The organism is Bradyrhizobium sp. HKCCYLRH3099 (genome assembly GCF_051167855.1).
Taxonomy (GTDB): Bacteria; Pseudomonadota; Alphaproteobacteria; order Rhizobiales; family Xanthobacteraceae; genus Bradyrhizobium.
In genome coordinates this window covers 110402-339570 of record NZ_JBNPTW010000002.1, presented here as the reverse complement: position 1 = coordinate 339570, position 229169 = coordinate 110402, and the positions used below count along the sequence as shown (strand labels likewise).

Sequence of the window (229169 nt, the reverse complement as noted above, 5' to 3'; positions counted from 1 at the left end):
CGTCATGTTACCCTCTTGCTTGCTCATCGGCGGGCCATCACGCCGCCATTCCGGTCGCTCGCGACAGCGACACCTCGTCGAGTTCGTCGCGCCCGAGAACGCCGCTGGCCCGGCCGCCGAGATCGAATGCGATCACCCGGTCGCAGACCGCGATCAGTTCGGTGAACTCGGTGGACCACCACACCACGACGCAGCCGGCCGCGGCGGCATCGCGGATCATCGCGTAGATCTCGCGCTTGGTGCCGATGTCGACGCCGCGCGTCGGCTCCTCCAGCACCAGGATCTTCGGCGGCGGAGCGAGCCAGCGCGCCAGCAGCAGCTTCTGCTGCGTGCCGCCGCTCACCGTCTGTGGCAATGCATCGATCGAGCTCGCCTTGATGGCGAGCGCGTCGAGTGCGGTCTGCGCGGCCGTGGCCTCGCTGGATGCCGCCAGGATCCGGCGGCCCGCGACCCGCGCGGCCGCGACGATGTTGTCGAGAATCGGCAAGGTCGCGAGAATGCCCTTCTCGGCGCGATCGCCGGAGACGTAGCCGACCCCTGCCCTGACCGCTTCGGCGGGATTCGAGAACGTCACATCGACGCCGTCGATCGTGATGCGCCACGCCTGGGACGGCCGCACCCCGATCAGCCTTTCGATCACGCCGGACGGACCGACCGGCGCGCCCGCCAGCCCGAGCACCTCGCCCGACCCGACGCTCAAGGAGACCCCCGGACCGCGCAGGGCGATCTGCGTGCGGGCAGAGGTGGCGATCGTGCTGGGCGGCGCAGCCGGCGGCAAGGCGCTGCTTTTCTGCCCCATCGCCTCGACGATCGCCTCGTCGCTGATCTCGGAGAGCGCGGCGCGGTCGAGCACCGAGCGCCCGTCGCGCAGCACGGTGCAGACATCGGCCAGCGCGCGGATCTCGCCCATGCGATGCGACACCAGCAAGGTGCTGATGCCCTGCTGCGCCAGCCGGCGCAGGATGCCGAACAGCCGCTCCGTCTCGGAAAAGGTGAGGTTGGCGGTCGGCTCGTCCAGCAGCAGGACGCGCGCCCCGGAGCTCAGCGCCCGGGCAATCTCGACGAACTGGCGTTCGTGCAGATCGAGCTGCGCCACCGGCCAATCCAGCGCCCGCTCCGCCAAGCCCTGATCGACCAGCGCCAGCGCGGCACGCGCCTCCGCGAAGCACTCCGCCTCGCTCAGCCGCGCCAGAGCGCGCTTGCGATGGGGCAGGTAGATGTTCTCGGCCACCGACAGATGCGGCAGCAGCGCCAGCTCCTGAAACACGACCGCGATCGCGTTGGCGTCGGGATCGGTCCGGCCGTCGATGCTGATCGATCCGCCGTCGTGGCGATGCGATCCGGAGATGATCCGGATCAAGGTCGACTTGCCGGCGCCGTTGCCGCCGAGCAGCGCATGGATCTCGCCATGGCGAATCCGCAGATTGGCGCCGCGCAGGACATGCGTGGCACCAAAACTCTTTTGGATGTCCTTGGCCTCGAGCACGAATGCCGACGCATTCGTCTCGTCCTTCGCCTCGTGCCTGGCTGATATTTCGGAACTCACGCTCTCACCTGCTCACCGCCATGCTTCACAGGAATCCGATCGACAGCCAGGGCACGAAGGCCACGAGCAGCAGACCGAGCACGAGCGCGCCGAGATAGGGCCAGATGCGCGTCAGCCCTGCATTGGGATCGATCTGGCCGATCGAGCACGCCGCGTAGTAGCCAAGGCCGAACGGCGGCGCGAACAGGCCGATGCCCATCGCGAGAATGATCACCATCGCGTAGTGCACCTCGTGCACGCCGAGCAGCTTGGCGGCCGGGAACAGCAGCGGGCCGAACAGCACCATCGCGGGCAGGCCTTCGAGGATGCTGCCGAGCAGGATGAACACGGCGATCGAGATCAGCAGGAAGCCGTATTTGCCGCCGGGCACCGACACCATCATCGCCGCCAGTGCATGCGAGAAGTTCGATTGCGTCAGCGCCCAGGCCATCGCGGTGGCCGCGCCGATGATGAAGAGGATCGCGCCCGACAGGGCCGCCGTGTGGACCAGCGCCGGGTAGAGCCTGCGCCAGTCGAAACGGCGGTAGACCAAAAGCCCGACGATGATGGCGTAGGCGATGCCGATCGTCGACACTTCGGTCGCCGTCGCCACGCCTTCCGTGACGGCGGTCCGGATCAGCACCGGCAGCAGCAGCGCGGGAATTGCCGTGACGAGCGCCGAGCGGATCGTGGCCCAGGACGGGCGCGAACGTACGATATCCTCCGGCTCGACCATGCGTCGCTTGGCGACGACCGCCAGCGCCGCCGCCAGCACCAGGCCCGGGACGATACCGCCGGTGAACAGCGCCGAGATCGAGACGCCGGCGACCGAGCCGATGATGATCAGCACGATTGAGGGCGGAATGGTCTCGGCCATCGCTCCGGAGGCTGCGAGCAGCGAGACCAGTTCGCCGTCATGAATGCCCCGCCGCTTCATGTCGGGAAACAGCACCGGCGCCACCGCGGCCATGTCGGCAGTCTTGGCACCGGAAATGCCGGACACGAGCAGGATCGCGCCGAGCAGCACATAAGAGAGGCCGCCGCGGACATGGCCGACGAGCGACACCAGAAATCCAACCATCGCCTCGGCCATCCGGGTCATCACGATGAGATGGCCGAGCAGGATGAAGAGCGGGATGGCGAGCAGCACCAGGGAGGAGACGCCTTCGTCGATGCGGCTGGTGACCACCTCGAGCGGCGCGGTCGTGACGGTCAGCAGATAGGCGACGGTGGCGAGGCCGAAACAGAATGCGATCGGCACGCCGGCGAGCACGGCAGCGCCGAGCAGCAGCGCGAAGAAGACGATCAGGTTCCAATTTCCGAGGGCCTTCAGCGCCGGCGCGGCGCCCCACAGCACGAGCGCGACGGTCGCAAGCAGCGCCAGCGTGATGGCGAGATCGCGCGAGGCGTGACGGGTCATGCGCAGCAGCGCGGTCGCGAGCATGAGGCCGATGCCGACTGGCACGGCGCCGGCGCGCAGGCTGTCGGACAGGCCTAGGGCCGGCGTCTCGACGAAGGACTGGCCATGAGCGTAGTCGATGGCGGGGTGCAGCAAGATGCCCAGGAACAGCGCCGGCGCCATCAAGGCGAGGCTCTCCAGCACGGCGCGCATGCGCGGGCTGACGCGGTCGACGAGCGCGGTCATCCGCATGTGCTCGCCACGGCTGAGCGCGAGCACCGCTCCGAACATCGCGAGCCAGAGAAAGGTGATCGACGCGAGTTCGTCTGCCCAGGTCAGCGGCCGGTTGAAGACGAAGCGCGACGTCACACCGGTGAACAGGATTCCGACCTCCGCGACCAGGGCGATCACGGCGGGAATCTCGATCAGCTTCGTCAATGCCCGTTCGAGGCTCTCGACCACGCCGTGCCTGCTGGAGGCTGCGAATGACGCGTCGACGCTGTTCATCCGAGCTCTCCCACATTCGACTGCAGGATGGTCCAGGCGTCCTCGCCGAACTTGCCGCGCCAATCCTTGTAGAAGCTGCTCTTGGCGAGCGCGGTCCGGAACGCGCCCTTGTCGACGTCGACGAAGGCGAAGCCCTTGGCGGCGAGATCAGCGCGCAAGCTCTGGCTCAACGACGCAATGTCGGCGCGCTCGTCGTCCGCCGATCTGCCGAACTCGCGCTGGACCAGCGCCTGCAGGTCGGACGGCAACTTGCCGAAGGCGGTGCGATTACCGAGGATCCAATAGGCGTCCCAGACATGACTGGTGAGCGAGCAATATTTCTGCACCTCGTAAAGCTTCGCGGTTGCGATGATCGGAAGCGGATTTTCCTGCCCCTCGACCACCTTGGTCTGCAGCGACGTATAGACCTCGTTGAAGTTGATCGGGGTGGGACCGGCACCGAGCGCCTGGAACAGGCTGGTCAGGATCGGCGCGGCCGGCACGCGGATCTTGAAGCTCTTGAGATCGTCGGGCGTCTTGATCTCGCGGGTCGACGACGTGACCTGCCGAAAGCCGTTATCCCACGGCTTGGAGAGCGCGATCGCCCCGGTCTTCTCGATGTCCTTGCGGATGTGATCACCGAGGCTGCCGTCCATCGCCTTCCACACCTGATCGTAGGACGCGAAGGCGAAACCCGTGTTGACGATGCCGGCGAGCGGCACGCGGGTGGCGAGCACGGAGCTCGCGATGTTGATCGCATCGACAGCGCCGACACGAACCTGCGAGATCAGGTCCGTATCGGAGCCGAGTTGATTGGCCGGATAGAGATTGATCTCCAGCCGGCCGCCGCTCGCTTCCTTGATTCGGCTGGCGGCCTCTTGCGCCCGCTTGTTGACCGGATGCGACGGATCCTGCCCGGTCGCGAGCTTCATCGTGAACTCGGCCGCGTTCGCATAACGCGAGATCGCGAATGTGAACGGCAGAGCCGCTGCTGCCGTGATCAGTTGCCGACGCGTCGTCCCCTTGCGCATTGCCGTCCCTCCGATGTGATATTGTTTGTTATGGGCCGGCACCGCATCGCGCCGGCAATCGACGAGAGCGCCTCGCTCGCTATGTGAGCCAGCCCTTCACCTGCCTTGCGACCTCCGAGAGCGAGATGCCGTAGCGGTCGTGCAGCGTCGGCAGCGCGCCGGCGTCGAGGAACGCGTCGGGCAGCCCGATCTGCCGGAACGGCACATGCACGCCCGAACGCATCAGCAGCCCGGCGACCGCCTCGCCGAGGCCGCCGATCAACGTATGGTTCTCGGCCACCACCACCAGGCGGCCGGAGCGGCCCGCCTCATGCAGGATGGTCTCGCCATCCAGCGGCTTGATGGTGGGCACGTGCAGCACGGCGACGTCAACGCGATCGTCCGCGAGCGACTTGGCCGCCTCGAGCGCGCGCATCGTCATCAAACCGGACGAGATCATCAGCACGTCGCGACCGTCGCGCAGCAGCTTGGCCTTGCCGAGTTCGAATGTGTAGTCGTACTCGTCGAGCACCAGCGGCACCTGTCCGCGCAGCAGCCGCATGTAGACCGGCCCCTGATGCGCCGCCATTGCCGGCACGACCTGCTCGATCTCATGGGCATCGCAGGGGTCGATGACCGTCATGTTCGGCATCGCCCGCATCAAGGCGAGGTCCTCCGCGGCCTGGTGGCTCGGACCGTAGCCGGAGGTCAGGCCGGGCAGCGCGCAGACGATCTTCACATTGCGGTCTTCCTCCGCGATGGTCTGGTGGATGAAGTCGTAGGCGCGTCGGGAAGCGAATACGGCATAGGTCGTGGCGAACGGCATGAAGCCTTCGGCGGCAAGACCGGAAGCCGCGCCGAACAGCAGCTGCTCGGCCATGCCCATCTGGTAGTAGCGGTCGGGAAATTCCTTGGCAAAGATGTGCAGGTCGGTGTACTTGCCGAGGTCCGCGGTCATGCCGACGATCTCGGGGCGGCTCCGCGCCAGTTCGACCAGGGCATGGCCGAACGGCGCCGGCTTGGTGCGCTGCCCCTCGGAGGCGATCGAGGCGATCATCGCCGAAGTTGTCAGGCGCGGCTTGCTCAGATCCGGTGCTGCTCGCGTCGTCTTCATCATGGCCTCCCGGCGTCGAGCGCGGCCAGCGCGAGCTGCCACTCGTGCTGCTCGACGCGAATGAAATGGTTCTTCTCGCGCTGTTCGAGGAACGGAACGCCCTTGCCCATCAGGGTGTCGGCGACGATCATCCGCGGCTTTGGCGCCTCGTGACTCTTCGCGGCATCGAAGGCCGCCACGACCGCATCGAGATCGTTGCCGTCGACGCGCTGCACGAACCAGCCGAACGCTTCCAGCCGGTCCACCAGCGGTTCGAAGCTCATCACCTGGGTCGATGGCCCGTCGGCCTGTTGATTATTGACGTCAACGATCGCGATCAGATTATCGAGCTGGTAGTGGCTGGCGGACGAGATTGCCTCCCACACCGAGCCTTCGTCGAGCTCGCCGTCCGAGAACAGCGTGTAGACACGCGAGCTCGATTTCTTGCGCTTCAGGCCGAGGCCCATGCCGACGGCGATGCTCAGGCCGAGACCGAGCGAGCCGCCCGACATCTCCATGCCCGGCGTGTAGGACGCCATGCCCGACATCGGCAGCCGGCTGTCATCGCTGCCATAGGTTTCGATCTCGGCTTCTGGAACGATCCCCGCCTCGATCAGCGCGGCGTAGAGTGCGATCGCATAGTGGCCGTTCGAAAGCAGGAAGCGGTCGCGCTCCTCCCAATTGGGATCCTCGGACCGGTAGCGCATCGCGTGGAAATAGGCGGTCGCGAGCACGTCGGAGATGTCGAGAGCCTGGGCAATATAGCCCTGCCCCTGAACCTCGCCCATGCGTAGCGCATTGCGGCGGATGTTGTAGGCGCGTTGTGCCAGCGTCGGCGCGTTGACGAGCCGATGAGTTGCGGTGTCCATCGTCCGAGACCTCGTCAGTGGATCAGCATGCCGCCGTTCACGTCGATGACCGCACCCGTCACATAGGCGGAAAGATCAGACGCGAGGAACGTGTAGATGCCGGCGACATCATCCGCCGTGCCGAGGCGGTTGAGCGGAATGCCTTCGAGGATCTTGGCCTTCATCTCGTCGGTCAGCTTGCCGGCGGTGATGTCGGTGCCGATCAGGCCCGGAGTCACGCAGTTGACGCGGATGCCATCGGCTCCGAACTCGCGCGCCATCGCCTTGGCGAGGCCGAGCACGCCGGCCTTGGCGGCGGAATAATGCGGACCGCCGAAGATGCCGCCGCCGCGCTGCGCCGAAACCGACGACATGCAGGCGATCGAGCCCTGCTTGCGCTCGCGCATGTGCGGAATCACCGCTTGCGAGAGAAACAGCACGCCCTTCAGATTGACGTCCTGGATGCGATCCCAGTCATTCGGCGTGATGTCGAGCAGCTTCACCGGCTGGGTGATGCCGGCGTTGTTGATGAGGATGTCGATGATGCCGAAGGTCGACATGACCTGCGCGACCGCATCGTTGCATGACGCCTTGTCGGTGACGTTGCAGCCGAGCCCGAGATGTTGATCGCCGAGCGTGGCGGCCGCGTCCGCCGCCGCCGCGGCGTCGATGTCCAGGATGGCGACGCGGGCGCCTTCCGCCGCGAACCGCCGCGCGGTGGCGAGCCCGATGCCGCGCCGCGAGGCCGCGCCCGAAATGATCGCCGTCTTGCCGCTGAGCAGCATCCCCTGTCCTCCCGATGTCTCGTTGTCGTGGGCGCCACCATGACCGGCCGAGGGGACGGCAACAAACGCGCAGTTGTCATGGATTGATGAATCTGGTTCACTTATCCTATGCTGTCGAACATCCCGATCTCGTCGATCAAAGCGTTTGAGGCCGCCGCGCGCACCGGCTCTTTCCGCGATGCAGCAAATGAGCTTCACCTGACGCCCTCGGCCGTCAGCCACGCGATCCGCAAGCTCGAGGCCGCCCTGCGGACGGTGCTGTTCGAACGGAAGGCGCGCGCCGTTCACCTCACGCCGGCCGGCGAGAACCTGATGCGCCATGCCGGCGCGGCGTTCGATCAGTTGCGCAGGGGACTGGAAGAGGTCGCCGCCCGCGGTCCGCAGCTCGTGCGCGTCCATTCCGCGCCGAGCTTCGCCGCGCAGTGGCTGACGCCGCGCCTCGCGCAATTTCTGTCCGCGCATCCGAAGCTGGAGGTTCGACTCGCGGCCAACACCGACTATGCGCGCTTCAAGAACGACGATTTCGACATCGACATCGTCTATGGACAGCCGCATGCCGAGGGCGTGGACGTCGTGCCGCTGGCGGAGGAGACGGTCACGCCGCTCTGCTCGCCGGCCCTCGCGGCGACCATCAAGCGGCCGGCAGATCTTCTGGAGCGGACGCTGATCCGTTCCGACGTCAAGCAGGTGCAATGGCAGCAATGGTTCGCCGCCAACGGCCTGGAATCTCCCGCCCTTCACGGCATGCGCTTCGACCGCAGCTTTCTTGTTCTCGCCACCGCCGCCGAGGGCCTCGGCATCGCGCTCGAATCCACACTGCTCGCCGAGCGCGAGCTCGCCTCAGGACGGCTGGTCGCACCGCTCGCCGGGCGCGCTACGGACATCCGCTATGTCGGTCACCGGCTGGTGCTTCCCCGCGCGCCGCGCCAGCCCGCTGCCGTGCGCGCCTTTGCCGACTGGATCAAGCTGGAGCTCGGCGTCAGCGTCTGATGCGCACTGCGCGGTGGAGCGCTGCGATCGGCGATCGCCACGTGGCTGAGTCTTCTCATCGTCAGACTTGCGGCTGCGACATCGTTCCTCTGATGATGCCGGTATCCTCCGCGCCCATCGGCTTGAAGTCGACGTACATGTCGGCACCGGGGATGGCGGCCGCGCCGGCGCGAGCGACGGCGAGATCCTGCGCGCCCGACCCGGAGCCCGCCGCCACGGCGCCGAGGATGAAGCCATCGACGCAGATCGGCAGCCCGCCGATCAGATTGGTCCAGCGGCTTTCATGCGCCAAGGTGACCTGGATTTCCACGTCCGCATGAGCGCCGCCGGTCGGCGTGCCCGACAGCGCCGAGGTGCGCGCCTTGTTGATCGAGGAGGTCACGCTCAGCCCCTTCGACCCGTCCATGCGCCCGAACGCCAGCAGGTTGCCGCCAGCATCGACCACGGCGATGCACATCGGTTGTCCGATGCGGGTCGCTTCGGCGACGGCTGCGTTCAGCACCTTCAGCCCGCCCGACAGTGTCAGCGTTCGCGTGTCCTTGACGTCGCTCATGCGTGCTCCTCGAACAGGCCAAGGGAGAAATCGCGCGCCAGCGTCCGGGCCGCCGCGAGCAGCGACGCATCACCGCCGCGCCAGCCGATCAAGGACAGCCCGACCGGAATCGGGCCTGATGTCGCGACGGGGAGACTGACCTGCGGAAGCCCCGTCAGTCCGGCGATGCAGGTCAGGTCGACGATGCGGTGCACGGCCGCGCGGATCTCCGACAGACGCGCCTCGCGTGCGATCGGCAAAATGGGGGACGTCGGCAGACACAGCATGCGGCGTCCATCCAGCAGATCGTCGAGCCGCTTCGAAGCGGTCGCGCGAAACGCTTTGGCGGCCGCGAGCTCCTGCGCGTCGATGCGGCCGTCATCGGCGAAGGCGCCGGCCACCTCCGAGGAGAAGCGCGGGTTCACGCGATCGATCCAGTCGCGAAACGTCGCGTGGAATTCGCTCTTCTGCAGGATGCGCTGATGGCGCCCCCAGTCGAGAAGATCGCCGCCGGCCAGAGCCGACATCGTGGTTGGCACAGCAGCGCGCAGCCGTGCGACAACCGGTTGCAAGGCATTCCTGACCGGCTCATCAGCCAGCGCAAAACAGTCATCCGCCATCACGATTTCCACGGGCGAAGCATCGGGAATCAACTCACCGAGCAGCACGCTGCCGACGCGGCCGAAGGTCATCGCGTCCCTGGCGAAAAAGCCGACCGTGTCGAACGACGGCGCCTGTGTCATCAGGCCGGCGACGGAGATGCGGCCGTGCGTGGGGCGCAGGCCGTAGATCCCGCAGAAGCTCGCGGGCGTGCGCACGGAGCCGCCGGAGTCGGTACCCAGGGCGACATCGACCAGGCCGCCCGCGACCGCAGATGCGGAGCCGCTCGACGAGCCGCCGGGAACGCGATCCGGCGCGCGCGGGTTCAGCGGCGTTCCGTCGAACCTGTTGATGCCGAGCAATCCGAGCGAGATCTCATCGGTGATCGTCTTCCCGACCAGCGCGGCACCGGCCTTCAGCAGCGCATCGACCGCCCAGGCGTCCGTCTCGGCTGCGGCATGCGTGGCGGCCCAGTCGGGATTGCCGCAGGCCGTCACCTCGCCCGCGACATCGAACAGGTCCTTGACGGCAAAGCTCAGGCCCGACAGCGGGCCGGAGCAGTGTGGCGCGCGCCGAAGGATGGCGCCGGGGATGAAGGCTCCGAGAGTGTCCTGCACGGCCTATCTCCGATGAAGAAAAGGCGCGCCCGACGAGCGCGCCTGCCGTCCTCTCTCTGTCTCACTCCTTGTAGAGCTTGCGGAAGTCCGGGTGGGTGTGGAACCAGTATTCGAAGCCCTTGACGTTTTTCTGCATCGCGTAGTCGGCGAAGCGGGTGTAGAGCGGGATGCGCGGCAGATCGGTCATCACGATATCGACCATCTTGTTCAGGCTGGTCTTGTAAACTTCCGGATCTCGGGTGAAGCGGGCCTCGTCGATCACCTTGTCGAGGTCGGGATTGACGTAGTTGGCGGTGTTGAACACCGAATTGTTGCCGCCATGGAACGTCCAGAAGAAGAAGTAGTCGGGATAGTCGAGCCAGCCGTAGAATTCGGCGATCACCATCGGCATCGTCTTGCTGGCCATCTGCGCGAACCAGTTCGATCCCGGCACCTTTTCGATCGTCAGCTCGACACCGATATTCTTGAGCGCTTCCTGGATCAAGATCGCGGTCGGCTCACGCACCGTGGACTCGCTGAGGTCGATCGACAGCGTCGTCTTGAAGCCGTTCGGGAAGCCGGCCTCGGTGAGCAGCTGCTTGGCCTTCGCGAGATCCTGGCCGTGCTTGATCGGCACCGGCCAGGTCGCGTCGGGATAGGGCTTTGCCGGATCGCCGCCGAACATCGGCTTGGCACGGTTGTAGAGCGCGGAGCTGACGATCTCCTTATAAGGAATCGCGTAGGAGATCGCCTCGCGCACCTTCGGATTGTCGAACGGGGCAATCTTCACGTTCATATCGACGAAGACGAGGTCGTTCTGCACGGGCACGCCGATGATCGTGACCTTGCCCTGCTCCGCCAGCTCGGCATAGTCCTTCGGCGGCAGGCCGACCGACATGTCGACGTCGCCCTTCTCCAGCAGCGCGCGGCGCGTGCCGGCCGAGGCGATCTGCCGGTAGACCACGCGCTTAAGCTTGGGCAGCGGTCCGGACTTCCAGGCATCGAATCGCGTGAACACGGTCTGCTGGCCCGGCGTCCATGACTCCACTTTGTAGGCGCCGCCGCCGCAATCATTGCGCGACACCCAGTCGAACGCCCACGGGTCCTGCGCTGTCGCGTGCTTCTTGGCTAGCTCCGAGTTGATGATGACCGGCACGGGAACGACGAGGTCCGGCATGGTCAGCTTGTTGAACTGGTCGAACGTGGCCTTGAAGGTGTGATCGTCGACCACCGAGAACTGCTCGGGCTTGACGAGCGAGCCGGCCGCCATCTGCACGGCCGGAAAGCCGCCGGCGGCGATGGCACGGTCGAACGACCATTTGACGTCCTTGGCGGTGACCGGCGTGCCGTCGTGGAACGTCGCGTCCTTGCGCAGATGGAAGATGTAGGTCTTGCCGTCCTCGCTGGCTTCCCAGCTTTCGGCGAGCTCCGGCGTCATGATCTTGGCGTCGTAGGACACCGTGCCGTCCGCCAGCGTCTTCTCGCCATGGCTGACGAGCCGGTCATAGGCCTGCCAGACCACCATGCGGCTGTGATCGTTGGCGGTCGGCACCATCGTGTCGAGACCGTTGGGGCCCATCTCCGATACGATCACCAAAGTGTCCTTGGCGATCTCCGCATGGGCGATGGCGCCTGGCAGCACAGCGGACGCTGTGAGCAACGCCGCTGCAACGAGACTGCGATAGAGCTTCATATCGTGCGTCCTTTCTGGATGTTTCAGGTGGAGGGTGGAGGCAGTGTCAGAGGCCGAGCTCGCTCAACAGCTTCGGCCATTTGTGCGCCCACGGGCGCGCCTGTTCGAAGGCGCCGGAGGCGGCGAGCACGGTCCGATCCGCCAGATGGCGGCCGATGATCTGCATGCCGACAGGAAGACCCGTGTTGGTGAAGCCCGCGGGGATCGTCGCGGCGGGCTGGCCGGTGAGGTTGCAGATGAAGGTGAAGCAGAGCCAGTCGCCGGTCGTGACCATCTTGTCTTCGATGATCTCTGGCCCCTGCATGTAGAGCGGAAAGGCCGGCACCGCGAGCGTCGGCGTGATCAGGAGATCGTAGTTGGCCATGAACCGCCACATGCGGTTGCAGACCATCTGGCGGATCATCTTGGCATCGGTGAACTCCTCCGCCGTCCACTGCCGCTGCAACAGCGCCACGAGATGCGGCGACATCTCCTTCTCGCGCCCCTTCATCATCCGGCGCATGCCGGTGAGATCGGTGTCGCCGGCGACGATGGTCCAGAAATGCGGAAACGGATCGTCCCAGCCCGGATTGGCGCGCTCGACCGTGCAGCCGAGATCGGTCTCGAATACGCGCACCGCCTCGGAGACGACGCGCCGGACCTCCGGGTCGACCGGCGCATAGCCCCAGTCCTCGCTGTAGGCGATGCGGAGACCCTTGATGCTCTCCTTGGTGGCCTCGACGTAGTCGAAATCGGCTGATGGAATCGAATAGCGATCGCGCGGATCGGGTCCCGTGATCACCTTGAGCATCAGCGCCGAGTCGGCCACGGTACGGCTCATCGGGCCGACATGTTCGAGCGATTCCCAGCTCGACACGCCGGGATAGCGCTCGTCCCGGCAGCCCGGATACAGCGGCACGCGGCCCATCGAAGCCTTGATGCCGTAGAGGCCGCACAGCGCCGAGGGAATGCGGATCGAGCCGCCGCCGTCGGAGCCGATCGCGAACGGCGCGACACCTGACGCGACGGAGGCACCGGAGCCGGCGCTCGATCCGCCCGACGTCATGTCGAGATTCCACGGATTGCGGGTCGCCGGAAACACCGGATTGTGGCCGACGCCGCTGTAGCCGAACTCCGGCACATTGGTCTTGCCGATGATGACGGCGCCAGCGGCCTTGAGGCGCTCCACGACGATGTCGTCCTCATCCGGCACGAAGTCGCGGTAGAGCGGCGACCCCATCACCGTGAGGATGTCCTTGGTCGCAACCAGATCCTTGATGCCGATCGGCACGCCCGCGAGCAGGCCGGGATCTTCCCCGGCCGCGATCTTGGCGTCGACGGCGGCAGCCGCCGCGCGCGCGACCTCGGGCGTCGGCGTGCAGAAGGCATGGATGTGCGGCTCGAGCCTGTCCATGCGGCGCAGGACCGCCTCGGTGACCTCCGTGGCCGACAGCGTCTTGTCCTTGACCTTCGCCGCCACTGTGACGGCATCCATGCGGCAGATTTCGTTGTCAGCGCTCATCGTTTCCTCCAGCGGGTGAAACAGCGAAGTGGCAGGCGGCGAAATGATCCGGACCTGTCGCGCGGAGCGGCGGCATAAGCTTCGCGCAGATGTCGGCTGCTTTCGGACAGCGTCCGTAGAAGCGGCAGACATTGGGATCGGGATTGATGGGGCTGGCCGGGCTGCCGTCGAGCCGCGGCCGCGCTTCACCGCGCCGCGCGGGATCGGGGATCGCGGCGACCAGCGCCTGCGTGTAGGGGTGGCTTGGTGCGGTGAACAGCGCCTCGGCCGGCGCAATCTCGACGATCTTGCCGAGATACATCACGACCACGCGCGAGCACAGCAGCCGGACGACGTTGAGATCATGCGACACGAACAGATAGCTCATCGACAGCCGCGCACGCAGGTCGGCGAGCAGCCGCAGGATCACGGCCTGCACGGACACGTCGAGCGCCGAGGTCGGCTCGTCTAGGATCAGCAGCGAGGGCTCGACCGCGACCGCGCGCGCGATGCCGACGCGCGCGCGCTGGCCGCCCGAGAGCTGATGCGGGTAGCGCTGCAGCAGCTCGTCCGGCAGCCCGACAAGCGCGGCGGTGGCCTGAACGCGGCGCGCGATCTCGGCGCTGTCGGTGATGCCGAGCAGCCGCTTCAGCGGATCGGCGATTGCCTGGAACACGCGGAACGACGGATTGAGGCTCTCGGTCGCGTCCTGGAACACGACCTGGATGCGCCGCCGGCTCGGCGACGCCGCGAATTTCGTCTGCGTGATCGCGGTGAGATCCTCGCCGTCCATCAGGACATGGCCTGCGGTGGGATCGATGAGACGGCCGAGCAGGCGCACCATCGTCGACTTGCCGCAGCCGGATTCACCGACGAGGCCGACGCTTTCTCCGGCTGAGATCGTCAGGCTGACGTCGTCGACGGCGTGGAGCTTCGCCCCCTTCCCCGCCCGCTTGATCGGGTACAGCTTGGATAGCGAGGTGACCTCGAGCAGCGGCGTCATGACAGCGGAAACCGGCAGCGGACGAGATGCTGGGGTGATAAATTGGTCCAAGGCAGCTCCGCTTCGTCGCAGATCGGCTGCCTCAGTTCGCAGCGTCCGCTGAACCTGCACGGCGGCAGCGCGCCGCGCAGATCGGGCAGATGGCCGGGAATGGCATTGAGGTCGTCGAGGCGCGACTCCGGCACCGGCGTCGCTGCCAGCAGCCGGCGCGTATAGGGATGCGCCGGACGCTCCAGCAGTTGTTCGGTTGGTGCGATCTCGACGATGTGGCCGGCATGCATGACCGCGATCCGGTCGCAATATTCGCCGGCCAGCCCGAGATCATGGGTGATCAGCAAGGTCGACATCTGGGTCGCCCGGCTCATCTCCCGGATCAGGTCCATGATGACAGCCTGGGTCGTCACATCGAGCCCAGTGGTCGGCTCGTCCGCGATCAGCACCGAGGGCGTGCAGGCCAGCGCCATCGCGATCATCACGCGCTGGCACATGCCGCCCGAGAGCTCGAACGGATAAGCCTCCGCGCGGCGTTCGGGATCGGGAATGCGCACGCGCGCGAGTGCGGATATCGCCGCCTTCTTCAGCTCGCGCCGCGGCAGCGCGGCGTGCTCCTGCAGGACGTCCTCGATCTGCTTGCCGACCTTGCGGATCGGATTGAGCGCGGTGCGCGGGCTCTGGAAAATCATCGCCATCTCGCGTCCACGCAGTTCGCGCATCGCCTCGGGGCGCGCGGCGAGCAGATCGATGCCGCCCATCGTGATCGCGCCCTTGGTGATGCGCGCGGCGGCATCGTTGAGACCCATCACAGTGTAGGCGGTGACGGATTTGCCGGAGCCGCTTTCGCCGACGACGCCGACGATCTCGCCGCGCGACACCGACAGGCTGACGGCATCCAGCGCCCTCACCACGCCGTGACGGGTGCGGAACTCCACCGAGAGATTGTCGATCTCGAGCTGCGCCATCACACACGCTTTCTCGGATCGAGCAGATCGCGCAGCCCGTCACCCAGCATGTTGAAGGAGAACACCGCGAGCACGAGCGCCGCGCCCGGGAACATGAACGCCCACCACTCACCCGAAATGATGTAGCTCGCGCCTTCCGACACCATGATGCCCCATTCCGGCGTCGGCGGGCGGACACCGAGCCCGATGAAGGACAGGCCGGCGGCATTGAGGATCGCCCATCCCATGTTGAGCGAGGCCTGCACCATCATCGGCGGCAGGATGTTCGGGACGATATGATTGACCAGGACGCGCAGCGGCCCGTTGCCGCCCATGCGCGCCGCCTCGACATAGCCGAGCTCGCGCCGCACGTTCACCTCAGCGCGGGCGAAGCGGCAGTAGAACGGCAGGTTGATGATCATGGTGGCGATGATGATGTTGGCGACGCTGTTGCCGAGCGCCACCACGATGCCCATCGCGAGCACGAACAGCGGGAACGCCATGATGGTGTCCATCGCCCGGCCAATGATGCGATCGGTCCAGCCGCCGAAATAGCCGGCGAGCGCGCCGAGCGCGAGGCCGACCACGAACGACAGCGCCACTGCCGACACCGCCATGCCGAGATCAAGCCGGGTTGCAACGATGACTCGGCTCAGGATGTCGCGTCCGAGCGCATCGGTGCCGAACGGATGCATGAGGCTCGGGCGCGCGAGCTTGGTCGTCGCCGAGGTGAGCAGAGGATCGTACGGCGCGATGGAGGGACCGAAGATCGCGCACAGCGTCAGCAGTGCCAGGATGATCGCGGCGACCAATGTCAGGCGGTTTTCGCCGAACGCGTAACCGGTGTTGCGGGCGAGCGTGACGAGACCCATCGCTCAGCCCTCGAACCGGACGCGGGGATCGACCAGCGTTGCGAACACGTCGACCGCGAGATTGAGCAGCACGTAGAGCACGGCCATCATCAGCACGAAGCCCTGCACCGCCGCGTAGTCGGAAGCGATCACGGCGGCCACCGCATAGGCGCCGACGCCCTGCCAGCCGAACACCTGCTCGATCAGCACGTTGGAGCCGATCAGGAAGGAGAACACCATGCCGAGCACGCTCGACACCGGCAGCAGCACATTGCGGAAGGCGTAGGCCATCAGGATCTTGCGTACCGGGAGGCCGCTGGCCCGCGCGGTGCGGATGAAATCGCTGCTCAGCGCCTCCAGCATCGCGGCCCGCGTGATCCGCGCGATCGGCGCCAGTGCGAACAGGCCGAGCGAAATCGCCGGCAGGATCAGCTGCGCCAACGCCGCGCGTAACACCGGCCAGTCGCCCGCGATGGCGGCGTCGATCGTGTAGGCCCCGGTGACGCGGGGCGGCGGCGAGAAGGCAATCTCGTCGAGCCGGCCGAGCGGCTGCGGCGCCCAGCCGAGCAGGAAGTAGAAGATGTAGACGAACAGCAGACCGACGAAGAAGGTCGGAAAGGCCGCGCTGACGGTGACCAGCGCGCGACAGGCATGGTCGACGCCGCCATTGATGCGAGTCGCCGCCCACACGCCAATCGGAATCGCGATACCGATCGCGAACAGCAGCGCGAAGGATGACAATTCAAGCGATGCGGGCAAGCGTTCGAGCAGATCGGTCAGCACCGGCTGACCAGTCGTGAGCGAACGGCCGAGATTGCCGTGCGCGAGGTCGGCGATGTAGCTCACGAACTGCACCGGCAACGGACGGTCGAGACCCAGCGTGGCGCGGATGCTCGCGATCGAGGCGGCGTTGGCCGCCGGGCCGGCGAAGAAGGCAGCGGGATCTCCGGGCAGCGCGCGCGAAATGAAGAACGTGAGAACGACGACGCCCACTAGGCTCGGGATGGTGCCGAGCAGTCGCTTCCAAACGAAAGCCATCAGCGGTTCGCCTGCCATCATTCGCTGCCGCGACGGCTTGCGTCGTGCGCTTCAGCGGGTGAGGCCCCATCGACAGTCGGATGCAGCCCAGGGGCGGCCAGCATGCATCACAGTCATGTTGGTGCGAAGCAAGCGCTATGCCACGGTCGTCGCAGCCCCCTTGAAATGCAGTAGACGCGGAACCACTCGTGGTTTCGCCTCGATTGTCTCCGAAGTGAGGTTGCGGAACTCCCTGGGTTCCAGGCCCTCTGCATCTGTTCTCGCCACATGCATGAAATTCATGCAGACGCTCAGGCAGGCGTGAGGCACCGCCCGCCTCGACAACGAGCCGCTAGTGGACCTGCGGAGTGTTGACCCAGATGATCCGCGCCTCGTCGGGGCCGACGTTGCGATAGCTGTTGGTCAGATACGCCTTGAAGAAAAACGAATCCCCGGCGGTCATCAGATAGGTGGTGTCGTCGATCGTGAGTTCGAGCGTTCCCGACACGAGATAGCCAACGGCCTCTCCCTGATGGGTGATGAGGTCGACCTTCTCGCCGCCGGGCGCGACGACATGAATGTTCGCCTCCAGCAGATTCCCTGCTGCCACCGGCACCAGACGCTCGTAAACGACGCCTTTTCCGCCACGCAGCGCATCGACAGGCACCTTAAGCCGGTCCTCGGGCTTCTGCACCAGCTTGTAGTCATCGACCCTCAGACCGAAAAACGACGCCATGTCGCGGTCGAGCGCGCGGACCATCTTGTCGAGCATCGGCAGCGACGGCATGACCTTGCCGGCCTCGATCTTCGAGATCATGCTCTCGTCGCAGCCAACAACCTGTGCCAAGTCGCGCATGCGCAGCCCCTTGGACAGCCGGGCGCGCCTGAGCCGCAGACCGATATTCAATGTGCCGTTGTCTGAACTCACGTGGCTGCTCCTCGCAAATTCCACGCGAAAACATATGCATAACAATCACGTGATTTACCAGCATGTCATGAGGGCAGGCCTCAAATGGCGGACAAGGACGGTCTCCAGAGATCGTCCATCGCACGCGAAGGAGAGACGTGGGCCAGTTGCAGAACCGTTGGCGGTCATTGTTCGGATGCGGGATTTCGCGCCATGCGACGTCCAATGCACCGGAGGCGCACTCAGGCAAGTCGCTGTGGCTCGGTCCGGTCGGCAGCCACCAGCTTTGCATTAGCGGCCTGGAGCCCGACGCCGCTCACGCCGGTCTTCAACATCGCAACGACCAGCGCGACGATGCCATCAGCGGCCTCGGTGATCGCAAGGCCCCCGGCTCTGATGTTCGAGATGCAGTTGCGGCGGGAATCCGGCGTCCCGACCTGCGGCCGACACGTCAAATAGGCGCCGAGGCTATCTGCCGCGGACAATCCGGGCCGCTCCCCGATCAGCATGATCGCAACGCGGGCCTGCAGCAATTCGCCGATCGGGTCGGCCAGGGCGACGCGCGCCTGCGCGGCCAGGATCACACCGGCGATGGAGATGGACGCAGCTTCGAGACGCTGCAGCAGTGCTTGCGTCAGCGGAGCTCCATTGGCCGCAACGGCGCTGGCCGACAATCCGTCCCCAAGGACGATCACGACGTCGCGCCCACGCGGCAGCGCTGCAAGATCAGGCACGGACTCGGCAGACAGCTTGCGCCCGAGATCAGGACGCCGGACAAACATTTCGCGCGTGGTCGCCATGCTGCCCGCCTCGGCAATCCCAACGTTCACGTCTCCGAGCTGACGACGCAAGACGACCCGGTCGACCTCCGACCACACCGCCTGCCGTGCCCGTGCGTGATCGAGCTGGAACGATTGCACGGCGCGGGTCGGAAGTCCGGCGCCGAAACGGCCCAACAGCACCCGCGCCTGCGTCATCTGCCGGAGATCGGGCAAGCGGCTGGCCGGCTGGTCGCGGTCGAGGTCACCCATGGGCCACTCCCAGCAACGGAACACTGGCCATGCCGTCGATGAGTGCCGGCGGCGGCGGCAGCAAGCGGCCGGAGCGATCGGTCAGGCCGACGTCAACGAGCCATTGCGCGAATTCCGGTGCAGGCGGCCGGCCCAGCGTTTCGCGGCAGAAGACCGCATCATGATGCGCGAGCGACTGGTAGTTCAGCATCACGTCGTCGGCGCCGGGCACCGTGATGACGAAATTGACGTTGGCGGCGCAGAGCAGCGTCAACAGCGTGTCCATGTCGTCCTGGTCCGCATCGGCATGGTTCGTGTAGCAGACGTCGACTCCCATCGGCAGGCCGAGCAGCTTGCCGCAGAAATGGTCCTCCAGGCCGGCGCGGATGATCTGCTTGCCGTTGAAAAGATATTCGGGCCCGATGAAGCCGACGACGGTATTCACCAGCAATGGCCTGAACTCGCGCGCAACCGCGTAGGCGCGTGCCTCCATGGTCTGCTGATCGACTCCGAAATGCGCGTCCGCCGACAGCGCTGCGCCCTGCCCGGTCTCGAAATACATCAGGTTCGCATCGGGTTGACCGCGCCCCAGCGACCGCGCCGCGTCGTGGGCCTCTTCGAGCAGCGCCAGCGTGATGCCAAATCCCTCGTTCGCTTTCTGCGATCCGGCAATCGACTGGAACACCAGATCGACCGGAGCCCCCGCGGACATCGCAGCGATCGCCGTGGTGACGTGCCCCAGGCAACAGGTCTGGGTCGGGACCGCAAGTCGCGTCCTGAGATCGTCGAGCAACTCCACGATGCGGATGTAGTCGGACAATCCGTCCGTCGCCGGATTGACGCCGATCACCGCGTCACCCGATCCCATCAACAGTCCGTCGATCGCCGAGGCGGCAATGCCACGGGAGTCGTCGGTCGGGTGGTTCGGCTGATTGCGGGTCGAGAGACGGCCGGCGAGACCGATGGTCGAGCGAAACCGCGTCACGACCTGGCGCTTGGCCGCCACGGCGACGAGATCCTGCAGCCGCATGATCTTCGAAACGGCAGCGACCATCTCGGGCGTCAGCCCGAACGTGACGGCCTCGAGCTCGGCCTGCGCCGTTTCCGGCTTGAGCAGCCATTCGCGGAACTCACCCACGGTCTGAGAGCTGACGGCCGCGAATGCCGCGGCGTCATGCTGCTTTGCGATAAGCCGAGACACCTCGTCGTCATCAGAGGGAATGAGCTCCTCGGCCAGGAAAGCTTTCAACGGCAAGTCGGCCAAGGCCATTTGCGCAGCCAGGCGTTCGGCCGGACCGTCGGCAGCGATGCCGGCCAATTCGTCGCCGGACCTCTGCGGTGTCGCCTTGGCCATCAGCTCCTTCAAATCCGCGAAGCGATAGACCGTGCGCTCGATCGTCGTCGAATACGCCATCCGCCTGTCACCCTCTGATGATGGCGAGCGCTTCGTCATGCAGCGCCGGTGTCGCCGATGCGAGCACATGGCCACTCGACTCCACCGACAGCGGCGCGCCGTTCCAGTCGGTGATCCTGCCGCCGGCCGCCTCGAGGATCGGCACCAGCGCCATGTAGTCGTAAGGCTGCAGCCCGGTCTCCAGGATCAGATCGCAATGGCCCGAGGCGAGAAGACCGTAGATGTAGCAATCACCGCCGAAGCGCCGCATCTGCGCGGCGTTGGAGAGCCGCTCGAACCGATCCAGATCCGCATCGACGAACGTGTCGGGAGACGTGGTGTAGAACCGAGCATCCGCCACGCGCCGGCAATCGCGGGTGCGCGCCCGCGCTCCGCCATAGGTGGTGAGACCCGGGCGCCCGATCCATCGCTCTCCCGTCGCGGGAATGTCGATCAGGCCGCAGAACGGCCGGCGATCACAGGTCAGCCCGATCAGCGTGCCAAACAGCGGAAAGCCGGTGATGAAGCTCTTGGTGCCGTCGATGGGATCGATCACCCAGGTAAAGGCGTCTCCCTGCTTCACGCCCATCTCCTCGCCATAGATCCCGTGGGAAGGATAGCGCGCCGAGATCCGCTCCCGCAGCCGCGCCTCGATCAGGCGATCGGCAACCGTCACCGGACTGTCATCCGACTTGGCCGTGAACTCGATGGCCGTCCGGAAATACGACAAGGCGATCGGGCGGACCTCATCGGCGAGCTCGGCTGCGAACGAGAGATAGGCGTCGGCCTGCTCAGTCGCGATATTGGACACGAGCATCAGAGCGCCTTGAGAAACAGCGGCCAGCGCGGATCGTGGATGATGGAACGTGCCCGCATGTGCTTCCAAATTCCGTATTTGTAGAAATCGAAATCGAGCGTGGAAATCCGGTTCTGCACCATCGCCCAGGTGCTCCATTTGATGTCGGCCAGGGCCTTGTGAACGATGAAGCGCGCATGCGCGCGCATGTCGTAGCGTCCGAAATATTCCTCGATGATCTCGCGTTCGACCTCCTCGGAGAAGAAATGCTCGCCGGCCCAGATCGCGAGGTCGTAGAGGCGGTCATTGTTGGAGGCGTATTCGAAATCAATCAGCATGATCGACTTGTCCGCGCCGAGCAGGAAATTGCCGGGCATCGGATCGTTGAAGCATGGCACGAGGTCGAGCCCGGCCGCCTCGAGCGCCGTCCGCGCCTGCCGATATTGCCAGGTCAGCCAGGCGTGATCTTCCGGCAGAAATCCTTCGAGCTGGCGGACCTGTTCGTCATGCTCATCGATCATGTCGAACACGGTCTTGGTCAGCGGCAAGCGCGGCGCCTCGTGAAACAGGCGATACAGCCGGACGGTCTCGGCGCGGACCGCCGGATCGACGAAATCCGCATGGGTGGACGGCCGCCGGTCGGCCACGAACTCGGCGATCTCGATTCCCTCGTCGTCGAGATAGTCGAACGTCCTCGGACCGACGCCGATCGTCTCCGCCTGGCGGCTCGCGGCGCGGGCGGCCTTCCGGTCGATGAACATCTCGGTGCCCCGGCCGGGAATCTTGACAAAGAAATCGTGCGAGGCGCCCTCGACCGCGATCCGGAAGTTCGTGTTGCTGATGCCGCCGGACACCGGACGATAGCGGATCTGTCCCTTCCAGGCGTCGACCTTGACGATGGCGGCTTCGAGCAAGCCCTCCGCCTCGTTACCGGCCATTCCCAATTGTTTCATGACCACGTCCCCTAGATCGTGCGCAGGAACTCTTCGAAGCCCGGTCTGCCGAGCAACATGCGGCAGCGCAGGAAGCGCCACGCGGCATATTTGAGGAACTCGACGCCTTGCAATGGCGAGCGAGAGGCCAGCAGCAGGCTGCGCAGCGCCCAGTAGAAATCGTCCGCAGCGGCATAGAGCCGGCAGCGACTGAAGGCGCTGTCAGTGAAGCGCCCGTCATGCATTTCGAGCAGCCGCTTCATCTGGCTCTCGAACTGATACAGCTCGTTCATCTGGACACCGAGCTGATAGTAGGGATCGATGTCGCCGGCCATGTCGAAATCGACCAGCACCATCTCGCCATTGGGGCCGAGCATCAGGTTGGAGGAATGCGGATCGCCGTGCGCCGGCTGGCGGTCGACGCCCGCGGCATCGATCGCCTCGGCCATCTTGCTCATCCATCCCCTCATCCAGTCGATGTCTCCCGGCAGGGGGACATCGGCCGCCGGCAGCAACGACCAGATGGCGGAGATGCCGTCGAAAACGGACCAGGGCCTTCCGAATGGCGCGCCGGACGCGATGGTCTTCTGCATGGCGACGAGACGCGCGGCTTTCTCGGGGGCGATGAGGTCGTCGATCTTCGCTACCTTCCAGCCCTCCCCCAGGCGCTCCAGCAGCAGACTGCAGCTCGCGGCATCGGCTGCGATCACGGCCGGAGCCAGCCCGAGACTTGCCACGTGCCGGGCTGCGGCCACAGCAACGGCGCTGTCGACCAGCTCGGCGACCTCGGCTGCACCGAGGCGGAGAAACAGGGTCATCTCCGTCCCGTCGCGCGCGACGTCAAAGCTCGTCGATTCCACGGCCTGGTAGGACGGCGACGCCACCGGAAACACGGCCGCGGCGTAGCCGAGCCGGCCGGCATCCGCAGGCAGCAGAGTCGCAAGAGCGCGTTCGGCGCGAAGCTCATCGGCAGTTTCGGCCTGGCCGATCCGTTTCATGCGTCAGCCTCCGATGCGATGCTCTTCAGGCCGTCACGCGCGATCGCGTAAAGCATGTCCGCGAGAATCTGCGTGCTCACGGCATGATCCTCCGGACTGGTGTATTCGGTGGGATGGTGGATGACGCCGTCCTTCGAGCGGACAGCCATCACGATCGACGGGCAGACCGTGGACATCGCCACAGCGTCATGGCCGCCGATCGTATCGAGATGACGGGCCGTCTCGCCGCGCTGCGCCGCCACGCGCTCGGCGAGCGCGATCAGCCCCGGCGCAAAGCCGCCGGCGCGGCGCCGGTCGATGGAGCGAACCTCGTAGCCGACGGCAGCCCTTTGCGCTGCGACCTCGATCCGGGCCTTCATCTTCTCCTCAGCCTCGGCGAGCACGTCCGGCGAGCCGGAGCGCAGCTCGATGAACAGCACGGCTTCAGCGGGCACGGTGTTCGGCGAGTTCGGATGAACCTCGAGCCGGCCGACCGAGGTGTGGAGATCGAGGCCGTGATCGTTCGCCAACTGCCTGAGATCGGCCATCAGATAGGCAGCCGCGAGCAAGGCGTCCTTGCGCTGCGCCATCGGCGTCGGCCCGGTGTGGGCCTGCTCGCCCAGGAAGGCCAGGCGGTACTTGGTCGCGCCCCAGAAGCGCGTGAAGACTCCGAACCTTTCGTGGGCGCCGAACAGCTTGTCATCGCCCTCGATATGCAGCTCAATCAGCGCATCCGGACGTTCGACCTTGGCCGTGCCGGCATAGCCGATCTCCGCGAGAGACTGACGGACCGTCATGCCATCGCCGTCCGCCCGGTCGAGCGCCCAGTCGAGCTCGATCGCGCCGGCGAAGACGCTGCTGCCAAGCAGGCTCGGCTGGAAGCGAGCCCCCTCCTCGTTGGTCCAGTTCACGACCTGAAAGTTGCAGGCGGCGAGCCGGCCCTCCGCCTCCATCCGCTCGGCGACAGCCAGCACGGCTTCGCAGGCCGAGACGACCCCGAGCGCGCCGTCGAATCGTCCGCCGTTCGGCTGGCTGTCGAGGTGAGAGCCGACCATGACCGTCGGCGCATTGCCGCCGGCGAGCGGCAACTTTCCGAACTGATTGCCGATCGGATCGATCTGCTGCTCGAACCCGTGATCTTTGAACCACGATGAAAGCCAGTCGCGCGCCTGCCCGTCGATCTTCGACAGTGTGAGCCGTGTCATCGCCCCGTTCGGCTTGCCGCCGAACGTCGAGACCTGCTCCATCATGGCCTTCAGGCGCGACGGATTGATCGGAGCATTGGGAAGATGAGCGTCAGGCATAGATCACGTCCACTTTCAATTGACGGAACTGGTCGGCGAACTCCGCGGCGAGAGGCGCGGCAGTGATGACGGCATCGAGGTCACCAAGTCCGAATGTGTGGATCGAACCGAGTCGGCCGAACTTGGAGCTGTCGGCGACGATGACCGACCGCTTGGCCTGGGCACGCGCGGCACGACGCATGATGGCTTCGTCCTCGCCGTAGTCCATGAAGCCGCGCTGGGCGTGAACGGCACTGATGGCGATGATCGCGAGATCGAAAAAATGTTCCTTGATGGCGGCAACGGCCTCGGGACCGAAGGTCGCCTGGTAGACCGGCTGGAGCCGGCCGCCCAGCACGCGCACGTTCGCCGATCCCTGATAGAAGAAGTGCGACGCGACCGCGAGCGAGTTGGTGACGATGGTGAGGTCCTTGCGCGCCTCGATGTATTTGAGGCAGGCCAGCGCCGTCGTTCCCTCGTCGATGAAGATCTTCATGCCGTCCTTGACCAGGGCGCCGGCCGCCTCGCCGATCCGCATCTTCTCGCGGCCGCCGACGCGCAGACGTTCGGCGAAGGGCTGATCGCTTTCCTGGCTTTCGAGCACGGCCCCGCCATAGACGCGGCGGGCGAAGCCTTGCGTTTCGAGCTCCCGCAGATCGCGGCGGATCGACTCGTGGCTGACCTTGAGCTGATCGACCAGATCCTTGACGTGAACGCGCTGCTTCTGCCGCAGCATGGCCCTGATCAATTCGAGCCGGCTCTCGGTGAAGCTCATGGCAAGGCCCTCTCGGCCGGCGGCATCGGCCGGGCGACGAGATGACAGGCGGCGAAGTCCTGCTCATCGCGCACGGTCAGGAACGGCTGCTCGCCGTGGCAGATCTCCATCGCGCGTGGGCAGCGTGACTTGAAGCTGCAGCCGGCGGGAATCGAGAGCGGGCTCGGCGGCTCGCCCTCCAGCAGGCAGTCCTCGGGCTTGTAGCGCTTGTCTTCGAGCGTCGGCATCGCGCTCAGCAGCGCCATCGTGTAGGGATGGCCCGGATCGAAAAACAGACGCTGATTGTCGGCAAGCTCGAACACCTCCCCGAGATACATCACCGCGACGCGGTTGCAGACCTTCCGGACCATGGCCAGATCGTGGGAGATGAAGATGTAGGTCAGGTTGTATTCCTTCTGCAACGCCTGAAACAGGTCGAGCAGCTTGAACTGCTCCGCCTGATCGAGCGCCGACAGCGTCTCATCCATGATCAGGATGGTGGGCTCGAGCACCAGCGCGCGCGCCACGTTGACGCGCTGGCGCTGGCCGGCGCTGAGGCCGAGCGGCAGCTCGTTGTACAGTTCGGCAGCGAGGCCAACCTCCGACATCACCTTCAGCACGCGCGCCCGCAGCTTCTCCTTGTCGCGCCAGCCATGCGTGCGCAGCGGCTCCTCCAGCATGCGGCCGATCGAGGTTCGCGGCGGCAGCGATCCAAACGGATCCTGCAGCACGAGCTGAAGCCTGGCGCGGAACGCCAGCAGCTCGCGTCCGCGCAGGGTCGCGATGTCCTTGCCTTCGCACAGGATCTGTCCCGCGCTCGGCAGCTCGAGCCGCGACAGCAGCCGCATCAAGGTCGACTTGCCGCATCCGGACTCGCCGACGATGGCAAAGCTGTCGCCGCGCCGGACATCGAAGGTCACGTTGCGGACGGCGCGGACGAGATTGACGCCGCCGAGGCCGCTGCGCTTCTTGACCCGGTAGGTCTGTGACGCATCGCGCAGGCTGAGCACGACTTCGCGTTCGACCGGCAGCGCCGGCACGACGCCGGTGTCGCGCCAGATCTTCGGCGTCTGCGCCACCAGCTCGCGGGTATAGGGGTGGATCGGGCTTTCGACGAGCGCCTCGGTCGCCTGCTCTTCCACGATGCGGCCGCGATCGATCACGAGGGTGCGCGAACTCGCCTCGCGCACCATCGGAAGCGAGGACGAGATGAACAGCACCGCGGTGTCGAACTGATCGGTGAGCTCCTTGATCAAGCGGATCACCTGCGCCGCCACGGTGACATCGAGCGGCTGGGTCACGTTGTCCGCGATCAGCACGGCCGGGTTGGTGACGAGGGCGTCGACGATCAGAGCGCGCTGCATCATCCCGCCGGAGAACTGCGAGGGATAATCGTCAAACCTGCTTCGCGCCGAGGGAATGCGGACCGCATCCAACAGCTCGACGACGCGATCCTCGGCCTGCCGGCGCGACACATCAGGCATGACCGCGCGCATCTTCTCGACGATCTGGGCGCCCACGGGCAGCGTCGGATCGAGCGCCCCCATCGGATTGGCCCCGACATAGGACACGCGCTGGCGCAGCGCGCGCATGTCCGTCTCCTTCATCGCGTAGATGTCGCGTCCCTCGAACAGCACCGTGCCGGAACGCCGCATCAGCGGCGGTTCGAGCCAGTTGACCGCGGCCCGCGACAGCACCGTCTTGCCGGACGCGCTGGCGCCCACCACGCCCACGATCTCCTTCGGAGCCAACGACAAAGAGACGTCGTCGAGAATGACTTTCGCAGCTTCGGACCGGCCGAGCGCAACCGTCATGTTGCGCAGTTCAAGCAGCGCCGCCATCACTCACCTCCGGCGTGAACGGTGTCGCGCGCCCGTTCGAGGGCCGCGCCCATCAGGTTGATGCTGGTCAGGGTCAGACCGAGGAACAGTCCCGGCATGGTCGCGATCCACCAGGCGTTGAGCAGGTACTTGCGACCGTCGGCAATGATGTTGCCGAAGGTCGGCGTCGGCGGCTGGACGCCGAGGCCGAGGAAGCCGAGCGTCGATTCGAAGATCATCATGCGCGCCACGTCCAGCACCGAGGAGAACAGCACCGCCGGCAGCAGCAGCGGCAACAGCAGCGTGACGATGATGCGCAGATCGGTCGATCCTCCGATCTTCGCCGCCCGGACGAACTCGCGCTGGCGTTCGGTCATGACCACGCTGCGCATCATGCGCGCATAGACCGGCCAGTTCGACATGCCGAGCACGAGAACGATGGCGGGAATGGTCGGCCGCGACACGCCGAGCACGGCGATAGCCAGGATGATCATGGGGATCGAGAGCTGGGCATCGGTGAGGCGCATGATGACGGCATCGGTGCGCCCGCCGAAATAGCCGGCGACCGTGCCGAGGGCGCAGCCGACGATCAGCATGACGATCACCGAGGCCATGCCGATCAGGAACGAGTAGCGCAGCCCGACAAGGGACCGGACCAGCATGTCGCGGCCGATCTGGTCGGTGCCGAGCGGGTGAACCCAGCTCCAGTTCGTTCCGGTGAACAGCGGCGGCAGAAGCCGCGCCTTGACGTCCATCTTGGTGGGATCGATGCCGCTCAGCTCGGGATAGAGAGCCGTCGCGAGCAACAGTGCCAGGAAGATCGCGGCCCCGACCCGAAACCCGGGCGACGCCACGGCTCTGTCGAACACGCGCCGCGCGAGCGAGCGGGACGCCAGAGGCGTCGACGAATGGGAAGATGTAATGGACATGATCGACATCGGAAGCCTTCGGGCTCAGTAGTCCAGCCGGGGGTCGATCGTCGTCGCGACGAGATCGACGATGATGTTGATCACGACGAAGATGGCGCTCGTCACGATCGCGATGCCCTGGATCAGAGGGAAGTCACGCTGCAGCACGGCGTTGATGGTGAGCAGGCCGAGCCCTGGATAATCGAAGATGTATTCGACGATGATCACGCCGCCGAGCAGGCTCGAGAACTGGATGCCGAGCAGGTTCAGCAGCGGGACCGACGCGTTTCGCATCACGTGGTTGGCGATGATGCGGGTCCGGCCAAGGCCGCGCACGCGGCCGACCGAGACATACGGCTCCGTCATCTGCGACGACACCGCGCCGACCAGCGTGCGGATCAGCACCGGCGACATCTCGACCGCGAGCACGACGGCCGGCAGAATGGTGTAGGCGAAGCCATTGTAGCCGATGGCCGGCAGCCAGCCGAGTTTCACCGACAGCAGCAGCGTCAGAACGATGCCCAGCCAGAAGTTTGGCAGCGAGATGAAGACCGACGAGACGTAGAAGGCGAGCTTGTCGGGCCATCCGCCGGGGTTGAGCCCGCCGGCGATGCCGACGAGCGCCGAGAACAGCAACGCGATCGCCAGCGTCACCGCGGCGAGCTGAAGCGTCATCGGCAGCGCCTCCAGGATCAGCGTGAGCACCTTGGCGCGCTCGCCGCGCGTGCTGTCGTTGAAGTTCGCACCGCCGGTCGCAGCCCCGTTGGCCGGACGCACGAAGGACTGCCCCAGGTCTCCCTGCAACACGGATCCCATGTAGCGGCCGAACTGCACGATGATCGGATCGCGCAGCCCCATGTCCTTGGCGATCTTCTCGATCAGTGCCTCCGGCGCCATGCCTCCGGCCATGAGCCGCACGGGATCGCCGGGAACGACGCGCAGCAGCGTGAAGATCAGCAGCGACACGAGGCCGATGATGACCACGCCCTGCGCGAGGCGACGGATCAGGAAATTCAACGTGAACATTCGCGAACCTCATCGGAGGGAGCGGGAGCCGCACCTCGCATCGAGGTGCGGCTCGGATCGTGTCAGGCGGCGCTCTTCGACGCGTCCATCGAGCCGTCGGGATAGATGAACAGCCCGGCATAGTCCTTCTGCATCGCGTGGATCATCACCGACGTGAACAGCGACAGCGCCGGCATCTTCGAGGCGATGAGCGGCATCGTCTCGGTCTGCAGGATCTTCTTGCGCTCTTCGAGAGTCGGCGCGCTGCGCTCCTTGTCGAGCGAGGCGTCGATCGCGGGATCCTCGATGCCGCAGATGCGATGCGACGTCGAATGGAAGTGCGTGCGCAGAATCAGATCAGGCTCCGGCGAACCGGTCGACCAGCCGCAGTCGACCATGTGGCCGGGGCCGCCGCCGGGACGGTGATACAGCCGCTCGTTCCACGCCGCAGGCTCCAGCACGGTCAGGCTGACATTGAAACCCTGCTCGTTGAGCATCGCAGTGAGGACCTCGCCGTACTCCTTGGTCTTCGGATAGAAGCCGACCGAGGTGATGTATTCGAGCGGTGGCAGCCCCTTGCCCTTGGGAAAGCCGGCCTCCGCGAGCAGCGCTTGGCACTTCGCAGGGTCGAACTTCGGATAGTTCGGCAGGTCGAAATAGCCGAACTTCACCGGCGAAATGAAGTTGGACGAGGCGTGCCCCGCGCTGCCGAGAACCTCGAGGATCATATCGCGATTGATGGCATGGCAGGCAGCCAGCCGGATGCGCGGATCGTTGAACGGCGGCTTCGAGCAGCGGAACCAGAGATACTTGTTCTCGACCGAGACGACGCGGTTGATGTGGATGGCGGGATTGGCCTTGACGGTATCGACCTGCTCGGGCTCGAGCCGCTCCACGATGGAGGCCTGGCCGTTCATCAGCGACAGCATGCGGGTCGTGGAATCGCCGACGAAGTTGAAGTTGATTCCGGCGATCGCCGGCTTGCCCTTGAAGTAGCTCTCGTTGGCCACCATGACGGTCGAGTTGCCGCGCTGCTCCACGAACTTGAACGGGCCCGTGCCGTTGAGGCGCTGCGACAGCACGCCGCCGGGGCCGGCAGCGATGTCCTTGGCCGACATCATCGGCAGGAACGCCGCGAGGAACATGAACAGATGAGCGGGATAGCCGCCCTTCGACGTGTCGACGATCACGGTGTAGTCGTCGGGCGTATCGATCTTCAGCGTTTCGGTCGGTCCGGGGTACCATTGCGCCGGACGGTCCGCGCGTGACCCATATTCGAAGGTTGCCTTGACGTCCTCGGCCTTGAAGGGCTTGCCGTCATGGAAGACGACACCCTCGCGCAGCTTGATCTGGAGCTTGTTGGGATCGAGCAGCTTGATGTCGGTCGCGAGTTCGTAGACGACCTCATCGGGCTTATCGAGCTTCATCGGCGTGCGCGTCAGGAAGCCCATGACGAAGCCCTCGATGTTCTTCTGCGAGAGCGTGGTGTGGGCCGTCGGGTCCCAATTGCCGGTGATGTTCTCCGCCGAGAGAAACGTCATCGTCTTTCCGGCCTGAGCGAACGCTTTTGAAATAACGAAATCCGGATTGATCTGCATGTAGCCCGCCGCAGCGGCGGCCGCGGCACCTTGCATGAAGTGACGGCGGCTAAATTCTGAAGGCATCGACATTCCCCTATCTTGCGGAACGAAACTCCAACCGGCCAAAACGGTCATGCAGAGGTCGTGCCAGCGCTGGAGTTACGCATTTTCAATAAGATAGGATATGCGCTCTATTGTGGGTTTTGACCGATTTGTGGGCGTATGGCGTCCAATCGGGCATGCTCCGCCCCTTTGGCAATCACCAGAGCCTCCGCAGACACGCCGAGGTGGCAGATCGAACGATGGTGCCTCGGACGGAGAGTGATCGCTCGTACCGTCGTCGCGATCGTCAGCCTGCAGATGGAGGGTGGCGCCACCAGGGAGTGGCGCCGGCGCTCATCCCGTCGTGATCATCGGGACGCACGAACGCGCTGCGAGCGCAGCTTGCCACTCAAGACGAGTGTCACCCTCGGCCCCCTCGTTCAGGATTCGTCGATCACGGCACGATGAGGATTGTGGAGCCCCGTTTCGTCTCCTCGCCCCATGCTGGTTGCGCCTGTATGGGTGGCGCGCCTTGCGGCGCGACGTCCATGTCAGCGTGAGGCATGGCCTGACCCGGATCAGCCGCCGGCGCTCAACGCCGACGCCTGCGGCGACATCACCATTCCCTGGGGAACACGCGGGACAGGACGGCCAGCGCGAATGGCCATCGGCGTGGCTCTTGCCGATCAGATGGCGAGCGGGCGAGCGAAGCCGCCCAATGCCTGCTCCACGAGCTGGGCGAACCGCAGCGTGGTGCGATCGCCGAGATACGGTCCGACCACCTGCACACCGGCAGGAACGCTCCCGACCCTGCGGCCCGTCGGAATGGCGGTGGCCGGCAGATTGGCGACCGTGACCAGACCGGGCCAGGCCAGATTGTCCATGTACGGAATCGTGCCGCCGTTCGCGGCGAGGCGCCGTGTGAATTGCGCGGCGAGATCGAGCCGTTCGATGTCATGCGGGAACGCCACCGTGGGCGTGATCGGGCATAGCAGCACGTCGTAGTCGGCAAAGAAGCTGCGCCATGCGCGATAGAGCTGATGCCGCGCTTCCGTGGCGGCGAAATGCTCCGGAAGCGACTGGCGCACCGCGTCGGCGACACGGCGCGCATAGCTGCCGCTCGCGGCCGTGTCACCAGCGGCGAGCAACTGCTCGCGCGCGGGCGGCGGCAACCCGGCGCCGATGATCCCGAACAGGGTTTGGATATAAACATCGTGGCTTGCGGCGGGATCGATCGGAGGCCGCGCCTGCCTGTTCACGTTGACGCCGAGGCGCGTGAGATCATCGACCAGCCCCTCGATCGCGGCCGCATAGGCATCCTCGAGCGGATAGGCGTCAGTCCAGACGGCCACCCGGAACGACCGGAGATCGTCGTGCCGCGCGGCCGGCAATTGCAGCCTGGCGCCGGTACCATCGATATCGGACCGGCCGCGGACCACGTCGAACAGCAATTCGAGATCGAACGCACTTCGTGCCAAGGGGCCCGCGACGCCCAGCTCTACAGAGGCGACGTGGCCGGGCGGCGGCGGAATGTGCCCTTCGGTGCTGACGAGACCGTGGCTCGGCTTGTGGCCATAGACGCCGCAGAAATGGGCGGGCACGCGGATCGAGCCGCCGATATCGCTGCCGAATTCGAGCGAGGTCAAACAGGCCGCGAGCGCCGCGGCGGAGCCGCCGGAGGAGCCGCCGACGGTCCGCTCACCATCGAACGGATTGCGCGTCAGGCCGAACAGCGTGTTGCAGGATTGGTGGTCGGCAGCTCCCGCCGGCAGGTTGGTCTTGCCGAAGATCACCGCACCGGCGGCGCGGATCTTTGCGACCGCGACCGCGTCCTCGCGCGGCCGATAGTCGCGTAGCTCCTCCAGGCCGCAGGTCGCAGCCATGCCCGCGACAGCGAAGGAATCCTTGATGGTCATCGGCAAACCATGCAGCGGATGAGCCTTCTCTCCTCGCGCCAGCCCTTCGTCGGCGGCGCGAGCCTGCCGGCGAGCGCCCTCTTCATCGAGCGCGACCACGGCATTGCAGGACGGGTTGACGCGCTTGATCCGATCAAGATGCAGCTCGAGCAATTCGAGGGCACTGATGCGGCGCGCGAGGAGCAACGCGCGCTGCTCGGTGGCGGTCAGGAAACAAGTCTCGTCAGCAGACATGCCAATCATCCCAATTGTCCGACGTTTCGGGCCAGTGGCGGAAGGTCAGGTGTGGTCGGCGCCCTCCGCCCGACGCCGAGAAGCTTGAGGCCGAAGCGGTCGCGCAGCGGCGGCCACAGGCCTCGCGGGGACCAGAGCATGACGATCACACCGACGGTGCCCAAGGCGACCAGATACCAGCCGGCGGAATAGCCGAGCTGGCCGGTGATCAGCTCACGCAGGCCGAAGAAGATCACTGTGCCGATGATCGGGCCTTCGAGCGTGCCGATACCGCCGATCATCACGATGAACATCATGTAGACGACCCAGTTCACGTCGAAGGCCGCGGCCGGCGAGACATAAAGGTTGCCGAGAAACGACACCGCCCCGGCAAGCCCGCAGCCGACCGCGGACAGCACGAAAACAATGAAGCGGTTGCGCTGGACGTCGACGCCGACACTCATGGCGGCCAGATCGTTGTCGCGCACGCTCATGAGACCGAGACCGAAGCCGGACCTCATCAGGAGGAAAAGGCCGCCGATCGTCCCCAGCGCCAGCGCGGCGGCAATCCAGAACAGCACCGGCTCGAACCAATCGAGGTCGAGCAGGCGGCTCGACTTCAGCGGCAGCCCTGCGGTCCCCCCGAGCCACATGGCTTTCATCACCAGCGCGGCGACAATCTCGGAGAAGACCCACATCGCGATCGAGAAATAGGCTTCACGCAGCCGGAACAGCGGCAGCGCGATGACGGAAGCGACGATGGCGCAGGCAAGCGGCGCGATCGGCAGAACCCAATACGGCGACAGACCGAGCGTGTCGGAGATCAGGAACAGTCCATAGGCCCCGATTCCGACAAACACCTGATGACCGAAGGAGACGAGACCGGCATAGCCCGCGAGCAGATTCCACATCTGCGCCATCGCCAGGATCAGGAGGCACTCGGTCACAAACCGCAGCGCGCCCTCGCCGAGAAGCCACGGCCCGGCCGCGAGCAGCGCGGCTATGACGGCAAAGCTGATCGCAATCGTCTTCATGGGATCAGACCCTGCTCGCCACCAGACCCGCAGGACGGATCAGGAGCATCACGAAGAAAAGCAGATGCGCATAGAGCAGGCCCGCATTCGGATCCCATTTCAGTCCGGCGAGTTGCGCCATCCCAAGCACGATCCCTCCGAGCAACGCGCCCCAGAACGAGCCGATGCCGCCGAGCACCACGACCTCGAAGGCAATCAGCAGACGCTCCACGCCTGAAAACGGCGTGAAGCTCGAGCGCACCGCCAGCAGCACCCCTCCGATCGCGCCAAGCGCCAGCGACAGGCCCATCACGTAGTTGTAGACCAGGTCCGGCTTGACGCCGAACAGGCGCACGATGTCGCGACGGTCGGCGGTCGCCCGGACGATACGGCCGAAGACCGTGCGCTTGAGCCCCCATTGCAGCACCAGGAACAACAACACCGCCGCGATCAGTGTCAGCAGCGGCATGACCCCGACGCTCAATCCGAACACGCTGATGCTGGCACGCGAAAGCGCGCCGAGCTGAAGGCTCCTGACGTCGGCACCGAACACCTCGACCATCAGGTTGCGCAACACGATGGAGACGCCGAAGGTCAGCAGCAGCGGTGGGAGCGGATCCGGCGCCCGAGCCACCCGATTCATGATCGCGGCCTGATAGAGGAAGCCGACGCCGAAGGCCGCCATGATGACCGGGATCAACACCAGCAGCGGGTGCACCTGGGGAAACAGGCCGACCAGCATGACGGCGAGATAGGCGGCCAGCACCATGAACTCGCCATGCGCGATGTTGACCAGCCGCATCACGCCAAAGACGAGCGCAAGTCCGATGCCGAGCAGGCCATAGAGACCGCCCAGCAGGGCTCCGTTCACCAGCGTCTCGATCCACGCCATGTCCCGCTCACATCCCGAAATAGGCTTGCGTCAATTCAGCGACGCTCACATCGCCGGCCCTCGCGGTCAGCGACACGCGTCCCTTCAACAGGCAGTAGATGCGATCGCTGGCGCTGCTCGCGCGCTTGACGTCCTGCTCGACCAGCACCAGCGCCGTTCCTTCCTTGCGGATGTCACCGAAGGCGCCATAGATCTGCTCGACCATCACCGGGGCGAGGCCGAGCGAGATCTCGTCGCAGAGCAGCAGGCGCGGGTTGCACATCAGTGCGCGGCCGATCGCGACCATCTGCTGTTGCCCACCCGAAAGCTGGCGCGGCAGATGGTTGCGCCGCTGCTCGAGGACCGGAAACAGGTCGAACACGCGCCGCAGCGTCCATGAGCCCGGGCGCCGGCTCACCTGCCCCATCAGGAGATTTTCCTCGACCGTCAAGGTATCGAACAGCATGCGCCCCTCGGGCACCATGCCGAGACCGAGACGCGCGATGTGCTCCGCCGGCATGTCCTGGATGTTGCGGCCGTCGAACCGAACCTCGCCCTGCCTGCTGTCGATCAGGCCGACGAGCGCGCGCAGGAACGTGGTCTTGCCGGCACCGTTGGCGCCGACGAGCGCAACCGCCTCGCGCTCGGCCACGGAAAACGCGAGCCCGAAGATCGCCTGAAGGTCGCCATGAAAGACATCGAGGCCTTCGACTTCAAGCAACGTCATCGGCCGTCAATCCCATGTAGATCTCCTTGACCGTGCGGCTTTCCATCACCTCGCGCGGCGGCCCCTCGAGGACCTTGCGGCCGAAATTCAGGACCAGGATACGATCGGCGACCGCCCGCAGGGCATGTGGAATATGCTCGATCCAGATCATGGCATGATCGGCCTTCACGCCCGCGATGATCTCGATCAGCCGCTCGACCTCGGGCTCGGTCAGACCCGCCGCGATCTCGTCGAGCAGGATCAAGCGCGGCCTCGAGGCGAGCGCCTTGGCGAATTCGAGACGCTTGCGGTCGATCAATGGAAGGGCGCCGGCGATGTGATCCGCCTTGCCGCCGAGCGATGTGCGGCGAAGGACGTCCATCGCCCAGTCGGTTGCCGCCATGCCATGCAGACCGCCGCCGTAAGTCGCCGCCACGAGAACGTTTTCAAAGACCGTCAAGTGCGGGAACGGCTGCGGAATCTGAAAGGCCCTGCCAATACCGAAGCGGACCCGCCGGTGAGCGGGAAGGCCGCTGATCTCCCGACCGTCCAGGCTGATTGAGCCGGCATCGGGCCTGATCAATCCAACAATCAGGTTCAACAGCGAGCTCTTCCCGGCGCCATTCGGTCCGATCACGCCTAGACATTCGCCAAGAGCGAGTTCGACATCGAGGTCATCGGCAACCCGGATGACCCCGAAATTCTTGCAGAGACCTGCAATGCGCAGCACTTCGACCATTGGATTGTCCGTCCGCGCCGATCCGCCGTGGCCGTTCAAACCAGCTTCGACAGCAGGGCGAGATCGGCCTGCTTCGGGATGAACGGAGCGGTGCCGTTGTGCACGATCAGAAGTTCGTAGGGCGACTTGCCACCCTTGCTCTTTCGCCACTGCCCGCCGGACAGCGAGGTCACCGCGACGTTCTTGATCGGGCTGTTCTTGAACTTGACCGGGCCGACCACCGTTTCGAGATCGAGGCCGGCAACGGCATCGCGCAGCGCATTCCTATCCTTCGGATCGCTGTTGCGAAGCGCCGCGAAGCCGACCTCCCACAAGGCGTGGGCATAGCCGATCGGCTGGGTCCATTGCCTTCCGGTCGCCTTCTCCCATTCGGCTGCGAGTTCGGCCGCGGACTGGCCGGTGAGGGAGGACTTGAACGGATAGGCCGGCGTCCACCAGACTTCCGTCGACATGCCGTCGCCGCGATCCCCGAGCGCGTTGACCGCGCTCGGGAACAGGAAGGCGGCCGCGACCGTGCAGATCTGTGGCTTGAAGCCGGCCTGCGCGGCCTGATTCCACAGCGTCACCCAATGATTGCCGTAGGTGAAGCCCGAAACGATCTCCGCGCCTGCATTCTTGAACGTCGAGACCTGATTGGAAAAATCGTCGGTCGCGATCTGGAAGCTTCCCGTCGAGATCTCTTGGAAGCCTGCTTGCTTGATGCCGGCTGGCAGGCCGAGTTGCTGATCCGAGAATGCGGTGCCAGCCGGATTGTCGATGTAGAGCGTTCCCACCTTCTTGTTGGTCTCGACCGACTGCCACATGCCCACGAAATTCTTGACGACGTCATCGGCGCCCCAGAAAAAATGGAACGTATAGGGAAAGCCCTTGTCCGGCGTCGATTTGCGCGGAAACATCCAGCCTTGCCAGGGCAGCATGGTCGAGATCGTCGGCACACCGCGCGCATCGGCCAATTCGCCGATCGGGATCTGCGCATCGCCGTCCTCGACCAGGATGAGGTCGCATTTCTCACGAAGCACGAGCTCGCTTGCGACGACCGCTGAGCGGTTGGGATCGGACTGATTGTCCTTGATCACGAATTCGACGGCGTAGGTCTTGCCACCGATCTTCAGGCCGTCCTTGACGAGATTTTTCATCCGCTCGTGGATCCAGGGGTCCGGCTCCGCAAAGGCGGCGCGCACACCCGACAGGCATCCGCACCAGCCGATCTTGATGGTGGTGGAGGCCGCCCCCGCGATATTGACCAGCGGCACGTTGCCCGCCGCAGCGAGGCCCGCCGTTCCCGCAGCCCTCAGCAGGCTCCGCCGGCTGATCTTCCCGCTCCCGACCTTCGCTGTGAACTTGCTGGTCCCGCTCACGACATCCCTCCTGCAAATCATCGGTTGATCGAACACCGGCCCATGGTCACGCGGCCGGCCGCGTCACCTCCCACCCCGGTTGCGAAGAACGCTTGCTTCGCGCGTCGCTTGGTCACGGTCGGGCCGCTCGATTGATGAGCCGTCGCCGGGCGACGTCAGCCCGATCGCCGTTCGACGGCAAAGCCGGCTCCGCCGGGTGTCGTTCTGCAACCGGTCGAGATGATCTGTCCTGCGACACAGCTTGCCTGCTCGGACGCGCAACGCTCGAAGGCTGACGGATGGAGATGCACATCCGTTGCTCATGCATTTGCCGGCTCGCGAACGCCTGGAGATGAGCGGGGCGAAGCATCTCCTTCTGCAATGGACAGTGACGGAGAACGATCCACGGCTTGCTCCAACACGCCTCCGGCTCATCGGCCTCGCCTGAACCAGAGCACGGCGGCCGTCGAGACGCTTGGCCCGCAGCGCCACCTTTTTGACTCAGGCCGCCAATTGTTGCTGTTCGGCCAGCCGCAATCGCGGCGGAAACGCTGGCCGCCAATCCAGCGCCAGCCTTCGTGCGACGACGTGCTTGCTTTCACCGGCATGCCGCAGCGCAGCAGGCGACCTAGCCCGCAACGAACGGACCGCGTGTTTCCTGGTTATCGTCGTGCCGCACAATCCAGTGCCCATCGACGTCAGAAAATCGTCATTGCCAGTAAAGGTCCTGGGAAGCCAAACTCCTCGCGGACAGACGAGGAAACTGCCGGCGCCGGCTTATTGGCAAGACCGCCTCGACGTGAAAGCTTTGCCCGTTGGAGAAACTGATGCTTAGACTCGCAAGCACCAGCGCCGTGACGCCAAAGGACGGCTTTGAACACTGGCACCAGGTGACTTGCCGCGACTATTCGCTGACAGAATGTCGCCGCCCGATCTCGGACCGCCACTTCTCGGCGCAGATCTCCACGCGGCAATTCGGCGATTTGGTTCTCAGTGAAACGTCGTCTTCGACGCCCGCGGACAATTTGATCCGTATCACGCGGGGAGCGGACGAAATCCGCAAGGACCCGCGCGATCATTTCACGACACTCCTCATCGTCCGAGGAGAGGCCGCCTTCGTACAAGACGACCGTGAAGCGCGAATGCGTCCTGGTGACCTGATCGTATATGACCAGTCCAAGCCGTTCGCCCTTCAGTTCGGTCAAGATTCGAGTTCGATCGTCCTGACGTGTCCGAGACCATTGCTAACCGCTCGTCTCCCGGAGATGCATCGCTTGACTGCCCGGCGGATCGACGGCCAATCCAGATTCGCGACGCTCGCCGGCTCGGTCGTGTGTCAGTTGCTCGGGCTTGAGAGTGTTGCGCGATACGACGTCATCCGCCGCTTGAGCATGTCGGCTGTGGACATTCTAGCTGCGACGCTCGAGGCCGAGCTGACTGACCTGGAGTCACTGGATCTCGAGCGCGGCCGACGCCTGGATCAAGTGAAACGCTTCATCGTCGACAACCTTCATGATTGCGAGCTCGATATCGATACCATCGCTGCGAAGCAGAACATGGCCACACGGACCCTCAATCGATTGTTTGCGGCCGAAGGGACAACTCCATCTCGTTGGCTCTGGCAGCAGCGTCTTGCGGCCAGCTACAATGCACTCGCCGAGGGGCGCGTCAGAAGCGTCACCGACGCCGCGATGAGCTTCGGCTTCAGCGACCTGTCCCATTTCAGCCGAGCTTTCAAAAAGGCTTTTGGTCGGTCCCCGCACAGCCTGCTGCGATGCCGGAGGACTCCGCGGTAGCCGCGCATCACGCGCCCCCAAAACCGGTTTCCGGAAGCGTCGTGAAGGAGATTGTCGCAACGACTCCGGTCGATCCGGCTCATGTCCTTGAAAGGCTTGGTGGGCGCACTAGGGCTCGAACCTAGGACCCGCTGATTAAGAGTCAGCTGCTCTACCAACTGAGCTATGCGCCCGGAGCTTGCGTCCGGAGAAAGCCTTCGCAAGAGCCGGTCGTTTAGCAAAGCGATTCCGGGATGTCCAGCGATCCCTGACGATTTTTCGGCGTTTTCGATGCAGAAAAACCGCCGGCCGGCGGCGGTTTTCCCCAATTGAAATTCCAAGCGACATCAGACGGATCGTTAGCCGATCGTCAGAGCCGCCCGGAGTCGCGGTCGTCGTCCGACCAGCCCATGCGGCCCGGGCCGAATGGATGCTCGCCGAAGCGCGGACCGTCGCCCTCGCCGCGCTCCATCCAGCGGTGGTGGCGCGGGCCGTCCGGTCCCATCATGCGGCCCATCGGGCGCGTCAGCATCGACAGCCGGCGCTTCTGGCCGTCATCGAGGGTCCTGTAGAGCGGGTCGGCGGCGTCGGCGATCTTCTTCATCGCATCGGCCGTCACAGCCATGGTGTCGGCCCGCTCGCGCAGCCGGGCTACGGGATCGACGTCCCTGTCCTGGGCGTCGTCGGCGGCCTTCATCCGCGCATTGGCGCGGTCGAAGCGCAGCTTGGCGAGATCGCGCACCGCGCTCTCGACCGGCGGCCACAGCTTCTCCTGGTCCGCGTTCAGTTTCAGGCCGGCATGGACCGCAGCGATTCGCGCATCGAGCATCGCAACGCGATCCTCCGGGTTCATGCGCGCGTGGTGCATGTGGTCGTGAAACCAGCCGCGCTGGGCGTAGACCGCGGTCGAACCGGCAATGGCGAGCACGGCGACAGCGGCAATCGTGAACCTTCTCATGCCAACCTCCTTGGAAAGCCGGGCCAGCATGAGCCTGCCGTGCCGGGCATTCAACTTACAGTTTGGACAGAGTGTACGACCTTACGAAGATGTAATTGCTTCAAATACCTCCCTGTTTTTGCAATTCGGTTTCAATTGATTGCTGCGCCTCAAAGCATTCCCAGCATCCGCGGCAACCACAGCGAGATTTCCGGCACGTAGGTGACGAGCGCGAGGAAGCCCAGCATCGTCAGCAGCCACGGCATCACGGCGATCGTGAGCTCGGTAATGCCCATCTTGGCGATCCCGGAGGCGACATAGAGGTTCAGCCCGACAGGCGGATGGCACATGCCGACCTCCATGTTGACCACCATCAGGATGCCGAGATGCACCGGATGGATACCGAGCTTGACCGCCACCGGAAACAGGATCGGCGCCATGATCAGCACGATCGAGGTCGCCTCCATGACGTTGCCCGCGAGCAGCAAGAGGATGTTCACGACGAGCAAGAACACGATCCAGTTGACGCCGGCCGCCGCCATCCAGTTGGCGATCTGCTGCGGGATGTTCTCGTTCGCCATCAGGAACGAGAACAGCACGGCGTTGGTGATGATGTAGAGGATCATCGCGCTCATGTTTGCGGAGCCGAGCAGCACCTTCGGCACGTCTTTCAGTGACATGTCGCGATACACGAACACGGCGATGACAAAGGCGTAAACGGCGCTGACGGCGGCGGCTTCGGTCGGCGTGAACTTACCGGTGTAGATGCCGCCGAGCACGATCACGATCAGCAACAGGCCCCAGATGCATTTGCGGAACGCGGTGAACCGCTCGGCCCAGCTCGCGCGCGGCAACCGCGGATAATCGTTCTTCCAGGCGCGGTAGAAGGTGGTGAAGCCGAGCAGGCTTGCGAGCATCAATCCCGGAATCACGCCGGCGATGAAGAGCTGGCCGACCGAGGCCGATGACACGCGATGACCGGCCGGATCGAGCGCGATGCTGCCGCCGGTCGCCACCGCATACACGACCATGACGATCGATGGCGGGATCAGGATTCCCAGCGCGCCCGACGTGGTGATCACGCCGGCGCCGAAGCGCTTTGGAAAGCCCTGCTTGACCATCGCCGGCAGCATGATCGAGCCGATCGCGATCACGGTCGCGGGCGACGAGCCGGACACCGCGGCGAACAGCGCGCAGGCCATCACGCCGGCAAGCCCGAGGCCGCCATACCAGTGCCCGACCATCGAGGTCGCGAAATTGATCATCCGTCGCGCGACGCCGCCATGGGTCAGGAAGTTGCCGGCGAGAATGAAGAACGGGATCGCCATGATCTCGAAATTGTCGATGCCCGTGAACAGCTTCAGCGCGACGGATTCCGTCGGCACGTTCGTCATGAAGAAGACGAATGAGAGCACGGTGAGGCCGAGCGCGATCGAGATCGGCATGCCCGTCAGCATCAGGAAGATGAGCAGGCTGAAGATCAGGAGGCTGCTCATCGCATGGCCTCCACGCCCGCGGCATCGACGCCCTCGACATAGGCGTGGTCATGATGCGGCAGCTCGTCGTGGCGGAGATAGTGCCAGGCGACCTGCAGGAAGCGGAAGCACATCAAATAGGAGCCGAGCGGGATGCAGAGATAGACCAGCCAGCTCGGGATCTCCATGTCCGGCGTCACCTGGTCGGTCATCGACAGGCCATAGACGAACTTGGCGCCCATCGTGCCGATGATCGCGGTGAACAGCGCCCCGCACAACAGGCCGAACAGGACGGTCACCTTGCGCAGCGACGGCCGAAGCATGTTCACCACGACGTCGACGCCGACATGGATGCCGGTGCGCACGCCATAGGCGGCGCCGAACTTGGCCATCCACACGAACATGTAGATGCAGAGCTCCTGCGCCCAGGACAGGTCGATCGGGAACAGGATCGGATAGAGGAAGGGCACGCCGACGAGATAGCGGTGCAGCACGGCCACGAAGATGATCGAGGTCGCCGCCGCGATCAGGAATGCGATCAGGATTTCCTCGAGCCGATCGAGGATGCGCAACAGGAAGCTCAAGTCCCCTACCCCCACAATCAGGTCATGCGCGGCGCTTGGATACGCCGTCTGTTGTTCTGCATCGCGACGATGCGCGGGCCACCCGCCCGCGCATCAAGCGTCTCATCCGTGTCAGTTGGTCGTGCCGCGGGTCTCCTTCAGGAATTCGTCGATCAGCGGCTGGCCGACGCGACCGGCGACGTCCTTGTAGACCGGCTGCATCGCCTTGCGCATCGCCTCGTCCTGCGCGGGCGAAAGCTTGACGAGCTCGGACTTGCCGGACTTGCGGATCTCCTCCAGCGCGTCGTCATTCTCCTTGGCCGACTGGCTGTTGCCATAGGCGGTGGCTTCCTTCATCGCCTTGTCGCAGGCGGCGCGGATATCCGGCGGCAGGCCGTCCCAGAACTTCTTGTTCACGACCACGACGTAGCCGATGTAGCCGTGATTGGTGAGCGTGATGTACTTCTGCACCTCGTGCATCTTCTGCGTATAGATGTTCGAGGGCGTGTTCTCCTGACCGTCGACGACGCCGGTCTGCAGCGCCTGGTAGACTTCGGAGAAGGCCATGACCTGCGGAATGGCGCCGAGCGTGCGGAACTGGGCGTCCAGCACCTTCGACGACTGGATGCGGAACTTCAGGCCCTTGTAGTCGGCGGGATCGACCAGCTTCTTGTTGGCGCTCATCTGCTTGAAGCCGTTGTCCCAGTAGGCCAGCCCAATCATCCCCTTCGGCTCGAGCAGCTTCAGCAGCTTGGCGCCGAGCGGGCCGTCGGTCACCTTCCGCAAGGTGGCGAGGTCCGGCAGAATGTAGGGCAGATCGAACACCTCGAATTCCTTGATGCCGATCGGGCCGAACTTCGAGTTCGACGGGGCCAGCATTTGCACGGCGCCGAGCTGCAGCGCCTCGAGCTCTTCCTTGTCCTTGTAAAGCTGCGAGTTCGGGTAGACTTCGACCTTGACCTTGCCGTCGGTGTACTTCTCGGCGAGTTCCTTGAACTTGTCGGCGGCGAGGCCCTTCGGCGTGTTCGAGGCCACGACGTGGCTGAACTTGATCACGATCGGATTGTCGGCGGCCAGCGCCGGGCCGGCCAGCGCGAGCACCGCGAGCGAGGTGGCGGTGGCGATCAGATGGCGGAGTTTGAGCTGCTGCAAAATGTCCTCCCGAAATTCGGGGGGCATTGCAATGACGCCCCCGCTTTGTATGCCAAGCATAGTGTTAGCGGCTGCGGGCCGGGAATGCCATTGACCGTTAGCAGCACGGGCGGGATTCGCGTGCTGCGGCGCAGCAGCGAGCGTCCACCTCCGCCATCATTCCGGGGCGCGAGCAAAGCGAGCGAGCCCGGAATCCATAACCACGATCGGGGGTATGGATTCCGGGCTCGCGCTCCGCGCGCCCCGGAATGACGGAGTGAAACAAGTCCAAGCGTTGTTGGTGTGACATCTCCCTCAATGTCGTTCCGGGGCGGCGCATCGCGCCGAACCCGGAACCTCGAAACTGTCGGAGCCGGTGCAAACCAAGCTCGGGATTCCGGGTTCAGCCGCTGTCGCGGCTGCCCCGGAATGACGACTCGTGATTCAGCTCGCAGCGGCCGCCGACGCGCCATGTCCCTGCGCGACGTCGCGCTGGCGCTTCATGACCAGCTTGTTCAGCGCGCCGAGATAGGCCTTGGCCGAGGCCACCAGCGTGTCCGGATCGGCGGCGCGGGCGGTCATCGAGCGGCCGTCCTGCGACAGCCGGACCGAGACCTCGGCCTGCGCGTCGGTGCCCTCGGTCACCGCATGGACCTGGTACAGCTCCAGCTTGGCCTCGTGCGGCACCAGCGACTTGATGCAGTTGAAGACCGCGTCGACCGGGCCGTTGCCCTCGCTCTCCTCGATCTTGGTCACGCCGTCGATGTCGAGCTTCATGGTGGCGCGCTGCGGGCCGCGGGTGCCGGCGATGACGGACAACGACAGCAGCTTGATGCGGTCATGGGCGCTCACCATGCCCTCGTCGATCAGCGCCTCGATGTCCTCGTCATAGATCTGCTTCTTGCGATCGGCCAAGGCCTTGAAGCGGACGAAGGCGTCCTCGACCTGGTTGCTCGACAGCTTGTGGCCCATCTCCTCCAGCTTGTGAATGAAGGCGTGGCGGCCGGAATGCTTGCCCATCACCAGCGAGGTCTGCTTCACGCCGACCGTCTCCGGCAGCATGATCTCGTAGGTCTGGGCGTTCTTCAGCATGCCGTCCTGGTGGATGCCGCTCTCATGCGCGAAGGCGTTACGGCCGACGATCGCCTTGTTGTACTGCACCGGGAACGAGGTCGCCGCCGACACCACCTTCGAGGCATGAGTCAGTTGCGTGGTGTCGATCTTGTTCCAGAACGGCAGCTTGTCGTTGCGCACGCGCATGGCCATCACGACCTCTTCCAGGGCCGCGTTGCCGGCGCGCTCGCCGATCCCGTTGATGGTGCATTCGATCTGGCGGGCGCCGGCGCGCACGCCGGCCATCGAGTTGGCGACCGCCATGCCCAGATCATTGTGGCAATGGACGGAGAACACCGCCTTGTCGGAGTTCGGCACCGTCTCGCGGACGCGCTTGAACAGGTCGTAATACTCTTCCGGCACGGCGTAACCGACGGTGTCCGGAATGTTGATCGTGGTGGCGCCGGCCTTGATCGCGGCCTCGACGCAGCGGCACAGGAAGTCGAACTCGGTGCGGGTGCCGTCCTCCGACGACCACTCGACGTCGTCGGTGTGGTTGCGCGCGCGCGTCACCGAGGAGACGACCAGCTCATAGACCTGCTGCGGATCCATCTGCAGCTTGTACTTCATGTGCACCGGCGAGGTGGACAGGAAGGTGTGGATGCGGCCGCGCTTAGCGGGGCGGATCGCCTCGGCGCAGCGGTCGATATCCTTGGCGCCGGCGCGCGACAGGCCGCAGATCACCGCGTTCTTCGACCGCTTGGCGATCTCGTTGACGGCCTCGAAATCGCCGTCCGACGCAATCGGAAAACCGGCCTCGATGATGTCGACGCCCATGTCGTCCAGCATCGCCGCGATGTTGAGCTTCTCCTCGAACGTCATGGTCGCGCCGGGGCACTGCTCGCCGTCGCGCAGGGTGGTATCGAAAATGACGACGCGGTCCTTGTCGGACTGAACGGTATTGGACATTGGCTATTCCTCGGAGTCTGAAGGTGGTGCGCTTGGTGCCAGTATCTCTGGAAACTTGATCTCTGGAAACTTGGGCGCTGAAGGGTGTTTCGGTGTCGAAGCAGCCCCCTGAGTGCCCAGGCGCATCCCGCCCAGCCGGCCCTCAGGGGCAGCTAAGAAGCAGAAGCTCAAGCGCGCCGGTCAGGCCGCGAGGCGGCAGCGAGGCGAGCGCGATCGACCGGGCGTCTGCCCCGGCGATGGCCTCGATCTCTGCGCTGCGAATCAGCATTGCCAAACCCTTTGCGAAGACACGAAAATGGTGCGGCAAAACCATTGATGGAGTGTTGCCGAGGTGCCTTCGACGGTGCTTTTACCGGGAATGAAACGGCCTCGCAACGCCGAATAAGGGTCAGGAGGGGTGACGTATTGGACCTTGCGGCCTCTGTCCCTTCCTCTCTCGCGCCAGGGCCCGCTTCCCTTGCGCAGGAGCCAGCCCGTGCCGCCGCCCGGTCCTCCGCCGTCATACCCCGCGAAAGCGGCGTATCCAGTACGCCGCGGCCTCTCGGCTGACTCACGACCGCCTATGGAATACTGGATCGTCCGCTTTCGCGGACGATGACAGCCGGGGTGGAGCACAGGTCCCTCCGCGTCATTGCGAGCGAAGCGAAGCAATCCAGAGTCACGCGCGCAGCCCTGGATTGCTTCGCTTCGCTCGCAATGACGGCGGTGTTTGACGCACAAGCGGGGCGCACCTCTGGCTTTCATCGACCGCTCCAACCCTCATCCGCACACACCTCTCCGCTCCCGCGACACCATCGTGCCCAGGCTGATCATCGGTATCGCCCCTCGCCAGTCGAGGGTGCAGGGAAGGCCGGGCGTCTGCCGACACCCGCGGCCCCCGTGCGGAAAGAATTGCACGGGGCAGGAACCACAGGATCGGCCAGGACATCCCGGCCTTCCCTGCGCAACGGCTTTACGGCTTACTTCGCGCTCTCCCTGGGGACCGGGCTTTCTTGCCCCCATCATCCGCACCGCTGCTGCGCGCAACGGCCCGAACTTGACCTCAGCATCGGGAGGCCAGGACCACGCGACTTCGCCGTCCGCAAGCCGCCGGTCGTCTGCCGGCGCCTCACGGCCATCGCTCCCCGCACTCCACGTATCGTGACGACGCGTACGCCCCTCTTCGATGAGGCGGGATGGCGCATCAAAGCATGATTTCTGAAAAAAGGAAAGAAGAATTTCGGCGAAGACGAAGCCTACGGATGTGATAGGGATGACACCATGACCAATCGCATCTTCGTCCACGGCGTGCCGGACACGCCCGCAATCTGGGGACCGCTGATCGCGGCGCTCGGCGAGACCGTTGCCCTGCCCTGCCTGCCCGGCTTCTGCGGCGAGGTGCCTGCCGGTTTCGCCTGCACCAAGGACGCCTACGCCGACTGGCTGGTTGCGCTGATCGAGGCACAGCATGCGGCGTTCGGGCCGCTCGATCTGGTGGGGCATGATTGGGGCGCGCTGCTGGTGCTGCGCGCGGCATCGCTGCGGCCCGAGCTGGTGCGGTCCTGGGCGGTCGCTGGCGGTGCACTCGATCCGGGCTATCGCGGCCATCGCATCGCGCGAATCTGGAACACGCCCGTGCTTGGCGAAATCTTCATGGCGGTGTCGAGGCAAGGCGCGATGGCGCGCATGTTCCGGCAGAGCGGACTGCCGGGGGAACTCGCCGTGCGCGAAGCCGCGGCGTGGCAGGCGCCGATGCGGCGGGCGATCCTCGCGCTGTATCGCTCCGCGGATGGGCTGCGCTTCGGCGGCGACTGGATCGCGCGGCTCGCGCAATTGCCGCGGCGCGGCCTCGTGATCTCGGGCACGCAGGATCCCTTCGTGCCGCTCGATACGCTCAGCCGTTTTGCGCAAGCGCACGCCGCGCGGCTGCATGTCGAGCAGGATGCAGGGCACTGGAGCATCGTCGAGCGGCCGCAGAGCATCGCAGCGGCGCTGCGGGCGCATTGGGCGTAATGAGCACCAGCTCCGTTGAAGACCACACGTAGACGCGGTTGACGCTCTGCTTTCGTTCACCCACAATCGCTGTGAAACTCGAGGCAGATCCATGACCGCTTTCACTGTCCACGTGTCGGAAGCGACGGCCGCGAAGCTCGATGAGCTGGCGGAGAAAATCCACCGACCCAGCTCTGATGTTGCTGCGCGCGCGATCGAGGAATTCGTCGAGCGAGAATACTGGCAACTTGCCGAGATCGAGGCGGGGCTAGCCGACGCTGAGCGCGGACACTTCGCCAGCGAGGCGGAAGTGACGCGACTGATTGCCAGATACTGACAGCCTGTTCGCATCATTCGACCAGATCATGGACGCTCCGGCTCATTCTCCTTCTCAAGAGCCTCCACCAGAGCGTTGCGCACAACGTCCGCAATTTCCTGCTCATATCCGAGCTGAGGGCTATAGACAAAAACGTGACCGACGATTTGGACGCGTTTGGCTAAATCCCAAATGCGCACCGACAGCCGATGGCGTCCATCCTTGAGGACGACCGTGTTGCCGATCAGCACGATGTCGACATGCGAGTCGCGCCATAGCGCGAACGGCGGCACGTTGTCTGGGTAGCCGGGCACATCCGTCGGCGCCTTGGGCGCATCCACGACCCGCAGGGACGGAACAGACTGAAATCGACGGCGAAGCTCCGCCGTAATCCCGATCGCATCGTCTGATGCCTCCGGCGTCATCGCATGCAGCTCAGGCACCGCGATCACGCGTTCGCCCTCAGCGCGGGCCGGTCGCCCAAGGACCGTGAGCAGAACGGCGACGGCCAAGGTGGCGACGACGAGAATATCAACCCGAAGACGTCGAAGCATAGGAGCCTGCATGATCGTTTGGTGCTCCCTGCCAGCGACGCCGTCGCAAAGCGCCGCTTTTGAGGCGCACCCCAAGCGTCACACAATCTTTGTTGGATCGTGGTTTTCTGGTACCATGTCCCGCGTCATTCGTGGGGGAATGCGAGATGTTGCGTATCGGGACCAGCCTCGGGTTTGCGGCTGCGCTGTTGCCGGCTTGGCTGCTCACCGCCAACGCGATGGCGGAGGATGCGCAGTCCCGCTTCCCCACAACCGACTGGACGACCGCCGCCCCCGAGGACGAGGGAATGGATTCGGCGGCGGTGGAGCGGCTGGTCGGTTTCGGCGCGCGCGTGCGGCTCGACAGCCTGACGCTGGTGCGCCACGGCCGGATCGTTCTCGACACCTATTACGCGCCCTATCGCGCGGACCTCCCGCATGCGGTCAACTCAACCACCAAGGCGGTCACCGGCTCGCTGATCGCGATCATGCTCAAGGACGGCGTGCTCGACAGCCTCGATCATCCGGTCGTGGATTTCTTCCGGGATCGCGAGATCGCCAATCTCGATGCGCGCAAACAGGCGATCACCGTCCGTCATCTCCTCAACATGACCTCCGGTCTGGATTGGGACGAAGGTCTCGGCAGCGGGGCGGAACAATCGCTGCAGGAACTGCGACGCGCGCCCGACTGGGTGAAATACATCCTGGACAAGCCGATGGCGCAAGCGCCCGGCGAGAGCTTCTACTATAACAGCGGCAACTCGCATCTGCTGTCAGCGATCATCACCAAGCTGACCGGCAAGACCGCGCAGGACTACGCCCAAGAAAAACTGTTCAGGCCGCTCGGCATCAAGCCGCCGATTTGGACGCGCGATCCGCAAGGACTGTCGACGGGAGGCTTCGGGCTGTTGCTGAAGCCGCGCGACATGGCGAGGTTCGGCTATCTGTATCTGCGCGGCGGCCGGTGGGGCGAGCAGCAGCTGCTGCCGCCCGACTGGATCGAGGCGGTCAATCACGCCGAGGTCGACATGCAGACGAAATTCGAGCCCGGGCTGCGCTATGCGAACCAGTTCTGGTCGCTGCCCGAGCAGCAGGTGTTCATGTCGGTCGGCTATCATTGCCAGATCATCATGATGCTGCCGCGGTCCGACATCGTCGCAGTGATGACGGCTCGGGACTTCTGCCCGATGAAGCAGCTCGCTCTTGACATCGTCGGAGCGGTGAAATCCGACGCGGCCCTGGCGCCGGCGCCGGATTCGTTCGCGCAACTTCAGAAGGCCGTGCGGGATGCGGCCGTTGAGAAGCCCGGCACTGTGGCGGTGGCGCCTGCCCAAGCCGCCGTCGTATCAGCGCGGACCTACAGTTTCGCGGAGAGCCCGCTCAGGTTCAAGACGATCACACTGCATCTCGACGATGCGCCTCCACATGTGAGCTGGGACATCTATGACCAGGCATCGCCGAACGGTGTGCTGCGCCTGGACAACCCGATCGGACTCGATGGCCTCTACCGCACCAACGCCCCCAAGACGCTCGTGGTGCCGTTCTCCTATCGGGCCATGAAGGGAGCCTGGACGGACGACCACACCTTCGTGGTCGATCTGCAGTATCTCGCACAAGGCGTGGAGTCGAAGTGGACGCTGTCCTTCGGCGACGACCGGTTGGCGATTACGGCCAAGGCGAGAGACGGCCGCGACATCACGATCACCAGCGGCAAGCGGGATTAGTCCGAAGGCGGCGTCTCTGAGCTGCATGGCTGGCGCCGCCTCCGCCATGCCGCGCGGCTAGATTTGGAACCATTCTAATAGCGCTCTACGTGCTCCAAGCCGCGGATGCGATCTCACGTCGTTTTCTCAGCCGACCCATCTCGTGTATGTCTGCCCTCCCGCCGCGGCTCACGGCTGGCGGTAGGGAATCGTTTTTCGATTGCGGTGGCATAATGTTGAGATTGCTGGAGCGCCTGGGGCTGCGTTTCGAGGATGCCGTGGAGGAACGGCGCTTCGTGGACCATTTCGTCCATGGCAACATCGCCTGGACCCAGATCGCGATGCTGCTCGGCGCCTTCACCTTTGCCGGCTACACGCTCTGGGACTTCGTGCTCTACCCCGAGATCGTGCCGACGACGCTCAAGATCCGCGGCGGCACCGCGCTGTTCGTGCTGCTGCCGCTGACGGCGCTGCTGTCGACGCCGGCGCGCAAATGGGCCGAGCCCATTCAACTCGTCTTTTGCGTCATTCCCGGCTGCGTGCTGCCGACGATCTACTGGGTGCTGCCCTCCGGCTTCACCTACTCCGCCGCCGGCATGATCATCGTCATCCTGTTCGTCTCGACCATGCTGCCGCTGCGCACCGGGTCCCATGCGATCTTCTGCGCGACGAGCTGGGGTGCGCTGGCGGTGGCCGAAAGCCTCGCGCCGGAGCCGCTGCCGCCGGGCCTGCGCTTCATCGATCATTCGCTGGTCGGCAATGCCTGCCTGCTGTCGCTCTATGCGGTCGGCGCGCGCGAGGTTCAGGCCCGCAAGCAGTTCCGCACCGCCGAGGCGCTGCAGCGCGAGAAGGAACGCTCCGAAGCCTCGCTGCGCGACCTGCATGCGACGCAGGCGCATCTCGTGCAGGCGGAGAAGCTCGCCTCGCTCGGCCAGCTCGTCGCCGGCGTCGGCCACGAGGTCTCGACGCCGCTCGGGCTGGCGCTGACGACGTCGACGGCAATGGAGGACGACGTCGAGGCGATCGCGCGCATGCTCGGCGGCGGCCCGGTGCGCCGCTCGGATTTGACGCGCGGCGTCGAGCGGCTGCAGCACGGCCTGCAATTGACGACGCAGAGCCTGCACCGCGCCTCCGAGATGGTGCACAGCTTCAAGCAGGTCGCCGTCGACCAGGCCAACGAAACGCGGCAAAGCTTCGAACTGCAGAGCTGGCTGAGCGATCACCTCGCCAAGCTGCGCCCGCTGCTGGCGCGTCAGGGCCTCACGGTCGCCCTCTCCTGCCCCGATGGCATCATGCTCACCAGCTATCCCGGCGCGCTTGGTCAGGTCATCAGCATCCTCGCCTTCAATGCGGCCACGCACGCCTATCCCGGCGAGATGAGCGGCGTATTTACGGTCGAGGTCGCGCAGCCGCTGGACCGCTCGGTCTGCATCACATGCGCCGATGAGGGCGTCGGCATGCCCGATCACGTGCGCGGCCGGGTGTTCGATCCGTTCTTCACGACGCGCCGCGAGAAGGGCAATGCCGGCCTCGGCCTGCACATCGCCTTCAACCTCGTCGTCTCCACGCTCGGCGGCCGCATCGAGCTCGACAGCGAGGTGCAGCAGGGCACGCGCATCGCGCTCGAGATTCCGCTCGTCGGCCCGAACAAGCCGGCCGAGCTGGAGCTCGCGGCGGCGCAGTAGACGCGCGGCGGCCTTTGCGACGTTCATCGTTCGCAACCCGGATCGGCATGCGACATGACCGAGCGCTCGGGTGTGACGGCTGCTCGGCCATGACCGAGTAGTTCCAGGACCACAACGACAACAGAGGCAGCGGCTGAGCTGAGTGCTGCGACCAGCCGACACGGTGGCGGCGCATGACGTCGTCTGGAACGGCCGCAACGCCGGCCCGTTAGCTCCAGATACACGCAGAGAAAGGGTTTCATCATGAAGACAACGACCACGCTCGCTCTCGCCGCCGCCTTCGCGCTGACGAGTTCACTCGCCCTCGCTCAGAGCAGCAGCGGCGCCGGCGCCAACACCGGCACCGGAGGATCCGGCACTGCGACCAGCCCCGGCATGGGGCAGCCGCATGACAGCGGCACTACCGGCAGCAATATGGGCCGCGGCGCAACTGGCACCGACACCTCCGCAACAGGCGGTCGCAGCGGCAGCGCGACCGGCATGAGCGACGGGACGGGCAAAGGCACCACCGGCACGATGAGCCCGCATTCGGGCACGATGGCTCCGAAGCGCTGAGATCGCGCGCTTAGTTCCGAAAAATGAAACGCACGGCGCTCCCTCCGCAGAGCGGATGGAGCGCTGTCGTTTGCGCAGAGACCGCGCAGTTTGCACGGTCATGCGGCGCGCGATGATCACGCGGCGTACGATGCCGCAAAGACGCCGCGCGGGGCGCAAGTTCGATTCAATTCCAACAACGAAACACCCGATGACTTAGAAGGATTCAAGCACCCGCGCCGTGTTCTTTGCCGCATCGCATTGCTAGACCTCACGTCAGGCGACCGTCACCTCGACCGCCGCGACGTTGGAAGTGCAGTGAACGATGACAGACGACAATAGCCGGCGCGAGGTTTTCACCCGGACCGGTATGTATGGCGCGATTGCGCTCGTGAGTGCCCTGACCGCAGACCTCGGCTGCTCCTCTCCCGCAAATGCACAGGTCACGCTGCCGCCGGTGACGGTCGACGCGCCGGCAGCGAAGCGCAAGCCTGCGGTCGCCGCCGGACCGGCGCAGCGCCAAGCGCGCGTCGCGCAGCAGAGACGCAGCGTGCAGCCGCCGCCGACGCCGACGCGCGCGGAGCGCGTCGCAGCGGAGGCCGTGGTGCTCAACGCCGCCAAACTCAATTACCGCGCGATGCCGAGCGCGACGACCCTGCGCACCGGCGCCTCGCCGCTGGACACCGCGCAATCCGTCAACGTCGTGCCGTCGCAGGTGCTGAAGGACCAGTTGCCGCGCAACATCGACGATGCGCTCGCCAATATCAGCGGCGTCACCCAGGCCAACACACTGGCAGGAACGCAGGATGCGGTGATGCGCCGCGGCTTCGGCGACAATCGCGACGGCTCGATCATGCGCAACGGCCTGCCGCTGGTGCAGAGCCGCAGCCTCAACGCGGCGGTGGACAGCGTCGAGGTGCTCAAGGGCCCGGCGTCGCTGCTGTACGGCATCATGGATCCCGGCGGCATCGTCAACACCATCAGCAAGCGCCCGGAGTTGTATCAGCACGGCTCGGTGACGCTGCTCGGCTCGGCCTATGCCAACAACAGGACAGGCGCCGACGGCATGCTCGACGTGACCGGCCCGATCGGAGATGGCGGCCTCGCCTATCGCTTCATCGGCTATGGTGTCAGCGAAGACTATTGGCGCAATTTCGGCCGGCATCGCGAGATGCTGGTGGCGCCGTCGCTGGCCTGGTACGGCGACACGACGACCGTGCAGCTCAACTACGAGCACCGCGAGTTCATCACCCCGTTCGATCGCGGCACCGCCTTCATCAACGGCGCGCCGCTCGCGATCCCGGCGACGCGGCGGCTCGACGAGCCCTATAACAACACGTGGGGGCAGTCCGACCTGGTGCAGGCCTCGGTCGAGCAGAAGCTCAACGAGGACTGGAAGCTCACCGCCGCCTACAGCTACAACACCGAGAGCTCCAGCTCCAACCAGCTGCGCATCACCGCGATCGATGCCAAGGGCAACGAGACCCGCAGCAATGACGGCACCTGGGGCGCGCTGAGCCGGGTCAGCTACGGCACGTCCTATGTTCAAGGCGCGTTCTGGGTCGGCGGCCTGCGCAACGAGGTGCTGTTCGGCGGCGACGCGCAATATCGCACGATCTATCGCCAGGACCTGATCCGCCAGACCGTGCCGAAATCGATCTCGTTCAACGTCTACAATCCGGTCTATGGCCTGCTGCAGCCGGGCACGACGATCTCGGCCAGCGACAGCGAGCAGACCGACAAGCTCGGGCAGTATTCGCTGTTCCTGCAGGACACGCTGCACGTCACCGACAAGCTCTCCTTCGTCGGCGGCGTCCGCTACATGGACTACGAGCAGCTCGCCGGCCGCGGCCGGCCGTTCAAGGCCAACACCGACGTCGCCGCCGACACCGTGCTGCCGCTCGGCGGCGCCATTCTCAAGCTGAACGAGCAGGTCTCGCTGTACGCCAGCTACACCAAGAGCCTGAAGCCGAACTCGACGATCGCGCCGCTGACCGGCGGCGTGGTGCTCGGCTCCAACATCGCGCCCGAGCAGGGCACGGCGTGGGAGACCGGCTTCAAGTTCGACCTCGACAAGCGGCTGTCCGGCACCGTCGCATTCTACGACATCGACAAGCAGAACGTGCTGGTGTCGCAGACCAATGCCAGCAACGTCGTCGAATACACCACCGCGGGCAAGGTGCGCTCGCGCGGCGCCGAGGTCGACGTCACCGGCAAGATCGCCGAGCATTGGACCATGATCGGCAGCTACGGCTACACCGATGCCCGGGTGACCGACGACCCGGTCTATCGCGGCAACCGGCTGCAGAACGTCGCGCTCAACACCGCTTCGCTCTATCTCGTCTACGATTTCGGCACCGCCCTGCCCGGCCAGCTCAGACTCGGCGGCGGCGCACGCTATGTCGGCGACCGCGCCGGCGATGCCGCCAACAGTTTCGTGCTGCCGTCCTACGTCGTCGCCGACATGTTCGCGAGCTACGAGACCAAGCACCAGAACCTGCCGGTGATCTACCAGCTCAACGTCAAGAACCTGTTCGACAACGTCTATTACCCGTCGGCGGTGAGCGCGCTGAATGTCGCGGTCGGCGACGCGAGGCGGGTGTCGCTGTCGGCGACGGTGAAGTTCTAGCCGGAGACTCCGTGTGACGTCGTTCCGCATCAAGCCCTCGCTGCTGCAGATCCACTCCGTCCTCGGCCTCGTCGCGGCGCTGATCCTGTCGCTGATGGGCGTCACCGGCGCGATCATGGCTTTCGAGGACGAGATCCAGGCCGGTCTCAACGCCACGCTCACCCACGTCACGCCGCGCGCGGAGGCTCCGCTTGCGCCGGCCGAGCTCGTCGCGCGGCTGCAGGCTGATCCCGCGCTCGGCAAGATCTCGGCGATCACGCTGTCGCGCGATCCCTCGGCCGCCGCGCGCATCCGCTTCGCGCGCAACGATGCCGGCGGCCGGCCCTCATCTCTGCTGGTCGATCCCTATGACGGCCGCGTGCTCGGCGAGCCCCGCGGCGAGACGTTCTTCGAAACCGTGCGCCACCTGCATCGCTGGCTGCTGCTGCCGGGCGACGGCAATGGCGCGGGCCGGCAGATCACCGGCGCCGCCGTGCTCGGCCTTCTCGTGCTGCTGATCACGGGAATCGTGCTGCGCTGGCCGAAGCGCGCGAGCAGCGCCAAGCTGTGGCTGAAACCGCAGCTGGGCTTGCGCGGCCGCGGCCTGCATCGCTCGCTGCACAGCGTGATCGGCACATGGGTGCTGCCGGTGTATCTGGTGATCGCGCTGACCGGACTGTCCTACTCCTACGCGTGGTACAAGGACGGCCTGACCTGGCTGCTGGCGCTATCGCGGGCGCCGATGGCGGCCAAGGCGCCGCGCGAGGGACGCTCGGAGGCGGCCGATGCAAAGACGGTCTCGCTCGATCGCGTGTGGACCACGGTGCGTGAGCAGATCGGCGACCGCTTCGCCGTGATGCAGCTGACCCTGCCCGTCGGCGGAGGCGCCGTGCGCGTGCGCGCCTGGCCGAGCGAAGATCACGATGGCCGCCGCGACGAATTCCGCATCGACGGCGCGACCGGCCGGCTGATCTCGGCGGACCGCTACGCCGACAAGACGACCGGCGAGCGCGTGCTGGCGCGTATCCTCGACATTCACCGCGGCAGCATCCTCGGCTGGCCGGGCCAGCTCGTCTTCATGCTTTCGGCGGCGCTGATGCCATTGTTCGCCGTGACCGGCGTGCTGCTCTATCTGTCGCGACGGCGCCTGCGACGGCCGCGGCCGATGGCTCAGACGATCCAGCTCGTGCCCGGCGAATAGACCGCTCAGGCCACCGCGGCGTGCCGTGCGCGCCGGATGGCATTGGCGGCGATGATGACGTGCAGCAGCAGCGACAGGCCGAAGCCGAGCGCATGCTGCGCCGTTGTCGCGGGAATGGTGAGCACGGTCGCCATCCCCAGCGGAATAAACACGACGATTCCGGTGACGAGGCCCGGATTGTAGCCGCGGAAGCGCAAGGCCGGACCGATATGGCCGAGCGAATTGACCAGCATCAGATAGGGCGCGACCAGCGCCCAGCCGGGACCGGCGATCCAGGCGACATAGAGCGCGGCGAGATCGATGCCCCACACCGCGCCGCAATTGACCCACAGCACGTCGCCCGTGGTCAGCGCCTCGCGCCCTCCGAACATGACGGTGTTGACGAAGCTGCGGAAGCGGTCGCCGGTGTGCTCCTCGACCTGGTGGATCATGTAGCCCGGCGAATGCAGGAAGATCAAAAGCAGCGCCAGCGGCCAGTCGGCCGCCAGCAGCGGCACCAGCGCGAGCAGCGCTGCGGCCATGAACACGGCACCGGCGACCCAATGGCGGGCGAGGAGATCGAGCATCAGGCATTGATGCGCGACTCGGCCGGACTTGCCAAGCCGGGTTCCTGCGGGGACGCACCGGAGCGGAGCCGGCTGCGACCTCATGTCAGGGCCGCAGCCTGCAACCTCTTCTCGTCGGCTGCGACCTACTTCAGCAGCACCAGGCATTCACCAGCGGGGGTCGCGTTGGTGCGCGCGGTGTCGCGATCGAACTTGCCGGCCATCACCAGCGGACGGACACGCTCGACGATGACGTCCTTGACGACGCTGTCCGGGCCGATCGCCGGCGCGGTGACGTCATAGATCTGCTTCGCCACCGGCGACAGCTTGGCGGCGCAGCTGTCCGCGGCGGCGCGGTTGCCGGCGAACGCGCTTTGCGACACGAGACATTGGGAGACGGCGATGAGGGCCACAAACGGAAATACGACGCGCAGCATGGCAATCAAATCCTTCGTTCAAATGAGGTTCATCCTGGTGCACGCAGGCTCGGCCCGTACTCACCGACCATCACGGGCCGCCCGCATGCGGGCTCCGATCTAACCCGGCCCCGCCAGAACGCCTACTCGATTTCCAGAACTCCCAGCCGAGACTCGAGCGATGCAGGAAGCGCCTGAAATCCTTCGTAAAAACCCGGTGCAGAAGCGCACGCGGCAGACGCTGGACGTGCTGTTCGAGGCAACCGCTCAACTTCTGCAGCGCGACGGGGCCAAGGCGGTCAACACCAACGCCATCGCCGAACGCGCCGGCTTCTCGATCGGCACGCTCTACAGCTACTTCAAGGACAAGACCTCGCTGTTGCGCGCGCTGGCGCTGCGCGAGTTCGCCCGCCAGGAGGCGCAGTTCGCCGAGGCCCTGGCGGCGCATCGCGGACTCGGCCGCGAGGCGATCGTGCGCGCGGCGGTGCGCCAGGGATTTGCACCGTTTGCCGGCCGCCACCGCGTGCGGCGGCATCTGCTGGTGCTGTTCGGCCATGACGTCGAGCTGCAGCGCGCGCTGCACGACATGGTCGATCGCATGACCGATCGGCTGATCGAGGCGCTCGACCTCGACAGCGAGGCGCTGCCGCCGGCGCGGCGCTACATCCTCGTCAGATCGGCGCTCGGCCCGATCCGAACCGCGGTCATGCGCGAGCACCACCTGATCGAGACCCGCGACCTGGAGGATGAGCTGGTGCAGCTGGTGCTGTTCCTGGTCGAGCCCCGGGCGCGCGGCGCCGCCGCATGCTGACCTGCCCTCAATGAGTTTTGGGCTCGGTCGCGCGGAGCCGTTCCGCCAGCTTCTTCAGGCTTTCCTCGCTGGGCGGCAAACTCTGGAATTCGCGGATCGCCCGCGACAGCTCCTGATCCGACATCGGATGCGCCGGCTGGCGAAGACGGCCCTCCGTCAGCGCCGACGCGATGGTCTCGATATGCGGGCCTGAACCGCCGAACAATCGGCGGAGCCGGTAGAGGAACGCGATGTGGGGCACGGCTGTTCTCCCGATGCGGTGACCGGCAACTCGCTTGCGCATCCTCTGATACCATACCCGACCTTAGTAGGAACCGGCGAGGCCATCGTCTCATTTGATATCCGAGAGGATCAGAGGGCCTGATTTCCGATGGAAGCCGACAGGATCGTCATCAACAAGCTGCGGGAACATTCCCGGCTGACGGGGGACGACATCACCGAAATCAGGAACCTGAATTTTGCGCCGCGCGAATTGTCCGATCAAGAGGACCTCATTCGTCAGGGCGACGAGCCGGACAAATCGGTGGTGGTGTTGTCCGGCTGGGTGGCGCGTTATCACCTGCTCTCCGGCGGCGGACGGCAATATCTGTCCTTCCACATGGCCGGCGACTGGCCGGACGCCCAGGCGCTGTTCCTCGATCGCATGGACCACGCGGTCTGCGCGATCGGGCCGGCCCTGGTCGCGGGCATTCAGCACAAGGAGCTGACCCGTGTGATCGCCCGGCGGCCGGGGCTCGGCTTCGCGATCTGGCGCGAGACCTTGATCGATGCCGCGATCTTCCGAGAGGCGATCACCAACAACAGCGCGCGGGCCAAGCCGGCGCGCATGGCGCATCTGTTCTGTGAGCTGTTCTACCGCGCCCGCGCGCTCGAGCTCGCGCATGACGATCGGCTCGAGCTGCCGGTCAGCCTGGTCCAGCTCGGCGAGGCGCTCGGCATGGCGATCGCAACCGTCAACCGCACGCTGGTCGAGCTGCGCGCGAGCCGCGCCGTCGATTTCCGCAGCGGCCTGCTGACCGTGTTTGACTGGGGCCGGCTATGCGCGATCGGTGAGTTCGATCCCGGCTACCTGCACCTGAAGAAGCAGCTGCTCTGACCTGCGCAACAGCTCAGATGCAGAGGCCGATGAACTTGATGTTGAGGTGACAGTCTTTCGACGCCGGCGGCTTGGCGCCCCAGCGCGTCGTGGTCTTGGTGTCAGGCCTGGTGTCAGTCTTGGCGCCGCTCTTGTCGGATTTCGGCGCGGTCTGCGCGACGACCGCCTTGCCCTTGCTCTTTGGACTTCCCTTCGGCTTGTCCGTCTCGTAGTCGCCGGCGATCACCATCGCCCAATAGGTGCGCTTGCCGCTGGCCGTCTTAGCGCTGGCGATGCCGACCTTGGTCGCCTTGGGCAGCAGCAGGTTCTTGCGGTGGCCGGCGGAGTTGATCCACTGCCCCAGCGTCTTGTCGAAATTGTCGTAGCCATAGGCGATGTTCTCGGCGGCCCGCCCCGCATTCGACGGCGCGACGCGGCGCGTGAACGGCCCGAGCACCTCGTGGCTGAGATCGTCCTTCTCGGCCATGGCGCGCGCCTGCTCCATCGCGATCCGGTCGAGCGTGGCGTCGCGCGTCACACGGCCCTCGCCATTCTTGAGCCGGAACGCCGAGATCTGATCGGCCGGGGCTGTGTCCTGTGCCGCGGCCATCGGGGCCGCCATCACCATCAGCATCGTCATCAGGAGCGCACCGAACCGGCGCGCCTTCCCACCCTGCATCGCCATTCTAGTCCACCACCTCGAGCGGATAGACGTCGATCGCCGGCTCCTCGTAAGGATGGGCGCCCCGGATCGCACCGAGCACGGCCTTGAGCCTGTCCGCAGCGCACACCGTCTCGATGCGCTCCTCCTCGACCGTCTCGAGCTGGCCGACCGTACCGATCGCGGGATTGGCGCCGGCCAGCGGCCGGAAGCGGCCCATGCCCTTCAGGGTAAACGAACAGTAATCGTAATTGCCGATCCGCCCGGCGCCGGCCGCGCCCATGGCGCTGCGCACGGCCTCGCCATCGGCCTCCGGCACGTAGACCACGATCTTGTAGGTTTTCATCCGCTGACCCGCCTGATCACACGGGCGTTACCATCGGTCTGTCCATGGCGCAATTTTCGGCAGCTCACGCGCGGTCACATTCGCGCCAGCCCGCTCGCCCGGTCCGATGATCAGCCATTCCGAAACACGCCTTGTGCGGCGCAACAACTCCGTTACTTATCGGAGCATCCATCCGCTTGCTGCGCCACCGTCTCCAGGAAGGCCCTCCCTTGACCGATACCAGCGCCGATCTCGAACTCGTTCGCCACCGGCCGATGGGCTTCACGGAGTTCGTCATCGTGGTCGCGGCGATCATGGCGCTCAACCCGCTGGCCATGGACATGATGTTGCCGGCGCTGCCGAACATCGGCGCCTCCTTCCACATCGATGTCGCCAACCGGGTGCAGACAGTGCTGTCGGCCTTCGTCATCGGCTTCGGTCTCGGCCAGTTCGCGATCGGCCCGCTGTCCGACAGCTACGGCCGCCGCCCGGTCCTGATCGGCGGCATGGTGGTGTATGCGATCGCCAGCCTGCTCGCGATCGCCGCGCCGTCCTTCGAGCTGCTGCTGCTCGCGCGCGTGCTGGAAGGGCTCGGCACCGCGGCGACGCGCGTGATCGCGACCTCGATCGTGCGCGATTGCTACGCCGGCCGCCGCATGGCGAGCGTGGTGTCGCTCGCGATGATGGTGTTCATCGCCATTCCCGTGATCGCACCGGCGTTCGGCCAGGCCGTGATGCTGCTGACGCAATGGCGCGGCATCTTCGTCGTGCTGACGCTCTACGGCATCGTGACGCTGATCTGGGCCGCGCTGCGGCTGCCGGAGACGCTGCCCGAAAACGAGCGCAAGCCGTTCTCGATCGCCGCGATCGGCGCCTCGTTCCGCCACACGCTGACCAACCGCCAGACGCTCGGCTACGCGCTCGCCGCCAGTGGCATTTTCGGCGCCGTGCTCGGCTACGTGCTGTCGTCGCAGCAGCTGTTCACCGGCGTCTATCATCTTGGCCACTACTTCCCCGTCGCCTTTGCCGCGATCGCCGTGACCATCGCCGTGGCCGGCTTCCTTAATGCCCGGCTGGTCGGCCGGCTCGGCATGCGCATGATCTCGCACAGCGCGCTGGTCGGCAGTGTCGTCATCGCGCTCACCTGCTTCAGCGCGGCGATGCTCGACATGCTGCCGCTGTGGCTGTTCATGCTGCTGTCCGCGGGGATGATGTTCTCGTTCGGCCTGATGTTTGCGAACTTCACCGCGCTCGCGATGGAGCCGCAGCGCGCCAATGCCGGCACCGCGTCCTCGCTCTACGGCTCGATCACCACGCTGCTCGGCATGGGCGCCGGCGCCATCGTCGGCCAGGCCTTCAACGGCACGCCGCTGCCGTTCGCGGCCGGCTTCCTGGCCTGCACCGCCAGCGCACTCGCCATCGTGCTGATCACCGAGAAGGGCCGGCTGTTCCACGGCTCGGGCAAGCCGGTCTGATTGGAGCACTGGAGGGGCCTCGATGACCCCTCCAACATCCTGGCACATTGATCATGTAGCCCCCGCTGTCATCGTCCGCGAGAGCGGACGATCCAGTACGCCGTGACACCTCGGTTCTATGTCTTCTGCCTCGGAGTACTGGATGCCCCGCTTTCGCGGAGCATGACAGCCGTGGTGACGGCGAAAGCTCAACCCGAAACAACTGCCGGCTCCAAGATAGGATCGTCTAGATGCAAGGCCCCTGGCCGCGCTGCGGGCACAGCTTCAGGACGCTCGACAGCGACAGCAGCAGGCGTGCGCCGCGCGTTGAATTGTCGGGCGCGCGGTAGCTGAGCGGGAACGCCACGCCGAGATCGGCGCGCCAGTCGTTCGGGAAGGTGAAGCGCACGCCGCCGCCCGCCGAGGTCAACGCGACGCCGTCGGACGGCCGGAAGCCGTCGTTCCAGGCCAGCCCCGCATCGAAGAAGCTGTAGAGCTGGTAGCTCTTCAGATAGGTCCAGTCCGGCTTCTGCTCGAAGCGGACCTCGAACGTGCCGGCCACGCCATTGTCGCCGCTGATTTCGGCGCTGCCGTAGCCGCGGCCATAGGCGAAACCGCCGAGATAGAATTGCTGCGAATTGTACAGGGGACCCGAGGCGAGCTGGCCGGCGGCGGCGAGCTTCAGCGACCAGGCGTCCGACAAGGTCTGGTAGCGCGTGAACCAGCCGTTGACGACCGAGAAGGTGGGCGACGCGGTATCGCGCGAGGCCAAGGGATCGCCGGCGCGGGTCGCACCGAGCACGTTCAGGCCCTGCTTGTAGGCGAGCGTCAGATAGCTGTCGCCGCCGAGATCATCCTTCCAACGATAGTCGGCGGTGGCCGTCAGGGTGCGGATGTGATCGCGATACCAGACGCCGAACACGTCCCGTTCGGTCACCTCGCTGAAGGCGGCCGCGAGGTTCAGCCGCAGCGAGGCGCGCTGCGACTGGATCGGCGTGATGCCGCCGCGCAGCTCATAGGTTTCGGTGACCGTGTTGTCGTTGAACCGGCGCCTGATGTCGCCCGGCCGCACCTCGCTGTACAGCGCGGAGCCACCGACATAGGCGCCGTCGGTGCCGACGGGCACCTCGTAGGCCAGTCGCCCGAACGCGAGCTGCCTGGGATCGCCAGGGGTCGTCGACAGGTTGGTGGTGAGCGTATCGCCCGGCAACAGATAGGAGTTGAAGGCGGCGGTGGCATAGCTCTGCCACGGACCGACGGTGGAGGAGCCCAGATTGTCGACGCCGGCGAAGCCGTAGACGTGCCAGGTCTGCAGCTCGATCACCAGGCGGAACCGGCCGGTGGTGCCGCCGATCTCCTCCAGCGATGAATCGACCAGGCGCACGCCGCCGCGGCTGTTGATCAGCAGCAGCTGGCGCTCGAGCGTCGTGAGGCGCGACGGGCTCTCGGCGAGGACAGGGTCCAGCATCGGCCGGACGCCGAATTCCTCCGCGCCCGTTCCCTTGAGGCTGACCTCGGTGATGCTGCCTTCGATGACCTGGATCCGGACCCGGCCATTGCTGATGTCCTGCGGCGGAACAATCGCGCGGCTGAGATGATAGCCGGCGGCGCGGTACTGGTCGCTGATCGCCGTCGCGATCGCCGCGAGGTCGGCCTGCGACACTGGCTTGCCGAGATAGGGCTGATAGGCCGAAGCAAGCTGGTCGGCCGGCAGCGCCGACGCGCCGGTCAGGGCAACCGCGCGCAGGGTAAACAGAGGCTTGACGTCGCCGCCCCCGCCCTGGGGTGCGAACTGCGGCGCACGCGGCCGCGGCGGAACCGGCTGCGCCGAGCGCCGCTGCTGCTCGTCGAGATACCTCTCCGTCTGCCGGGGATCAAAGCCGGGCTGGTTGACCTGCTGCGCCTCGGCGCCGGCCACGAACAGCAATGCGGAGACCGAAATGCCGAGGACGATCGCGGCCCCGTTCAGGCGTCGCGAACCGTTGCGTGCGGCCGCCTTGCTGGGCCAACCCGCGATCCTCCCAGTTCCCTCGACACAACCCACACGCATCCTTCGTTCTTAGTTTGTTAAGGTCAATGAAGCGTAAATGCGCGAAGGAAAGCGGGCCGCAACTCATAAGGGTCTCTTGAAACATTTCGATTAGTTTCAAAGGCCGCCAACGACGCGAGTTCGAGCCATGTCATCCAAGCATCTCCTGCGAACTGGACTGATTGCCGCGTCGCTTTTCGCCGCGGTGCCCGTCGCGTTCGCCGCCGACGGTGAACCGTGGCTGGTGAGCAAATCCTCGGGCGAAGTCTGGGTCACCTCGAAGGGCGCCAGCCAGGTTTCGCTCGGCCGCGACGAAGAGCTCAAGCCGGGCGATACGATCCGCACCGGACCAGCGGGCCGCGTGCGCCTGACCCGCGGCGAAGAGGTCATCGTGATCGCGCCGAACTCGGAGGTCGGCCTGCCCGCCGCCCCGAAGGACGGCATGGCGACCACCATCCTGCAGCGCGCCGGCTCCATCCTGCTCGATGTCGAGAAGCGCAACGTGCAGCATTTCGAGGTCGAGACCCCGTATCTGGCTGCCGTCGTGAAGGGCACCCAGTTCACCGTGACGGTCAGCGGCCGCAGCACCAAGGTCGAGGTCAGCCGCGGCCAGGTCCAGGTCTCAGACTTCAAGACGGGGCAGATCGCCCAGATCATGCCCGGTCAGGCTGCCGCTACCTTCAACGGGGCCTCCGGTCTCAAACTGTCCGGCGCCGGCACCTTCAGCCCGATCGAGCAGGGCCGCCCGCGCGCGCCGACCATCGATCGCATTCCGGTGCCGCGCGATGGCCTGCAGGCGCCACGCGAAGCCAAGGGCAGCGTCATTCACGCGCTCAACGCCAATTCCACCGTGCCGCGCGCAGCGACCTCGGCCGCCGCGCAGCAGCCGTCGGCGACCACGTCCCATGGTGGCGCCCGGCCCAACGTCGTGCGGATCTCGACGTCGCTCGGCGAGGTCAATCTGAACATCCAGAAGGCGACGCGCGGCCTCGCCCATGGCGCTCATGGTGCGCCGGGAGCCGGCCGCAGCAATTGGAGCGAAGCGCGCGGCGGCAATGGCAATGCGACCAGCAACGCAGCGGCCGCCAGCGGCGCATCGGGAGATTCCTCGGTAGCTGCGGCCATCAGTGCCGCGATCGGCTCGCCTGCGGCATCCGCCGGCAATAACGGCTCGAACGGAGCCGCGGTGGCTGCCGCCGCCAACGGCAATGGCAACGGCAACGGCAACGGAGCTGGGAACGGCAACAACGGCGGCAACGGAAACAGCGGTCATGGCAATAGCGGCCATGGCAATAGCGGAAACAGCGGCAATAGCGGCCGGGGCAACAGCGGTGACGACGACCACGGCGGCGGCCGGGGCCGCGGCCATGCCTACGGTCACAACAAGGACTGATGCGACAGCATTCCGGTCACGGGACGTCGTGGCCTTCTGATCAGACGGAGCTGTCAGGGCGGTTCGACGTCCTGCAGTCGGGGACAGGATGAGATCGGTTATCGCGCGAGCGGGCATCTGGGCCGGCTCCGCGGGCACTCGGGAGGGGGAATGTTCAGGCGGTTCATGCCGCATATTCTGGTGGTCGTTGCGCTGCTGACAGTGGGGCTGTCCGGCTGCTACGACCTCCTCAGTCATGCGCTCGTCGACCTGCGCTTTCGGCTGGACAAGCGGCCCGCCAGCGGCGAGGTCGCCATCGTCGCCATCGACCCTCGCTCGATCGAAGCCATCGGCGTCTGGCCGTGGCCACGCACCAACCATGCCCTTCTGCTGGACCAGTTGCAGCGCGCAGGTGCGCGCGAGGTCGCTTTCGACATCGATTTCAGCACTCCGTCCAACGCGGCGGCCGACCACGCCTTCCTCGAAGGGCTGCAGAGGGCCAGCGGCACCGTGGTGCTGCCTGCGTTCAAGCAGCTCAGCGCGGCAGGCAAGGATGCGGGCATTCACATCAACCGGCCGTTGCCGCAGTTCGAGACGACGGCATGGTCGGCGCTCGTCAACATCGAGGTCGCGCGCGATGGCCGCGTCAGGAGCTACGCGTTCGGCGAGTATTGCGAAATCGGGCACGGCAAGACATTTGTGCAGTCGATGGGCGCGTTCCTCGCCGGCAGCGACGCGATCAAGGACAGCCCATTCCTCATCGACTACGGCATCGACGCGTCATCCCTGACGAAAGTGTCCTATGTCGACGTGCTCCGGGGCGATGCCGCCGCGCTGGCCGCGCTGAAGGGCAAGCGGGTGATCGTCGGCGCCACCGCGATCGAGCTCAGCGACTATTACAGCGTCCCCAATGGCCGCGTGCTTCCTGGCGTCGTGCTGCAGGTCCTGGCCGCGGAATCGATCATCCAGCATCGCACCCTGCTCGCGACCTCGACCGCGGCCACCGTCGGAGCCCTGCTGCTGCTCGTCGTCGTCATGTTCGCGAGCTGGCGGCATCTGTCAGCCGCGCGACGCGCCCTGCTGATCGGGTTCATCGGCATCGGCATCGAGACCGTCGCGCTGCTGCTGCACGATCGCTATGCCGTGGTGCTCGACACGTCGCTGCTGCAGATCGCGCTGTTCGCCTATCTCGTGGCGACCGCGCTCGACGAGATCGACTTCCGCGGCCTGCTGCGCCACGTCGCCGAGAGCCGGTTCGAGCGGATCGCGATGTCGATCGGCGACGGGCTGGTGTGCACCGACCAGGACAAGCGGATCACGGTGTGGAATCCCGGAGCGGTGGCGATCTTCGGCTATGGCACTGAGGAGATCATCGGCCAGCCCTTCGCGCGGCTGCGCGCCGACGAGAACGCCGGGGACGATCTGTTCCCGCATCAGGAGGCGGCGCTGCCGGCAACCTTGCTGCCGGGCGGTGCGACGGTCGAGTTCGACGGGCGTCGCCGGGATGGCGAGGTGTTTCCGGTCGAGGCCAGCGTCTCGGCCTGGCAGGGCCCTGACGGGCTGCAATATGGCGTGATCCTGCGCGACATCTCCCTGCGCAAGCGCGAGGCCGAACGCATCCGCTATCTCGCCGAGCACGACACGCTCACCGGGCTGATCAACCGCCACACGCTGCAGACGGATCTGGCGGCCATGATCGCGACGGCGGACGCGGCCAATGACCGGGTCGCGCTGCTGGTGATCGGCCTGGATGCCTTCCAGCACATCAACGACATGCTCGGCCACAGCTTCGGCGACCACGTCCTGCGCGCGGCGGCGGAGCGGCTCGCCGGCGAGATCGGACGCATGGGGCGCGTGGCGCGGCTGAGCGGCGACGAGTTCGCCGTCGCCATTCCCTGCTCCGCCACCGGCGGCACCGTCACAGAGCTGGCCGCGCATCTCGCGCATCTGTTCGAGACACCGCTGGAGGCCGGCGGCCGGCAGCAGCGCGTCAGGATCAGCCTCGGCGTCGCCGTGCATCCGGAGGGCGGACAGAGCGCGGAGGAACTGCTCAGCAACGCGCACCTCGCGCTGTGCCGCGCCAAGACTGACCACCGCGGCAGCCATGTGATGTTCGAAACCGAGATCCGCGAGGAGCTGGAGCGGCGGCTGACGCTCGAGGCCGAGCTGACGCTCGCCGTCGAACGCCGCGAGTTCGAGCTGTTCTACCAGCCGCAGGTCGACCTCCTGAGCGGCCGCGTGATCGGCGCCGAGGCGCTGATCCGCTGGCGGCATCCGACCCGCGGCCTGGTGCCGCCCGGCGACTTCATCCCCGTCGTCAACACCTCGCCGCTGTCGGAGGCGGTCGCGACCTGGGTGATGGCGACCGCCTGCCGCCAGGCGCGCGAGTGGCAGCTCGCCGGCCACGACATCCGGGTCGGCGTCAACCTGTCGCCGTCGCAGTTCCAGACCGGCGATCTCGCCGCCTTCGTCAGCAAGCTCTTGACCGTCACCGGCCTGTCGCCCAGCCTGCTGGAGCTCGAGGTCACCGAGGACATCCTGCTGCACGACGAGCCCGGCGTGCTGCAGACCTTCAACCGGCTGCAGGCGCTCGGTGTCAGCCTGGTGTTCGACGATTTCGGCACCGGCTATGCGAGCCTCAGCTATCTCAAGAAGTTTCCGCTCGACGGGCTGAAGATCGACCGCTCCTTCGTGCGCGACGTGCTGACGGAGTCCGACGACGCCGCCATCGTCGGCTCGACCGTGAGCCTCAGCAGTCAGCTTGGATTGTCGGTGATCGCCGAGGGCATCGAGAACCAGGCCACCGCCGACTTCCTGCTCCGGCTCGGCTGCGCGCAGGGCCAGGGCTATCATTTCGGCAAGCCGATGCCGGCCCAGGATTTCGCGCGGCGGTTCCTGACGGTGGACGCTGCCGACCAGCGGCAGGCGGGGGCGGCGTGAGGTGAGGCACCAGAAGATTTAAGCGGCCGAGCTCTACTCCTCGCCCGCGCACCTCGTGGATGTACGCGCCGCTCTCTCCTCCGTCATTCCGGGGCGCGCGCAGCGCGAGCCCGGAATCCATAGCCACAGGCGGTTGTTGCTTCAGCGACTCGCCGTGGCAGCAGCTCGCCCCTCATAAGCGGTCGGGATTATGGATTCCGGGCTCGCGCTGCGCGCGCCCCGGAATGACGACCGTGGGCGAGGTCAGCACCTTGCACCACTCACTCCCGCTTTTTCTTCCCGCCCTTGCCTTCGTTCTCCAGCGCCTTGCGTACGGCCTTGAACTCCTCGCGCGCCCCGGCATCGACGCGCGGGAAATGCAGGTCGAGGCTCTCCAGCGCGGCGACAATGGTCGAGCCGATCACGACGCGGGCGAACCATTTGTGGTCGGCGGGCACGACGTACCACGGCGCATGGGCCGTCGAGGTGTGGCGCACGATGTCCTGATAGACCGCCTGGTAGCGGCTCCACTTGGCGCGCTCGGTGACGTCGCCCATCGAGAACTTCCAGTTCTTCGCCGGCTGCTCCAGCCGGTCGAGGAAGCGCTCGCGCTGCTCCTCCTTGGAGATGTTGAGGAAGAACTTCAGGATCACGGTGCCGTTGCGGCTGAGATAGCGCTCGAAGGCGGAGATGTCCTCGAAGCGCTCGCGCCAGATGTTCTTGGTGACGAGCTTCGGCGGCAGCTTCTCGGCCTTCAGGATCTCCGGGTGCACGCGCGTGACCAGGCACTCCTCGTAGTAGGAGCGGTTGAAGATGCCGATGCGGCCGCGCTCGGGCAGCGCCAGCATCGTCCGCCACATGAAGTCGTGGTCGAGCTCCTTGGAGGTCGGCTGCTTGAACGAGGTCACCTCGCAGCCCTGCGGATTGACGCCCTCGAAGATGCTCTTGATGGCGCTGTCCTTGCCCGAGGCATCCATGCCCTGCAGCAGCACCAGCACCGACCAGCGGTCCTGCGCGTAGAGCTTCTCCTGGAAGTCGGCGAGCCGCTTGCGGTTCTGCTCGATGATCGCCTCGCCCTGCTCCTTGTCGAGGCCGCCCTTCACCTTGGTCTTGTGCGACTTCAGATGAAACTTGTGGCCGCCGTCGATCCGGAACGGCGAGATGTAGTCGTCGAGCTCGCTGGCGAGCGTGCGCGCTGTCTTGCTCATGGGGACGGCTCTCCGGCGGCAAACTGCGTTTCGAGGAAGGCGGTGACGAAGCGCGGCATCGCGGCCGTCAGGTCGTTCCTCGTTCGAACGAGCCGAATACCTGCGAGTTCCGGCTCGTCCTGCGCGGCGAGATTGGCCTCGATCCGACGCTGCAGGACGTCGCCGGTCTCGGCGGCGTCGAGCACACGCATCAAGGCGATCGAGGCGCCGGTCACGACGCAGTCCCAATGCGCCGACGACACATAGTCGGAGGGTGCGAGTCCGGTCTCCTCCTCGACCTCGCGCGCGACATTGGCGGCGAGATCGATCGTGCCGCCATCGACATCGTCGAGATCAGGCGTGCCCGCGGGAAAATACAGCCGGCCCGCATTGGCCGTGTGCGCGCCCATCTCCCCGAGCACGAAGGCGCCATCGCTCGACCGCAACGCGCCCATGCCGAAGCCGTTGAAGGCCGTGCGGTCGGGACAGCCCCAGTCGCGCCAGGCAAGAAGGCTGGCGAAATCGGTCTCGAAATAGCTGGCCGAGAACTGTCCGTGATCGAAGCGTGCATTGCGCCCGAGCAGGATACGGCCGTTCCACAGGCCGGGCTTCTCGCGCTGCCGCTCGGCAAAATGCGCCGCGATGTCGTCGCGGCGCTCTCGCGCGAACGGCCAGTCCCACGGCTCGACCTTGAGGTCGAGCGTGGTGACGCGATGGATGACGACGTCGGTCATCCCCTACTTCGTGCCCTTGGCCTGCTCGACGAACTTGTTGGTGAAGGTCTTGCTGACGTCGATATTGGCCTTGGCGACATCGGGCGAGCCGGTCGAGAACACCGCGAGCACGGCATCCGCCCCCTTCGGGTCCATCTTGCCGGTCTGCGAGTACATCGGGATGGTGTTCTTCAGCGCCGCCAGATACAGCGCCTTGTCCTTGCCGACGAGCTCCTCCGGCATCTTCGCCATGATCTCCTCCGGCGTATGCGAATGGATCCAGCCAAGCGTGGCGACGATCGCGTTGGTCAGCGCCTGCGTCTCCTTCTCGTGGCCGGCGATCCAGGCCACCGTCGAATACAGCGCGCCGCCGGGATATTCGCCGCCGAACACCTCCAGCGTGTCGTGCTGGGTGCGGGTGTCGGAGAGGATCTTGAGGTCCGGATAGGCGCCCTGCAGCACCGTCACCGACGGATCGAGCATGACCGCCGCGTCGATCTGGCCCTGCTGCATGGCCGCCACCGCGGTGGCGCCGAGGCCGACGCCGATCACGGCCGTGCCTGCGGGATCGAGGCCGTTCTTCTTCAGCATGTACTTCAGGAAGAAGTCGGTCGAGGAGCCCGGCGCGCTGACGCCGACCTTCTTGCCGGCGAGATCCTTGACCGAGTTGATCTCCTTGTTGTGCGACGGGGCGACCACGAGCACGAGGCCCGGATAGCGGTCGTAGACGACGAAGGACTGCATCTCCTGCTTCTTGGCGGCGAGATTGACGCAATGATCGAAATAGCCGGAGACGACGTCGGCGCTGCCGCCGAGCACGGCCTTCAGCGCGTCCGAGCCGCCCTTGAGGTCGACGAGCTCGACGTCGAGTCCGGCCTTCTCGTACTCGCCGAGCTGCTTGGCGAGCACCGTCGGCAGATAGCACAGACAGGCGCCGCCGCCGACCGCGATCGTCACCTTCGTCGCCGCGCTCGCCAGCCCCGTGCTCAGCGTCAGCGCCAGCAGCGCGCCGGTCACCCGGCCGATGATCTTGTTCATTGGTTTCCTCCGTTCATGTCGTTGGTCAGATTAGGCGTGTCGGTGTGGATTGAGAAGATCGCCCTATCGTCCATCCGCTGCATCCGGGCGCCACACCAGCAGGCGGCGTTCCACCAAGGTGACGCAGATGTCGATCAGGATGACGAAGGCCGACAGCACGAACATGCCGGCGAACACGCCGGCGACGTCGAACACGCCCTCAGCCTGCTGGATGAGATAGCCGAGGCCCGCGGCCGAGCCGAGATATTCGCCGACCACGGCGCCGACCACCGCGAAGCCGACCGAAGTGTGCAGCGAGGAGAACATCCACGACAGCGCGCTCGGCCAGTAGACATGGCGCATCAGCTGCCGCTCGCTCATGCCCAGCATGCGCGCGTTGTCGCGCACCACGGTCGAGACCTCCTTCACGCCCTGGTAGACGTTGAAGAAGACGATGAAGAACACGAGCGTCACGCCGAGCGCGACCTTGGACCAGATCCCCAGGCCCAGCCACAGCGTGAAGATCGGCGCCAGCACCACGCGCGGCAGCGCGTTGGCCATCTTGACGTAGGGGTCGAACACGGCAGCGACCAGCGGCTTGCGCGCGAACCAGAACCCGACCAGCACGCCGCCCAGCGAGCCGATCGTGAACGCCAGGATCGACTCCCACAAGGTGATCGCGAGATGCTTCCAGATCGTGCCGGTCGAAAACCATTTGACGACCTGGGCAAACACGTCGACCGGGTTGGAGAAGAAGAACGGCGGCAGCAGGATGCGGCCGAACACCGGCACGGTGGCCAGGAACTGCCACAACGTGACCGCGACGATGGCGACGAGAAGTTGCAGGGCGAGCAAGGTGACACGCGACATCAGGCTGCTCCCGTCTGCATGCGGGACGCGAGCAGGCAGCCGCGCACGCTGCTGCGCTCCCCTCCCCCTTGCGGGGAGGGGTCGGGGGTGGGGGTGCCCCGAGCACCAGTCTTTCCTGGGACCCCCACCCCCAACCCCTCCCCGCAAGGGGGAGGGGAGTCCGACCTGTGCACGCGGCAGATAGCCAGTCTCGAACGCGCCATCACACCGCCTCCGCCTGCTTGTAGGTCTTCTCGACCTCGGCCTTCAGCGTCTGCCAGATCTCGCGGTGCAGCTCGTGGAACTCGTGCTTCATGCGCACCTCGAAGATGTCGCGCGGGCGCGGCAGGGTCACGCGCCAGTCGCCGATGATGCGCGAGGCGGGACCGGCGGACATGATGACGACGCGGTCGGCGAGCGCGATCGCCTCCTCCAGGTCGTGGGTGACGAACAGCACCGCCTTGCGGTCGGCGTTCCAGAGATCGAGCAGGAGATTGCCCATGATCTGCCGGGTCTGCGCATCCAGCGGACCGAACGGCTCGTCCATCAGGATGATGCGGGGATTGCGGATCAGCACCTGCGCGAGGCCGACGCGCTTGCGCTGGCCGCCCGACAGCATGTGCGGATAGCGGTTGCCGAAGGCGCCGAGGCCGACCGACGTCAGCCATTGCTGCGCCTGCGCGGCCGCCTCGCGCGCGGACGTGCCGGTGACCTCGAGCCCGATCGCGACATTGTCCAGCGCCGTCTTCCAGGGGAACAGCGCATCGGCCTGGAAGAGATAGCCGGCCTCGCGGTTGAGCCCGGCGAGCGGCTGGCCGAAGATCCTGACATCGCCGGCCGCGGGCTTCAGCAGCCCGGCCGCGACGTTGAGAAGGGTGGACTTGCCGCAGCCGGTCGGCCCGACGATGGCGACGAACTCGCCGTCCGCGACCGCGAGGTCGGCCGTCTCGACGGCGGTATAGGTGCGTCCGCCAGCGAGACGGAATGCCACCGTCGTTCGCTCCAGTGCGACCGCGGCGGCCGAAGGCTGCGTCACGTCCAAGTTCCTCCCCGAAAATGGTCCGGACGGCTTAGCCGCTTGCGCCGCGAAGTTCAACGCAGGCGCGGGACGTGCTAGGTCAGTGGGAGCCGAGGCCTCTCGCGCCCGAAAAAGGCCGCATGCAACGCACGCCCCTGATCACCTACAGCAACGTCCGCAAGTCCTTCTCCGGCGCGGCGGGCGCCGTGACGGCGGTCGACGACGTCTCGCTGGAGATCGCCGAGGGCGAGTTCCTCGCGATCGTCGGCGGCTCGGGCTCGGGCAAGACCACGCTGCTGCGCCTCACCAACCGCCTGATCGAGGCCGACGGCGGCACGATCCGGATTGCCGGCGAGGACATCGGCCGCCTTGAACCGGTCAGCCTGCGCCGCCGCATCGGCAATGTGTTCCAGAACGGCGCGCTGTTTCCGCACATGACGGTTGCCGCCAATATCGGCATCACCCCCAGGCTGCTGGGCACGCCGGCGAACGAGATCGCCGCGCGCGTCGACGAGCTGCTCGGGCTCGTCCAGCTCGACCGCACAGCGCATCGCGACCGCCTGCCGCACGAGCTCTCCGGCGGCCAGCGCCAGCGCGTCGGCGTCGCCCGCGCGCTGGCCGCAAAGCCTCGGATCGTGCTGATGGACGAGCCGTTCGGCGCGCTCGACCCGCTGACGCGCGATGCGCTGGGCCAGGATTATCGCGCGCTGCACGACAAGCTCGGGCTGACGACGCTGATGATCACCCACGACATCACCGAGGCGCTGCTGCTCGCCGACCGCATCGCGGTGATGCGGACGGGCCGCCTCGTCGAGGTCGGCACGCCCGCCGAGCTTGCCGCCAGCCGCGAGGCCTACGTGGCGGAGCTGATGACGACGCCGCGGCGCCAGGCCGCGCGGCTCGCGGCCCTGCTGCCCGAGAGCGGCGCCGCATGAGCCTGTTATCCGATCCGCGCTTCGCCGAGGCCCTGTCGCATCTCGCCGACTATCTCGGCAGCCATCTGCGCGTCAGCATCGCCGCGCTGGCGCTCGGCCTCGTGATCAGCTTTCCGCTGGCGCTCGTCGCGCGCAACCGCCCTGCCCTGCGCAATCTGCTGCTCGGCCTCGCCAGCGTGGTCCAGACCGTGCCAGGACTGGCGCTGCTGGCATTGTTCTATCCATTGCTGCTGGCACTGGCGGCGCTGAGCCTGCGCTGGTTCGGCGTTTCATTCTCCGCGTTCGGATTCCTTCCCGCGGTGCTGGCGCTGGCGCTGTATTCGATGCTGCCGGTGCTGCGCAACACCATCACCGGGCTGAACGGCGTCGATGCCAGCCTGATCGAAGCCGCCAAGGGCGTCGGCATGACCGAGCGCCAGGCGCTGACCATGGTCGAGCTGCCGCTGGCGCTGCCGGTGATCATGGCCGGCATCCGCACCGCCGCGGTGTGGGTGATCGGCACCGCGACCCTGTCGACGCCGATCGGCCAGACCTCGCTCGGCAACTACATCTTTGCCGGGCTGCAGACGCAGAACTGGGTTCTGGTCGTGTTCGGCTGCGTCGCCGCAGCGGTGCTGGCGCTCGTGGTCGATCAATTGCTGTCGCTGATCGAGCATGGCCTGCGCACCCGCAGCCGCGCCCGCATCGGGCTCGGCACCGCGACGATCGCGCTGATGGTCGGCCTCAGCCTGCTGCCGTCGCTGGCCGGCAGCTCGGCGCGCTACGTCATCGGCGCCAAGACTTTCACCGAGCAATATGTGCTGTCGGCGCTGATGAGCGAGCGGCTGCAGGCGGCGGGTCTCTCGGCGGCCACGCGCGCCGGGCTCGGCTCCAGCGTCATCTATGGCGCGCTGAAGAGCGGCGACATCGATCTCTATGTCGAGTACTCCGGAACGCTATGGGCCAACCAGTTTCATCATACGGAGCAGTTGCCGCGCGCCGCGCTGCTCGATGTGCTCAGGCAGGATCTCGCGAAGGACAAGGTCACCCTGCTCGGCGAACTCGGCTTCGAGAACGCCTATGCGCTGGTGATGCCGCGCAAGAAGGCCGAGGCGCTCGGCATCCGCTCGATCGATGACCTCGCCCGCCACACGCGCGAGATGTCGATCGCGGGCGACTACGAATTCTTCTCGCGTCCGGAATGGGCCGCCTTGCGCGATGCCTATGGCCTCGCCTTCCGCGCCCAGCGCCAGATGCAGCCCGACTTCATGTATGCGGCGGTCGCCGCCGGCGAGGTCGACGTCATCGCCGGCTACACCAGCGACGGGCTGATCGCGAAATATGATCTCATCGTGCTCGCAGATCCCAAACAGGCGATCCCGCCCTATGATGCGATCCTGCTGCTCTCGCCAAAGCGCGCCGACGACCACGCGCTGCAGGATGCGCTGCGCCCCCTGCTCGGCCGCATCGATATCGTCACGATGCAGCAGGCCAATCTGCGGGCGTCGGGCAGTGATGCCGAGTCCTCGCCGCAGGCGGTCGCGCGCTGGCTGTGGAGCAGGATTTCGAAGTAGAGCCCCACTGTTTCAGAGCGGTCATTGCAAGCGTAGCGACGTGTCCGCCGAAGCTCGCAGAGCGAAGGCGGAAGCAATCCAGGGGCTAAAATGCACATCGTCCGTGTCGCCCCTGGATCGCTTCGCTGCGCTCGCGATGACGGCGGGGCTTGGAGCAGGCTTTCGCCTGCCCCATGCACGCAAGCTACATCCCCGGCTCGATCGGCTTGTCGACCGCGCCGCCGCTCTCGGCCCAGTCCTTGAACGCGCCGACATTGAAGACCTTGTCGTAGCCGAGATCCTGGAGGGTCTTTCCCGACAGCGCCGACCGTCCGCCGGACGCGCAGTACAGGATGATGCTCTTGTCCTTGGCAAAGGCCTTGTCGTGATAGGGCGAGTCCGGATCGGCGCGGAATTCGAGCATGCCGCGCGAGACGTGATGAGCGCCCTCGATCTTGCCGCTCTTCTCGACCTCGGGCGCATCGCGCACGTCGAGCACCAGCGTGTTGCCCTTGGCGATCATCGCCTGCGCCTCGGCCGGCGTGATCTTCGGCACCGCGGCATTGGCCGCGGCCAGCATGTCCTTCACAGACGTCGTCATGACGATCTCCCTTCATCCTGAGGCTTTCGAACTAGGCATCGCCCGGAAGCTTGTCATCCTCCATTCGCGGGACCTGATCACGATCAACTGTGCCCCGATCACCTCGACTTGGTAGTTCCCACGGGGAACCCGACTGTTGCGGCGCAGCTACAGCCGAGAGCAGCGTGCACTGCTATGTTACCACAAATTGCATTGTGTTTCCTGGGGCGATTTTGACATGCGCCGATCGTTGCCGACCTCTTTTCTTGCCTTGAACTCAGTCCTGATCACGAGCGCAATGCTGGGCACGGTCGCTCAAGCCGCGGATCTCCCTCTGAAAGCTCCTGCTCCGATCGCCGCTCCCGCCTGGGCCGGCTTCTATGTCGGCACCGGCTTCGGCTTTCGCGCCAATGATGCCGACCTGAGCGTCAGGTCGGCCACCGACACCAGCAACGCGCCGGTCATCCAGAACATGTTCGTGGCGGCGAATTGCTTTGCCGGCCTGCCCTGCGCCACGGGCCAGAGCTTCAACGCCACCGCGTTCCGCGTCAGCCCCTATGCCGGCTACAACTGGCAGTTCGGTCAGTTTGTCGCAGGCATCGAAGGCGAGTTCGGCTTTGCGGACCAGAGCCGCACCTCGGGCAGCTATTATCCGGCGCCGTCGTTGTTTCGTCCGGGCTCGACGACCAATTCGTTCATCTTCAAGACCACCTGGGACGCCAGCATCCGCGCCCGCGCCGGCTACGTGATCGACCCGAGCCTGCTGGTGTACGGCACGGCCGGCCCGTCCTGGATCCACGTCGAGACCACCTCGAACTGCAGCACGCTGACGGCCTTCGACGGCGACTGCGCGGCGGGCGGCGCCCGTGCCTTCGGTCCAGCCAACATTACCAACAGCAAGACCCTGCTCGGCTACACCGTCGGCGGCGGCCTGGAGGCCCTTCTGACGCCGAACTGGATCGCCCGCGCCGAATATCGCTATTCCGACTACGGCCGCACCTCGGACACCAACGTGCGCAGCTCGGTGAACGGCACGCAGACCGTGACCTACGACACCGCTCTGCGCACCCACACCGCGACCTTCGGCATTGCCTACAAGTTCGGCGGCGGACCGCTGGCCAGCAGCCTGGCGGCCTATGCGGCCATGCCGGAGACCGCCTCCTGGGCAGGCTTCTATGTCGGCGCCACAGCCGGCGTTCGGGCGAACAATGTGTCGTCGCGGGTCAACAAGGACGTGCTCGCGACCAGCTTCTTCACCTCGGATCTCGCGGCCAACTGCCAGTGCTTCCTCGACAGCGCCTATGACACGACCGCGGCGCGGATCGGTCCTTACATCGGCTACAACTGGCAGATCGCGCCGCGATGGGTCGTCGGCATCGAGGGCGATGCGGCCTATGCCAGTGCGCAGGCGACGACCTACGGCTATTCCTTCCCCGGTACGGCCCTGAACGGCTCGAGCGGCGGCATGAACGACAGCTTCAGCGTCCGCACCAAATGGGACGCCAGCATCCGTGCCCGCCTCGGCTTCGTGGTCAATCCCTCGGTCATGCTCTATCTGACGGGCGGCGCCGCCTGGACGGAGATCGAGCAGACCTCGCGCTGCGACACTGCGGTCAAGGCCCTGCTCACGGCGCCCGGATTTGCCAGCGCCGAGATCGGCAGCTGTGCGCCGGGCCTGAAGAGCCCTGCCGTGATCAGCCAATCCAGCATCCGCCCCGGCTTCACCATCGGCGCCGGCGGCGAGACCAAGCTTGGCCGCAACTGGGTCCTGCGCGGCGAATATCGCTACACCGATTTTGGCACCGCCAACTTCACCAGCGCCCGCAGCTGCGCCAGCACGGCCACGTTCGATCTCCCGGGCTACGGCACCGCCGTGATCCCCTGCTTCGCAACCGAGACCATCAGCAACTCGGTCCGATTGCAGACCCATGCGGCGATGTTCGGCATCTCCTACAAGTTCGATTGAGAGCGCCCGATGGAGGGCGCACCGCAACACGCTTTGCGCGTTGTGGCGGCTACAGCCCCCGGATCAGCTCGGCGTCGATCAGCATGCGGTTGAAGCGGCGCGCCTCGGCGCCGTCGCCGCAGGCGTAGAACACGCCCTTGCAGCGAAGCATGATGTCCTTCTGCTCGGCAAAGGACGGATCGAGCGGAATGCCGGCGGCCTCGAGCGTGACCAGCGGCAGATAGGCGGCGTCGATCGAGTCCATCATGACCGCGCTCTGCCGCGGCTCGAAATTGACGGCGTCGATCGCGTAGTAGGTCTGATAATAGCGCGGATCATAGCTCTCCAGCTTGGCGCCGATGCCGGCTTCGTCGAGCTTGGGGTCGAGGATGTGCGGCGAGAATTCCGGCTGGTGATCACCGTAGCGCACGATCAAGAACGGCTGGTCGCCGAACCGCTTCTTCAGGCTCGCCAGGAAGCGCTGATAGTCGGATGCGCTCATCGCCTGCCGGCGCAGATATTCATCGATCGACGGCAGATTGCCCGGCGCGCGCCAGGATGGCGTCAGATCAGGCCGGAACGTCGTCTCCCAGGGGAAATGATTGGCCGCGAGATAGACGAACATGAACAGCGGCTTGTTGCGCTGCCGCTGCTGCATCAGGTCGAGCGCGGCATCATAGAAGAAGCCGTCGGGCTCGATGCCCTTGGCGCCGAGATCGCGCGCGTCGAGGAAACGGTCGACGCCGACCGTGGTCTGGAAGCTGCGCGCGTTCATGAAGGCGCCATGCGCGGGATACAGCGAGACGGTGTCGTAGCCGCATTGGCGCAGCGCCAGCGGCAGGCCGCGTTCGACACGGCCTGAGGCGATCCGGGTCACGAAATAGGCGAAGCGGCCGAACGAGCGCGACGACAGGCCGGCCAGCACGTTGTACTCGGTGAACCAGCTCGGACCGCCATTGCTCTCGGCCATGAAGCGGCGCGCTTTGCCGTCGAACGACTGGAAGTGGCTGCCATAGCCGGCGGGCACCTTGATATCGGGCGCCGAACGGATGTCGAAGCTCGACTCGTCATGGATCAGAACGATGTTCGGCCGGCGTCCCGTCGGATGGCAGGCGTCGGGAAGCATGGCGGCCAGCTTGCGGTCGGCCGTGGCGTCGGACTCCATGAAGCCGTGGGCTATGAAGTCCGAGACCGCGGTGACGCCGGAGCGGGCGAATTTGGACAGATAGCCGTCGTCGTAATAGCCGCGCCAGGCTTCGTCGCGCCAGTTCAGCGAATACAAGGTCAGGGCGGCGAGGCAGGCGAGCTTGCCGGCCAGCGCCGGCAGCCGCGCAATGCGGAACGGATCGACCCACCATAGCAGTCCCATCAACGGCAGCAGGACCGCCCCCGCCACCAGCACCGACAACCGCAGATTCGGGAAGATCGTGAACAGGAAGGCCGCGCTGTCATGATCGATCAGCATGACGTCGACGAAGTTCGCAGTCATCTGCACGACGGAATGCTTCAACTGCGACAGCAGCACCAGCACGACGACCATGCTCAGCGCCAGCGCGCCTGACACCGCCGGCCGACGCAACAGCACCAGCCAGAAGCCGTTGAGAATGCCCCAGGCCAGGACGAAGCCGAGCCGGGAGCCGAAATCGGTCTCGGTGTGCAGCATCAGCGCCAGCGCTGCGACATGGGGCGCGGCGACCGCGGACATCCGCACGGCGGCAGACCGCGTCGCACTCCCGGCCGTGAGGGTCGTGATCGGTTCGTGGTTTGGCGTGAGCGACATGCGGCGGCGATACTCGGACAGGAGTGCCCCGCGCCGGCACATGCCGACAGATCGAGGAACGCGCTAGCCTGTCATGCGACCGTAATCAAATCGTCACAAATGACAACAACCGGATTCACACGGAATGTCGCGGGCGCGATCTGGCGCTGCAGCGACCGAGCGGCGCAGCGCTATCAGTTCGTCCGTTGTCGAACGTTCATTTTCGCAAGACGACGCCGGCCGGCTTCAACGGCTCGTCGCGGTCCGCTCGGAGGCGGCGGGCGGCGCCCCCTCCTCGATCAGGTGAAATTCACGCCCCAGCCGGCGTTGCACGCTCATGACTGCGCGGTCGATGTCGCTGATCAGGCTGTCGCCGAGCACGACGTGCGGAATTTCCCAGTTGCGGCCGCTGTGAACGTCGAGCGCCTGCACGGCTGGGACGCGCGCGGTCTCGCATCCCGGCTCCGCGCGGATCGCCTCCTCGACCAGGCGGGTGAGCTCCGCCTGGGTCTTGCCGGTCGTCGTCATTCCGCGATCAGCCTCGGCTCGCCGGCATCAGGCCGAGCCGTTTGGCGATGATGCGGTCGACCATCCGCTTGGGCAGCGCGCGGGCAATCCATTGTTGCAGGGCATCGGGCGCGATCTCGTCGCGCACCTTCGGTGACGGCGCGGTCAACGCCGCGAACACGCGTTCGGCAATGGTCTCGGCCGGCAGTCCGGTCTTGCCGAGATGCAGCATGTAGCCGCGGATCTTCTGCAGCGCCGGGAAATACGGCGAGGCCTGATAGGGCGACAGGTCGACCTCCTCCGCCTTGCCCCAGATCGGCGTCTTCACCGCGCCCGGTGCGATGATGACGACGTCGATGCCGAACAGCATCAATTCGCGGCGCAGGCTCTCCGAGAGTCCCTCGAGCGCATGCTTCGAGGTCGAATACGGCGCCAGCAGCGGATTGCCGTTGCGGCCAGCGACCGAGCTGATCATCACGATGCGCCCGCGCGGCCCCGTCATGGCCGGATCGGTCCCGAGCAGCGGGGCGAACGCCTGGGTCGCGATGACCGGGCCGATGACGTTGACCTCGAGCTGATGGCGGAACTGCTCGATCGGCAACTCCGTCAGGGGACCGGCAACCGCGATGCCGGCATTGTTGACGAGCCCCGCCAGCGCCTCGCCGTTGAGCGCCGCGCGTACCTCGCCGGCAGCAGCCTTCACGGCCGCCTCGTCGGTGACGTCGAACAGCATCGGCGCGAAGCCAGCGCCGAGCTCAGCGCGCAGCCGGTCCGCATCGGCCTGCTTGCGAACGCTGCCGAATACCCGGAAGCCGCGTGTGAGCAGCAGCTTCGAACAGGCGAAACCAATGCCGGTGGATGCCCCGGTGACGACGACGGATTTCATGGCGGCCTCAGCGCTTTATGGCGCGACTATCGCACGAGAGGCGGCAGGATGCTGGGGTTGTTTTTGACGCTTGAACTCGCATCGCCGGCGGGAGCGATCGCGCCGCCTCGGGCGTCGCCCGACGGGAGCGGGGCGGGTCCTCTCAAGAATGTGATTTAAACTTCAAAACTTGCTTCGATGTCAGCTGACGTGAAGTCGCGAGAGGCATTCAAATCGGTTGAAGAATGGCCTCTGACCTTATGAGATCATTAACCTTTTCATCATTTCCACTGACGCCGAAGGCCGCCCCATGCCCATCGGCCTCCTCCGCAGCTGCCTTTTGGGCCAATCTCGTGCCTGGGCCCGCGATTTCCCTTTAGACGCGTCGTGTTAATTTTCCGTCTCCGTGTTTCTCCGGAGTACTACGCCCCGTCAGCCTAACACATTGTTATCGTCCATACCGAAAACTGACCCTGCCGACAGACTGCAGTGGGGCAGAGAGCGGTCCTGCATTGCTGCTGCGCCGGCCTTCCGGACAGACGAGCGTAACGTGCAACAGCCAGAACAGCTTCCACCTTCAGAACATTCGATCATCGCCGAACTCGAGGAGGCCGTCCGTGGCGGATCCTCGGAAAAACGGGTGCACACGCTGCGCCAGGTCACCAATCTGTTCCTGCATGACGGCGAGCGCCTCAGCGAGGATCAGATCAAGGTGTTCGACAACGTGCTGTGCATGCTGGTGTCACGCGTCGAGACCCGTGCGCGCGCCGAGCTCAGCAAGCATCTTGCTCCGGTGGATTACGCCCCGGTCGAACTGATCCAGCAGCTGGCCCGCGACGACGAGATCTCGGTCGCCGAGAGCGTGCTGATGCACTCGACCCGGCTCTCGGAGCATACGCTGGTCGAGGTCGCCGCGACCAAGGGCCAGGATCACCTGATGGCGATCTCCAGCCGTCCGCATCTGACCGAGGCCGTCACCGACATCATCGTCGACCGCGGCGAGCGCCGCGTCATCCGCACGCTCGCCAACAACCAGACGGCGCGCTTCTCCGAGACCGGTTATTCCGGCATGATGGCGCATGCCGAGGACGACGACGAGCTGAGCGAGATCATCGGCCTGCGCGTCGACCTGCCCAGCAAGCACCTCCGCGACCTCCTGCGCCGCGCCACCGAATCCGTCCGCGCGAAGCTGATGGCGTCGGCGTCGCCGGCGCTGCAGAAGGAGATCAAGAAGATCCTCAAGACCATCACCGACGCCGCGCGCAGCGACGGCGGCCTGGTCGGGCGCGACTTCACGATGGCCGAAGAGGCCGTGAAGCGCATGAAGGGCTTGAACGAGCTCAACGACACCGCGATCGCCTTTTTCGCCGAGACCCGCCGCTTCAGCGAGGTCGCCGCGGCGCTGGGGCTGCTCAACAACGTCCCCACCGAGATGATGGCCAAGGTGCTGGAGGGGCCGCGCACCGACATCGTGCTGATCCCCTGCCGCGCCGCCGGGCTGGCCTGGACGGTGGTGGCGAAGATCCTGACCCACCGCCCGATCAAGCACGCCATCGACAGCGAGACGCTCAAGCTCGCCGAGCGCGACTACGGCCGGCTGTCGCTCGACACGGCCCAGCGCACGCTGCGGTTCTGGATGGTGCACAACAAGGTCGACAAGTGAGCGGGCGGAGCCTGCTCCTTGACTGACTGAGGGCGTTACCCTCCGCCGCACCTCACGCCTCGCGCCACATCCTCCGCCCTTGTCCCGGCGAACGCCGGGACCCACTGCGTGAGGCGCGTTGGCGGGCACACTGAGAGTAGCCAGTCTTTCTCAACCACCAAGGCCGGTGGCTATGGATCCCGGCGTTCGCCGGGATGACAGTCTTGGCGTCGCAGGCAGCCGGGCTGAACGCCTCTGCATTCAAGGCCCAAAACAAAAAGCCTCCGCCCTGCGAGGACGGAGGCTTTCGATCGAGCTGCAGGCCGAGACCGCGAGATCCGCAGTCCCGGCCGTCCATCACACGGCTCAGTTCTTGGTCTTGTCGACCAGCGCGCCCTTCTTGATCCAGGGCATCATGTCGCGCAGGCGGGCGCCGACTTCCTCGATCGGGTGCTGGGCGAGACGGGCGCGGGTGGCCTTGAAGGAGGACTGATTGACCTTGTTCTCCAGCATCCAGTCGCGCGCGAAGCGGCCGGACTGGATGTCGTCGAGCACGCGCTTCATCTCCGCCTTGGTCTCCGGGGTGATGATGCGCGGGCCGGTGACGTACTCGCCATACTCCGCGGTGTTGGAGATCGAGTAGTTCATGTTGGCGATGCCGCCTTCATAGATCAGGTCGACGATCAGCTTCACCTCGTGGAGGCACTCGAAATAGGCCATCTCCGGGGCGTAGCCGGCTTCGGTCAGGGTCTCGTAGCCGGCCTTGATCAGCTCGACCAGGCCGCCGCACAGCACCGCCTGCTCGCCGAACAGGTCGGTCTCGCACTCTTCCTTGAAGGTGGTCTCGATGATGCCGGCGCGGCCGCCGCCGATCGCCGAGGCGTAGGACAGGCCGAGGTCATGGGCGTTGCCCGAGGAATCCTTGGCGATCGCGATCAGGCAGGGCACGCCGCCGCCGCGCTGGTATTCCGAGCGGACGGTGTGGCCGGGGCCCTTCGGCGCGATCATCAGTACGTCGAGATCGGCGCGCGGGTCGAGCAGGTTGAAATGGACGTTGAGGCCGTGCGCGAAGACGAGGGCGGCGCCCTGCTTCATGTTGTCGTGCAGATGCTCGCGGTAGATGTCGCCCTGCAGCTCGTCCGGGGTCAGCATCATCACGAGGTCGGCCCACTTGGCGGCCTCGGCGACTTCCATCACCTTGAAGCCGGCGCCTTCGGCCTTCTTGGCCGAGGCCGAGCCCTTGCGCAGCGCGATCGCGACGTCCTTGACGCCGGAATCCTTCAGGTTCAGCGCATGGGCATGGCCCTGGCTGCCGTAGCCGACGATGACGACCTTCTTGCCCTTGATCAGGTTCAGATCGGCGTCGCGATCGTAGTAGACACGCATTGTCGTTTCCTCTGTGAGATGCCGGAATTGGCTGAAAAGTCAGACGCTTGGGTGAGGCACGGGCGGCTGCGCCCGGACAAAATCCGGCCCGTGTCTAGAGCATTTTGGGCCTCGATGGAAACCCCGATCTCGCATGGCGGCGCCCTCCCTCATGCGTCCGCGAACACGGGATAGAGCGAGGCCAGCAGCAGCATGGCCATCACGATGTTGAAGCCGCGCACCGCGCGCTCGGAGCTGAGCAGCGGCCGCAGCGCGGTGCCGAACAGGGTCCAGGTGATGGTCGAGGCGACCGCCATCACGAAGCTGATGGCGACCTGCAGTGCAACATTGGCGGGAAAGCGCGCGATTGCGGCATAGGCGGTGATGGTGCTGATCACCATCACCCAGCCCTTGGCATTGACCCACTGAAACAGCGCCGCGCCCCAGAACGACATCGGCCCGCGCGAGGCGGTCTCTTCAGGTTTGGTCGATCCGGAGAAGGCGATGGCGATCGCGAGATAGATCAGGTAGGCAGCGCCGAGATATTTCAGCGCCTGCTGCAGCACGGGATAGGTGATGAACACGGTGGCGAGGCCGAAGCCGACGGCCCCGACCATGAAGGCGAAGCCGAAACTGACGCCCATCATGTGCGGCACGGTCCGCCGGAAGCCGTAGGTCACCCCCGACGACAGCAGCATGATGTTGTTCGGCCCGGGCGTGAACGCCATCACGAAGGCGAAGGTGACGAAGGCGACGAGGAGCTGCTGGGACATTACTCATCTGCCTCCACGTCGTCATGGCCGGGCTTGTCCCGGCCATCCACGTCGTTCGGCACGCCTGGACAGACGTGGATGCCCGGGACGAGCCCGGGCATGACGGAGTCACAAACTCCCAGGACTGCGGACCGCGACAGCTTCAGTTCACAAGATGCAATCCGGGCAAGGTGGTACAGGTCTCTCCGCGAACACTCCCCGTGCGGGTGCCCCTCACCCCAACCCTCTCCCCGTAAGAACGGGGAGAGGGAGCGCACCGCGTGCTGCGCAACAGCGTGCGCTCCGCCTCGACAATCGATCATCAGCTCAGCCCTGCCCCGCCGGCTTCTGCAGCACATAGGTCGCGTGCATCGGGGCGTGGTAGTCGGCGGACACCGTCATGAAGCCGACCTCGCTCAGCATACGCTCCATCACCCAGGCGAAGGTCGAGTTCTCGTCGCGCATGTGGGTGATGACGCTGTCACGGGCGAGGTCGTGGTTCTTGATGTTGAAATCGGCCCACTGCTCAACCGAGCGCTCGGCGCCGTCGGGCATGGAGACATAGACGATGTCGCGCAGGAAGAACTGCGCGCCGGGCTTCAGCGCCGCGAAGATCCGCGCCAGCGCCACCGCCTTCCAGAAATCCGGCAGATGATGCAGCGTGAACTCGCTGGCGATCAGGTCATAGCTCGCGGGCTCGTAGGCGAACGACAGCAGGCCGGCCGAATGCATCCGCACCGCGGTGCGGCGGTCCCTGGTGTAGATCCGGGTCAGCGCCAGCATCGCCGGCGAGATGTCGATGGCTTCGACCACCGCGCCCATCAATGCGGCTTCCGTCGCCAGCACGCCGTTGCCGCAGCCGATATCGGCCACCCGCCAGCCCGGCCTGACGCCGAGCATCTTCAACGCGGCGCGCGCGCGCTCGTCGGCATCATCCCCCGAGCCGTAGATCGAGGCCACGGCATGATCGAGCCCGATCCGGTTGCGTTCGTTGTAGTACCAGTCGCGCGCCAGCATGGCTCACATCCCTTCCGGTCCCCGCCCGATCGCCGCGATGCCGGTCCTGGCCACTTCGACCAGGCCGAGCGGGCGCATCAGATCGATAAACTGAGTGATCTTGTCGGTATTGCCTGTGATCTCGAACACAAAGCTCTCGGTGGTGGCGTCGATCACCCGGGCCCGGAACGCGTCCGCCAGCCTGAGCGCCTCGACCCTGGGCTCGCCGATGCCGCGCACCTTGACCATCGCCAGCTCGCGCTCGATCGCGCGCTTGGTCAGGGTCATGTCGACGACGCGATAGACCGGGACCATGCGATCGAGCTGGTGCTTGATCTGCTGGATCACCATCGGCGTGCCCGTGGTGACGATGGTGATGCGCGAGAGGTGCTTCTGGCTCTCGGTCTCGGAGACGGTGAGGCTCTCGATGTTGTAGCCACGCCCGGAGAACAGGCCGATGACGCGCGCGAGCACGCCGGGCTCGTTCTGCACCAGGACGGAGAGCGTGTGGGTCTCGTTCGGGTCGTGACGGTCTTCGATGAAATAGGCGGAGGCTGGCTGGTTCATTGGTGTCCCCGTGTAATCTCAGTCGTCATGGCCGGGCATAGCAGTCTGCCTTGCGCAGACTGCGTAAACTTGTCTGCGCTCCCGGCCATCCACGTCGAGCGGCGCGCTCGCGGCTCGTGGATGCCCGGGTCAAGCCCGGGCATGACGGCGTTGTTTGTGGTGCGCAGGGTGCACCTCATGCGGCACCCGCCTTCTCAGTTTCAGCGGCCGCCGGCATCACCCAGCGCCTGAACAGGTCGAGATCGATGTTGCCGCCGGTCAGCACCAGGCCGACGCGTTTGCCGGCCAGCTTGGGCTTCTCTTGCAAGGCGGCCGCGAGCGAGGCCGCGCCGGCGCCTTCGGCGACATTGTGAGTATCGGTCCAGAAGATGCGGATGGCGTCGGCGATCTCGGCATCGCTGACCTGCACGATGCGCGAGGCGCCCTTCAGGATGATCGCGAGCGCATCCGCATCCGGGCTGCGGGTCGCGAGGCCGTCGGCATGGGTGTCGGCGCTGTTGGTCGTGACAACCGTACGCGCCGCGAACGACAGCGCATAGGACGGCGCGCCGGTCGATTGCACGCCGACGATCTCGGTCTTCAGCCCGAGCAGATCGCGCGCCAGGATGCAGCCGCAGATGCCGGAGCCCTGCCCGACCGACACATAGAGCACGTCGAGATCGGGCGCCGCGCGCAGCAGCTCCAGCGCGTAGGTGGCGACGCCGCGGACGAGATCCGGATGGAACGACGGCACCATGTGCAGGCCGTCGCGCGCGGCGTGGCGGATCGCCTCCTCGCGCGATTCCTGGAAGTCGCTGCCGTGCTCGATCAGCTCCGCCCCGAACGCCGCCATCGCGCGGTTCTTCTCGACCGAGTTGCCTTTCGGCACATAGATCGTCACCGGCAGGCCGTTGCGGCGGCCGGCGAACGCAACGCTCTGGCCATGATTGCCGCGCGTCGCGGTGATCAGCCCGCGGACATCCGGCTGCGTGCGCTTGAGGTTGTCGACATAGACGAGCCCGCCGCGCACCTTGAAGGCACCCGCCGGCGTATGGTTCTCGTGCTTGACGACGACCTCAGTCCCCAGCCGCTGCGCCAGCAGCGGCCACGCATGCGCCGGCGTCGCCGGCACGGCAGTGCCGACGATGGCGTGGGCGGCTTCGAGCTCAGCTAATGTGAACATGGGACTGCTCATGTTTGTCGAGCTCGCAACCGCGAGCGCCGCTGCGCCCCCTCTCCCCGTTCTTACGGGGAGAGGGTTGGGGTGAGGGGCAGCCACGGGCACCGACCGTGCGGAGAGCCTCCCTCACCCGGATCGCATCTGGCGATGCGATCCGACCTCTCCCCGCACGCGGGGAAAGGTTAGGAGCGCGCCTGCCGCACCACCGTGTCATGCCCGCGAAGGCGGGCATCCAGTACGCCGCGGCGGTCGTCGGACCCACGACGGCCGCGGCGTACTGGATCGCCCGGTCAAGCCGGGCGATGACAGCGGAGTTTGTGGGGCGCATCCCGGTCACGACGATCTCACATCAGCTCTTCAGTGCTACCGGTTCGACTCACACCAGCGCCTTGCCGCCCGCGAACGCCGCGGCCGGATCGGACGCCTCGGCCGGCAGGATCATCTCGTTATGCGCCTTGCCCGACGGGATCATTGGGAAGCAGTTTTCCAGCGCCGCGACGCGACAGTCGAACAGCACCGGCTTCTTCACCGAGATCATCTCCTTGATCGCGCCGTCGAGATCGCCCGGCTTGCTCACCTGCAATCCGACGCCGCCATAGGCCTCCGCGAGCTTGACGAAGTCCGGCAGCGCCTCCGAGTAGGAATGCGACAGGCGGTTGCCGTGCAGCAGCTGCTGCCACTGCCGCACCATGCCCATGTACTGGTTGTTCAGGATGAAGATCTTGACCGGCAGCTCGTACTGCACGGCCGTCGACATCTCCTGCATCGTCATCTGCACCGAGGCATCGCCGCCGATGTCGATGACCAGGCTGTCGGGATGCGCGACCTGGACGCCGATCGCCGCCGGCAGGCCATAGCCCATGGTGCCGAGGCCGCCGGAGGTCATCCAGCGGTGCGGCTCTTCGAAGCCAAAGAACTGCGCCGCCCACATCTGGTGCTGGCCGACCTCCGTCGTGATGTAGGTGTCGCGGCCGCGCGTCAGCTCGAACAGCCGCTGGATCGCATATTGCGGCATGATGACGTCGCGGTTCGGCTTGTAGGCGAGCGAGTTGCGCGCGCGCCAGACGGCGATCTCCTGCCACCACGACTTGATGTCGGGCTTCTTCGCCTCGGCCTTGAACACCTGCAGGATGTCGGCGAGCACGTCGCCGCAATCGCCGATGATCGGCACGTCGACGCGGATGTTCTTGTTGATCGAGGACGGATCGATGTCGATGTGGATCTTCTTCGAGTTCGGCGAGAACGCGTCGGTGCGGCCGGTGATGCGGTCGTCGAAGCGCGCGCCGACGCACAGCATGACGTCGCAATCATGCATCGTCATGTTGGCCTCGTAGGTGCCGTGCATGCCGAGCATGCCCAGCCAGTTGGGGCCCGACGCCGGATAGGCGCCCAGCCCCATCAGGGTCGAGGTGATCGGGAAGCCGGTGACCTCGACCAGCTCGCGCAGCAGCCGCGACGCCTCAGTCCCCGAATTGATGACCCCGCCGCCGGAATAGATCACCGGCCGCTTGGCCGAGGCCAGGAGCGCGACGGCTTTGCGGATCTGCATCGCGTCGCCCTTGACGCGCGGGGCGTAGGAGATATGGACGTCGGACTTGCGCGGCGGGTGATAGGTGCCGGTGGCGAACTGCACGTCCTTCGGCACGTCGACGACCACCGGGCCGGGACGGCCGGAGGTCGCGACATAGAACGCCTCGTGCAGGACCTTGGCCAGATCATTGACGTTGCGGACCAGCCAATTGTGCTTGGTGCAGGGCCGGGTGATGCCGACGGTGTCGCACTCCTGGAAGGCGTCGTTGCCGATCAGATGCGTCGGCACCTGGCCGGTGATGCAGACCAGCGGGATCGAATCCATCATCGCGTCCGCCAGCGGCGTCACCATGTTGGTGGCGCCGGGACCCGAGGTCACCAGCACGACGCCGGGCTTGCCGGTCGAGCGCGCATAGCCCTCCGCGGCGTGGCCCGCGCCCTGCTCGTGGCGGACCAGGATGTGCTCGACCTCGCTCTGCTGGAAGATCTCGTCATAGATCGGAAGCACCGCGCCGCCGGGATAGCCGAAGATGTGCTGCACGCCGTGGTCGATGAGCGCGCGCACGATCATCGCGGCGCCGGTCATCTGGTTCGGATCGTGGCTCTTGTCGGTCATGGCAGGCTCCGGATCGCTTCTCGAAAGCGGGTGGTCGTTTGGTCGGTCGGTTCGGTTGGGCTTCAGTCGCTTGGTTCAGGATCGGTGGTGGCTTCCGGGCAATAAAAAAGGGCCCTGGAAGGCCCTGCGCACCGCTCGGATTTTGGATGGCCGCTAGCCATCCCCGGCGATGCGCCTGGTTACGACTACGATAAGGAGAATGGCAATAAAATTGCGCATGACGGCGAGTTGGCTTCCCAAAGGTTGCGCGAACATAACCATGGTGACCTTGATGTCAAGGCAAAGCAGGCTCGCCAGCGCGATTTTGTCAAGGTAGCGCGGAATTTGCGGTTCGGCGAGCGGTAATTTGGCCTCTGCTTTCCAAGACAAGGCAAAAAGGGCTGGAGAAGAGGATCCGCTGCATCTCCAAACCAGGTCGTCATTCCGGGGCGCCCGAAGGGCGAGCCCGGAATCCATACGCCCGATCGTGGTTATGGATTCCGGGCCCATCGCTTCGCGATGTCCCGGAATGACGATGCCGCTAGAGTTTGACGACCCACCCCCTCGCCGCCTCCGGGCTCATCCACTCGAACTCCGGCAGCTGGTGCCGAAACCAGGTGAACTGACGCTTCGCGTAATGCCGCGTGTCGGCCTTGCCGATGGTGGCCGCCTCCTCGCGCGTGATCTCGCCCCGGAGAGAACGGATCAGCGCCGGCACGCCGTGGGCCTTCATCGCCGGCAGCAGCGGATCGAGGCCGCGCGCGGCGAGCCGTTCGACCTCCGCCAGCGCGCCGGCCTCCAGCATCACCTCGAACCGCGCGTCGATCCGCGCAAACAGCGCCTCCCGGTCCGGCGCGATGAACACGCCGTGGTAGCTGCCCTCCGGCAGCAGCGGCGGCGTGGTCTCGGCATGCCAGTCGGCCAATGGCCGGCCGGTCGCCTCGATCACCTCCAGCGCCCGGGCCACCCGAGTGCGGTCGCGGACGTTCAGCCGCGCCCCGGCCTCCGGATCGCGCCGCGCCAGTTCGGCATGCAGCGCCTCGACACCCTCGCGCTCGAGTCTTTTGCGCACCGCCTCGCGCACCTCCTCCGGCACCGGCGGCACCGCCGACAGCCCCCGCGTCAGCGCCTTGAAGTACAGCCCGGTGCCGCCGATGAAGATCGGCAGCCGCCCTGCCCCCAGCACCTCATCAAGCACCTCGGCGGCATCACGGACAAAATGGCCGGCCGAGTAGTTCACGGCGGCATCGACGTGGCCGTACAGCCGGTGCGGCACCGCGGCCTCTTCCTCGACTGTCGGCCGCGCCGTCAGCACCCTCAGGTCGCGGTAGATCTGCATGGAATCGGTATTGATGACGACCCCGCCCGCTTTTTGCGCAAGTTCCATGGCGAGGGCCGACTTGCCGCTGGCGGTCGGCCCTGCGATAAGCACGGCTTTGTTGATCCCTGGCAAAGTCACCTGATGTCTCTCGTCGCCACCTTCATCTGCAATCCCGCCGATCCCGCGCTTGATACCACGATCGTGGAGGCCTTCCTGGCCGTGCTGCCATCGCCGGGCACGCCGCGCTGGCTGTTCGACGAGGTCGCGATCGACATCCCGTTCTCGCATGACGGCGAGGTCCACAAGCTCGAGGCGCGGCTGCGCGACCTGCGCGGCGACATGCCGATCGACATCGTGGTGCAGCCTGAGGCGGTCAGGCGCAAGAAGCTTTTCCTGGCGGACATGGATAGCACCATGATCGGCCAGGAATGCATCGACGAGCTGGCCGATTTTGCCGGGCTGAAGCCGAAGGTCGCCGCCATCACCGAGCGCGCCATGCGTGGCGAGATCGCCTTCGAGCCGGCGCTGCGCGAGCGCGTCGCCTTGCTGAAGGACCTGCCGGTCAGCGTGGTCGACGAGGTGCTCGCCAAACGCATCAAGCTGACGCCGGGCGCTCGCCAGCTCGTCATGACCATGCGTGCGCATGGCGCCTATACCTGCCTGATCTCCGGCGGCTTCACGCTGTTCACCAATGCGGTCGCGGCCAAGATCGGCTTCCAGGAGAACCGCGCCAACGAGCTCGTCATCGATGCCGGCAAGCTGACCGGCGAGGTGCGCGAGCCGATCATCGGCCGCGACGCCAAGCTCGCCACCCTCGTCGAGCTGCGCGAGTCCTTCGACGTCGACGAGATCGACACGCTCGCGGTCGGCGACGGCGCCAACGACCTCGGCATGATCGAGGCCGCCGGCCTCGGCGTCGCCTATCACGCCAAGCCCGCCGTCTCCGCAGCCGCCTCCGCCCGCATCGACCACGGCGACCTCACGGCCCTGCTCTACGCCCAGGGCTACACGCGCGATCAGTTCGTGGATTGATACTAGTAACCGCCAGCGAGGACGCCGCGCCCCTTCCAGCGTCATTGCGAGCACAGCGCACTGCGCTCGCAATGACCGTGGTGGGCGTAGCCCGGGCGAGCGAAGCGACCCAGGGTCTCCTGCATCGTTCGTGAGACCCCGCATCTCGCTGCGCTCATGCTGGCTACGGCAAAGCTTGTGCGGCAAAAACTCAGTGTCATGCCCGCGCAAGCGGGCATCCAGCACGCCGCGGCGCCTCGGGTCGATCACGACCGTCCCGGCGTACTGGATCGTCCGCCGTCGCGGACGATGACGGCGGAGAGTGGCGCAAGCTGCTTGCCCAAACCGTCATTGCGAGCGCAGCGAAGCAATCCAGAGTCCTTGTGCAGCCCTGGATTGCTTCGCTGCGCTCGCAATGACGGAGCCACATCCAGCGCTCGAAATCGGGGGCCGCTAAACGAATCGCATGCGGCCGGTTGACCGCCGCGGCATGGTTTGCAGCGTCAACCTTCGGAGTTTTATTTCATTCCAGCCTGCGCACGCGCAACGCCATGCGGCATCATTCCAGATCGCATATCACCTCATTCGATGATCCCATGAAGACCGGTACTGAGCTGCCGTTCCAGCCCCATCAAAAATCAATGAATTGTCAAACACCCCGCGTATAACCTAAAAGCGAAAACGTCTCAGGGAGCGTCCAAGGAAACGAACCGCGATTGCATGCGCAATCGATCCTCGTATCCAAAGGACCGCTCGATGACCTTCTCCAAAACTTTCGCCACCAGCGCTCTTGTCGCGGTGACGCTCGCCGCCGGTGCCGCCTTCGCCGACGAGCGTCCGACCTTCGAAGCCGCCTCGCTTCCCGCCACCCAGCATCAGCTTGCCGTCATCGGCGCCTCGGCCGCCGAGGAGCAGGCTCCGGTCGCCGACCTCATCCGTGCCGGCATGCCGGCCACGCCGCTGCAGCTCGCCGTACTGACGCCTCATCGCCGCAGCGCCGCGCTCGCGCCGAGCACCATCGGCAACGCGCGCAACTAAAGGCGCGGCCTTCGCTCTCGGCCATCTCCTCGAACCTGCTCCGCGGGCATCGAGGAGATGCCGCCTCTGGCTTCGCGCCTCTTCAGGCGCCCGACGAGTCCAGCAGCGCCATGCAGCCCGGCGCCTCAGTTGAGCCCCATCTGCCTGCTTCCGTTGACCGACCTGAATCCAGGCGCCATGCTTGCCAGGAGCCGTTCTCATCGAGCCTCCGTCGTGCCGGCCCGAGGGCGCTCGCAACCCCGTTGGTGCCAGATCCGTCCGGAGAGCCGCCTTGACCGATGAGACGCCGCAGCTTGACGAGGCCTCGTTCAGCCCGATCGATCGCGCAAAGCTCCTCGACGTCACGCCCTCCTCGCATCCACCACGCATCCTGCTGCTGTACGGATCGCTCCGGCAACGCTCGTTCAGCCGGCTGCTGACCGAGGAGGCTGCGCGCATCCTGACGCGCTTCGGCGCGGAGACGCGGAGCTTCGATCCGCACGGGCTGCCGCTGGTCGACGACGCCTGGCCCGACCATCCGAAAGTCGACGAGTTGCGCGAACTCGTGACCTGGAGCGAGGGCATGGTGTGGTGCTCGCCGGAGCGGCATGGTGCGATGACCGGCGTGATGAAGACGCAGATCGACTGGATTCCGCTCGCGCTCGGCGCCACCAGGCCGACGCAGGGCAAGACGCTCGCGGTGATGCAGGTCTCCGGCGGCTCGCAGTCGTTCAACGCGGTGAACCAGCTCCGCGTGCTCGGGCGCTGGATGCGGCTGATCACCATCCCCAACCAGTCCTCGGTGCCGAAGGCGTTCGCGGAGTTCGACGACGACGACCGCATGAAGCCCTCGGCCTATTACGATCGCGTCGTGGACGTCATGGAGGAGCTCGTGAAGTTCACGCTGCTGACGCGCGATCGCGCGGACTACCTGGTCGACCGCTATTCCGAGCGCAAGGAAGGCGCCGAGGAGCTGTCGAAGCGGGTCAATCAGCGCTCGCTGTGAGCGCCGGATGCGGCGGGACCAGTCCGCCGCGCCTCCGGCAGCGCGCCCTCGATTTCCGATAAAGATAATTCGCTTGCTATTTTTCTGAAATCATGGTTGTATCCGCCCATCCCGCCTCACTGCGGAGGGGCGTTGCGCGCGATCGTCACGACACGCGAGGTGGGATGCGATGGCCGCGAGAGATCGCAGCGTCTTCGGCAACGAAGGCGCGGACGAACGATCGCTTGCGGACGTGAAGTCGCAGCGTCCTGACACCCCGATGCTGGTGTCCCCCCGCGCAATGCGCAAGCATTGTTGCGGCATGGTGGCCAACAAGCCCGGCGCACCAGGGAGACTGCGTATAAGCGTGAAGACCATCGCGCAGGGAATGCCGGCGTGTTCCGGCTTTGCCTGTGGTACCTGCCGCCTGCATTTTTTCCGCAGGCGGGCCATGGGTGAGGCTGTCACCCGGCATTCCCTGCGCCCTCTGCATGTTCGCGAGGGACGAGCGATGGCAGACCTCGGGCGATATCAGCCGCGAGAATGCGATCGCATGTCGTCCAACTGATAACTTCGCCTGCGCTGTTTGAGATGTGAATCGGATGTTTCCTCAATCGTCGTGCCGGCCTTGAGCCGGGACCCATACGCCGCAGCGGATGTGATGGGCAAAATGCCAATAACCCGCCTGCCCCAAACCGCTCCCTGGGGGTATGGGTCCCGGCTCAAGGCCGGGACGACAGCGGAGTTTGAGCGCCGCAGGGTGGGCAAAGCGGACGCCCGAAGGGGCGGACGCGTGCCCACCGTCTCTCCGCGATCGCGGACGGCAATGGTGGGCACGGCGCGAGCTGGCTCGGCGCATCACGCGCGCAGCGTGGGCGCGCCTTTGCCCACCCTACGCAGCCGTGTCCGGAACGAACGACTGCGCCCTTACTGCAAGCTCAGCGCCACGAACCGCAGCTCGCCGTCGGCGTTGGACACCAGCAGCAGGACCGACTTCTTGCCGTCCTTCTTCAACTGATCGACGCGCTTCTTGATGTCGGCGCCGGAGGTCACCGCCTCCTGCGCGACCTCGACGATGACGTCGCCGGCCGACAGCCGCTTCTCGGCGGCATCGGAGGACTGGTCGACGCCGGTGACGACGACGCCCTTGACGCTGTCCTTGATCTTGTAGCGCGTGCGCAAATCCTTCGACAACGCGGCGAGATCGAGCCCGAGCGCCTTCTGGGTCACCGGCTTCTCGGCCGGCTCGTCCTTCTTGATCGCGGCCTGCTGCACCTTCTCATTGTCCTCGAGCCGGCCGAGCTTGACCTTCAACGTCTGCTCCTGGCCCTTGCGGATCACGACGACGTCGACCTCCTTGCCGACAGCCGTATCGGCGACGATACGCGACAGGTCCTTCGGCTCCTTGATGTCGCGGCCGTCGAACTTGACGACAACGTCGCCGGGCTCGATGCCGGCCGGCTTGGCCGGGCCCTTGTCGTCGACGCCGGCGACCAGCGCGCCGCGGGCGGGCTTGATGTTGAGGCTCTCGGCGATCTCATCGGTGACGCCCTGGATGCGCACGCCGAGCCAGCCGCGGCGCAGCTCGCCGAACTGGCGGAGCTGATCGACGACGCCGGCAACCGTCTTGGACGGCACGGCGAAGCCGATGCCGATCGAGCCGCCCGACGGCGAGATGATCAGCGTGTTGACGCCGATGACTTCGCCATCGAGGTTGAACAGCGGACCGCCGGAATTGCCGCGGTTGATGGCGGCGTCGGTCTGGATGTAGCTGTCATAGGGCCCCGACGAGATGTCGCGGTTCTTGGCCGAGACGATGCCGGCGGTGACGGTGCCGCCCAGGCTGAACGGGTTGCCGATCGCGACCACCCAGTCGCCGAGCCGCAGCTTGTCGGAGTCGCCGAACTTGACGACCGTGAGCTGCCGCGGCGGCTTGAACTTGAGCACCGCAAGGTCGGTCTTCTTGTCGACGCCGACCAGCTCGGCCTTGATCTTGGTGCCGTCGTTGAGGATCACGTTGATCTCGTCGGCATCGGCGATGACGTGGTTGTTGGTGACGACCACGCCCGAGTCGTCGACGATGAAGCCGGAGCCGAGCGAGTTGGTGCGGCGCGGCGAGTTGTCGGCGCCACCCCGCCCGCCCGGACCGCCGCGGCGGTTCTTGAAGAAGTCGTCGAAGAACTCCTCGAACGGCGAGCCCGGCGGCACCTGCGGATTGGCGTTGCGGCCCTCGGAGGAGCCACCGCCCTTGGCCTCAACGGTCTGCGAGGTCGAGATGTTGACGACGGCGTCGATCACCTTCTCGGCGACGTCGGCGATCCCCTCCGGACCGCGCGCCGACGCCGGCATCGGCGCCAGCACCCAGCCGGCGGCGAGGACGGCCGCAGCCAGGACGGGACGCAGGCGACGGCTGAAAGCAAGCGTTGCGGTCATCGGGCGGATCTCCAGAAAAAGCGGCGAATTCAACGGTACAGTGCGCCGGAACCGGGCGACGACGCAAGCACGCCGGATCGGACCACCGAATTCATCATTGAGGGCGACCTAATACGGCAAAATGGCGCAGCCATCGCCTCACAATGGCGTTGGCCGGGCGGCGAACGGCAATGACCGGGCCCGGCCGGCGTTCCTGTCTGCCGGGGACGGGAGCGGACCGGCCGCCCTTCGGCCGCTCAGATCGGCCGCCGGATCACCCAGATCAGGACGAGGCCCGCGACCGCCGAGCCGATGCCGACGGCGCGCAGCACATTGTCGGGCGTGGCCATCGCCGTCTTCATCGCCCGCCGCATCCAGTCCGGACTGGCCGCGAACATCAGGCCTTCGAGCACGAACAGGATACCCAATCCGATGAGGAAATCGGAAAAAGCAATGGACCTCATCGGACCCGGACCTCCCATTCGACCTTCTTGATATCAAGCGGGGCGAAGCAACGGCTTCGCCCCGTCCGTGTCAACTCTTATTCGCCCGGATCGGCCGCAGCCAAGACCATCACGGCTTGGGAGCCGGCACCGCAGCAGCCGCGGTCGAGCTGCTGGCAGCGGTCGATGGCGTCTCCGCACCCGACTTCCCCGTGGGGTTGGAGAAGTAGCGGAAGAACTCCGAATCGGGCCGCAGCAGGAAGCGGGTGTCGCCAGACTTCAGGCCGTTCTCATACGCCGTCATCGAGCGGTAGAAGGCGAAGAAGTCGCGGTCCTTGCCGTAGGCCTCGGCAAACAGCCGGTTGCGCTCGGCGTCGCCGGCGCCCCGGGTCTGCTCGGCCTGCGAGTTCGCCTCGGCGACGATGACAGTCGCCTCGCGATCGGCCTTGGACCGGATCTCCTGGGCCTTCTGGCCGCCGAGCGCGCGGAACTCCTCGGCCTCGCGCTGCCGCTCGGTCATCATGCGCTTGTAGACGGCCTGGCTGTTGGCCTCAGGCAGGTCCGCGCGCCGGATGCGGACGTCGACCACCTGGATGCCGTAGGCGTCGGCCTCCTTGTCGAGCTGATCGCGGATCTTGCGCATCAGGCCCTCGCGTTCGTCGCGCACGACCTGCGTGAAGGTGACCTCGCCGAGCACGCGGCGCAGCGCCGCGTTGAGCAAGGTGCCGAGCTGGACGTTAGCGGTCTGGATCGAGCCGACACTCTGGTAGAACTGCAACGCGTTCTTGATCTTGTAGCGCGCGAAGGCGTCAACCACGAGACGCTTCTGGTCGAACGCGATCACCTCCTGCGAGGGGTTCTCGAGGTCGAGGATGCGCTTGTCGATCGAGATCACGTTGTCGATGAACGGCGCTTTGAAGTTCAGGCCGGGCTGGGTGACGACGTCGACCGGCTTGCCGAACCGCACCACCAGCGCCTGCTCGGTCTGGGCCACGGTGAACAGCGAGCTGTAGCCGACGACGACGATAACGAGCACCGCGATCAGCGCGACGATGCCTGCAACGGGGGACCTCATCGGACGCCTCCCTGCTGAGCGGCCGGCGCCTGACGGCGCGGCGCGAGATCGCCGAGCGGCAGCAGCGGCACGGGTCCGCCGGAGGCGCCGCTGTCGAGCACGAGCTTCTCCGAGCCGCCGAGCACGCGCTCCATGGTCTCGAGATAGATCCGTTCACGGGTCACTTCGGGAGCCTTCTTGTACTCGTCATAGACCTTCAGGAAGCGCGCGCTCTGGCCCTTGGCCTCGGCGATCGCCTGCTCCTTGTAGCCTTCGGCGACCTGCAGGATCTGCGCGGCGCGGCCGCGCGCATCGGGAACGACCTTGTTGGCGTAGGTCTGGGCCTCGTTCTGCAGACGCTCGAGGTCGGCGCGGGCCGCCTGGACGTCGCGGAAGGCCTCGATGACCTGGGCCGGCGGATCGACCTTCTGCATCTGCACCTGGGTGATCTGGATGCCCGAGCCGTAATTATCGAGCGTCTTCTGCATCAGCTCCTGCACGTTCTGCTCGATCACGGTACGGGCGCCGGTCAGGATCGGCTGGATGTTGGAGCGGCCGATCACCTCGCGCATCGCGCTCTCGGCCACCGCCTTCACGGTGCCTTCCGGGTTCTGGATGTTGAACAGGAAGTCGGCGGCGCCCTTCGGCTTGATGCGCCAGAGCACGGTGACGTCGACGTCGACGATGTTCTCGTCGCCGGTCAGCATCAGGCTCTCCTCGGGCACGTCGCGACCACCGCGGCCGCCACGCCGGCCGTCATCACCGGCGGTGATGCCGATGGAGATCGAGTTGACGCGCAGCGCCTTGGGCAGCAGCACGGTCTCGATCGGGTAAGGCAGGTGATAACGCAGGCCGGGCTGCTCATCGCGGACATACTTGCCGAAGCGCAGCACGACGCCGAGCTCCTCGGACTGTACGCGGTAGATGCCGGAGGCCAACCAGATGACGATCGCGCCGAGCACGATCAGGAGGATGCCCGCGGTGCCGAAGCCGCCGCCCGGCACGAACTGCTGCAGCCGATCCTGGCCGCGCCGCAGAAGATCTTCCAGGTCGGGCGGCCTTGGACCGACCGGTTGCGGTCCCGAGCCCCAGGGCCCCTTGGGACCCTGACCCCACGGGCCTCCGCCCTGATTCTTCCACGCCATCGATCGATCTCCTCCGAGAGGCTGATACTGCCCAAACGCCGGCCCCCGTCGGCGGCCGGGTTATAAGGGACGGGCCCGCCCCTTACAACGTAGCGCTCCAGCTAAGCCCGAACCGGGTTTTGTCAATGTAAACAGGGCCGGAAGCGCCCGTTTGCCGCGCCCCCGAAACCGCCATACGACCTGATAACGCGACGTCATCATTAACGGATGGTCTTGATGCGGCAGCCGCAGCGCCCCGCAGCCTCGCACGATCAGCGGATCCGGCGATAGGTCACATAGGAGAATTCGGCCTGATCGTCGGGCCCCGAAGGATGACGCTCCCGCGCCACCTCGGTCCATTGGGCGGGATCGATGACCGGAAACAGCGTATCGCCCGGAGGGGTCGCGTGCACCTCCGTGATCTCCAGCCGGTCGGCGACCGGCATCGTCGCCGCATAGATCTCGGCGCCGCCGACGATCGCAATCTCCGCGGCTGAACGCCGCAGCGCATCACCCCGCGCGATGGTGAGCGCTTCGTTGATGCCGTGGGTCACGATCGCGCCGGGTGCGCGAAACGCTGTGTCGCGGGTGATGACGATGTTGGTGCGGCCCGGCAGCGGCCGGCGTGGGAACGACAAGAAGGTCTTGCGCCCCATCACGATCGGCCGGCCCATGGTCATCGCCTTGAAGCGCCGCATGTCGCTCTTCTGCCGCCACGGGATCGCGCCATCAGCGCCGATCACGCGGTTCTCGGCCATGGCGACGACGAACACGATCTCGATCACGGCGCCTTCTCCGCAAGCTGCGCCAGCGACGCCCCCGTCACCTTGCACAGGGTCCAGTCGTCCATCAGCTCGGCGCCGAGCGACTTGTAGAAGGTGATCGACGGCGCGTTCCAGTCGAGCACGGACCATTGCAGCCGCGCGTAATCGCGCTCCACGCAGGTCTTGGCGAGATGGCCGAGCAGCGCCTGGCCGATGCCGTTGCAGCGGAACACCGGACGTACGAACAGGTCTTCGAGATAGATGCCGGGCCTGCCGGCAAAGGTCGAGAAATTGACGAACCACACCGCGAAGCCCGCGACGCTGCCGTTCCATTCCGCGAGATCGCAGAACAGCTTCGGGTGGTCGCAGAACAGCGCGCCGGCGATATCGGCCTCAGTCGCCACGACCTCATGCGCGAGCTTCTCGTAGTCAGCGAGTTCGCGGATCAGCGCGAGCACGGTGCCGATGTCGTCAGGCCGGGCAGGACGGATTGTCAGCGGCATGCGTCAGACCGCGACCTCGGCCTTGATGTGCGGATGCGGGTCGTAGCCGGCGAGCGCGAAATCCTCGTAGCGGAAGGCGAAGATGTCCTTCACGTCGGGATTGAGTGTCATGGTCGGCAGCGGCCGGGGCGCCCGGGTCAGTTGCAGGCGCGCCTGCTCGACGTGGTTGGAATAAAGATGCACGTCGCCGAAGGAGTGCACGAACTCGCCCGGCTTCAATCCTGTAACCTGCGCCACCATCATCGTCAGCAACGCATAGGAGGCGATGTTGAAGGGCACACCGAGGAAGACGTCGGCCGAGCGCTGGTAGAGCTGGCACGACAGCTTGCCGTTGACGACGTAGAACTGGAACAGGCAGTGGCACGGCGGCAGCGCCATCTTCTCGACGTCGGCCGGATTCCACGCCGTGACGATCAGCCGGCGCGAATCCGGATTGCGCTTGATCATGTCGATGACATGGCTGATCTGGTCGATATGCCCGCCGTCCGGCGTCGGCCAGGATCGCCATTGGTAGCCATAGACCGGACCGAGATCGCCATTGGCGTCGGCCCACTCGTCCCAGATCGTGACGCCGTGGTCGTGCAGATATTTGATGTTGGTGTCGCCCTTCAGGAACCACAGCAGCTCATGCACGATCGCCTTCAGCGGCAACCGCTTGGTCGTGACCAGCGGGAAGCCGGCGGCGAGGTTGAAGCGCATCTGGTGGCCGAACACGGAATAGGTGCCGGTGCCGGTGCGGTCGTGCTTCTCTGCGCCGTCGGACAGGATGCGTTCGAGCAGGTCGTGATACTGGTGCATGGTGCGCGCTGGCGGCCTTTCGCGGAAGGCGGCGAATTTAACGGCGGGGATCGCCGGACCCTAGCCTCGACTCGGCCCGGTCGCCGATTATACCCTGAAAAATGTCGGCCGCCGCGCCCCGAATGACAAGGGGCGGAACCCTGCGGTCCCGCCCCCTGCCCTGGCCATCGGCCTGAAGGCTAGGTCGCCGGCTTCAGCACAGCGCTCCATTTGACGACTTCGCCCTTCACCAGCGCCCCCAGCGCCTCCGGGGTCCGATCCGCCGGTGCCGGAATGACGCTGCCGAGCTCGAGCAGGCGCTTGCGCACGCCCTCGTCCTCGAGGGCCTTGGCGGCGGCCGCGTTGAGCTTGGCGACGATCGCAGGCGGCGTGCCCTTGGGCGCGAAGATCGCGTTCCAGGCCTGGGCCTGGAACTTCGGTAAGCCCGCCTCCGTGGTGGTCGGGACGTTCGGCAGCGCCGGATTGCGCTCCGGCGTCGCGATCGCATAGGCCTTGATGGTGCCGGCGTTGATCTGCGGCACGGCATTGACGATCTGGTCGCACATGTAGTCGACCTGACCGGCGACCAGCGCGTTCATCGCCGGACCCGTGCCGTTGAAGGGCACGCCGACCGGCTTGACGTCGAGGATCGAGTTCAGGAGTTCGCACGAGACATGCGACACCGAGCCGACGCCGGCATGAGCGGCGTTGACCTTCTCGCTGTTGGCCTTGATGTAGTCCACGAACTCCTTGGTGTCCTTTGGCGCGAAATCCTTGCGCGCCAGGATCAGGATCGGCGTGCCCGCGAGCAGCGCCACCGGCTCGAAATCCTTCTCCGGATGATAGGCGAGCTTGGGATAGAGCGGCACCGCGGCGGCATGAGTGCCCATATGGCCGGTGATCAGCGTGTAGCCGTCATTCGCGGCGCGCGCCGCGCGCGTCGTGGCGGTGGTGCCGCCGGCGCCGACGACGTTTTCGATGATGATGCTTTGGCCCAGGGTCTGCGCCATGTGCGCGGTGACGATGCGCGCGATGACGTCGGTCGGGCCGCCCGCCGCGAACGGAACGATCATCGTGATGCTGCGCGCCGGATAGTTCTGCGCCTTGGCTGATGTCGTCGACACACCGAGCCCGACAACGACGCCGGCGATGGCCGCCAGCCAACCAAACGAAAGTGCACGACCGCACCAGCTCATCAGAATCCTCCCTCGGCGCCCGCTGTGCTGCGGGCCTTGCGCTGGTGATAGCTACATCACAGCGCCTTGTCCGAGGTCGATTCGACTTCCGCCTGCGGCGTGCCGACGCAGGCTCAGCCCTCGCTCTCGACGAACACCTCGTCGCGCTTGCGGCGAAGCGTCGGCAAGACCGCCAGCACCAGGAGCCCCGCGGCGATCGCGAGCAGCACCGCCGACAGCGGTCGCGTCAGGAACACCGACCAGTCGCCGCGCGAGATCAGGAGCGCCCGCCGCAGATTCTCCTCCATCAGCGGTCCCAGCACCATGCCGAGCAGCAGCGGCGCCGGCTCGAAATCGTGCTTGATCAGCCAGTAGCCAACCAGGCCGAACGCGCCCGCCAGCACCACATCGACCGGCGAATTGTTCACCGAGTAGATGCCGATCGCACAGAAGATCACGATCGAGGGGAACATCAGCCGGTACGGCACGCGCAGCAGCCGCACCCAGATGCCGACCATGGGCAGATTGATGATGATCAGCATCAGATTGCCGATCCACATCGAGGCGATCATGCCCCAGACCAGATCAGGCTGCTTCTGCATCACCTGCGGACCCGGCACGATGCCGTGAATGGTCATCGCGCCCACCATCAGCGCCATCACCGCATTCGGCGGGATGCCGAGCGTCAGCAGCGGAATGAAGGAGGTTTGTGCCGCCGCGTTGTTGGCACTCTCCGGTGCCGCGACACCTTCGATGGCGCCGCGGCCGAACCGGGACGGATCCTTCGCCAGCTTCTTCTCGAGCGTATAGGCCGCGAAGGACGCGATCACGGCGCCGCCGCCCGGCAGGATGCCGAGGATCGAGCCGAGCACCGTGCCGCGCAGGATCGCCGGTGTGGAATCGCTGAGATCCTTGCGCGTCGGCATCAGGCCCGTGATCTTCTTCTGCACGAGGTCGCGGTCCATCTCCGCGCCGGCATCGAGGTTGCGGATGATCTCGGCGAAGCCGAACACGCCCATCGCGACGGTGGCGAAGCCGAGTCCGTCGGCGAGCTCGGGAATGTTGAAGGCCATGCGCGACACGCCAGTCTCGATGTCCGAACCGACCATCGACAGCAGCAGGCCGAGCACGATCATCGCGATCGCCTTCAGCACCGAGCCCTTGGCAAGTACCACTGCGAAGATCAGGCCGAGCACCATCAGCGAGAAATACTCGGCCGGGCCGAATGCCAGCGCGAGCTTGGTCAAGGGCGCGCCGAGGATCGCGATCAGCACGGTCGCAACGCAGCCGGCGAAGAACGAACCGATGGCCGCGATCGCCAGCGCCGGGCCCGCCCTGCCCTGCTTGGCCATCTGGAAGCCGTCGAGCGCGGTCACGACAGATGTCGCCTCGCCGGGGATGTTGACCAGGATCGAGGTGGTGGAGCCGCCATACTGGGCGCCGTAATAGATGCCGGCCAGCATGATCAATGCGCCGACCGGCTGCAGGCCGAAGGTGATCGGCAGCAGCATCGCCACGGTGGCGATGGTGCCGATGCCCGGCAGGACGCCGACGAGCGTGCCGACCAGCGCACCGATCAGGCACATCAGGAGATTGATCGGCGTAAGCGCAACGCCGAAGCCATGGGCGAGATTTGCAAACAGGTCCATCACGCCCTCACTGCAGCAGGAAACGCGGCCACAGCGGCATGGCGAGCCCGAGCACGTACGGGAACAGCAACGCGCAGCCAGCGGTCAGGCAAACGCCGACGATCAGCGCTTCGCGCCAGCGCGTCTCCGGACTGCCGATTGCCGCGATCAGGAAGCTCGCGAGCCCGGTGATGAGAAGGCCGAGCGGACGGATGGAGACGGCGAAGGTCAGGATCGCCAGCGACACGAACAGCGGTCCGCGCCAGTGATAGGCCGCGAGCTGCGGGCCCGGCGTCAAGGCGCCGATCGCGGCCACCGCCGCCCCCAGGGCGAGCAGCAGCAGTCCGAACATGCGCGGCGCGGTGCCCGCCCCGAACGAAAAGCCGCGCATGCCCTGAAGGTCGCTCGAGGCCCACAGCGCGAACAGCGCGATCGCCATCAGCACGACGCCGCCGAAATAGTCCTGCGGCGCGCGCGGACGGACCAGGAGGGTGAACAGCGCCACCGCGAGCAGCGGATAGGTGTAGATGAGGGCCAGCAGATTGTCGGAGCCGAGCGAGGTCTTTCCGCCTGCGGCATATTGCTGCGCCAGGCTTGGGAGCGCGGCGGCCAGCGCCGTGGCGTGGGCCGTCAGCGCCTGGATCGGACCACGGCCGGAGACCGGCAGAAAGAAGCCGGCGAACCCGATCAGCATCTCGATGATTTGCGGAGCGAAGGCGAGGACCAGAATGATCAATGCGCCAGTCGTGCTGCGCGCGGATGGCACCGTCGCCGCCCCGCCCGACAGCTGGCCCGTCGTATCGGCCATGTCCCTCGTCCTCCCCGATCGGCCTTGGCGGCCGTCATTGTTCTCGCGCAGCGGTCCGGATCAGTCCCCGCCGGACATCTTCATGTTGCCTAGCGACTTTCCCTAGAGAAGGCCAGCAAAACCAAGGCAGCCGCCCGCAGCCAACAGCCAGAGCGGATTGAGTCGTGTCGAAGATGCCACCACGGCGGCGGCGATCGTCAGCGCCACGGCCCGCCAATTGTCGTCGGAGGCCTGCGCCAGGATCCAAGTGCTCGCCGCCATCAGGCCGATCGACAGCGGTACGAGCGCGGCCTGGAGCATCGCAGGCCAGCGCGCGTCACGCGCGTTCCCGAGCCAGCGGCTGACGAGATAGGACAGCACGGCAGTCGGGCCGCACATCGCGATGGTCGCGACCGCGGCACCCGCCACGCCTGCGACCGAATAGCCGATCAACGCGACGATCAGGACGTTCGGCCCCGGCGACAATTGCGACAGCGCGAACACATCGGCGAACTGCTTGTCCGTCATCCAGTGACGGACGTCGACGGCAACGCGGTGCAACTCCGGAATCGCGGCCACTGCGCCGCCGACGGCAAACAGCGAGATCAGCGCGAAGGTCCAGAACAGCTGGGCCAGCGGATTGTCGTCGCCGCTCATCGCACCCATCGCGCCTTGGCAAAGGTGACGAGGATGCTGAGCGGCACCGCGACCAGCAGCACCTCCTGGAGCGGTAACCGCGTCACTCCGATGGCGACGAAAACGGCGGCCATCACCGCAAGCCCCAGCAGGTCGCGCTTCTTCAGGAGCGGCAACAGCATGCGAAACACCACCGACGCCAGCAGACCGACCGCCGCGCAGGACACGCCGGCGAGTCCCCGTCGCAGGACGTCCGCGTGCTCGAAATGATCATACACCGCCGCCAGACAGGTGATCAGCAGCATCGGCGGCAGCAGCAGGCCGGCGAAGGCGGTGATCCCGCCGGCGATGCCGCGCAGCCGCGCGCCGAACACCATGGCGAGATTGACGATGTTCGGCCCCGGCATGAAATGGCAGAGCGCGAAGGTCTCGTTGAATTCCTCGGCCGTCATCCAGCGGTGCTCGTCGACGATCGCTCGCCGCGCAAACACCAGCACGCCGCCGAATCCCGACAGCGACATTTTTGCGAATGCGAAGAACAGGGTACGAAGACTGGGCGGCTCTGTGAGTGTGTCGGCAGGCGAGACGGAGACCGCGGGATCGGAGGGCATCCGGCCATCTAGAGGCACAAATTTGGGGCTGCCAAGCGTGATCGAAAGGTTCCCCGCAACGACCCACATTTTTGTCGCGGGCTGCGCCTTTTCGACCCTGTGCAGCGGGCAGCAGGCAGCCTATATTGGGCGTGCCGGCTTGCCGGCTATGGAAATAAATCGCCGTCGAAATAAACCATTCGGACCCGGGGGCGGTACCCGGCGCCTCCACCAAAGCCCGTCCATTCGACGGGTTTCGGCGGGGGCGAAATAGGATCGACGAGGGCGTAAAGGGCGAGCTTTTTCCCGGTATTGTTCCGCCGTTATCGGGCTACTGCAATAGTTGCCAACGACAACTTTGCTCCGGTTGCTCAGGCTGCGTAACGCAGTTTGAAAGACCACCTTAAAGTCCTAACGGGTTAAGCTCCGTTAGGCGGGGTTCGGAGGCACCTGGCAACAGAAGCCTCCACTTTCATTTTTCTTCGGCCTCCCTGCCCCGGCGACGCTGTCCCCAGGTTTTTGGCAACCGTGCCGTCCATTCCTGCGTTGACCGGACTTCCGCCAGCTTCTAGGCGTTCCCATATCTGGCTGCGGATTCGCATGGGCTGCTGACCTCGGCACCAATGCGGGGTACGATTGGCCGGGTACGAGTCGCGGATGCCGCTGCCGGAGAGGCGCGGCGATCGGACCATTCGGGCGCGGCCGATCACGATACAGGACCGATCATGGCGACGGATCATATTCGATACGATGTGCTGGCACGCGACGCGCTGCGCGGGGTGCTGCGCCGGGTGTTGAGCGATGCCGCAGCCCACGGGCTTCCCGGCGAGCATCATTTCTTCATCACCTTCGTCTCCAAGGCCGAGGGCGTGAAGATCTCGCCACGGCTGCTGGCGCAATACCCTGAGGAGATGACGATCATCCTGCAACACCAGTTCTGGGATCTCGTCGTCACCGAGGATCGGTTCGAGGTCGGCCTGTCGTTCGGCGGCATTCCGGAGCGGCTGGTCGTGCCGTTCCACGCCATCAAGAGCTTCTTCGATCCGTCGGTGCAGTTCGGACTGCAGTTCGAGCCGTCGGAAGCCATCGCGGAGACGCCGGCCGCGCCGAAGCTGCCCGCGGCACCTGCCCCGTCGGCGGTCGTTGCGCCGCTGCCCGCGCCCGCAGCCGAGCCCACCGACGACACGCCGCAGCCGCCGGCTGCGCCAGGCGAAGGCGCCGAGGTCGTCCGGCTGGACCGCTTCCGCAAGAAATAGGCGGATTCGCCGCGCGCGGAACGGCGGGCGGATCACTAGATTGAGCATGCTTGAACCGGCCAGCGCCGGTTCGTGACCAATCATGGGCATGCTTCATGGCACATTCAGCTAATTCACCGACGCGCACCGAGACCGACAGCTTCGGTCCGATCGAGGTCGCCGCCGACCGTTATTGGGGCGCGCAGACCGAGCGCAGCCGCCAGAACTTCCGGATCGGTCACGACCGCATGCCGATGGGCGTCGTGCGCGCGCTGGCGCTGGTCAAGATGGCGGCAGCCAAGACCAACCAGGAGCTCGGCCTGCTCAAGCCGCGCATGGCCGAGGCCATCGTCCAGGCGGCGCAGGAGATCATCGACGGCAAGCTCGACGATCATTTTCCGCTCGTTGTCTGGCAGACCGGCTCCGGCACCCAGAGCAACATGAACCTCAACGAAGTGATCGCCAATCGCGCCAGCGAGCTCATGGGCGGCGAGCGCGGGACCAAGAAGCCCGTGCATCCGAATGATCACGTCAACATGAGCCAGTCGTCCAACGACTGCTTTCCCACCGCCATGCACATCGCGGCCGCCCGTGCGATCGCGGGACATCTCGTGCCGGCCCTGTCGGAGCTGCTGGCGAGCCTGCGCGCCAAGCAGGAGGCGTTCGCAGGCATTGTCAAGATCGGCCGCACCCATACGCAGGATGCCACGCCGCTGACGCTCGGTCAGGAATTCTCTGGCTACGCCGCCCAGGTCGAGAGCGCCATCGCCAGGATCGAGATTGCGGCGCGCGACCTCTTGCCGCTGGCCCAGGGCGGCACGGCTGTCGGCACCGGCCTCAATGCCGATCCGAAATTCGCCGCCCTGTTCGCGAGGCATGTCGCTGCCATCACCGGCCTGCCGTTCACCTCCGCGGCCAACAAGTTCGAGGCGCTGGCATCCAACGACGCCTATGTGTTCGCGCATGGAGCGCTCAACGCGGCCGCCGCCGGCCTGTTCAAGATCGCGAACGACATCCGCTTTCTCGGGTCCGGCCCGCGCTCGGGGCTGGGCGAACTGATTCTCCCCGAAAACGAGCCCGGCTCCTCGATCATGCCCGGAAAGGTGAACCCGACTCAGTGCGAAGCGCTGACCATGGTGTGCTGTCAGGTGTTCGGGAATCACACGGCCATCACCATGGCCGGAAGCCAGGGCCATTTCGAATTGAACGTCTACAAACCATTGCTCTCACATTGCATGATGCAGTCCATACAATTACTAGGTGACGCCGCACGTTCATTCCGCGAACATTGCGTGATCGGCATTCAAGCCGACGAAACGCGGATTCGCGAGCTTATGGAGCGCTCTTTGATGCTGGTCACGGCGCTGGCGCCGAAGATCGGCTACGACAACGCCGCCAAAGTGGCGAAGACGGCGCATCAGCGCGGCACGACTTTGAAGGAAGAAGCGACGCGACTCGGCTTCGTTTCCGCAGATGAATTTGACCGCCTCGTGCAGCCAGAGCAGATGACGCGCCCCGGACGATCTTGACGGTAGTCCCGTAGTACTACGGGGGGTGATGCAATTCTCGCTGTTAACCCCTAAAGGATAGTCTCGACTACAAGTTCTGCTGCGTTTGGTGAGTACACAACCAGCTCGCAACGATGCGAATGGCTATCGAACTATCAGGGGGCGATAACGTGATTGTCTGGAGAACGCGCAGGCTCATCTGCGCAGGGCGCATGCTCTCCTCGCGATATTCGATGCCATAAATGATTGGAGCAAGCATGGGGGACGTCATCAACCTGAAGCGATTCAGAAAGCGCGTCGAGCGCGATCAGGCAGCGAAGGTCGCCGAAAGCAACCGCGCTCGCTTCGGCAGGACGAAGTCCGAACGCGCAACTGACGCCCAACGCGACAAGCGCGCGAACGAATTACTCGATCAACATCGTATCAATGGCGAGGACGCGTGATGAAGTCGCCCGTCGTAAAACGTTCTATCGTGGTCGCAGGTCACAAGACCAGCGTCAGCCTCGAAGAGGCCTTCTGGAACGGCATGAAGGAGATTTCGGGTCTCCGTAACATGACCCTGTCCGAGCTGGTCGGAGAGATCGACAACAATCGCCAGCAGGGCAACCTGTCGTCGGCGATCCGCCTGTTCGTGCTCGACCACTTCAAGAGCCGCGCCGCGGCTTCGTCGGGCATCGAGCCGAAGGGCAGCGTGGACAGCCGGCACACGGCCTCCGCAGCCGCTCCTTGAGGCAGATCAGAGGCCGGTCGGCTCAGTCTGTTTAAAATCGCTCTAAGAAGCGGCGGCATTGTGCATGCCGCGCTTGACCTCTTGGCACGCGATTGAAAATACAGGCTATGAGCGAAATCTGCGATACACGGCCGCCTCTGCCGCTCGGTCTGGCCCGGCGTGGCTATACCGGAACCATCCAGCATCTTGCTGCCGGTGGCGCCAAGTCGTCGCTGCCGGACACCGAGTTGGAAAGCCGGCTGATCGAGCTCGGCTTCGTCGAGGGCGCTCGAGTCGAGATCCTTCATGAGGGGATCGTCGGGCGCGACCCAATTGCCGTCCGTGTCGACAACATCACCGTCGCGGTCCGCCGGCGCGAGGCCATGGCCGTCATCGTGGCATAGGCCGCGGAAAGCGTCGTCATGGAAAGCCCTCTGCTGCATCTGGCCCTGGTGGGGACACCCAACAGCGGCAAGACCTCCCTATTCAACGCGCTGACGGGAAGCCGTCAGAAGGTCGCGAACTATCCCGGGGTCACGGTTGAGCGCAAAGAGGGCGCCTTCGTGACGCCGCAGGGCCGTCAGGTCTCGCTGGTCGACCTGCCCGGCACCTATTCGCTGCGCGGTCGCAGCCCTGACGAGGAAATCACCCGGGATTTCGTGCTGGGACGCGCCACGGGCGAGGTTCTGCCCGACCTGGTCTTGTGCGTCGCCGATTCCACCAACCTGCGGTTGACGATCCGCCTGCTGCTCGAGCTCAAGAGCACGGGCCGCCCCCTGGCGCTCGTGCTCAACATGTTCGACATCGCCAAGCGGCGCGGCGTCACGGTCGACGTGGCCGCTCTGTCGCAGGCGCTGGGCGTCCCGGTCGTGACCTCGATCGCGGTCCGCAAGGGCGGCACCGACGACCTTCTGCAGCTCACCGACAAGCTGCTGTCCCAGGCGGCGGCCGCCAGCACGGAGCGCGCGAACACCTGGCGGCCCCTGACCGTGCCGGAGCTGCGCGCCACCCAGCGCGAGGCCGACCGCATCATCGCCTCCACCGTCAGCCTGCCGGAGCGCCCGGACACCTGGACCGGCCGCATCGACGCGGTCGCGCTGCATCCGGTCGGCGGCCTGTTCATCCTGTTCGCGATCCTCTTCATCATGTTCCAGGCCGTGTTCGCCTGGGCGCAGCCGTTGATGCAGCTTCTGTCTGCGGCGTTCGACGCGCTCGGCGGGCTCGTCCATGACCAGTTGCCGGAAGGCCTGCTGCAGAGCTTCCTGCAGAACGGCGTGATCTCCGGTGTCGGCAGCGTCATCGTCTTCCTGCCGCAGATCATCATCATCTTCCTGTTCATCCTGCTGCTGGAAGATTTCGGCTACATGGCGCGCGCCGCGTTCCTGATGGATCGCATCATGGGTGGCGCCGGCCTGCACGGCCGCGCCTTCATCCCGCTGCTGTCGAGCTTCGCCTGCGCCATCCCCGGCATCATGGCGACGCGCGTGATCGACAACCGCCGCGACCGTCTCACCACCATCCTGATCGCGCCGCTGATGACCTGCTCGGCGCGGATCCCGGTCTATACGCTGATCATCTCGGCCTTCATCCCGCCGACCAAGGTCTGGGGTCTGTTCAATCTGCAGGGGCTCGTGATGTTCGGGCTGTATGCGGCGGGCATCATCAGCGCGCTGCTGGTGTCGTTCCTGGTCAAGTTCTTCATGATGCGCGACTACCAGCCGGCGCCGTTCATGCTGGAGCTGCCGGACTACAAGCTGCCGCGGCTGCGCGGCATCGCGATCGGCATCTACACCCGCGCCAAGATGTTCCTGCAGCGCGCCGGCACCACGATCTTCGCGATGATGGTGCTGATCTGGTTCCTGGCCTCGTTCCCGCAGCCGCCGGAGGGCGCGACCGAGCCCTCGATCAATTACAGCCTCGCGGCAATGATCGGCCAGGCGCTCGCTCCCCTGCTCACGCCGGTCGGCTTCAACTGGCAGATCGCGGTGGCGCTGGTGCCCGGCATGGCCGCCCGCGAGGTCGCCGTCGCCGCGCTCGGCACCGTCTATGCGATCGAAGGCGGCAAGGAAGCGGCCGAGCAGATCGGCCAGGTGCTCGCGACCAAATGGAGCCTCGCAACGGCGCTGGCGCTGCTCGCCTGGTACATCTTCGCTCCGCAATGCGCCTCGACGCTTGCGGTGATCCGGCGCGAGACCGGCAGCTGGCGCTGGATGGCCGTGACGTTCTTCTACATGTTCGCCCTCGCTTATGCGGCGGCGTTCGCGACCTATCACATCGCCGTGGCGATGGGCGCGGGCTGAGCCCGCGCCATCGGACGTTAGTGCCGATCATCGACATGCAGCGCGAAGCCGCGCGCGTCGGACGTGCCGAGCTCTGGCCGCAGCTGCATCGACGAGATCAGATAGTCGCCGTGGTTCTGCCGCCGGTACGGGATCGGCTGATCCGTGAACAGCGTCTGTAGCCGGCCGCGCAGCCGCTCGGCGACATCAGCAAAGCTCGTTTCGTCGAGCCGGTTCACCTTGTGCGCCACGAAGGCCGGCAGCACGTCGAAGCCCGGATAGAACAGGATGCCGTGGTTGATCGGAAACAGCAGGTCGTCGATCGGCCCGTTGATGCCGCGCGCCGAATAGTGCTCCTCCCAGCCGCCCGTGGTGACGACCAGCATCGCGCGCTTGCCGGCAAAGACGCCCTCGCCATAGCGGTTGCCCCAGCGCTTGTCGCTGTGCTCGCCGACGCCATAGGTGAAGCCGTAGGAATAGACCCGGTCGACCCAGCCTTTGAGGATCGCGGGCATCGTGAACCACCACAGCGGAAACTGCAGGAGGACGGCGTCGGCCCAGAGCAGCTTGTCCTGCTCGGCTCTGACGTCGTCGGTGAGCGTATGGGTCTTGAAGGCTTCGCCTGACGCAGTGGCGACGTTCAGGCGGGCATCGGGCGGCAAATGCGGGAAGTCAGCGCGGTCGGCGGCGGATTTCCAACCCATCGCGTAAAGATCCGAAACCCGCACCTCATGGCCCTGGGCCTTGAGCTCTGCGACGGCGACGTCGCGCAGGGCGCCGTTCAGGGAGCGCGGTTCAGGGTGGGCGAAAACGAGCAGGACGTTCATGGTGTCGATCCTTTGCTGGAACCGGCCAAGACATAGACCCGCAGCCACTCATCCACTATACGGTGTGGATCGATAAGATTATGCCATTTAATGGATAAATCGGACGTCAGCCTGGTCAACATGCGCAGCTTCGTCCGCGTGGCGGAGCGCGGGAGCCTGTCGGGCGTGGCCCGCGAGCTGGGGATTGGCCAATCCACCGTCTCGCGTCACCTCCAGGAGCTGGAGGACGCCGTCGGCGTGCCGCTGCTCAGCCGCACCACGCGGCGCGTGACCCTGACCGACGAGGGGCGCCGCTACTACGCGCACTGCGTCCAGATCCTGCGCCAGATCGAACAGGCCCGCGACGAGGCCCGCGGCACCCAGGGCGCGGCCGCCGGCACCATCCGCATCTCATGCACGGCGGCGTTCGGCATCCTTCACATCACCCGGCTCGCCTTCGCCTTCCAGGATCGCTATCCGGACATCGCGATCGATCTCAACCTGACCGACGAGCGCATCGACCTCGTGCGCGAAGGCGTCGACATCGCGCTGCGCCTGGCGCCGCTCACAGACAGCTCCTTGAAGCTGCGATCGCTCGGCTACTCGCACCGGCTTCTGGTCGCCTCGCCCGATTATTTGGCGCGACGCGGCACACCACGCACGCCGCAGGAGCTGATTGGCCACGACGGCATCCGCATGACCAATGTCGCAGGGAGCGAGGTGCTCGTGGTCATCGGACCCGACGGCGCTCGCCACGAGGTGCCGTTCAGGGGCTGCTTCCGCACCAATCACGGGCTGGGCGTTCGCGAGGCCGTGCTGGCCGGTCGCGGCATCGGCGGCAGCCATGCCTGGCTGGTCGACGACCTCATCGCGGCCGGCAGGCTGACGGTCATTCTGCCCGACCACCGTCTGCCGTCGACTCCCCTCAACATGCTGATCGTGCCGGAGCGCGCCGGGATCGCGCGCGTGCGGCTGCTGATCGACTATCTCGCCGAGGAGATCGCACGGCTGCCGGGCATCAGCCCGGAGCCGTGAGCTACAGCCGCGGCATCGTATCGGGCCGTACCTCGCGCGCCTGCGCCGCGAGGCGGATCGCGGCATTGGGCGCGCCGAAGCCCTGGTAGTTGCGCCGTTGCACGATCTCGAAGAAGAAGCGCTCTTCGAAGATGTGGGTGTAGACCTGGAAGAACTCGGCGTCGCCGTCGCGGTCGTAGAGGATTTCGTTGGCGCGCAACGCCGCGATGGTCTCGGGCGGAAGGTCGTATTTGGCTTCGAGATCATCGTAGTAATTATCCGGGATGTCGAGGAAGCCCGCGCCGCGGGCGCGCATCTCAGCCACGGACGCGAAGATGTCGTCGCAGGCAAACGCAATGTGCTGCACCCCGGAGCCGAAGAACTCAGAGATGAAGCGCGACGACAGCGTGCGGGTCGCGGTGGAGCCGTTGAGGATGAAGCGCAGGCTGCGATCGCCGTTGACGATCGCCTGGCTCTGCACGAGGCCTCTGGGATCGGCGATTTCCATCTGCGGCAGGCGCGAGAAGTCGATCAGCCCGGCGTAGAACAGCAGCCAGGACAGCATTTCCTCGTGCGGCATCGACTGAGCAATGTGATCGACCGCCAAGAGACGGTCGGTCGCCTTGTCACTGGCGACGGCTTCGAAGTCGACGTCCCAGTGACGGCCATGCGTGTCGAGGAAATACAAGAGGCTGCCGCCGACGCCATGGATCGCCGGGATTTCGAGTTCCCCCGGCCCGACCGGTTGCGTGAAGGTCCGCGTCTTCAACGACTGCGCCCGCGCCATGGCGCGATCGGCGCTGTCGACATCCAGCGCAAGTGCGCAGACGCCGGGCCCATGCGTGACGTAATGCGAATGCGCAAAGCTCGCGGGCTCGAAATTGATCACGAGCTCGATGGCGCCTTGCGACCAGCGCTGCACCGCCTTGCTGCGATGCTGCCCGGTCTTGCGAAAGCCCAGCTGGCCAAACAAATTCGCAAGCGAACCCGCCTTGTCCTCGCTGACGGCAAACTCGACGAAGCCGATGCCGTGGCTCTTGACGCGGGGCTCGAACTGCGGCTCTGCCGCGGCTGGCATCTTCCCAACGAGATCATCCTGCAGCAGCAGCAGCGAACGCATGCCGTCGAGCGCGGTGCGCGGCGCCGAGCCGGCGCGGAACTGATCGTTGAAGATTTCGAGCGAAAGCGGTCCAGAATAACCGGTCGCGGCGACGGCTTCCATGAACTCGCCGACCGGCAGATCGCCCTGCCCCGGAAAGCTGCGGAAGTGCCGGCTCCAGGACAGCACGTCGAGCTCGAGCTTCGGCGCGTCAGCGAGTTGCAACAGGAAGATCTTGTCGCCGGGAATGGCACGGATCGCGTTGGTCGGCAGCGCCGGCGCCAGCGCATGAAAACTGTCGAGAATGACGCCGATCGCCTTGTGATCGGCGCGGCGCACGATCTCCCAGGCATCACGGTAGTCATGGACATGGCGGCCCCAGGCCAGTGCCTCGTAGCCGACGCGCAGGCCGCGCTTAGCCGCGCGCTCGCCGAGCTCGTGGAAATCAGCGGCGGCGCGATCGATGCCGCCGAGCGAGGCCGGCGAGACGCTGCTGCAGATCAGCAGCAGGTCGGTGCCAAGTTCCTGCATCAGGTCGAATTTGCGCTCGGCGCGGATAAAATTGCGCGCGCGCTGCGGCTCCGGCATGCCCTCGAAATCGCGGAACGGCTGATAGGCGCAGATCGCAAGCCCCAGGTCGCGGCACATCTGCCCGATCTCGCGCGGCCGCATCCCGAAGGCGACGAGATCGTTCTCGAATATCTCGACCTCATCGAAGCCCGCGGCAGCGATGGCCTTGAGCTTCTCGTCGAGCGCGCCTGAGATGGAGACCGTTGCGATCGAGCGCTTGTTCATGCCGCTGTCTCCTCCATCGCGCCGCCCAGGAACAATTGTCCGATGCGTGGATCGGCGAGCACGCGATCAGCCTTGTCGACGATGCGGGTGCGGCCGAGTTCGAGCACGATGCCGTAGTCCGAGATCTCCAGCGCCGAGCGCGCGTTCTGCTCGATCAGCAACACGGAGACGCCGCGGTCGCGCAGCTGCTTGAGCATGTCGAAGGTCTGCTGCACCATCAGCGGCGACAGCCCGATCGACGGTTCGTCAATCAGCACGAGCTGCGGCTCCAGCAGCAGCCCGCGCGCGATCTCCAACTGCTTCTGCTCGCCGCCGGACAATGTCGAGGCCTGCCGGTCGGCCTTCTTGCGCAGCACCGGAAAGACGTCGAGCGCCGCTTCGACCCGGGCCGGGAGATCGATATTCGCCGGCGCGGCCACGCCGCCGAGCTCGATATTGTGACGCACCGACAGCTCGCCGAAAATGTTGCGTCCCTGCGGGATGTAGCAGATGCCGGCACCGAGCAGCGCGCGCTGGCTCAAGCCGGTGACGTCGCGGCCCTTGAAGATGACCTTGCCTTCGCGCAGCTTCAAAAGGCCGAAGATCGCCTTGAATACGGTCGACTTGCCGGCGCCGTTCGGGCCGATCACCGTGGTGATCGATCCCTTCGGCACCGAGAAGGTCGTGCCGTTGAGGATCGTCATCTTGCCGTAGCCTCCGACGAGATTCTGGACGTCGAGAATGGTGTCGCTCACGCGCGCCTCCCCTCAGTGGCCGAGATAGGCTTCGATCACGGCCGGATTGGCCCTGATCTCGTCGGGCTTGCCGATCGCCAGCACCTTGCCCTCCGCCATCACCATGACGCGCGAGCACAGCGACATGACGAACTCCATGTTGTGCTCGATCACGACGAAGGTGGCGCGGCGCTCGCGGTTGATCGCGATCAGCCTCTCCTTGAGATCGCCGAGCATGGTCGGATTGACGCCGCCCGCGGGCTCGTCGAGCAGCACGAGGCGCGGGCCGCCCATGAAGGCCATGGCGGCATCGAGCAGCTTCTGCTGGCCATAGGACAGGCCGCCTGCCGGCTCGTTGGCGAGGTGCTCCAGCTTGAAGAAGCCGATCATCTGATCGGCCGTCGGCGTGAGGCCGGCGTCCGACGGTCCGAACAGGCGCGACAGCATGCTGCCGCGATGCTCCTGTCCCGCAAGAATGAGATTGTCGCGGACCGACAGTTTCGGGAACACCTGGAGCAGCTGGAAGGTACGGCTGACGCCCAGGCGATTGAGCTCCGCTGGCCGCTGCCCGGTGACGAGCTTGCCGTCGACCCGCACTTCGCCCGCGCTCGGCACGAGCTGGCCGAGAATGCAGTTGAACAGGGTCGACTTGCCGCAGCCGTTGGGGCCGATCAGGCCGAGGATCTCGCCCTCCTGCACGTCGAAGCTGACGCCGTCGACGGCGGTGATGCCGCCGAAGCTCTTCTTGACGTCACGAACGTCGAGGACTGCAGTCATTGCGCCGCCTCCAGCTTGGATTGCGCCGCCGCGCGCAGCGCCGACGCCGCCTGCGTCCGCCGCGAGCTCAGATAACGGTCGAGAATGCCGAGAATGCCGGTTGGCGAATAGATGAGCAGCGCGATCACCGCGATCGCGTAGAGCATCAGGTAGTAGCCCTCGGCGACGCGCAGCCACTCCGGCAGCAGCACGGCGATCATGGCGCCGAGGAACGGTCCGAGCATGAAGCCGGAGCCGCCGACGATCACCATCATCAGGAGATCCAGCGAGAGCTGCAGGTTGAACGGCACGGGATCGACATATTGCGTCAGCGGCGCATAGAGTACGCCGGCGATGCCGCCGAGCACGGAGCCGATCGCGAACGCCATCAGCGTATAGCGCCGGGTGTCGATGCCGAGCGACTGCGCCCGGATCGGGTTCTCACGCAAGGCCATGAAGGCGCGCCCCCAGGGCGAGCGGATCAGCCACCACATCGCGAGCGTCACCAGACCGAGCGAGCCGAGGCACAGATAGTAGAACGGCAGCGGTTTGCGGGTCGGGAAGCCGAGGACCTCGGGACGCGGAATGTTGCTGATGCCGTAGATGCCGTTGGTGAGCCAGCTCTCGTTGCGGAACACCAGGAACATGAGCGTTGAGAAGGCCAGCGTCACGAAGGCGAGATAATGATGTTGCACGCGTAGCGCGGGATAGCCGAGCAGCCAGCCGACGATGAAGCAGATGACGATGACTAACCCGAGCGCCGCGATCAGCGGCCAGCCATGGGTGGTCAGGATCGCCGCGCCATAGGCGCCGATGCCGACGAAGGCACCCTGCGCCAGTGACACCTGGCCGGCATAGCCGAGCGTCAGGTTGAGTCCCATCGCGGCGATCGTCATCACCGCCCACTGGCTCAGGATGTAGAGACCGTATCGGTTGAAGTTCATCGGGATGATGATCAGGCCGGCGATGACCACGACCGCCAGCGCGGCGAGGAGCAGTCTGCTGTGCTTGCTCATACCGTGCGCTCCTCGGCGCGACCGAGCAGGCCCTGCGGTCGGAACAGGATCACCAGGATCAACAGCAGCATCGGAACGGCCGCGCGATACTGCGTCGAGACATAGGCGGCGGCGAGGTTGTCGACGACGCCGATCAGGAGGCCGCCGGCGATGGCGCCGCGCACCTGGTTGAAGCCGCCGACGATCGCGGCGATGAAGGCCGCCTGCCCCAGCACCTCGCCGCTGGAAAACTTCGCCAGATAGATCGGCGTGATCAACAGCGACGCCAGCGCCACCAGCACGGCGTTGATCAGGAAGGTCAGCAGGATCATGCGCTCGACCGGCACGCCGATGATGCGCGCCACTGTCGGGTTCTGGGCCGCGGCCTGCATCTGGTGGCCAAGCGAGGTGCGGTTCAAGAGCGTTGTGAGACCGACGACGGCCAGGATCGCGACCGCGAGCACGCCGAGGCTCTGCAGCGAGATCGCGCGGCCGAGGATCGTGACATCCCCGACCGGCACGATCGACGGAAATGGCGAGGCCTCGGCGCTGAAGAACTGCTTCACCGCCTCCTTGATCCCGATCGCCAGCGCCATTGTGGCGATCGCCAGCGGCAGTACGCCATGGCGCAGCATCGGATCGACCAGCAGCAGCTTGAAGCCCAATCCGAGCAGCAGCGCGGAGAGCAGGATGCCGACGAGCACCGCCAGCCAGAACGGTGCGCCGACATGCATCACCGCGAGCATCAGGAAGGCCGGCAGCATCACGAACTCGCCTTGCGCGAAGTTGATGGTCTGCGAGGTCTGCCACAGCAAGGTGAAGCCGAGGGCGACGAGCGCGTAGATGGCGCCGGTGGCGAGTCCCGCCACGATCAGGTCGAGCAGATTGGACATGGTTTCCCCGTGAGCCCTTTGGTTGACGGCGGCGCAGGCATCCCCACCCGCACCGCCGATCCACCGCTGTCCCTAGTTGAGCTTCGGCAGCACCTGCTTCACGACCTGCTTGCCTTCGACGACCTCGACCAGGAAGCCCTGGCGGTCGATGTCGCCGTTCTGGTCGAAGGTGACGTCCATCAGGATGTTGGGCTCGGCCGAGGTCTTGATGGTGAAGCCATGCAGAGCATCGGCAAAGCCCTTGGAGTCGACCTTGCCCATCTTCTCGGTCGTCGCCTTGACCATATAGATCGCAAGATAGCCCTTGAGGCCGTTGTGGTCGGGCACGTAGTTGTACTTCTTGACGAAGCGGTCGCGGAACGCCTTGACGGCTTCGACCGGAGCATCCGTGGTGAGGCCGACATGGCCGCGGGCGCCGTTGGCGGCGTCACCGGCGAGCTCGATCACCTTCTGGCCGACCAGCGTGGTCTCGCCGATCAGCGGCGCGGTCACGCCCTGTCGCTTGATCTCCTTGAGGATGCGCGCGCTCTCTTCCTCGTTGACGTAGATGAAGACCGCGTCCGGCGCCGCGGCCTTGATCTTGCTGACGTCGGCCGCGAAGTCCGCCTGGCCGGCTTCGGTCGAGAGATCAGCAGCGACCTTGATGCCGAGACGGTTGAACTCCTTGGTGACGACGTCGCGTCCGCCACGGCCGAAATCGTTGTTGACCCAGACGACCGCGACCGACTTCGCCTTCAGCTCGTCGTTGATGTACTTCGCGACCTTCGGCATTGAGGACTGCTGGCCGAACGACGTCCGGAACAGGAACTTGTTGCCGGCCTGCGTCAGCTCGGCCGCCTCGCCACCCATGATCTGCGCAATCCCGGCTTCCGCCGCCAGCGGAGCCGTCACCTTGACCGAGCCGGAATAGCCGGGCCCGAGCAGCACGTAGGGTTCGTTGTCGAGCGCCTTCTGCACCTGCGCACGCGCGACGCCGGGGTTCGATTGCGAGTCCGCATGGCTGACCTCGATCTTGCGGCCGAGGATGCCGCCCTTGGCGTTGATCTCCTCGACGGCGAGGTCGATGCCGTTCTTCCAATTGTTGCCCACGGTGGCGCCACCGCCGGAGAGCTCGGCGACATTGGCGATCTTGATGGGAGCGCCGGACTGCGCGTAGGCAGCTCCGGACAGCAGCACGGCCGAGCACAGGCCAGCCAGGATGATCGATTTCACGTTGTTTCCTCCTCTGCTTCGCAACGCTTGTTTGCGTTTCTTGCTTGAACGATGTGTTCCGCCGCGTCTTGGCGGTCGGCTCAGGCGGCGTCAACCGCCTGATATCTCTCCGCCATGTGATTGTCGAAGGCCGCGCCCATCGCGTCGGTCGACGGCGCGAGGCCGGTGAACAGCTCGAAGGCTTCAGCAGCCTGGTAGATCGCGAGCTCGCGCCCAAGCAGCACTTGCGCGCCCTTGGCCTTGGCGGCCTTCAGCAGCGGCGTCCACAACGGCGAGTAGACGGCGTCGGCGACCCAGAGATCGGCGCGCAGCAGATGATCCGGCACCGGCGTACCGCGGTTCGGCAGCATCCCGATCGGCGTGCCGTTGACGACGCCGACCGCTCCCTGCAGCGCCTCTTCGACGCTGCCGACGACTGTCGCGATCGTGCCAGCCGGCAGCAGGCTCGCGAGCTTCTCGACGCGGACGCGATCAGTATCGTAGATGCGCAGGCCGGCAACGCCGAGGTTCGCAAGTGCGAAGGCGATCGCCTTGCCAACCCCGCCTGCGCCGATCAGCGCCACCACGCCGCGGCTGGTCTGGCTGACGAGCGGCGCCACGGCGCGTTCGAAGCCAGTGGTATCGGTGTTGTGGCCGATCAGCCGGCCATGGCGCACCACGACGGTATTGACGGCGCCCATCGCCGCCGCTTTCGGCGCGAGTTCGTCGAGCAGTTCGACGACGGCCTCCTTGTAGGGATAGGTCACGTTGACACCGGCGAAGCCCATCCGACGCACGCCCTGCAGCAGCATCTCGAGGCCTGCGCGGTCGGCGCCGGCGACCTCGATCAGCTGGTAATGACAGCGCACCCCGAGCACCGCCGCGGCATGCTCGTGCATGGCGGGAGAGGCCGAATGCGCGATCGGGGCACCGATCAAGCCGGTCAGGAATTTGCGGGCTTTGAGCGCGGAAAGATCGGGCACGTTCGCTTCAGTCTCTGCTGCTGCTCGCGCGATCGCCGCGGGAGCGATGAATGACGGAGCGGACGATAGCGCGTCCCGCGCCTAACACAATTACCCAAATATCCGCCGAACCTAACATCATGTTATCTTTTGCCGGCGGCGGCTTTCGCAGGCTTCCCCGCCGGCCGGCGGCCCGGCTCGAGCGCGCGCATCTCCGTGCGCAGGCAGTCGATGAAATGCTCCGCGTAAAGGGACAGCGGCGTGCCGCGCTTGACCGCGATGTAGGTATCGAAGCGCGTCGGCTCGGCGATCCTGATCAGCTCGATGCCGGGATAGCCGCCATGGGCGACGGTGAACTGATCGATCACGGCGATGCCGAGTCCGGCTTTCACCAGCGCGCACACCGTCGTGCCGAAGCGTGCCTTGATGGAGATGTTGTAGCTGAGTTTGTTGCGCGCGAAGATCTCGGCCATGATGCGGCCGTAAGGATCGTTCGGATCGATGCCGATCAGCGGATAGCGCGTCATCTCCGCCGCCGACACCTGCTTGCGGCCGGCAAGCTCATGGCCCGGAGGCACGATGCAGAACAGCTCGCCCGAGGCCAACGGCATGAATTCGAGGCCCGAATGATCGAGCCGGTAGCTCATCGCCACGCACTCGCCCTTGCCCAGCATCAGGTAGTCGATCGCCTCCTCGATCTTGAGGATGTTGATGTCGATGCCCAAGTCTGGGTAGCGGCGGCGGACGCCTTCGATCGCGCGCGGCACCATCACCTGGGAAATACTTGGGACGGAGCCGACGCGGAGCTCGGACAGCGCGCCGCGGCCGATATTGGAGATGATGTAGCTGAGGTCGTCGACCTTCTCGTAGACGCTGTTGATCTGCTCGAAAATGTTCTGCGCCTCGGGGGTCGGGAAGTAGCGGCCGTTCTGGCGCTGAAAGAAGCGGATGCCGAGCGAGCGCTCGGTGTATTTCACCAGCCGGCTGACGCCTGGCGCGGAAACCTTCAGCAGTCGTGCTGCACCGTTGATGGTGCCGGTCACCATCACCGCGCGGATGACTTCGACCTGGCGCAGCGTCATCATCGGCGCGGCTCCCGCAGGCCGGAGATCACGGGCTGCCCGGCGGCGTCAGCGACATCGGCGGACGCGGCACCGGCCGCGGGCGCGGCGGCAGCACGCCCGGGGCCGGCTTGACCTCGACGGGCGGCGGCAGCGGCGCGAGCTGAGACTGGCTCGCCGCCACGGAGGGCACGCTCGTCCCCTGCGGAGCGGAAGCCGGCGGTGCCGCCGCGGGCGCGGATTGCGGCGCCGTCAGGGGCGGCACGGCGGCGCGCGGACCGCCAAGCTTGGCGCGCGGGTCGCGACGCGGATCGCGCCCGGGCAGCGGCACATCCGGTGTCGCCGGCACGGCCGCATTGGCATCACCCGCGCCGGGGAGCGAGGCCGTCGACGACGGATAGGCCGGCGGCACCTCGCCGCGCGCGATGGCATCCAGCCGTCGCGTCTCGCGATCGATCGCGCGCACCGCGAGCCAGGACGACAGCGAGGTGACGTCCAGCGCGCGCGTCAGCGCATCGGGCGTGCCGACCACGAACAGCTGCAGCTCGGGCCGGCTGTTGGCATTGCCGACGGTATTGGAGCTCAGGCTGGCGCGAATGTCGGCCTGATCGGCCGGAATGTCGAAGCCGCCGGACACGATGGCGCGCGCGCCTTGCGCCTCCAATGTCGTCGCGCCGACGCGCACCCGGCCGTCGCGGATGATGAAGGGGATCTGCGCCGACGGCACCGACAGATTGCCGGAGGCCAGCGCCGGTTCGACCACCTGCCGCAGCTTGCCGTCATCGCCGAGCTGTCCCGCGTCCGCCGCGCGCAGCGCGACATCGAACGCCTTGGGGTCAAGATTCGGAATGGCGGCATTGTCCAGCGTCACGGTGCCGTTGCCGGAGAGCGCATTGACCAGACCCTGCACGCTGCGGCCCTCGGCGGCCAGCGTCATCTGCGCCGAGACCTTGCCGGCGGGCATCTTCAGATTGCGATAGCGCAATGCGTTGCCGTCGACGCCGGAAAGCTCGACGCGCCCGTTGAGCACGAGGCCATTGGCATTGGGGCGCGCCTCGACGGTGGCGATAACCTCGCCGCCGCCGAGCTTGCCCTTGAGGTTCTCGATCGTCAGTGACTGGCCGTCGCTCCTGATCGCGCCGCCCAGGGGGCGCAGATCGGCGCCGCTCAGCACGGCGCCGCTGAGCGCCTGGAACGATACCCGTCCGCGCCAGCCCTTGACGAGACCGGCCCCGAGCGGCTCCGCGGGCTCGCGCCCAGCTGCGCCGACCAGCACCGAAAACACCTGCGGCACGTCGAGCGTGTCGAGGCCGAGCTCGCCCTCGATCTGCTTGTCGTCGTCGAACGTCGCCGCGAGCCGGCCGCGCAGCCGCGCGCCGCTGACGGTGCTGTCGATGTCGTCGAGCGTCAGCCGGTTGCCGGAGAAGCCGAGGCGGCCGAACAGCCTGATGTTCTGGGCCGCATTGTCCTGCGGCTTCAGGCCGAGTAGCGGCGCCAGATTGGCGCTGCGCAGACGCAGATTGACGTTGGCCTTGGTGTTGTCGCCCCAGGGCTCGACGGTGCCCTGCGCGTCGCCGTCGAGGCCGCTCCCCGACAGCTTGGCATTCATCCGCAGCGGCGCGCGCCAGCTGCCGGTCACGCTGGCCTGGAACTCAGCCGGGCCGCTGCCGACGGCCGCGATGCGGTCGAGCCCGAGCAGCGCCAGCACTGCCCCGCCCTGCTCCGACGACAATCTGCCCTCGAGGCCCAATTCCGTCCGGTCGATTGCATCGACCTCGAAGCTGCGCAGGGCTGCCGCCTGCGGCTTGGCCGTCAGTGTCGCGGAGCCCTTCAACTGCGGCGCGTCGAGATCGAGCACGGCCTTGGCCTGGCTGCGATCGGCATTCGCCGGATCCTTTGCCAGATCCAAGGTCAGCTTCAGCCGCGCGGCCCCCGCAGGCGTGGCGAGCGCATCGAAGCGCGCCGTGATCTGCGGCGCAAAGGGCTGCGCCAGCGCGGTGATCTCCTTCAGCGACGCCGCCATCGACGTCACGATCAGACGCCCGGTCGCGTCAGTGCGATCGAAGCGGCCCGAGCCCTCGGTCGTCACACCGCCGCTCTGGCCGAACTTGATCTGATCGATGGCGATGGTCTTCGGATCATAGGAGAAGCGCGCGGCTAGCGGACGCAGCTCCTGGCCGCTGAGCTTGGCGCGGCCGACATCCAGCGCCACGCTGGCCTCGGCCGGCCATTCGCCGGTCACGCCGACGAGCGAGCGCGTCACCGCCATGGCCGCATCGAGATCCAGCCGGTCGCCCTTCAGCGCCGCCTCGAAGCGCGAGCCGGCGCCGCCGGGACGATTGATCAGAGCGACGCGGCCGTCGACCGAGCCACCGTCGATATCGGCCTTGAGGCTGTCGATCGCGACCCGTTCCGGCGCGACGTTGAGATCGCCGCGGACGCGGAGCGGACGCTGCGTTCGGTAGCTGGTGTCGCTACGTCCCTGCAGCCAGGCCACCAGCGCGTCCGGCTCGGCCGATTCCAGGTCGAGCGCGCCGGTGAAGCCTGAGGTCACCGAGGTCGAGATGCCGATGGTGCGGAAGGTCAGCCGGGTGGAGCCCGGCGCGCGCAAATCGACCTTCTCCAGGCTCCAGGCTGTGGTCTCGTTGTGCAGGTCTGCGGTGAAGTTCTGCACCGGACGGCCGGAGAGCATGATCTGCTCGGTCGTGAACTGCACATTGGCCGGCAGCGGCAAGGTCGGCAGCTGAGCGATCCAATTGCGCAGCGCCGGCAGCACCCGCGCCGGCGCGATCGCCCTGCGGTCCTTCACCTCCTCGCCGCCGGCGAGCAGCTTGTCGGCATCGAGCTGCCGCGCGGACAGTGACGCCTTCAGCGTCGGCGCAGCACCGAATTTGGCTTCGCCGCCGCCGGTGAATTTCAGCGAGCGATCGTCCTGGCCGAAGGTGACCTCGATCTGATCGAGCTTGGCCGAGGCGGGATCACCGACGATCTTGGTGGCGATGCGCCACGGGGTCCCGCCGGCCTGATCGAACGGCGTGGTCTTCGTCTGCTGAGCCTGCTTCGCGGCGGGCTCCTTGTTGGAAGGCTCCTTGGCCCCCGCGGCCGGCTTGTCCTTGTCGCCCTGCTCCTTCAGTGGTGACGACAGCGTCAACGCGCCCTCAAATTTGGGCGCGCGGTTCGGGAAGCTGATCAGGCCCTCGATGTCGGCCACGACCGGGCGTTCGCCCGGGTCGATGTTGAGGTGGACACGCAGGCCGCTCAAGTCCTTGTCCTGGCTCGACGACACCCGGAACGGATAGCGGCCGCCGCGGATCGACACCGCGCCGTCGCCGCGCAGGGAGCCGGCGAGCGAGCGGACGTCGCCGGAGAAGACGATGTCGGTCAGCTCAAGCGTGGAGCGGCTGGCGGCGTCGTGCAGGGCGACGCGGCCGGTCAGGTTGAAGCGGTCGATCGCGAGCGCGGCCAGGTTGAAGCGGCCGGAGGCAGCCGGCAGGTCGACCTGGCCCTTGGCGTCGAGCCCGAGATCGGCGGCCATGCCGCCGATGGTCAGCTCGTTCGCCCGCCACTCCCCGCGCATCAGGTCGCCGAGGCTGAACTCGACGTCGAGCTTATCGGCGCGCAGCTTGCCCAGATGATTGGCGCCGCCGAAGGTGACCTGGCGCAGCCGCAGGGTCGGCGTCGGCAGCAGCCGTGCGTCCAGCGCACCGGCGACCCGCACGGGCACGCCGATGATCTTGCCCGCCTCGGCCTCGAACTGCGGCCGGAACTGGTTCCAGTCGACGAAGTACGGGCCGATCAGCGCAGCAAGGAGCGCAAGGATGAAGGCAATCGCCAAGCCGAGCAGGGTCGTCTGCACGGGGTCTCCCTCAAAGGACAACGCTCCGGCGTCCAATAACCAGTGCGGCCGCCGCCACGCCAAATTCGATGCCGGAACGCCCAATCATATAGGATTAAGTATGGCGAAGTCACAGCGCTGTCGGTCTTTCCGGGGGCGTTGCACAACTCCGTTAACGGACATGGTTACCAGTGCGCCGGAAGGCGCTTCAACCCGCGCAGCACGAAGGTCGGCCGCCAGTCCGGGTTGTCCGCGTCATCCAGTTTCAACTCCGGCAGCCGCCGCAGCAGGGTTCCGATCGCGACCTCGGCCTCGATCCGGGCGAGCTGCGCCCCCAGGCAATGGTGGATGCCGCCGCCGAACGACAACGGCTTCACGTTGGGCCTGGTGATATCGAGCTGCTCCGGATGGTCGGGATAGACCGCCGGATCACGGTTTGCCGAACCGAGCAGGCACAGCACGGTCTCGCCCTTCGGGATGCGGCGGCCGCCGAGATCCTCGATGTCCTCGAGGGCGACCCGCCCGGTCAATTGCACCGAGGAATCGTAGCGCAGGAACTCCTCGATCGCATTGGTGATCAGCTCAGGGCGCGCCTTCAGCAACGCGAGCTGATCGGGATTGCGATGCAGCGCCAAGAGGCCGTTGCCGATCAGGTTGACGGTGGTCTCGTGCCCCGCGCCGAACAGCAGGATGATGTTGGCGGTGAGCTCCTCGTGGGACAGCTTGGCGCCGTCCTCCTCCGCCTGCAGCAGTTGCGTGGTGAGATCATCGCCCGGATTCTTCCGGCGCAGCTCGAACAGGTGCTGGAAATAGGCCTTCGACACCGCGTTGCCGGCATTGCCCTCGGCAATCTCCGCCTTCGACAGCGGCACCGGATCGAGCAGCCGGCCGCCCTCGCGCGAGCTCTTGTAGAAGGCCTCGCGGTGCTCCTCGGGGATGCCGAGCATGTCGCAGATGACCGTGACCGGAAGCTTGAAGGCGAAATCCTCGATCAGATCCATCCGGCCGCGCGGAATGATCTCGTCCAGCGTGCGGTCGACGATCTCCTGAATGCGCGGCCGCATGTCCTCGACGCGACGCGCGGTGAACGCCTTCGCGACGAGACCGCGCAGCCGCGTATGATCGGGCGGGTCCTGCTGCAGCATCCAATGGCTCATGCTGCGGAAAACCGGCTCGTTCATGATCTCCGGACCGTAACGGCGGATCGAGCGGGCGACGAAGTCCTTGCCGAAGCGCTTGTCGCGCAGCACCAGGCTCGACTCCGCATGCCGGCTGGCGAGGTACGAGCCGAACGGCGTCAGATGCATCGGATCGTTGTCACGGAGCTGCTGATAGAACGGATACGGATTCCGGATGAACTCCGGCGACAGCGGATTGAACAGCGGCGCGGGCTTGGCGGCCTGGACATGCTCGTTCATGGGGTCCCTCTCCCGGCGTTTTGCCGATTGGTTCACGGCCGCGCTGCGATGGCAAGTCGATCAGATCACATATTATGCGGTCACCGCCGTCTTTAACCTGTGCAACTGTCCGGCCACGACACGCACCCGGCGCGGCGCAGCGATCCAGATCGCAGCCGCCGAGACGAACGCGCCGACGAAGGCGATCGCGAAGCCCGGCGTGTAGCTGGTCGTGAGATCATACAGCACGCCGGTGACCCACGGGCCTGCGGCACCACCGCACAGACCGATCAACATCAATGTGCCAAAAATGCTGCCGAATTGCGCGCCCTGGAAGATCTCCAGCACGACCGCGCCCATCACCGACGTGATGCCGTAACCGAGCGCACCCTGCGTCGCGACCATCACGTAGACCAGCACGAGCGATGGCGACGCCTTCAGCGCGATCAGCGCCGCGAAGCAGATCGCAAATCCGAGGCAGCCGAGGCCCCACACGGCCTCGCGGCCGAGTCGGTCGGACAGATGGCCGAGCGCGATCTGCCCGGGAATGCCGAGCAGGCTGACGGCGCCGAGCGCCCACACGGCGACGTTCGAGCTGAAACCGATCTCGAGCAGGTACTTCGTCTGATGCACTTGCACGGCGTACCAGACGTAGAGGCCGAAGAAATAGCCGAGCGCGAGCCACCAGAACCGCGTCGTGCGGAGCGCGCGCGAGAGAGTCCAATCGATGCCGGCCCAGGCGGCATCGACGATGTTGGACACAGGCTTGGCGGCATTGGCGAGCGGCGCGGCGTCACCATCGGGGCGCAGGCCCATCTCCTCCGGCTTCTTGCGCAGCAAGAGATTGATCGGCGCGAGCACGACCAGCACCACGATGCCCATCGCCGTACAGGCGGTGCGCCAATTGGTCTGCGCGATCATGTGCTGCACCCAGGGCAGCAGGGTCATTGAGCCCAAGCCGACGCCGGCAAAGGCGATGCCGATGGCCAGCCCGCGGCGGCGGATGAACCAGTTCGGCAGGAACAGCGATTGGCCGGAATAGCCGAGGCAGACGCTGCCGGCGCCGACCATCACGCCGATGGTGAGATAGAGATGCCAGGGCTGGGTCGTCAGCGGCGCCAGCAGCAGCCCGCCGCCCATCAGCGCGACGCCGAGTTCCATCACCGCGCGCGGCCCGGTGCGGTCCATCAGCCGTCCGATCAGCGGGCTGACGATGCCCGAGGCCACGAAGCCGAACGAGAACGCGCCGGCGGTGACGCCGCGGTCCCAGCCGAATTCGGCGAGAATGGGCGGATAGAACAGCGAGAACGCGGTGCGCGCATTGACGCCGATCGCCATCGTCACGAAGGTCACGGCGACGATGACCCAGCCATAGTAGAACGGCAGGCGCATTGTTGTTGTTTTCACTCCCTGGTGCACCCTTCGCATCATTTGCGTGTGGAGGGGTCAAGGACTTTCTGCGCAGGCGACGACGGTGTCAGTTACCTCCGACGTCAAGTGTGCGCTGCACGATCAGAACGCGGGCCCCTCCTCCGTCATTGCGAGCGCAGCGAAGCAATCCAGTGTGGTGGACGGGACTCTGGATTGCTTCGCTGCGCTCGCAATGACGATGTGGTAACATCTCACGTTCGTCCGGCGGACCGACGCGCATCTGCATGTCCGCGGCACGATATGCCCGGGCTATGCGAGAGCCGCTCACCCTCCTCGAAACAGAAGGGCGCAGGGAAGGCCGGGCGCTGGCCGCGCCCGTGGCCCGCCTGCTCAAACAAATGCAGGCGGCAGGTACCACAGGTCTGGCCGAGAACGCCCGGCCCTCCCTGCGCGATGGTCTTCACGCTTATACGCAGTCTGCCTGGTGCGCCGGGCTTGTTGGCCACCATTCGCGACAATGCTTACGCATTGCGCGGGACACCAGCATCGGGGTGTCAGCACGCTGCGACTTCACGTCCGCAAGAGGCTCGTTCGTCCGCACACCCATCAGGACATGCTGCGAGCTCTCGCGGCCACCGCTCCCCGCCCCGCGTGTCGTGACGATCGCGCGCAACGCCCCTTCAGTGAGACGGGATGTGCGAGAGGATCGTGGTGATTTGCCCGACGACACAAGGGACATCGGCTGCGACATAGTAACCCGACGGGCAAGCAACACCCTCTCGTCATTCCCCAGGGGTGTCGCATATGGATATTCTAGGCCGTCGCAGTAAACGAACCCGCAAGTTAGTTACTCCGTCATGCCCGGGCGTGTCCCGGGCATCCACGTCGTTCTCAGCACGCCGGACGACGTGGATGGCCGGGACAAGCCCGGCCATGACGACGTGGTGAGAAACGAACGCAAAACTGCGATCGCCATATGCGATAGCCCTGGGCGATCCTCCAAACACAGTCGCGTTTGGAGGATCGAACCCGGAAACTCGAGCTAAAGAAGAATGCAAGCCAATGTCGGGATTCCGGGTTCAAGGCCTGCGGCATTGCCCCGGAATGACGTCGTGGAGTGAGATGTCCAACTAATCAGTCCGACGGTCTACGCCGCAGCCTTCGCCTCGTCGGCGCCATGGAACGCATAGACGTCCATGCGCAGCACGCCGTAATTGGCGCTGTTGTGCAGGCGCTCGACGCGGGCGTTCGCACCGGCTGCCCCGAGCGCGGCGAACAGGGGCAGGAAGTGCTCGTCGGTCGGGTGGTTGTCGCGCGCATGCGGCGCAAGGGTCCGGTAGTTGACGAGATCGTCGACGCGGCCTTCGATCGCGGCCTTGTGCACCCAGTCGGCGAAGTCAACGACCCAGGACGGCGCGGGATCGTCGATGTCGAGCCGGCGCTTGCGGAACTCGCCGAGATTATGCGTGAAGCTGCCGCTGCCGATGATCAGCACGCCCTCGTCGCGCAAGCCGGCCAGCGCGCGGCCGAGCGCGAGATGATGCGCCGGGCCCTGCTCGGTCTGGATCGACAGCTGCACCACGGGAATATCGGCCTGCGGATACATCAGCAGCAGCGGCACCCAGGCGCCGTGATCGAGACCGCGCTCGCGGTCGACGCCGACCGGAAGGCCGGCAGCCTGCAGCCGTTCCGCGACGGCGCGGGCGAGATCGGGCGCGCCCGGGGCGGGATAGCGCAACTGATAGAGCTCGGGCGGGAAGCCGTAGAAATCGTAGATCGTCTCGTTGGCGGCGACGACGTTGACGGCGGGGATGTCGGTCTCCCAATGCGCCGAAATCACGAGGATGGCCTTCGGCCGCGGCAGGCTGTTGCCGAGGCCTGAAAGGAAATCACGCGCCGCCGAGGCCGTCAGCGGCAGCATCGGCGAGCCGTGCGACAGGAAGATGCTGGGCAGGGTCATGGCTTGGCTCCTCTCCGATTGGTATCTCAGGTCGCGCCTCACAGACAACTGTCGTCCCGGCCTCGAGCCGGGACCCAGACTCCGTGCCTGGAGGTTGAGGCAGGCTGGCCGTCGACCAGCGTGCTCAACTCATTGCTGCCGGTGGTTATGGATCCCGGCATTCGCCGGGATGACAAAACCGCCCCTGACGCTAATGCGCGCTGCGCAGTTGGCCGCCGGCGAGATTGCCGCGCAGAGCGCCGAGCGCGTAGGCGCCGTCGCCGAGCAGGGCCTGCACCACGAGCGCGACGGCCCAGAACGCCGGATATTCCCAGCCGCCCTTCGGATTGTTGAAGAAGAAGCCGGCCGAACCGTGCACGGTGAAGATGGCGCCGAGCAGGATCGGCACGGCGGCGAGAGCGACCCAGCGGGTGGCAACGCCGAGGATCAGGGCGATCCCGGCCAGGATTTCGGCGGTGATCGTGACATAGGCCAGTTCGGGCGGCAGGCCGATGCTGCCGAAGAACTTCGCGGTGCCGGCGGGGCTGAACACGAACAGCTTGAGGCTGGCATGGGCCAGGAACAGGCCGCCCAGGGTCAGGCGGAGAAGAAGGGCGGCATAGGGGGCAGTGCGTGAATCGATCATCTCGGTCTCCGATTGGATGACGCCGAGACATAGATCATTCCCCGAGAGAGGATAATCGGGCCCTCAGGAAAGACAGCTCAAACCAGGAGAGTGAGGTCGAGGAGCGTTTCGGGGAAGACGCGGCTTAACGCCGGGGCTACGGCGGGTTCGGCGAGAACGCTCCCGCTCGCCGGAGAAGCGCGGCGCCGGCAATGTCCGCATGCCGGCGCCGACAGATCAGAACCGGTAGCTGGCGCCGGCGCGGATCAGATGCAGTTCGTTCTTGAAGTCGGCGCGATTGCCGTCGCGATTGAACAGCGTCACACTGCCGTAGTCGGTGTAGACATATTCGCCGCGTCCGACCCAGTTGTTGGTGAAGGCGTATTCGACGCCGACGCCGGTCGTGAGCCCGGCCTTCACCTGGTCCTCCCACACCACCTGCTCGCCCGCATTGCGGCCCTTCTGGATGGTGTTCGTCAGGTTGGCGAGGCCGACGCCGAGCGTGCCGAACACCAGCAGGCGATCGAAGGCGTAGCCGGCGCGCGCCCGCGCCGAGCCGAACATGCCGTATTTGGCGTAGGACGAATCATTGTCGAAGATGTCGTTGCTCTGCGACGCGGTGGACCGGCCGAGATCCACCTCCGCGCCGATCACCCAGTTCCTGGCGAACTGATAGTTGTATCCGCCGTAGACACCGAAGGCCAGGCCATCCGCACCCTGCTCCGAATGGCCGTGATTGTTGTTGCGATAGAAATCGACGGTCCAGACACCATGCGCGCCGCCGGCGAATGCGCCGGCATAGAAGCCGGTCCAATTGTAGTACGGAGCATTGTAGACCGCGACGGGTCGCTGGGACTTGAAATCTCCTGCATGCGCGACTGTCCCGGCAAACAGAACGCCACAGACGGCAACCGCGAGATTGTACACTGCTTTCATCAACCCACCCTTACTCATCAAGACACATGGAAGCGAGCGCGTCCCCCAGACGGCGCTGGCGTGCGGCGGAAGCTGAGAGCGAAGTCGGGCACCAACTTGACCCACTTTGGGTCGGTGCGTGATGAAATGCGGTATTGTTCGGGACCTGACCATGGCGCGGTAACCGATGCCGGCAGGAACCCGAATTTCCTGCGACATTTTTTCACTTGCAATGAGATGTGGCGAAGGCGGCCGTACCGATTCGACCATGTTCGTGACGAGGCCCGCGACGCCGGCGTTGCGCCGATCCGCCGAAGAGGGGTCGGAGAAGAGGATTGATTTCCCGACGGTCGAGAGTCTGCTAGCGAAGCACCTCACACCCCGCGAGTGAGGCTGAATGCTCGACCGCCTGACCGGACTGGAAGTGATGTCGCGGATCGCCAGCACCGGCAGCCTGTCCGCGGCGGCGCGCGCGCTCGGCATGTCGCAGACCATGGTCACGAAGCATCTGGCCGCGCTCGAGGGGCGGCTCGGCACCAAGCTCTTCCATCGCACGACGCGCCGGCTGACGATCACCGAGGCGGGACGCCGCTATCTCGAGCTTGCCGAGCGCATGCTCGGCGACTTCGAGGCGGCCGAGAGCGCCATCGCGGCCGACCGGGTCGAGCCGCGCGGGCTGTTGCGGCTCAACGTGCCGCTCGCGTTCGGCACCCGCCAGATCGCGCCGCTGCTTGCGGAGTTCGCCGCGCGCCATCCCCTGGTCAGCGTCGAGCTCGGCCTCAACGACCGGCTGGTCGACCTGATCGAGGAAGGCTGGGATCTCGCGATCCGGATCGGCACGCTGAAAGACTCGACCCTGGTGGCGCGGCGGCTGGCGCCGTGCCGCATGATGATCTGCGCCGCGCCGTCCTATCTCGCCGCGCACGGCACGCCGCGCATCACCGCCGATCTCGCCCACCACAATTGTCTCGGCTACACGCTGGCGGCCGCGGGCGCGTCGCGCTGGCGCATGGGCGGCAAGGCGATCGTCGACGTGACCGTGAGCGGCAATCTGCGCGCCAACAATGGCGACGCGCTGCTCGCCGCGGCGCTGGCCGGACAGGGCCTGATCTATCAGCCCACCTTCATCGTCGGCGACGAGCTCCGCGCCGGCCGGCTGGTCCCGGTGACGCTCGACGTGCCGCCGTCCGACCTGCTGGCGGTGCACGCCGTGTACCTGCCGGACCGCACCCCCTCGGCCAAGGTGCGCGCCTTCATCGATTTTGTCAGCGAGGCCTTCTCGCCGCAGCCACCCTGGGACCGCGACCTTGCCTGAACCGATCAGCAGCTCCGCTGCCATGCGCCCGGAGACATCGACATGACCGAGCAGCCGCGCCGCGACGTCCCTCATCCCTTGCCTCTGCTGCGATCCCTGCAGGGATGGCGCATCAGCGCCCTGCCCGCCGATCTCGCCGCCGGACTGACGCTGGCCGCGATCGCCATCCCCGAGCAGATGGCGACCGCCAAGCTCGGCGGCTTCACGCCGGAGACCGGCTTCTTCGCCTTCATCGCGGGCTCGCTCGGCTTCGCGCTGTTCGGCGCCAACCGCTTCCTGTCCTGCGGCGCCGATTCCACGATCACGCCGATCTTCGCCGGCGGGCTGGCGCTGCTCGCGGCGAGCGGTTCGCCCGACTATGGCAGCCTGGCCGCGGCGCTGGCGCTGCTGGTCGGCGTGATGCTGGTGCTGGCCGGCGGCTTCAAGCTCGGCGGCATCGCCAACCTGCTGTCGGTGCCGGTGACGGTCGGCTTCCTGGCCGGCATCGCCGTGCACATCATCGTCTCGCAATTGCCCGGCGTACTCGGGCTGCCGTCGCCGGGCGGGCCGACGCTGGCGCGCATCGCGGCCATGGCCGGCGAACTCGGCAAGGCCAACGGGACCACGATGCTGATCGGCTTCGGCGTGCTCGCGACCATCACGCTCTGCGAGCGCATCAGCGCGCGCATTCCCGGCGCGCTGATCGCGCTCGTCGCCTCCACCTTGTTCGTGATCGCCGCGGGCCTGGAGGCGCGCGGCGTGCAGGTCATCGGCAGCGTCACGGGCGCCATGCCGATGCCGTCGATTCCGCTGATCGGACCCGAGCAATGGGCCAAGCTGGTGCCGCTCGCCTTCCTGATCGCCGTCGTGGTGATGGTGCAGACCTCGGCGACGACGCGCTCGTTTTCCTCCGATCCCGATCACCCGGCGGACGTCGACCGCGACTTTCTCGGCGCCGGCGCCGGCAGCCTGCTCGCCGGCCTGTTCGGTGCGTTTCCGGTCAATGCCAGTCCGCCGCGCACCGGCATCGTGGTCGAGACCGGCGGCCGCTCGCAGGCCGCGGGCCTGCTGGCGGCCGTCATCGTGCTGCTGCTGGTGCTGTTCGGCGCCCGGCTGCTGGCGCATGTGCCGGAGGCCGCGCTCGGCGGCGTGCTGCTGTTTGTGGCGCTGCGCATCATCCGCGTGGGACAGATCGCCAGCATCTATCGCGCGTCGAAGGGCGAGTTCCTGCTGATCGTGGCGACCGCGGCGGCGATCGTGGTGCTGCCCATCGAGCAGGGCGTGGCGCTCGGCATCACGCTGTCGCTGCTGCACGGCATCTGGAGCACCACGCGCGCGCATCTCATCACCTTCGAGCGCGTGCCGGAGACGACGATCTGGTGGCCGGCGCATCCGCAGATCAAGGGCGAGCAGCTGTCAGACATCGCCGTGATCGGCTTCCAGGCGCCGCTGAGCTTTCTCAATGCCGCGACCTTCCGCGCCGACCTGCAGCACCTGCTGCAGCGCCGCAGCCCGCGGCTTCTCGTTCTGGAAGCGAGCGCGATGGTCGAGATCGATTTCACCGCCGCGCAGACGCTGCGCGAGGTGATCGCTCTGTGCAACAGGGACGGCATCGTGTTCGCCGTCGCCCGGCTGGAATCGCTGCGCGCGCAGGAAGCCTTCGAGCGCTTCGGACTCTACGACGTGCTGCCGCGCGATCGCGTGTTCCACAGCGTGGACCTGGCGCTGCAGAAACTCGGCGATGGGGCGGTGACCTCCTGATACAAACCGTTACGCCGCGTCGCGACAATCGACATACAAGCGCAACGTTCGCGGGCGAGACATCCGGCTTCGCGACGCCCGGCCCGTCGGCTGCGGCACAGACAAGGATCGTCACTCATGCGCAAGCTGGTTCCGCTGCTGTTGATAGTTGTTCCCATCACCGCCGCTCAGGCCCAGAACACGGGCGCAGTGCGGCAAGCCTGCGGCAGCGAGGTGCGGACGCTGTGCGCCGGCATCTCGCCGGGCGGCGGCCGCATCAAGCAATGCATGATCGAGAAGTTCGACAAGCTCTCGGATGGCTGCAAGACGGCGCTGAAGGATGCGAAGGCGCAGCAGGCCGGCAAATGATGCCGCGTGCACGAGGCACGACGGCGACAATGTCAGCCACCGTTCATGTCCCTTGCCGTAAATACACTGTACTCACCGCACGCCAACGACGACACTGCAGCGATGCGTCATCGGACCGGCAGAACTGCAGTGCACGATCAGCATCTCGCTGATGCGCTGTGGTAATGGGGCAAGGTTTCGCGATCTCGAAAAACTTGCGAAACCAAAACCCGTCTGAGGACGTCTAAGGACTGCTTTGATTCGTCACCAACGAGAGGACCGCGACTCACATGCGCAATCTGTTCACCTCCGCCCTGTTCGCCGCCACCGTCCTGCTGGGCGCGTCGGCCGCACAGGCCTTCACGCTGCCGGCCCAGCCGGCCGCTCCGGACAGCAATGTGGAGCGCGTCGCCGGCGGCTGCGGTCCCGGCTGGTTCCCCGACCGCTGGGGCCGCTGCCGTCCCGCGCCGCGCGCCTATTACGGCCCGCGCTATTACGGCTACGGCCCGCGCACCTGCTGGGTGCGCCCGACCCCGTGGGGCCCGCGCCGCGTCTGCCGCTGATCGCCTGACGTGAACACGAATACGCCGCCGCATCCAATTGCGGCGGCGTTTTTGTTTTGGAGATGCGCGACTAAGTTTGAGCCGAGCTTTGACCGCAAGCGCGCTCCGCCCCCTCTCCCCGTCCTTCACGGGGAGAGGGCTGGGGTGAGGGGCAACGGCACGGGTGGTGCCAGTGAAGGCCACTCCAAGTCGCGCTTCGGAGTCAGTCGATCAAATAAGAGAGTCCGGATCTCTCCAGCACTTCCCGTGCCGCTGCCCCTCACCCCGACCCTCTCCCCGCAAGGGCGGGGAGAGGGAGCGCAGCGCGCTTGCGGCACGTGCTCGGCTCCAATGAAGACGATCAAGCCGCCGGGATGATCTTGCCGGGGTTGAAGATGTTCTGCGGATCGAGTGCCTGCTTGACGGCGCGCATCGCGTCCAGCGCTTCCTCGCCGAGTTCCGATTTCAGGTACTTCTGCTTGCCCTGGCCGATGCCATGCTCGCCGGTGCAGGTGCCGCCCATCGCCTGGGCGCGTTCGACCAGGCGATGCATGAAGTCCTCGCCGCGGGCCATCTCGTCGGCATCGTCGACGTCGCACATCAGCGAGCAGTGGAAATTGCCGTCGCCGACATGGCCGACGATCGGCGAGGTCAGCTTGAGACGCGCGAGATCCTCCTCGGTCTCGCCGACGCAATCGGCGAGACGCGAGATCGGCACGCACACATCGGTGGCGACGACGCCGACACCAGGCCGGATCGCCTTTACCGACCAGTAGGCATCATGACGCGCCTGCCACAACCTGGTGCGGTCCTCGGGCCTGGTGGTCCAGGCGAAGTCGCCACCGCCGCACTCCCGCGCGATCTCGGCAAAGTTCTTCGACTGCTCGGCGACCTCGGCCTCGCTGCCGTGGAACTCCAGGAGCAGCAGCGGCGTCTCCGGCAAGGTCAGCTTCGAATAGGCATTGCACGCCTTCACCTGCGCCGCGTTGAGCAGCTCGATGCGCGCCATCGGGATGCCGGTCTGGATCGCGAGGATGGTCGCCTGGCAGGCGCCGCGGACGGTCTCAAACGAGCACGACGCGGCGGCGATGGTCTCGGGAATGCCGCGCAGCCGGATCGTCATCTCGCAGATGATGCCGAGCGTGCCTTCGGCGCCGATGAACAGATGCGTGAGATCATAGCCGGCGGCGGACTTCTTGGCGCGGGTGCCGGTCTTGATGATCTCGCCGTCGCCGCGCACGACCTTCAGCGCCAGCACGTTCTCGCGGATGGTGCCGTAGCGCACCGCATTGGTGCCGGACGCCCGCGTCGAGGCCATGCCGCCGAGCGAGGCATCGGCGCCGGGATCGATCGGGAAGAACAGGCCCTGGTCGCGGAGATATTCGTTGAGCGTCTTGCGGGTGATGCCGGGCTGAATCACGCAGTCGAGATCCTCGGCATGCACCTCCAGCACCTTGTTCATGTCGCGCATGTCGATGCAGATGCCGCCCGCGGGCGCATTGACCTGCCCTTCCAGCGAGGTGCCGGTGCCGAACGGAATGATCGGCACGCCGAGCGGCGCACAGATGCGGACGACGTCCTGGATGTCGGCGGTCTCCTGCGCCAGCACCACGCCATCCGGCGGCTGCGTCGGCAGCCAGGTCGTGGTATGGCCATGCTGCTCGCGCACGGCCTGCGAGGTGATGAGCTTGTTGCCGAAGCGGGCGGCGAGCGCATCGAGGGCGCTCTTCAGCGCGTCGGGCGCGGGCCGCTTCAGGTCGTGATGAGGGATCGTCGTCGCCACTTTGTCCTCCGGAAGTTGGGCGGACCGTGGCAAAGGACGCAACAAGGGTCAAGGGAGCAAACGGAAGAGCCGATGAGCGATAATGCAGTGTCCACGTCCGCCCCGAGCGGGCCGTTCCTGTCGTCCATCATGCAGATCGAGCCGCAATGGATCGACTACAACGGCCATCTCAACATGGCCTATTACAACGTGATGTTCGACCGCGCGATCGACCAGATCTGGGCCGAACTCGGCATCGGCCCGGCCTACATGAAGGAACGCCAGGGCTCGACCTTCACCGCAGAATGCCACGTGCGGTACCTGCGCGAGATCCATCTCGGCGATCCCGTGCAGATCGCGGTCTGGCTGATCGCCGCCGACGAGAAGCGGCTGCACACCTTCGAGGAATTGCGTCATGCCGACGAAGGCTGGATCTCGGCGACGTCGGAGAACATGTCGGTGCATATCGACATGACCAAACGCAAGGTCGCGCCGTTTCCTCAGGACATCCAGGCCAATATCGGCCGCGTGCTGCAGGCGCATGCCGTGCTGCCGCGTCCGGACGGGCTCGGCCGCGCCATCGGGATGCCGCGCAAGTCGGGTTAGGCAGCATCGGCAGCGTGGTGATCAGCTGCCGGCGGCCCTCTTTTTCGCGACGGCTCGCCGCGGCCTGCTGGCTCTGGCACTGCCTTGCGGCAGAATCCGATAGCGGCCCGAGCCGGCCGGCTCCCGGTTGGTGACCTGGTTCTGCGGCACGCCATTCAGGACCTGGACGATGTCATCGCGGACCACCGGGAAGATGCGATAGTACTGGTGCTGCTGCGGGTCCTGCTCGAATGAGGTGACATCCGAGCAATCGACCGCGGTGACCTTGTCGCTGATGCTGCCCATGTTGTCGGGTCCGTCGTTCCCAAGGCGCGGCCCGTTGAACTTCGTGCCGGCGCTGAGCGTGTTGAGCACCCAGTCCTTGGTCGAGTGATAGACCGTGACGCTGGTGGCGGTGCGCGGCAGATATTTCAGCTTCGCCGGATCATCGAAGGCGTCGGCATCCTCGTCGGCGGCGGCGAGCACGATCTTGTCGAAGGTGCGGCGCAATCCGGTCAGGGACGGCTGCGTCCCGCCCATGCGCACCATGGCCGGAACGCTGCCGGACGCGGTCGCGCCGGCAATGGGATCGGGCAGCTGCATCAGCGCCTGCAGCGCGTTGCGCAAGACGTAGACGCCCATGCTGTGGCAGATCAGATGGATGCTCTGGTTGCAGCGCTCGCTCTCCGGCAGCCCGTCGACAAAGTCGTAGAGCCGGCGCAGCGTTCGCGCCACCGCCGGGCCGGAGGCGGCCGCGGTCTTGCGATCGTGCTGATAGTCCACATAGGGCAAGGGCACGCCGATCGGCGAGGCGATCGAGGGCCAGCTGAACACGAACATGTTGGCGTTCAGCCCGTAGAACGCCGAGATCCAGCCGGCCCGTTCGATCGCATCGACGAAGCTGTTGCTGAAGCCGTGAATGAAGGCGATCGTCGGCCGCGCCCTTGCGAGCATGTCGCTGCGCAGCGCGCCGAAGATCGTGTCGCTGCCGAGCACCGCGCGGGAGCCTTGCGGAAAGATCAGCTGCTCCGCCTCGACATGCAGCGACCCCGGCACCAGCGCATAGGTGCGTGCCGTCAGATCCACCTCGATGTCGGCCCGGCCATACCGGACGTTCAGGCCATTCACCGGACCGAGCTCCGAGCTGAAGCCCGTAATCTGATCCGATCCCTCGGAGGTCAGCGGTTGCCGGTTGGTCGCGAAATAGACCCTGACGCTCATGGCCTCCCCCTCTGAAAGCAAATACGTCGAAAATGCAGCTCACGATGCCGCAACGGGCCGATCGCTCGGTTGCCTGGCAAGACCTCGTGCTGCTCCGCAAAAAGCGTGCGCCGTAAATAATCTACTTGAAATAGAACACGACCGACGACGGATGTGCAATCAGTTCTGCATCACCCACTCCGGCAGCCGGTCGAACCAGGGCTGCGCCTCCTCCAACTGGCGGGCGAGCTGCAGCAGCCGGGCCTCGTCGCCGAGGCGGCCTGTGAACTGCACGCCGAGCGGCAGGCCATCGGCGGTCCAGTGCAGTGGCACGCTCATCGAAGGCGTTCCCGTGAGATTGGCGAGTTGCGTGAACGGGACGTATTGCAGGCTGTCGCGGGCGATCTTGTCGATCATGCCATCGAGCGCGCCCCAGCGCGTCAGCAATCCGAGCAGGCCGATGCGGTCGAGCATGTCGAGCAGGGTCTGCTCGGCGGTCGACGGATCGCCCTGCCCGTGCCGGATCGGCGGATGCGCGAGCGTCGGCGTCAGCAGCAGGTCGTAGCGCGCATGGAATTTTCCGAGCGCGCGCGCGAAGCCGTTCCATTTCAAGAGCTGCGTGGTCAGCGCGCCGGCCGAGATCGCGCCGCCGAGCGTCGACAGCACGCGCGTCAATAGCTCGAACTCCTCGCGCTTCGCGCCCTTGGCGCGGGCGTCGGCCACGAGCGCCGCGACCTGGCCGAAATAGATGTGCAGGAACGAGGTCGCGAGCGCGGCGCCGTCGATGTCGGGCGTCGCCTCCTCCACCTCGTGACCGAGCCCCTGCAGCAGCTTCACCGCATGCTCGACCGCGAGCTTCGCTTCAGTGTGAACCTCGGTGCCGATCGGCGAGGCGCTGGTGTAGCCGATGCGCAGCCGGCCGGGATCGCGCGCCATCACGTTGGCGAACACCACGCCGGGCTCGGCCACCAGGAACGGATCGCCGGGCTCGCTGCCGGCGATGACGTCGAGCGCGCGCGCGGTGTCGCGCACGCTGCGCGAGATCACGCCTTCGCAGGACGCACCGAACCAGTATTCGCCGAAGCCCGGGCCCGACGAGACGAGACCGCGCGACGGCTTCAGCCCGAACAGGCCGCAGCAGGCGGCGGGGATGCGGATCGAGCCGCCGCCATCATTGCCGGCGGCCATCGGCACCACGCCCGAGGCGACCGCCGCGGCGGCGCCGCCGCTCGAGCCGCCCGGCGTATGCGCCGCATTCCAGGGATTGCTGACGCGGCCGAAAGCCCGGGAGTCACTGACGCCCTTCAGCGCCAGCTCCGGCAGATTGGTCTTGCCGAAGATGACGAGGCCGGCTTCGAGATAGCGCCGGACCACCGAGGCATGTTCGGCCGCGACGATACCCGACAGCGCCTTGCTGCCATAGCCGGTCGGCAGGCCCGCATAGTCTTGGGCGCAGTCCTTGATCAGGAACGGCACGCCGGTGAACGGGCCGGCCGCGGGCTTCGCCAACTGGGCCCGGGCCTCGCGCTCCATCAGCATGCAGAGGGCGTTGGTGTTCGGCTGGGTGTGCTCGTTCTGCGTCAACGCGAGCTGCAGCAGCTCGGCCGCGCTGACCTCGCCGCCCTTCACCGCCTCGGCGAGCGCCGTCGCGTCGCGCTGCAAATAGTCTCGTTTATTCACATTGCCCTCCCCGCGCCGCAATGGACGGCCCGCATCGTAGCTGATTCTGGGTGCAACGGCGGCGGATGCCGAGCTGCCGCGCCGCTATTGCGGCGAAACGGCGACGGATGCGGCGCCTCGATGGCAGACTGCAGCTGTTTTGACGGCGCTCCTGCGTCTTTCTATCACGATCTTAGTTAATTTGATTCAGATCATTCGCGGCGCCTCTTGTACCGACCTAACTTACGCACCGTTAGTTGCGTTGAGTAACGAGAGAGCGATGGGACGCCTCGCAAGCCTGCTGAGCAGAGCGCACGGACCCCATGAGGATGGCGAGGCCGTCCCCGTGACCACCGCCGACTACTTCATCCTGCTGTCCCGCGCGATGGAAAATCTGTCGGATTCCTCCGCCGAGCGCCGGGCCGAGGTCTACCAATCGGCACGCCAGGCGCTGGTGACGCAGTTGCAGGCGATGGATCCGCCTGTTTCTCGGTCGCGCATCAAGGCCGAACAACGCGCGCTGGACGACGCGGTGGAAACGCTCGAAACCCGCGCCCTCACCACCCCGGACGCAGCGGACGCCGACACCGGCCGCGAAGCGGCCGAACAAGACATTTCCGATCTTTCGATTGCATCAGGCGAAGACAGCACCATGACCCAACATCAATTTCATTCCAGGTTTGCACCCCGCTCCGCCGTCGAGGAGAAGCCGATGTCACGACTCGATGAGATCAACCGCGTCCTGCGCAAATTGCAGAGCGACTCCTTCGGCGTCGAGGCCTGCGCGCTGATCTCCGAGGACGGGCTGATGATCGCGAGCGTGCTCGCCGCCGACATGGAGGAGACGCGGGTCGCCGGCATGACCGCGACATTGCTGTCGCTCGGCGGCCGCGCGGCGATGGAGCTCGGCCGCAGCCACCTGCAGGAAGTAATCATCCGCGGCGAGTCCGGCTACGCCGTCCTGGTCAGCGCCGGCCGCGGCGCGCTGCTGCTCGCGCTGACCAACGAGAACAGCAAGCTCGGCCTCACCTTCTTCGACATGCGCGAGGCGGTCAGGTCGCTGCAGAAGGTGCTGTAGCGCCACCGTCCTCGCATTCGTCCCGCAGTTGAGCCGGCGCGCTGCGCCGGCGGGAGTAGCTCATGGCCAATACCGTCCTCTATGACGACGGCGTCCACAAGAACATCCTGCTGGAGGATTTCAGCGCCGGCGACCTCGCGGTGCAGGCGAACCAGCACCTGATCATTCACGACCGCGTCGGCATGCTGCTCGATCCCGGCGGCCACAAGGTCTATTCCAAGGTCCTCGGCGAGACCTTCAGCGAGCTCTCGGGCGGACGGCTGAAATATCTGTTCCTGTCGCACCAGGACCCCGACATCGTCGCCGCGATCAACGGCTGGCTGATGACGACCGATGCCGACGCCTACATCTCCTCGCTGTGGACGCGCTTCGTGCCGCATTTCGGCTTCGACCACATCGTCGCCGACCGGCTGAAGCCGATCCCCGACGAAGGCATGGTGTTCGATCTCGCCGGCTGCAAGCTCTACGCGCTGCCCGCGCATTTCCTGCACAGCGAGGGCAATTTCCAGCTCTATGACCCCGTCTCGAAGATCCTCTACAGCGGCGATCTCGGCGCCTCGATCGGCGTGGACTACATCGTCACACGCGATTTCATGGCGCACATCCGCTACATGGAAGGCTTCCACCGCCGCTACATGGTGTCGAACCGCGTCATGAGGGCGTGGGCGGAGATGGTGCGGCCGCTCGACATCGAGATCATCGCTCCCCAGCACGGCGCGCTGTTTCCCGATGCGGCGATGTCACAGCAGTTCATCGACTGGTGCGCCGGCCTCGAATGCGGCATCGACCTGATCAGGCCGATGTTCAAGGTCCCGGCAGGCTGACATGCTGGCGCCCTCCCCGAATGCCGCCCGTCTTTCGCTGACCCGCGCCGATCCATGTGTCGTCGCCGGCGAGGATGCGCCAGCCTGGCTCGCAGCGTCCTTCGCCCTCGCCGGCACGGTTGTCGCGGTGATGGCGGTGTCACTGTGGCAGCAGGCGCCCATTGCGCCGCAGGTTGTCGCCGTTGTCCCGCTGCAGCAGACGATCGTCCCCGAAGCTGCGCCGAAACCGGCCGAAACGCCCGTGCCTCTCCCCGCACTGATCGTTGCTCCGCCGGTGCCGTCGCCTCCGGCCATCCCGATCGAGCGGCCCGCGCCGCCGATCTCGCCGGTGGCTCGCCCGGAGTCACCGAGTACGGCGAAGCCGCCCGCGGAGTGTTTCGCGCCGCTGGCGATCGCGTTCGAGCGCGGCAGCACCCGCCCTCATCCGGGCGACATCAAGCGCTCACTGGCGGTCTTGCAGAAGGCGCTCACGCGGCATGGCGACGCGACCATCCTGATCGAGGGACACGCCGATGCCAGCGGCAGCGAGGATCTGAACGTGCTCTTGAGCTATTCGCGCGCCAAGGCGGTCGCAGAACTCCTGAAGAAGGACGGCATCCCCACGCAGCAGATTTCGCTGCGCGCGGCCGGAGCCGGCAGCGCGCGCGGTGATGCGGAGGCCGCCGCAAGCGACCGCAAGGCGGTTCTGCGCATCGCGGGCATCGACGATTGCGATCATGTGACGGAGGCGAAGCGCCCATGACCATCTATGCCATCGTGAGCGGCCTCGGCGCGGCCATCCTGCTGCTGACGGCGGGCTATCTGTTGGGTGCGCGACAGGGCGCCGTTGCGCGCGAGCATCTGCGGCGCCAGGTTCAAGTGCAGGCGGCGAGCCTCGACCAGTTGCAGGAGCAGAGCAGCCACGACGCCAGCGAGCGCGAAACGAGTCTTCGTAGCGCGATCCAGGACGTGCTGGCGCCGCTGGTCGAACGCGAGCGCATTTCGCTGGATCTCGCCCAACTCGCCGCGCGCCCGGGCCGACGCCGCGAATTGGTGCCGCTGCTCGACCGGATCGCCGAGGTTGGCCGGTTCGAGACCGTGCTGTTGACGAACGAGGAGGGCCTGCCGCTGGCGGTCAACACGGCCGGCCGTCACACCGAGCGTCTGGCTGCCGCGGCGACGCGGCTGTCGCTGGTTGCCGAGAAGGTCAGCGGCGAGCAGGATGTCGCGCCGCTGTCGGTCATGCTGCGCGATGCCTCCGAGGCGACGACGCTGTGCCGGATCTTTCGCGTCCAGGATCAAACGCTGACCTTGACCGCGCTCTCCAACGATCCGCGCCTTGCCTCCGTCGCGCTGGATCCCGCGCTCGCCAAGGTCCAGGTGGCGCTGACCGCGGCCGCCTGATCAGAAGCGCAGCTATCAGAAACGCAAAGGGCGCAGCGCCTCCTGGGAGGCACTGCGCCCTTCGCCGACCTCATTGTCAGGGGATGAGGCCGACTACACGCGGGATCGGCCGCGGGCGAGGCCCACGACAGCCGACACCAGGAACAGCACGATGGCGATGAAGAAGATGATCTTGGCGATCTCGATGGACGCACCGGCGATGCCGCCGAAGCCGAGGATGCCGGCGATCAATGCGATAACCAGGAAGGTGACGACCCAGCCTAACATGACACGACCTCTGTCTCTCGATTGCGGTTCAAAGCGACGCGGAGCTTGCGCCGTTGCCAGGACAATCGAGGCCGGGAACAAAGGTTCCGGCGGTTTCGGCCGGTAAAAATTCGCGATTTGCCGGAACCAATTTCGCGCGAGCCGGGCATGCAGTCCCGGTCTGCCCCGATTTAGGGCTGTAAAACGCCGACCACGGCCCCATATGACCGTCAATCCCTGCTATGAGGGCTCATTCCTGCACACCCCTTGATGCCGGCGTATGATGCCGTCAAAGGGACGAGACTGATTCGCTGATGACCGAGCCCAATCGCGTGAGCCGATTTCCTGCGCCTGACCACCAGCCCGCCCCGGGCGGCATCGCCGCGCGCGCCCGCGCGGCCGCCAGCGGCGGCGCGCGTTATCTCGCGGGCCTCAATCCGGAGCAGCGCGACGCGGTCGAGACGCTCGACGGTCCGGTGCTGGTGCTGGCCGGCGCGGGCACCGGCAAGACCCGCGTGCTCACCACGCGCATCGCGCACATCCTCAGCATGGGCCGCGCCCGTCCTGGCGAAATCCTGTCGGTGACCTTCACCAACAAGGCCGCGCGCGAGATGAAGACGCGCCTCGCCGAGATGCTCGGACAGGCGGTCGAGGGCATGCCCTGGCTCGGCACCTTCCACTCCATCGCCGGCCGCATCCTGCGCAGCCATGCCGAGCTGGTGCAGCTGAAGTCCAACTTCACCGTGCTGGATGTCGACGACCAGATCCGGCTGCTCAAGCAGCTGCTGCAGGCCGAGAACATCGACGACAAGCGCTGGCCGGCGCGCATGCTCGCCAATCTGATCGACGGCTGGAAGAACCGCGGCCTGGCGCCGGCCCAGGTGCCGTCGGGCGAAGCCGCGGTGTTCGCCAACGGCAAGGGCGGCAAGCTGTATGCAAGCTATCAGGAGCGGCTGAAGATCCTCAACGCCGCCGATTTCGGCGATCTGCTGCTCGAGAACATCCGGCTGTTCCGCGAGAATCCGGACGTGCTGCGGCAGTATCAGAGCCGCTTCAAGTTCATCCTGGTCGACGAGTATCAGGACACCAACGTCGCGCAATATCTGTGGCTGCGGCTGCTGTCGCAGGCGCCGTCTTCCGCTGGCTCGTCATTGCCGGGCTCGACCCGGCAATCCATCACGTCTTCGGAAGAAGATGGATCACAGGGTCTCGACGCTGCGCGTCGGCCCGGTGATGACGACCGAAGCGTTGCAGCTTCCGGCGCTCCCCCCAAGAACATCTGCTGCGTCGGTGATGACGACCAGTCGATCTATGGCTGGCGCGGCGCCGAGGTCGACAACATCCTACGCTTCGAGCACGATTTTCCCGGCGCCAAGGTCATCCGGCTGGAGCGCAACTACCGCTCGACGGGCCACATTCTCGCCGCCGCCTCGCACCTGATCACGCATAACGAAGGCCGCCTCGGCAAGACGCTGCACACCGAGGACGTCGAGGGCGAGAAGGTCACCGTCACCGGCGCCTGGGATTCGGAAGAGGAAGCGCGCGGCATCGGCGAGGAAATCGAGGAGCTGCAGCGCAAGGGCGAGCATCTCAACGACGTCGCGATTCTGGTGCGCGCGTCCTACCAGATGCGCGAGTTCGAGGACCGCTTCGTCACGCTCGGCCTGCCCTATCGCGTCATCGGCGGTCCCCGCTTCTACGAGCGCGCCGAAATCCGCGACGCACTCGCATACTTGCGCGTCATCAACTCCCCGGCCGACGATCTCGCCTTCGAGCGCATCGTCAACGTGCCGAAGCGCGGGCTCGGCGATGCCACCGTGCAGATGCTGCACGACCACGCCCGCAAGCGCCGCATTCCGCTGTTCGAGGCGGCGCGGGCGGTGGTCGAGACCGACGAGTTGAAGCCGAAAGCGCGGGGATCGTTGCGCGGACTGATCCTGCAGTTCGAGCGCTGGCGCGCCCAGCGCGAGGTGACGCCGCACACCGAACTCGCCGAGATCGTGCTCGACGAGAGCGGCTACACCGAGATGTGGCAGAAGGACCGCTCGGCCGATGCGGCCGGCCGCCTCGACAACTTGAAAGAGCTCGTCCGCTCGATGGAGGAGTTCGAGAACCTGCACGGCTTCCTCGAGCACATCTCGCTGGTGATGGACCGCGAGGGCAGCGCCGACGAAGAGGCGGTGTCGCTGATGACCCTGCACTCGGCCAAGGGACTGGAGTTCGACAACGTGTTCCTGCCGGGCTGGGAAGAAGGCCTGTTCCCGAGCCAGCGGACCCTGGACGAACAGGGTCGCGCCGGCCTCGAGGAGGAGCGCCGCCTCGCGCATGTCGGCCTGACGCGGGCGCGGCGCCGCGCGAAAATCTATTTCGCGACCAACCGTCGCATCCACGGCACCTGGACCACGACCATCCCGTCGCGCTTCCTCGACGAACTGCCGGCGGCCAGCGTCGAAATCACGGAATCCAAGGGCGGCTCGGGATGGGGCGGCGCCAGCGGCTATGGCCCGTCGCGGTTCGACAATGTCGAGTCGTTCGGCTCGAGCTATTCGACTCCCGGCTGGCAGCGCGCCCAGGCGCGCCGCCCCGGCGCAGCACGCGGTGGGTCGGAGGGCGGCTTCAGCGAGGCGCAATCGCCGTTCGGCGGGCATGACCCGTTCGGCGGCAGCTTTGGCCGCAACAAGCGCGGGCCGATGACGATCGAGGGCGAGCTGGTGGCGAAATCCACCGGCACCACGTCGGAATTCGCACTCGATGACCGCGTGTTTCACCAGAAGTTCGGCTATGGCCACGTCATCAAGATCGACGGCAACAAGCTGACCATCGCCTTCGACAAGGCCGGCGAGAAGCACGTCGTCGACAGCTTCGTGCAGAAGGCGTGACAAGGGGGCCGCGTGCACTGTGACGCGCGCGCGGCAAAAACCTCACCCGCAACCGAACTTCACACTTCGCCTTGGTTAGGCCTTGACCGTGGCAGCTCGCGTCGTATGAGATGCGTGCATGGTCCGGGGATACAATCTTTTCGTTGTTGCGGTCGCGCTGTGTTTGCCGTCGCTGGCGGCGGCGCAGACGATGAGCTTTGGCGATTCCGCCGGGCTGATCGCTGCGAACTGCGGCGCCGACATCACCGCCAATTGCCGCGGCGTCAATCTCGATTCCAATCGCCTCAAGGAATGCCTGTCGCGCAACCAGGACGTCGTGTCACCGCAATGCAAGGCCACCTATTTCAAGGCGTTCGAGGCGATCCAGAAGCGCATTTCGGCGCGGGTCACCGTCGCCAATGCCTGCCAGCGTGAGATCGTCAAGCTGTGCGGCGGCTCCACCAAGGAAACCAGCAAGTCGATCCCGTGCCTGGTGACGGCGAGCGGTGTCAGTCCGCGCTGCCAACAGGCCATGGGCGAGGCGGGGTATCGCTGATGCGGCGCGCCGCGACATCACTGCTGCTTGGGACGATGGCCGGGATGCTGCTCACCGCGGGCACGGCGCGCGCGCAGGAGGTGACGCGCGACGACATCGTGCGCCAGCTCAACCGCTTCGAGACCGCGCCGACGCTGGATCTGCCGGCGCTGAAGCAGCAGACGCAGGAACGCTCCAAGATCCGCAGCCGCACCGAGCCACCGCCGCAGAAGCGCACGCCGATCGCGCCGGAGCTGATGACGCTTCCCGCCTTCAACGTCGACATCCAGTTCGACGTGGATACGCCGATCGTGCGGCCGGAGTCCTACCAGACCGTCGGGCGGATCGCCGACGCCATGGTGCACTCCGACCTGCTGCCCTACACCTTCCTGATCGTCGGGCACATCGAAGCCAACGGGAAGCGCGAGTCTAACGTCATCCTGAGCCAGCGCCGCGCCGACGCGATCCGCGACATCCTGGCCAATACCTTCAAGATCTCGGTGAAGCGCCTTCAGTCGGTCGGCCTCGGCGAGGAGCAGCTGCTCGATCCGTCCAAGCCGACCGCCCCGGTCAACCAGCAGATCCAGATCATCACGGTCGCGAAAGCCGTCGAAGAAGCGGCACCGCCGCCCGCTCCTGCCCCGGCCGCCCCGGCCAAGCAGACCGCGCCCCGCAAGCACCGCAATTGATGCAGGGGAGGCTTGCGTCCTTCCGATGAACCGGGAGCCGCGCGGCCGCGACAGCCTTATGAACGACGTCCAGCGGTGCGCTCTCACCGGCGGACGCGAATGGAACCCGTTCGCAAGCTGCGCGGCCCCATGCGCAGGCGGGCAAGATTGCCGGTTTGTCCATGCAGCCGCTTGATGGTATAGCCCCGTCTTTACGGCCGCCGATTGAGCGGTCGTCGATCTCATCGACGAGCGAGCCTGTCATGAATGCCATGTTCCGACGCCAGATGATCGACTACGTCGAATATCATCGCGATCCGCGCAACGGCATGATGCATGTGCTCGGAATCATCCTGCTTTTCCTCGGCGCGGTGCTGCCGCTGAGCTTGTGGCATTTCGACGCGTTCGGCGTCCGGGTCGGCCTCGGCGCCGTCCTCGTGCTGCCGGTCCTGGTCTATTGGCTGCTGCTCGATGCCGCGCTCGGAGCAGGCATCCTCGCCTTTGCGGTGCTGTTCCTTGCTGCGGCCATGATGATTACAGATCACGTCCATGGTTTGGCCCTGTGGGCCCTGTTTGCCGCGCTCATCATCTTCGGCTTCGTCTCGCAGGCGGTCGGCCACAAGCTGTTCGAGCGCAATAATCCGTCTCTGCTGGATCATCCGGCGCATCTCTTTCTCGGACCGATGTTCGTGATGGCGAAATTGTACATGGCGCTGGGCTTCCGGCCCTCGGTGGCCGATCTCATCGCGCCGGACTGGTCGCAGGATCGGCTCGCATCGGACCGGCTTCAAGGTGATCAACGCTCGCGTCCCTAAATGAAAGTCCTCGTCACCGGCGGCAGCGGTTTCATCGGACATCACCTGGTCGCCGCACTGGCGGCGCGGGGCGCCGAGGTGCGTGTGCTCGACGTGCGCAGCCCGACGCATCTGATCGCCGAGGCGGAGTACATCGAGGGCTCGGTGCTCGACTCCGCGACCGTCGGCAAGGCGATGGCGGGCGTCGATCAGGTCTATCATCTGGCGGGGCTGCCGGGCATGTGGATGCCGGACCGCGAGGATTTCTATCGCGTCAACTGCCTCGGCACGGAAACGGTGCTGGCGGCCGCGCGCAGCGCGCGGGTGCGCCGCTTCCTGCACTGCTCGACCGAATCCATCCTGTTCGACTATCCCGGCTCGATCGGTGCCGCGTCGGCGCCGGCGGCGCCGCCGGCCGAGGCGATGCCGGGCGCCTATACCCGCTCCAAGGCGCTGGCCGAGGCCCGCGCCATGGCGGCGGCGGCAGAGGGCTTTCCGGTCGTCGTGGGCACACCGACCATGCCGATCGGTCCGCATGACAGCAACCTGACACCGCCCTCGGCGATGCTGCGGCACTTCCTCGACAGCAAGGTCCAGCTCTATCTCGATTTCATCGTCAATCTGGTCGACGTGCGCGACGTCGCGGCCGGTCTGATCCTGGCGATGGAGCGCGGCAAGCTCGGCGAGCGCTACGTGTTCGGCGGCGAGAGCCTGCGCCTCAGCCAGATCCTGGAGCTGATGGCGGTGATCAGCGGCCGCAAGCATGTGGCGATCGCAGTGCCCGGCGGCTTCGCCGAACTGTCCGCGGGCATGCTGGAGTTCATCTCCGACCGCCTGACCAAGCGCTGCCCCTCCGGCACCGCGGAAGGCGTGCGGATTGCCCGCTCGGCCTCGGATCTGTCGATCGACAAGGCCAAGCGCGAACTCGGCTATGCGCCCCGCCCGATCGAGCCGACCCTGCGCGAGACCATCGACTTCCTGCTCGGCACCGAGCAGGGCAAGCGGCTCGACGAGAAACAACACCCTTTCCGCACCGCGGCAGAATAGCTAAGAGCGGTCCTTCCCTTCGTTCATAACGGTTCCAGAGTCATGTCCGCTGATGCCAGCCCCGTCTCATTGTTTGCGTTCAGCGGATGGACCACCACCTGGCCCACCTCCCTGCTCGCAATCATCTGGCTGATCTGGCTGGCCAGCTGGGTCGGGGCCTCGTTGTGGTCCGGGCAGACCCGCAAACGCGTCTCCGTCGTCAAGACCAGCCGCTATCACGCGCTGATCGTGCTCGGCGGTATCCTGTTCACGCCGTGGACCTCGCGCCTCCTCGGCGAGACGCCGTTCTGGCACCCCGGCGAGACCGGCGTGTACCTGCTGACGGTCGTGACCCTGGCAGGCATCGCCTTCACCTGGTGGGCGCGCATCCATCTCGGCCGGTTCTGGTCGAACGCGATCACGCACAAGGAAGGCCACAAGGTGATCGACACCGGTCCCTACGGCATGGTGCGCCACCCGATCTATACCGGCCTGATCCTCGGCATGATCGCCACGGGCATCGCGGTGGGCACGGTGACGGCCGTGCTCGGCGCCATCCTGATCTCGCTCGGCATGGCCTGGAAGGCCAAGATGGAAGAGGTGTTCCTGGCCCAGGAGCTGGGACCGGATTACGTCATCTACAGTCAGCGGGTGCCGATGATCATCCCGTTCCTGCCGGCGGGCTGAGTTCGCGGCGGGGCCCAGAGATCAATGCGATTTCGTGGAAACGCATCATAATCTCATCGCCAGCGTGCCTATGACCAAGATCGGCGCCGCGATCTCAAACACCCTCCCCTGGAGGGGGAGGGTCGATCGCGCGCGAAGCGGGCGAGCGGGTGGGGTGAAGCTGCGGACACCGGTGCAGGCGGAGAGATCACCCCACCCCGGCTCACATTACGCTGCGCTCCATATGAGCCGACCCTCCCCCTCCAGGGGAGGGTGACAGCGGGGCTGACCGCCTATCCCTACTATGGACTAAGACTAGCGCCGGACGGCGGCTTCCGCCGGCGGTGACGGCTGGTTGGCGGCCTGCGGCAGCAGATGGCGCGGCAGGATGATGCGCTGGCCGGGCACCAGCGGCTGGGCAGCAAGCCCGCGGTTGGACTGCTGGAGCGCCCATAGCGGAATCCGATTATTGGCGGCGATCTGGTCTAGGGTTTCGCCCGGCCGCACCGCCACGGCGGTGCCGCTGTCCCACAGCTCCACCGAGGTCTTGGGCGGCACCAGGTAGCGCAGCGGCACCGGATCGGCGTCGGCGGTGGCCGACGTCTGCGACAGCTGGCTGATCATCGCCACCAGCTGGGCATGCACATCCTCCATCTTGTCGATGTTGATGTGCGTGACCTCGTCATGGTCCTTCATGTCGAAGCTGGCGTAATGGCCGCGAAAGCCCGGTTCCGGCTTGACGTCGCCGCCGCCGAGAATGTTGTCGGACAGGAACAGGTTGATGAAGCGCTGCACGTTCGGCGGCACGCTCTTGGTCGCATGCGCGGGGTCGACCGTGACGACCAGCGCCACCGGGATGTTCTGCTCCTGCAGCGAGATCGCGATGCGGACACCGCACAGCCCGCCCATCGAATGGCCGATCAGCACGATCGGCGCCTGCTCCTCGCGGTACTTCTTGGCCACCTGCAGCGCGATCAGGTCGCACAGCGTGAATTCATAGACGCTGGCCCAGAAGCCGGCCTTCTCGATCTTTTCGGCCAGACGGTCCATGCCGGTCGAGAACAGCGGGCCGAGCGCGCCGCGAAACAGATAGACCCGCGGCGGCGGCAGCGTCTGGGCCGGCTCGGCCGGACGTTCCGGCGCGGCGGCGGGACGGATAGCGGCTTGGGTGGGTGCCGTCGCAGCCTTGGCGGACTTGCTGGGGCTGGTCGCGGTGACCGCTCCCGCCTTGGCAGTCGCCGGTGCAGTCGTCACGACGAGCCCCGCAACCAGCAGTCCGGAGAGTCCGCGCCAAGCCACAGCCTGGGCTGTGTGGCGGAAACCTCTCGCGATTCGCGCCAAACGGGTCATTCGCGCTCCCGGAAAAGCTCAAAGCTCGGATCAGGCAGGACAATGTCCCCCCTGCCATACCGCTTGTCGTCGCCGAATGGGAGCATTTTGGGGCGCCGCTCGCGCCCCTCCGGGTGACTACCGGTATCCGGTGGCGCTGGCGGCGCGCTGCGGAGCCGCCATGCGGGTCGGCGGGCCGGCCGGCTGCCGCCCCTTGCCGCCGAACACCACCGAATCGATCGCGCCGATCACCTTCTGCTGCATGATCTGGTTCTTCTCGATCGTGATGTGACCGACACCCGGAACCGCAGTCCCGACGTCGACATTCTCGAGCTTGCCGTGGAAGCCGTCGTCGCGGCGGACCGGCTCGCCGTTACCATTGGCGATGTAGAAGTTGATGTAGCGCTCGGCATTGCCGCCGACGAGCTTGGTTTTGAACACCGAATCGAGGCCGATCGCGAGCTTCACGGGGACGCCGAGCTGGCCGAGCTTGTTGATCATATCCGGCAGCGCCGTCGCGCCCGAGGAATGGCCGACCAGGATGATGGTCTTGATCCGGCCGGCGCGGTAAGCGGCGGCCGCCTCGTCGGCCAGCGACGACCAAGACACGAAATTGGCGACCGTGTTCGGGATGCCCTGCGAATCGAGCTTGGCGGCGATGTCGTCGAGCCCGAGCGAGAAGATGTTGAGCACGCCGCGCAGCAGATAGACGTGGGTCGTGCTGGCCGCAGCCGCGGCCGCCGGGGCTGGCGCCGCGCGGACCGTGCCGGTCCCCAGCGGCAGCACCAGCGCCACGGCCAGGGCGGCCATGCCCAGCCAGCGCGCCGGGAGGCTGCGGCTGACGATCGAATGAATGGTGCTGGCTCGTGGCGTCATCGGGCCTTCTCCGCGGCGGAAATGTCGAGACGGCGCGAACCGTACCCAAGATGCTCGCGGACGCAACATGGTGCGACATCGCGGGCAGCGTTCCTCACACGGACGTGGCTGCACGGCAACACTCGGCTGAGATCGTCACGGAAAAGCCCAACAAGCGACACGATCGGCGGGGGCCTTGTCGATTGCGGGATTGCCCGCCCGTTCCTATCTGTGCGCTTCGCTCGCCGCGCGGCCGTTTCCGCACAGGCCTCCTCCCCGCCTCGACTCACCAGGCACGAATCTCCCCGCAATGGCCCCCGTCATTTCCGTTTCCGGCCTGTCGAAAACCTATCCGTCCGGCTTCACCTCGCTGAACAACGTCAATCTCGCAATCGAACGTGGCGAGATCTTCGCGCTGCTCGGCCCCAACGGCGCCGGCAAGACGACGCTGATCAGCATCATCTGCGGCATCGTCAATGCCTCCACGGGCAAGGTCGCGGTGGGCGGCCATGACATCAACGGAGCTTATCGCGCCGCGCGGTCGCTGATCGGGCTGGTGCCGCAGGAGCTGCACACCGATTCGTTCGAGAGCGTGTGGGCGACCGTCAGCTTCAGCCGCGGCCTGTTCGGCAAGCCGAAGAACCCGGCCCTGATCGAGAAGATCCTGAAAGACCTGTCGCTGTGGGACAAGAAGGACGCCAAGATCATCACCCTGTCCGGCGGCATGAAGCGCCGCGTGATGATCGCGAAGGCGCTGTCGCACGAGCCGCAGGTGCTGTTCCTGGACGAGCCGACCGCAGGCGTCGACGTCGAGCTGCGCAAGGGCATGTGGGACGTCGTGCGCGAACTCAAAGCGGCAGGCGTCACCATCATCCTGACCACGCACTACATCGAGGAAGCCGAGGAGATGGCCGACCGGGTCGGCGTCATCAACAAGGGCGAGATCATCCTGGTCGAGGACAAGGCCAAGCTGATGGCCAAGCTCGGCCGCAAGCGGCTGAGCCTGCATCTGCAGCAGCGGATCGAGGCCGTCCCGGAGACGCTCGCGCCCTATCGCCTCGCGCTGTCGGATGACGGCTGGCGGCTTTCCTACGACTACGACACCAAGGGCGAGCGCACCGGCATCACCAGCCTGCTCGGCGATCTCCGCGCCGCCGGCATCCGCTTCGTCGATCTCGAGACCAAGCAATCGTCCCTGGAGGACATCTTCGTGAGCCTGGTGCAGCAATGAACTTCCGAGCCGTCGCGGCAATCTACCAGTTCGAAATGGCGCGCACCTGGCGCACGATCTTTCAGAGCATCGTCTCGCCGGTGGTCTCGACGTCGCTGTATTTCGTCGTGTTTGGCGCGGCGATCGGCTCGCGCATCAGCCAGGTCGAGGGCGTCAGCTACGGCACCTTCATCGTGCCCGGTCTGATCATGCTGTCGGTGCTGACCCAGAGCATCTCGAACGCCTCGTTCGGCATCTACTTCCCCAAATTCATCGGCACCATCTACGAGATCCTGTCGGCGCCGATCTCGCATTTCGAAATCGTGCTGGGCTATGTCGGGGCGGCCGCGACCAAATCGATCCTTCTCGGCCTGATCATCCTCGCCACGGCGGCGCTGTTCGTGCCGCTGCACATCCAGCATCCGATCTGGATGCTGTCGTTCCTCGTTCTCACTGCCGTCACTTTCAGCCTGTTCGGCTTCATCATCGGCATCTGGGCCGACGGCTTCGAGAAGCTGCAGATGATTCCGATGCTGGTGGTGACGCCGCTGACGTTTCTCGGCGGCAGCTTCTACTCCGTCGACATGCTGCCGCCCGCCTGGCACGCGGTCGCGCTGTTGAACCCCGTCGTCTATCTGATCTCGGGCTTCCGCTGGAGCTTCTACGAGATCGCCGACGTCCGGGTGGAGATCAGCGTCGCCATGACGCTGGTGTTTCTCGCGATCTGCCTGGCCATCGTCATGTGGATCTTCAAGACCGGCTACCGGCTCAAGCGCTGAGCCGGCCGCAGGGGAATGCCACGCCAGGGATCAGCGATAGCAGTGGAAGTGACCCATGCCGTCGCGATAGCCGCGGCAGCGATAATGCCGGTGATAATAAGGCCGATGCGGGATGCCGAGCACACCTTCCACGGCGCCGACGGCCCCACCGACGCCGGCGCCCACGGCGCCTCCCACCACGCCCCCGACCGGTCCGGCGATACGGTTGCCTTCGTAGGCGCCTTCATGGGCGCCGCGAATGATGCCCTGGGCGTGAGCAAATTGCGGCAGCGCCAGCCAGGCGAGCGCCAGGACGAGCAGAGCGAGGGCGGCGAGCAGATAGGTCAGCCGTTGCGGCGCGCGGTCGTCAAGCACCGCGGTCTTGGCTTTCATCGTCAGCATTTTCAATCCTGGGAACCGCATGAGGGAATCCATGAAACGCGGATGCGGCCAAAAAGTTGCGCGCCCGTGGTGAACCGCCGCGATTAGAGGACTACTAAACAGGGGCTGCCGGTTCGCTGACCGGTCGCGAAAATGTCAGCTCCGATGAACGGCGCCGAGCCTATGCCTCGTCGGCGTCCGCCATTAAGGTTGAGGCGGCCCGCGGCTGGAACAATGCTGGGTTTTCCGACATAGTGTGCGCTGGCGAAATGAACCGCGGCGATGTCGAGATTCAGGAGACGTCCAGTCGAACGTCCAGAGGCCCGGAGGCCAGAGGGTTAGATGCGTACCACTTTACTTGCACTTGCCGGCCTGATGCTGCTGTCCGGCACACCGGCACTGGCGAAGATCGACATCACCGTCGACAAGAACAACCAGATCATGACCGTCGCGGTCGACGGCGTCGAACGCTACCGCTGGCCGGTCTCGAGCGGCATTCCCTCGCGCGAGACGCCGAACGGCACCTTCCGGGCGTTCCGCATGGAAGCCGACCATTATTCGAAGGAATTCGACGACGCGCCGATGCCGAACTCGATCTTCTTCACCAAGGCCGGCCATGCCATTCACGGCACGGACTCCGAAGGCCGGCTCGGCACGCCCGCCTCGCATGGCTGCGTCCGACTGTCGAAGGCCAACGCCGCAACGCTCTATGCGCTTGTACAGAAGGACGGCGTCCTCAACACGACGGTGACCCTGACCGGGTCGGCCGAGGTCGCGATGGCGCGCAATCCGCGCCGCGGCACCGCCGTCGCCCGGCGCGACGTCCAGCCGCAGCAATATGACGACAATGGCGAGCCGGTGGTGCTGACGCCGCAACCGCAGCTGTTGCCAGGACGGCAGCAGGCCGCCGCGCCGCAGCCGCGCCCGGATGACGGCTACATCTATCCGGCCGACGGCAGCGATAATGGCGTGCGCTATCCGGCGCCGCGCGGCACCAGCCGCCAAGTCTATGGCGCGCAGGTCTACGGCGCGCAGACCTATCCGCAGCAGCAGCCGCAGTATTACTACGACAACGGCAATCCGAGCTATGCGCAGCCGCGCTACTACCAGCCGCGTCAGTACTATCAGCCGCGAGGCTACTACACCTATCAGGACTGACCCTGTTCGATTCTCGACCTGATCCCTGCAGCCGGATGCGACACCGTCGCCTCCGGCTGCAGTGTGTTTGAGGCCTGCTCACTCGGCGCTTGCGCGCTCGAGCGTGGCCGGCGCGGCATCAGCACTCGCCTGCCCGCGCGCGGCCGGTGCCCGCTTGCGACGCTGCACCAGATATTGGTCGGCGAGCACGCCGATCAGGATCACCGTGCCCATCACGGCGAAGTTCAGCGAACTCGGAATGCCCAGCAGGTTGACCAGGTTCTGCAGCACCTGCAGCAGGATGGTGCCGAGCACGACGCCGATGATCGAGCCCTCGCCGCCGCGCAGCGAGCAGCCGCCGAGCACGGCTGCGGCGATGGCATAGAGCTCGTAGAACGAGCCGTGCACCGCCGGAGAGATCGAGCGGGTGTACATTGCGATCAGCACCGCGGCGAGCGCGGTCAGGCCACCGCAGATCACATAGGCTGCGATGGTGACGCGGTCCGAGCGGATGCCGGAATAGCGCGCCGCCTCCTCGTTCTTGCCGACCGCGTAGAAGTAGCGGCCATAGACCGAGCGGTGCAGAACCACCCAGGCGATGCCGGCGACGATCACCAGCGCCACGACGCTGTGCGGCAGCGGGAAGCCGAGCACGTTGGTGCGGCCGGCGGCAAGCCATTCCAGGGTCGGGAAGCTCGCGCCGTAGCCGAAGCCGGCGGTGGCGTCCTCGGTGTAATAGCGCGCGGCGCCACGGTAGATCAGCAGCCCGCACAGGGTCACGACGAAGGGCTGGATCCGCATCTTGGTGACCAGCGTGCCGTGGATCATGCCGATCGCCAGGCCGCCGGCGAGGATGATCAGCAGCGCCGCGATCCAGTCGATGTCGCGGTTGACGATCAGGTCGATGAACAGCACGCCGAGCAGCGCGATCACCGATCCCACCGCGAGCTCGATGCCGCCGACGATGATGACGAAGGCCTCCGCGATCGAGAAAATGCCGAACATGCCGACCTGGTTGGCGGTGTTGGAGAGATTGCCGACCAGCAGGAAGCGGGGATTGATGAAGGCCACGACGGCGCCGACCACCAGGATCAGGACCAGCAGGCTGAGATCTTTCTTCTGCACGGACGCCTCGCTCAGATGGTGTGGCCGACGGCGAGCTGCAGCACATTGTGCTCGCTGAACTCGCTGCGCGCCAGGAAGCCGGAAATTCTGCCTTCATGCATGACGGCGATGCGGTCGCTGACGCCGACCACCTCTTCCATGTCGCTCGAGATCATCAGGATCGCGACGCCCGCATCGGCGAGCCGCCGCAGCATGTCGTAGATCTCCTGCTTGGCGCCGACATCGATGCCGCGCGTCGGCTCGTCGAAGATCAGGACCTTCGGCCGCATCGACAGCCATTTGGCGAGCACGACCTTCTGCTGGTTGCCGCCGGACAAGGTGCCGACCTGCATCTTGACGTCGGGGGCGCGGATCTTGAGGCGCTCGCGCTGGCGGTCGGCATTGTCGGTCTCGCGCGACCTGTCCACCAGCCCCAGGCTGGCGTAGGAGGCGAGATCCGGCAGCGAGATGTTCTCGGCGATCGGAAAGTCGAGCAGCAGGCCGCAGCCCTTGCGATCCTCCGGAATGAGATAGATGCCGCGTTCGATCGCCGCACGCGGAGTCGAGATGCGGACGGCCTCGCCGTCGAGACTGATGCCGCCGGCCAGCAAGGGTTCGACACCGAAGATCGCGCGCGCGAGCTCCGTGCGTCCGGAACCGACAAGCCCGGCGAGACCGAGAATCTCCCCGCACCGCAACTGCAGGCTCACGGCCTGTCGCGGATAGGTAGACGTGACGGCATCGACGACGTCAAGCACGGCGGCGCCGGGCGGCGCGGCCGGCGGCACGTAGAGCGACCGCAGATCGCGGCCGATCATCAGCCGGATCATCGCGGCCGGATTGAGCTCGCCGCGCGTCAGCGTGCCGACCGTGCGGCCGTCGCGCAGCACGACGGCACGATCCGCGCATTGCACCACCTCGTTCAGCCTATGCGTGATGAAGATGACGCTGACGCTGTCGGCCTTCAGGCCGGCGATGACCTGCATCAGCCGCTCGGTCTCCGACAAGGTCAGGCTCGACGTCGGTTCGTCCATGATCACGCAGCGCGCGTTGAGCGACAGCGCCTTGATGATCTCGACCAGTTGGCGCTGCGCCAGCGACAGCTCAGCGAGCGGCGTGTCCGGCGCGAAATCGGCCCCGAGCCGATCGATGAGCGGCCGCACCTTGGCGCGCAGCGTGGCGCGGTCGATCAGCCGCAACGGGCCGCCAAAGACCGGCTCGCGGCCGATGAACACGTTGCCGGCGACATCGAGATTGTCGAACAGGTTCAGTTCCTGGTGCACGAAGGCGATGCCGGCCGCAATCGCATCCGTCACGGTGTAGCTGGTCCGGTCGACGCCATCGATGCGAATCGTGCCGCTGCTCGGCGTGACCACGCCGCCGAGCACGCGCATCAGTGTGGACTTGCCGGCGCCGTTCTCGCCGAGCAAGGCGATCACCTCACCGGGGGCGACCGAGAGGCTGACGTGGTCGAGGGCGACCACGCCAGGATAGGTCTTGCCGATGTCGATCAGTTCGAGGAAGGGCCCGGACACGCCGGCCGCCGCGCTACTTTTTCAGCATCTGCTTCATCTGCGCCATGAAGTCGTCGACGTTGGACTTGTCGATGACCTTGCCGGGCACGATGATGATGCCGTTCGCGGGAACGCCGGACTTGTCGCCCTGGACGACCTTCGCCATCAGCTTCATGCCCTGATAGCCCCACTCGTAGGGCTGCTGCACGACGGTGCCCTCGATGGCGCCGTCTTTCACGCCGCCGAGCGTGATCGGATCCTCGTCGAAGCCGATGATCTTGATCTTGCCGAGCTTGCCGGCCTCCTTCAGCACCTCGTAGATGCGCGGGGTGTTGTAGGAGTAGAAGCCGACCAGGCAGCTGACGTCCGGCATCGCCGCCAGGATGTCTTCGACATTGCGCTTGGCGCGGGTCTGGTCGATCTCGTCGCCGCGCACGTCGACCAGCTCGACCTTCGAGCCCTTGATCGTTTCCTTGACGCCCTCGATGCGCTCGCGCGCATTGTCGGCGCCCAGCAGGCCGACGAAGCCGACGCATTTGCCGCCATTCGGCAGCGCCTTCAGCATCATCTTGCCGGCGTCCTTGCCGAGCTCTGTGTTGGAGGAGCCAATATAGGCGATGCGCTTCGATTGCGGAGCATCGCTGTCGGTGGTGAAGAGCACCGTCTGGCCGGCGATCTTGTTGAGGTGCTCGGTCTGGTTCTTGGGATCGACGGCGCTGACCATGATTCCGGCGGCGCCGGCCGCGACGAGATCATCGAGCATCCGCTGCTGCACGGCGGCGGCCGCCTGCTCCGGATATTTGAGCTGCAGATTGTAGTCGGGAAGCTCGCCCTGCGCCTTCTTCACGCCGGCCTCGGCAATCTTCCAGAAGTCGGATGCGCCGTTGACCACGAAGGCCAGAACCTTCTTGTCCGCTGCTCCCGCCGACCCCACACCGAGCGCCACCGCCAACAAAGCCGACGCGCCGGCCATCCAAAGACGCTTCATCGAACCCCTCCCATGTAAGCCAGCCTGCTTGATGCGGCCGGTGTTTTGGTACTTACGAGTCTATCGCTTGCCCATATCACTTGCCCGAGACGATGCCGGCTCGGACAGGACGGCAATTTGCCGTTCGGACGCTGCCCGCATCAAAAGGCCGACGATAGGCCTCAATGAGGGGCGCACCTCAGGTAGCATGGTGATGACCGGCACGCAACAGATGTCAGAGTCAATCAGGGAATTCCATGTTCTGCGCTGCAAAATTGAGGAGCGAGGACAGCATCGGCAAAAAGGCCAGCGGCAGCACAATGGCTTCGGTCCGCTCGGTCGAGGCGCGCACCTCTTTTCGTCGTCGCGATGGACGGGAGACCGGTTCAAGCGCGCAACGCGCAGCTAAGCACGTGCTATCGAAGCCCAACCGCCCCTGAGATCGAGTTACTTCGCGGCGTTTCCGGCTGTTCGAACAACTCACGACGAGGCTTGCGATGCCGTGACCTTTCGGCCGCACCTTGCGGAGGTTGGAGACCGTGCCGGGCTGGCCAAATTGACTCGCCGCATCGGCTTCGTATTGTGGCCGCATATGTCCCGATTTTTCACACAAAGGCCTCTTGGATGACGCGTGAACAGATTTCGGAATTTTGCGTCGCTTCGCTCGCCAAGACCCTCCGGCTTCCCCCCGATCGCATCGACACGACGAGCAAGTTCAGCCGGCTCGGGCTGGATTCGGCGATGGTCGTCTACGTCATGATGGAGCTTGAAGAGAAGCTCGGCATCGAGTTGTCGATGGACGACTTCTACGACTATCCGACCATCGACGAGCTGTCGCGCCAGCTGGCGGGACGCACCGCGGCCCGGCCCGCCGCATAGGCGCCGGCACGGCACGAGCGATGGACGCTTTCAGTTCGCTGGTCGCGCTGCTAGAGGCCCGCGCTCATGCGCAACCCGACGACCGGGCGTATCTTTTCCTCAACGACCGCGGCGCCGAGGAAGCAAGCCTCACCTTCGGTGAACTCCACGCCAAGGCCCGCAGGCTGGCGGCGCGGCTCGCCGACCAGGCGCAGCCCGGCGACCGCGCGCTCTTGGTGTTTCCGCCGGGCCTCGAATTCTTCGTGGCGTTCTTCGGCTGCCTGATCGCGGGACTGATCGCCGTTCCCATGATGATGCCGCGGCGGTTGGGCGCGCGCGATGCGAGCGGCGCGATCATCGCCGATTGTGCGCCGACGCTGGCCCTGAGCAGTGCCGCCTTCGCGCTACGCGGCGATCTGCAGGACCGCTTCGCCCGCGATGGCCTGCGCTGCCTGGCCGTCGATCTCGCGTCGCCGGGTGATGCCGTCGCCTTGCCGGCGCATCGCATCGAGACCGAGGACATCGCCTTCCTGCAATACACCTCCGGCTCGACGTCGGAACCGAAGGGCGTCGCGGTGAGCCACGCCAATTTGCTGGCCAATTCCGAGATGATCCGGCTCGCGCTCGGCAACACCAGCCAATCGACCTACGTCAATTGGGTGCCGCTCTATCACGACATGGGACTGATCCTGAACGCGCTGCAGACGCTCTATGTCGGCGCGCTGTGCGTGCTGATGGCGCCGAACGCGTTCACCCAGCGGCCGTTGAACTGGCTGCGCGCGATCGGGCGTTACGGCGCGGAAGTCGCCTGCGGTCCCAATTTCGGCTACGACCTCTGTGTCGCGCGCTACCGCGCCGAGCAGATGCGGGACGTGGATCTCTCGGGCTGGAAGGTGGCGCTGAACGGCGCCGAGCCGGTGCGCGCCGAGACGCTGCGTCGCTTCGCCGAGACCTTCGCTGCGCATGGCTTCGCGCCGGGCACCCTTTACCCGGCCTATGGCATGGCCGAGGCGACGCTGCTCATCTCTGGTGGACGCAGAGGCGCAGGAGCGGTGCTCCGCGACGTCAGCCATCGCGCGCTGCAGGCACACCATGCGACAACACCGGCCGCGCCCGACGACGTCAGCACGATCGTCGGCTGCGGCCGCGCCCTATCAGGCGAGCGGATCGCAATCGTCGATCCGGAAACCCGCGCAAAGCTCGCACCTGACCAAGTCGGCGAAATCTGGGTGAACGGCCCGAACGTCGCCCGCTCCTACTGGCGCAATGCGGCGGCGACGAAAGCGGATCTCCGCGCGACCATCGACGGTGATCAAGACCGCGCGCTGTGGCTGCGGACCGGCGATCTCGGCTTTCTCGATGCCGAGGGCGAGCTGTTCATCACCGGCCGCATCAAGGATCTCCTGATCATCAGGGGCGTTAATCACTACCCCCAGGACATCGAGGCCACCGTTCAGGCCACCGCCCCGGCGCTGCGGCCGAACTGCGGCGCGGCGTTTTCGGTGCCGGATGAGGACGGCAGCGAAACGCTCGTTGTCGTTCAGGAGGTCGAGCGCACCGAGCGCAAGCGCATCGACATCGAGGAACTTGCGGGCTTGATCCGCGAGCGCGTCACCGAGGCGCACGAGGTGTTCGCGCGGCATGTCGTGCTGATCCACCCCGGGCAATTGCCGAAGACCACCAGCGGCAAGATCCAGCGGCGGCGCGCGCGGCAGCTGTGGCTCGATGGTGAGCTGCAGCCGCTCGATTCGTGACGGCGTTCAGAAATCGATCCGCGCCGCCGCGCCGTCCCTGATGCTCGCGATGATCCCGTCATTGACGCGGCGCGCGATGGCGGAGCGGTAGTGGATGTGGTCGAGGAAATTCGCTGGATTGCGCGTCAGCGCGTTGTCGACGCGAAAATCGATCAGATTGCTGTGCGCGCGCCCCGAAACCAGCTGCCGGAAGGCGGCGTTGCAGGCCTCGCGCTCGCGCGCCGCACGGCTCCCCGGCGTGGGCAGGATCGTATGGAAGTTCGGCGGGACCACCAGGACCACGGACGTTTCGGCCGGCACGCCGCGAATGAGCCGGTTTAGGCGCTCGGCAAGCGGGAAGGACGTGCTGATCGCTTCATCGTCGCGCGGCGCGGGAGGCTGCGGCACGTCGGCGGGCGCCTGCGTGCCCGGCGGATAGTCGATCTCGTAGTCGCTGTAGCCATCGGGCCGCTCAGGCGCGCGCAATCCGCGCCATATCTTGATGCGGCGGATGGCAAGGTCGATGGCCCGCCAGTTGAACAGATGCGCGGTGTAGCGCAGCGCGCTGCCGTCATACAGCCAATAGGGGAACGTGTCGTTGGCAGCGATCGCGTCCTGATGCGCGCACCAGGGATCATCGATGACGACGACCAGCGCGCGCGGCTTGGCATGATGGCGAAGGAAGAAGCCGAGCACGGCGAGCTGTGCCTGCGGCGGCGCTCCGGACACGAACAGCTGCACGAAGCGCGATCCGGTCGCGGCCGACAATGTGTCCGGCCTGATGAGTTGCGCGGTGGAGTTACCGATAACAGCGGAATCGAAATCGGGATCGCGAGCGCGGCTCACCTGCCCCGTCGGCGTCCAGCTGTCGCCGGTGCCCTTGATGCCGAGCAGGCCGAACCGGCCGCTGTCATAGGGATCGATTGCGACCATCAGCGCCAGCACCAGCAGTGCGCCGCCGCCGAGCGCGGCGAGAAACGCGGCGATGCAGCGTTCCCAGATCGCCGACGCGACGGCGTCAGAACTTGAAGTAGATGAACTCATGAACGTCGCGTTCTCCAAGTTCGATCAACAACGCCAGGACGGCGACACCCAGCAGCACCGCCAGGCCCACATTCGGGCGGCGCGTCAGGCGCGCGGCGACGTCCTGGCTGGCCGGCAGCAGCACCGCGGCCAGGGTGGGAATCACGATCGGTAGCAGCCGCACGCCGCGCTCGACCGGCGGCAGCGAGGCCAATCCCTGAAACACATGCCACGCCGCCTCGACAGAGCCGGCGCGGAAGATGACGCCGGTGCCGAGCACGACGAGGAAGGTGAGCAGCCAGCCGAGCACGGCCGGCAGGCGCGGGCCGAACCGGCGCCACAGCGCGCAGACGACCACGGCCACGCCGTGCAGCGTGCCCCACAGCACGAAGCTCCAGCTCGCGCCATGCCACAGGCCGCACAGGACCATCGTGATCAGCATGGCGGCGAAATACTGCACTGCGAACAGCCGGCGCGGCAGCACGCGCGCATTGACCATCGGGCGGAACACGTAGTCGCGCAGAAACGCCATCAGCGTCATGTGCCAGCGCTGCCAGAAGTCCTGCATGTTGGTGGCGCGCAGCGGCGCGTCGAAATTGAACGGCAGCCGCACGCCGAACAGCAGGCCGAGCCCGATAGCCATGTCGGAGTAGCCGGCGAAATCGTAGAAGATCTGCACCGAGACGAAGGCCGCGAGCCAGGCATCACCGGCCGGCAACGGACCGGTCGCCGCCTGCGCGTAGATCGGATCGAGCAAACGAGCGATCCGGTCGCCGAACATGATCTTCTCGATCAGCCCACCGACGATGAAGACGATCCCGAGAAAAAAGCGCTGCTGCCAGCCGGGCGCATAGATACGCTGGCCGAACTGCTCCATCACCTCCGACCAGCGCGCGAGCGGTCCGGCGATCGCCTGCGGGAAGAAGGCGATGTAGAGCGCATAGCGATCGAGCGCGGTCAGCGGCGCCTTTCCGGCGCGCAGATCGGTGAGATACATGATGTGATGAAAGGTGAAGAACGAGATCCCGAGCGGCAGCGCCAGCTGTAGCGGCTGGAAGCCGTGACCGATCAACAGGTCGAGATTGGCGACGGCGAAATCGGCGTATTTGAACAGGCCGAGCAGCGCGAGATTGGCGATGATCGCGCAGGTGAGAATGCCCTTCACCTTGAAACGGGCGAACAGCCGCGCGGCGAGCCAATTGCCGGTGATGGAGGCAATCAGCAGCAGTAGGAACGGCGGATCGCCATAGCCGTAGAACGCGAGCGACAGGCCGATCAGGACCGGCATGCGCAAGGCCGGATACGGATCGGCCATGCGCGCCAGCACGATCGCTACCGGCAGGAACACCAGGAGAAACGCATAGCTGTTGAACAGCATCAGCCGGCGCGGCTCCGCCTGTCCCGCCTCGGACCCAATCGATGACGGTCAGCCATGCCCGTAATCGGCGGCGGCCTCGGACGCCGGCATCGTCATCCGCGCGGCGATCTTCTCCGGCGCGGGGACCTTGACGTTCCAGGCGAGACCTGCGGCCTCGAGTGCCCTGATGAACAGGAAGCCGAGGTCGAATTCGGACCAGCGCAGGCCGAACGCCGCCGAATAGGGAAAGGCGTGATGATTGTTGTGCCAGCCTTCACCCCAGGCAAGCCACGCCATCAGCCCGAGATTGCGGCTGTTGTCGCCGCGGGTCTGGAAGGGCCGGCTGCCGAGCATGTGATTGAGCGAATTGATCGCCGACATCGTCTGCTCGACCACGAACATCCGGACGACGCCGCCCCACAGGAAGCCGGTGAGCACGCCCCACAAGCTCTGCGAGATCAGCCCGCCCGCAAGTGCGGGAAGCGCGAGCCCGAGCAGCACCCACGCATAGTAGTACCCGTTGACTTTGACCCAGCTGCGCTGCGCGATCAGATCGGGCACGTAATGCGCGACGTTGGGATAGTCGTGCTCGACCATCCAGGTCAGCTGGGCATGAACGAGCCCGCGCAAGCGCCCGCGCCAGCCATCGCCGTGCAGGTTCGGTGAATGCAGGTCGCCATCGTGATCAGACAGTTCGTGATGCCGGCGATGCATGGCCGCCCAGGAGATCATCGGTCCCCTGCCCGCCATCGAGCCCATGATGATCAGGAGATTGCTCACCCAGCCCGCCGTCGCAAACGCGCCGTGCGTGAACAGGCGGTGATAGCCGACGGTCAGGCCGAGGCCTGTGATCAGCCACATCACCGCGAACAGGCCGAGCTCCATCGCCCCGATCGGCCGCACGAGCAGCAGCGCAAGTGCCACCAGGGTACCTACGAAGGGCAGAACGTCGAACAGGATGAAGTGGCGTCGCTGCAGCCGGTGCAGATGTCGGCCCCTGAGCACTCGATTGTCGCGCATGGCCATCCGAAAGATAAATCAAACAATGCACGGCAGAGTACACGCTCCGCGGCATGCTGCAACCGCGAGACGGGTCCCGTTCACAAGGAGGCCGGGATGTGTGGCGGAAGCGCCGCTATTCCCCGTCGCGCAGCCGGCGGTACACCGCACCGAGAATGTTGGAGTAGTCGTCGGTCCAGACCCGCTCCCCGTCGGTCGGCTCGGTCTCGGTCCATTTGGGCGACGAGGCCAGCTTGCCGACATCGGCGTCCTCGCGCGCGCTGATCACGACGTCGGTGGAGAAGATGTACTCGTCGTCGCGGCCGGAGTCCTCGTTGTAGACCCAGCTCTTCAGATCGTTGGCGTCGGCGATGCCGACGACGACGCTCTCGAGTTCGAGGTGGCGGTTGGAGACGTGCATCACCACGGCGCCCTGCGGCGCCAGCTTGGCCTTGTAGATCGCCATCGCCTCTTCGGTGGCGAGATGAATGGGAATCGCGTCCGACGAATAGGCATCGACGATGATGAGATCGTAGACGCCATCAGGCTCCTTGGCGAAGGTCAGCCGGGCATCGCCGATCACCGGCTTGAAGTCGGGCGCGCAGTTCCTGATGTAGCTGAAATATTTCGGATCGCTCGCGGTATCGACCATGGTCTGGTCGATCTCAAAGTACTTCCAGTCCTCACCCGGTTCGGCGGCACAGGTGAGCGTGCCCGCACCGACGCCGATCACGGCGACCTTCAGCGGCGCGCCCTTGCGCTCGCGAATCGCGGTGATGGCGCGGCCGATGCCGCCGTCCTTGTGGTAGTAGGTGATCGGCTCGGGACGGCCGGTGACCTTGGAGCCGTCGGCGTTGAGATATTTCTGCGCGCCGTGAATCGTCGTGCCGTGCATCAGCACGTGATAGTGGCCGTCGGAGGTCACCACGATCTTGTGCACGCCGAAGAAGCTGCGGACGGTCTCGACGCGGCCATCGTCGGCCGGATAGGCGCGGATCAGCACTAGCGCGAGCGCGGCCGTCGCGAACACCTTCCAGCGCCCGGCGTTGAGCAGCAGCGCAACGACGGCGGCGAGCGCGCCCACGGCGCCGGCGACATAGACGCGATGATCCTCCAGATAGGTCGTGAGCTTGCCGGTCATGCCGGCCGGCACCAGCAGCGCGATGGCGATGGCCGCCAGCAGGATCCAGTACCAGCGCGTCAGCTGCGGCAACCGCTCATTGGCCGACGGGCGGCATAGTGCCGCGAGGGCCAGCAGGATCGGATATTCGGCCACCCAGGAGAAGGTGAACGGCGCGATCAGGCCCGCGAACAGGCCGCCGACCATGCCGCCGAACGACAGCGCGACATAGAAGCCCGTGAGGTATTTCGCCGGCGGCCGCGTGCGCGCGAGCTCGCCATGGCAGGCCATCGCGATGATGAAGAAGCAGAGCTGATGGCCGCCGAGCGTCAGCGCCAGGTTCTGCTCGCCGCCGAAGGCGAGCAGCACGACGACGCCGGCGATCGCGAGCGGCTGCAGCGCCAGCATCCATTTGTGCGGCAGCAGCGGCCGAGACTGGAACACCAGCACCCAGGTGAGCAGGTACAGCGACAGCGGCAGCACCCACAGCAAGGGTGCCGCGGCGACGTCGGTGGAGATGTGCGCGGTCACGGCGATCAGCAGGCCCGACGGCACCGCGGCCAGGAAGATCCAGCGCAGCCGAAGCAGCCAGCGCGGCGCCGGCGCGTCGCTGACGTCGTTCTGCAGCAGGCTCGCGACCGTCACCGGCGAGCGCAGCAGCAGCACGCCGCAGCCGGCGATCAGCGCGATCAGCAGGCCGTAGCCACCGGCCCAGATCAGATTCTGCGTGCGCAGGCTGAAGATCGGCTCGACCAGCAGCGGATAGGACAGCAGCGCCAGGAAGCTGCCGATGTTCGAGGAGGCATAGAGAAAATAGGGATCTGGCCCTGAAGGATGCCCCGTGCGGACGAACCAGGCCTGCAGCAGCGGATTGTTGGCGGCGAGCGCGAAGAACGGCAGACCGATCGAGGCCGCGAACAGGCCGAGCAGCCAGACCGCGTAGCCCGAGGTCGGCGGATCGCCCCAGTGGCCGGCGATCGACAGCGGCAGGCTGAGCAGCGCGAAGCCGAGCAGCAGCAGATGGATGGCCACGGGGATCACGCGGCTGCGCAACTGCGTCAGGAAGTGGGCATAGGCGTAGCCCGCCAGCAGCAACGCCTGGAAGAACACCATCGCCACCGACCACACCGCTGGCGAGCCGCCGAGCCGCGGCAGCACCATCTTGGTGAACAGCGGCTGCACCGAGAACAGCAGCAGCGCGCTGACGAAGATAGCGGCGGTATAGACCACGAGCACCAGCCGGTTGCGGGCGGCGGACGGCTGGGCGACGGCGGCGGACGAGGCGATTGAGGTCATGACAACTCCAGCAGCGGCGCGCCCGGCATCGGAGACGAGGAGCCGGACCGCCGCGTGCAGACGACACATAGCGGATCGGGGGGCGGTATGGCGAGGCGCTGCGGCAAAACCGAGTTCCCCTTGACGCGGCGGCGATCCGGGGCGACAGCACCCGTCGAGGTTCCTGGCAGGCGGCTCCCGCCGGTCATTAATCAGGGCTGTTTGAAGCTGACATGAACGAAACCGACGTGATCATCATCGGCGCGGGCCATAATGGCCTGACCTGTGCGGCCTATCTGGCGATGGCCGGCCTGCGCGTGCATGTGGTCGAACGCCGCAAGGTGGTCGGCGGCGCCGCCGTCACCGAGGAGTTTCATCCGGGCTTCCGCAACTCCGTCGCCTCCTACACGGTGAGCCTGCTCAACCCGCGCGTCATCGCCGATCTCAAGCTGCATCAGCACGGGCTCGAGATCGTCGAGCGGCGCGCGCAGAACTTCCTGCCCTCTCCCGACGGCCGTTATCTGCTGACCGGCGAAGGCCGCACGCAGGCCTCCGTCGCCCGCCTCAATCCTCGCGATGCGGAGATGATCGGCCCGTTCTCGGCGCGGCTCGAGGCGATCGCGGATGTGCTGCGCAGCCTCGTGCTGCGCGCGCCGCCCAATCTCGTCGGTCAATTCGGCCTGCCCGCGATCCGCGAGGCCTTCAACGCGCTCGGCACCGCCAACACGCTGCGCGCCTTGTCGCTGGAGCAGCAGCGCGACCTGCTCGACCTGTTCACGCGCTCGGCCGGCGAGATGCTGGACGAGATCTTCGAGACCGACTTGGTGAAGGCGCTGTTCGGCTTCGACGCCATCGTCGGCAATTATGCCAGCCCGTACGCCGCCGGTTCGGCCTATGTGATGCTGCATCACGCCTTTGGCGAGGTGAACGGCAAGAAGGGCGTCTGGGGTCACGCCATCGGCGGCATGGGCGCGATCACCCAGGCCATGGCGCGCAGCCTGAAGGAGCTGGGAACGCTCGTCGAGGTCGACTGCGGCGTGCGCGAGGTGATCGTCGAACGCGACCGCGCCGTCGGCGTCGTGCTGGATGACGGCCGCGCGCTTCGCGCCCGCTATGTCGCCGCCAACGTCAATCCCAAGCTGCTGTATACGCGGCTGGTGCCGACAGGCGCCCTGCCCGAGGCTTTTCTGAGCCGCATCCGCAACTGGCGCAACGGCTCGGGCACCTTCCGCATGAACGTGGCGCTGAGCCGCCTGCCCTCGTTCAGCGCCCTCCCGGGCGACGGCGACCATCTCTCCGCCGGCATCATCCTGGCGCCTAGCCTGGGTTACATGGACCAAGCCTATCTCGACGCGCGCGCCCACGGCTGGAGCCGGGATCCCGTGGTCGAGTTGCTGATCCCCTCGACGCTTGATCCGACGATGGCCCCTGCCGGCCAGCACGTCGCCAGCCTGTTCTGCCAGCATGTCGCGCCGGAGCTGCCGGATGGCCGCTCCTGGGACGATCACCGCGACGAGGTCGCCGACCTCATGATCGCAACCGTCGACCGTTATGCCCCGGGATTTGCCGCCAGCGTCATCGGTCGGCAGGCGCTGTCGCCGCTGGACCTGGAGCGGCAGTTCGGCCTCCTCGGCGGCGACATCTTCCACGGCGCGCTGACGCTGAACCAGCTGTTCTCGGCCCGGCCGATGCTCGGACACGCCGACTATCGCTCGCCGCTGAAGGGACTCTACCATTGCGGCTCGGGCAGCCATCCCGGCGGCGGCGTCACCGGCGCGCCGGGCCACAATGCGGCGCAGGCGATTCTGGCCGACCATCGCGGGCTGTTCGGCTGAGGACAACCGGTGGATAGGCTGTGCACAGAGCTGCGGAAACGCGGTGAACGGGCGACGGCCAATCCTGCGGACGCCTTGTTCGCAAACCGGTGGATATCCCTGTGAAGAATTTGGGTATTCGCTGTCGACAAGGTGCCAACAACAGAAAACCGGGCCAAGGGCCCGGCTTTCGAGAACGCCGCGCTCGGCAGAAAAATTACTTCAGCGAGGTATTGATCGATTCGAACTTGCTGCTCAGCGAGGAGCCCAGCCCGTTGACGGCGGCGATGATCGCCAGGGAAATGCCCGCCGCGATCAGGCCGTACTCGATGGCGGTGGCGCCGGAGTCATCGCGCAAGAACTTCAAGAAAAGCGTCTTCATCTGAACCTCGTTTCCCAACCCGGGAACCGAGGACAGCCGGTTCCCAACGCGGGAACCCTAAGCGCTCAAAACCTAAAGTTGGTATAATTTGCCGCAGGCAAGTTGCGGCGTTATTTGCGCCAATTGCGGCGCGACTTTTAGCCGAGTTATTCCGAAGCCAAAATACAACCGTTGGCTGCGCCTGCCGGAGGCATTTTGGGGCATAAGGGCTTGCGCTCGCGGTGAGATTGCTTAACCACGCCGTGAAATCAGCCGGAACCCGCTTCATGACCTCAGCCCTGACGCCCGCGACCCACAAGGCCAGCTTCACCGTGCCGGATGAAGCGACCGCGCGTCCGGCGGTGGACGTGCTGACGGAGGTGTTCTTCGAGGGCGACGCGGCCGTTGCCGCCTTCGAACGGCCGGACGGCCGCTGGGACGTCACGGTGCACTTCGCCGACCCGCCCGACCAGGACTTGGTCCGAGAGCTCGTCGGCGGGGCCGCCGGCGCCGAGGCGGCGCAAAGTCTCAGCTTCGAAGTGGTCGAGGCCAAGGACTGGGTGAAAGCCAGCCTGGACGACCTGGTTCCAGTGCCAGCCGGCCGCTTCCTGGTCCATGGCAGCCATGACCGGGCGCGCGTTCCGGCCAACAAGCTCGGAATCGAGATCGAGGCGGCGCTGGCGTTCGGCACCGGGCATCATGGCACGACGCGCGGCTGCCTGCTGCTGCTCGATCACGTGCTGAAGGCACACGCTCCGCGGCGGGTGCTGGACCTCGGCACGGGAACCGGCGTGCTGGCGATCGCCGCGGCCAAGGCCACGCATCGCCCTATCCTGGCAAGCGACATCGACGCGCCCTCCGTCGTCGTGGCGCGCGAAAACGCCCGCCTCAATGGCGCAGGTCCGCTGGTACGCGTGATCCGCGCCACCGGCTTTGCCGCGGCGGATTTTGCCCATCAGGGTCCGTTCGATCTCGTGCTCGCCAACATCCTGGCCAATCCGCTGCGGCAGCTGGCCTCCCCCATGCAGCGCCATCTGGCGCCCGGCGCCTTCGTCATCCTCTCCGGCCTGCTGACCCCGCAGGCGCGCGCAGTCGCCGCCGCGTATCGCGCGCGCGGACTGGTTCCGATGCGGCACTTGAAGATCGAAGGCTGGAGCAGCCTGCTGCTCAGGAAGCAGCAGCACTGAAGGGATGAGATCACGTCGCGACCAGCCGGCGGGCTGATCATCGAAAGACGAGCGCAATTACGTCTTCGGTTGACCGCCCGGCTGCGGGCGCTGGTCTGATGCGGCGCGCGCCCCGCGTCGGATGCGAGGTTCGACCAGACGGTTGACGAGTTCAGCCAGCGCGCTGCGCGGCTTCTGGACGGGTACGGTGGCCGCAGCCGGAGGCGTCGGCGCCGAAAGTTTTTCGAAGGTAAAAGCAGGCATTGTGCATCCCCTCGCCGTTGAGTTGAGGCACTCCCCGGATTGCGCGACCGTGGATGATCATTACGATCTTGGTCGTCTGATCCGCACGTTTCCTCGCCGCATCTCTTTCGGATGACCGGCATAAGACAGCAAATCTTTTTGCACAGGCGAATGCAAGGAGATTCTTCGTGCACTGCACCGCTGCGTGGTGGAGTATCCGCCGCAGTCGAGATTCACGCCTAAAGTATGAGACCGATGTTCGAAGCTCTGTTCCAGACGTTCGAAGAACCCGAAACCGGCGTGGCGCTGACGGCGCGACTGGCCGCGCTCCGCGAGGAGCTGGCGCAGCGCAAGCTCACCGGCTTCATCGTGCCGCGCGCCGACCAGCAGCAGAACGAATATGTGCCGCCCTCCGAGGAGCGGCTGGCGTGGCTGACCGGCTTCACCGGCTCGGCGGGCCTTGCGATCGTGCTGCCGCAGGAGGCCGCGATCTTCGTCGATGGTCGTTACACCTTGCAGGCCGGCAAGCAGGTCGACGGCAAGGCATGGCGCGTGGAATCGCTGATCGAACCGCCGCCGGAAAGCTGGCTGAGCGCGCACCTGAAGACTGGCGACCGCATCGGCTTCGATCCCTGGCTGCACACCACCGCCGCCGCCGAGCGCTTCGCATCCGCCTGCACGAAGGCCGGCGCCGAGCTGGTGGCGGTCGAGAGCAATCCGATCGACAGCGTCTGGACCGAGCGCCCGCTGCCGCCGCTCGGCGCAGTGTCCATCCACGGCACGGAATTATCCGGCGAGACCGAAGCCGAGAAGCTCGACCGCATCCGCAAGGAGATCGAGCGGCTCGGCGTCGAGGCGCTGGTGCTCTCGGACTCACATAACGTCGCCTGGACCTTCAACATCCGCGGCGCGGATGTCTCGCACACGCCGCTGCCGATCTCCTATGCGCTGGTACCGAAGACCGGGCGCCCGACGATCTTCATCGATTCCCGCAAGCTGTCGAACCTCACCCGCGATCATCTCGAGCAGAACGCCGATGTGGCCGAGCCCGATGGGCTGACGCCGCGCCTGAGCGAGCTCGCGCAAACAGGTGCGACGATCGCGCTCGACAGCGCCACGGCGGCCGACGCGCTGACGCGGCTGATCCAGGGCGCGGGCGGCAAGCCGGTGCGCGGCGCCGATCCGGTCAGCCTGCTCAAGGCCGCCAAGAACACGGTGGAGATCGACGGCACGCGGCGGGCGCATCAGCGCGATGCCGTGGCGCTGGCGCGCTTTCTCGCCTTCATCGATCGCGAGGCGCCCCACGGCACGCTGACGGAGATCGACGCCGTCGAGGCGCTGGAGAGTTTTCGCCGCGACACCGGCGCGCTGAAGGACGTGTCGTTCCCGACCATCTCCGGCACGGGTCCCAATGGCGCGATCGTACACTATCGCGTCACCCGCAAGAGCAACCGCCGCATCATGCCCGGCGACCTGCTGCTGATCGATTCCGGCGCGCAGTATCAGGACGGCACCACCGACGTCACGCGCACCATCGCCGTGGGCACGCCCACCAACGAGATGCGCGACCGCTTCACGCGGGTGCTGCGCGGGCACCTGGCGATCGCGCGCGCGATCTTCCCTGACGGCACCACCGGCGCCCAGCTCGACACCCTGGCGCGGCAATTCCTGTGGCAGGCCGGCATCGATTTCGAGCACGGCACCGGCCACGGCGTCGGCAGCTATCTGTCGGTGCATGAGGGCCCGGCGCGGATTTCGAAACTCGGCACCACGCCGCTGAAGCGCGGCATGATCCTGTCCAACGAGCCCGGCTACTACAAGACCGACGCGTTCGGCATCCGCATCGAAAACCTCGAGCTCGTCGTGGCGAAGGAGGTGGCCGGGGCCGAGAAGCCGATGAACGGGTTCGAGGCGCTGACATTGGCGCCGATCGACCGGCGACTGATCGATGTCGCGATGCTGAGCGCCGAAGAACGCGCTTGGCTCGACGCCTATCACGCGAGGGTGCGCGAGACCATCCGCGCAACGCTCGGCGAGGCCGATCAGCTCTGGCTCGATCAGGCGACCGCCCCGCTCTAGCGTCAGCTCAGCAAGGCCTGCACAACCGGCGGACGGTCTGCCGCCGGGTGTGGCAGCATCTGCATCATCAGACGGCGGAGCGCGGAACAGCCGCCGCTGCGGGCATGGCGGCATGCGGAAACAGGCATTTCCGCGGCGCGGAAGGTCGCTACATTCGATCGTGTTCGAAACGATCTGAGCGACACTCCCGATGCATGGAATGATCAGCAGGCAGCCTGTGGCCGCGCCACCGCGCGCTGCTCCGTCGCGCACGCTGCTGATCCTGCTCGTCGTGATGACCGGGCTGGCGCCGATCTCGCTGTATCTGCTGGTGCCGGCGCTGCCGCTGCTGGCGACCACATTCGGCCGCGACGCCTCGGTCGTGCAGATGACGGTGTCGTTCTACATGATCGGCATCGCGATCTCGCAGTTGCTGCTCGGACCGCTGTCCGACCGTTTTGGGCGACGCCCCGTGATGCTCGCGGGCCTCGCGCTCTCGATCGTCGCGAGCTTCGGCTGCATCTTCGCCGACACCTTGCCGCAACTGATCGCGGCGCGCTTCTTCCAGGCGCTCGGCGGCGCCAGCGGCATGGTGATCAGCCGCGCCATCATTCGCGATCTCTATCCACGCGAGCGCATCGGCGCGATGATCAGCCTCGTCGTCGCGGTCATGATGATCGCACAGATGCTGTCGCCCTTGACCGGCGGACTGATCGAGACCGCGCTTGGCTGGCATGCGATCTTCTACGTCGTCGCCGCGCTGTCGATCGCGATCGCTGCGGCCGTGACGCTGGCCCTGCCCGAGACCCGCCCTGCCCGGGTCGAAGGCGCGAGCTTCCGCCGCGACGTCGCGGATCTCGTCAGGAGCCGCGCCTTCCTCGGCTACATGCTGTGCCAAGTGCTGGCCTCGCAGATCATCTTCGCTTTCGCCGGCGGCGGACCCTACATCGTCGAGGTGCAGATGGGCCGTTCCTCGGCGGAATATGGCGCGTGGTTCGCAACAACGGGCTTCGCCTATTTCGTCGGGAATCTGTTCTGCGTGCGCTATGCGCCGCGCCACTCCCTCGACCGGCTGATCTGGTTCGGACTGGGATTGCAGCTCACGGGCGCGGCGCTCAACTTCACCTGGAGCATCTTCGGCTTCAATCAGGTGCCGTCGGTGCTGTTCGGCACGCAGATGCTGATCATGTTCGCCAACGCCGCTGTCATGGCCAACTCCGCGGCCGGCGCGATCAGCGTGCGGCCGGGCGCGGCTGGAACGGCGTCAGGCGCCATGGGCTTCCTGCAGATGGGCGTCGGCGCGCTGACGTCGCAGCTTGGCGCCTATCTCGGCGGCCATTACGCGAGCACGCTGCCGCTGACGTCGGCGATCCTGATGCTCTCGCTCGCCTGCACCGCCAGCATGATCTTCCTGGTCCCGCGCACGTCCGTGACGGTGACCAAGGAGCTGATCGAACAAGCGGAGGAGGATGAGGCCGGGGTGATGTGAAGGGGCGCGAGAGGGAGCGAGGAAGCAGCCGCCCTTTCGCATGCTATCATGCGCCGCTCAATGAGTTGGCCAAACGGCCAGATAAATCATCGGTGTCATGCCCCGCGCAGGCGGGCATCCAGTACGCCTCGACTCGACAATGACTGTCTCTGGAATACTGGATCATCCGCTTTCGCGGATGATGACAGCGGTGGGTGTCTCAACAAGGGCCGGGCGTAGCTCAAATCGCCGTCCGGTCACTCCCCGATCAGCTGCAGCCACTCGTCCTCGGTCAGCACCTGCACGCCGTGCTTCTGCGCATCCTTGAGCTTGGAGCCCGCCCCGGGACCGGCGACGACGTAGTCCGTCTTCTTCGAGACCGAGCCCGACACTTTCGCACCGAGCCGCTCGGCCGTGGCCTTGGCCTCGTCGCGGGTCATCTTTTCCAAGGTGCCGGTGAACACCACCGTCTTGGTCGCGATCGGCGAATTGCGCTTAGGCTTTTCGGCATCGAGGATCTTCACCTCGCGCGTCAGCCGCTCGACGATGCCGCGATTGTGGTCCTCGCCGAAATAGGCGGCGACGCTCTTGATCACGGTGTCGCCGATCTGGTCGAGCGCATCCATCTCGGCGATCGCCTCCTCGTCGGCAGCGGCGACCTTGAGACAGGCCTCGTGGAATGCCTCCCACGAGCCATAGCCGCGCGCGAGCGCCAGCGCGGTGGTCTCGCCGACATGGCGCATGCCCAACGCGTAGATGAAGCGCTCCAGCGCGATATCGCGGCGCGCGTCGATGGCGTTGAAGAGATTGCGCACCGAGGTTTCGCCGTAGCCCTCGACCTCCTCCAGCTTGAGCTTCGCGTTCCGCTTCTGCAGCGTGAAAATGTCAGCAGGCTCCTTGACCCAGCCTTCATCGAAGAAGAACTGGATCTGCTTTTCGCCGAGCCCGTCGATGTCGAAGGCGCGGCGCGAGGCGAACAGCTTGAGATGCTCGATCTTCTGATAGGGACAGGCGAACTCGCCGGTGCAGCGCGCGCGCGAGCCTTCCTCGCCGGCCGCGGTCTCCTCGCGCACGACGTCGGTGTGCAGCGGACACGGGCACTTCTTGGGGAAGTGGAATTCCTTGGCGTCCGCGGGTCGCTTGTCGATGAGGACGTCGACCACCTGCGGAATGACGTCACCGGCACGCTGGATCACCACGGTGTCGCCGATGCGAATGTCCCGGCCCTCGCGCAGCACCTCGCCCTTGTTGCCGATACCCTTGATGTAGTCCTCATTGTGGAGCGTCACGTTCTGCACGATGACGCCGCCGACGCCGACCGGCTCCAGCTTTCCGACGGGCGTGAACGAACCGGTGCGGCCGACCTGGATCTCGATGTCCTTGAGCACGGTCATGGCGCGCTCGGCCGGGAATTTATGCGCGATGCCCCAGCGCGGCGTGCGCGAGACGAAGCCGAGCCGCTCCTGCCAGTCGATGCGATCCACCTTGTAGACGACGCCGTCGATGTCGTAGTCGAGTTCGGCGCGCTGCTCCTCGATGGAGCGATGAAACGCGATCAGCTCCTCGACGGAGTGACAGAGCCTGGTCAGCGGGTTGGTCGTGAAGCCGCAATGCTCGAACCATTTGATCATGCCGCTCTGCGTCTCCGCCGGCATCGCGCTCATCTCGCCCCAGGCATAGGCGAAGAAGCCGAGGGGGCGCGACGCGGTGATCGTCGGATCCTTCTGGCGCAGCGAGCCGGCGGCGGAGTTGCGCGGATTGGCGAAGATGGTGTCGCCGGCCTCCTTCTGCCGCTCGTTGAGCGCGAGGAACGCCTGCTTGGTCATGTAGACCTCGCCGCGCACCTCGCAGATGTCAGGCAGATTGCGGCCGTGCAGCTTCTGCGGCACGTCCTTCAGGGTGCGGATATTGGCGGTGACGTCCTCGCCCTCCGCACCGTCGCCGCGGGTCGCCGCAGTGACAAGCTCGCCGCCTTCGTAGCGCAGCGACATCGACAGCCCGTCGATCTTCGGCTCGGCAGAGAAATCGATGCGGTCATCATCGGCGAGCTTGAGGAACCGCGCGATGCGGCCGACGAAGTCGCGCACGTCCTCTTCCGCGAAGGCATTGTCGAGCGACAGCATCGGGACCGCATGCCGGACCTTCTTGAAGCGGCCCGAGGGTGCTGCGCCCACCTTCTGCGACGGCGATTCGGTGCTGACCAACTCGGGAAAGCGCGTCTCGATGGCGTTGAAGCGGCGGCGCAGCTCGTCATAGGCCGCGTCCGAAATCTTCGGCGCGTCGTCCTGGTAATACAGCCTGTCGTGGGTCTCGAGCTCCAGCGCCAGCCGTTTCCATTCCACCTTGGCCTGTGCCTTGGTGAGATCGGCGACGTCGATGGGCGTCTTGGGTTTGGCTGTCTTGGGCATGCTGTGCGCTGTCTGCTCGTCAAATTCAGGACGGCCCGAAGGCCGTCCGCGATGACGGTTTACACAATGCGCGTGCCGGAGCCAAAAACCATCGGCTCTTCCCTCAAGATCTACGCCGCAGCAGCCTCCAGCAGCCGGTCGGCGGCGGCGCGGGCTTCGGCGGTGACCTCGGCGCCGGCCAGCATGCGGGCGATTTCCTCACGGCGGTGCAGGGTGGCAAGCGTATTGACGCGGGTGACGACGCGCTTGCCGCGGTCGAGCGCGTCCTTGGAGATCAGGAGATGCTGGTCGGCTCGCGCCGCGACCTGCGGGGCATGGGTGACGGCCATGACCTGGACGCCGTGCGCGAGCCGCGCCAGACGGGCGCCGATGGCGTCCGCCACCGCGCCGCCCACGCCGGTGTCGATCTCGTCGAACACCAGGGTCGGCGCCGAACCGCGGTCGGAGAGCACCACCTTGAGCGCCAACAGGAACCGCGACAGCTCGCCGCCCGAGGCGACCTTCATCATCGGGCCCGGCCGTGTTCCCGGGTTGGTCTGGACCCAGAACTCGACGCGGTCGATACCCTCCGGCCCCGGCGCATCGGCGTCGCTGTCGACCTGGGTCATGAACTTGGCGCGTTCGAGCTTGAGCGGGCCGAGCTCGGCGTGAACCGCCCGGTTCAGCTTCTCCGCAGACTTGGTGCGGGCCGCGGAAAGCTTGGCGGCAGCCGCCGCATAGCGCCCGTCTGCCGCAGCCGCCGCGGCCTCGAGCTTCTTCAACTGCTCGGCACCGGCATCGATCAGCACGACGTCGGCGGCATATTTGGCGGCCAGCGCCGCGAGCCCATCCACGGGCGTGGAGTATTTGCGCGCGGCGGCGCGCAGCGCGAACAGTCGCTCCTCGATGCGCTCCAGCTCCAGCGGATCGAAATCGGTCGCCGCCAGTGCCGCGGTCAGATGCTGGTCGGCCTCCTCCAGCGCGTTGATGGCGGCATCCATGGCCTTCACCGCCGGCTCCACCAGCGCCGGCGAGCTAACCGCACGTCGCTCCAGGCGCCGCACAGCGGCCGCCAGCGCTGCGATCGGCGACTGGTTGCCGCTGACGGCGTCCTGGGCGTCACGCAAATCGCCCGCGATCTTCTCGCCCTGCATCATCGCCGTGCGACGGGCAGCAAGCTGCGTCTCCTCGCCCTCCTTGGGCGCCAGCTTCTTCAGCTCGTCCGAGGCATGCCGCAGATAGTCGGCCTCGCGCGCCGCGCGCTCCATGCCGGCGCGGTGCTGGTCGAGCGCCGTGACGGCGGTCCGGCGCGCGGCCCACAGCGTCTCGACACCCGCGACATCCTTTTCCAGCCCGGCGAAGGCATCCAGCAGACGGCGGTGGGTGGCGGCATCGACCAGGGCGCGCTCGTCATGCTGGCCATGGATCTCGACCAGGGTGGCGCCGATCGCCTTCAAGGTCTGCACGCTGACCGACTGGTCGTTGATGAAGGCCCGGGTGCGGCCGTCGCCATACTGGACGCGGCGCAGGATCATCTCGCCGTCGGCATCCAGCCCGTTGGCGGCGAGGATCCGGGCGGCCGGATGGTCCTTGCCGATCTCGAACACGGCCGTGACCTGCCCCTGGTCGGCGCCATGCCGCACCAGGCTGGCATCGCCGCGGCCGCCGAGCGCCAGGGCGAATGCGTCGAGGAGGATGGACTTGCCGGCGCCGGTCTCGCCGGTCAGCACTGCAAGCCCATCGGAGAACTCGAGATCGAGTCGTTCGATCAGGACGATGTCACGGATCGACAGTCGCGCCAGCATGGAACCGAAGTCCTTCGTAACGGGGCAGGATGCCCCTGAGCGAACGACTCGATGCTAGCAGCAAAAAGAGAACAAAACAAGAATTGAGAACAAAGGGGGATCGATCAGATGATCCCTCTGGCCGGCTAACCCGCCGATTACCCCAGCCCGAGCTTCTTGAACGCCCGCGAGATATAGGAGCCCTTGTTCTCCTCGGGCTCGACGCCGCCCGACTTCACGAGATTGTAGGCGTCCTTGTACCACTTGCTGTCCGGGAAATTGTGCCCGAGCACCGCTGCCGCGGTCTGCGCCTCGCCGACGATGCCGATGGTCATGTAGGCCTCGGTCAGCCGGTACAGCGCTTCCTCGACGTGGCGGGTGGTCTGGTACTGCGTCACCACCGTCTTGAAGCGGTTGATGGCGGCGGTGTAGTCGCGCTTCTGCATGTAGTAGCGGCCGACATCCATCTCCTTGCCTGCGAGCTGGTCGCGGGCGCCTTCCATCTTCGCCTTGGCGTTGGTGGCGTATTCGGAGGTCGGATATTTGCGCACGACCTCTTCGAGGGCGGCGATCGCCTTCTCGGTCCGGCCCTGGTCACGGCTGATGTCGGGGATCTGGTCGTAATGCGAGGCCGCGATCAGGTACTGCGCGTAGGCGGCGTCAGGGCTGCCGGGATGCAAGGTCACGTAACGGCTGGCGGCGCCGATGCAGCCGTCATAGTCGCCGGCCTGGTAGGACGCATAGGCCGACATCAGCAGGGATTTGCGCGCCCAGTCGGAATAAGGATGCTGCCGGTCGACTTCCTCGAACTTCTTGTTCGCGCCTTTGACGTCCTTCTTCTCGTTCAGCATGTACAAGCCCTCATTGTAGAGCTTGTCCGCGGGTTCATCGACGAAGGTGTCGTCCTTGGCCAGGAACTTGTCCCAGAGACCGCCGGTTCCGCAGCCGCTCAGCGGCAGCGCCAGCAGGATCAAGGATGCCGCAAGCCTCAACTGGCCGATGCGGGCTGCGGGCTGACGGATTTCGCGCGTGAGACGCTGGTTCGACATGCTTCTTTGGAACCCGATGCCTGTGATCTGATCTACGCCGCGCATCATGACCATCGTCTCATGACCGCGAAGGAAGAGTTCTGCCGGTTGCCCGCATCACGCCGGCCCAGCCTCTCTAGCCGAAAACACTTCGTCAACCAACCGCATAGGAAGCCAATCCGCCCGGATTAAGGCGACACCGAGGCTGCCGCCTCGGATCGTGGTTACTGCCCGAGAAGCCGTTGGAAAACATCAATATGCAGGCCCATCCTCCTGACGAAGGATGTGACCGGCAACAAACATTTACGAGAAAATGAGGGAGTCAAAACGCCGCAGGCAACAGCGTCGATCGCTGAGCGCCAGCCGATCCGGCGCTTGCTTCGTCCTGAGTCGTTCCACGCAGACGCAGGCTGAGGTCGCTCAGGACACGTCCGGACCGTAGGCCGGGGCGACCATGCCACCGACCATGCCGCCGACGACTTCGGCAGCCACGCGGGGACGGCGCACCGTCTCACCCTCGACCAGACGCCACGCGGTCCGATCGGCCATCAGGGCAGTCAGAACGGCATGGTTGAGCTTGTGGCCGCCGCGGACCGAACGGTAGGTGCCGAGCATCGGCAGACCAGCCAGCGCGAGATCGCCGATCGCGTCCAGCACCTTGTGGCGGGCGCATTCGTCGGCGTAGCGAAGGCCTTCCGGATTGAGCAGGCGCTCCTCGTCGAACACCAGCGTGTTGTCGAACGACGAGCCGAGCGCGAAACCAGCGCTCCAGAGACGCGATACGTCGCTCATGCAGCCAAAGGTGCGGGCGCGGGCGATGTCGCGGCGGAAACGCTCGGGGCTCAGCTCAAAATGATAGGCTTGGCGGCCGATGACGGGATTGCTGAAATCGATTTCGACCTCGACGCGGAAGCCGGAGGTGTTGGGACGAAGTTCGCCCGAAGAGGCGCCCATCGTCACCTGGACCGGCTTGAGCACCTGGATGTAACGGCGCGGCGCCGACTGGGTCAGGATACCGGCCTGGTCGATCGCGGCAACGAACGGCGCAGCGCTGCCATCCATGATCGGAACTTCGGGACCGTCGACTTCGATCAGGGCGTTGTCGACACCCATGCCGCGCAGCGCGGCGAGAACGTGCTCGGCGGTCGAGACCAGGGCACCGTTGCGGTCACCGAGGACGGTCGCAAGTTCGGTGGCGATCACCGAACCGAAGGAAGCCTGGACCTCGCGGTCGGGCCCCTCAAGGCCGGTGCGGAGGAACACGATGCCCGCATCGATCGGCGCAGGCCCGATGGTCAGGCTGACGGGCGCACCTGAATGGACGCCCACACCCGTGACGGTGGCTTGCGAACGAAGCGTTGTTTGCCGGCTGAATTTCATCGACGATCGCCCAAGACCCCGCCTGAACCCCTATCGGCCGCCCCTCGCGAACCGACTCACTTTCAGGCATCCCCAAGTCACGGCAGAACTTAACGAGGGCCCCAAAGAGCGCCAACTCACGCTTCTTTACGGATTGTTACCCCATCTCTGCCGTATTCGCGCCAAGGCTTAACCAAACTGGAACGTGGCCCTAACCCTCCTCGTTCCCCATCCAAACACCGAAAGAATAATTAATCATTTAAAATCAGTTAGTTGAGCGACCAACTCGAGTCCCTTTGTGCCTATTAAAAAGGCCCGGCTCTCGCGAGCCGGGCCTGTTCAGCGCCATCGGGGCTGTAACAATTCTCAGGTTGCCTGCCGGCGCAGGAAGGCCGGGATATCCAAATGGTCGTCGCCCTGTGGCGCGGGGGCCACAGGCGCGGGACGGCCATGGACGTCCAGACCCTGCGGAGCGGGACGGCGGGCATATTCAGAGACAGGCGATTCGTGGCTCGCAACCTGCTGGCTAACGCTCCGCTGCGGCTTGCGTTCCGGCAGCGGCGGCATCTGCGGCATCGCCGGAGCAGCTGACCGGCCCGACATCGGCGGCTCGCTCTCCTCGTCACGTCGGCCGAGGCCGACATTGGCGAGACGCTGCAGCAGCGACATCCGCGTCTTCTGCGGATGCTCCTCGCCCTCGTCACCCCGCGCCTGCCGGATCTCGGCCTGGGCCGGCATCGGCAAGTCCTCGAACTTCGGCATGCGCGGCGCGCGGGACGGAACCCGCTCGGCGGCCTGCGGGATGAAGGTCTCCGGCGGCGCGGCCGGTTCGATCGGCGCGGCGCGCTGGGCTTCCGGCTCGGGGAATAGCGACGGCTTCTGAGCGATCGGACGCACGGTCACATCGCCATAGGAGGCCGCGGTCGGAACCGGAGCGGGAGCGGGCGCGGGCTCGCTCGCCATGGCGGCAGCCACGGCCGCGAGCGTGTCGCGCTCGAGGTTCGGAGCCGGGCGCGGCGCGGGGGCGACCGGCGCGGGCGCCGGTTGGGCGACGGCCGGAGCCTGCGAGGCCTGCTGCTCGAGCTTGGCCGCGCGTTCCGCCAGCCGCTGATTGTCGGCGCGCAGACGCGCCGTCAGATCGGCGAGACGGCTTTCAGGAAGACCCGCGTGAGCGGTCGGGGCGGCGGCAATCGGAGCGACAGCCGCCGCCGGCTGTGCAGTCGTCGTGACGCCGCGGTTGAACTGCGCCTGTTCGATGCCGGTGGCGACGACGGAGACGCGGATCAGGCCGTCGAGCGATTCGTCGAAGGTGGCGCCGACGATGATGTTGGCGTCCTGGTCGACCTCCTCGCGGATGCGGGTGGCGGCTTCGTCGACCTCGAACAGGGTGAGGTCCTTGCCGCCGGTGATCGAGATCAAGAGGCCGCGGGCGCCCTTCATCGAGGAGTCGTCGATCAGCGGGTTGGCGATCGCGGCTTCCGCCGCGGTCAGCGCGCGCTTCTCGCCCGAGGCTTCGCCGGTGCCCATCATCGCCTTGCCCATCTCGCGCATGACGGCGCGGACGTCGGCGAAGTCGAGGTTGATCAGGCCTTCCTTGACCATCAGGTCGGTGATGCAGGCGACGCCGGAGTACAGAACCTGGTCGGCCATCGCGAAAGCGTCGGCGAAGGTGGTCTTCTCGTTGGCGACCCGGAACAGGTTCTGGTTCGGGATGATCAGCAAGGTGTCGACCACCTTGTGCAGCTCGGAGATGCCGGACTCCGCGGTGCGCATGCGGCGCGCGCCCTCGAAGTGGAACGGCTTGGTGACGACACCCACGGTGAGGATGTTCATCTCGCGCGCGGTCTTGGCGATGACGGGCGCAGCGCCCGTGCCCGTGCCGCCGCCCATGCCGGCGGTCACGAACACCATGTTGGCGCCCGAGAGATGATCGCGGATCTCGTCGATCACCTCCTGCGCGGCGGCCGCGCCGACGTCCGGCTGCGAGCCGGCGCCGAGGCCTTGCGTCACCTGCGTGCCCATCTGGATGATGCGCTGCGCCTTCGACATCGTCAGCGCCTGCGCGTCGGTGTTGGCGACGACGAAGTCGACACCCTGCAGGCCGGCCGTGATCATGTTGTTGACGGCGTTGCCGCCCGCGCCGCCGACGCCGAACACGGTGATCCGGGGCTTCAGCTCGTGGATATCAGGAGGGGTAATAGTGAGTGCCATGATTGCCTCTCGATCACGCGCGCGTGGGTTCGCCCCGGCCGCCGGCCGTGGGTGGTGTTGGTGAAAATCTGTTGGGACGGACACAGGTCATCAGAAGCCCTCGCGTAGCCATCGTCCGACCTTTCCGAAATAGCCGTCGGTTCCTGTCCCGACCTGCCGCGTATGCCGCGGTTCGACATGTTCGAGATGCGCGTATTGCGGATAGACCAGGAGCCCGGTGGGGACCGCGAAGGCGGCGTTCTTGGCCTCGTTGGGGAGACGGCCGAAGCCGAGCGGACGGCCGACGCGCACCGGGCGGTCGAGGATCCGGGTCGCCAATTCGACCAGGCCCGTCAGCTGGGAGGCGCCTCCGCTGAGGACGACGCGCGCCTTGGGTTCTGCCGCAAAGGGCGAATCCTTCAGCCGGTCGCGGACCATTTCAAAAATCTCCTCTGCGCGGTGCCTGACGATGTTCGCGATGGTGGCGCGGGACACGATCTGCGGAACGTCCCGCTCGTTGTCACCGGCCGTCGGAACAGACATCAACTCACGCGCGTCGGACCCGCCAGTCAGCACCGTGCCATATAACGTCTTGATTCGCTCGGCATCTGCAATGCACGCTGATAGTCCGCGCGCAAGATCCATGGTCACGTGATGCCCGCCGAGCGCAAATCCGGAGGCATGGACGAAGCGGCCGCCGGAATAGATCGCGATCGTCGTCGTGCCCGCGCCCATCTCGACCACGGCCGCGCCGAGATCGGCCTCGTCGTCGGTCAAGACGGAGAGTCCTGCGACATACGGACTCGCCGCCATCGCCTCGACATTGAGATGGCAGCGCTCGACCACCAGCATCAGGTTCTTGGCGACGGTGGCATCCGTCGTCACGACATTCATGTCGACGCCGAACTGCCGGGCCAGCATGCCGCGGGGATCGCGGATGCCCTTCACCCCGTCCAGCGTGTAGCCGACCGGAAGGGCATGCAGCACCGCCCGCCCCTCGCCCGTGGCGTGGTGCATGCCCGTCGACGTCACGCGGCTGACATCCGCCTGCGTCACGGCGCCGCCGCGGATGTCGGAGGTCGCCTCGATCAGGTGTCCCATGACGCGGCCGCCGGCGACCGGCAGCAGCACGGATTCGACCCGCACCTTGGCCATGCGCTCGGCCAGCGCGACCGCCTGCCGTACCGCCTGCTCGCAGGCGACGGGATCGACCACGGCGCCGGCCTTGACGCCGCGCGACTGGATCTGGCTGTACCCGATCAGTTCGACCGCATGGGTCCGGCCGCGCAGCGCATCGCTCGGCGGCGCCGGCTTCAGCCGCGCGATCATACAGGCGATCTTGCTGGTGCCGACGTCGAGCGAGGCCACCAGCGCGGTGCGCTTCTGGCCCATCGGACGCGTCTTCGGAGTCTGGCGATCGAAGCCGGTCATGCGTCACCGGCTTTCTTTTTGGCTTTCTTGTCCTTGAACAGTTCGTCGCGCGCCTTGCCGGCGTCCTCGGAGAGCTGCACGGTCAACCGGTCGGCCAGGCGCATGTCGATCGCGACGATGTCGCGCGAGAACAGCTTGTCCTCCTGGTCGAGCTGGCTCAGCGTCGCCAGCGCGTTGCCGACGTCGTTCTCCGGCAGGCGGATGTCGAGGCCGTCCTTGGTGCGCAGGTTCCAGCGGCGCTCACCGACGAACACCGCGGCCTTGGTCACCGCGCGCACCTGCGGATAGCGCGCCAGCAGCGCCAGGAAATCACGCGCGCGGCTCTCGGCGCCCTTGCCGACCACGAGCGGCAAGGTCAGGAAGCGGCGCGACACATATTGTTCGAGCACGGCGCCGTCCTCGGCGATGACCGACAGACGACCGTCCTGCTGCCACAGCGCGAACGCCTTGCGCTCGACGATGTCGATCTGCAGCTGGTTCGGGAAGAACTTCTGCACGGTCGCTTCAGCGATCCAGGGATTGGCCTTCAACCGGTCGCGAACCGCGGCCGCATCGAGGAACAGCAGCGACGAGCGGCCGGTGACGCCGCCGATCGCGAGGATCTCGTCCTGGGTGAGCTGCTTGCGGCCGTTGATCGCGACGGCGGTGATGCGAAAGCCGGCAGCATTGGCCAGGGAATTGCGGGTGTCGGACAGCGCCGCGCTGACATCCTGGGCGTGGCCGCCCTTGACGATGCCGAGCCAGACGCTGCCGAACAGCAGCGCCACCGTGGCGACGGTGCCGAGCCGGCGCGGCACATAGCGCTCGACGAAGTCGACGATGCGCGGCGGCGCCTCGCGCTCGACCAGCGGCGCCATGGCAACCGGCATCGGCGCACGATCTCGGCGCGTGTCCTTCTTACGTCCTCGCGGCAGCTTGAGGCGGGGAAGACGGGCTGAGACATACTCGCGCAGCAGGATTGCCGCGCCAAGGGCAGCGGCTTTCAGGTCAGCTTGAGGCCTCTGCGATCGAGCGAGGCGTCCTGCACCATCCATTGCACGAGCTCATCAACTGTTGCGCCCGCAAATACGTCGCGGACCCGCGCGCCTCGGTCCCGACTCCGCCCTGACGCTGGTGACCACGGCGATGCGTTTCGTCACGACAGCACTCATTCCGGCAGCCGGGCACCACTGGAGCGCCAGCGTTAACCTTCGGACGTCCTGGTAAACAAAAAGTAAAATAGGCCCGGAGAGACGATTTTTTTCTCCGATTTCTGAGGACCTTGCCCGGAATTCTTAAGCATTTTACAGGTCACGGGAACCACCGGAGCACGCCGGGCCGGGTTCCTGCGGGGCGCCTATCGAACGTCTCAGCGGCTGGCGCGCCGCTCGGCCAAGGCGATCTGCTGGTCGAGAAAGTCGCGAAAACCGATGCCCTGCGCGGCCAGGGCCTTCGGATAGAGCGACGCCGCGGTGAGCCCCGGCAGAGTGTTGGTCTCCAGATAGACGGGGCCATTGGCCGAGACGATGAAGTCCGTGCGCGAATAGCCGCCGCATGACAGCGCGCGATGCGCCTTGATTGCCTCTCGCTGCAGCGCCGCCGTGACCTCCGGACTGAAGCGTCCCGGACAGATCTCCTTCGTCGCAGCGGCGAGGTACTTCGCGAAATAGTTGAAGGCGCCATCCGCGGGCAGGATCTCGATCGGCGGCAGCGCGATCAGCGAGCCGTCGCCCTGTTCGAGCACGCCGCATGTCGCCTCAACCCCGGTGACGAATGGCTCGATCAGATACTCTTCAGTCGCGGCGGCCGCCTTGACCGCGACGAGGTCCTGCTTGGCATTGACGAAGATCAGCCCGAAGCTCGAACCGTCCTTCACGGGCTTGGCGATCAGCCGGCCGTATTGCGCGAGCGCAGCTTCGGCGTTTTCAAGCGTCACACCGGCGGCTGCCGTCACACCGCCGAGCACGGCGAACCGCTTGGCGGCAACCTTGTCGAAGGCAAGGTGAGAGGACGCCGAGCTCGAGCCGGTAAACGGCACGCCTCGCATCTCACACATCAGTTGAAGCTCGCCGTTCTCCGCCCGCCCGCCGTGCAGGCCGAGAACGAGCACGCGATCCTCGGCCTTGGCGCGATCGAGCGCCTCGACGAGCATCCCGATCCTGGCGCCGTCGGCCGTGAACGGCTCTTCGAACGGCTTGGCATGCGCGACCAGCGCTGCGCCGCTCGCCTGATGCACGCTGTCGTCGACGTCCCAGAACCAGAGGTCCGCTTCCGGCAACGCGGCGTGCAGCGCCTTGGCGCTGGCGACCGAGACGAGGCGTTCCTTGTTGGTGCCGCCGAACAGAATCGTGGTGCGCATCAATGGCTTCTCGGTTGATCTCAAAACGTGGTCGCGGACTCCAGGACTTCACTTGAACACGCAGAGCTTCAGCTCGCCTTGAGTCCGATCCGCTTGATTTCCCACTGCAGCTCGATGCCGGAGTTGGCCTTGACCCGCTCGCGCACGGTCTCGCCGAGCGTCTCGATATCACCGGCGGTGGCGCTGCCGGTGTTGATCAGGAAGTTGCAGTGCATCTCGGACACTTGCGCCCCGCCGACCTTGAGGCCGCGGCAGCCGGCGGCATCGACCAGCTTCCAGGCCGAATGCCCCGGCGGATTCTTGAAGGTCGAGCCACCGGTCTTCTCGCGGATCGGCTGCGCCGTCTCGCGATGCGCCTGCACCTCGGCCATGCGCGCGCGGATCGCGTCCGGCGTGGACGGCGTGCCGCGGAAGCGCGCTGCCGTGAAGATCAGCGAGGGATCTGTGCCGCTCGCGCGATAGGTGAACTTCATGTCGGCATTGGTGAAGCGATGCGTCTCGCCCTGGCGGTCGATCGCGGTCGCCTCGACCAGGATATCCTTGGTCTCGCCGCCATTTGCGCCGGCATTCATGCGCAACGCGCCACCGATGGTGCCGGGAATGCCGAACAGGAATTCGAGGCCAGCGAGATTGGCTGAGGCTGCGACCTCGGCGACGCGCTTGTCGAGCGCGGCGGTGCCGGCGGTGACGATGTCGCCCTCTGCCTTGACCTCACCGAACGCACGCGGCGCCAGCCGGATAACGACCCCCGGCACACCGCCGTCGCGGACGATCATGTTGGAGCCTACGCCGATGACGTAGACCGGCAGATCAGCGGCGAGATGCTTCAGAAAGTATGCGAGGTCATCAGCATCGGCTGGCGTGAACAGCACCTGCGCCGGTCCGCCGACGCGAAACCAGGTGAGCGGCGCGAGACTCTCGTTGCTGAGCAACCGCCCGCGCAATTCGGGCATGGCGGCCTTCAGGTCGGGCGTGATGTCGGGGAAGGTCACTGCGCGCCTTTCAGTTCGCGCCCCGAGATCGTCAGGGACGCTCCGCTTTTTCCGTTCCCTCCCCCCTTGTGGGGGAGGGTCAGGGAGGGGGGTGAACCGCATACGCCGGCGTTCGTGGTACCCCCCTCTCCACCTCTCCCCCACAAGGGGGGAGAGAGCCGAGAGCGCCGTGCCGTTGCCAGCTCGCGTACCAACACTAGCCCAGCGCCTTCAGCTCGTTCGGCAGCGCATAGGCCCATTGCGTGATGTTGCCGGCGCCGAGGCAGACGACGAGATCGCCCGGCTTGGCGAGGTCCTTGACGATGCCGGCGAGGTCGGCGGCCTTGGGCAGCGGCAGCACGTCGCGATGACCGTGGGCGCGCAGGCCGAGCACGAAGTGATCGCGGTCGATGCCCTCGATCGGCGCTTCACCGGCCGGATAGACGTCGGCGACGATCACGGCATCGGCGTCGTTGAAGCAGGTGCAGAACTCCTCGAACAGCGATTGCAGCCGGGTGTAGCGATGCGGCTGCACCACGGCAACGACCTTGCCGTTGGTGGATTCGCGCGCCGCCTTCAGCACGGCAGCGATCTCGACGGGATGGTGACCGTAGTCGTCGATGACAGTGACGCCGTTCCATTTGCCGGTGCGGGTGAAGCGGCGCTTGACGCCACCGAAGCCGGCGATCGCCTTGCGGATCGCGTCATCGGACAGGCCGAGCTCGCGCGCCACCGCGATCGCCGCCGTCGCGTTCGAGGCGTTGTGCCGACCCGGCATCGGCAGCACGATGTCTGAAATCTCGTGCGTCGCGCCGCTCTTGCGGTCACGGAACACGACCTTGAACGACGAGCCGCCGCCCGTCGGCGTGAGGTCGACGAGGCGGACATCGGCCTGCGGGTTCACGCCATAGGTGATGATGCGGCGGTCCTCGATCTTGCCGACCAAAGCCTGCACCACGGGATGATCGATGCACATCACGGCAAAGCCGTAGAACGGCACGTTCTCGACGAAGGCGCGGAACGCATCCTGCACGGCGTCGAAGGTCTTGAAGTGATCGAGATGCTCGGGATCGACATTGGTGACGATCGCGACATCGGCCGGCAGCTTCAGGAAGGTGCCGTCGCTCTCGTCGGCCTCCACCACCATCCATTCGCCGCCGCCAAGCCGCGCGTTAGTGCCATAGGCATTGATGATGCCGCCATTGATGACGGTCGGATCGAGCCCGCCGGCGTCGAGCAGTGCCGCGACCATCGAGGTCGTCGTGGTCTTGCCGTGGGTGCCGGCGATGGCGACGCAGCTCTTCAGCCGCATCAGCTCGGCCAGCATCTCGGCCCGCCGCACCACGGGGATGCGGTGGGCGCGGGCGGCCATCAGTTCGGGATTGTCGCGCTTGATCGCGGTCGAGACCACGACGACGTCGGCGCCCGCGACGTTCTCGGCCTTATGACCGACGCCGACGGTGATGCCCTTCTCGCGCAGGCGCGCGACATTGGCATTGTCCGAGGCGTCCGAGCCCTGCACCGTATAGCCGAGATTGCACAGCACCTCGGCGATGCCGCTCATGCCGATGCCGCCGATCCCGACGAAGTGGATGGGTCCGATTTCGCGCGGCAGTCTCATGGGGCGTCTCGTCTCAAAGGGGGCTCCGCCGCGCCCGCCCGGAGGCAAGCGGCCGCGAATCACCGGCCCTTCTTGCAAGACATGGCCGACCGGGACAAGCCCGCTTCGACCGCAAAAATCGCCAAGTCGAGGGGTAGCCGCCTGATTTTGGCCGATTTTCCAGCTCCGCTCCCTCAAGATGCGGGGCGCGACCGCTTCGCGATCTTTCACCCTTCGTTAAGTGCAAGATCAGGCCAGACAGGCGCAGCCCGATACCTGCAGTTTTTGCGCGTTCACTTCGCGCACGGCCGTGGCATGGCGCTTGTCCAGCCGCGGCCACACGCGCCGCGTGCAATGCCGATGGAGTGACCCGACGATGTGCGCGCTGTGTGAAACCCAATCTCCCGCCTTGTCCCGCCGCCGGCTGCTCGGCAGCGGTGCCGGCCTGCTCGCCGCGGCGGCGCTGGGCGCCGGTCCGGCATGGGCCAAAGATACGAAGGAGCCCGCCCCCAATGCCATCTCCCCCGACGAGGCGTTGAAGCGGATCATGGACGGCAACGCGCGCTACGCCGCCGGCAATCTGGACAACAAGGATTTCTCGGCCGGGCGCGCCGCGCGCGCCACCGCGCAGTATCCGATTGCGGCGATCGTGAGCTGCGCGGATTCCCGCGTCGCTCCCGAGCTGGTGTTCGATCAGGCTCCAGGCGAGCTGTTCGTGGTCCGCGTCGCCGGCAATTTCGTCAATGACGATGGTCTCGCCAGCCTCGAATATGGCGTGAAGTTCCTCGGCATTCCGCTCGTGCTGGTGCTCGGCCATAGCGGCTGCGGCGCCGTCGACGCCACGATCAAGGTGCTTAAGGACGGCACCAAGCTGCCGGGCCACCTGCCGGAGCTGGTGAACGCGCTGAAGCCGGGCGTCGAGGCCGCGATCGCGAAGAAGCCGCAGGATCTGCTGGCAGAGGCGACGAAGGAGAACGTCCGCCACAACGTGCAGCGTTTGTCGAAGGCCAAGCCGATCGTCAGCGGCATGGTTGCCGACGGCAAGGTGAAGGTCATCGGCGGCGTCTACGACATCGCGTCCGGCCGCGTCGTCACGCTCTGACGCCGGAAAGCAGCAGCGCGCGATCGGCACGCTCGCCGGCCGCCGCCAGCCAGCAGATCTGGTGGCAGAACCAGGCCTCGACGGACGCCACAAACCCCGGCGTCAGCGACAATCGCTGGCGCCGCTCGTCGAAGCTCAGCAGGCCGCGCCCTTCCATCGCCGTGAGCAGGTTGCGGATATGCGAGCGCGATACACCGAGCGAGGCCGCAAGCTCGGCGGTCGACACGTCGACGGCGGCTTGGCCAGCGGCCGAGCGGGCGACGAGCGTCAGTGCCAGGTGGATGCCGCTGTCATGCTCGTCGGTCCAGGCGAGATCCGGAAAGCTCGTCAGTGGCCGATTGGCGCGGCACAGCCATGTCGCGCATTGCCGGATCATTTCGGCGAAGAACGTGTCGTCGCTGTGCAGACGCCGGCTCAATCGCTCGCCCCGCGTCAGCTGCGCATGGCAGTCGAGGTGAAGAGCGAGCCAGCCACGCAGGCCATCGAGGATGACGGGCCCAGGAATCAGATAGCGGATGCGGGCATCGTCGGGATCCCGCTCCACCTTCACCAGCGACAGACCCCGCAGCATCGTGATGAAGACCGCCGTCTGACGCGATCCCGGCAGCCGCGCCTGCAACCGCGTCAAGGTCGGACGCTCGGTGGCGTCGCGGGCCGACATGTGCATCATGACGATATGCGCGGCGATCTCGGTCGGGGCGCGCTGCCCGAACAGCTTGATCATCAGGCGCTGGCCGCGCAGCGGCGCGACCAGCTGGTCGCAGAAGCTGACGAAGACCGGAACGAAGGACGGATGATGCCGCAGGCGCATCGGATCGTGCTGCGACTCCGCAAGTCCTATCATGCCAGGCCTGCGCGCGCTCCGCTCAAGGCGTGGCGGTCCTGATGACGAGATCGGCCAACCGCTCCGCGGCATCGAGCCGGCCTGCGGTGCGCGCGGCTTGGGCCATGGCGGCAAGGCGCGACGGCTCAGCGGCGAGAGATGAGATCTCCGAAGCCAGCCGGTCGGACGTGAAGTCGGTCTGCACGATCCGGATCGCGGCGTTCGCGTTCGACAGCACGCCCGCATTGGCGAACTGGTCCTGGTCAATGGCGCCGGGCAACGGCACAAGGATCGACGGCCGGCCGATGGCGGCGAGCTCGGCCACGGTGCCGGCGCCGGACCGCGAGATCACGAGATGATTGGCGGCGAGCCGCGACGGCAGGTCGGTGAAGAACGGCTGCAGTTCGGCATTGATCTTGAGCCGGTCATAGACCGCGCGTACCCGCGCCATGTCCTCCTGGCGGACCTGCTGGGTCAGCACGAGGCGGCCCCACAGCGCCGGCTCGAGCCGCTCGATCGCGCCGGGGACGATGTCGCTCATGACGCGAGCCCCCTGGCTGCCGCCGACGACGAGCAGCCGCAAAGGCCCTCCCGGCTCCGGCGAGGCATAGGGCACCGCCGCAGCTTCGAGAATGGCAGGACGCATCGGCGTTCCGACCGCCGTCGTCTTTCCCGCCAGCGCGGGATCGCGATCGAGGACACCGGGAAGCGACGTCGCGATCGCTCTCACATGCGCGGAGAGAAATCGGTTGGCGCGGCCGAGCACGGCATTGGCGTCGTGAATGAGGCTGGGCACGCCGGCGAGCCTTGCTGCGAGCAGCGGCGGCACGGTCGGATAGCCGCCGAAGCCGATCACGGCCGCCGGCTTCAGCCGCCGCATCAGATTGAACGCGGCAAGTGTCCCCGTGCCGAGCAGCAGCGCCGTGCGCGCCAGCGCCACCGGCGAGCGGCTGCGCACCGTTTCGCTCGGCACCACGTCGATCATGTCCTTGGTGAACAGGCCGCTATATTTCAGCGCCCGCGCATCGGTGACGAGGCGGACGCGATAGCCGCGCTTGATCAGCTCGACGCCAAGCGCTTCGGCGGGAAACAGATGGCCGCCGGTGCCGCCGGCGGCCAGCAGAATGAGGGGCGCAGATGAGGTCATGCGGGCTTGTTTACAGGCAATGTGTCGTCATTGCGAGCCGGCCGCCTCACGCGTAATTGCGCAGCGTCCCGGCCGCATCGGTGACCTCGGCCTCGATCCGCGGCCGCTGCCGCGTCAGAGCGAGCATCATGCCGACGCCATAGGCGAGCGACACGATCGAGGAGCCGCCATAGGAGATGAACGGCAGGGTCATGCCCTTGGCCGGGATCAATTGCAGATTCACCGAGATGTTGATGGCGGCCTGAACGCCGAACAGGATCGCGAGCCCTGACGCTGCAAACCGCGAGAAGCCGTCCTCGCTGGCATAGGCGCGTGACAGCGTGCGGATGACGATGAAGCCGAACAGCGCGACCAGCGCCAGGCACAGGATGATGCCGAACTCCTCGGCGGCGACCGCGAATACGAAGTCGGTGTGGCTGTCCGGCAGGCTGCGCTTGGCGATGCCCTCACCCGGCCCGAGCCCGAACCAGCCGCCGTTGGAAAACGCCTCCATTGCGGTGTCGACCTGGAAGGTGTCGCCGGAGGCCGGGTTCATGAAGCGCTTGATGCGCCCCGCCACGTGCGGAACCAGCAGATAGGCGCCGAACAGGCCGGCCGCCGCGGCTCCGGCAAGGCCCGCAACCCAGATCATGCGCATGCCGGCGATGAAGAACAGCGAGCCCCACACCATCAGGATCAGCATGGTCTGGCCGAAATCCGGCTCCATCACCAGGAGCGACACCAGCATCAGCAGCATCACCAGCGCCATCGTGGTCGCCGGCATATCGGGTCGCCGCGCGGACTCCGAGAACAGCCAGGCAGAGACGACGACGAAGGCCGGCTTGGCCGCTTCCGAGGCCTGAATGTTGACACCGACCAGCGTGATCCAGCGTCGCGAGCCCTTCACCTCGGGACCGATCGCGAGCGTCAGCACGATCAGCACGATGGCGATCGCGAACACCGCCAGTGCGCTGCGCCGGATCTGCCGCGGCGACAGGAAGCTGACCCCGATCAGCACACAGAAGGACGGCAGCAGGAACAGGACGTGTCGGTTGAAGAAGTGGAACGGATCAAGCCCGATCCGGGTCGCCACCGGCGGACTGGCCGCCAGCGACAGGATCACGCCGCACAGCATCAGCGCCAGGATGGCGCCGAGCAGCGGCTTGTCGACCGTCCACCACCAGTCCGACAGCGGATTGCGTTCTTCACGGGAGAGCATCGGGCCACCACCTGAGCCGAGGAATCGGCCCATTGGCGCTCAGGATGGTTATCGAAGGGTTAAGGGCCCCTTACGCGTTTGAGCCAGGAAACAGACCGGCTCGCAATTCGACCTGACCGATATCGCGCACTCCGTCTCGGGCCCGACACAGGACATCGCGGTCGCTCTGAGCCAGAGTCGGCAAGTCGCCATCCTTGAAAAAACCGAGAGCCTTCAATGGCAGGGCAGCATCGCTCCTGAACATCTTCGCGAAGCCGGCGAGCGCACGTTCCAGGGATACGCCTGCAAGCAGCATCGCAGCAATGTCACGATAGTCCTTCGCCTCGGCGCGATCGAGAATCGCCTTCAACTTGGTTGCAAGGAGATCTTCCAGAGACGCAACCAGTAGGACCCCATCCCTGGTCGGCAACGGATCGTTGAGCCGTCCCAACGCAAGGCCGCCAAAGAAAGAGACTTTCACTTGGCCTTCCGAAGTGCCCACGTTCAAGACGAGAGAATTGATGTCTTCCTGGATTGGTCGCGCATACCGCATGAATAAGAAAGCTGACGAGATCCTCGCCTTGTCGAGCGGTGACGCATTGAAGAAATCGAAGTCGAAGGACGTTCTGTGACCAAGATGCAGCGCAACCGCCGTTCCGCCATAGAGGACAAAACCAAGGTCCCGAGCCGGAGAGAGCTCGGTCCAAAGGTTCAATTGAGCTGGCGGCAGGATATCGAGGCGTGGCTCAAACGAGTCCGTCATTGAACGACCTCGTCGGCGCCTCCATAGGGATCGTCCGTCCCGTCGCGCGCGCGAGGCGGCCGCGCCAGAACTCCCAGGATCGTGCATCGATCCAGCCCGGTTGGGCATTGAGCATGATGTCCACCAGTAGGTCTGGACCCAGCTCCTGCTCGAGTGTGCGGATCTCTTCGAAGCCGGCAAAGCTCATCGCCTGTGCGATGATCCGCTCAGGCGAGCGCGGCTCCGATCCGACGGGCTCCCACCAGAAGAACCGCCGTTCGAGATCGGAGAGCATGTCTATGGGAATGAGCAGCTCCGCCCGACTTTCCATGCTGCTACCCTACCACGATCGCAGTTTCAGAACCAGCGGCCAGCCTTCAGACGGCCGGCGTCACACCCGGCAGCGCCTGCACCAGGTCGCGGAAGCGGGTGCCGCGGATTTCGAAGTTGCGGAACTGGTCGAACGAAGCGCAGGCCGGCGACAGCAGGACGACGGCCTCCTTCAGCCCTGAGGCCTCAGCGTCCGCGGCCGCCTGCTCCACCGCGACCTCGAGCGTGCCGGACATCGCGTGCGGCACCTTGTCGCCGAGCGTGCCGGCGAATTCCGTCGCGGCCTCGCCGATCAGATAGACCTTGCGGATGCGCGGGAAGAAGCCGGTGAGGCTGGTAATGCCGCCGGCCTTCGGCTTGCCGCCGGCGATCCAGAAGATGTCGGCGAAGGACGACAGCGCGTGCGCCGTCGCGTCCGCGTTGGTGCCCTTGGAGTCGTTGACGAACAGCACGGCGCCGCGGCGGCCGACCTGCTCCATGCGATGCGCGAGACCGGGGAAGCTGCGCAGGCCCTGCTGCAGCACCTCCTCCTTGACGCCGATCGCGAGCGCGGCCGCGGCGGCACAGGCGGCGTTCTGCGCATTGTGCTGGCCACGCAGCGAGCCGATGCCGCCGAGCCGCGCGACTTCGCTGCGCGCGCCGCCGGCGCTCCTCACGATCGTCTCATGCTCGGTGTAGAGCCCATCGGCCAGCGGGTTCTTCACCGAGATGCGCACGACGCGCTTGCCGGCCTGGTCGAGCCGGTCGGCGATCGCGCGGCAAAAGCCGTCGTCGACGCCGACGATCGCCGTGCCCTGTGGCTGCACGCCCGCCACCAGTCGCTCCTTCACCGCCGCGTAGTTCTCGATCGTCCCGTGGCGGTCGATGTGGTCCTCGCTGACATTGATCAGGATGCCGACGCTCGGATCGAGCGAGGGCGTCAGATCGATCTGGTAGGATGACATCTCGATCACATGGACGCGGCCCATGCGCGGGGGCTCCAGCGACAGGATCGCGGTGCCGATATTGCCGCCCATCTGGGCGTCGTAGCCGGCGACCCGCATCAGATGCGCGATCAGCGCCGTGGTCGTCGATTTGCCGTTGGTGCCGGTGATCGCGATGAACGGCGCGTCCGGTGCGTGGCGCCGGCGTTCGCGGCAAAACAGCTCGATGTCGCCGATCACCTCGACACCGGCCTCGCGCGCCCTGAGCACGCTCCAATGCGGCACCGGATGGGTCAGCGGCACGCCCGGCGCCAGCACCAGCGCCGCGAAGTTTGCCCAGGAGACCGTGCGCAGATCGGCGGTGATGAAACCCGCCTTTGCGGCTTCCGTCATCCGGTCAACGCCGTCATCGGCCGCGATCACTTCGGCGCCGCCGGCGCGCAACGCGTGGCACGACGCGAGCCCGGAGCCGCCGAGCCCGAACACGGCAACGGTCTTGCCGGCGAATGAGGTGACGGGGATCATGAGAAGAACTCCGTCATTCCGGACACCGCGCAGCGGTGATCCGGAATCTCGAGATTCCGGGTTCGCGCGTGCCGCGCGCCCCGGAATGACGATCAGCTTGGAAGGATTTCATCAGCGCAGCTTCAGCGTCGAGAGGCCGACCAGCGCCAGCATCACCGAGATGATCCAGAACCGGATCACGATCTGCGGCTCGGTCCAGCCGAGTTGCTCGAAATGATGGTGGATCGGCGCCATCTTGAAGATGCGCTTTCCCGTCAGCTTGAACGAGGCGACCTGCACGATCACCGACACGGCTTCCAGCACGAACAGGCCGCCGATGACGGCCAGCACGATCTCGTGCTTCACCGCCACGGCGATCGAGCCGAGCATGCCGCCGAGCGCCAGCGAACCGGTGTCGCCCATGAAGATCGAGGCCGGCGGCGCGTTGAACCAGAGAAAGCCGAGGCCGGCGCCGAGCACGGCCCCGCAGAGCACCGCGAGCTCGCCGGTGCCCGCGACATAATGGATCTGCAGATAATCCGCGAACACGGCATTGCCGGCGAGATAGGCGATCAAGCCGAAGCTTGCGGATGCGATCATGACAGGCACGATGGCGAGGCCATCGAGTCCATCGGTCAGGTTCACGGCGTTGCCGGCACCGACGATGACGAAGGCGCCGAAGATCACATACATCCAGCCGAACTTGAAGATGAGGTCCTTGAAGAACGGAATCGCCAGCCCCGTCGAGGACGCATCGCGTCCCAGCCGGACCAGCGCGTAGCAGGCCACCAGAGCGATCGCCGCCTCGATCAAAAGGCGCAGGCGGCCGGCAAAGCCGGAGTGCGACTGCTTGGTGACCTTCAGGTAGTCGTCATAGAAGCCGACGAAGCCGAAGCCGAGCGTCACCGCGAGCACGATCCAGACATAGGGGTTGAGCGGATTGGCCCACAGCACCGTGGAGACGACGAGGCCGGACAGGATCATCAGGCCGCCCATCGTCGGCGTGCCCTTCTTGCTGATGATATGCGACTGCGGGCCGTCGGTGCGGATCGGCTGGCCCTTGCCCTGGCGCAGCCGCAGATGATCGATGATCCATGGGCCAAACAGGAACACGAACAGCGCGCCCGTGACCACGGCGCCGCCGGTGCGGAACGTGATGTACCGGAACACGTTCAGCAGGCCGCGAAACATCGACAGGCTCGGAAACGTATTCGTCAGCTCGATCAACCAGTAGAACATCCAACCCGCCTATGCCGTCTCACCGGGACCGAGCGCGCGGCACGGGCGTCCCGTGCACGAATCCAGTCCAGCCTCTTTTAACCATGATCGGGGCCGGGTGCGAATCGTAGCGCGGCGGAATGATCCGTCCGGCACGACCGCGTCGACCGCCAGTGGAAGAACATCCTTCTCTCGCGCCGCGATATCGCCCGATTGTCAGGCGGCCCCCTGCAAAGCGGCGGCGAGCTTCGAGACGAACTTGTTGACCCAGAAGATCTTCTTGCTGCCCTTGATGACGACGACGTCGCCGGGCGCCAGCAGCGCCGCGATCGTCCCGGGATCCAGCGTCACCGGATCCTCGTGCCAGCCGAGCCGCTTCGCGTCGGGCACCTTGTCGAACAGATGCCGCATCAGCGGTCCGACACAATAGACACCGTCGATACCGGCGAGATGGCCGACCATCTCGGCGTGATAGGCCGGCGCCTCGTCGCCGAGCTCCAGCATGTCGCCGATCACGGCGATCCGCCGCCCGCGGACGGGACGCGCCTGCAGGCTGTCGAGCGCCGCAGCCATGCTGGCCGGATTGCCATTGAAGCTGTCGTCGATCAGCACGATGTCGCCGATCGTCTGCTCGACGCCACGACCGGTCATGATGCCGACTTGGCCGAGCGCTGGCGCCAGCAGCACCGGATCGAGCCCGGCCGCGGCGACCGAGGCCAGCGCCGCCAGCGCGTTGTGCAGGCGGTGCGGCGCGCCAGGGGTCAGCGCGAAGGCGACGCGGCGGCCGGCGATGTCGGCCGTCACATCCCAGCTTTCGCCGCGTGAGCTATGCGACAGCTCGCGGACTTCGGCGTCGCCGCCGAAGCGGATGGTCTTGCCGGTCCATTCCGGCGCCGAGAGATCGGCGGGAAGCACGAGGACGCCGTCGGCCGGCAGGCCGCGGGCGATCGAGACCTTCTCCTGCCGGATCGCTTCGAGACTGCCGAGCTTCTCCAGATGCACCGGCTGCACGTTCACCACCAGCGCCACGGTCGGCTGGGACAGCTCCGTCAGCCGCGCGATCTCGCCCTTCTGGTTCATGCCCATCTCGACCACCCAGACCGAGGCCGAGGGATCGGCATTGCACAGCGTCAGCGGCACGCCCCAGAAATTGTTGAAGCTGGAAGGGCTGGCGGATGCGCCCGGATAGGCGGCGATGAACTCCTTGGTCGAGGTCTTGCCCGCGCTGCCGGTGAGCCCGATCACCGGCCCATGAAAGCGCGCCCGAGCGGCGCGCGCGAGCGCCCAGAGACCATCGATCAGCGTGTCCGCCACCACGAGCTGCGGAACGCTGATGCCCTCAATGCGATGCGGGACGATCATCGCCACGGCACCGGCCGCCTCGGCATTGGCGGCAAACTCCCAGCCGTCGCGGCTGGACGCAAAGCTCGACACGAAGCCGCCGCTCGGCGTGCCGCTCAGCGCGACAAACAGGCTGCCCGGCTTCACGGCGCGGCTGTCCTGCGTGACGAAGTCGATCGGCGTCTCCGGATAGTCGCCGGCGAGGCCGAGCGCGCGCGCCGCCTCAGCCACCGTCCACAGCGCCTTTGTCATGATGCCCTCGCTGCCAATGCGTCCGCGACCGCTTCATGATCGCTGAAATGCAGCACCGTGCTGCCGATGATCTGTCCGGTCTCGTGGCCCTTGCCCGCGATCACCAGCGCATCGCCGGGCTGCAGCTCGCTGATCGCAACCCGGATCGCTTCGGCGCGGTCGCCGATCTCCCGCGCTCCTGGCGCGGACGCAAGGATTGCCGCGCGGATCGCGGCCGGATCCTCGCTGCGCGGATTGTCGTCGGTGATGATGACGCCATCCGCCTCGGCGATGGCGATCGCGCCCATCAGCGGCCGCTTGCCGGTGTCACGGTCGCCGCCGCAGCCGAACACGACCACGAGCTTGCGCGCCGCGTAGGGCCGCAGCGCCTGCAGCGCCTTGGCCAGCGCGTCCGGCTTGTGCGCGTAGTCGATGAAGATGGGGGCGCCATTGTGCTCACCGACCAGTTCGAGCCGGCCCTTGGCGCCCTCGAGCGTCGCGAGCGCTTCGAACACCGCCTGCGGATCACTGCCGGTGCCGATCGCAAGCCCCGCCGCGACCAGCGCATTCTCGATCTGGAAGCGGCCCACCAGCGGCAGCCGGATCGAATACATCCGGCCGCAATGCTGGATCTCAAGCTGCTGCGTGAAGCCATCGACCGCGGCAGCCACGAGCCGGATGCCCGGCCCCGCGCCGTCGCCGTTCGTGCCCACCGTCATCAGCCGCAGCCCGCGCGCCTCCGCCGCAGCAATGACCTCGGCAGAACTCTCATGATCTGCCGAGACCACCGCAGCACCGCCCGGCGGGACCAGATCGCGGAACAGCCGCAGCTTGGCGTTGAGATAGTGGGCGAGATCGGGATGATAATCCATGTGGTCGCGCGACAGGTTCGTGAACCCGCCAGCCGAAACCCGGACGCCATCCAGCCTGAACTGATCGAGCCCGTGCGACGACGCCTCGAACGCCAGATGCGTGACGCCCTCCCCGGTGATCTCGTCGATCTGCCGATGCAGCGCGATCGGATCGGGGGTCGTCAGCGAGCCGTAGACGGTGCGCTTGTCCGACACCAGGCCGACCGTGCCGATGCTGGCCGAGCTGTGGCCGAGCTGCTGCCAGATCTGCCGCGTAAACGCTGCGACCGAGGTCTTGCCGCTCGTGCCGGTGACGGCTGCGATGGTCGCAGGCTGCCGCGGGAAGAAGCGGGAGGCCGCGAGCGCCAGGGCCCGCCGCGGATTCGGAAGCACCACGAACGGAACCGAAAGATCGCCCTGCGGTGCCGAGGCACCGGCGACGGCGACGGCGCCAGCGGCGATGGCGGCTGCGATAAACCGGGCCCCGTCGGTCTTGGTTCCCGACAGCGCGAAGAACAGGTCGCCGGGGCGCACCGCGCGGCTGTCGACGGCAAGGCCGGAGACCTCGACTGCGGCGATGCGGGCGTCGAGGGTCGCCTGATCCCCCAGGAGGTCGTGAATTTTCATCCTGGTCCCGTACCGGTGCTGGCCCCGCCCGGGTGGCGGCGCCTTCTGAGCCGTGCGATTCGGCGACGGCTTACTGCGTCAGCCGCGATGCCGCAAGAATTTGGCGGTCGGACGGCGGCAGGTCGAAACGGGGCTCGATCCCCAGCAGCGGCCCGATCCGAGAGATCACATTGCCGGCCGTCGGCACCGCGTTCCAGCCGGAAGTGATGAAGCCATAGGTTTCCTTCAGCGGCTGCGGCTCGTCCAGCATGATCAGGAGCTGGTATTTCGGCTTGTCGGCCGGGATCACGGCGGTGAAGAGGGTCAGCACCTTCTTCTTGGCGTAGCGGCCGTTGATCACCTTCTCGGCAGTGCCGGTCTTGCCGCCGATGTAGTAGCCCTTCACGTCGGCCTTGCGCGCGGTGCCGACCTCGGCGTTCAGCCGCATCAGATAGCGCATCTTTTCCGAGGTTTCCGGCTTGATGACGCGCTTGGCGATCGCCATCGCCTCGGCCTCGGTCCGCTTCATGAACGTCGGCGGGATCAGATAGCCGCCATTGACCAGCGCGCTCACGCCCATAACGCCCTGCAGCGGCGCCACGGCCATGCCGTGACCGAACGCGATCGTGACCGTGTTCAGCTCGGCCCAGCGCTTGGGCAGGATCGGAGAGGCGCTCTCCGGCAGCTCGGTGCGCAGCCGGTCGAACTGGCCCATCTTGCGCAGGAACGCCTTGTGGCCTTCCACGCCCTGCGTCAGCGCGATCCTGGCCGCGCCGACGTTGGACGAGAAGTAGAACACCTCCTTCATGTTGAGGAAGCGGCCCTTCGGCTCGTCGTCGTGAATCGCGAACTTGCCGTAGTGCAGCGGCCCGCGCGCATCCCACAGCGAGTTGAGATCATATTTGCCGGTGTCGAGCGCCATCGCCAGCGTGAACGCCTTGAAGGTCGAGCCCATCTCGTACACGCCCGTGGTCAGGCGGTTGATCCGATCCGGATCATGCGCCTCCTTCGGGTTGTTCGGATCGAAGTCCGGCAACGACACCATCGCGATGATCTCGCCGGTCCTGACGTTGACGACGAGACCGGAGGCGGCCTTGGTCTTGAACTTCTCCTTGGCCTTGAGCAGTTCGTCGCGCAGCGCATGCTCGACGCGCAGGTCGACCGAGAGTTCGATGGGCTTCTGCAGGCGGTCGGTGGCGAAGCCGGCGCGATGCAGGTCGGCGAGGCCCTGATTGTCGAGCCACTTCTCCATGCCCGCGATGCCCTGGTTGTCGATGTTCACCAGGCCGATCAGATGCGCCACCTCGTTGCCGGTCGGGTAGACGCGCTTGTTCTCGCGCAGGAAGCCGATGCCCGGCAGACCCAGCCGATGGATGTCCTGCTGCTGCTTGGGCGTCATCTCGCGCTTGAGCCAGACGAAGCCCTTGCGCGACATCAGGCGCTCGCGCACCTCGCTCGTATCGAGGTCGGGCAAGGTCCCGGTCAGCAGCTCGATCGCTTCGTCCTTGTCGATGAGACGGCGTGGCTCGGCAAACAGGCTGGGAGTCTTGACGTCGGTGGCGAGCACGGTGCCGTTGCGATCGACGATGTCCGGTCGCGCTGTTGCGATGGCGTCCTGCTGCGCGGCACGGCGGGAGCTCGGACCGTCGGAGCCGACGGCGAACATCACGAGCCGGCCGCCGATGACGGCATAGACCGCGGCAAAGGCGATGATCGCAAGGCCGATTCGCGCCCTCGCCTTGGCCGTGCGGTCGACATCGCGCCCATAGAGCAGCGTGCGCACCAGCCGTTGCCGCCAGGGCTCCTGCGGCTTCACTCCGGGCCGAAGCTGATCGGTCATTGTTGATCCTCCGGGCGACGCACCGATCCGGTCACGGGGGGCTCTTCATTGATCGCGTCGATCGCATCGATCATCGATCCGATCGGATCCGGATTGTCCGGCCGCGTGAAGCGCGGCGGCCGCTCCGGCAGGTTCTTCAAGCTGTCGTATTGCGTGGCGTTGAGCGGCTTCAGCGGCAGATGCCGCTCCACCAGCCCCTGGAGCCGAAGCGGCGCATCGAGCTTGGCCCATTCCGCGCGCAGGATCGCGATCGCTTCGCGCTGCTCGCGGATCTCCGCGCGCAATTGCAGCACGCGCTCGACCCGCGCCGTGGACTCCATCTTGATCCGATAGACATAGGCGGCCGCGAAGATGAGCGAGCAGATGACGACGAGGTGCAGGAGGCGCATCGGTCAGCCTCCCCGCAGGACGTCAGCCAGGCGAGGCCAAGGCGACGACGTCGAGGCGACATGCGGCGGCGCTGCCGTCCGCTCCGCTCCGCGCAGCTTGGCGGATCGCGCGCGGGGATTGGCTTCGATCTCCGCATCCGTGGCCACGATCGGCTTGCGGTGAAGCAGCTGGAAGCTCGGCTTCTCCTGCGCGACTTCGGGCAAATGGCGCGAGCCGCCGCCAGTCTTGCTGCGCTCCGCCAGGAACAATTTGACGATACGATCTTCCAGCGAATGGAACGAGACAACGGCCAGCCGGCCGCCTGGCGGCAACAGGCGCTCGGCTGCCGACAGCGCCTGTTCGAGCTCGTCGAGTTCCTCGTTGACGAGGATACGCAACGCCTGGAACGTCCGGGTCGCCGGATGGATGTCGCCCGGCTTCGATCTCACCACGCGCGCGACGATGTCGGCCAGTTGCCGGGTCGTGGCGATCTGCTGCTCCTTACGGGCGGCGACGATCGCCCGCGCGACCGCACGCGAGTGCCGTTCCTCGCCAAAGATATAGATGACATCGGCCAGAGCGCGCTCGGATGCGTGCGCGATGACATCGGCGGCGGTCGGTCCCGCACCGGCCATCCGCATGTCGAGCGGCCCATCGAACCGGAACGAAAAGCCGCGGGCCGCAGTATCGAGCTGCATCGACGAGACGCCGACATCCATCACGATGCCGTCCACGTGGGTGAGGCCCTGCTCTGCGCAGATCTCGGCGATCTGGGAAAAGCGATTCTCGATCAGGGTCAGGCGGCCGCCCGCTTCCGCGACCAGATCGGCGCCCGCTTCGACGGCCGTCCTGTCGCGGTCGATTCCGATCACCCGCGTTCCCGGCACAGCCAGGATCAGCCTTGTGTAGCCGCCCGCGCCGAAGGTCGCGTCGACATAGGTCCCGCCCTCGCGGGCGGCGAGCAGCTCGACCGCCTCAGGGCCGAGCACGGGAACATGCCGCAGGTCAGCCGAACTCACGCGGCAGCTCCGCCCGGCTGCCGCGGTTCCAGATTGGCTTTGGTCGGCTGCGAGCCCATCGCGCCTTCGATCCTCGCGCCCCGTCACTGCGCCAAGCCGTCGCCCCGCACGGTCGACGGCCAGCCCTGCAAAAGCCTGCACCCCGGCCCACGGATTGCGGGCCGGGGCGATCCTCGGTTCATCAACGCTCGCACGCTGCCGGATGCCCCCGACAGCGCTCGAACCCGTGATATCCCGTGCAGGACCTTGCATATGGCGGCTTGCCGTCCCGAAAGCCGGCTTGGCTCTTCACCACTTAGTAACGGCCTTTAGCGTTAACAAACCGTTGACGGTCTGTGGCGGATGTTAGGCAGCGGTTCACGCCTCTGTTTGGGGCCTCGAGCCGCGCGCGCGGCGCTCTGATCAATATGAGGGGCTCGCATGCGATTTCGATTGCGACTGGGACATGCAAAAGAGTAGTGCCTGCCCATATTCGATTTGAGCTATTTGCCTCGCCGCCTGCTTCGAGTGCTTCATGCCGAACTCAACAGACAAGCCCGAATCGAAGCGCCCTCGTGCGCTGCCGATCCCTAAGGGCGTCTCGGACCTGCCTGTTTTCACGCCAGACTCCTCGATCGCGTCGGACGTGATCCCGTCGGCGAATTTCGGTGAGCGCAAGGGCGGCCGCCAGCCGGACATGATCATCCTGCATTACACGGGCATGCCCGACGTGGAGGGCGCGATCACCAAGCTGTGCACCGCCGGCAGCGAGGTGTCGGCGCATTACGTCGTGCTCGAGGACGGACGCATCGTCCAATGCGTGCCGGAAGCGATGCGGGCCTGGCACGCCGGCCTTTCGTCCTGGGGCGGTGACGAGGACATCAATTCGTGTTCCATCGGCGTCGAGATCGTCAATCGCGGTCACGATTGGGGCTATCCGGACTTCCCGCCGCGGCAGATCGCGGCCGTCATCGCGCTGTGCCGCGGCATCATGCTCCGCCGCAACGTTCCGGCGCATCGCGTGCTCGGCCATTCCGACGTTGCGCCGTCGCGCAAGAAGGATCCCGGCGAGAAGTTTCCGTGGCACTCCCTTGCCAATTCCGGAGTCGGCCATTGGGTGCAGCCCGCGGCGATCAGCAAGGGCGAGACCTTGAAGCTCGGCAGCATCGGCGATGACGTGAAAGGCCTGCAGAAGGCGCTGGCCAAATATGGCTACGGCGTGCCGATCACCGGCAAGTTCGACGGCATCACGATGGATGTGGTCACGGCGTTCCAGCGACACTTTCGTCCTGAAAAGATCGACGGCATCGCCGACCGTTCGACGCTGTGGACGCTGCACGCGCTGCTGACCAGCCTGCCGGAAGAGGCCGCGCCGCGCGCCTGATTCGTCATGCAGCCCCCGCGTCGAGCTCACCGAGCCGGCGCGCGTAGAGGCGCTTGAGCGGCGCCAATTGCGTCGCTGCGCTCGCCTCGAGATAGGCGTCGCGCGCCTCGTCGCGGCGATCGAGACGTCGCAATAGGTCCGCGCGCACGGCCGGCAGCAAATCGTATTGTTTCAGGCCGCCGCGCGCGGCGAGCGAATCAACCAGCGAGAGCGCGCGCGCCGGGCCGTCGACCATCGAGACGGCGGCCGCATGATTGAGCTCGATGACGGGCGACGGCGCAATCCGCAGCAGCACCTCGTAGAGGCCGACGATCTGGCGCCAGTCGGTGTGCGCGTAGCTTGGCGCCTGCGCATGGAGCGCGGCGATCGCCGCCTGGACCGTGTAGGGCTGCGGCCGCCCTCCGGCGATGAGTGCCTCTTCGACCAGCGCGAGTCCTTCGGCGATCTGGGCACCATTCCACAGCGCGCGATCCTGCTCTTCCAGCAGCACGATGTCGCCCGACGAGTCGGTGCGACTGGCGCGGCGCGCATCGTGCAGCAGCATCAAGGCGAGCAGGCCTTTGACGTCGCGCGCGTCCGGCATCAGGGCAAGCACCAGCCGCCCCAGCCGGATCGCCTCATGCGCGAGATCATGGCGGATCAATTCGGGACCGGAGGTCGCCAGATAGCCTTCGGTGAACACGAGATAGATCACGGTCAGCACGCCGCGAAGGCGCTCGTCCAGCGCATCGCGTCCGGGTACCTCGTAGGGAATGCCGGCGAGGCGGATCTTCTGCTTGGCCCGCACCAGGCGCTGCGCCATGGCGTCCTCGCTGGCGAGAAAGGCACGAGCAACCTCGGCTGTTGTCAGGCCACAGACCGTGCGCAAGGTCAGCGCCACCTGCACCTCCGGCGCGAAGGACGGATGGCAGCAGGTGAAGATCAGCCGCAGCATGTCGTCGTCGAGATCGACGGGGCCGCCGTCGTCCTCGCCGACGGCGTCGCGCTCGATCGCATGCACGATCTCGGCTTCCTTGTCGCGGAAGTTGCGCTGCCGCCGGATGCGATCGATCGCCTTGTTGCGCGCAACGTTGACCAGCCACGCCCGCGGATTGGCGGGGACTTCGGGTCCCCGCCAAGCGAGAAGCGCCGTCGCGAACGCCTCCTGCAGCGCATCTTCGGCCAGATCGAAATCGCCGACGAGCCTGATCAGGGTCGCGAGCGCCCGGCCGGACTCGTCGCGGAACACTTTCTCGATGGCACCGGGCGTCATCTCGTCGGCCGCAGCGGTGGCTTCAATGATTGTACTGCCAGACCGGCCTGACCTCGATCGAGCCGAGGCGGGCGCCGGGAATCCGCGCGGCGATGCCGATCGCCTCGTCGATGTTCTTGGCCTCGATCATGTAGTAGCCGCCGAGCTGCTCGCGGGTCTCGGCGAACGGACCGTCGGTGGTCAGGATCTTGCCGTCGCGCACGCGCACCGTCGTCGACGTCGAGGTCGGCTGCAGCCGGTCACCGCCCTTGTAGTTTCCGCTCGATATGATCGATTGGGTGAAGCTCTGATATTCGGCGAGCATCTTGCCTTCGGCCTCCTTCTCCATCTTGGCGTATTCGACCTCGTTCAGATAGATCATCAACAGGTACTGCATCGGACTTGCTCCTCTCTTCGGCTGGATCGCCGACATCCAGTCGAACGGCAGCGACGCGAAACGACACGCCGAGCATAATATTTTCCGCCGGCATGGCGACGGCTTGACGTACCGGTCGAGAAGCCCCATTCAAGCCGCGTCAGTCGGCCGGACGGCCGCTCCGACAGGTGCCGAAAGGCCGCCGGGGAGGAAAGTCCGGGCTCCATCGACATGCGGTGCCGGATAACGTCCGGCGGGGGCGACCCCAGGGACAGTGCCACAGAGAACGAACCGCTTCCTCCCGCAAGGGAGGCAGTAAGGGTGAAAAGGTGCGGTAAGAGCGCACCGCGGGGCCGGCAACGGAACCGGCATGGTAAACCCCACCGGGAGCAAAACCGAATAGGGACGGCCACGCGGAGACAATCGTTTCGACGATGACGTCCGCGGGAGCGATGTCAGGCTCGCCGTCCGGGTAGGTTGCCCGAGGTCTCGCGCAAGCGCGATCCCAGAGGAATGGCCGTCACGTATCGTCATGCGCAAGCATCACGGTGCCCTACAGAACCCGGCTTACAGGCCGGCTGATATGTTCATGAGGGGCTCGACGCACCAGCGTCGGGCCCCTCGCCATTTTGACTAGCCCGCGGCTGAGAGCTGGCCGAACTCGGTGGCCTGGCGCTCGAACAGGCTGCGGTACAGCCCACCGGATCGGCTGACGAGCGCGGCATGATTGCCCTGCTCGACGATGCGGCCACGGTCGAACACCAGGATGCGGTCGAGGCTGCGCACGGTCGCCAGCCGATGCGCGATCACGATCGCCGTCCGGCCCTTCATCAGCCGCTCCATCGCCTCCTGGATCAGCGCCTCCGACTCCGAGTCGAGGCTCGAGGTCGCCTCGTCCAGGATCAGCACGCGCGCATCCGCCAGGAACGCCCGCGCCAGCGCCACCCGCTGCCGCTCGCCGCCCGACAGCTTGACGCCGCGCTCACCGACCAGGGTGCCGTAGCCCTTGGGCAGGCGCATGATGAACTCGTGCGCGTTCGCAAGTCGCGCCGCCTGCTCGATCTCGGCCTGGCTGGCGCCGGGGCGGCCATAGGCGATGTTCTCGGCGAGCGAGCGGTGGAACAGGATCGGCTCCTGCTGCACGATGGCGATCTGGCTGCGCAGCGAATCCTGTTTCGCGTGCGCAATGTCCCGCCCGTCGATCAGGATCCGGCCGCCGCTGACGTCGTACAGCCGCTGCACCAGCTTGACGAAGGTCGTCTTGCCGGAGCCGGAGCGCCCGACCAGCCCGATCCGCTCGCCCGGCCGGATGTCCACGGACAGCCGGTCGTACAGCGGGACGCGGTGGCCGCCATAGTGGAACGTCACCGCATCGAACACGATGTGCCCGCCGGTCACCGTCATCGCCTTGGCTCCCGCGGCATCGACGATGCCGATCGGCTCGCCATGGATCGCCACCAGCTCGTCCATGTCGTTGACCGCGCGCTGCAGGTTGTTGATGTGCATGCCGACGTCACGCAGGTAGGCATGGATCACGTAGTAGCTGGTCAGCACATAGGTGACGTCGCCCGGCGAAGCCCGGCCTGCCATCCACAGCAGCACGGCGCCGCCGATTACCGACGAGCGCAGGCACAGCAGCACGCCGAGCTGCACGGCTGCGGTCGTGTTGTAGCGCAGCCAGGTGCGGCTGACGCGCCGGGACCAGCGGTTGACGACGCGCATCAGCCGGCCGTCCTCGCGGGCCTCCGCCCCGAACGACTTCACCACCGCGTTGCAGCTGAGCGCATCCGCGAGCGTCCCGCCGACCTTGGTGTCCCAGGCATTGGAGATCCGCGCGGCGGGGGCGATGTAGCGGGTCGAGAACACGACCGTCATCGCCACGTACAGCACCGCGCCGACGGCGATCACCGCGCCGAGCGCGCCCCAGTGCAGGCCGAGCAGCACCATCGAGCCGAGCAGCACCGAGAGCGAGGGCAGCAGCGCCAGCAGGATGGTGTCGTTGTAGAGGTCGAGCGCCCACATGCCCCGGGTGATCTTGCGCACCGTCGAGCCTGCGAAGCTGTTGGCGTGCCAGTCGGTGGAGAAGCGCTGCACGCGCACGAACGCCTCCCGCGCCACATCGGACATGATGCGGAGCGTGAACGGCACGATCAGTTGCAGGCCGGACAATCGCAGCACGATCGAGGCGAAGCCGAGCGCGACGATGGCCGCGAACGCCACCACCGCCGCGTGCCGCGCATCGGCATTCGATGGGCCGAGCGTCAGCGCGTCGACGAGTTTGCCGGAGAATAGCGGCATGAACAGGTCGGCGGCGGTGGCGCCGAGCAGGCACACGGCGATGCCGAGGGTCATGCGCGGCTGCTTCAGCCAGTGGCGGGTCACGAACGGGATCACGACGCGGATGGCGGCGGGACGCTTGTCGGCCTTCAGGCCGGAGACGTTGAGGGTCATGGCATCATCCGGCCGCGCGCGCGGGCGCCAGGCCGGCTCCAAATGAAGCAGACGCGAGGCGACGCGCGGTCTGCGAATGATGAATCAGATTGTGGGAAGTACGGCGGCGCTCAATGCGAGCGGCGGAACACCAGGACCGGCATCGACCGTGCGGGCGTAGAGAGCACGAGGGTCGAAAGCGCGAGCATCGACCGGGTGCAAACGGTCTGCAGATGCGATGTAGTCATGCAGATCTCCCCGGTTCGAGCGACAATTCGTGGTCCATACCATCGATGGTACGATTTGGCAACCCGCGGTCGTCGCGCGGGCCGCTCACGTCAATGTGCGTCGCCGCCGCCGGCCATCGGCGAGCTCGGCTTGTTGAGCAGCAGCACCATGAAGCTGAGCGCGATGTAGAAGCAGGTCAGCATGAAGAACGCGTCGCCATAACCCATCACCACGGCCTGGCGGTGCACGATCTGCGACAGCTGCTTCATCGCCATCAGTGCGGAATCGCCCATGCCCTGCAGCTTCTGCTGCAGCATGTTGAGCGTCTCGACCGCGGTGGCGTTGCCCCAGTTCACGCGCTCGTGCAGGCGCGAGATGTGCAGGTCGGTGCGGTCGTTCAGCACCTGGTTGATGATCGCAAGGCCGACGGCGCCGCCGAGATTGCGCATCAAATTGAACAGGCCCGAGGCGTTCTTGACGCGGTCGGGCGCAAGCGTGCCGAGCGCGATGTTGTTGGTCGGGACCATCGCGCACATCATGCCGACGCCGCGCATCACCTGCGGGACGAACAGCTCCCAGAAGTCGTAGTCGCGGGTGATGCCGGTCATCTGGTAGGAGCCGATCGCGAAGATGACGAGGCCGAAGGCGATGATCAGCCGCATGTCGATCTTCACCATCAGTCGGCCGACCACCGGCGCCATCAGGAACATCACGACGCCGGAGACGAACATCGTCTCGCCGATCATCAGCGCGCTGTAGCCTCTGACTTCCGCGAGATAGCGCGGATAGATGTAGGTCAGGCCGTAGAGGCCGATGCCGATGCAGAATTGCAGGAGGCAGCCGACGGCGAAATTACGGTTGCCGAAGGCGTAGAGGTCGACGATCGGCTCGTCCGCCGTCAGCACCCGCCAGAAGAAGCCGATCGCGGACACCGCGCACACCGCGGCGAAGATCGCCACCGACGTGTCCTGCAGCCACTCATATTGCGGCCCCTCCTCCAGCACATATTCGAGCGAGCCGAGGAAGCCGGCCATGAACAGGAGGCCCCACCAGTCGAAGCGCTCCAGCAGCTCGAAATGCGGCTCGTCGAAATCGACCAGCGCCAGCACGCCGATGGTGATCAGGATGCCCGGCGGGATGTTGACGAAGAACAGCCAGTGCCACGACATCGCGTCGGTGATGTAGCCGCCGACGGTCGGGCCGACGGTCGGCGCCAAGGTCGCGACCAGGCCGATGATCGGACCGACGATGTGGAACTTGGAGCGCGGAAACACCGTGTAGGCCGAGGCGAACACGGTCGGGATCATGCCGGCGCCGAGGAAACCCTGCAGCGCGCGCCACAGGATCATCTGCTCGATCGACGAGGCGAAGCCGCACAGGAAGCTGGAGATGGTGAAGCCGGCGGCCGAGATCGCGAACAACAGCCGCGTGCCGAGCGCGCGCGACAGGAAACCGGACAAGGGAATCGCGATCACTTCGGCGATCAGATAGGCGGTCTGCACCCACGACACTTCGCTGGAGCTCGCCGACAGGCCGGCCTGGATCTCGGTCAGCGACGCCGACACGATCTGGATGTCCAGGATCGACATGAACATGCCGAACACCATGATCAGAAACGCGATCAGCCTGCGCGGCGCGATGCGGTCCGACGGCGCCGCGGGCGCGCTCATGGTGGGGTTGGCTGTGGTGGCGGTGGCCATGGTCAGTTGTCCGCTGGAGTCGATGACCGCGCCACGATCTCGGTGTTCTCCCCTCCCCCTTGCGGGGAGGGGTCGGGGGTGGGGGTCCCCAACGGCGGTCTCGCCCGGAGTACCCCCCTCCCCAACCCTCCCCCACAAGGGGGGAGGGAGCTCACTTCCCGGGACGCGACAGCTCGTGCCATCGCGTCACTTCAAACTGCTTTCCTGGTCTAACTACTTCCCCTGCACCGTCGCCGGTGCGTCGAGGTCGCCATCATTATCCGCATCCTTGGCGCCGTCGGTGGTATCCACCGTCACGTAGACCGACATGCCGGCGCGCAAGAGGTTCTGGCGCGCGACGTCCCTCGGCACGCGGATGCGGACCGGCAGGCGCTGCACGATCTTGGTGAAGTTGCCCGTCGCATTGTCCGGCGGCAGCAAGGTGAACACCGAGCCCGCGGCCGGCGAGATGCTGTCGACCGCGCCCTTGAAGCCGCGCGCGCCATAGGCATCGACCTTGATCGTCACCGGCTGGCCGGGACGAATGCGCTTCAGCTGCGTTTCCTTGAAGTTCGCGTCGATGAAAACATCATCCAGCGGCACGACGTTGCCGAGCCGCTGGCCGACCGCGACGAAATCGCCGGTGTTGACGAGGCGGTTGGCGAAGGTGCCGTCGACCGGCGCGCGCACAGTGGCGAATTCGAGATCGCGCTCGGCCTTGGCGAGCGAGGTCTTCAGTTCGGCGAGTTGCGCTGCCGCCTCCGCCTGCTGCGCCTTGGTGACCTCGACATTGTCGCGCGCGGCATCGAACGCGGCGCGGGCGGCGCGCACCGCGGCCAGGCCCTGGTCGCGCGCGGCTTCCGACTGCTCGAAGGTCGCATGCGAGGCAAAACCCTTGGTGCTCAGCGCCTGCTGGCGCTCATAGTCGAGCCCGGCGCGCTTCATCGCGGCTTCCGACGAGGTCAGATTGGCCTGCGCCTGCTCCACCGCGCTCTGCTGCGCGGCGACCTGGCGGCCGATGCGGGCGATGGTCGCTTCCTGCGTCGCGATCTTCGCGCGCGCGGCGTCGACCGCGATCTTGTAGTCGCCGTCGTCGATGCGGAAGATCACGTCGCCCTTGCGCACCACCGAATTGTCGCGCGGCACGATCTCATGGATGTGGCCGGAGACGCGCGCGCCAAGCATGGTGTTGTTGGCGCGGACATAGGAATCGTCGGTCGAGACCATGAAGCGGCCGACCAGGAAATAATGCGTGGCGTAGCCGGCTGCGGCGAGCGCCAGCAGCAGGCCGATGCCGGCGAGGACGCGCTTGCGCTTACCGGATTTCGGCGGCGCGGCTGTCGCACCCTGGGTCTTCTGTCCCCCGGGAGCACCCGCCGGCGCCGCGGGCCGTTCGGCCGGCGCTTCGGTGGTGACGTCGGCTGAGGTGTCGAGCTTGCGCGACACCGCCTCGCTGGATTGCGGACGGGCCGCCTCGGGCTTGGCCTGGCTCGGCGCACTCTCCGACTCGGGCCGGCGTGCCCGCACAGCCTGTTCCCTCGCTGCAGCCATCACAGACTCCCACCCATGGCAGCGGGGCCGCTTCGCCCCAAAGAAATCGACCGAACCGTTCGGTCAATTTGATCTCTATCATTGACCGAACCGTTCGGTCAATCTATATCTTCGCGACTGCAACATACTCGCTCACGTCCTGTCGCGACGTTGCCTCGACAGCCTTTTTCGGGAACAGCCTGAACCAATGATTGAGGGCGACCACACCACTACCCCCGTGACGCAGGACGAGGATTCCTCGAAGCGGCGCCAGATTCTCGACGGCGCCCGCAAGGTCTTCATGGACCTCGGCTTCGACGGCGCCAGCATGGGCGAGATCGCGCGCGCCGCCGGCGTCTCCAAGGGCACGCTCTACGTCTACTTCGCCGACAAATTCCGCCTGTTCGAGGCGATCGTCGAAGAGGAGACGGTTCATCGCGGCGCCTCGAACTTCAGCTTCGACCCGGCGCGGGATGCCGCCACCGTGCTGTACGAGTTCGGCTCGGCCTGGATCGCGGTGGTGTGCCGGCCGGGCGGCGGTTCCGCGATCCGGACCGTGATGGCGATCGCGGAGCGGATGCCGGAGGTCGGGCGGCGCTATTATGATTGCGTCCTCGAGGGCACCATCAGCCGGCTGGCGGCCTATCTGCAGGCCCGCGTCGAGGCGAAGGAGCTCGCCATCGACGACTGCCATCTCGCCGCGTCGCAGTTTCAGCTGATGTGCCAGGCGACCTTGTTCCTGCCCTTCATCTTCCAGGGCGCGCCGGCGCCGGCACCGGAGGATGTTCACCGCGTGGTGTCGAGCGCCGTGCGCATGTTCATCACCACCTACGGCATCAAGAACTGAGCCGTTGCCGTCGGCGCTGAAGCGCGCAGCCGTGGAAGTCACGAACACGTCCGCCAAAGACATGCATTCTCCTCCTCGCGGCAGGTGACGCCCGAGCTTTGCGATCAGATCACGCCCGCTCGATCGGAGGGCGCAGGGAAGGCCGGGCGCTGGCCGCGCCCGTGGCCCGCCTGCGGAAAAAAAATGCAGGCGGCAGGTACCACAGGTCTGGCCGAGAACACCCGGCCTTCCCTGCGCGATGGGTTGACGGCTTATACGCAGTCTCCCCGGTGTCCGGGCTTGTTAGCCACCGTCATCCGCGACGACGCTTTCAACGTCGCCTTACGAACTTGACGCCAGCATCGGGGCGCCAGGACCCTACGACTTCACCGTCCTGCCGGTCGCGTTCGTCCGCTCGCGATTCCAGCGCGCTGCGCGCCGACAGGCCACCGCTCCCCACCTCCAACGCTCGTGACGACCGCGAAACGTCCCTCTTCGATCGAGGCGGGATGGGGAGAGAAAAACATGGAATTCGGAAAAATGGAAGGTGATTATTTTTACGCGGGGGACTGGACAGGGCAAATCAGCTTGATGGGACTGCGGAAATGAGTTTCTGCGCGCACGCCTTTTCGGTGGCTCGCAAATGTCCCTCCGCCGTCATTGCGAGCGAAGCGAAGCAATCCAGGGGCGTCACCCGCGACTCTGGATTGCTTCCGCCGTCGCCCTGCGGGCTCTGGCGGACAAGTCGTCGCTTGCGCTCCTCGCAATGACGATTGGGGCATGCTGCGCCCTCCCCCCTCAACCGTCATCGCCCGGCTTGACCGGGCGATCCAGTACTCCGAGACGGCTGTGATAGCGCCGAGAAGCCGCGGCGTACTGGATACCCGCTTTCGCTGGTGTGACGGCGGAGTGTGGGACGAGCCGCACGCCCCAAATCCAGTGTCATCCCGGCCAAGGCCGCCAACGCGACAGCGTTGGTGGTCGCCGACCCGGGATCCATACGCCCGTGCCGGTCGTGGCTGGGCACCATGTAGCGGCCAGCGTGCCTCAACCCACGCCCTGTGGTTATGGATCCCAGATCGGCGCGCGCGTGACCGCGCGCTTGTCCGGGACGACAGGGGAGGACTGAGTTGGCAGCGCGGGCATGACGGCGGAGTGCACCGTAAGCAACCGAGACACCGCGGTGGGCACGGCGCGCGAGGGACCAAATTCTATCAGCAGCATCGGGGCGCGCCTTTGCCCACCCCCCTACTTCTTCACGCTCTTCGTCGTGTGGGAATGCGAATGGCTGTGGCTGCTGCTATGGCTGTGCGAATGGCTGTGCCCATGCCCCGCCGCCGGCTCGATCGGCATCAGCGCGACGTGGCCGTGGCGGACGCCGCGTTCGGCGATGACGTGGTCGGCGAAGGCCTTGACCTCACGGCGCTCGCCCTTGAGCACGGTGACCTCGAGGCAGCTCTCCTGGTCGATGTGGACGTGGAGCGTCGCCTGCGCCAGCCCGGAATGGTCGTGCGCCTCCTGCGTCAGGCGCTTCGGCAGTTCGCGCGCGGCGTGGTCGTAGACGTAGCTCAGTGTCGCGATGCATGGGCGGGTGTCGCTGGCGCCGGTGTCGGCGCTCTCCAGGCCGCTGCGCAGGAGGTCGCGAAACGCCTCGGAGCGGTTGTCGTAGCCGCGCCGTTCCATGAAGGCATCGACCTCCGCGAGCAGATCGTCGTCGATGGTGATCGTCAGGCGCTGCATGCATCGTCTCCCGGCGGCAACACTGTTCCATGAGCTTGAGGTTGAGTATGATGTTTGCTCGTTGACATCATACTGGTGTCACCGTAGCGTTATTTAACACTCGACAGTGGGGCGATCCAAGCGAGCGTGCCGGCGGCCAATGAGGGCTGGCGGCGAACGATGCCGTGTGCCCCGATGATGAGATCGAGGCGCGTGGCGACGATGCGGTGGCGTGGAGCGAGTGTTTGGGTGCTGATGGCGGCCTTGGCGCAGCAGGCGGAGGCACATCCCGAGCGCGCTCCGGCCGAGTTGCCCACCGTCGCCGTCGATGCGCCGAAGCACCCCGCCAAGCCGAAACCGCAGGCGAGGCGCGAAGCGCAGCGGCCGAAGCCCGGCACCGTCCGTCCCGCCGCAGGCCTCGTCCCTGTCGCGGCGGCGGCTCCGCCCTCCGGCGCGCCCAATGTCGGCTCCGGCCCGGGGCGCCCGCAGAGCATGGCGAGCGAGACCGTCATCACCGGCGACGACATCAACGCCCGGCCGGCGACGCGGCCCGGCGAGGTGCTGGAAGCCGTGCCCGGCCTGATCGTCACGCAGCATTCCGGCGAAGGCAAAGCCAACCAGTATTTCCTGCGCGGCTACAATCTCGACCACGGCACCGACCTGGCGCTGTTCGTCGACGACGTGCCGGTCAACATGCGCACCCATGCGCACGGCCAGGGCTATGCCGATCTCAACTGGCTGATGCCGGAGACGATCGGCCGCGTCGACGTGCGCAAGGGCCCCTACTTCGCCGACGAGGGCGACTTCGCATCCGTGGGCAGCGTGCATATCGGCCTGATCGACACCGTGCCGAAGGCGATCGCGCAGATGACGGCCGGCAGCTTCGGCTATCGCCGCTTCTTCGGCATGGACTCCGTCCATGTCGGCGACGGCCATTTGCTGATCGCGGGCGAGGCCGGCCGCTATGACGGGCCGTGGACGACGCCCGACGACGCCAAGAAGCTCAACGGCCTGATGCGCTACTCGCAGGGCACAGCGACCGACGGCATCTCGATCACCGGCATGGCCTATGCGAACCGCTGGACGTCGACCGACCAGGTGCCGGAGCGCGCTCTCACCTCCGGCCTGCTCGGCCGCTACGATGCGATCGATCCCAGCGACGGCGGCAAGACCAACCGCTTCGCGCTATCCGGCCGGATCGCGGGGACCGATGAATCCGGATCGTGGAAGGCCAACGCCTATGTCGTGAAGAGCCAGCTCGATCTCTACAACAACTTCACCTACGCGCTGCGCGATCCCGTCAATGGCGATCAGTTCCACCAGCATGACGACCGGCTGATGATCGGCGCCAATGCGTCCCGGACGTTCAACGGCAGTTTCGCCGGGCGGCCGATGGAGACCACCTTCGGTGTCCAGACCCGCTATGACGACATCGCGCTGGCGCTCAGCTACACGGCGCAACGCAACTATCTGAGCCCCGTGCGCAGCGACAAGGTCGGCGAAGGCAGCATCGGGCTCTATGCCGAGAACACCGTGCGCTGGACCGACTGGCTGCGCACCACCGTCGGCTATCGCGGCGACACCTACCAGACCCACGTCTTCTCGCTGTACAACGGCAACAACACCGGCGATGCGGCGGCGAGCCTCGGCAGCCCGAAGTTTCGCATGGTGATCGGGCCGTTCGAGAAGACCGAGTTCTTCCTCGGCGCCGGCTATGGCATGCACAGCAACGACGCCCGCGGCGCCACCACCACGGACGATCCGACGGCGCCGGGCAGCCGGATCGAATCGTCGCCGCTGCTGGTGCGCACCAAAGGCGCCGAGGTCGGCGTGCGCACGCGGATCATTCCGGGGCTCGACTCGTCGCTCAGCGTCTTCATGCACAACCAGGACTCGGAAATCCTGTTCTCGGGCGATGCCGGCAACACCGAGGCGAGCCGGCCGAGCCGCCGCTACGGCTTCGAACTGACCAACCGCTATCGGCCGGCCTCCTGGATCGACATCGACGCCGATCTTGCGATGACGCATGCGCGCTTCGTCGGCGACAACACCGATCAGGCCGACGCCTACGCGCAGCTCGTCGCCGCCGGCGCGCCGGCCGAGGTGCTGCGCGGCAATGCGCCCGGCAACTACATCCCCAACGCGCCCGCGATGATCGCCTCCGCCGGCATCACGCTGGGCGAACAGACCGGCTGGTTCGGCGGTTTGCGCTGGCGTTATCTCGGATCAACGCCGCTGACCGAGGACAACTTCTTCCGCTCGACCGCCACCAGCGTTTTCAACGGCCGCATCGGCTTCCGCGACGCCAATGGCTGGCGCATCCAGCTCGACGTTCTGAACCTGCTCAACACCAAGGCCAACCAGATCTCCTACGGCTACGGCTCGCTGCTGCGGACCGACCAGCTCTACCAGGCATGCTACGGCAGCACGCCCACGGGCGTGCCGGCGCAAATCTGCCAGACCGGAATCATGGACCGCATCCTCCACCCGATCGAGCCGCTGACGTTCAGGGTGACGGTGGCTGGGACGTTCTAGAACGCGTTCGTCATAGCCGCGGATCGTTCCCTCGGCCGCATGTCGTTGCTCCGATCTTCGATCGAGGCACACGCTCGCCGCACGAACGGTGCGCTCCCCTCCCCCTTGCGGGGAGGGGTCGGGGGTGGGGGTCCGCGGACTCCGCTGCCGATGATGAGCCCCGGCCCTATTCACATGCACGTCGCGCTATCGCCGCGCTTACAGGTAACAGCATCACAAGGGTGCCACTCACTAAGTTCGGCGCCCGGAGACCCCACCCCCAACCCCTCCCCGCAAGGGGCAGGGCTATCGCACGTGACTGAGGAGTTCGAAAAAGAAGTCATCGCTCCAACCGGCGCGCTTGAGCTTGAGACGCAACGAGGTGGATGTGTCGGGGTGGGCTCTGGCGACATTGAGGGCCAGGCGCCTGAGCACGGCAAGGTTAGCGGGACCGTTGTCCTTGCGGTTGCGGGCGAGATCCTCGTCGAGAACGACATCGAGCGGCCAGTGCAGGCCGTTTTCGATGCTCCAATGGGTGCGAACGATGCGCAGAACTTCCGTGCGGCTGAAGTTCTTGCTCATCAGAAAGTAGCGTTCGACAGTTTTGTCCTTGCCGCGCTTGCTCTTGATCCGCGCGACGGCTTTGAGGCCTGGAAAGTTGTGTTTCGTCGCCATGTCCTTGACGGGCACCACGAGCGCACTGCGCTTTTCCTTGCGGCCATGGTCTGCATCGGTCATGGCGACCGCTTTGCTGCCCTTGCGCGCCGCTGCGGCGATCGCCGCTCGTGCGTCGGCCAGCAGAGCGGGCTGGTTCTCCTTCACCGCCAGGACGTAGTCGCCACCTCGCGTCACGATCTGCTTGGCCATCTCGCGATGGCAGTGCAGTGCGTCGGCTGTCACAACGCACCCCTTGAGCTGCAGAAGCTGCAGCAATTGCAAAGCGCCGGCCACTTCGTTGTTGTCTGGCGCCAGAACATTGGCCAGCGCCATGCGCGTCTGCGCCGCCCATGCCGTGACCATGACCGGCGGCATGTGGCTCTTGCCGCGTTCATAACCTCGCCGGAGCGCCTTTCCATCCAGGGCGATCACGCCCTGCGGCTGTGCGATCTTCGCGCCTTCGGCGAAGGCTTCCATGAAGCGCCGGAATGCCGTCTCGAACGCCTTCGGGTCGAGCATGCGGAACACACGGCTGAACGTGTCGTGGCTCGGAAATCCATGCTTGAGCACCAGCACATCTTTCCAGAGATAGGCCTTCGACCGCGCAAACAGCGCCATGTCGGTACAACTGGTCGCCCCGCACAACGTCGCCATCAGCGCAATGAACAAAATCTCCGTCAGATCGTGCAGCGCATTGTCCGCGCGCGGGTCGGGCAGGTCTTCGAAGCATTCCGAGAATCGGTCCATCGGCAGCTCCTTCCAGCTCAGGAGCCGCCTTCAGAATCGATTTTTGACCGGATCACAATGCCTTACAGCGTAATTTCACATGCGATTCCCCTGCCGCAAGGGGGAGGGGAGTTCACCGTCGCCTTGGCGAAGAGCTCGGCGTCGTGAGGAGAAGAGCTCGGACTGATAAGGAGTCGACTTAGGCAGCTCGAAGCGATGCTGATGAAGATCGACGTGGCAGCGGCGGTGCGCTCCCTCTCCCCGTTCTTCACGGGGAGAGGGTCGGGGTGAGGGGCAGCGGCACGGGTGGTGTGAATGGCGGTCTCCAACAGTCCTTGCCAAGCCGAAGCAAGACAACTGCATCACCGAAGACTTAGGATGGCGGGGAATTGAACTCATTACTTGCTCCGTCCGTGTGGCTGCCCCTCACCCCAGCCCTCTCCCCGTAAAGAACGGGGAGAGGGAGCGCACCGCGCTCGCTGCTAGAGGGCAGCCTAACCAGGCGAGACCATACAAGCCTGCAGCTCCTCACCCACACAACGGCGGTCCGTCCGCGACGATCGCGATCTCGAACTCGAGATCGTCCCCGCTGAAGTCGTCGCAGGCCTCCCTCTCCGGCTGCACCCGCCACGGGATCGGCTTCGGCGGCAGCAGCGCCAGTCGCTCGGCATCGGCCACGGCGCGGCGGGCGGTCTTGAGCGAGCGGCACACCAGCACGGGATGCTCCTCGGTGCTGACCTCGAAGCCCGCGCCAATCGCCCTGATGCGATACGATGCCATCTCCACCACTCCCACTCCGGCAGCAAACCAGAACCCCGCGCGCCTTGTTCCTGGCGAGTGTGGCAGGTCTAGTGTCGGCCAATGGCGGACGAATGGGATGGTGAACGGACCGTTAACCCTGATCTCGCGCTGGTGATGATGACGTGCCGGAGCGGGACATGCACGGCTTTGCGCCTGACCGAGGCGCGAGAAATCCACAGCGGCGCACAGGAGGGGGAATGGCGAGTAGCGAATAGGGCAAGGAGCGAAGACGGGAGATCCCTATTCGCCACTCGCCTCTCAGTAATCCCGGTACTCGTCTTCCTCGTTGATCAACTGGCCGATCGACTTGGGCTGCTTGCGCGAGGCGATCGAGCTGGTCACGTCGGGATCGCGCTGGCCGTAGCCGTAGCGGCGCTGCTGGGCGCGGGCGGCGACCGTCTCGCCGGATTGCGCGGCAGGCTGGCAGATCAGCCGGCGGCTGGCGCGGCGCATCAGGTCCACGTGGATGTGATCGTAGTGATAGACGTTCGAGCCCGGCGCGAGCACGGTGGTGAACTGCTGGCAGGCCCCGCCCTGGATGTCGCGCAGAAAGCCCTGCTCTTCCGGCAGACCGATCCAGCCGTCCTTGACGGTGATGCGGCGGCCGTCCGAGAGGATGAAGGCCGAGATGTCGAGCGCGTTGCCGAAGGCGTGCTCGGAGATGTGCGCGCTCGGATTGCCGTTCATGCCGCGGCAGGAATAGGCCGAGATCTGCTTGATCTCGACCACGCGCTGGCCGAACCAGCGCTGCGCCGCCGGCTGCACCGATTCCGCGAGCCAGCGATCGAGCGCCGAGACGATCGGACAGGCCAGCGTCGCGGTCGGCTTCACCGCCACCGGACCGACTGTGCCGACCGGATCGCGCGAGGGCCCGAGCCGCGGCGGGGGCTCCTGCTGCGGATACGCGGTGCGCGGCGCCGGCTGGCCTCGATACGGCGCGGCGGGATACGACCTGTCGGCCGGCAGGTTGACGTCATCCTCGCCGGCGGGCGGCTCGAGTTGCAGCGGCGCGCCTGGCGCTGCGCCATAGCCCGGCTGCGCCGATGCCGCGGGATAGCCAGCATTCGACGGCGGATAGACCGGCTGCGGCTGATAGGTCGACGACGGATAGTTTTGCGGCTGCTTGTTGATCGGCCAGCGCGGCTGGCCGCCGATCGATCCCGGCGGGCGCAGGCTCTCGTCGGCGAAGCCATAGCTCGCGGTCGCTTCGCCGAGCGCCGCCACCTTCAACGGGTAGTCGGCGCCGCACATGCCGGGGCCGGAGATCGGATCGATGCGGACGATGTCCGCGCTCTCCTCCACCGCTCCTGATTTCAGGCAGGCGATCTCGGCCTCGGCCCGCCACGGCTCGCGCTCCTGGAAGAATCCACGGCCGCAACCCGCAAGCGAAACAAGGACGATGGAGCCGACGAGATACAAACGAACTCCGCGCGTCATGTGCAGAGGTTTGCGGCAATTTGCTTAAGGAGCTGTCAACGTCGTCTGTTCACGGCACGGAAACCATTGCGGCGCGCGAGCTGATCGAAACTCGCGCAAGCGGCAGCGCCGCTGTCTTTTCTGCCGCTGCAGACAGGTTAATCTCCGCCGCAGTCCGAAAACGCTGAGAACGGGAGCCGTGTCATGACCCCTGCCGGTCGGTGGAGCACGATGGTCGCGTATGCTGCGTTTGCCTTCGTTGGCGCAATCGTGATCGGGCTGGTCTAGGAGCCGCAGCGCGTGACGCGCGCGCGTCCGGCCGGCGTCGCCCGCTCGGCGGACGCGACGGTGACCTGCGTCACAGATCGGCGGGTCTCAGCCCCTTAAAAGTTCCCTCAGGTTCACGACGCCGCCCCGAGGGAGCTCATCATGAAGACCGTCTTTCTGGCCGCAGCCGCCGTTCTGATCGCGAGCAGCGCCGCGCAGGCTGGCAGCTCGATCGCGTTCGATTTCGACGGCCGCAAGATCCGCGTCACCGTCCCGCGCAACTGCCAGTCGCTGTCGTGCCTGCAGGTCTCCGGCATCGATCTCAGCGGGCTGAAATCCAAGCTCGACGATGATGACACGCCCGCCACGAGCACGGCGCCGGCCGCAACCGCTCCGGCGGCGCCAACGCCGGCCCCCGTCGCGACAGCACCCGCGGTCACCGCCCCTGCGCCGGTTGCTGCGCCTGCCGCCGCCGCGCCGGTCGTGACGCCGCCTGCGCCCGTTGCGGCCGCTCCCGCTCCGGCACCGACCGTACAGATGCCAGTGGCACCCGCCCCGGTCACTGCGACCGCGCCTGCTCCCGTGGTCCAGCCGCAGCCCGCCGCCCCTGCTCCCGTACCGACCACCGTGGCTGCCGCACCCGCGGCTGTTCAGCCCGCACCGGCGCCGGCCGCGGACCCGAACTCGCCGCTCGGCGTGTGGGCCACCGAGGCCGGCAAGGGCAATGTCGTGATCGAGCCGTGCGGACCCAACATCTGCGGCTTCGCCGAGAAGACCCGCGAGAAGATTCTGATCAACATGAAGCCGAAGGACAGCAAATGGGTCGGCCGCATCCATGATCCCGACGGCGGCGGCAACTACGACTCGACGATCGTGCTCAAGAACCCGACCACTCTGCGCGTGCAGGGCTGCGCCTTCGGCGGGCTGTTCTGCGGCGGCCAGACCTGGAAACGTGTGAGCTGACGCCGGTCCCTCGTTCAGCCCACGCGCAAGGCCTCGCCGGTCGCCGGCGAGGCCTTTTTGTTTGTTGCGCTCAGGCGACCTTGGCGGGCATCACAGCCGGCACCGCGCTTTGCGACGGCAGTGACAGCCGCACGCGCAGGCCGCGCGGCGTGTTCGGCATCAAGGCGATGCCGCCCTCATGCTTCTTCATGATCTCCTGCGCGATCGACAGGCCGAGGCCAAAGCCGCCGGCCGATCGCGCCTGGTCGAGCTTGACGAACGGCTCCAGCGCGCGCGCCTGCAACGCCTGCGGAATGCCCGGGCCGTCATCGGCGACCTCGATCGCGATCACGCCCTCGATCGTCGTATCCAGGCTGACCACGACCTGCGTGCCGTGCTTGACCGCGTTCTCGACGACGTTTGTCACCGCGCGCGACAGCGCCCGCGGTCGCCCTTCGCACACCAGCCGCGGCGGTCCCTCGAAGCTGACGGCATGGCCGACATCGGCGAAGTCGCAGCAGATCGTCTCCAACAGGCTCGCGAGCTCGATGCGCGCCGGCTGCTCGGCCTTGGTGTCGTCGCGCAAGTAATCGAGCGTCTCGTCGAGCATGCGGCTGACCTGGTCGATGTCGCGCTGCATGGCCGCGCGCATCTCGACCTGCCCGATCCGATCCGAGCGCAGCCGCAGCCGCGTCAGCGGCGTGCGCAGATCGTGGCTGATCGCCGCCAGCATCCGCGTGCGGTCGTCGAGCAGCGCGCGGATCCGCGCCTGCATCTCGTTCAAGGCGTCGGCGACCTGTACGATCTCCTTCGGCCCGCGCCGGCCGAGCGGCTCCTGGGCGCCCGGCGAGCGGCCGAACGCGCTTGCCGCGCGCGCCATCTCCGACAGAGGCCGGATGATCGCGCGTGCCGCATAGATCGACAGCAGCACGCCGAGGATCAGGATGAGGAACAGGAACACCATGGTCGGCTTGACCACCATCGGCCAGAAGTCGAGCCGCGGCACGTCGTCGAACACCAGCGCGCGCTCGCCGTCGACCTGGACGATGATCTGGGTCGGCGGCGCCGCGCCATAGCTGACACCGTGCAGCAAGGTGATGTCGCGCAGCACACCGAGCTGGCGGCGGGCGAGCTTCGTGGTCAAAGGCACATGGCGCACCGGCTTTGCCAGCAGCGTGAGCGAGGTCAGCGGCACCAGTTCGACGGGGATGCCGGAGCTGCGCAAACTTGAGAGGCTGCTCTCGATAGCGACGGGATCGTTGGCGGCGCGGACGAAATGCACGGCCTCGGCGACGCGCGCGACGCCATAGGCCGGCGATTCCTGCTCGTCGGGGGGATCGAGGAACAACAGCGCCGCGGCGATCATCAGCACCATGCCGAACAGCACCGACAACGACGCCAGGGTCACGATCTGCGTGGTGAGGCCGAGCCGCGGGAACGTGTTGCTGCAGGTCTTGTGATCAGGCTTCATCGAGCGTCTCGACCTTTGGCGTGAACACGTAGCCGCCGAGCCGGACGGTCTTGATCAACGACCAGCTCCTGGCGCCGGGCTCGATCTTCTGGCGGATGCGGCTGATATGGACGTCGATGCTGCGCTCGACCGGACCGGCCTGGCCGCCATGCGCCTGCTCGATCAGTTGCTCGCGCGACAGCACGCGCCCGGCGTTTCGGCAGAATGCGAGGAGAATGTCGAACTCGGCGCTGGTGAGCGTGATCTTGACGCGGTCGGGATCGAACAGCGTGCGCGTCGCGGGCTCGATGCGCCAGCCGTCGAAGATCATCGGCGCCTGACGCGCGGCGATCACCGCCGGATGCAATTGCGAGCGACGCAGCAGCGCGCGGATGCGCGCCACCAGCTCGCGCGGATTGAACGGCTTGACGACGTAGTCGTCGGCGCCAAGCTCGAGGCCGAGGATGCGGTCAATGTCCTCGCCTTTCGCGGTGACCATGATGATCGGCACGGTCGAGATCTGGCGCAGCTTGCGGCAGATGCTCAGGCCGTCCTCATCGGGCAGCATCACGTCGAGCATGATGAGATCGACCTGCTCGCGCTGCAGGACGTCGTGCATGGCGGCTGCGGAGGCGACGAAGCGCGGCGCGAAGCCGTGCTCCTGCAACAGCTCGGTCAGCAGCGCTGCGATCTCGCGATCGTCCTCGACGCAGAGGATGCGCGCCGGCGCCGCGAGGTTGGCGTCGGCGGCCACGACGGTATTGTGTGACGACATCATGCGCAGAACATGGTCGATTTTGGCCGGAAAGAACAGCCCGAAGCGCCTCCCGATCGTGGCGAAATCAAGCTGTATTGTTAAGGCGGAAACATTTCTTCACGCGACTTAACCCTGCGCAACCGGCGGCCCGCCTAAGACTTTTCGGCACCAGACAAACATCACCAGGAAAGTCCTGCGACAAGGCTGACGCGGCCGGCGCGGTGTCTTCCGAACCGCGATGCCAAAGCCCCGTGAAGCCCGCCCTGCTCGCACTCTGCCTCCTGCCTCCGCTGCTCGCCGGCTGCGCCGTCGGCCCCGACTACATCACACCGGATTTCGGCACGCCAGCGCGCTGGAGCAGCGAGACCAATCGGCCGGCGCAGGCGTTGAAGCTCGCGCAATGGTGGCGCAATCTCGGCGATCCGCTGCTCGATCAACTGATCGGCGAGGCCGTCGCCGGCAATCTCGACGTCGCCGCCGCCAAGGCGCGCATCCGCGAGGCCCGGGCGACGCAGCGCCAGGCCGTCGGCGCGCTGTTTCCCAGCGTGAGCGGCAGCGGCGCGGCGACTGAGACCCGCAGCAGCGGGTCGTCGACGAGCGGCATCGCCATCGCACCGGCGACCTACAGCCAGTACCAGGCGGGCTTCGATGCGAGCTGGGAGCTCGACCTGTTCGGCGCCAACCGCCGCGCGGTCGAGGCGGCCAGCTACGGCGTCGATGCGGCCGAGGACGATCTGCGCGCGACCTTGCTGACCTTGGTCGGCGACGTCGGCTCCAACTACATCGATGCCCGCGCCTATCAGGCGCGCGCGGCCTTGGCGCGGCGCACGGCGGCCTCGCAGCGCGAGACCGCGGCGCTGACGGAGCGCAAGCAGGCGGCCGGCTCGGCCTCGGCCGTCGACACCGCCAAGGCGAGCGCGCTCGCCGCGAGCACGGAGGCGACGATCCCGACCTATGAGGCCAGCTATCAGCAGGCCGTGCACCGGCTCGGCGTGCTGCTCGGACGCGATCCGACCGCGCTCAGCCAGCTTCTGTCCCGCTCCACGCCGATCCCCGCGCCGCGCCTGCCGCTGCCGAAGGGCATCCCGGCCGACGTGCTGGTGATGCGTCCCGACGTCCGCAAGGCGGAGCGGCAGCTCGCGCAGTCCACCGCCAAGATCGGCCAGGCGACCGCCGCGCTGTACCCGGACGTCAGCCTCAGCGGCACCGTGTCGACGACCGCGCTGAAGCTCGGCGATCTCGGCAAGAACTCGACGATCGGCTGGTCGATCGGACCGAGCGTCTCGATCCCGATCTTCAACGGCGGCAAGCTGCAGGCGGCGGTCGAGATCGCCGAGGCGCAGCGCGACGAATACCATGTCGCCTGGCGCAGCGCCGTGCTCAGCGCGCTGGAGGACGTCGAGAACGCCATCGTCAACCTGGCCCAGGAACGGCTTCGCATCCGCAGCCTCGGGGAATCAGCGCGACGCTATGGCGAGGCCGCGCGGCTGTCGCGCGCGCTGTACCAGACCGGCTCCAGCACGTTCCTCGACGTGCTCGACGCCGAGCGCTCGCAGTTCACGGCCGAGGACAGTCTGCTCGCCAGCCGGGCCACCCTGGCGAAGGACTACGTCGCGCTCGCCAAGGCGCTGGGCGGCGGCTGGGGTGGCGTGCTCGACAGCTCCAAGCCTGAAGTCGTCGACGCCGGCACAGGTCCGCATCTCGTTCAAGCCGTCGAACCCCGCTGAGTTGCGCCGTGATGTCCCAGTGACTGCGAAGTAAGCCGATGAACGCACCCTTGCCCCAGATGCCCCGCACCGTCGCGATCGACGACGGCGGCTCGCCCACATCGCCGACGAAACGCGCACGCGGGCGGAAATGGCTGATCCTCAGCCTGATCGCGGCGGCGGCCGCAGCGGGTCTGCTCGCCTCGCGCTACACGGCCAATTCCAACACCAAGCTGGTGACCGCGCCGGTGACGATCGGCGACCTCGAGCAGACCGTCTTGGCCACCGGCACGCTGAAGCCGGTCAAGCTGGTGGCGGTCGGCGCCCAGGCCTCGGGGCGGCTGGTCGCGCTCAATGTCAAGCTCGGCGAGCGGGTCAAGGCCGGCGATCTCATCGCCGAGATCGACTCGCTGACCCAGCAATACACGCTGCGCACCAACGAGGCCGCGTTGCGCAATGTGCGCGCCCAGCGCGACGAGAAACTGGCGACACTGACGCTCGCCGAGGCGAACCTCGCGCGCCAGCAGGCGACACTGGCGCAGAAGGCGTCGTCGCGTGCGGACTACGACAACGCCGAAGCGACGGTGAAGCAGACCCAGGCGCAGATCGCGCAGCTCGACGCGCAGATCGTCGAGGCCGAGGTCGCGATCGAGACCGCGCGCGTCAATCTCGGCTACACCAGGATCACCGCGCCGATCGACGGCACCGTGCTGTCGATCGTCACCCAGCAGGGCCAGACCGTCAATGCGGTGCAGTCGGCGCCGACCATCGTCGTCCTCGGCCAGGTCGAGACGATGACGGTGCGCGTCGAAATCTCCGAGGCCGACGTCGTCCGGGTGCAGCCCGGACAGAACGTCTATTTCACGATCCTCGGCGATCCCGACCGGCGCTACGAGGCGACGTTGCGGAGCATCGAGCCGGCGCCGGAGTCCATCAAGAGCGATTCGAGCTTCTCGTCCAGCACGACCACGACATCGAGCAGCAGCAGTTCGTCCTCGTCCTCCACGTCGTCAGCGATCTACTACAACGGCGTGTTCGATATCGCCAATCCCGACGGGCGGCTGATGACCTATATGACCGCCGAGGTCCACATCCTGCTCGGCGAAGCCCGCAAGGTGCCGACGATCCCGTCCTCCGCGCTCGGGAGCGCCAACGCCGACGGCAGCTACGCCGTGCGCGTCCTCGACGAGGCCGGGAGCCTGCAGAAGCGCGCGGTACGCATCGGGCTCAACAACAAGATCAGGGCCGAGGTGACGTCCGGCCTGCGCGAGGGCGAACGCGTCGTGATCTCCACCCCGGATGAAGCGCCGAAACAGACAATGATGCCGCCACCGCCGGGCGGAGGCATGTGATGGCGGCGCCGCTGATCGATCTGCACGATGTCGGCCGGCGCTACGCGTCGGGCGACAGCACCGTGCACGCGCTGCGGGGCGTCGACATCAGAATCGCGCGCGGCGAGATGGTCGCCATCGTCGGCCAGTCCGGCTCCGGAAAATCGACGCTGATGAACATTCTCGGCTGCCTCGATCGCCCGACCTCCGGCAGCTACCGGATCGCCGGACGCGAGATGAACTCGCTCGACCCGGACGAACTCGCGGCGCTGCGCCGCGAGCATTTCGGCTTCATCTTCCAGCGTTATCACCTGCTGGGCGAGCTGACCGCCGCGGAGAATGCCGAGGTGCCCGCGGTGTATTCGGGACTGTCGTCCGCGACCCGGCGCCGCAAGGCCGAGGCGCTGCTGCAACGGCTCGGCATGGGCAGCCGCGTCGGACACAAGCCGGGGCAGTTGTCCGGCGGCCAGCAGCAAAGAGTGTCGATCGCGCGTGCCCTGGTCAACGATCCCGACGTGATCCTCGCGGACGAGCCGACCGGCGCGCTCGACCGCGCCAGCGGCGAGGAGGTGCTGCGCATCCTCGACGAGATCAGCGCGTCCGGCCGGACGGTCATCATCGTCACCCATGATACGAGCGTCGCCCAGCGCGCGCGGCGCATCATCGAGATCCAGGACGGCTGCGTCATCTCCGACCGGCTCAATCCGCGCTCCTCCGCTCCGGCCTCTGCTGTCGTGCCGGACGATCACGCGTTGCCGCCATGGTCATGGTGGCGCAGCCATCTCGATCGGCTGCGCGAGGCCGCCCGCATGGCGCTGCTCGCAATGAACGCACACCGGCTGCGCGCCTTCCTGACCATGCTCGGCATCATCATCGGCGTCGCCTCCGTCGTGCTGGTGCTCGCGCTCGGCCGCGGCTCGCAGGCACGCGTGCTGGAGAACATCAACCGCCTCGGCACCAACACGCTCGAATTCTTTCCGGGCAAGGATTTCGGCGACACGCGCTCGGGCAAGATCCGGACGCT

200 protein-coding genes, 1 tRNA gene and 2 other RNA genes (2 of these 203 running past the window's edge) are annotated in these 229169 nt (G+C 66.2%); 63 read left to right on the top strand and 140 right to left on the bottom strand.

The window, feature by feature from the left end; all coding sequences use genetic code 11:
* From ACQR1Y_RS06805 to ACQR1Y_RS06775, 7 genes are all read right to left on the bottom strand, one after another.
* On the bottom strand, positions 1-6 hold the start of the coding sequence (locus ACQR1Y_RS06805) for an ABC transporter permease (RefSeq protein ID WP_434876533.1). 1002 nt of this gene lie to the left of the window's left edge; the window shows 6 of its 1008 coding nt (coding positions 1-6); the start codon lies at positions 4-6; its stop codon lies beyond the left edge, outside the window.
* Between the two features lie 31 nt (positions 7-37).
* Positions 38-1546 carry a sugar ABC transporter ATP-binding protein gene (locus ACQR1Y_RS06800; protein ID WP_434876534.1) on the bottom strand — a complete coding sequence of 503 codons (1509 nt, stop codon included), beginning with the start codon at positions 1544-1546 and terminating at the stop codon, positions 38-40.
* Between the two features lie 25 nt (positions 1547-1571).
* The gene (locus tag ACQR1Y_RS06795; protein WP_434861417.1) at positions 1572-3431 is read right to left on the bottom strand and encodes a TRAP transporter large permease; all 1860 of its coding nucleotides are present in this window, start codon (positions 3429-3431) and stop codon (positions 1572-1574) included.
* The gene (locus ACQR1Y_RS06790) at positions 3428-4441 is read right to left on the bottom strand and encodes a TRAP transporter substrate-binding protein (protein ID WP_434876535.1); all 1014 of its coding nucleotides are present in this window, start codon (positions 4439-4441) and stop codon (positions 3428-3430) included. The genes ACQR1Y_RS06795 and ACQR1Y_RS06790 overlap by 4 nt, the downstream gene beginning before the upstream one ends.
* A gap of 79 nt (positions 4442-4520) precedes the next feature.
* The gene (locus tag ACQR1Y_RS06785) at positions 4521-5534 is read right to left on the bottom strand and encodes a transketolase family protein (RefSeq protein WP_434861415.1); all 1014 of its coding nucleotides are present in this window, start codon (positions 5532-5534) and stop codon (positions 4521-4523) included.
* Complete coding sequence (locus ACQR1Y_RS06780; RefSeq protein WP_434876536.1) at positions 5534-6382, bottom strand: transketolase; 849 nt, start codon at positions 6380-6382, stop codon at positions 5534-5536. Before ACQR1Y_RS06780 ends, ACQR1Y_RS06785 begins: the two co-directional genes overlap by 1 nt.
* A 14-nt stretch (positions 6383-6396) precedes the next feature.
* On the bottom strand, positions 6397-7146 hold the full coding sequence (locus ACQR1Y_RS06775) for an SDR family NAD(P)-dependent oxidoreductase (RefSeq protein ID WP_434876537.1): 750 nt from the start codon (positions 7144-7146) through the stop codon (positions 6397-6399).
* A gap of 108 nt (positions 7147-7254) precedes the next feature.
* Between ACQR1Y_RS06775 and ACQR1Y_RS06770 the strand changes: the two genes are divergently transcribed.
* A complete protein-coding gene (locus ACQR1Y_RS06770) occupies positions 7255-8136 on the top strand; it encodes a LysR substrate-binding domain-containing protein (protein WP_434876538.1) in 882 nt (293 codons plus the stop codon).
* A 61-nt stretch (positions 8137-8197) separates the two neighbouring features.
* On the opposite strand, the gene ACQR1Y_RS06765 is transcribed toward ACQR1Y_RS06770, so the two are convergent.
* From ACQR1Y_RS06765 to ACQR1Y_RS06640, 26 genes are all read right to left on the bottom strand, one after another.
* Complete coding sequence (locus tag ACQR1Y_RS06765; RefSeq protein WP_434861411.1) at positions 8198-8689, bottom strand: GlcG/HbpS family heme-binding protein; 492 nt, start codon at positions 8687-8689, stop codon at positions 8198-8200.
* On the bottom strand, positions 8686-9885 hold the full coding sequence (locus ACQR1Y_RS06760) for an amidase (protein WP_434876539.1): 1200 nt from the start codon (positions 9883-9885) through the stop codon (positions 8686-8688). Before ACQR1Y_RS06760 ends, ACQR1Y_RS06765 begins: the two co-directional genes overlap by 4 nt.
* Positions 9886-9946: 61 nt before the next feature.
* Positions 9947-11557, bottom strand: a complete 1611-nt coding sequence (locus tag ACQR1Y_RS06755; protein ID WP_172184849.1) for an ABC transporter substrate-binding protein — start codon at positions 11555-11557, stop codon at positions 9947-9949.
* Positions 11558-11603: 46 nt separating this feature from the next.
* Positions 11604-13058 (bottom strand): amidase, encoded by a 1455-nt coding sequence (locus ACQR1Y_RS06750; RefSeq protein WP_434876540.1) that lies wholly within the window; start codon positions 13056-13058, stop codon positions 11604-11606.
* On the bottom strand, positions 13048-14040 hold the full coding sequence (locus ACQR1Y_RS06745; protein ID WP_434876541.1) for an ABC transporter ATP-binding protein: 993 nt from the start codon (positions 14038-14040) through the stop codon (positions 13048-13050). The genes ACQR1Y_RS06750 and ACQR1Y_RS06745 overlap by 11 nt, the downstream gene beginning before the upstream one ends.
* On the bottom strand, positions 14037-14999 hold the full coding sequence (locus tag ACQR1Y_RS06740) for an ABC transporter ATP-binding protein (protein WP_434876542.1): 963 nt from the start codon (positions 14997-14999) through the stop codon (positions 14037-14039). The genes ACQR1Y_RS06745 and ACQR1Y_RS06740 overlap by 4 nt, the downstream gene beginning before the upstream one ends.
* Positions 14999-15850, bottom strand: a complete 852-nt coding sequence (locus ACQR1Y_RS06735; RefSeq protein WP_434876543.1) for an ABC transporter permease — start codon at positions 15848-15850, stop codon at positions 14999-15001. Before ACQR1Y_RS06735 ends, ACQR1Y_RS06740 begins: the two co-directional genes overlap by 1 nt.
* A 3-nt stretch (positions 15851-15853) precedes the next feature.
* Entirely contained in the window at positions 15854-16870 is a 1017-nt protein-coding gene (locus tag ACQR1Y_RS06730) for an ABC transporter permease (RefSeq protein ID WP_434876676.1), read from the bottom strand.
* 328 nt (positions 16871-17198) lie between these two features.
* Positions 17199-17798 (bottom strand): cupin domain-containing protein, encoded by a 600-nt coding sequence (locus ACQR1Y_RS06725; protein ID WP_434876544.1) that lies wholly within the window; start codon positions 17796-17798, stop codon positions 17199-17201.
* A 197-nt stretch (positions 17799-17995) separates the two neighbouring features.
* Positions 17996-18784, bottom strand: coding sequence for an ethanolamine ammonia-lyase subunit EutC (gene eutC, locus ACQR1Y_RS06720; protein ID WP_434876545.1), 789 nt, complete (start codon positions 18782-18784; stop codon positions 17996-17998).
* Complete coding sequence (locus ACQR1Y_RS06715; protein WP_434876546.1) at positions 18777-20177, bottom strand: ethanolamine ammonia-lyase subunit EutB; 1401 nt, start codon at positions 20175-20177, stop codon at positions 18777-18779. The genes eutC and ACQR1Y_RS06715 overlap by 8 nt, the downstream gene beginning before the upstream one ends.
* 7 nt (positions 20178-20184) lie before the next feature.
* Complete coding sequence (locus ACQR1Y_RS06710; protein ID WP_434876547.1) at positions 20185-20973, bottom strand: inositol monophosphatase family protein; 789 nt, start codon at positions 20971-20973, stop codon at positions 20185-20187.
* Entirely contained in the window at positions 20973-21905 is a 933-nt protein-coding gene (locus ACQR1Y_RS06705) for a phosphotransferase (protein WP_434876548.1), read from the bottom strand. The genes ACQR1Y_RS06710 and ACQR1Y_RS06705 overlap by 1 nt, the downstream gene beginning before the upstream one ends.
* 11 nt (positions 21906-21916) lie before the next feature.
* Positions 21917-22882 carry a phosphotransferase family protein gene (locus tag ACQR1Y_RS06700; protein WP_434876549.1) on the bottom strand — a complete coding sequence of 322 codons (966 nt, stop codon included), beginning with the start codon at positions 22880-22882 and terminating at the stop codon, positions 21917-21919.
* Complete coding sequence (locus tag ACQR1Y_RS06695; protein WP_434876550.1) at positions 22879-24165, bottom strand: Zn-dependent hydrolase; 1287 nt, start codon at positions 24163-24165, stop codon at positions 22879-22881. Before ACQR1Y_RS06695 ends, ACQR1Y_RS06700 begins: the two co-directional genes overlap by 4 nt.
* On the bottom strand, positions 24158-24919 hold the full coding sequence (locus ACQR1Y_RS06690; protein ID WP_434876551.1) for a DeoR/GlpR family DNA-binding transcription regulator: 762 nt from the start codon (positions 24917-24919) through the stop codon (positions 24158-24160). Before ACQR1Y_RS06690 ends, ACQR1Y_RS06695 begins: the two co-directional genes overlap by 8 nt.
* A complete protein-coding gene (locus ACQR1Y_RS06685) occupies positions 24916-26739 on the bottom strand; it encodes a dipeptide ABC transporter ATP-binding protein (RefSeq protein WP_434876552.1) in 1824 nt (607 codons plus the stop codon). The genes ACQR1Y_RS06690 and ACQR1Y_RS06685 overlap by 4 nt, the downstream gene beginning before the upstream one ends.
* Positions 26739-27647 (bottom strand): ABC transporter permease, encoded by a 909-nt coding sequence (locus tag ACQR1Y_RS06680; RefSeq protein ID WP_434861396.1) that lies wholly within the window; start codon positions 27645-27647, stop codon positions 26739-26741. Before ACQR1Y_RS06680 ends, ACQR1Y_RS06685 begins: the two co-directional genes overlap by 1 nt.
* Before the next feature lie 24 nt (positions 27648-27671).
* A complete protein-coding gene (locus ACQR1Y_RS06675; RefSeq protein ID WP_434861395.1) occupies positions 27672-28652 on the bottom strand; it encodes an ABC transporter permease in 981 nt (326 codons plus the stop codon).
* Positions 28653-28714: 62 nt separating this feature from the next.
* Positions 28715-30295 carry an ABC transporter substrate-binding protein gene (locus ACQR1Y_RS06670; protein WP_434876553.1) on the bottom strand — a complete coding sequence of 527 codons (1581 nt, stop codon included), beginning with the start codon at positions 30293-30295 and terminating at the stop codon, positions 28715-28717.
* Between the two features lie 644 nt (positions 30296-30939).
* Positions 30940-32403 (bottom strand): amidase, encoded by a 1464-nt coding sequence (locus ACQR1Y_RS06665; protein ID WP_434861393.1) that lies wholly within the window; start codon positions 32401-32403, stop codon positions 30940-30942.
* A 5-nt stretch (positions 32404-32408) separates the two neighbouring features.
* Entirely contained in the window at positions 32409-33416 is a 1008-nt protein-coding gene (locus ACQR1Y_RS06660; protein ID WP_434876554.1) for a branched-chain amino acid ABC transporter permease, read from the bottom strand.
* A gap of 4 nt (positions 33417-33420) precedes the next feature.
* Entirely contained in the window at positions 33421-34287 is an 867-nt protein-coding gene (locus tag ACQR1Y_RS06655; protein ID WP_434876555.1) for a branched-chain amino acid ABC transporter permease, read from the bottom strand.
* A 7-nt stretch (positions 34288-34294) separates the two neighbouring features.
* Positions 34295-34993, bottom strand: a complete 699-nt coding sequence (locus ACQR1Y_RS06650) for an ABC transporter ATP-binding protein (RefSeq protein WP_434876556.1) — start codon at positions 34991-34993, stop codon at positions 34295-34297.
* Positions 34980-35711: an ABC transporter ATP-binding protein gene (locus tag ACQR1Y_RS06645; RefSeq protein WP_434861389.1), complete on the bottom strand. Its 732-nt coding sequence runs from the start codon at positions 35709-35711 to the stop codon at positions 34980-34982. Before ACQR1Y_RS06645 ends, ACQR1Y_RS06650 begins: the two co-directional genes overlap by 14 nt.
* Positions 35712-35746: 35 nt before the next feature.
* Entirely contained in the window at positions 35747-37069 is a 1323-nt protein-coding gene (locus tag ACQR1Y_RS06640; protein ID WP_434861388.1) for an ABC transporter substrate-binding protein, read from the bottom strand.
* An 806-nt stretch (positions 37070-37875) separates the two neighbouring features.
* Between ACQR1Y_RS06640 and ACQR1Y_RS06635 the strand changes: the two genes are divergently transcribed.
* Positions 37876-38844: a helix-turn-helix domain-containing protein gene (locus ACQR1Y_RS06635; RefSeq protein ID WP_434861387.1), complete on the top strand. Its 969-nt coding sequence runs from the start codon at positions 37876-37878 to the stop codon at positions 38842-38844.
* A gap of 97 nt (positions 38845-38941) precedes the next feature.
* Here the strand turns inward: ACQR1Y_RS06635 and ACQR1Y_RS06630 are convergent.
* The 7 genes from ACQR1Y_RS06630 to ACQR1Y_RS06600 all read right to left on the bottom strand — a co-directional run bounded on the left by ACQR1Y_RS06630 (position 38942) and on the right by ACQR1Y_RS06600 (position 45219).
* Positions 38942-39017: transfer RNA gene (locus ACQR1Y_RS06630), tRNA-Lys, on the bottom strand.
* A gap of 176 nt (positions 39018-39193) precedes the next feature.
* The gene (locus ACQR1Y_RS06625; protein WP_434876557.1) at positions 39194-39781 is read right to left on the bottom strand and encodes a Spy/CpxP family protein refolding chaperone; all 588 of its coding nucleotides are present in this window, start codon (positions 39779-39781) and stop codon (positions 39194-39196) included.
* A gap of 149 nt (positions 39782-39930) precedes the next feature.
* Entirely contained in the window at positions 39931-41256 is a 1326-nt protein-coding gene (locus ACQR1Y_RS06620) for a TRAP transporter large permease (RefSeq protein WP_434861385.1), read from the bottom strand.
* Complete coding sequence (locus tag ACQR1Y_RS06615) at positions 41253-41819, bottom strand: TRAP transporter small permease (protein WP_434876558.1); 567 nt, start codon at positions 41817-41819, stop codon at positions 41253-41255. Before ACQR1Y_RS06615 ends, ACQR1Y_RS06620 begins: the two co-directional genes overlap by 4 nt.
* 111 nt (positions 41820-41930) lie before the next feature.
* Positions 41931-42950, bottom strand: coding sequence for a TRAP transporter substrate-binding protein (locus ACQR1Y_RS06610; RefSeq protein WP_434876559.1), 1020 nt, complete (start codon positions 42948-42950; stop codon positions 41931-41933).
* Positions 42951-43373: 423 nt separating this feature from the next.
* Positions 43374-44951 (bottom strand): 2-isopropylmalate synthase, encoded by a 1578-nt coding sequence (locus ACQR1Y_RS06605; protein ID WP_434861382.1) that lies wholly within the window; start codon positions 44949-44951, stop codon positions 43374-43376.
* Positions 44952-45093: 142 nt separating this feature from the next.
* Positions 45094-45219 (bottom strand): hypothetical protein, encoded by a 126-nt coding sequence (locus ACQR1Y_RS06600; RefSeq protein WP_434861381.1) that lies wholly within the window; start codon positions 45217-45219, stop codon positions 45094-45096.
* A 992-nt stretch (positions 45220-46211) separates the two neighbouring features.
* Here ACQR1Y_RS06600 and ACQR1Y_RS06595 point away from each other — a divergent pair.
* Both ACQR1Y_RS06595 and ACQR1Y_RS06590 read left to right on the top strand, forming a co-directional pair.
* On the top strand, positions 46212-46943 hold the full coding sequence (locus tag ACQR1Y_RS06595) for an alpha/beta fold hydrolase (RefSeq protein WP_434876560.1): 732 nt from the start codon (positions 46212-46214) through the stop codon (positions 46941-46943).
* A 91-nt stretch (positions 46944-47034) separates the two neighbouring features.
* Positions 47035-47259 carry a CopG family ribbon-helix-helix protein gene (locus ACQR1Y_RS06590; RefSeq protein WP_434876561.1) on the top strand — a complete coding sequence of 75 codons (225 nt, stop codon included), beginning with the start codon at positions 47035-47037 and terminating at the stop codon, positions 47257-47259.
* 26 nt (positions 47260-47285) lie between these two features.
* Here the strand turns inward: ACQR1Y_RS06590 and ACQR1Y_RS06585 are convergent, their stop codons facing one another.
* A complete protein-coding gene (locus ACQR1Y_RS06585; protein ID WP_434876562.1) occupies positions 47286-47792 on the bottom strand; it encodes a hypothetical protein in 507 nt (168 codons plus the stop codon).
* Between the two features lie 146 nt (positions 47793-47938).
* On the opposite strand from ACQR1Y_RS06585, the gene ACQR1Y_RS06580 reads away from it, so the two are divergent.
* From ACQR1Y_RS06580 to ACQR1Y_RS06560, 5 genes are all read left to right on the top strand, one after another.
* Complete coding sequence (locus ACQR1Y_RS06580; RefSeq protein WP_434876563.1) at positions 47939-49495, top strand: serine hydrolase domain-containing protein; 1557 nt, start codon at positions 47939-47941, stop codon at positions 49493-49495.
* Between the two features lie 212 nt (positions 49496-49707).
* Positions 49708-51159: a sensor histidine kinase gene (locus ACQR1Y_RS06575; protein ID WP_434876564.1), complete on the top strand. Its 1452-nt coding sequence runs from the start codon at positions 49708-49710 to the stop codon at positions 51157-51159.
* 243 nt (positions 51160-51402) lie between these two features.
* A complete protein-coding gene (locus ACQR1Y_RS06570) occupies positions 51403-51714 on the top strand; it encodes a hypothetical protein (protein WP_434861375.1) in 312 nt (103 codons plus the stop codon).
* Between the two features lie 304 nt (positions 51715-52018).
* Positions 52019-54322, top strand: coding sequence for a TonB-dependent siderophore receptor (locus tag ACQR1Y_RS06565; RefSeq protein WP_434876565.1), 2304 nt, complete (start codon positions 52019-52021; stop codon positions 54320-54322).
* A 13-nt stretch (positions 54323-54335) separates the two neighbouring features.
* Positions 54336-55502, top strand: a complete 1167-nt coding sequence (locus tag ACQR1Y_RS06560; protein WP_434876566.1) for a PepSY-associated TM helix domain-containing protein — start codon at positions 54336-54338, stop codon at positions 55500-55502.
* A gap of 5 nt (positions 55503-55507) precedes the next feature.
* Here the strand turns inward: ACQR1Y_RS06560 and ACQR1Y_RS06555 are convergent, their stop codons facing one another.
* Positions 55508-56068: an HXXEE domain-containing protein gene (locus ACQR1Y_RS06555; protein ID WP_434876567.1), complete on the bottom strand. Its 561-nt coding sequence runs from the start codon at positions 56066-56068 to the stop codon at positions 55508-55510.
* A 125-nt stretch (positions 56069-56193) separates the two neighbouring features.
* On the bottom strand, positions 56194-56484 hold the full coding sequence (locus ACQR1Y_RS06550) for a hypothetical protein (protein ID WP_434861371.1): 291 nt from the start codon (positions 56482-56484) through the stop codon (positions 56194-56196).
* Positions 56485-56644: 160 nt separating this feature from the next.
* Here ACQR1Y_RS06550 and ACQR1Y_RS06545 point away from each other — a divergent pair, with 160 nt between their 5' ends.
* Entirely contained in the window at positions 56645-57274 is a 630-nt protein-coding gene (locus tag ACQR1Y_RS06545; protein ID WP_434876568.1) for a TetR/AcrR family transcriptional regulator, read from the top strand.
* Positions 57275-57281: 7 nt separating this feature from the next.
* On the opposite strand, the gene ACQR1Y_RS06540 is transcribed toward ACQR1Y_RS06545, so the two are convergent.
* Positions 57282-57515: a hypothetical protein gene (locus ACQR1Y_RS06540; RefSeq protein WP_434876569.1), complete on the bottom strand. Its 234-nt coding sequence runs from the start codon at positions 57513-57515 to the stop codon at positions 57282-57284.
* 129 nt (positions 57516-57644) lie between these two features.
* Here ACQR1Y_RS06540 and ACQR1Y_RS06535 point away from each other — a divergent pair, with 129 nt between their 5' ends.
* The gene (locus tag ACQR1Y_RS06535; protein ID WP_434876570.1) at positions 57645-58370 is read left to right on the top strand and encodes a Crp/Fnr family transcriptional regulator; all 726 of its coding nucleotides are present in this window, start codon (positions 57645-57647) and stop codon (positions 58368-58370) included.
* Positions 58371-58383: 13 nt separating this feature from the next.
* Here ACQR1Y_RS06535 and ACQR1Y_RS06530 read toward each other — a convergent pair whose 3' ends face one another.
* Positions 58384-59034, bottom strand: a complete 651-nt coding sequence (locus ACQR1Y_RS06530) for a CAP domain-containing protein (protein ID WP_434876571.1) — start codon at positions 59032-59034, stop codon at positions 58384-58386.
* A gap of 1 nt (position 59035) precedes the next feature.
* Positions 59036-59356, bottom strand: coding sequence for a hypothetical protein (locus ACQR1Y_RS06525; protein ID WP_434861366.1), 321 nt, complete (start codon positions 59354-59356; stop codon positions 59036-59038).
* A gap of 209 nt (positions 59357-59565) precedes the next feature.
* Here ACQR1Y_RS06525 and ACQR1Y_RS06520 point away from each other — a divergent pair, with 209 nt between their 5' ends.
* Positions 59566-60810, top strand: coding sequence for a multidrug effflux MFS transporter (locus tag ACQR1Y_RS06520; protein ID WP_434876572.1), 1245 nt, complete (start codon positions 59566-59568; stop codon positions 60808-60810).
* 226 nt (positions 60811-61036) lie between these two features.
* Here ACQR1Y_RS06520 and ACQR1Y_RS06515 read toward each other — a convergent pair whose 3' ends face one another.
* Positions 61037-62839: a ShlB/FhaC/HecB family hemolysin secretion/activation protein gene (locus ACQR1Y_RS06515; RefSeq protein ID WP_434876573.1), complete on the bottom strand. Its 1803-nt coding sequence runs from the start codon at positions 62837-62839 to the stop codon at positions 61037-61039.
* A 127-nt stretch (positions 62840-62966) separates the two neighbouring features.
* Here ACQR1Y_RS06515 and ACQR1Y_RS06510 point away from each other — a divergent pair, with 127 nt between their 5' ends.
* Positions 62967-64211, top strand: coding sequence for a FecR domain-containing protein (locus tag ACQR1Y_RS06510; RefSeq protein WP_434876574.1), 1245 nt, complete (start codon positions 62967-62969; stop codon positions 64209-64211).
* Between the two features lie 150 nt (positions 64212-64361).
* Complete coding sequence (locus ACQR1Y_RS06505; RefSeq protein ID WP_434876575.1) at positions 64362-67130, top strand: EAL domain-containing protein; 2769 nt, start codon at positions 64362-64364, stop codon at positions 67128-67130.
* A gap of 260 nt (positions 67131-67390) precedes the next feature.
* On the opposite strand, the gene ACQR1Y_RS06500 is transcribed toward ACQR1Y_RS06505, so the two are convergent.
* The 5 genes from ACQR1Y_RS06500 to ACQR1Y_RS06480 all read right to left on the bottom strand — a co-directional run bounded on the left by ACQR1Y_RS06500 (position 67391) and on the right by ACQR1Y_RS06480 (position 71911).
* On the bottom strand, positions 67391-68317 hold the full coding sequence (locus ACQR1Y_RS06500) for a polyphosphate kinase 2 family protein (protein ID WP_434876576.1): 927 nt from the start codon (positions 68315-68317) through the stop codon (positions 67391-67393).
* Complete coding sequence (locus ACQR1Y_RS06495) at positions 68314-69030, bottom strand: NUDIX hydrolase (RefSeq protein ID WP_434861360.1); 717 nt, start codon at positions 69028-69030, stop codon at positions 68314-68316. The genes ACQR1Y_RS06500 and ACQR1Y_RS06495 overlap by 4 nt, the downstream gene beginning before the upstream one ends.
* Positions 69031-69033: 3 nt before the next feature.
* On the bottom strand, positions 69034-70047 hold the full coding sequence (locus ACQR1Y_RS06490; protein ID WP_434876577.1) for an ABC transporter substrate-binding protein: 1014 nt from the start codon (positions 70045-70047) through the stop codon (positions 69034-69036).
* Between the two features lie 63 nt (positions 70048-70110).
* Positions 70111-70896 carry an ABC transporter permease gene (locus ACQR1Y_RS06485; protein WP_434876578.1) on the bottom strand — a complete coding sequence of 262 codons (786 nt, stop codon included), beginning with the start codon at positions 70894-70896 and terminating at the stop codon, positions 70111-70113.
* A gap of 202 nt (positions 70897-71098) precedes the next feature.
* Positions 71099-71911: an ABC transporter ATP-binding protein gene (locus ACQR1Y_RS06480; RefSeq protein WP_434876579.1), complete on the bottom strand. Its 813-nt coding sequence runs from the start codon at positions 71909-71911 to the stop codon at positions 71099-71101.
* Positions 71912-72033: 122 nt separating this feature from the next.
* Here ACQR1Y_RS06480 and ACQR1Y_RS06475 point away from each other — a divergent pair, with 122 nt between their 5' ends.
* Both ACQR1Y_RS06475 and ACQR1Y_RS06470 read left to right on the top strand, forming a co-directional pair.
* The gene (locus tag ACQR1Y_RS06475) at positions 72034-72828 is read left to right on the top strand and encodes an ATP-binding cassette domain-containing protein (protein WP_434876580.1); all 795 of its coding nucleotides are present in this window, start codon (positions 72034-72036) and stop codon (positions 72826-72828) included.
* Positions 72825-74381 carry an ABC transporter permease/substrate-binding protein gene (locus tag ACQR1Y_RS06470; protein ID WP_434876581.1) on the top strand — a complete coding sequence of 519 codons (1557 nt, stop codon included), beginning with the start codon at positions 72825-72827 and terminating at the stop codon, positions 74379-74381. The genes ACQR1Y_RS06475 and ACQR1Y_RS06470 overlap by 4 nt, the downstream gene beginning before the upstream one ends.
* A 184-nt stretch (positions 74382-74565) precedes the next feature.
* Here the strand turns inward: ACQR1Y_RS06470 and ACQR1Y_RS06465 are convergent, their stop codons facing one another.
* Positions 74566-74961, bottom strand: coding sequence for a rhodanese-like domain-containing protein (locus ACQR1Y_RS06465; protein WP_434860742.1), 396 nt, complete (start codon positions 74959-74961; stop codon positions 74566-74568).
* A gap of 277 nt (positions 74962-75238) precedes the next feature.
* Between ACQR1Y_RS06465 and ACQR1Y_RS06460 the strand changes: the two genes are divergently transcribed.
* Positions 75239-76906 (top strand): outer membrane protein, encoded by a 1668-nt coding sequence (locus ACQR1Y_RS06460; RefSeq protein ID WP_434876582.1) that lies wholly within the window; start codon positions 75239-75241, stop codon positions 76904-76906.
* A 49-nt stretch (positions 76907-76955) separates the two neighbouring features.
* Here the strand turns inward: ACQR1Y_RS06460 and ACQR1Y_RS06455 are convergent, their stop codons facing one another.
* The 3 genes from ACQR1Y_RS06455 to ACQR1Y_RS06445 all read right to left on the bottom strand — a co-directional run bounded on the left by ACQR1Y_RS06455 (position 76956) and on the right by ACQR1Y_RS06445 (position 80037).
* Positions 76956-78665: a sulfatase-like hydrolase/transferase gene (locus ACQR1Y_RS06455; RefSeq protein ID WP_434876583.1), complete on the bottom strand. Its 1710-nt coding sequence runs from the start codon at positions 78663-78665 to the stop codon at positions 76956-76958.
* 225 nt (positions 78666-78890) lie between these two features.
* Complete coding sequence (locus ACQR1Y_RS06450) at positions 78891-79172, bottom strand: hypothetical protein (RefSeq protein ID WP_434860739.1); 282 nt, start codon at positions 79170-79172, stop codon at positions 78891-78893.
* Between the two features lie 7 nt (positions 79173-79179).
* Complete coding sequence (locus tag ACQR1Y_RS06445) at positions 79180-80037, bottom strand: SDR family oxidoreductase (RefSeq protein WP_434876584.1); 858 nt, start codon at positions 80035-80037, stop codon at positions 79180-79182.
* Positions 80038-80566: 529 nt separating this feature from the next.
* On the opposite strand from ACQR1Y_RS06445, the gene ACQR1Y_RS06440 reads away from it, so the two are divergent.
* The gene (locus ACQR1Y_RS06440; protein ID WP_434860737.1) at positions 80567-81679 is read left to right on the top strand and encodes a DUF2336 domain-containing protein; all 1113 of its coding nucleotides are present in this window, start codon (positions 80567-80569) and stop codon (positions 81677-81679) included.
* Positions 81680-82024: 345 nt separating this feature from the next.
* On the opposite strand, the gene ilvC is transcribed toward ACQR1Y_RS06440, so the two are convergent.
* The 8 genes from ilvC to miaA all read right to left on the bottom strand — a co-directional run bounded on the left by ilvC (position 82025) and on the right by miaA (position 90081).
* A complete protein-coding gene (gene ilvC / locus ACQR1Y_RS06435; RefSeq protein WP_009026674.1) occupies positions 82025-83044 on the bottom strand; it encodes a ketol-acid reductoisomerase in 1020 nt (339 codons plus the stop codon).
* A gap of 149 nt (positions 83045-83193) precedes the next feature.
* On the bottom strand, positions 83194-83796 hold the full coding sequence (locus ACQR1Y_RS06430; protein ID WP_434876585.1) for a LysE family translocator: 603 nt from the start codon (positions 83794-83796) through the stop codon (positions 83194-83196).
* Between the two features lie 306 nt (positions 83797-84102).
* A complete protein-coding gene (locus ACQR1Y_RS06425) occupies positions 84103-84792 on the bottom strand; it encodes a class I SAM-dependent methyltransferase (protein ID WP_434876586.1) in 690 nt (229 codons plus the stop codon).
* 3 nt (positions 84793-84795) lie between these two features.
* A complete protein-coding gene (gene ilvN / locus ACQR1Y_RS06420) occupies positions 84796-85338 on the bottom strand; it encodes an acetolactate synthase small subunit (protein ID WP_434860734.1) in 543 nt (180 codons plus the stop codon).
* A 175-nt stretch (positions 85339-85513) separates the two neighbouring features.
* Positions 85514-86500, bottom strand: a complete 987-nt coding sequence (locus tag ACQR1Y_RS06415; RefSeq protein ID WP_434876587.1) for a threonine dehydratase — start codon at positions 86498-86500, stop codon at positions 85514-85516.
* Positions 86501-86873: 373 nt separating this feature from the next.
* Positions 86874-88643, bottom strand: coding sequence for an acetolactate synthase 3 large subunit (locus tag ACQR1Y_RS06410; protein ID WP_434876588.1), 1770 nt, complete (start codon positions 88641-88643; stop codon positions 86874-86876).
* Positions 88644-88796: 153 nt separating this feature from the next.
* Positions 88797-89099, bottom strand: coding sequence for a hypothetical protein (locus tag ACQR1Y_RS06405; RefSeq protein WP_434894298.1), 303 nt, complete (start codon positions 89097-89099; stop codon positions 88797-88799).
* A gap of 64 nt (positions 89100-89163) precedes the next feature.
* Complete coding sequence (miaA, locus tag ACQR1Y_RS06400) at positions 89164-90081, bottom strand: tRNA (adenosine(37)-N6)-dimethylallyltransferase MiaA (RefSeq protein ID WP_434876590.1); 918 nt, start codon at positions 90079-90081, stop codon at positions 89164-89166.
* A 3-nt stretch (positions 90082-90084) separates the two neighbouring features.
* On the opposite strand from miaA, the gene serB reads away from it, so the two are divergent.
* The 4 genes from serB (at position 90085) to ACQR1Y_RS06380 (ending at position 93524) form a co-directional block, all read left to right on the top strand.
* The gene (serB, locus tag ACQR1Y_RS06395) at positions 90085-90975 is read left to right on the top strand and encodes a phosphoserine phosphatase SerB (protein WP_434876591.1); all 891 of its coding nucleotides are present in this window, start codon (positions 90085-90087) and stop codon (positions 90973-90975) included.
* A 735-nt stretch (positions 90976-91710) separates the two neighbouring features.
* Positions 91711-91992 carry a hypothetical protein gene (locus ACQR1Y_RS06390; RefSeq protein ID WP_434876592.1) on the top strand — a complete coding sequence of 94 codons (282 nt, stop codon included), beginning with the start codon at positions 91711-91713 and terminating at the stop codon, positions 91990-91992.
* Between the two features lie 271 nt (positions 91993-92263).
* Complete coding sequence (gene arsH / locus ACQR1Y_RS06385) at positions 92264-92977, top strand: arsenical resistance protein ArsH (protein WP_434876593.1); 714 nt, start codon at positions 92264-92266, stop codon at positions 92975-92977.
* Between the two features lie 169 nt (positions 92978-93146).
* Positions 93147-93524, top strand: coding sequence for a hypothetical protein (locus ACQR1Y_RS06380; protein ID WP_434876594.1), 378 nt, complete (start codon positions 93147-93149; stop codon positions 93522-93524).
* 359 nt (positions 93525-93883) lie between these two features.
* Here the strand turns inward: ACQR1Y_RS06380 and ACQR1Y_RS06375 are convergent, their stop codons facing one another.
* The 12 genes from ACQR1Y_RS06375 to ACQR1Y_RS06320 all read right to left on the bottom strand — a co-directional run bounded on the left by ACQR1Y_RS06375 (position 93884) and on the right by ACQR1Y_RS06320 (position 104870).
* Positions 93884-95389 (bottom strand): Do family serine endopeptidase, encoded by a 1506-nt coding sequence (locus ACQR1Y_RS06375; RefSeq protein ID WP_434876595.1) that lies wholly within the window; start codon positions 95387-95389, stop codon positions 93884-93886.
* A gap of 236 nt (positions 95390-95625) precedes the next feature.
* Positions 95626-95832 (bottom strand): DUF2065 domain-containing protein, encoded by a 207-nt coding sequence (locus ACQR1Y_RS06370; protein WP_006615035.1) that lies wholly within the window; start codon positions 95830-95832, stop codon positions 95626-95628.
* A gap of 109 nt (positions 95833-95941) precedes the next feature.
* Positions 95942-96886 (bottom strand): protease modulator HflC, encoded by a 945-nt coding sequence (gene hflC, locus ACQR1Y_RS06365; protein ID WP_434860726.1) that lies wholly within the window; start codon positions 96884-96886, stop codon positions 95942-95944.
* Positions 96883-98010 carry an FtsH protease activity modulator HflK gene (gene hflK, locus ACQR1Y_RS06360; RefSeq protein ID WP_434860725.1) on the bottom strand — a complete coding sequence of 376 codons (1128 nt, stop codon included), beginning with the start codon at positions 98008-98010 and terminating at the stop codon, positions 96883-96885. Before hflK ends, hflC begins: the two co-directional genes overlap by 4 nt.
* A 251-nt stretch (positions 98011-98261) precedes the next feature.
* Positions 98262-98774: a dihydrofolate reductase gene (locus ACQR1Y_RS06355; RefSeq protein ID WP_434860724.1), complete on the bottom strand. Its 513-nt coding sequence runs from the start codon at positions 98772-98774 to the stop codon at positions 98262-98264.
* Positions 98771-99256, bottom strand: a complete 486-nt coding sequence (locus ACQR1Y_RS06350) for a GNAT family N-acetyltransferase (RefSeq protein WP_434876596.1) — start codon at positions 99254-99256, stop codon at positions 98771-98773. The genes ACQR1Y_RS06355 and ACQR1Y_RS06350 overlap by 4 nt, the downstream gene beginning before the upstream one ends.
* 3 nt (positions 99257-99259) lie before the next feature.
* On the bottom strand, positions 99260-100054 hold the full coding sequence (locus ACQR1Y_RS06345; protein WP_434860722.1) for a thymidylate synthase: 795 nt from the start codon (positions 100052-100054) through the stop codon (positions 99260-99262).
* Positions 100055-100233: 179 nt separating this feature from the next.
* Positions 100234-101229 carry a tripartite tricarboxylate transporter substrate-binding protein gene (locus ACQR1Y_RS06340; RefSeq protein WP_434876597.1) on the bottom strand — a complete coding sequence of 332 codons (996 nt, stop codon included), beginning with the start codon at positions 101227-101229 and terminating at the stop codon, positions 100234-100236.
* A 113-nt stretch (positions 101230-101342) separates the two neighbouring features.
* Entirely contained in the window at positions 101343-102857 is a 1515-nt protein-coding gene (locus ACQR1Y_RS06335; RefSeq protein ID WP_434876598.1) for a tripartite tricarboxylate transporter permease, read from the bottom strand.
* 7 nt (positions 102858-102864) lie between these two features.
* Entirely contained in the window at positions 102865-103644 is a 780-nt protein-coding gene (locus tag ACQR1Y_RS06330; RefSeq protein WP_434876599.1) for a tripartite tricarboxylate transporter TctB family protein, read from the bottom strand.
* 102 nt (positions 103645-103746) lie between these two features.
* Positions 103747-104280: a chromate transporter gene (locus ACQR1Y_RS06325; protein WP_434860718.1), complete on the bottom strand. Its 534-nt coding sequence runs from the start codon at positions 104278-104280 to the stop codon at positions 103747-103749.
* Positions 104277-104870 (bottom strand): chromate transporter, encoded by a 594-nt coding sequence (locus ACQR1Y_RS06320; protein ID WP_434876677.1) that lies wholly within the window; start codon positions 104868-104870, stop codon positions 104277-104279. The genes ACQR1Y_RS06325 and ACQR1Y_RS06320 overlap by 4 nt, the downstream gene beginning before the upstream one ends.
* A gap of 94 nt (positions 104871-104964) precedes the next feature.
* On the opposite strand from ACQR1Y_RS06320, the gene ssrA reads away from it, so the two are divergent.
* From ssrA to feoB, 7 genes are all read left to right on the top strand, one after another.
* Positions 104965-105320: a transfer-messenger RNA gene (ssrA, locus tag ACQR1Y_RS06315) on the top strand.
* Between the two features lie 254 nt (positions 105321-105574).
* Complete coding sequence (locus tag ACQR1Y_RS06310) at positions 105575-106105, top strand: SspB family protein (RefSeq protein ID WP_434876600.1); 531 nt, start codon at positions 105575-105577, stop codon at positions 106103-106105.
* Positions 106106-106200: 95 nt separating this feature from the next.
* Positions 106201-107613 (top strand): class II fumarate hydratase, encoded by a 1413-nt coding sequence (fumC, locus tag ACQR1Y_RS06305; RefSeq protein WP_434876601.1) that lies wholly within the window; start codon positions 106201-106203, stop codon positions 107611-107613.
* A gap of 236 nt (positions 107614-107849) precedes the next feature.
* Positions 107850-108035, top strand: coding sequence for a DUF4169 family protein (locus ACQR1Y_RS06300; RefSeq protein WP_035648592.1), 186 nt, complete (start codon positions 107850-107852; stop codon positions 108033-108035).
* On the top strand, positions 108035-108322 hold the full coding sequence (locus tag ACQR1Y_RS06295; RefSeq protein WP_434860713.1) for a ribbon-helix-helix domain-containing protein: 288 nt from the start codon (positions 108035-108037) through the stop codon (positions 108320-108322). The genes ACQR1Y_RS06300 and ACQR1Y_RS06295 overlap by 1 nt, the downstream gene beginning before the upstream one ends.
* 107 nt (positions 108323-108429) lie before the next feature.
* Positions 108430-108705, top strand: a complete 276-nt coding sequence (locus ACQR1Y_RS06290; protein ID WP_434860712.1) for a FeoA family protein — start codon at positions 108430-108432, stop codon at positions 108703-108705.
* 18 nt (positions 108706-108723) lie between these two features.
* A complete protein-coding gene (gene feoB, locus ACQR1Y_RS06285; protein ID WP_434860711.1) occupies positions 108724-110601 on the top strand; it encodes a ferrous iron transporter B in 1878 nt (625 codons plus the stop codon).
* A 17-nt stretch (positions 110602-110618) separates the two neighbouring features.
* Here the strand turns inward: feoB and ACQR1Y_RS06280 are convergent, their stop codons facing one another.
* Positions 110619-111407: an NAD(P)H-dependent oxidoreductase gene (locus ACQR1Y_RS06280; RefSeq protein ID WP_434876602.1), complete on the bottom strand. Its 789-nt coding sequence runs from the start codon at positions 111405-111407 to the stop codon at positions 110619-110621.
* Positions 111408-111497: 90 nt separating this feature from the next.
* Between ACQR1Y_RS06280 and ACQR1Y_RS06275 the strand changes: the two genes are divergently transcribed.
* Complete coding sequence (locus tag ACQR1Y_RS06275; RefSeq protein WP_434876603.1) at positions 111498-112421, top strand: LysR family transcriptional regulator; 924 nt, start codon at positions 111498-111500, stop codon at positions 112419-112421.
* A gap of 1 nt (position 112422) precedes the next feature.
* Here ACQR1Y_RS06275 and ACQR1Y_RS06270 read toward each other — a convergent pair whose 3' ends face one another.
* The 14 genes from ACQR1Y_RS06270 to ACQR1Y_RS06205 all read right to left on the bottom strand — a co-directional run bounded on the left by ACQR1Y_RS06270 (position 112423) and on the right by ACQR1Y_RS06205 (position 130968).
* Entirely contained in the window at positions 112423-114294 is a 1872-nt protein-coding gene (locus tag ACQR1Y_RS06270) for a bifunctional sugar phosphate isomerase/epimerase/4-hydroxyphenylpyruvate dioxygenase family protein (protein WP_434876604.1), read from the bottom strand.
* Entirely contained in the window at positions 114291-115028 is a 738-nt protein-coding gene (locus ACQR1Y_RS06265; protein WP_434860707.1) for an ABC transporter ATP-binding protein, read from the bottom strand. Before ACQR1Y_RS06265 ends, ACQR1Y_RS06270 begins: the two co-directional genes overlap by 4 nt.
* A 12-nt stretch (positions 115029-115040) precedes the next feature.
* Positions 115041-115784: an ABC transporter ATP-binding protein gene (locus ACQR1Y_RS06260; protein ID WP_006615015.1), complete on the bottom strand. Its 744-nt coding sequence runs from the start codon at positions 115782-115784 to the stop codon at positions 115041-115043.
* Positions 115781-116779, bottom strand: a complete 999-nt coding sequence (locus ACQR1Y_RS06255; protein WP_434876605.1) for a branched-chain amino acid ABC transporter permease — start codon at positions 116777-116779, stop codon at positions 115781-115783. The genes ACQR1Y_RS06260 and ACQR1Y_RS06255 overlap by 4 nt, the downstream gene beginning before the upstream one ends.
* Positions 116776-117651 carry a branched-chain amino acid ABC transporter permease gene (locus tag ACQR1Y_RS06250; RefSeq protein ID WP_434876606.1) on the bottom strand — a complete coding sequence of 292 codons (876 nt, stop codon included), beginning with the start codon at positions 117649-117651 and terminating at the stop codon, positions 116776-116778. Before ACQR1Y_RS06250 ends, ACQR1Y_RS06255 begins: the two co-directional genes overlap by 4 nt.
* A 72-nt stretch (positions 117652-117723) precedes the next feature.
* Positions 117724-118863, bottom strand: a complete 1140-nt coding sequence (locus tag ACQR1Y_RS06245) for an ABC transporter substrate-binding protein (RefSeq protein ID WP_434876607.1) — start codon at positions 118861-118863, stop codon at positions 117724-117726.
* 80 nt (positions 118864-118943) lie between these two features.
* On the bottom strand, positions 118944-119825 hold the full coding sequence (locus ACQR1Y_RS06240; RefSeq protein ID WP_434876608.1) for a shikimate dehydrogenase: 882 nt from the start codon (positions 119823-119825) through the stop codon (positions 118944-118946).
* A gap of 122 nt (positions 119826-119947) precedes the next feature.
* A complete protein-coding gene (locus ACQR1Y_RS06235; protein WP_434860701.1) occupies positions 119948-120889 on the bottom strand; it encodes a LysR family transcriptional regulator in 942 nt (313 codons plus the stop codon).
* Positions 120890-120914: 25 nt separating this feature from the next.
* Complete coding sequence (locus ACQR1Y_RS06230) at positions 120915-124721, bottom strand: AsmA family protein (RefSeq protein WP_434876609.1); 3807 nt, start codon at positions 124719-124721, stop codon at positions 120915-120917.
* Between the two features lie 164 nt (positions 124722-124885).
* On the bottom strand, positions 124886-126118 hold the full coding sequence (locus ACQR1Y_RS06225) for a cytochrome P450 (RefSeq protein WP_434876610.1): 1233 nt from the start codon (positions 126116-126118) through the stop codon (positions 124886-124888).
* A gap of 72 nt (positions 126119-126190) precedes the next feature.
* Entirely contained in the window at positions 126191-127489 is a 1299-nt protein-coding gene (locus ACQR1Y_RS06220) for an MFS transporter (protein ID WP_434876611.1), read from the bottom strand.
* 1126 nt (positions 127490-128615) lie between these two features.
* Positions 128616-129428 carry a DODA-type extradiol aromatic ring-opening family dioxygenase gene (locus ACQR1Y_RS06215; protein ID WP_434876612.1) on the bottom strand — a complete coding sequence of 271 codons (813 nt, stop codon included), beginning with the start codon at positions 129426-129428 and terminating at the stop codon, positions 128616-128618.
* 190 nt (positions 129429-129618) lie between these two features.
* Positions 129619-130053, bottom strand: a complete 435-nt coding sequence (locus ACQR1Y_RS06210; protein WP_434860696.1) for a DoxX family protein — start codon at positions 130051-130053, stop codon at positions 129619-129621.
* Between the two features lie 216 nt (positions 130054-130269).
* Positions 130270-130968: an outer membrane protein gene (locus tag ACQR1Y_RS06205; protein ID WP_434876613.1), complete on the bottom strand. Its 699-nt coding sequence runs from the start codon at positions 130966-130968 to the stop codon at positions 130270-130272.
* A 376-nt stretch (positions 130969-131344) separates the two neighbouring features.
* Here ACQR1Y_RS06205 and ACQR1Y_RS06200 point away from each other — a divergent pair, with 376 nt between their 5' ends.
* The 4 genes from ACQR1Y_RS06200 (at position 131345) to ACQR1Y_RS06185 (ending at position 134892) form a co-directional block, all read left to right on the top strand.
* Complete coding sequence (locus tag ACQR1Y_RS06200; RefSeq protein ID WP_434876614.1) at positions 131345-132262, top strand: LysR family transcriptional regulator; 918 nt, start codon at positions 131345-131347, stop codon at positions 132260-132262.
* A gap of 42 nt (positions 132263-132304) precedes the next feature.
* Positions 132305-134002 carry a SulP family inorganic anion transporter gene (locus tag ACQR1Y_RS06195; RefSeq protein WP_434876615.1) on the top strand — a complete coding sequence of 566 codons (1698 nt, stop codon included), beginning with the start codon at positions 132305-132307 and terminating at the stop codon, positions 134000-134002.
* 117 nt (positions 134003-134119) lie between these two features.
* Positions 134120-134350 (top strand): hypothetical protein, encoded by a 231-nt coding sequence (locus ACQR1Y_RS06190; RefSeq protein ID WP_434876616.1) that lies wholly within the window; start codon positions 134120-134122, stop codon positions 134348-134350.
* Positions 134351-134619: 269 nt separating this feature from the next.
* Positions 134620-134892 (top strand): GCG_CRPN prefix-to-repeats domain-containing protein, encoded by a 273-nt coding sequence (locus tag ACQR1Y_RS06185; protein WP_434860692.1) that lies wholly within the window; start codon positions 134620-134622, stop codon positions 134890-134892.
* 340 nt (positions 134893-135232) lie between these two features.
* On the opposite strand, the gene ACQR1Y_RS06180 is transcribed toward ACQR1Y_RS06185, so the two are convergent.
* A complete protein-coding gene (locus tag ACQR1Y_RS06180; protein ID WP_434876617.1) occupies positions 135233-136654 on the bottom strand; it encodes an FAD-binding oxidoreductase in 1422 nt (473 codons plus the stop codon).
* 72 nt (positions 136655-136726) lie between these two features.
* Here ACQR1Y_RS06180 and ACQR1Y_RS06175 point away from each other — a divergent pair, with 72 nt between their 5' ends.
* On the top strand, positions 136727-137239 hold the full coding sequence (locus ACQR1Y_RS06175) for a thioesterase family protein (protein ID WP_434876618.1): 513 nt from the start codon (positions 136727-136729) through the stop codon (positions 137237-137239).
* A gap of 21 nt (positions 137240-137260) precedes the next feature.
* On the opposite strand, the gene ACQR1Y_RS06170 is transcribed toward ACQR1Y_RS06175, so the two are convergent.
* Together ACQR1Y_RS06170 and ACQR1Y_RS06165 are read right to left on the bottom strand one after the other, a co-directional pair.
* Complete coding sequence (locus tag ACQR1Y_RS06170) at positions 137261-138439, bottom strand: alpha/beta hydrolase (protein ID WP_434876619.1); 1179 nt, start codon at positions 138437-138439, stop codon at positions 137261-137263.
* A gap of 159 nt (positions 138440-138598) precedes the next feature.
* Positions 138599-140098, bottom strand: coding sequence for an amidase (locus tag ACQR1Y_RS06165; RefSeq protein ID WP_434876620.1), 1500 nt, complete (start codon positions 140096-140098; stop codon positions 138599-138601).
* A 259-nt stretch (positions 140099-140357) separates the two neighbouring features.
* On the opposite strand from ACQR1Y_RS06165, the gene ACQR1Y_RS06160 reads away from it, so the two are divergent.
* The 4 genes from ACQR1Y_RS06160 (at position 140358) to ACQR1Y_RS06145 (ending at position 143362) form a co-directional block, all read left to right on the top strand.
* The gene (locus ACQR1Y_RS06160; RefSeq protein WP_434860750.1) at positions 140358-141155 is read left to right on the top strand and encodes a roadblock/LC7 domain-containing protein; all 798 of its coding nucleotides are present in this window, start codon (positions 140358-140360) and stop codon (positions 141153-141155) included.
* A 62-nt stretch (positions 141156-141217) separates the two neighbouring features.
* Positions 141218-141979, top strand: a complete 762-nt coding sequence (locus ACQR1Y_RS06155; RefSeq protein ID WP_434876621.1) for an MBL fold metallo-hydrolase — start codon at positions 141218-141220, stop codon at positions 141977-141979.
* Position 141980: 1 nt separating this feature from the next.
* Complete coding sequence (locus ACQR1Y_RS06150) at positions 141981-142721, top strand: OmpA family protein (protein ID WP_434876622.1); 741 nt, start codon at positions 141981-141983, stop codon at positions 142719-142721.
* The gene (locus tag ACQR1Y_RS06145) at positions 142718-143362 is read left to right on the top strand and encodes a hypothetical protein (protein ID WP_434860685.1); all 645 of its coding nucleotides are present in this window, start codon (positions 142718-142720) and stop codon (positions 143360-143362) included. Before ACQR1Y_RS06150 ends, ACQR1Y_RS06145 begins: the two co-directional genes overlap by 4 nt.
* A 93-nt stretch (positions 143363-143455) precedes the next feature.
* Here ACQR1Y_RS06145 and ACQR1Y_RS06140 read toward each other — a convergent pair whose 3' ends face one another.
* The gene (locus ACQR1Y_RS06140) at positions 143456-143629 is read right to left on the bottom strand and encodes a DUF1328 domain-containing protein (protein ID WP_006614063.1); all 174 of its coding nucleotides are present in this window, start codon (positions 143627-143629) and stop codon (positions 143456-143458) included.
* A 293-nt stretch (positions 143630-143922) separates the two neighbouring features.
* On the opposite strand from ACQR1Y_RS06140, the gene ACQR1Y_RS06135 reads away from it, so the two are divergent.
* The 6 genes from ACQR1Y_RS06135 (at position 143923) to ACQR1Y_RS06110 (ending at position 150176) form a co-directional block, all read left to right on the top strand.
* Positions 143923-146487 (top strand): ATP-dependent helicase, encoded by a 2565-nt coding sequence (locus ACQR1Y_RS06135; protein ID WP_434876623.1) that lies wholly within the window; start codon positions 143923-143925, stop codon positions 146485-146487.
* A gap of 118 nt (positions 146488-146605) precedes the next feature.
* Complete coding sequence (locus tag ACQR1Y_RS06130) at positions 146606-147022, top strand: hypothetical protein (RefSeq protein ID WP_434876624.1); 417 nt, start codon at positions 146606-146608, stop codon at positions 147020-147022.
* On the top strand, positions 147022-147690 hold the full coding sequence (locus ACQR1Y_RS06125) for an OmpA family protein (RefSeq protein WP_434876625.1): 669 nt from the start codon (positions 147022-147024) through the stop codon (positions 147688-147690). Before ACQR1Y_RS06130 ends, ACQR1Y_RS06125 begins: the two co-directional genes overlap by 1 nt.
* 242 nt (positions 147691-147932) lie before the next feature.
* Entirely contained in the window at positions 147933-148484 is a 552-nt protein-coding gene (locus tag ACQR1Y_RS06120; RefSeq protein ID WP_434860681.1) for an Mpo1-like protein, read from the top strand.
* Positions 148485-149510 (top strand): NAD-dependent epimerase/dehydratase family protein, encoded by a 1026-nt coding sequence (locus ACQR1Y_RS06115; RefSeq protein ID WP_434876626.1) that lies wholly within the window; start codon positions 148485-148487, stop codon positions 149508-149510.
* Between the two features lie 42 nt (positions 149511-149552).
* Positions 149553-150176: a methyltransferase family protein gene (locus ACQR1Y_RS06110; protein WP_434876627.1), complete on the top strand. Its 624-nt coding sequence runs from the start codon at positions 149553-149555 to the stop codon at positions 150174-150176.
* Positions 150177-150470: 294 nt separating this feature from the next.
* On the opposite strand, the gene ACQR1Y_RS06105 is transcribed toward ACQR1Y_RS06110, so the two are convergent.
* Complete coding sequence (locus ACQR1Y_RS06105; RefSeq protein WP_434876628.1) at positions 150471-151505, bottom strand: alpha/beta fold hydrolase; 1035 nt, start codon at positions 151503-151505, stop codon at positions 150471-150473.
* A gap of 117 nt (positions 151506-151622) precedes the next feature.
* The gene (locus ACQR1Y_RS06100) at positions 151623-152360 is read right to left on the bottom strand and encodes a hypothetical protein (protein ID WP_434876629.1); all 738 of its coding nucleotides are present in this window, start codon (positions 152358-152360) and stop codon (positions 151623-151625) included.
* 289 nt (positions 152361-152649) lie between these two features.
* Between ACQR1Y_RS06100 and ACQR1Y_RS06095 the strand changes: the two genes are divergently transcribed.
* Both ACQR1Y_RS06095 and ACQR1Y_RS06090 read left to right on the top strand, forming a co-directional pair.
* Positions 152650-153570 (top strand): ABC transporter ATP-binding protein, encoded by a 921-nt coding sequence (locus tag ACQR1Y_RS06095; RefSeq protein ID WP_434876630.1) that lies wholly within the window; start codon positions 152650-152652, stop codon positions 153568-153570.
* Entirely contained in the window at positions 153567-154328 is a 762-nt protein-coding gene (locus ACQR1Y_RS06090; RefSeq protein ID WP_434876631.1) for an ABC transporter permease, read from the top strand. The genes ACQR1Y_RS06095 and ACQR1Y_RS06090 overlap by 4 nt, the downstream gene beginning before the upstream one ends.
* A 30-nt stretch (positions 154329-154358) precedes the next feature.
* Here the strand turns inward: ACQR1Y_RS06090 and ACQR1Y_RS06085 are convergent, their stop codons facing one another.
* A complete protein-coding gene (locus tag ACQR1Y_RS06085) occupies positions 154359-154709 on the bottom strand; it encodes a hypothetical protein (RefSeq protein WP_434876632.1) in 351 nt (116 codons plus the stop codon).
* A gap of 321 nt (positions 154710-155030) precedes the next feature.
* On the opposite strand from ACQR1Y_RS06085, the gene ACQR1Y_RS06080 reads away from it, so the two are divergent.
* Positions 155031-155846 (top strand): L,D-transpeptidase, encoded by an 816-nt coding sequence (locus tag ACQR1Y_RS06080; RefSeq protein ID WP_434860673.1) that lies wholly within the window; start codon positions 155031-155033, stop codon positions 155844-155846.
* A gap of 78 nt (positions 155847-155924) precedes the next feature.
* Here the strand turns inward: ACQR1Y_RS06080 and ACQR1Y_RS06075 are convergent, their stop codons facing one another.
* The 4 genes from ACQR1Y_RS06075 to ACQR1Y_RS06060 form a co-directional block, all read right to left on the bottom strand.
* Positions 155925-156950 carry an ABC transporter permease gene (locus ACQR1Y_RS06075; RefSeq protein ID WP_434860672.1) on the bottom strand — a complete coding sequence of 342 codons (1026 nt, stop codon included), beginning with the start codon at positions 156948-156950 and terminating at the stop codon, positions 155925-155927.
* A gap of 11 nt (positions 156951-156961) precedes the next feature.
* Positions 156962-158464 carry a sugar ABC transporter ATP-binding protein gene (locus tag ACQR1Y_RS06070; protein WP_434876633.1) on the bottom strand — a complete coding sequence of 501 codons (1503 nt, stop codon included), beginning with the start codon at positions 158462-158464 and terminating at the stop codon, positions 156962-156964.
* A gap of 13 nt (positions 158465-158477) precedes the next feature.
* Complete coding sequence (locus ACQR1Y_RS06065) at positions 158478-159431, bottom strand: sugar-binding protein (protein ID WP_434876634.1); 954 nt, start codon at positions 159429-159431, stop codon at positions 158478-158480.
* Between the two features lie 220 nt (positions 159432-159651).
* Positions 159652-160002, bottom strand: a complete 351-nt coding sequence (locus ACQR1Y_RS06060) for a hypothetical protein (RefSeq protein ID WP_434876635.1) — start codon at positions 160000-160002, stop codon at positions 159652-159654.
* Positions 160003-160034: 32 nt separating this feature from the next.
* On the opposite strand from ACQR1Y_RS06060, the gene ACQR1Y_RS06055 reads away from it, so the two are divergent.
* Both ACQR1Y_RS06055 and ACQR1Y_RS06050 read left to right on the top strand, forming a co-directional pair.
* Positions 160035-160289: an acyl carrier protein gene (locus ACQR1Y_RS06055; RefSeq protein ID WP_434876636.1), complete on the top strand. Its 255-nt coding sequence runs from the start codon at positions 160035-160037 to the stop codon at positions 160287-160289.
* A gap of 20 nt (positions 160290-160309) precedes the next feature.
* Complete coding sequence (locus ACQR1Y_RS06050; protein WP_434876637.1) at positions 160310-162022, top strand: fatty acyl-AMP ligase; 1713 nt, start codon at positions 160310-160312, stop codon at positions 162020-162022.
* A 6-nt stretch (positions 162023-162028) separates the two neighbouring features.
* On the opposite strand, the gene ACQR1Y_RS06045 is transcribed toward ACQR1Y_RS06050, so the two are convergent.
* From ACQR1Y_RS06045 to ACQR1Y_RS06030, 4 genes are all read right to left on the bottom strand, one after another.
* On the bottom strand, positions 162029-163045 hold the full coding sequence (locus ACQR1Y_RS06045; RefSeq protein ID WP_434860667.1) for a hypothetical protein: 1017 nt from the start codon (positions 163043-163045) through the stop codon (positions 162029-162031).
* A complete protein-coding gene (locus ACQR1Y_RS06040) occupies positions 163020-164402 on the bottom strand; it encodes an MBOAT family O-acyltransferase (protein ID WP_434876638.1) in 1383 nt (460 codons plus the stop codon). Before ACQR1Y_RS06040 ends, ACQR1Y_RS06045 begins: the two co-directional genes overlap by 26 nt.
* 48 nt (positions 164403-164450) lie before the next feature.
* Positions 164451-165401, bottom strand: a complete 951-nt coding sequence (locus ACQR1Y_RS06035; protein WP_434860665.1) for an acyl-CoA desaturase — start codon at positions 165399-165401, stop codon at positions 164451-164453.
* Between the two features lie 115 nt (positions 165402-165516).
* On the bottom strand, positions 165517-167796 hold the full coding sequence (locus ACQR1Y_RS06030) for a fused MFS/spermidine synthase (protein WP_434876639.1): 2280 nt from the start codon (positions 167794-167796) through the stop codon (positions 165517-165519).
* 212 nt (positions 167797-168008) lie between these two features.
* Here ACQR1Y_RS06030 and ACQR1Y_RS06025 point away from each other — a divergent pair, with 212 nt between their 5' ends.
* The gene (locus tag ACQR1Y_RS06025) at positions 168009-169610 is read left to right on the top strand and encodes a phytoene desaturase family protein (protein ID WP_434876640.1); all 1602 of its coding nucleotides are present in this window, start codon (positions 168009-168011) and stop codon (positions 169608-169610) included.
* Between the two features lie 196 nt (positions 169611-169806).
* Here the strand turns inward: ACQR1Y_RS06025 and ACQR1Y_RS06020 are convergent, their stop codons facing one another.
* Positions 169807-169971, bottom strand: a complete 165-nt coding sequence (locus tag ACQR1Y_RS06020) for a Flp family type IVb pilin (protein WP_434876641.1) — start codon at positions 169969-169971, stop codon at positions 169807-169809.
* Positions 169972-170237: 266 nt separating this feature from the next.
* On the opposite strand from ACQR1Y_RS06020, the gene ACQR1Y_RS06015 reads away from it, so the two are divergent.
* From ACQR1Y_RS06015 to ACQR1Y_RS06005, 3 genes are all read left to right on the top strand, one after another.
* Positions 170238-171137, top strand: a complete 900-nt coding sequence (locus ACQR1Y_RS06015; protein ID WP_434860661.1) for a 50S ribosomal protein L11 methyltransferase — start codon at positions 170238-170240, stop codon at positions 171135-171137.
* Positions 171138-171614: 477 nt separating this feature from the next.
* Entirely contained in the window at positions 171615-173438 is a 1824-nt protein-coding gene (locus tag ACQR1Y_RS06010) for an aminopeptidase P family protein (RefSeq protein ID WP_434876642.1), read from the top strand.
* A gap of 190 nt (positions 173439-173628) precedes the next feature.
* Positions 173629-174906 carry a multidrug effflux MFS transporter gene (locus ACQR1Y_RS06005; protein WP_434876643.1) on the top strand — a complete coding sequence of 426 codons (1278 nt, stop codon included), beginning with the start codon at positions 173629-173631 and terminating at the stop codon, positions 174904-174906.
* Between the two features lie 236 nt (positions 174907-175142).
* Here ACQR1Y_RS06005 and ligA read toward each other — a convergent pair whose 3' ends face one another.
* From ligA to murC, 10 genes are all read right to left on the bottom strand, one after another.
* Positions 175143-177293, bottom strand: coding sequence for an NAD-dependent DNA ligase LigA (gene ligA / locus ACQR1Y_RS06000; protein WP_434876644.1), 2151 nt, complete (start codon positions 177291-177293; stop codon positions 175143-175145).
* A gap of 110 nt (positions 177294-177403) precedes the next feature.
* The gene (gene recN / locus ACQR1Y_RS05995) at positions 177404-179077 is read right to left on the bottom strand and encodes a DNA repair protein RecN (protein WP_434860657.1); all 1674 of its coding nucleotides are present in this window, start codon (positions 179075-179077) and stop codon (positions 177404-177406) included.
* Positions 179078-179214: 137 nt separating this feature from the next.
* Entirely contained in the window at positions 179215-180105 is an 891-nt protein-coding gene (locus ACQR1Y_RS05990; protein WP_434860656.1) for an outer membrane protein assembly factor BamD, read from the bottom strand.
* 399 nt (positions 180106-180504) lie between these two features.
* Positions 180505-181464 (bottom strand): UDP-3-O-acyl-N-acetylglucosamine deacetylase, encoded by a 960-nt coding sequence (gene lpxC / locus ACQR1Y_RS05985; protein ID WP_434876645.1) that lies wholly within the window; start codon positions 181462-181464, stop codon positions 180505-180507.
* A 345-nt stretch (positions 181465-181809) separates the two neighbouring features.
* Entirely contained in the window at positions 181810-183654 is a 1845-nt protein-coding gene (gene ftsZ / locus ACQR1Y_RS05980) for a cell division protein FtsZ (RefSeq protein WP_434876646.1), read from the bottom strand.
* Positions 183655-183744: 90 nt separating this feature from the next.
* Positions 183745-185064, bottom strand: a complete 1320-nt coding sequence (gene ftsA, locus ACQR1Y_RS05975) for a cell division protein FtsA (protein WP_434860653.1) — start codon at positions 185062-185064, stop codon at positions 183745-183747.
* Positions 185061-186098, bottom strand: coding sequence for a cell division protein FtsQ/DivIB (locus ACQR1Y_RS05970; RefSeq protein ID WP_434876647.1), 1038 nt, complete (start codon positions 186096-186098; stop codon positions 185061-185063). The genes ftsA and ACQR1Y_RS05970 overlap by 4 nt, the downstream gene beginning before the upstream one ends.
* A 314-nt stretch (positions 186099-186412) precedes the next feature.
* Positions 186413-187402, bottom strand: coding sequence for a D-alanine--D-alanine ligase family protein (locus tag ACQR1Y_RS05965; RefSeq protein ID WP_434876648.1), 990 nt, complete (start codon positions 187400-187402; stop codon positions 186413-186415).
* 68 nt (positions 187403-187470) lie between these two features.
* A complete protein-coding gene (murB, locus tag ACQR1Y_RS05960; protein WP_434876649.1) occupies positions 187471-188394 on the bottom strand; it encodes a UDP-N-acetylmuramate dehydrogenase in 924 nt (307 codons plus the stop codon).
* Between the two features lie 196 nt (positions 188395-188590).
* Entirely contained in the window at positions 188591-189994 is a 1404-nt protein-coding gene (gene murC / locus ACQR1Y_RS05955; protein ID WP_434876650.1) for a UDP-N-acetylmuramate--L-alanine ligase, read from the bottom strand.
* Positions 189995-190349: 355 nt separating this feature from the next.
* Between murC and ACQR1Y_RS05950 the strand changes: the two genes are divergently transcribed.
* Positions 190350-191075 (top strand): carbonic anhydrase, encoded by a 726-nt coding sequence (locus ACQR1Y_RS05950; RefSeq protein ID WP_434860648.1) that lies wholly within the window; start codon positions 190350-190352, stop codon positions 191073-191075.
* Here the strand turns inward: ACQR1Y_RS05950 and ACQR1Y_RS05945 are convergent.
* The 12 genes from ACQR1Y_RS05945 to rsmH form a co-directional block, all read right to left on the bottom strand.
* Positions 191065-191919: a helix-turn-helix domain-containing protein gene (locus tag ACQR1Y_RS05945; protein ID WP_434876651.1), complete on the bottom strand. Its 855-nt coding sequence runs from the start codon at positions 191917-191919 to the stop codon at positions 191065-191067. The genes ACQR1Y_RS05950 and ACQR1Y_RS05945 overlap by 11 nt on opposite strands.
* Positions 191920-191941: 22 nt before the next feature.
* Positions 191942-193045, bottom strand: coding sequence for an undecaprenyldiphospho-muramoylpentapeptide beta-N-acetylglucosaminyltransferase (murG, locus tag ACQR1Y_RS05940; protein WP_434876652.1), 1104 nt, complete (start codon positions 193043-193045; stop codon positions 191942-191944).
* A 46-nt stretch (positions 193046-193091) separates the two neighbouring features.
* Positions 193092-194243 (bottom strand): putative lipid II flippase FtsW, encoded by a 1152-nt coding sequence (gene ftsW, locus ACQR1Y_RS05935; RefSeq protein WP_434876653.1) that lies wholly within the window; start codon positions 194241-194243, stop codon positions 193092-193094.
* A 70-nt stretch (positions 194244-194313) separates the two neighbouring features.
* On the bottom strand, positions 194314-194985 hold the full coding sequence (locus ACQR1Y_RS05930) for a nucleotidyl transferase AbiEii/AbiGii toxin family protein (protein ID WP_434876654.1): 672 nt from the start codon (positions 194983-194985) through the stop codon (positions 194314-194316).
* A complete protein-coding gene (locus ACQR1Y_RS05925) occupies positions 194969-195295 on the bottom strand; it encodes a hypothetical protein (protein WP_434876655.1) in 327 nt (108 codons plus the stop codon). Before ACQR1Y_RS05925 ends, ACQR1Y_RS05930 begins: the two co-directional genes overlap by 17 nt.
* Positions 195296-195341: 46 nt before the next feature.
* A complete protein-coding gene (gene murD / locus ACQR1Y_RS05920) occupies positions 195342-196742 on the bottom strand; it encodes a UDP-N-acetylmuramoyl-L-alanine--D-glutamate ligase (RefSeq protein ID WP_434876656.1) in 1401 nt (466 codons plus the stop codon).
* Between the two features lie 111 nt (positions 196743-196853).
* Positions 196854-197960, bottom strand: a complete 1107-nt coding sequence (mraY, locus tag ACQR1Y_RS05915; protein WP_434860641.1) for a phospho-N-acetylmuramoyl-pentapeptide-transferase — start codon at positions 197958-197960, stop codon at positions 196854-196856.
* Positions 197961-198155: 195 nt separating this feature from the next.
* A complete protein-coding gene (locus ACQR1Y_RS05910; protein ID WP_434876657.1) occupies positions 198156-199532 on the bottom strand; it encodes a UDP-N-acetylmuramoyl-tripeptide--D-alanyl-D-alanine ligase in 1377 nt (458 codons plus the stop codon).
* The gene (locus ACQR1Y_RS05905; RefSeq protein ID WP_434876658.1) at positions 199529-200989 is read right to left on the bottom strand and encodes a UDP-N-acetylmuramoyl-L-alanyl-D-glutamate--2,6-diaminopimelate ligase; all 1461 of its coding nucleotides are present in this window, start codon (positions 200987-200989) and stop codon (positions 199529-199531) included. The genes ACQR1Y_RS05910 and ACQR1Y_RS05905 overlap by 4 nt, the downstream gene beginning before the upstream one ends.
* Before the next feature lie 70 nt (positions 200990-201059).
* The gene (locus ACQR1Y_RS05900; RefSeq protein ID WP_434860638.1) at positions 201060-202808 is read right to left on the bottom strand and encodes a peptidoglycan D,D-transpeptidase FtsI family protein; all 1749 of its coding nucleotides are present in this window, start codon (positions 202806-202808) and stop codon (positions 201060-201062) included.
* Positions 202805-203197 (bottom strand): cell division protein FtsL, encoded by a 393-nt coding sequence (gene ftsL / locus ACQR1Y_RS05895; RefSeq protein WP_434860637.1) that lies wholly within the window; start codon positions 203195-203197, stop codon positions 202805-202807. The genes ACQR1Y_RS05900 and ftsL overlap by 4 nt, the downstream gene beginning before the upstream one ends.
* A gap of 3 nt (positions 203198-203200) precedes the next feature.
* Positions 203201-204196 (bottom strand): 16S rRNA (cytosine(1402)-N(4))-methyltransferase RsmH, encoded by a 996-nt coding sequence (rsmH, locus tag ACQR1Y_RS05890; RefSeq protein WP_434876659.1) that lies wholly within the window; start codon positions 204194-204196, stop codon positions 203201-203203.
* Between the two features lie 514 nt (positions 204197-204710).
* Between rsmH and ACQR1Y_RS05885 the strand changes: the two genes are divergently transcribed.
* A complete protein-coding gene (locus ACQR1Y_RS05885; RefSeq protein ID WP_434860635.1) occupies positions 204711-205559 on the top strand; it encodes a peptidoglycan recognition protein family protein in 849 nt (282 codons plus the stop codon).
* A 4-nt stretch (positions 205560-205563) separates the two neighbouring features.
* Here ACQR1Y_RS05885 and ACQR1Y_RS05880 read toward each other — a convergent pair whose 3' ends face one another.
* Both ACQR1Y_RS05880 and ACQR1Y_RS05875 read right to left on the bottom strand, forming a co-directional pair.
* A complete protein-coding gene (locus ACQR1Y_RS05880; protein WP_434876660.1) occupies positions 205564-206811 on the bottom strand; it encodes an RNA polymerase sigma factor in 1248 nt (415 codons plus the stop codon).
* A 22-nt stretch (positions 206812-206833) separates the two neighbouring features.
* Positions 206834-207187, bottom strand: a complete 354-nt coding sequence (locus ACQR1Y_RS05875; protein ID WP_434860633.1) for a YciI family protein — start codon at positions 207185-207187, stop codon at positions 206834-206836.
* Positions 207188-207326: 139 nt separating this feature from the next.
* Here ACQR1Y_RS05875 and rnpB point away from each other — a divergent pair.
* Positions 207327-207752: RNase P RNA component class A (gene rnpB / locus ACQR1Y_RS05870), an RNA gene on the top strand.
* A gap of 47 nt (positions 207753-207799) precedes the next feature.
* Here rnpB and ACQR1Y_RS05865 read toward each other — a convergent pair.
* The 3 genes from ACQR1Y_RS05865 to ACQR1Y_RS05855 form a co-directional block, all read right to left on the bottom strand.
* Entirely contained in the window at positions 207800-209617 is a 1818-nt protein-coding gene (locus tag ACQR1Y_RS05865; RefSeq protein WP_434876661.1) for an ABC transporter ATP-binding protein, read from the bottom strand.
* A gap of 317 nt (positions 209618-209934) precedes the next feature.
* Entirely contained in the window at positions 209935-211524 is a 1590-nt protein-coding gene (locus tag ACQR1Y_RS05860; RefSeq protein WP_434876662.1) for a DHA2 family efflux MFS transporter permease subunit, read from the bottom strand.
* 213 nt (positions 211525-211737) lie between these two features.
* A complete protein-coding gene (locus tag ACQR1Y_RS05855) occupies positions 211738-213054 on the bottom strand; it encodes an HlyD family efflux transporter periplasmic adaptor subunit (protein WP_434880133.1) in 1317 nt (438 codons plus the stop codon).
* A 187-nt stretch (positions 213055-213241) separates the two neighbouring features.
* Between ACQR1Y_RS05855 and ACQR1Y_RS05850 the strand changes: the two genes are divergently transcribed.
* On the top strand, positions 213242-213880 hold the full coding sequence (locus tag ACQR1Y_RS05850) for a TetR/AcrR family transcriptional regulator (RefSeq protein ID WP_434880132.1): 639 nt from the start codon (positions 213242-213244) through the stop codon (positions 213878-213880).
* Between the two features lie 1227 nt (positions 213881-215107).
* Here ACQR1Y_RS05850 and nikR read toward each other — a convergent pair.
* Entirely contained in the window at positions 215108-215599 is a 492-nt protein-coding gene (gene nikR, locus ACQR1Y_RS05845) for a nickel-responsive transcriptional regulator NikR (protein ID WP_434880131.1), read from the bottom strand.
* Positions 215600-215800: 201 nt separating this feature from the next.
* Between nikR and ACQR1Y_RS05840 the strand changes: the two genes are divergently transcribed.
* Positions 215801-218113 carry a TonB-dependent receptor gene (locus tag ACQR1Y_RS05840; RefSeq protein WP_434880134.1) on the top strand — a complete coding sequence of 771 codons (2313 nt, stop codon included), beginning with the start codon at positions 215801-215803 and terminating at the stop codon, positions 218111-218113.
* Between the two features lie 285 nt (positions 218114-218398).
* Here the strand turns inward: ACQR1Y_RS05840 and ACQR1Y_RS05835 are convergent, their stop codons facing one another.
* From ACQR1Y_RS05835 to ACQR1Y_RS05825, 3 genes are all read right to left on the bottom strand, one after another.
* A complete protein-coding gene (locus ACQR1Y_RS05835) occupies positions 218399-219496 on the bottom strand; it encodes an ISAs1 family transposase (RefSeq protein ID WP_434880129.1) in 1098 nt (365 codons plus the stop codon).
* A 507-nt stretch (positions 219497-220003) separates the two neighbouring features.
* Positions 220004-220255, bottom strand: a complete 252-nt coding sequence (locus tag ACQR1Y_RS05830) for a hypothetical protein (RefSeq protein WP_434860626.1) — start codon at positions 220253-220255, stop codon at positions 220004-220006.
* 279 nt (positions 220256-220534) lie between these two features.
* Positions 220535-221713, bottom strand: coding sequence for an extensin family protein (locus ACQR1Y_RS05825; protein ID WP_434880128.1), 1179 nt, complete (start codon positions 221711-221713; stop codon positions 220535-220537).
* Positions 221714-222121: 408 nt separating this feature from the next.
* Between ACQR1Y_RS05825 and ACQR1Y_RS05820 the strand changes: the two genes are divergently transcribed.
* Positions 222122-222922 carry a DUF2147 domain-containing protein gene (locus tag ACQR1Y_RS05820; RefSeq protein WP_434880127.1) on the top strand — a complete coding sequence of 267 codons (801 nt, stop codon included), beginning with the start codon at positions 222122-222124 and terminating at the stop codon, positions 222920-222922.
* A 70-nt stretch (positions 222923-222992) separates the two neighbouring features.
* On the opposite strand, the gene ACQR1Y_RS05815 is transcribed toward ACQR1Y_RS05820, so the two are convergent.
* Positions 222993-224372: an ATP-binding protein gene (locus ACQR1Y_RS05815; protein ID WP_434880126.1), complete on the bottom strand. Its 1380-nt coding sequence runs from the start codon at positions 224370-224372 to the stop codon at positions 222993-222995.
* Complete coding sequence (locus ACQR1Y_RS05810) at positions 224362-225129, bottom strand: response regulator (RefSeq protein WP_434880125.1); 768 nt, start codon at positions 225127-225129, stop codon at positions 224362-224364. The genes ACQR1Y_RS05815 and ACQR1Y_RS05810 overlap by 11 nt, the downstream gene beginning before the upstream one ends.
* A gap of 230 nt (positions 225130-225359) precedes the next feature.
* Between ACQR1Y_RS05810 and ACQR1Y_RS05805 the strand changes: the two genes are divergently transcribed.
* The 3 genes in view from ACQR1Y_RS05805 to ACQR1Y_RS05795 are tightly spaced (at most 38 nt apart) and all read left to right on the top strand, a layout consistent with a single transcriptional unit that may run on beyond the window.
* Positions 225360-226835: an efflux transporter outer membrane subunit gene (locus tag ACQR1Y_RS05805; protein WP_434880124.1), complete on the top strand. Its 1476-nt coding sequence runs from the start codon at positions 225360-225362 to the stop codon at positions 226833-226835.
* Between the two features lie 38 nt (positions 226836-226873).
* Positions 226874-228166 (top strand): efflux RND transporter periplasmic adaptor subunit, encoded by a 1293-nt coding sequence (locus tag ACQR1Y_RS05800; protein ID WP_434880123.1) that lies wholly within the window; start codon positions 226874-226876, stop codon positions 228164-228166.
* Positions 228166-229169: the 5' portion of a MacB family efflux pump subunit gene (locus ACQR1Y_RS05795; RefSeq protein ID WP_434880122.1), read on the top strand. 958 nt of this gene lie beyond the right edge of the window; only the first 1004 of its 1962 coding nucleotides appear in the window; the start codon lies at positions 228166-228168; its stop codon lies off the right edge, out of view. Before ACQR1Y_RS05800 ends, ACQR1Y_RS05795 begins: the two co-directional genes overlap by 1 nt.

Coding starts and splice junctions, on each gene's coding strand:
- ACQR1Y_RS06795 (WP_434861417.1), bottom strand. CDS start 3,431: ATGAACAGCGTCGACGCGTCATTCGCAGCCTCCAGCAGGCACGGCGTG.
- ACQR1Y_RS06790 (WP_434876535.1), bottom strand. CDS start 4,441: ATGCGCAAGGGGACGACGCGTCGGCAACTGATCACGGCAGCAGCGGCT.
- ACQR1Y_RS06785 (WP_434861415.1), bottom strand. CDS start 5,534: ATGAAGACGACGCGAGCAGCACCGGATCTGAGCAAGCCGCGCCTGACA.
- ACQR1Y_RS06780 (WP_434876536.1), bottom strand. CDS start 6,382: ATGGACACCGCAACTCATCGGCTCGTCAACGCGCCGACGCTGGCACAA.
- ACQR1Y_RS06775 (WP_434876537.1), bottom strand. CDS start 7,146: ATGCTGCTCAGCGGCAAGACGGCGATCATTTCGGGCGCGGCCTCGCGG.
- ACQR1Y_RS06770 (WP_434876538.1), top strand. CDS start 7,255: ATGCTGTCGAACATCCCGATCTCGTCGATCAAAGCGTTTGAGGCCGCC.
- ACQR1Y_RS06765 (WP_434861411.1), bottom strand. CDS start 8,689: ATGAGCGACGTCAAGGACACGCGAACGCTGACACTGTCGGGCGGGCTG.
- ACQR1Y_RS06755 (WP_172184849.1), bottom strand. CDS start 11,557: ATGAAGCTCTATCGCAGTCTCGTTGCAGCGGCGTTGCTCACAGCGTCC.
- ACQR1Y_RS06750 (WP_434876540.1), bottom strand. CDS start 13,058: ATGAGCGCTGACAACGAAATCTGCCGCATGGATGCCGTCACAGTGGCG.
- ACQR1Y_RS06745 (WP_434876541.1), bottom strand. CDS start 14,040: ATGACGCCGCTGCTCGAGGTCACCTCGCTATCCAAGCTGTACCCGATC.
- ACQR1Y_RS06740 (WP_434876542.1), bottom strand. CDS start 14,999: ATGGCGCAGCTCGAGATCGACAATCTCTCGGTGGAGTTCCGCACCCGT.
- ACQR1Y_RS06735 (WP_434876543.1), bottom strand. CDS start 15,850: ATGGGTCTCGTCACGCTCGCCCGCAACACCGGTTACGCGTTCGGCGAA.
- eutC (WP_434876545.1), bottom strand. CDS start 18,784: ATGGGTGACCTCGACCGCGACCAGCCGGCCAGCCGCTTGCCCGATCTC.
- ACQR1Y_RS06715 (WP_434876546.1), bottom strand. CDS start 20,177: ATGGCGTATTCGACGACGATCGAGCGCACGGTCTATCGCTTCGCGGAT.
- ACQR1Y_RS06710 (WP_434876547.1), bottom strand. CDS start 20,973: ATGCTCGTGTCCAATATCGCGACTGAGCAGGCCGACGCCTATCTCTCG.
- ACQR1Y_RS06705 (WP_434876548.1), bottom strand. CDS start 21,905: ATGAAACAATTGGGAATGGCCGGTAACGAGGCGGAGGGCTTGCTCGAA.
- ACQR1Y_RS06700 (WP_434876549.1), bottom strand. CDS start 22,882: ATGAAACGGATCGGCCAGGCCGAAACTGCCGATGAGCTTCGCGCCGAA.
- ACQR1Y_RS06695 (WP_434876550.1), bottom strand. CDS start 24,165: ATGCCTGACGCTCATCTTCCCAATGCTCCGATCAATCCGTCGCGCCTG.
- ACQR1Y_RS06690 (WP_434876551.1), bottom strand. CDS start 24,919: ATGAGCTTCACCGAGAGCCGGCTCGAATTGATCAGGGCCATGCTGCGG.
- ACQR1Y_RS06685 (WP_434876552.1), bottom strand. CDS start 26,739: ATGGCGGCGCTGCTTGAACTGCGCAACATGACGGTTGCGCTCGGCCGG.
- ACQR1Y_RS06680 (WP_434861396.1), bottom strand. CDS start 27,647: ATGTCCATTACATCTTCCCATTCGTCGACGCCTCTGGCGTCCCGCTCG.
- ACQR1Y_RS06675 (WP_434861395.1), bottom strand. CDS start 28,652: ATGTTCACGTTGAATTTCCTGATCCGTCGCCTCGCGCAGGGCGTGGTC.
- ACQR1Y_RS06670 (WP_434876553.1), bottom strand. CDS start 30,295: ATGCCTTCAGAATTTAGCCGCCGTCACTTCATGCAAGGTGCCGCGGCC.
- ACQR1Y_RS06665 (WP_434861393.1), bottom strand. CDS start 32,403: ATGTCTGCTGACGAGACTTGTTTCCTGACCGCCACCGAGCAGCGCGCG.
- ACQR1Y_RS06660 (WP_434876554.1), bottom strand. CDS start 33,416: ATGAAGACGATTGCGATCAGCTTTGCCGTCATAGCCGCGCTGCTCGCG.
- ACQR1Y_RS06655 (WP_434876555.1), bottom strand. CDS start 34,287: ATGGCGTGGATCGAGACGCTGGTGAACGGAGCCCTGCTGGGCGGTCTC.
- ACQR1Y_RS06650 (WP_434876556.1), bottom strand. CDS start 34,993: ATGACGTTGCTTGAAGTCGAAGGCCTCGATGTCTTTCATGGCGACCTT.
- ACQR1Y_RS06645 (WP_434861389.1), bottom strand. CDS start 35,711: ATGGTCGAAGTGCTGCGCATTGCAGGTCTCTGCAAGAATTTCGGGGTC.
- ACQR1Y_RS06635 (WP_434861387.1), top strand. CDS start 37,876: ATGCTTAGACTCGCAAGCACCAGCGCCGTGACGCCAAAGGACGGCTTT.
- ACQR1Y_RS06625 (WP_434876557.1), bottom strand. CDS start 39,781: ATGAGAAGGTTCACGATTGCCGCTGTCGCCGTGCTCGCCATTGCCGGT.
- ACQR1Y_RS06620 (WP_434861385.1), bottom strand. CDS start 41,256: ATGAGCAGCCTCCTGATCTTCAGCCTGCTCATCTTCCTGATGCTGACG.
- ACQR1Y_RS06605 (WP_434861382.1), bottom strand. CDS start 44,951: ATGTCCAATACCGTTCAGTCCGACAAGGACCGCGTCGTCATTTTCGAT.
- ACQR1Y_RS06600 (WP_434861381.1), bottom strand. CDS start 45,219: ATGCTGATTCGCAGCGCAGAGATCGAGGCCATCGCCGGGGCAGACGCC.
- ACQR1Y_RS06595 (WP_434876560.1), top strand. CDS start 46,212: ATGACCAATCGCATCTTCGTCCACGGCGTGCCGGACACGCCCGCAATC.
- ACQR1Y_RS06590 (WP_434876561.1), top strand. CDS start 47,035: ATGACCGCTTTCACTGTCCACGTGTCGGAAGCGACGGCCGCGAAGCTC.
- ACQR1Y_RS06585 (WP_434876562.1), bottom strand. CDS start 47,792: ATGCTTCGACGTCTTCGGGTTGATATTCTCGTCGTCGCCACCTTGGCC.
- ACQR1Y_RS06580 (WP_434876563.1), top strand. CDS start 47,939: ATGTTGCGTATCGGGACCAGCCTCGGGTTTGCGGCTGCGCTGTTGCCG.
- ACQR1Y_RS06575 (WP_434876564.1), top strand. CDS start 49,708: ATGTTGAGATTGCTGGAGCGCCTGGGGCTGCGTTTCGAGGATGCCGTG.
- ACQR1Y_RS06570 (WP_434861375.1), top strand. CDS start 51,403: ATGAAGACAACGACCACGCTCGCTCTCGCCGCCGCCTTCGCGCTGACG.
- ACQR1Y_RS06565 (WP_434876565.1), top strand. CDS start 52,019: ATGACAGACGACAATAGCCGGCGCGAGGTTTTCACCCGGACCGGTATG.
- ACQR1Y_RS06555 (WP_434876567.1), bottom strand. CDS start 56,068: ATGCTCGATCTCCTCGCCCGCCATTGGGTCGCCGGTGCCGTGTTCATG.
- ACQR1Y_RS06550 (WP_434861371.1), bottom strand. CDS start 56,484: ATGCTGCGCGTCGTATTTCCGTTTGTGGCCCTCATCGCCGTCTCCCAA.
- ACQR1Y_RS06545 (WP_434876568.1), top strand. CDS start 56,645: ATGCAGGAAGCGCCTGAAATCCTTCGTAAAAACCCGGTGCAGAAGCGC.
- ACQR1Y_RS06535 (WP_434876570.1), top strand. CDS start 57,645: ATGGAAGCCGACAGGATCGTCATCAACAAGCTGCGGGAACATTCCCGG.
- ACQR1Y_RS06530 (WP_434876571.1), bottom strand. CDS start 59,034: ATGGCGATGCAGGGTGGGAAGGCGCGCCGGTTCGGTGCGCTCCTGATG.
- ACQR1Y_RS06525 (WP_434861366.1), bottom strand. CDS start 59,356: ATGAAAACCTACAAGATCGTGGTCTACGTGCCGGAGGCCGATGGCGAG.
- ACQR1Y_RS06515 (WP_434876573.1), bottom strand. CDS start 62,839: ATGCGTGTGGGTTGTGTCGAGGGAACTGGGAGGATCGCGGGTTGGCCC.
- ACQR1Y_RS06510 (WP_434876574.1), top strand. CDS start 62,967: ATGTCATCCAAGCATCTCCTGCGAACTGGACTGATTGCCGCGTCGCTT.
- ACQR1Y_RS06505 (WP_434876575.1), top strand. CDS start 64,362: ATGTTCAGGCGGTTCATGCCGCATATTCTGGTGGTCGTTGCGCTGCTG.
- ACQR1Y_RS06500 (WP_434876576.1), bottom strand. CDS start 68,317: ATGAGCAAGACAGCGCGCACGCTCGCCAGCGAGCTCGACGACTACATC.
- ACQR1Y_RS06495 (WP_434861360.1), bottom strand. CDS start 69,030: ATGACCGACGTCGTCATCCATCGCGTCACCACGCTCGACCTCAAGGTC.
- ACQR1Y_RS06490 (WP_434876577.1), bottom strand. CDS start 70,047: ATGAACAAGATCATCGGCCGGGTGACCGGCGCGCTGCTGGCGCTGACG.
- ACQR1Y_RS06485 (WP_434876578.1), bottom strand. CDS start 70,896: ATGTCGCGTGTCACCTTGCTCGCCCTGCAACTTCTCGTCGCCATCGTC.
- ACQR1Y_RS06475 (WP_434876580.1), top strand. CDS start 72,034: ATGCAACGCACGCCCCTGATCACCTACAGCAACGTCCGCAAGTCCTTC.
- ACQR1Y_RS06470 (WP_434876581.1), top strand. CDS start 72,825: ATGAGCCTGTTATCCGATCCGCGCTTCGCCGAGGCCCTGTCGCATCTC.
- ACQR1Y_RS06465 (WP_434860742.1), bottom strand. CDS start 74,961: ATGACGACGTCTGTGAAGGACATGCTGGCCGCGGCCAATGCCGCGGTG.
- ACQR1Y_RS06460 (WP_434876582.1), top strand. CDS start 75,239: ATGCTGGGCACGGTCGCTCAAGCCGCGGATCTCCCTCTGAAAGCTCCT.
- ACQR1Y_RS06455 (WP_434876583.1), bottom strand. CDS start 78,665: ATGTCGCTCACGCCAAACCACGAACCGATCACGACCCTCACGGCCGGG.
- ACQR1Y_RS06450 (WP_434860739.1), bottom strand. CDS start 79,172: ATGACGACGACCGGCAAGACCCAGGCGGAGCTCACCCGCCTGGTCGAG.
- ACQR1Y_RS06445 (WP_434876584.1), bottom strand. CDS start 80,037: ATGAAATCCGTCGTCGTCACCGGGGCATCCACCGGCATTGGTTTCGCC.
- ilvC (WP_009026674.1), bottom strand. CDS start 83,044: ATGCGTGTCTACTACGATCGCGACGCCGATCTGAACCTGATCAAGGGC.
- ACQR1Y_RS06430 (WP_434876585.1), bottom strand. CDS start 83,796: ATGTCCCAGCAGCTCCTCGTCGCCTTCGTCACCTTCGCCTTCGTGATG.
- ACQR1Y_RS06425 (WP_434876586.1), bottom strand. CDS start 84,792: ATGCTGGCGCGCGACTGGTACTACAACGAACGCAACCGGATCGGGCTC.
- ilvN (WP_434860734.1), bottom strand. CDS start 85,338: ATGAACCAGCCAGCCTCCGCCTATTTCATCGAAGACCGTCACGACCCG.
- ACQR1Y_RS06415 (WP_434876587.1), bottom strand. CDS start 86,500: ATGTTCACATTAGCTGAGCTCGAAGCCGCCCACGCCATCGTCGGCACT.
- ACQR1Y_RS06410 (WP_434876588.1), bottom strand. CDS start 88,643: ATGACCGACAAGAGCCACGATCCGAACCAGATGACCGGCGCCGCGATG.
- ACQR1Y_RS06405 (WP_434894298.1), bottom strand. CDS start 89,099: ATGGATTCCGGGCTCGCCCTTCGGGCGCCCCGGAATGACGACCTGGTT.
- serB (WP_434876591.1), top strand. CDS start 90,085: ATGTCTCTCGTCGCCACCTTCATCTGCAATCCCGCCGATCCCGCGCTT.
- ACQR1Y_RS06390 (WP_434876592.1), top strand. CDS start 91,711: ATGACCTTCTCCAAAACTTTCGCCACCAGCGCTCTTGTCGCGGTGACG.
- ACQR1Y_RS06380 (WP_434876594.1), top strand. CDS start 93,147: ATGGCCGCGAGAGATCGCAGCGTCTTCGGCAACGAAGGCGCGGACGAA.
- ACQR1Y_RS06375 (WP_434876595.1), bottom strand. CDS start 95,389: ATGACCGCAACGCTTGCTTTCAGCCGTCGCCTGCGTCCCGTCCTGGCT.
- ACQR1Y_RS06370 (WP_006615035.1), bottom strand. CDS start 95,832: ATGAGGTCCATTGCTTTTTCCGATTTCCTCATCGGATTGGGTATCCTG.
- hflC (WP_434860726.1), bottom strand. CDS start 96,886: ATGAGGTCCCCCGTTGCAGGCATCGTCGCGCTGATCGCGGTGCTCGTT.
- hflK (WP_434860725.1), bottom strand. CDS start 98,010: ATGGCGTGGAAGAATCAGGGCGGAGGCCCGTGGGGTCAGGGTCCCAAG.
- ACQR1Y_RS06350 (WP_434876596.1), bottom strand. CDS start 99,256: ATGCCGCTGACAATCCGTCCTGCCCGGCCTGACGACATCGGCACCGTG.
- ACQR1Y_RS06345 (WP_434860722.1), bottom strand. CDS start 100,054: ATGCACCAGTATCACGACCTGCTCGAACGCATCCTGTCCGACGGCGCA.
- ACQR1Y_RS06340 (WP_434876597.1), bottom strand. CDS start 101,229: ATGAGCTGGTGCGGTCGTGCACTTTCGTTTGGTTGGCTGGCGGCCATC.
- ACQR1Y_RS06335 (WP_434876598.1), bottom strand. CDS start 102,857: ATGGACCTGTTTGCAAATCTCGCCCATGGCTTCGGCGTTGCGCTTACG.
- ACQR1Y_RS06330 (WP_434876599.1), bottom strand. CDS start 103,644: ATGGCCGATACGACGGGCCAGCTGTCGGGCGGGGCGGCGACGGTGCCA.
- ACQR1Y_RS06325 (WP_434860718.1), bottom strand. CDS start 104,280: ATGAGCGGCGACGACAATCCGCTGGCCCAGCTGTTCTGGACCTTCGCG.
- ACQR1Y_RS06320 (WP_434876677.1), bottom strand. CDS start 104,870: ATGCCCTCCGATCCCGCGGTCTCCGTCTCGCCTGCCGACACACTCACA.
- ACQR1Y_RS06310 (WP_434876600.1), top strand. CDS start 105,575: ATGGCGACGGATCATATTCGATACGATGTGCTGGCACGCGACGCGCTG.
- fumC (WP_434876601.1), top strand. CDS start 106,201: ATGGCACATTCAGCTAATTCACCGACGCGCACCGAGACCGACAGCTTC.
- ACQR1Y_RS06300 (WP_035648592.1), top strand. CDS start 107,850: ATGGGGGACGTCATCAACCTGAAGCGATTCAGAAAGCGCGTCGAGCGC.
- ACQR1Y_RS06295 (WP_434860713.1), top strand. CDS start 108,035: ATGAAGTCGCCCGTCGTAAAACGTTCTATCGTGGTCGCAGGTCACAAG.
- ACQR1Y_RS06290 (WP_434860712.1), top strand. CDS start 108,430: ATGAGCGAAATCTGCGATACACGGCCGCCTCTGCCGCTCGGTCTGGCC.
- feoB (WP_434860711.1), top strand. CDS start 108,724: ATGGAAAGCCCTCTGCTGCATCTGGCCCTGGTGGGGACACCCAACAGC.
- ACQR1Y_RS06280 (WP_434876602.1), bottom strand. CDS start 111,407: ATGAACGTCCTGCTCGTTTTCGCCCACCCTGAACCGCGCTCCCTGAAC.
- ACQR1Y_RS06275 (WP_434876603.1), top strand. CDS start 111,498: ATGGATAAATCGGACGTCAGCCTGGTCAACATGCGCAGCTTCGTCCGC.
- ACQR1Y_RS06270 (WP_434876604.1), bottom strand. CDS start 114,294: ATGAACAAGCGCTCGATCGCAACGGTCTCCATCTCAGGCGCGCTCGAC.
- ACQR1Y_RS06260 (WP_006615015.1), bottom strand. CDS start 115,784: ATGACTGCAGTCCTCGACGTTCGTGACGTCAAGAAGAGCTTCGGCGGC.
- ACQR1Y_RS06255 (WP_434876605.1), bottom strand. CDS start 116,779: ATGAGCAAGCACAGCAGACTGCTCCTCGCCGCGCTGGCGGTCGTGGTC.
- ACQR1Y_RS06250 (WP_434876606.1), bottom strand. CDS start 117,651: ATGTCCAATCTGCTCGACCTGATCGTGGCGGGACTCGCCACCGGCGCC.
- ACQR1Y_RS06235 (WP_434860701.1), bottom strand. CDS start 120,889: ATGATGACGCTGCGCCAGGTCGAAGTCATCCGCGCGGTGATGGTGACC.
- ACQR1Y_RS06225 (WP_434876610.1), bottom strand. CDS start 126,118: ATGAACGAGCATGTCCAGGCCGCCAAGCCCGCGCCGCTGTTCAATCCG.
- ACQR1Y_RS06220 (WP_434876611.1), bottom strand. CDS start 127,489: ATGCGCCTGCCGTTCTACTATGGCTGGGTCATCGTCGCCGTGACCTTC.
- ACQR1Y_RS06215 (WP_434876612.1), bottom strand. CDS start 129,428: ATGACCCTGCCCAGCATCTTCCTGTCGCACGGCTCGCCGATGCTGCCG.
- ACQR1Y_RS06210 (WP_434860696.1), bottom strand. CDS start 130,053: ATGATCGATTCACGCACTGCCCCCTATGCCGCCCTTCTTCTCCGCCTG.
- ACQR1Y_RS06205 (WP_434876613.1), bottom strand. CDS start 130,968: ATGAAAGCAGTGTACAATCTCGCGGTTGCCGTCTGTGGCGTTCTGTTT.
- ACQR1Y_RS06200 (WP_434876614.1), top strand. CDS start 131,345: ATGCTCGACCGCCTGACCGGACTGGAAGTGATGTCGCGGATCGCCAGC.
- ACQR1Y_RS06195 (WP_434876615.1), top strand. CDS start 132,305: ATGACCGAGCAGCCGCGCCGCGACGTCCCTCATCCCTTGCCTCTGCTG.
- ACQR1Y_RS06190 (WP_434876616.1), top strand. CDS start 134,120: ATGCGCAAGCTGGTTCCGCTGCTGTTGATAGTTGTTCCCATCACCGCC.
- ACQR1Y_RS06185 (WP_434860692.1), top strand. CDS start 134,620: ATGCGCAATCTGTTCACCTCCGCCCTGTTCGCCGCCACCGTCCTGCTG.
- ACQR1Y_RS06175 (WP_434876618.1), top strand. CDS start 136,727: ATGAGCGATAATGCAGTGTCCACGTCCGCCCCGAGCGGGCCGTTCCTG.
- ACQR1Y_RS06170 (WP_434876619.1), bottom strand. CDS start 138,439: ATGAGCGTCAGGGTCTATTTCGCGACCAACCGGCAACCGCTGACCTCC.
- ACQR1Y_RS06160 (WP_434860750.1), top strand. CDS start 140,358: ATGGGACGCCTCGCAAGCCTGCTGAGCAGAGCGCACGGACCCCATGAG.
- ACQR1Y_RS06155 (WP_434876621.1), top strand. CDS start 141,218: ATGGCCAATACCGTCCTCTATGACGACGGCGTCCACAAGAACATCCTG.
- ACQR1Y_RS06150 (WP_434876622.1), top strand. CDS start 141,981: ATGCTGGCGCCCTCCCCGAATGCCGCCCGTCTTTCGCTGACCCGCGCC.
- ACQR1Y_RS06145 (WP_434860685.1), top strand. CDS start 142,718: ATGACCATCTATGCCATCGTGAGCGGCCTCGGCGCGGCCATCCTGCTG.
- ACQR1Y_RS06140 (WP_006614063.1), bottom strand. CDS start 143,629: ATGTTAGGCTGGGTCGTCACCTTCCTGGTTATCGCATTGATCGCCGGC.
- ACQR1Y_RS06135 (WP_434876623.1), top strand. CDS start 143,923: ATGACCGAGCCCAATCGCGTGAGCCGATTTCCTGCGCCTGACCACCAG.
- ACQR1Y_RS06130 (WP_434876624.1), top strand. CDS start 146,606: ATGGTCCGGGGATACAATCTTTTCGTTGTTGCGGTCGCGCTGTGTTTG.
- ACQR1Y_RS06125 (WP_434876625.1), top strand. CDS start 147,022: ATGCGGCGCGCCGCGACATCACTGCTGCTTGGGACGATGGCCGGGATG.
- ACQR1Y_RS06120 (WP_434860681.1), top strand. CDS start 147,933: ATGAATGCCATGTTCCGACGCCAGATGATCGACTACGTCGAATATCAT.
- ACQR1Y_RS06115 (WP_434876626.1), top strand. CDS start 148,485: ATGAAAGTCCTCGTCACCGGCGGCAGCGGTTTCATCGGACATCACCTG.
- ACQR1Y_RS06110 (WP_434876627.1), top strand. CDS start 149,553: ATGTCCGCTGATGCCAGCCCCGTCTCATTGTTTGCGTTCAGCGGATGG.
- ACQR1Y_RS06105 (WP_434876628.1), bottom strand. CDS start 151,505: ATGACCCGTTTGGCGCGAATCGCGAGAGGTTTCCGCCACACAGCCCAG.
- ACQR1Y_RS06100 (WP_434876629.1), bottom strand. CDS start 152,360: ATGACGCCACGAGCCAGCACCATTCATTCGATCGTCAGCCGCAGCCTC.
- ACQR1Y_RS06095 (WP_434876630.1), top strand. CDS start 152,650: ATGGCCCCCGTCATTTCCGTTTCCGGCCTGTCGAAAACCTATCCGTCC.
- ACQR1Y_RS06090 (WP_434876631.1), top strand. CDS start 153,567: ATGAACTTCCGAGCCGTCGCGGCAATCTACCAGTTCGAAATGGCGCGC.
- ACQR1Y_RS06085 (WP_434876632.1), bottom strand. CDS start 154,709: ATGCTGACGATGAAAGCCAAGACCGCGGTGCTTGACGACCGCGCGCCG.
- ACQR1Y_RS06080 (WP_434860673.1), top strand. CDS start 155,031: ATGCGTACCACTTTACTTGCACTTGCCGGCCTGATGCTGCTGTCCGGC.
- ACQR1Y_RS06065 (WP_434876634.1), bottom strand. CDS start 159,431: ATGAAGCGTCTTTGGATGGCCGGCGCGTCGGCTTTGTTGGCGGTGGCG.
- ACQR1Y_RS06060 (WP_434876635.1), bottom strand. CDS start 160,002: ATGCGGCCACAATACGAAGCCGATGCGGCGAGTCAATTTGGCCAGCCC.
- ACQR1Y_RS06055 (WP_434876636.1), top strand. CDS start 160,035: ATGACGCGTGAACAGATTTCGGAATTTTGCGTCGCTTCGCTCGCCAAG.
- ACQR1Y_RS06050 (WP_434876637.1), top strand. CDS start 160,310: ATGGACGCTTTCAGTTCGCTGGTCGCGCTGCTAGAGGCCCGCGCTCAT.
- ACQR1Y_RS06045 (WP_434860667.1), bottom strand. CDS start 163,045: ATGAGTTCATCTACTTCAAGTTCTGACGCCGTCGCGTCGGCGATCTGG.
- ACQR1Y_RS06040 (WP_434876638.1), bottom strand. CDS start 164,402: ATGCTGTTCAACAGCTATGCGTTTCTCCTGGTGTTCCTGCCGGTAGCG.
- ACQR1Y_RS06035 (WP_434860665.1), bottom strand. CDS start 165,401: ATGCGCGACAATCGAGTGCTCAGGGGCCGACATCTGCACCGGCTGCAG.
- ACQR1Y_RS06030 (WP_434876639.1), bottom strand. CDS start 167,796: ATGACCTCAATCGCCTCGTCCGCCGCCGTCGCCCAGCCGTCCGCCGCC.
- ACQR1Y_RS06025 (WP_434876640.1), top strand. CDS start 168,009: ATGAACGAAACCGACGTGATCATCATCGGCGCGGGCCATAATGGCCTG.
- ACQR1Y_RS06020 (WP_434876641.1), bottom strand. CDS start 169,971: ATGAAGACGCTTTTCTTGAAGTTCTTGCGCGATGACTCCGGCGCCACC.
- ACQR1Y_RS06015 (WP_434860661.1), top strand. CDS start 170,238: ATGACCTCAGCCCTGACGCCCGCGACCCACAAGGCCAGCTTCACCGTG.
- ACQR1Y_RS06010 (WP_434876642.1), top strand. CDS start 171,615: ATGTTCGAAGCTCTGTTCCAGACGTTCGAAGAACCCGAAACCGGCGTG.
- ACQR1Y_RS06005 (WP_434876643.1), top strand. CDS start 173,629: ATGCATGGAATGATCAGCAGGCAGCCTGTGGCCGCGCCACCGCGCGCT.
- ligA (WP_434876644.1), bottom strand. CDS start 177,293: ATGCCCAAGACAGCCAAACCCAAGACGCCCATCGACGTCGCCGATCTC.
- recN (WP_434860657.1), bottom strand. CDS start 179,077: ATGCTGGCGCGACTGTCGATCCGTGACATCGTCCTGATCGAACGACTC.
- ACQR1Y_RS05990 (WP_434860656.1), bottom strand. CDS start 180,105: ATGTCGAACCAGCGTCTCACGCGCGAAATCCGTCAGCCCGCAGCCCGC.
- lpxC (WP_434876645.1), bottom strand. CDS start 181,464: ATGAAATTCAGCCGGCAAACAACGCTTCGTTCGCAAGCCACCGTCACG.
- ftsZ (WP_434876646.1), bottom strand. CDS start 183,654: ATGGCACTCACTATTACCCCTCCTGATATCCACGAGCTGAAGCCCCGG.
- ftsA (WP_434860653.1), bottom strand. CDS start 185,064: ATGACCGGCTTCGATCGCCAGACTCCGAAGACGCGTCCGATGGGCCAG.
- ACQR1Y_RS05970 (WP_434876647.1), bottom strand. CDS start 186,098: ATGGATGGTGCAGGACGCCTCGCTCGATCGCAGAGGCCTCAAGCTGAC.
- ACQR1Y_RS05965 (WP_434876648.1), bottom strand. CDS start 187,402: ATGCGCACCACGATTCTGTTCGGCGGCACCAACAAGGAACGCCTCGTC.
- murC (WP_434876650.1), bottom strand. CDS start 189,994: ATGAGACTGCCGCGCGAAATCGGACCCATCCACTTCGTCGGGATCGGC.
- ACQR1Y_RS05950 (WP_434860648.1), top strand. CDS start 190,350: ATGTGCGCGCTGTGTGAAACCCAATCTCCCGCCTTGTCCCGCCGCCGG.
- ACQR1Y_RS05945 (WP_434876651.1), bottom strand. CDS start 191,919: ATGATAGGACTTGCGGAGTCGCAGCACGATCCGATGCGCCTGCGGCAT.
- murG (WP_434876652.1), bottom strand. CDS start 193,045: ATGACCTCATCTGCGCCCCTCATTCTGCTGGCCGCCGGCGGCACCGGC.
- ftsW (WP_434876653.1), bottom strand. CDS start 194,243: ATGCTCTCCCGTGAAGAACGCAATCCGCTGTCGGACTGGTGGTGGACG.
- ACQR1Y_RS05930 (WP_434876654.1), bottom strand. CDS start 194,985: ATGACGGACTCGTTTGAGCCACGCCTCGATATCCTGCCGCCAGCTCAA.
- ACQR1Y_RS05925 (WP_434876655.1), bottom strand. CDS start 195,295: ATGGAAAGTCGGGCGGAGCTGCTCATTCCCATAGACATGCTCTCCGAT.
- murD (WP_434876656.1), bottom strand. CDS start 196,742: ATGATCCCCGTCACCTCATTCGCCGGCAAGACCGTTGCCGTGTTCGGG.
- mraY (WP_434860641.1), bottom strand. CDS start 197,960: ATGTTCTACTGGTTGATCGAGCTGACGAATACGTTTCCGAGCCTGTCG.
- ACQR1Y_RS05910 (WP_434876657.1), bottom strand. CDS start 199,532: ATGACAAAGGCGCTGTGGACGGTGGCTGAGGCGGCGCGCGCGCTCGGC.
- ACQR1Y_RS05905 (WP_434876658.1), bottom strand. CDS start 200,989: ATGAAAATTCACGACCTCCTGGGGGATCAGGCGACCCTCGACGCCCGC.
- ACQR1Y_RS05900 (WP_434860638.1), bottom strand. CDS start 202,808: ATGACCGATCAGCTTCGGCCCGGAGTGAAGCCGCAGGAGCCCTGGCGG.
- ftsL (WP_434860637.1), bottom strand. CDS start 203,197: ATGCGCCTCCTGCACCTCGTCGTCATCTGCTCGCTCATCTTCGCGGCC.
- ACQR1Y_RS05885 (WP_434860635.1), top strand. CDS start 204,711: ATGCCGAACTCAACAGACAAGCCCGAATCGAAGCGCCCTCGTGCGCTG.
- ACQR1Y_RS05880 (WP_434876660.1), bottom strand. CDS start 206,811: ATGACGCCCGGTGCCATCGAGAAAGTGTTCCGCGACGAGTCCGGCCGG.
- ACQR1Y_RS05875 (WP_434860633.1), bottom strand. CDS start 207,187: ATGCAGTACCTGTTGATGATCTATCTGAACGAGGTCGAATACGCCAAG.
- ACQR1Y_RS05865 (WP_434876661.1), bottom strand. CDS start 209,617: ATGACCCTCAACGTCTCCGGCCTGAAGGCCGACAAGCGTCCCGCCGCC.
- ACQR1Y_RS05860 (WP_434876662.1), bottom strand. CDS start 211,524: ATGGCCACCGCCACCACAGCCAACCCCACCATGAGCGCGCCCGCGGCG.
- ACQR1Y_RS05855 (WP_434880133.1), bottom strand. CDS start 213,054: ATGGCTGCAGCGAGGGAACAGGCTGTGCGGGCACGCCGGCCCGAGTCG.
- ACQR1Y_RS05850 (WP_434880132.1), top strand. CDS start 213,242: ATGATTGAGGGCGACCACACCACTACCCCCGTGACGCAGGACGAGGAT.
- nikR (WP_434880131.1), bottom strand. CDS start 215,599: ATGCAGCGCCTGACGATCACCATCGACGACGATCTGCTCGCGGAGGTC.
- ACQR1Y_RS05840 (WP_434880134.1), top strand. CDS start 215,801: ATGCGGTGGCGTGGAGCGAGTGTTTGGGTGCTGATGGCGGCCTTGGCG.
- ACQR1Y_RS05835 (WP_434880129.1), bottom strand. CDS start 219,496: ATGGACCGATTCTCGGAATGCTTCGAAGACCTGCCCGACCCGCGCGCG.
- ACQR1Y_RS05830 (WP_434860626.1), bottom strand. CDS start 220,255: ATGGCATCGTATCGCATCAGGGCGATTGGCGCGGGCTTCGAGGTCAGC.
- ACQR1Y_RS05825 (WP_434880128.1), bottom strand. CDS start 221,713: ATGACGCGCGGAGTTCGTTTGTATCTCGTCGGCTCCATCGTCCTTGTT.
- ACQR1Y_RS05820 (WP_434880127.1), top strand. CDS start 222,122: ATGAAGACCGTCTTTCTGGCCGCAGCCGCCGTTCTGATCGCGAGCAGC.
- ACQR1Y_RS05815 (WP_434880126.1), bottom strand. CDS start 224,372: ATGAAGCCTGATCACAAGACCTGCAGCAACACGTTCCCGCGGCTCGGC.
- ACQR1Y_RS05810 (WP_434880125.1), bottom strand. CDS start 225,129: ATGATGTCGTCACACAATACCGTCGTGGCCGCCGACGCCAACCTCGCG.
- ACQR1Y_RS05800 (WP_434880123.1), top strand. CDS start 226,874: ATGAACGCACCCTTGCCCCAGATGCCCCGCACCGTCGCGATCGACGAC.